Below are 165,395 nucleotides of genomic sequence, written 5' to 3' on the forward strand. Positions count from 1 at the left end.
ATGGTCAGCAGCTGCGGCCGGATCAGGTGGATCCGCAGGAAGGTCAGGATGAACTTGTGGTCGGTCGGGATGCCGTGGAACAGGTGCGCCCCGGCCAGGGTGGCCTGCCGCGCGGCCTCCAGCAGCAGCACCGCGTCGTGGGTGCCGGGCCGGAGCAGGTGGTCGCCGTAGTAGGCGTGCGAGCGGGGCAGCTGGGCGGCGGCCGTGTAGTGACCGTCCTCGTCGCCGCGCAGGTCGGTGACGAAGACCTCGCCGACGGCGTCCCGGTGGACCAGCCCGCGGTCCAGGGTGGTGGCCCAGGACAGCGGGACTGCCTCGGCCGGGTGACGCGGTGCCTCGACGGGGGCGAGCGGTGCGGTGGTCATGCGGTTCCTCCTCGTTGCTCCTCGGATGCGGTCCAGGGGTCGGCCTGGCACCGGTGCGGCGGGCGCCCTCGGTGCGGGTGCCCGCGGCGGGCGGGCCCGCCGGGCCGCGGCCGCCGCCCGGTGGGGGGGTGGCCGCGGTCCGGGCGGCGGGGCGCCGCGATGGTTGCGGTGGCGGTTCGCCGGTGGTGCGCGTGGTGGCTGCGGTGGCGGTTCGCCGGTGGTGCGCGTGGTGGCTGCGGTGGCGGTTCGCCGGTGGTGCGCGTGGTGGCTGCGGGGACCGGCCGGGGGCGCGGCCCGCCGTCAGTACCGGGTGCCGACGGCGGTGGCGCCGAGCCGGGTCAGCAGTGCCAGGTCCTCGGCGTCCAGGGCCAGGTCGCCGCCGCGGGCGTTCTCCTCCAGGTAGGCGAGCCGCTTGGTGCCGGGGATCGGCACCACGTGCTCGCCCTGCGCCAGCACCCAGGCCAGCGCGACCTGCGAGGGCGTCGCGCCGTAGCGGGCGGCCACCTCGGCGACGCCCTCGGCCAGCTTCTGGTTGGCCTCGATCGCCTCCGGCTGGAAGCGCGGGTTGCCCTGCCGCCAGTCCTCGCCCTCCAGTGCGGCGGCCGAGGTGATGGCGCCGGTGAGGAAGGCGCGGCCGAGCGGCGAGTAGGCGATGAAGCCGGCGCCGTGGCGGGCCGCCCACGGCACCACCTCGTCGAGCTGGTCCTGGCTCCACAGCGAGAGCTCGCTCTGCACGGTGGCCACCGGGTGGACGGCGTGCGCGGCGTCGAGCTGCCCGACGGTCGCCTCGGAGAGGCCGATCGCGCCGACCTTGCCCTCGCGGACGAGCTCCGCGAGCACGCCCCAGGACTCCTCGACCGGCACCGCCGGGTCGACCCGGTGCAGCTGGTAGAGGTCGATCCGGTCGACGCCGAGGCGGCGCAGCGAGCCCTCGGCGGCGGCGCGCAGGTGCTCGGGGCGGCCGTCGGGCAGGATCTCGCCGTCCCGGACGACCAGGCCGGCCTTGCTGGCCAGCACGATCTCGTCCCGCCGGTCGCGGATCGCGCGGCCGACCAACTCCTCGTTGGTGTGCGGGCCGTAGACGTCCGCGGTGTCGATCAGGGTGACGCCGAGGTCGATCGCCCGGTGGATCACCCGGATCGACTCCGCGTCGTCGCGGCGGGTCGGGCTGTAGGCGAAGCTCATGCCCATGCAGCCGAGGCCGATCGCGCCGACGGTGATCCCGGTGCTGCCCAACTGTCGTGTGCGCATGGTGCGGTGTTCTCCTCTGTCGAAGGGCGGTGGGGTGTTCGTGGGTGTGGGGGCGGTGCGGAGCCCGGGGTGCGTCCGGCGCGGGCACGGGGGCGGCCCGCGCCGGACGCGGTCAGGAGGTGCTCGTGAGCTCCCGGTCGCGGACCACCGCGAAGGTGGTGACCGCCCCGATCAGCGCGAGCACGGCGAGGACGACGAAGCCGGTGTGCATCGCCGACGTGAGGGCGTCGGCGGCCGCGTCCGAGGCCGCAGTGCGGACGCCGGCCGGCAGGGTGCCGAGCTGCTCGCCCAGCCGGCCCTGCACGGCGCCGCCGGCCAGGGCGCGTTCGCCGGCCGCGTCCAGCCCCGGCACCCGGCCCTGCAGGCCCGCGGCGGAGAGGCCGGCCAGCAGCGCGCCGGCCCCGGCGATGGCCACCGACTCGCCGGTGATGCGCATGGTGTTGAAGATGCCGGAGGCCATGCCGGAGCGCTCGACCGGGACGACGCTGACCGCGGCGTTGTCCATCACGCCGAAGGCGCTGCCCACGCCGATGCCGAACACCGCGAGCGGTCCGGTCAGTTGCGCCCAGCCGGCGTCCGGGCCGAGCACCACCAGCCAGAGCGAGCCGGCGGCGATCAGCGCGGAGCTGGCGGCGAGCATCACCCGCAGCGGCAGCCGGGCGGCGATCCTCCCGGCGACCAGCGGCAGGGCCAGCACCGGCAGGGTGAGCGGCAGCAGCAGCGCGCCGGCCTCGGTGGCGCTGCGGCCGCCGACGCCCTGCAGGTACTGCGGAAGGTAGACCAGCAGCACCACGAACCCGAAGGTGATGGTGAACGGCTGGCAGACCACCACCACGAAGGTCGGCCGGCGGAACAGCGACAGGTCGAACATCGGCCGCTCGACGCGCTGTTCGACCAGCACGAAGAGCAGCATGAACAGGGCCGCACCGACCAGTGAGCCGATCGCGGCGACGCTCGTCCAGCCCTGCTCCGGGCCTTCGACGAAGTACAGCGCCAGCAGGCCCAGGCTGCCGCTGAAGGTCACCAGTCCGCCCCGGTCGACGCGGCCGGCGGCCGGGTCGCGGGACTCGGGCAGCCGTGGCACCAGGGCGAGCACGACCGCCCCGAGCACCACGTTCAGCAGGAACACCGCCCGCCAGCCGACCGAGCCCACCAGCACGCCGGCGACCAGCGGGCCGAGCGCCAGGCCGAAGCCGAAGGAGGCGCCGAGCACGCCGAACGCCCTGGCCCGGGCCGGCCCGTCGAAGGAGGCGGCGAGGACCGCCGCGCCGCTGGTGAGCACCCCGGCGGCGCCGACGCCCTGCAGCGCCCGGGCGAGGTCGACCAGCACGATGTTCGGCACCAGCGCGCAGACCAGCGACATCGCCAGGAACACCTGGATGCCGATCAGCAGCACCCGCCGCCGGCCGAACCGGTCGGCGAGGCCGCCGGCGGCCAGCAGGCAGGCCGCGAAGGTGACGCCGTAGGCGTTCTGCACCCACTGCGCGGCGCCGACGCCGGCCCCCAGGTCGGTCGCCAGCGCCGGGAGCGCCACGGCCGGCCCGGTGACGGTGAGCGGCAGCATCACGCTGGCCAGCGCGACCGCCACCATGATCGCCGGGCCGCCGGCCGTGCGGCCCGCGCGCGGCGCGGCCAGGTCCTGCTCCGCCAGGACGCTCATCACTTCCCCCATCCATCAGTCATCTACGTACTTCACAAACCGAGACGACCATAAGATATCTTATGCACAGCGTCAATCTGCTACTCAGCCTCCGGGCAGACGAGGAGTCAGTTCCATGACAGACAAAGCGATCACCGCATCGGACGTCGACGTCCTGGTCGTCGGCGGGGGACCGACCGGCATGCTCGCCGCCTGCGAGCTGCTGCGTCGCGGCGTCCGCGTCCGGATCGTCGACCGCGCGCCGACCGCCGCCCGCCTCCCCAAGGCCCTGCTGCTCTGGCCGCGCACGCTGGACGTGCTCGACGACCTCGGCATGCTGGACGCGATCCGCGCCGCCTCCGTCCGGATCAACGCCTTCCGCTACTACTCGGACCGGCGGCCGCTGGGCACCTTCGGCTTCACCGAGGACCTCGCCCCGCTCTGCCTGCCGCAGAGCGCCACCGAGGAGGTCGTCGAGGCCCGGCTGCACGAACTCGGCGGCAAGGTCGAACGCGGCGTCCGCCTGCTCTGCTTCGACAGCCTCGACTTCTCCGGCCGGATCGAGGCCACCGACGGGGTCACCGCCGTGCTGGAGCACCGGGACGGCCGGATCGAGCGCACCCGGGTGCCCTTCGTCATCGGCGCCGACGGCGCCGGCAGCGCCGTCCGCGCCCAGATCGGCACCGGCTTCCTCGGCAGCACCTACGAGACCGCCTTCGCCCTGGTGGACGCCCCGATCGAGGGCGAACTCCCGGCCGACCAGGCGCACTACTACCAGTCCCCGCAGGGCGCGCTGGTCGTCGTCGCCCTGCCCGACGGCATCTTCCGCTTCTTCTCCAGCCTGCCGCCGGGCCAGGAGGTCGGCGTCGCGATGATGCAGGAGATCGTCGACGAGCGCGGCCCGCAGGGCGTCCGGATCGGCGAACCGGTCTGGCAGAGCGTCTTCCGGGTGCACGCCCGGCACGCCGGGGACTTCCGGCTCGGCCGGGTCTTCCTCGCCGGCGACGCCGCCCACGTGCACAGCCCGGCCGGCGGTCAGGGCCTCAACACCGGCCTGCAGGACGCCCACAACCTCGCCTGGAAGCTCGCGGCGGTGATCCACGGCGAAGCCCCCGCCGCCCTGCTCGACGGCTACGGGCCGGAGCGCTCCGCGGTCGCCCGGCGGGTCGTCCGCGACACCGACATCCAGACCCGCGCATGGCTGGTGGACGGCCCGGCCGAGGTCCTCGTCCGGGACGCCGCCTTCCGGCTCGGCGACCGCACCGGCCTGCTCTCCCGGCTCTACGGACCGGTGATGGCCGGACGCCGGCTCGCCTACCCGCCCCTGCGGGAGACCCAGGAGCCGTCCGGGTTCACCGGCTGCCGCCTCCGCGGGCGGCTGCCCGGCGGACTGCGGACCGGCGCCGTGCTGCCCCGCCCGCTGGCCGCCGCGACCGCACCGGCCGGCTCCGACGGGGAACCCGCCGGCTGGACCCTCGCCGCCGTCGGCCCGGCCGGCTGGGCCGCCGAACTGGACCGGCGCGCCGCCGGACGCCCCGCGGTCCGGACCGCCCGCGTCCCGCTGCCCGTCGCCGTCCGGCACACCGGCTGCCACCGGCCCGGCTACTACCTCGTCCGCCCCGACGGGCACATCGCCGCCCACGGCCACGCCCGCGACCTCGACCGCCTCACCGCCGAACTCACCGCCCAGCTGGGCCCGGCCGCACGTCCCTGAGACGCCGGCGGGCCCGCCCGCCGACCGCCGCACCCGCCCGGCCGCCGTCCCGGCCGGCCCCGCCCGCGGCCCCTCCGCAGGCCACCGGCCCCAGTCAGCGCTCCACCAGCGACGGGACAGCCCGTCCCCACCCTCCCGGAGGACCCCGATGACCGACCTCGCCCCGCCCGTGGACCCGATCGTGCCGTTCCTGGAGCCGGTCTTCGACCTGCACCGCGGCGGCAAGCTGGAGACCCGGTCGACCGTGCCGCTGCGCGGCACCGACGACCTGTCGCTCGCCTACACCCCCGGGGTCGCCCGGGTCTGCACCGCCATCGCCGAACACCCGGAGCTGGCCCACGAGTTCACCTGGGCGGCGAACACCGTCGCGGTGGTCAGCGACGGCACCGCCGTCCTCGGCCTCGGCGACATCGGCCCGGCCGCGGCCCTGCCGGTGATGGAGGGCAAGGCCCTGCTGTTCAAGGAGTTCGCCGGCGTCGACGCGGTGCCGGTCTGCCTCGGCACCACCGACACCGAGGCGCTGATCGCCACCGTCCGGCACCTCGCCCCCAGCTTCGGCGGCATCAACCTGGAGGACATCAGCGCCCCGCGCTGCTTCGAGATCGAGGAGCGGCTCCGCGCCGACCTGGACATCCCGGTCTTCCACGACGACCAGCACGGCACCGCCGTGGTCGCCCTCGCCGCCCTGCGCAACGCCGCGCGGGTCACCGGGCGGCCGCTGTCGGAGATGCGGGCCGTGGTGGCGGGTGCCGGCGCCTCCGGCGTCGCCGTCAGCCGGATCCTGCTGGCCGCCGGGATCGGGGACATCGCGGTCGGCGACAGCAAGGGCCTGCTGCACCCCGGCCGGACGGACCTCAACCCGGTGAAGGCCGCGCTGGCCGCCGACAGCAACCGGGCCGGCCACCGGGGTTCGATCGAGGGGGCGCTGCGGGGCGCGGACGTGTTCATCGGGCTGTCCGGGGCGACGGTCGCGGAGTCGGCGGTGGCCGCGATGGCCCCGGACGCGATCGTCTTCGCGCTCTCCAACCCGACGCCGGAGATCGAGCCGTCCGTCGCCCGCCGGTACGCCGCCGTGGTGGCCACCGGCCGCAGCGACCACCCCAACCAGATCAACAACGTGCTCGCCTTCCCGGGGATCTTCCGCGGCGCCCTGGACGTCCGGGCCCGCACGATCACCGAGGGCATGAAGCTCGCCGCGGCCGCGGCCATCGCCGAGGTGGCGGCCGACGACCTGTCCGCGGACCGGATCGTCCCCAGCCCCTTCGACCCGCGGGTGGCTCCCGCCGTGGCCGCCGCCGTCGCCGCCGAGGCCCGCTCCGCGGGAGTGGCCCGCCGCTGACCGCCCCACCGGCGGGGCACCGAACGGCCCGGGGGCCGGACCGCCGTCGGCGGTCCGGCCCCGGTGCGGAGTCCGCGGGGCTCAGCCGGTGGGCACCGCCGCCGCGACCACCTCGAACGCGTCGGGGGCGCCCGCGACGGCCTGGCGCAGGGTCAGGTGCCGGGCGAGGACGCACTCGCGCACCCAGTCGCACAGGTACCGGTCCGAGGGCGCGCCCTCGACCGTGCGGACGGAGAGCTGCAGGCGCTCGGTGGGCAGCCCGGCGTCGAGCACCTCGGCCCCGGCCGCCGCGACCTCCTCCACCGAGGCGGCCAGCGCGACGAGTTCGGCCCGGCCGAAGCGGGCGCCGCGGAAGGACAGGACGTCCGCCGAGCGGCCGAGGACGCGGATGCCTGGCTGCGGGGCGCCGCACGGGCAGTCGGCGAACTCGCCCGTGTCGCCGGTGCGGTAGCGCACCAGCGGGGTGACGGCCAGCTCGTGCAGGGTGCTGACCAGGATCTCGCCGTCGACCAGCTCGACGTACTGGTGCGGCAGCGGGTGGAAGACGTCGCGGGCGCAGCGCGGTCCGTTGCAGCCGATCGCCCAGGTCTCGACCGAGCCGTACAGGCCCCAGACCGCGGCGTCCGGAAGGACCTCGGCGAGCAGCCGGGCGGTGGCCCCGTCCAGGCCGACGCCCACCCAGAGCAGGGTGCGCAGCCAGTCCGGGCGGCGCCCGGTGAGCCGGCAGTGCTCCAGCAGGGCGCGCAGGGTGGGGGTGTCCGCGGCGAGCGCGGTGGCACCGCACTGCTCGAAGAAGTCGACCAGGCGGCCGAGGTCGTCGGCGTCGGGGGTGCCGTAGGGGATGGCGGAGCAGCCGGAGAGTGCCGCGAGCGCGTTGCAGAGGTCGTGGACCGGCCAGAGCCGGGTGCCGCGGGAGAGGTTGAGCAGCACGTCGCCGGGGGCGAGCGGAGACCAGGCGCGCAGGATGTCGCCCGCGAAGAGGCAGCTCGGCACCAGGGTCGCGGAGGGTTCGGCGGTGGTGCCGCCGCCGAGGTAGAGCACGGCGCCGCGGTCCTTGGCGAGGCCGCCGCGGACGCCGGACCAGACCGCCGCGCGGAGTTCCTCGGCGGAGAGCGGGTCGAGGATGCGGAGGTCGGCGGCGCGGCGGTCCGCCGCGCCCCGGTATTTCTCCGCGAGGCCGGGAAAGCCGACGGCCCGGTCCAGGAGCGCCCGGACCTGCGGTGCGGTCGGTTCGGCCGCACCGGCCGCAAATCCCCCCGTCTGCAGTGACATGCGCCGCGTCCTTTCACGAATCGACGGTTTTCCGAGGCGCGCACGCACGTTCCACGCATCGGTAGGAACGATTCAAGAACCGACCGACCGGTTTGTCAATTGCCGAGGTCAGCGGGCACGGCTTCGCAGTCCGCGGCCAGGAACGGACAGCCGCCGGCGGGCGGCGCGGCGAGGCCGGGCAGCACCGCCCCCCAGAGCCGGGCGACCATCTCGGTGCGGCTCACGCCGGCGTTGCGCTCGCAGATCAGCAGCACGCCGGCGGCCATCGCGGTCAGCGCCATCGCCGCCTCGCCCGGCACCACGCCCTCCCGGAGCTCGCCGCGGTCCGCCGCCGAGGCCAGCAGGGCACCGATCGGCGCCATCCACTCCGGAGGGCCCCCGCCGGCCGCCAGCGCGAAGCCCTCGGCGCTGTCGAGCCGGACGCCGGAACGGCAGACCGGGTCCCGGTCCAGCAGCCCGGCCACCGCCACCGCGACGTCCACCACGGCGTCCAGACCTGCGCCCGGGCCGTGCGCGGCCACGCACTCGGCGGTCAGCCGGCGCAGTTCGCCGCGGGCCTCGGCGCGGACCGCCTCGATCAGCTCGCCCTTGGAGCGGAAGTGGTAGTACAGCGCCCCCTTGGACACCCCGGCGGCCCGGCTGATGGCGTCCAGGCCGGGCAGCGCGTCGCCGCCGAGCACCTCCACGGCCGACTCGTCCAATGCCGTGGCGGCGGCGACGATCAAGCTCCGCCGGGTCCGTTCGGCGCGCTCCTGACTGGGCACGGCACCCACCTCTCCTCTGCTTCCCACAACGGCGGGTCGGTGCCCGCCGGACCGGCCCGACCAGGGCCGCAGGGCCCCGGAAGCGGTTGCCGCCCCGAAGTGAAACCGACCGAAGTCGCTGTTATATAAGTATCAAATGACCAGGCCACGACAAGTATTTCCCCCGACGCCGAGCCCATTCCGGAAATCACGAAGACGACACAGACTCGCCGCACCGGACGGCCCGGCGGACGGGTGGGGGCGCAGGGGAATCGCCGGGCACACCGGGAAGGCCGGGGAAGCGCGCGCTATCGCCCGGAGCACCGGGAGGAACGGTGGGTCACGGGGCGGCGTCTGACGGCGCGTGCGCCACGGGACCGTCCGGCGCCCGCCGGCGGCACCGCAGCCGCGGTACGGGCGGTCAGCCGGCCGGGACGGGCTCGGGCGCGGTCAGCCGGAGGCGGCCGGCCCACTCCGGCACGGCCAGCCCGGGCAGGATGAACGCCCAGAGCTCGGCGAGCCGCTCCTCCAGGTCCTCGCGGCGGGTGAACACCTGGGAAACGATCTGGGTGCCGGTGAAGGAGCTGATGACGAACCGGGCGGCGGCGTCGACGTCCAGGTCCAGCCGGACGGAGCCCTCCCCCTGGGCGCGCAGCAGCAGGGTGCGGACGAGGTCGATCGAGGCGACGTACGGGCCGGGCGAGGGCTCGGAGAAGGAGCTCTCGATCGCGAGCCGGATGCTTGCCCGCACCGTCGGGCTCTCCCGCAGGGCGGCGGCCATCGCGTACGACACGTCGACGATGGCCTGCAGGAAGGGGCCGGTGGCGGTGGCGGCGCTCTCCAGGGTGCCGACCTCGGCGCCCTGGATCTCCTCCGCGATCGCCTCCTTGGACGGGAAGTGGAAGTACAGCGCCCCCTTGGTGACGCCGGCCCGGGCCAGGATCTCCGACACGCTCGCGCCCGCGAAGCCGCTGTGGTCGAAGACCTCGGCCGCGGCCTCGACGATCCGCTGGCGCGTCCGCTCCGCCCTCTCCTGTCTCACCATGGCCATCCTCCCGACCTCGCAGCAGTTCGCAGCGCATCGTAGTGCACCGGCCAGTACAGCCGACGATAAAACAGTCGATCCCGTAGGTTTGTTCCGGCGATCGGACGCCCGCGCACCGGCGGAACCGGGCCGGTCGCACCTGATGCTCCGACACACATACGGACCGTTCGGTATGCAGAACGGCCCGCCCGGAGATCCGGACGGGCCGTGCGGCGAGCGGGCGTGCGGCGGGCGGGTGTCGGGCCGCCCTGCGGAGGCCGTGCCGCCGTCGGGGTCAGCGCACGGTGTAGCCGCCGTCCACCGGCAGGACGGCGCCGGTGACGAAGGAGGAGCGCTCGCTGCAGAGCCAGGCCGCGGCCTCCGCGATCTCCTCCGGTGCGGCCGTGCGCGGCTGCGGGGTCGCCTCGTGCAGCCGGGCCTCGATGTCGGGCCGGATCGCCAGCCACTGCTCGATCATCTCCGACCGGGTGGTGCCCGGCGCCACCGCGTTGACCCGGATCCCCTGGGCGCCGTACTCGTTGGCCGCCGCCCTGGTCAGGCCGACCACGGCGTGCTTGGAGACCACGTACGGCGCGGCCACCGGCGTGGCCACCAGCCCGGCGACACTGCTGGTGTTGACGATCGCCCCGCCGCCCGCGGCCAGCATGGCGGGTATCTCGTGCCGCATGCAGGACCAGACGCCGCGCAGGTTGACGTCGATGATCCGGTCGAAGACCTCCTGCTCCATCAGGTGCAGCGGGGTCTGCTCGGCGCCGTACCCGGCGTTGTTGAACGCGGCGTCGAGGCGTCCGTAGCGCGACACGGCCGTCTGCACGGCACGGGCCACGTCGGCGTCCGAGGTCACGTCGGTGACGGCGTAGCAGGCCTCCAGCCCCTTGCCGGTGAGCTCGTCGACGAGGTCGGCGAGCTGCTGCTCGCGCCGGGCGGCGAGGACGACGGCGGCACCCTCGGCGGCGAAGACCCGCGCGGCCGCGGCACCGATCCCGCTGCTCGCGCCGGTGATCAGCGCGACCTTCCCGGTGAGCAGGGCGTTCTGGACGGACATGGGCTCTCCCCCTGGGGGTTGCGGCCGGAGGCGGGACGGCGGGACACCGGCCCGCATGCGGGTGCGGCGGCCCGGCGTCCCGCCCTCACGGGACCCGGACCGCCGCACCCCGGACACGGCACAGCCTACGAACCACCGCTGACGAACAGTCAGGCGAGGTGGCCGGACCTGCCGGCGCCCGCCCCGCGGGCGGCTTCGCCGAAGGACGCGCGGGCCGCCGGCCGGAGCCGGACCGGGCCGTGGCACGCCCTCGAAGTCGCGCCCTACGCCTTGCGGTTGGGGACGGACCAGCCGCCGGGCCGGTCGAAGCCGGTGGTGGCGAGCGTGACGAAGAAGTGGGGGCCGACGATGTGGCCCTTGGCGACCACGTCCAGGTAGGCGGCGGCCGGAGAGCCGTTCAGGTGGGCCGTGAAGGCCGCCTCGTCGGTGAAGGTCTCCAGGAAGACGAAGCGGGTCGGGTCGGCCGGGTCCGGAACGAAGTGGAAGCCGAGCGTGCCGGGTTCACCGGTCAGCGAGAAGTAGCCGTCGGCCTTCGCGACCTTGAGGAACGCGTCCCGGTACTCCTGCTGCACGTTGGTGAACTCGGCGACCACGGTGAAGACGTGGCCGTCGTCGCCGCCGCTGGGCGCGACGCGGCCGGTGCCGTCGTCGGTCGCGAGCGAGTAGTTGGCCACGGTGGTGGCGGGGCCGGTGACGCCGTGGGCCGCGAGCAGGGCGGCGAAGTTCCGGGCGTAGGGGCCGCGGCGGTGCGCGCGGTGGGCGGCGGCGGAGGCGAAGGTCTCGGCGACGACGATCCGGTCCGGGTGGTCGGGGTCCGGCACGACGTGGACGCTCTCGGTGCCGGGCTCGTGCCGGCGGGAGGCGTAGCCCTCCTGCTGCGCGGCGGCGATGACGGTGTCGCGCGCGGCGGCCGGGATGTGCTCGTAGGCGGAGATCACCGTGTAGGCGACGCTGCTGTCGCCGAGGTTGGGCATGGTGGCGCCGGGGCCGGCGGCCAGTGCCCCGGGGGCGGTGCCGACCAGCAGGGCGGCGGCGAGGGCGGCCGGGAGCAGGGCTCTGACGGATCTCATGGTGGAACGTCCTTCCGGGTGGGTTCGGATGGGTGGGACCGGCCGCCCGGGCGGGCGGCCGGAGTCGGTGGTGCCGGCCGGAGCGCGGCCCGAGGGCGGCAGCGGTTCGCGGCCGGGGCAGCGGGCGGCAGCGGGCACGCCGGGTGTGCGGAACCGGGCGGCCGGCGGCGTCACGAGCCGCGGAGGATTCACGCGGCGGCGGGGCGGTGGCCTGCCCGGGGGCCGGCGGACCGGCGCGGAGGTGGTGGGCCCCCGGCCCGTGCGCCGTCGCCGGCCGGGGCCCGGGGCAGCGGACCGCGCACCCGCCCGGTCGGGTACTCACTGTTCCGCGCGTCCCCCGACCTGCGCGGCCGGGCGGAGAACGGGGGACGGGGGGACGGGGTACGGCGTGGGGGTGCAGGGTCTGTGCGGCGGGGTCCGCTCCGGGCGGGCCCCGCCGCGGTCGCCGCCGCCGCGACGGGGGACGCGGCAGCGGACGGATCGTCCGGTCCGGGGTCGGACCGGTCCCGGCTCAGGCCGGGTAGACGTCGCCGGGCAGCTTGCGGTCGGCGCCGACGGTGGCGATGTGCCAGTAGGGGTAGGGGACGCGGGCCTCGCTCACCTTGTCCAGGGCGGCCACCTCGTCGGCGGACAGCTCCCACTCCATCGCCTTGAGGTTGTCCTCCAGCTGGTGGATCTTGGTCGCGCCGATCACCGCGGAGGTGATCTGCGGCCGGGACAGCACCCAGTTGATGGCGACCTGGGCGACGGTGGCACCACGCGCCTCGGCGATCCGGGCCATCTCGTCGACGATGTCGTACGCCTGCTCCTGGTCGGTGAGCGGCGCGGACTCGGCCGGGGTGGCCTCGGCGAGCCGGCTGCCCACCGGACGGCCCTCGCCGCGGCGGTACTTGCCGGTGAGGAAGCCGCCGGCCAGCGGGCTCCAGGCGGTGATGCCGACCTTCTGGTCCTGGGCGAGCGGGATGATCTCCCACTCCAGGTCGCGGGCACCGAGGTTGTAGTAGCCCTGGTAGCAGACGAAACGCTCCAGGTTGCGGCGCTCGGAGACGGAGAGCGCCTTCATCAGCTGCCAGGCGGCGAAGTTGGAGACGCCGATGTAGCGGACCTTGCCGGAGCGGACGAGGTCGTCGAGCACCCGCAGGGTCTCGTCGAGCGAGGTCCGCGGGTCGAAGCCGTGCAGGTGGTAGAGGTCGATGTAGTCGGTGCGCAGCCGGCGCAGGCTCGCATCGACGGCCGCGTTGAGGTGGTGGCGGGTCGAGCCGAAGTCGTTCGGGCCGTCGCCGTCCACCCGCCAGCGGCCCTTGGTGCCGATGACCACGCGGTCGCGGACCTTCGACAGCGTCTGGCCGAAGAACTCCTCGCCCATGCCGTTCTTGTAGACGTCCGCGGTGTCGAAGAAGTTGATGCCGGAGTCCAGCGCGAGGTCCATCAGGCGGTGCACGTCCTGGTCCTGGACGGTGCCGAACTCGGACCAGTTGCGGTCCGGCGCCCCGAGGAAGGAGGCACCCCCGCCGAAAGTCATGGCGCCGAAGCAGAGTTCGGACACGGCCAGGCCGGTGTCGCCCAGGTAGCGGTAGCGCATCGGGGGTCTCCCTGTCGGTTCGTGGAACGGCTCCCCCGTCCCGGGGCAGCCACTGTAAGACTCGGGAAGACCATAAGATGTCGAATACCTATCGTCAAGCCGAAGGTGCCGACAGAATCTCCACTGCCATCAGATATCGAATGGTGCTACGGTTTCGATGCAAACGCGCATGACGGATCGTCATGCGCGCCGCGAACAGCGCTGTGAACAGCGCTGTGAACAGCCGGAGGAGAGCACCGTGAGCACTGTGACCGTGGTCGGCCGGGCCGTCGCCAAGCCCGGCAGGCGGGACGAACTGGAGCGCCGCCTGCGGGCGGTGATCGCCCCGACGCACGCGGAGGAGGAGAGCATCCACTACTCCATGCACCAGGACCTGGACGACCCCGACGTGTTCCTCGCCATCGAGCGCTGGCCCGGCCGGGAGGCGCTGGAGCGTCACCTCGGCACCCCGCACCTGACCGAACTGGCCGGGCTGCTCGACGACCTGCTCGCCGAGCCGCTGGAGCTGCGGGTGCTCGGCCAGCTGCACGAGGGCGACTCCCCCAAGGGCGTACTGTGAGCCGCACGACCGTGGCGGTGCTCGGCACCGGCATCATGGGGGCCGGCATGGCCCGCAGCCTGTGCCGGGCCGGTCTCGACGTCCGGGTGTGGAACCGCACCCGCTCCGCCGCCGAACCGCTGGCCGCCGCGGGCGCGGCGGTCGCCGACTCCCCCGCCGAGGCGGTGCGCGGCGCCGACGTCGTGATCACCATGCTGACCGACGGCCCGACCGTGCTGGAGGTCGTCCGTGCCGCCGCCGACGGGCTGACGGCCGGCCAGGTCTGGCTGCAGACCTCCACGGTGGGGCCGAGCGGCTTCGGCCCGCTCGCCGCCTTCGCCGCCGAGCACGGCCTCGACCTGGTCGACGCCCCCGTCCTGGGCACCCGGCAGCCCGCCGAGGCCGGCCGGCTCGTGGTCTTCGCGGCCGGCTCGCAGCGCGCCCGCGCCGCATCCGTCCACGTGCTGACCGCGGTCGCCGACCGCACCGTCTGGCTGGCCGACGACCCGGCGGGCGCGGCCGCCTCCCGGCTGAAGCTGGTCGTCAACAGCTGGGTGCTGGCCACCGCCACCGGCGCCGCCGAGGCGATCGCGCTGGCCGAGGGCCTCGGCCTGAGCGCCCGGGTGTTCGCCGAGACCGTCGCGGGCGGCGGCCTCGACAGCCCCTACCTGCAGGGCAAGGCCGCGGCCGTCGCCGCCGGGGACTTCTCCCCCGCCTTCGGCCTGGCCACCGCCGCGAAGGACGCCCGGCTGATCCTCGCCGAGGCGGACGCCGCCGGGCTGCGGCTGGACATGGCGGCGGCCGTCGCCGCCCGCTTCGCCCGCGCGGTCGAGCAGGGCCACGGCGGCAAGGACCTCGCCGCCACGTACCTGGTCAGCACCGACGGCTGACCGGCACCCGCGCCGCCGCAGCCCACCGCTCCGCACCGACGAACCCACGAATCCGAGGGACCCGCATGCGCGCGATCGTCAACACCCCTGCCACCGGCGACGTGGCCTTCCGCGAGGTCGCCGACCCCGCTCCCGCCGCCGGCGACGTCCTCATCGACGTCAAGGCGTTCTCCGTGAACCGCGGAGAGATCCTCAACCTGCCCACCAACGACGAGGGCTGGCGGCCCGGTTGGGACGTCGCCGGCGTGGTGGCGGAGACCGCGCACGGCTTCACCGCCGGCCAGCGCGTGGTGGCGCTGTCGCTCGCCGACGGCTCCTGGGCCGAGCGCATCGCCGTACCGGCCGGCTTCGTCGCCGCCCTGCCGGACACCGTCGGCTTCGCCGAGGCCGCCACCCTGCCGGTCGCCGCGCTCACCGCGCTGCGCCTGGTCCGCGAGTCCGGCACCCTGCTCGGCCGGCGGGTGCTGGTCACCGGGGCGGCGGGCGGTGTGGGCCGGATCCTCGTCCAGCTGGCCGCCGCGGCCGGTGCGGAGGTCACCGCCGTCGCCCGGAACACCGAGCGAACCAAGGGCCTCACCGAGCTGGGGGCCGCCGCGGTGGTCACCGACCCGGCCGAGGCCGGGGGCCCGTTCGCGGTGGTGTACGAGGCCGCCGGCGGTGCCTCGCTCACCGCGGCACTGGAGCTGGTCGGCCCCGGCGGCACGGTGTTCAGCTACGGCAACTCCTCCGGTGAGGACACCCCGGTCTCCTTCTTCCGTTTCTTCGGTGGGCACGAGCAGGCCGTCCTGCGGCACTTCGTGTTCGTCACGGGCGCGCCGGTGGACGAGGACCTCGCGACGCTGGCCGGGCTGGTCGGCTCGGGGTCGCTCTCGGTGGAGATCGCCTACCGCGAGGACTGGCAGCGGATCAACGAGGCGCTCGCCGCCGTCCGCGAGCGCCGGGTGGCCGGCAAGGCCGTACTGACCATCGGCTGACACCCGACCACCGGCCGGCCCCCGGCCGCCGGCCGACTCCTCACGTCGGCCGGCGGCACGGGCCGCGGGGCGGGGCGGCTGCGGTGCCGCCCCGCCCCGCTCGGGTGCCGTCGGCCCGGCCCGGCCCGCGTCGCGCTCAGCGGCGGGTGTCGGCGAGCAGCCGGGCGGCGTGCACCCGGCCCGCGTGCTCCACCAGATCGACCAGCACCTGCTTGCCGGACGCCCGCCGCCGGGCGTCGCAGGCCACCACCGGGGTGTCCGGGTCGAGGTCGAGCGCGCGGGCCACCTCCTTCGGGCCGAAGTCCCGGGTGCCGGCGAAGCGGTTCACCGCGACGACGAACGGGATGCCCCGGTGCTCGAAGAAGTCCACCGCCGGGAAGCAGTCGGTCAGCCGCCGGGTGTCGGCGAGCACCACCGCGCCGAGCGCGCCCTGCGCCAGCTCGTCCCAGAGGAACCAGAACCGGTCCTGGCCCGGGGTGCCGAAGAGGTACACCGACAGACCCTCGCGGATGGTGATCCGGCCGAAGTCCATCGCCACCGTGGTGGTGGTCTTCTGCTCCACCCCGCCCAGGTCGTCCACACCGCGGCCGGCCGCGGTCAGCTGCTCCTCGGTGCGCAGCGGCCGGATCTCGCTGACCGAGCCGACCAGCGTCGTCTTGCCGACGCCGAAGCCCCCGGCGACGAGGATCTTCAGCGCGAGGACGGAACCGTCAGAGAGCGCGGAGTCCATTGATGACCTCCTGGAGGATGTGCTCGTCGGGGAGCAGGGCGGGCGGGACGGGCCGGCTGACCCGGATGTACTCGGCGTCCAGCAGGTCGCCGAGCAGCACCCGCACCACGCCGAGCGGCAGGTCGACGTCGGCGGCTATCTCCGCGACGGAGAGCGCGTTGCCGCGGCAGAGGTCGAGGATGACGGCCTGTTCGGGGCCGACGGGCAGGTCGACGCCCTCGGGAACGTCGCTGACCACCAGCGCGATCAGGTCGAACTCGGCCCCGGCCGGCCGGGTGCGGCCCTTGGTCACCGCGTACGGGCGGACCATCGGGCCGGCCGCGTCGTCGTACCAGTGGACGGGCGAATCGGGCGGCGGCGGGTAGCCGAACGGGCTGCCCGGCAGGTAGCGGCGCGGCGGGTACGGCATCGGTCTCAGCCCCCCGCCGTGCTGCGCGGCGCCGCGTACAGGTGCTCGCCGACCCGGCGCACCAGGCGGGCCATCTCGTAGGCGATCAGCCCGAGGTCGGCGTCGGCGGTGGAGAAGACGGCGAGGCAGGTGCCCTGACCGGCGGCGGCCACGAAGAGGAAGCCGTGCTCCAGCTCGACCATCGTCTGCCGGACCTCTCCGGCGTCGAAGTGCCGCCCGGCGCCCTTCGCCAGGCTGTGGAAGCCGGAGGCGACCGCGGCCAGGTGCTCGCCGTCCTCCCGGCCGAGTCCGGCGGAGGTGCCCATCGCCAGGCCGTCCGCGGAGAGCATCACGGCGAACCTCACCTCGGCGACCCGGGAGACGAGTTCGTCGAGCAGCCAGTTGAGCTCGCCCGCGTGGTGCGTGGTCCCGATCATCGGTGCTCTCCTCCGGTGGGGTTCGGTCGGATCGGTGGCTCGGTGGCGCCGCGGGCCCAGCCGCGCTGGAAGGCGGACATCGCGGCGCGGGCCTCCTCGGGGTTGCGGCCGACCGGCTGTCCGCCGTCCCGGCGCGGTGCCGTCGGCGGCCGGGCCGGGGCCTCGCGCAGCTGCGGGACGAGGCTGGCCTGCCGGACCCGGCGCGGCAGTTCGCCGTCGCCCCGGTCCTCCCGGTCGCCGGCCGGGGCGGCCTGCACCGCGCGGGCGGGAGCGGCCGCCGGACGGCGGGCCGGTGCTGCCGCGGGCCGCCCTGCGGGCACCGCCGGTGCGGGCGCCGCAGGTGCGGGCGCCGCAGGTGCGGGCGCCGGGGGCTCGGCCGACCGGGCCGGCGGCACCGACGGCACACCTGGTGCGGGCCTCGTCCCGTCGGCCCGGAACGGCGTCGGCCGCAGCACCCCCGGATCGCCCCCGAGGGCGCCGAAGGGCGCGGCCGTCGGCAGCGGGCGGACGATCGGCGGATCGAGCTGCTCCGGCCGCTCGGGCCGCTCGGGTGCCGGCGCGACCGGCAGTACGTCCTCGGCGGGCTTCGCCTCGGCCGCCGTCCCGGTCTCCAGCAGGGCGTTCGGCAGCAGGACCACCGCCGTGGTGCCCCCGTACGCGGAGGGCCGCAGCGACACCCGGACGCCGTGCCTGCGGGCGAGGCGGCTGACCACGAAGAGGCCGAGCCGGTCGCTGTCGAAGAGGTCGACCTGCTCGGACGCCTCGATCCGGCGGTTGGCGTCGGCGAGCGCCTCCGGGCCCATGCCGAGGCCGCGGTCCTCGATCTCCACCGCGTAGCCGTTGCCGACCTGCTCACCGCGGACGTGCACCCTGGTGTGCGGCGGCGAGAAGCCGGTGGCGTTCTCGACGAGTTCGGCGACCAGGTGGGTGAGGTCGGCGACGGCCTGCCCCGAGACCGCCGCGTACGGCAGCCGGTGCACCTCGACCCGGGCGTACTCCTCGACCTCGGCGACGGCGGCCCGCACCACGTCCATCAGCGGGACGGGCTTGCGCCAGGCCCGCCCGGGCGCGGCCCCGGAGAGGATGATCAGGCCCTCGGCGTGGCGGCGCATCCGGGTGGTGAGGTGGTCCAGGCGGAAGAGGTCGGCCAGCTCCGCCGGGTCCTCGGTACGGCGCTCCATCGCGTCCAGCAGGGTGAGCTGGCGGTGCACCAGGACCTGGCTGCGCCGGGCGAGGTTGACGAAGACCCCGGACACCCCGGACAGCACCTCGGCGCGCTCCACCGCGGCGGTGACGGCGGCCCGCTGCACCCGGCCGAGAGCGCCGCGCACCTGGCCGATCTCGTCGCCGCCGTGCGGCCGCAGCGGCGCCTCGGCGGCGATGTCGATCTCCTCGCCGGCGCGCAGCCTGCGCATGGTCGCGGGCAGGGTGCGGCCGGCGAGTTCGAGGGCGGAGTTGCGCAGCCTGACGAGTTCGGTGACCAGGCCGCGGCCGATCTGGACGGAGATCAGCAGCGAGGCGAGCACGGCGGCGAGGCCGAGCAGCACGGCGAGCCCGGCGGGGGTGAACAGCCCGAGCGCGTACGGGTCGGAGCGTTCGGCGGCGGCGCTGCCGGCCGCCCGCTCCACCCCGGCCAGACCGCGGGCGGTGGCGTCGGCCAGGTCGGCCCAGCGGTCGGCGGGCACGGTCTGCAGGGCGGCACGCCCGTCGGGGGCGTCCCGGACGGCGTCCTCCAGGCGCACGAGTTCGCGGTAGTCCGCACCGCCGGTGACGGCCTGCAGGGCGGAGCGGTCGGCCGGGCGCAGGTCGCGCGAGGCGGTCTGCGCGAAGAGCCGCCGGGCGTAGACGGCGGCGCCGAACTCGCCCCGCTGGGCCTCGCCGAGACCGCCGGCGGTCTGACCGGCCCGCAGCAGGGAGTCCTCGCGGGCGAGCAGTTCGCGGGCCCGGGAGAACTCCAGCAGCACCCGGGCGTCGGAGGCGACCCGGTGGTCCTGCAGGGCGGTGACCGAACCGGTGACCTCCAGGGCGCGGTCGATCGCGGCGCTGTAGGCGGCGTACGTCTCGGGCCAGCCGGCCTGGTGCTGGAGGACCTTGGCGCGCAGCGCGGGCAGGGCGGCGACGGCTGCGGTGAGTTCGTCGACCCGGCCGGCGGTCTCGTCGCCGAGGCCCTCGGCGTCGGCCCGGTTGTAGCCGTCGGCGAGGTGCAGCGGGGCGGCGGCCCGGTCGGTCGCGGCGGCGGCCTCGCGCAGCGCGTTCTCCCGGCCGGGCGGGCCGCCGGCCAGCAGCTGCCCGGCGGCGGTGCGTTCGGCCTGCAGGCCGGCGACGGTGGCGGCGACCGGGTCGAGCACCGTCCGGGTGACGGCCTTGAGGTGCAGGGTGTCCCAGACGCCGCGGGCGGTGGTGACGGTGGCGAAGGACCAGAGGGCCAGCACGGAGACCACCGGCACCATGAGCAGGGCGACGATCCTGGCGCGGACGGTGCGGGGGCGCAGCCGCAGCCCGGCCGAGCGGGCCGGGGCCGCGGCGGGGCCGGGGCCGTCGGCGGTCTCCTCGCGGGCCTGCGGGCCGCGGTGCCGGCCGGCGGGTCCGGTGCGGCCGGGGCTGCGGCCGGCGGGGCTCGGTCCGGTCGCCGGTGCGCTGCGCGGGGTGCCGCGGCGTACTCGCATGGGGCGCGGGGTCCTTTCGAGCGGTGGCGTCAGGGGCGCCCGTGACCGTGGTGTGCGGTCCTAGGCGGCGCGGTCGAGGTCGGCGGCGCCGAGGTCCTCGATGGCGAGCTCGCCGGCCTCGCGGTAGGCGGCCCGCTCCTGGGCGGTGGGGGACAGGGCGACGAACGCGGAGGTGAGGAAGAGGAAGGAGCCGAGGCCGACCGCGAGCGGGAAGACGAACTGCATCGGGGTCGCGCCGCCGAGGTCGGTGCGGGCCGGGTCCAGGTGGACGTGGACGGCGGCCATGCCGGTGTAGTGCATGCAGCTGACCGCGACGCCCATGATCAGGGCGGCGCCGCCGGCGGCCACCAGGGTGCGGATGGCGACGGCGGCCCAGAGCGCCGCGGTGGCGGCGCCGACGGCGATCGCGACGGACAGCACCACGGTGGCCGGGGCGTACTCCACCGTGCCGTGCAGCCGCAGCGCGGCCATGCCGAGGTAGTGCATGGCGGCGACGCCGACACCGGTGGTGAGGCCGCCGAGCAGGATGCTGCGGCCGCGGTGCCGGCCGTAGCCGACGGTGAAGACGCCGATGCCGACGACCACGACGGCGACGAGCAGGCTGAGGACGGTCAGCGGGACGTCGTAGCGCAGCTCGGTGCCCTCGACGGTGAAGCCGAACATAGCGACGAAGTGCATGGTCCAGATCCCGGAGCCGATCGCGGCGGCGGCGGTGAGCAGCCAGTTGCGGCGGGACGGCCCGGTCGCGGACAGCGCCCGCAGGGTGCACCGCAGACCGAGCGCGGCACCGACGCAGGCCATCAGGTACGACAGGGCCGGGGTCGGCCAGCCGAAGCTGACGTGGTTCATGGTTCCCATCAGGGCCTCCGAAGGACGTGACCGGACGGTCGGTCATATGCCGTTCGCACGTGCGAAGGGCTTCTCGGATGCGGTGGACGCTACCCAGCGTCCGCAAATGGTCACCGGAAGATGTGAAAAGCTGCCCGTCGGGCCCGGCGGGTGTGCTCGAATGGGCGGGCTCCGTGTGCCCGGAACGGCTGATGGCCTGTCATGTCCGGTTGCGGACAGGGCTCGTGCTCCGCCCTTCTGCCCGGACACGGCCGCGGTTAGGGTCACGCCACGACGGCCCGCACGACGCGCCCCACCCGTTGCGCGGGGGCATCCCTCCCCACGGTCGCGTCGACCGTGGTGGCCCTCTCCCCACCCCTCGCGGGCCCGCGAAGGAGTCCGTTCCCCATGCCCCCTGTCCTCTCCCGTCCCCGGACGGCCGTCACGGCGCTGGCGGTGAGCTGCGGCCTGGCGGTGTCCTGGCTGGCCGGCCTGCACAGCACCGCCACGGCCGCCACCGAGGCCACCTCCGGCACCTACACCTGGAGCAACGCCAGGGTCGACGGCGGCGGCTTCGTCCCCGGCATCGTCTTCAACCAGACCGAGAAGGACCTGGTCTACGCCCGCACCGACATCGGCGGCGCGTACCGCCAGGACCCGGCCACCAAGAAGTGGATCCCGCTGCTCGACTCCGTCGGCTGGAACGACTGGAACCTCACCGGCGTCGCCTCGCTCGCCACCGACCCCGTGCAGACCGACCGGGTGTACGTCGCGGCCGGCAACTACACCAACAGCTGGGACCCGAACAACGGCGCCATCCTGCGCTCCACCGACAAGGGCAGGACCTGGGCCCGCACCACCATGCCGTTCAAGATCGGCGGCAACATGCCCGGCCGCGGCATGGGCGAGCGGCTCGCCGTCGACCCCAACGACGACCGGATCGTCTACTTCGGCGCGCCCGAGGGCAACGGCCTCTGGAAGTCCACCGACTACGGCGCCACCTGGGCCAAGGTCACCGCCTTCCCCAACGCCGGCAACTACCAGCAGGACCCGACCGACACCAGCGGCTACCTCAGCTCCAACCCGGGCGTGCTCTGGGTGACCTTCGACAAGTCCAGCGCCGCCGCGGGCGCCGCCACCAGGACGGTCTACGTCGGCGTCGCCGACAAGGAGAACAACGTCTACCGCTCCACCGACGGCGGCACCACCTGGACCCGCCTGGCCGGCCAGCCGACCGGCTTCCTGCCGCACAAGGGCGTGCTCGACAGCACGAACGGCTACCTCTACCTCGCCACCAGCGACACCGGCGGCCCGTACGACGGCGCCAAGGGCGACGTCTGGCGGTACGACACCAAGGCCGGCACCTGGCTGCAGATCAGCCCGGTCAAGTCCTCCGACTCCGGCGCCTACTTCGGCTACAGCGGCCTGTCGGTCGACCGCCAGCACCCCAACGTGGTGATGGTGACCGGCTACAGCTCCTGGTGGCCGGACACCCAGATCTACCGCTCCACCGACTACGGCGCGACCTTCAAGCCGATCTGGGAGTACAACGGCTACCCGAACCGGGTCGACCACTACACCCTGGACACCACCACCTCCCCGTGGCTGAGCTGGGGCAACCACCCCTCGCCGCCGGAGGAGACGCCCAAGCTCGGCTGGATGACCGAGTCGCTGGAGATCGACCCGTTCAACTCCGACCGGATGATGTACGGCACCGGCGCCACCCTCTACGGCACCGACAACCTCACCGCCTGGGACGCCGGCTCGAAGATCACCGTCAAGCCGATGGTCGAGGGCCTGGAGGAGACCGCCGTCCAGGACCTGATCAGCCCGCCCACCGGCGCCCCGCTGATCAGCGCGCTCGGCGACATCGGCGGCTTCCGCCACACCTCGCTGACCACCACCCCGGCGATGATGTTCCAGTCGCCCAACCACGGCACCACCACCGCCCTGGACTTCGCCCAGACCAACGGCAACACCGTCGTCCGGGTCGGCAACACCTCCAGCGGCTCCACCGACAAGCACATCGCCTTCTCCAACGACAACGGCGCCAACTGGTACGCGGCGAGCAGCGAGCCGAGCGGCATCACCTCCGGCGGCACCGTCGCGCTCTCCTCCGACGGCACCCGGGTCGTCTGGTCCCCCGGCGGCGCCTCCCCCGTGGCCGGCGCCTTCGGCGGCAGCTCCTGGACGACCGCGGGCGGCCTGCCGGCCGGCGCGAGCGTGCAGGCCGACCGGGTCAACCCCAAGAAGTTCTACGGCTACGCGGCCGGCGCCTTCTACCTCTCCACCGACGGCGGCGCCACCTTCGCCAGGACCGCGGCCACCGGCCTGCCGGCCAAGGGCAACGTCCGCTTCAAGGCGCTCACCACCACCGAGGGCGACGTCTGGTTCGCCGGCGGCGCCGACGACGCCGCCTACGGCCTGTGGCACTCCACCGACTCCGGCGCGTCCTTCACCCGGCTCGCCGGCGTGGACAAGGCCGACAGCATCGGCTTCGGCAAGGCCGCGACCGGCACCTCCTACCCCGCGCTCTACACCAGCGCCCAGATCGGCGGCGTCCGCGGCATCTTCCGCTCCGACAACGCCGGCGCCACCTGGGTGCGGATCAACGACGACAACCACCAGTGGGGCTGGACGGGCGCCGCGATCACCGGCGACCCGCGGGTCTACGGCCGGGTGTACGTCTCCACCAACGGCCGCGGCATCATCGTGGGCGACACCTCCGTGGTGACCACCGTCTCCCCGTCGCCCTCCGCCTCGGCCTCGGCTTCCGGCTCGAACCCGGCCTCGCCGTCGCCGTCCGCCTCACCCTCGGGCTCGACCTCTCCCGACCCGGGGTCCTCCTGCGAGGTGACCTACGCGGTCAGCAGCCAGTGGGGCGGCGGCTTCGGCGCCAACGTGACCGTCAAGAACACCGGCGGCACCGCGGTCAACGGCTGGACGCTGAAGTGGTCCTTCGCCAACGGCCAGACCGTCAGCTCGCTCTGGAACGGCGCCGTCACCCAGACCGGCGCCGACGTCACCGTCGCCAACCTCGGCTACAACGGCAGCCTCCCGGCCAACGGCGGCACCACCTCGTTCGGCTTCAACGGCACCTGGACGGGCACCAACACCAAGCCCGCCTCCTTCACCCTCAACAACACCCCCTGCACCGTCAAATAGGCGACAGCTGAACCAGGGGCGCGTGGGTGGGCCTCCCGGCCCAAGGCTGGGGGGGAGAACTGCGCGATTCGGATGCGGGCCACCGCACGGACCAAGGCTCACCCCGAGCTGTCCGGATGCCCACTCCCGCACTGCGCAGTTCCCCGCGCCCCTATCGGCACACCCCTCACGCCGGGACAACCCATCGGGGGCGCGGCCCATGTGCGCCTCCCCCTACCTCCGGGTGAGGCGGATGCGGACGGGGCCGCGGGCCTCCAGGGTGATGGCCTGGCCGAGCGGGACGTCCGTGTCGACCGTCTCGACCTCGAACTCCCGCAGGACGGCGGCCAGCGCCAGCACCGACTCCAGCATCGAGAAGTGCTGGCCGATGCAGGCCCGCGGTCCGCCGCCGAAGGGGAACCAGGCGTAGCGGTGCCGACCGGCCTCCCGCTCCGGGGTGAACCGCTCCGGGTCGAACCGCTCCGGCTCCTCCCAGTGCCCCGGGTGGCGGTGCGTCACGTACGGAGAGACGAGGACGTCCGCACCGGCGGGGATCCGGACGCCGCCGATCTCGCTGTCGGCGACCGCGCGCCGCCCGATCACCGCGGCGGCCGGGAACAGCCGCATGGCCTCCTTCAGCACGGCCGTGGTGTACGACAGGGCGGCGAGGTCGTCGGCCCGCGGCGGCCGGTCGCCGAGCACGGCGAGGGCCTCCTCGCGGGCGCGCTTCTGCTCCGCGGGGTTCTTGCCGAGCAGGTGCAGGGCGAAGGCCAGCGAGGTGGCGGTGGTCTCGTGGCCGGCCAGCAGGAAGATCAGGACCTGGTCGCGGAGTTCGGACGGGTCGAGCTGCTCGCCGTCCTCGCCGCGGGCGGCGGCGAGGAGCCCGAGCAGGTCGTCGGAGTCCTGGCCGGCGCGCCGGGCGATGATCGCGTCGCAGACGGCGTACAGCTCGCGTTCGGCGGCCCGGGCCTCGCGGTTGCCGGGGGTGGGCCACTGCCGGGGGACCCGGACGGGGGCGAAGCCGCGGTCGCGGACGTAGGCGCCGAGCACCGGGAAGCTGCGGCGGACGGCGCCGATGGCCTCCTCCACGTCGGTGCCGAACAGGATCCGGGCGACGGCCCGCAGGGCGAAGCCGGACATCTCCTCGGCGGCGTCGACGACCCCGCCGGGGACGGTGGCCCAGCGTTCGACCAGGGCGGCGGACTCCTGGGCGATCGCGTCGGCGTAGCCGTCCACCCGGCGCTTGGTGAAGAGCGGCTGGACGAGCCGGCGCTGTCGCTGGTAGTCGGCGTCCTGGGCGGTGAGCAGGCCGTTGCCGAGGCTGAGCCGGACCTCCTCGTACATGGTGTTGTCCTTGCGGAAGTCCGCGGCGCGGGTGGCGAGCACCTGCTGGGCGCCCTCCGGCGAGAACACCATGTAGAACTCGACGCGCAGCCCCGGCGGCCCGGCGGTGAAGCGCACCACGTCGCCGTGCTCGCGGTGCGCGGCGAGGTAGGCGGCGAGCGGGTCGCGGGTCAGGTCGAGCATCGAGCCGATCAGCGGCAGCCCCGTCGGGCCGGGTGTCCGGGTGGTGGCCTGCACAGTGTCCCCCTCGGGTTGGATCTCTCCTGTTTCCATAGTGACTGAGTGGTCGTCAGGAGAGTAGGGCGTGCGTGCGGACGTCACGTGACGGTCCGCACACACGCCCGGCCCGGGTCACTCGTACTCGGTGCCGCCCTTGCGGGTGAGGTAGGCGCCGCCGACCGCCTTGGCGATCGCCCGGCCGCCGGTGACGGGGCTGTACCGCTCGGTCCGCGTCCGGACGACCACGCCCTCGCGGATGTGCAGCTCCTTGCCGGAGACGGTCTCCCGGCCGTCGGCGAGCTCCAGTACCACGGCCTGGTCGTACGGGCCGCGCCACAGCTCGGGCACCACCGGCAGCTCGCCGTCGAGCACTTCGGCGGCGTCGAGCCAGCGCAGTTGCCCGTCGACGACGGCCGACACGTCGAACACCGCGTAGCCGGGGAGTTCGGTGCGGCCGGAGGCGCCGTAGGAGAGGTCCTGCACGCCGGCGCCGAAGACCTCGCCGAAGACGCCGACCCGGCTGGCGCCGATCCGCTCGGCGAGGGCCGCGGCCACCTCGGGGACGCCGTGCGCCCGCACCGCCCGCCAGTACAGGTTGGTGTCGTCCTCCTTGAGGGCCAGGCCCTGGGCGCCGATGCCCTTGGAGGAGACCTGCACCTCGCCGGACTCGGCGTGGTAGGTGACCAGGCAGCAGCTGCCGTGCACCTTCTCGGTGACGACGACCGGCTCGCCGGGCTCGAAGACGGTCGGGAAGCGCTTGAGGTTCTCGATGTCCACCCAGGGCAGCAGGTCGGGGGCGGCCTCGACGTCGCCGTTCATCTGGGTGGGGACCGGCGGGCGCCACTTGGTGATGCCGAGGCGCTCCGCGAAGTCCTCGCCGCTCTCGGCGGCCGCGGCCAGGTCGACGTCCGCCAGGTCGGCGGGGCGGCAGACGATGCCCTGCGAGAGCTCGCCGCGCAGCCGGACGGCCTTGACCCGGTCGGTGTTGGAGCCGGCCAGGCGCCCGGTCAGTCCGAGCTCCTCGATCAGCGCGGCCGGCAGCACGGCCTGCTCGGGGATGTACACGGCGGTCTCGCCGGTGCGGTACGCGCCCTTGGCGACCACCGCCCGGTACAGGCCGATCTGCGCCAGTTCCAGGGCGTCGGCGTTCGGGTGCTCCAGGATGGTCAGGTGTTCCGCGGTGACGCGCAGTGTGGACATCGGTGTCCCTCCCCGTTCGATACGACGGGGAACACTCTGGCGGCGGCCCGGCGGCGGGGCCAGGGATTTTCGACCCGGGCCATCGCACATGCGAGAGGTGGGGCGTCCACATGCTGGCCTGTGCGATGAAACAGGGGACGTGTGGCCCGCATCTACGACAGTATGATCGCCGTTGTCACCGCACCTCCGCGCCTCCCAGCGGCGCGGCAGAAGGGGAACCCCCATGAGCACCGCAAGACGCCGTTCCGCCGTCGCCGCCCTCGCCGCGATCGCCCTCGCCGCCGGTCTCACCGCCTGCGGCAGCAGCGGCACCGCGAGCAGCAACGCCGCGCCGGCGTCCTCCACCGCCTCCGCAGGGGCCCCGTCCTCGGCCGCCAAGGTCTCCGGCAACCTGACCGTCTTCGCCGCCGCCTCGCTGAAGGAGACCTTCACCGCGCTCGGCAAGAAGTTCGAGGCCGCCAACCCCGGCGTGAAGGTGACCTTCAACTTCGGCGGCAGCTCGGCGCTCGCCCAGAGCATCGTCTCCGGCGCCCCCGCGGACGTCTTCGCCGCCGCCAGCCCGGCCACCATGAAGACCGTCAGCGACGCCAAGGCCGCCGAGGGCACGCCGCAGGTGTTCGTGCGGAACACCCTGGAGATCGCCGTCCCCAAGGGCAACCCGAAGCACATCGCCGCCCTCAAGGACCTCTCCGGGGTCAAGGTCGCGCTCTGCGCCAAGGAGGTGCCGTGCGGCGCCGCCGCCCTGAAGGCCCTCCAGGCCGGCGGGGTCACCATCACCCCCGTCACCCTGGAGCAGGACGTCAAGGGCGCCCTCACCAAGGTCGAGCTCGGCGAGGTCGACGCCTCGCTCGTGTACAGGACCGATGTGCAGGCCGATGCTGCGAAGATCGAGGGTGTGGAGTTCCCCGAGGCGGCGAAGGCCGTGAACGACTACCCGATCGCCGCACTGGCCAAGGCGCCCAACGCCCCGGCCGCCGCCGCCTTCGTCGCGTACATCCGGTCGGCCGAGGCCTCGCAGGCCCTGACCGCCGCGGGCTTCCAGGCGCCGTGACGCCCACGCGCGCCGTGACCCGCCGCCGCGCCCGGCGCGGCGGCGGGCGGGTGCCGTACGCCCTGCTCCTACCGGCCCTGCTGGGCCTGGCCTTCCTCGTCCTGCCGCTGGTCGGGCTGCTGGTGCGCGCGCCGTGGAGCGCCCTGCCCGAGCAGCTCTCCAGCCCAGAGGTGTGGCAGGCGCTCCGGCTCTCGCTGATCTGCGCAACGGCGGCCACGGGGGTGTCGCTGGTGCTCGGAGTGCCGCTGGCCTGGCTGCTCGCCCGCACCGAACTGCCCGGCCGGCGGCTGGTGCGGGCCCTGGTGACGCTGCCGCTGGTGCTGCCGCCGGTGGTCGGCGGCGTCGCCCTGCTGCTCGTCCTCGGCCGCAACGGCATCGTCGGCCGCTCGCTGGACTCGGCCTTCGGGATCACCCTGCCGTTCACCACGCCCGGCGTGGTGCTCGCCGAGGCCTTCGTCGCGATGCCCTTCCTGGTGATCAGCGTGGAGGGCGCGCTGCGCGCCGCCGACCCGCGCTACGAGGAGGCCGCGGCCACCCTCGGTGCCTCCCGGCTCACCGCCTTCCGCCGGGTGACCCTGCCGCTGATCGCGCCCGGCATCGGCGCCGGTGCGGTGCTCGCCTGGGCGCGGGCGCTCGGCGAGTTCGGCGCCACGATCACCTTCGCCGGCAACTTCCCGGGCCGCACCCAGACCATGCCGCTCGCCGTCTACCTGGCGATGGAGTCCGAGCCGGAGGCGGCCATCGCGCTCAGCCTCGTCCTGCTCGCGGTGTCGATCGCCGTCCTCGCGGGCCTGCGGGAACGCTGGATGTCGACCCCGTGACCCGTCCCCGGAGCACCCGATGACCCCGCCCGCCCTGGATGCCCGGCTGCGGGTCGACCGTGCCGCGTTCTCGCTCGACCTCGCGCTCACCGCCGCCCCCGGCGAGGTGCTGGCCCTGCTCGGGCCGAACGGCGCCGGCAAGTCCACCGCGCTGCGTGCCCTCGCCGGCCTGCTGCCGCTCACCGACGGCCGGCTCGCCCTGGACGGTGCGGTGCTGGAGGATCCGGCGGCCGGCCTGCACACCCCGGCCGAGGAGCGCCCGGTCGGCGTGGTCTTCCAGGACTACCTGCTCTTCCCGCACCTCGGCGCCCTCGACAACATCGCCTTCGGCCTGCGCTGCCAGGGCCTGCGCAAGTCCGCCGCCCGGGAGGCCGCCCGGCCCTGGCTGGAGCGGATGGGCCTCGCCGAGCACGCCGCCAGTCGGCCGCGCAGTCTCTCCGGCGGCCAGGCGCAGCGGGTGGCGCTGGCCCGGGCGCTCGCCGTCCGGCCGCGGCTGCTGCTGCTCGACGAGCCGCTCGCCGCCCTGGACGCCCGGACGCGGCTCGACGTCCGGGCGCAACTGCGGCGGCACTTGGCCGAGTTCGAGGCGGTCGCGGTGCTGGTCACGCACGACCCGCTGGACGCCATGGTGCTCGCCGACCGGCTGGTGGTGATCGAGGACGGCCGCGAGGTGCAGTCCGGCACGCCCGCCGACATCGCCCGGCACCCGCGCACCGACTACATCGCCCGCCTGGTCGGCCTCAACCTCTACCGGGGCACCGCCGACGGACGCACCGTCACCCTGCCGGACGGCACCGTGCTCGCCACCACCGAGCAGCTCACCGGCCCGGCCTTCGTGGCCTTCCCGCCGGACGCGGTGACCCTGCACCGCGGCCGCCCCGACTCCAGCGCCCGCAACGCCTGGCCGCTCACGGTGGCCGGTCTCGACCTGCACGGCGACCGGATCCGGGTCGACCTCGCCGGCCCGCTGCCGCTCGCCGCCGACCTCACCCCGGGCGCGGCCGCCGAACTCGACCTCGCCCCCGGCCGCGAGGTCTGGGCCACCGTCAAGGCTGCCCAGACCCACGCCTACCCGGCCTGAGGTCAGGCCTTCTTCACCTTCTTCTCGAACACGGAGAAGTCCACGACCTGGTCGGCCGGCGGCTCCTGCACGGTGAAGGGCTTGTCGAACTCGCTGAAGTCGAAGGCGGCCGGCTCCTTGCCCTGGAGCTGCTCCATGCGGACCAGGTAGGGCTTGCCCTCGGTGGCAATGTGGAGGGTGACGGTCTCGCCGTCCTCGGTGGTGACGGTCAGGCCGAAGGTCTTCACGCCGTTGGTGGTGCCGGCGCCGCCCTTGGCGATCTTCTCCTTGCCCTTGTCGCTGTCGTCGGCGAACAGGCCCTTGATCAGGTTGCACATCATGGCGGCCTCCGCCAGCTCCGCCCGGCTGTCGCCGCCGGTGATGAAGCGCCCCTTGAAGAGTTCGGCGGCGATCGCGGCGTCCTGGGCGGTGGCACCCGGCTCCTTCGCCACGGCCTTCTTCCAGGTCGTCTCGTCGGCCTTCAGCCAGGTCTTGGTGCCCGAGTGCCGGAGCTCGAACTGGCCGATCTCGGGGGAGGCGACGGTGCCGCTGCAGTTCCCCTGCTTGTCGGAGGTCAGGTGGACGGCCAGCTTGCCGCCGTCCATCGTCAGCTCGCCGTCGACCTTCACCGAGGCGAGGGCCGCCATCGCGGCGTGCGCCCGGTCGGAGATCTGGTCCGCGGTCAGGGTGTCCACGGCCAGCGTGGGCACGGGGCTGGCGGACGGCTTGGCCGGCGCGGGAGCGGCGGCCGGGCCGTTCTTGTCACCGTTGCACGCCGTGGCACCGGTGGCCAGCAGGGCGCACAGGACGGACGCGGCGACGGAACGCTTGGAAAGCATGGGGATCCCTCTTCGACGGAACACGAGCGGGGATCAGTATGGGACCGGGGGGTGACACTCCTTCCGCCGGGGCCGCCCGCTTGACCAGGCCTTTCCACATCCGCAGCGGCGCCGCGCGCGGACGTGCCGTCACGCCGGGGTGACGAAGCCCGATTCGTAGGCGGTGACGACGGCCTGGGTGCGGTCGCGGGCGCCGAGCTTGCCGAGGACGGCGCTGACGTGGGTCTTGACGGTCTGTACACCGAGCACCAGCTCCTCGGCGATCTCCGCGTTGGACAGGCCGCGGGCCATCAGCCGCAGCACCTCCGCCTCGCGGGCGGTCAGCCCGGCGCCGGCCAGGGCCGCGGCCGCCCCGGCGTCACTTCGCCCGGCCGCCAGCCGGCGGACGGCGGCGGGGAAGAGCAGCGAATCGCCGGCCTCGGCCAGCCGGACGGCGTGCACGATCTCGGCCGGCCTGGCCCGCTTGAGCAGGAAGCCGGCGGCACCGGCCCGCAGCGCCTCGTACACGTAGTCGTCGTTCTCGAAGGTGGTGAGGACGAGGATCCTCGGCGGGGCGTCGGTGTCGCGGAGGATCGCGCGAGTGGCGGTGAGGCCGTCCACCTCGGGCATCCGGACGTCCATCAGCACCACCTGCGGCCGCAGTGAGCGGACCAGGCCGAGCGCCTCCGCGCCGTCCGCCGCCTCCCCCACCACGCGCAGGTCGCCCTGGGCCTGCAGCACCGCGCGCAGGCCCGTCCGGACGAGTTCCTCGTCGTCCACCAGCAGGATGTCGATCATCCGGCCAACCGTATCGGCAGGCGGACGGAGAGCACCCAGTCACCGTCGGCGCGGCCGGCCTCGGCCTCCCCGCCGAGCAGGACGGCCCGTTCCCGGATCCCGCGCAGCCCCCGGCCGCCGGCGGCCCGTCCGCCGCGCGGCGGGCCGACCGGCAGGGCGGTGGCGCAGCGCAGGTCGAGCCGGCCGGCGTCGAGTGCGGCCCGGACCCGGATCGGCGTGCCGGGCGCGTGCTTGAGGGCGTTGGTGACGCCCTCCTGGACGATCCGGTAGGCCTCGCGGGAGACCACGCCGGGCAGCCGGGCGGCGAGTGCCGGGTCGATGGACGCCTCGACGGGGCTGCCGGCCGCCCGGGCGGCCTCGAACAGGGCGGGCACCCGGTCGAGTCCGGGCCGCTCGGCGGCGGCGCCGTCCGGGGTCTCGCGGAGCAGGACGAGCATCCGTTCCAGGTCCTCCATGGCCTGCCGGCCGGTGGTCTCGATCGCCTCCAGGGCCTTCTCGCGGAAGGCCTGGTCGGCGACCTCCCGTGCGGCGCCGGCCTGCAGCACGGTGACGGTGAGGGCGTGGCCGATCGAGTCGTGCAACTCCCGGGCGAGCCGGTTGCGTTCCAGCAGGCGTTCGGCGCGCAGCTCCGCTGCGGCCAGCCGGTCCGCCGCGGACGGGCCCAGCAGCCGCACGGCCAGGGCGAGTTGGAGCCGTCCGGCGAGGACGACCAGCCAGAGCAGGGCGAGGCCGAACGGCGGCACCAGCAGCGGCCCCCAGGGCGGGGCGGTCAGCAGGTCGACGGCGGTCGTCAGCCCGTGGACGGTGGCCAGCCCGGCCGCGAAGCCGAGACCGACCCGGGCGACCAGCCAGACCGCCGTCCGGCCGCGGTCGCGCCAGCCCGCGGACGGCGCGACCCCGATGGTCTCCTCCCGGCCGGGCACCAGCAGCAGCCCGGCGAGCACCCCCTCGGCCCGCCGGGTGGCCGGCAGCAGCGCGGCGAGGCCGAGCAGCGCCGCATCCAGCGCCGCGCTCACCGCCACCACCCACCACAGCGGCCGTCCGGTCTCGGTGCCCGGGTACACCAGCAGGACGACGGCGACGAACACCGTCCCGGTCAGCAGGTGCAGCCAGCGCGCGTAGGTGGCGGCCCGGAACAGCGGGGCGAGGAAACGGGGCACGACGCGATCCTCCCAGCTCGGCGCGGTGCACCGCCTCCCTCCCGGGAGGGAGACGGTCCACTCCCGGGCGGGATCCCCCGGCGCCGCCGGCCCGGTTGGCTGGAGGCATCGACCAGGGGAGGTACGACGGTGATCGAAGTCAGGAACCTGACCAAGCGGTACGGCGCGACGACGGCCGTGGACGGACTGGACTTCCGGGTGGAGCCGGGCCGGGTGACCGGCTTCCTCGGCCCGAACGGCGCCGGGAAGTCCACCACCCTGCGGATGGTGCTGGGGCTGGACCGGCCGACCGCGGGCGAGGCGCTGGTGCACGGCCGCCCGTACGCCGAACTCGACGCACCGCTGCGCCGGGTGGGCGCCCTGCTGGACGCCCACGCGGTGCACGGCGGCCGGACGGCCCGCGGCCATCTGCGCTGGCTCGCGGCGAGCAACGGCCTGCCGCGGCGCCGGATCGACGAGGTGCTGCAGCAGGTCGGGCTGGCCGAGGCCGCCGACCGGCGGATCAAGGGCTTCTCGCTCGGCATGCGGCAGCGGCTCGGCGTGGCCGCCGCCCTGCTCGGCGACCCGCCGGTGCTGCTGCTGGACGAGCCGGTGAACGGCCTCGACCCGGAGGGCATCCGGTGGATCCGCACCCTGCTGCGCGGTCTCGCCGGCGAGGGCCGGGCGGTGCTGGTCTCCTCCCACCTGATGGCCGAGATGGCGCTCACCGCGGACCACCTGCTGGTCGTCGGCCGGGGCCGGCTGCTGGCCGACCTGTCCACCGGGGCCTTCCTGGCGCAGCACGGGCGGACGAGGGTCCGGGTGCGCGCCGTCGACCCGCTGAAGCTGGCCGACCTGCTGCGCACCTCGGGCACGGCGGCCGAACCGGTGGAGGGCGGCGCCTGGGAGGTCACCGGCACCGCCCCGGAGGAGATCGGCGCACTGGCCGCCCGGCACGGTGTCGCCCTGTACGAACTGTCGCTGTTGCAGGACTCGTTGGAGGAGGCTTTCATGCGGATGACCGCGGACGCGGTGGAGTACCGGGCGGTGGCGGCATGAGCGCGGCGTTCGCCCTCCGCGCGGAGTGGGCCAAGTTCACCACACTGCGCTCCCAGTGGATCACCCCTCTGCTCGCGGTGCTGCTCACCACCGGCATCACCGCCGCCGTGCAGGCCGCGTACGGCCGCGTCGACACCTCGCTGACGGACGACCCGGCCGGCGGCATCTACTACGGCCTGCTCTTCGGCCACGTCGCGGTGGTCTGCAGCGGCATCCTGCTGATCGGCCAGGAGTACGCCTCCGGCACGGTGCGGGCCTCACTCGCGGCGGTGCCGCGGCGCGGCCGGTTCTACGCCGGGAAGCTGCTGCTGGGCACCGGGGTCGGGCTGGTCGTCGGGCTGCTCTCGGTGGCCGGCGCGCACCTGGCGACCTCCGCCACCGTGGGCCTGGACCTCGGGCAGCCCGGGGCGGTGCGCAGCATCGTCGCCGGTGTGCTGTACCACCCGCTGCTGCTGGTGATCTGCCTCGGCGCCACCGCGATGCTGCGCAACCTCACGGCCGCCATGGGCCTGCTGACGCCCGCGGTCTTCCTCGGGACGACCTTCCTCACCGCGGTGCCCGGGGTCCGCGAGGCCGCGTACTTCCTGCCGGACCGGGCCGGCCTGTACGCGACGACCTACCGCGCCGACCCGGCCGTCCCCTACGGCCACTGGACGGGCCTGCTGGTGATGGCGCTCTGGGCGGCGGCCGCCGCGTGGGGCGGGCTGGTCTCGCTACGGCGGCACGACGCCTGACCGCGCGGGCCCGCGGCGGGGGTCGGGGGTGGGGCGGGTAGGGTGGCGGCCGTGCATCTGGCTGTTCTGCCACCTCCCGCCGCCTGAGCGGGCGGCGAGGCCACGGAAGACCGTGACTCCGGGGTGAGGCCCCGGGGCGGCCGGCGCTGCCCGCGGACGGGACCGTGCGACCGACCTCTTCTGTGGGAGAACACCCATGTCCACCCCCTCCGCCCTGCCCGTCGGCCGGGGCCTGCTCTACATCACCTTCTCCGCGACGGCCTGGGGCACCGCCGGTGCCGCCGCCGCACTGCTGTACCAGGGCAGCGGGCTCGGCCCGCTGGCCCTCACCTTCTGGCGGTCGGTCGGCGGGGTCGTCCTGCTGCTGGCCGTCCGGGCCTGCACCGGGCGCCGGCGCGGTGACCGGCAGCGGCCGGCGGGTGCGGTCCTGCCGCTGCGCCGCCGGATCGTCCGGATCGCCGTCAACGGCCTCGGGCTGACGGTCTTCCAGGCCGCGTACTTCGTCGCCGTCCAGCAGACCGGTCTGGCGGTGGCCACCGTGGTGACCCTCGGGTCGGCGCCGGTGCTGGTCGCCGTCGGCGCCCGGCTGACCATGGGCGAGCGCCTCGGCGGGGCAGGCCTCGTGGCCGTGCTCGGGGCACTGGCCGGCCTGGCCGTCCTCGTCCTCGGGGACGGCGGCAGCGGCGAGGTCCGGCCCGCCGGGGTGCTCTGGGCGCTGGTGTCGGCCTCCGGGTACGGCTGCATCACCCTGTACACCCGTTGGCTCGGCCGGGCCGGTGAGACGCAGAGCCCGTCGGCGACGACGCTGTGGTCGTTCGCGGTCTGCGCGGTCTGCCTGCTGCCGTTCGCCCTCGCCGAGGGGTTGCTGCCGCAGTCCGCGGGCCTCGGCCGGACGGTGCTGCTGCTGGTCTACCTGGCCTCGGTGCCGACCGCCCTCGCGTACGCGCTGTACTTCGCGGGCGCCGCGGTCGTCCGGGCCACCACCGCCTCGGTGATCGCCCTGATCGAACCGGTGAGCGCGACCGGGATCGCCGTCCTGCTGCTGGGCGAGCACCTGACCGCGGCGACCGCCGCCGGCACGGCCGTCCTGCTCGCCTCGGTCACCGGCCTCGCCGTCGCCGAGGCCCGCCCGGCGGCCCGCCCCCGCCCGGCCTGAGGGGTTCGCCCGTCGGGGGCCGGCCCGGCAGCTCAGCCGCGTTCGAGGGCCAGCAGGCGGTAGCGGGGCTGCGGGCGCGGACGGTGCTGGTCGGGGAGGGCGGCGAGGTCCCGGCAGAGTTCGGTGGTGCGGTCGGGGCCGGCTGCGGCGGCCCAGGGGATGCGGCCGGCCTCGACGGCGCGGCGCCACTCCACCGGGCTGCGGCCCCGGCCGGTGCCGTCGAAGCCGGTCTCGGCGGCGGGCCGCAGGCCGTGGCGCGCGCCGGCCTCCCGCACCGTGCGGTGGCCGTCGGCGGACGTCCCCGTGGGCCTCCCGCAGGGGTGCGGTGAGCCGGGCGATGTCGCTGTCGGTGCCGAAGGCGGCGGCGTCATTGTCCACGGTGGTGATCACCACGCCGCCGGGCCGGAGCACCCGGGCGGCCTCGGCGGGCACCGGTTCGGCGTCCGGCAGCAGGTACAGCAGCCGGACCAGGACGACGGCGTCCGCCCGGCCGGGCGCGAGCGGCCGGCGTCGCCGAGCAGCACGTGGCCGGGCAGCCGCCCGGCGGCGACGGCGGCCATGCCGCCGGAACGGTCGACGCCGAGGACGGTCCGGCCGGGGCGGCGGAGCCGGGCGGTGACGATGCCGGTGCCGCAGGCGACGTCCACCAGCAGGGCCGCGGCCCCGGCGCGTTCCTCCCCGCCACGGGTCGCGTCGTAGGTCGCGGCCTCGCCGTCGTAGTCGAGCACCGCTACCGGAGGGCGGGGTGGTCGGCGACGACGGTGCAGCTGCCGGGGGCGATCTCGGTGAATCCGGCGTCGCGGACGAGCGGCAGGCCGCTCTCGGTGAGGGCGGCCCACGCCTCGGGGGCGGCGGTGCGGACGGCGAGGGCGAAGCCGCTCTCGGCCCACTCCTTGCGACGGGTGTCGTCCAGCCGCCACCAGGCGAGCTGGGCGGCGTGGCCGGTCTGCGCCATGGTCTTGCCGGCGCTCATCTCCAGGTCGGGGTTCAGCCAGAGCACGGGCAGCCCCTCCGCGGGTGCGGCGGGGGCCTCGGGATCGTCCAGGTCGGTGCCGGAGACCTGCAGCTTGGCGAGCTCCTTGGGCCAGCCGTCCAACGGCACGGGCGGGAAGACCCGCACCTCGGCGGTGGCGCCGGTGACGGTGATGCCGGGGAGTTCGCCGGCCTTGCGCCACTCGCCGCCGCGGGCCCGCCGGACGACCTTGCGGATCCTGGCGTCCTCCCAGGCCTCGACCCGCTCGGCCCACTCGCCGTCCCCGTCGGTGACCCGGGGGTCGGCGAGCAGGGTCAGCACGGCGCGGGCCGAGGTCTCCAGCGCGTCGGTGCGGGCGGGCGGGTCGGCCCGCTCGATGCGGACGACCAGGGGCAGCACGTACTGCTCCTTGCTGTCGCGGTCGACGGGCTCGTCGGGGGTGCTCGGGGCAACGAAGGGAGAACTCACCCCACCAGCATGCCAGCAGCCGCTGCAGCGTCAGCGGCGGTATCCGCGCTGGGGGTCGCGCTCCTCCGCGTCCTCGTAGCCGAGGAACCAGCCCTCGGGGTGGGTGGCGGCGAGCAGCTGGTCGATCCGGTCGGCGGTCTCCAGGTCCGGGTCGCCCTCGTCGGGTCCGTAGACGCCGAAGAGTTCGTCGGCGCAGCCGTCCCAGTCGTAGTCGTAGAGGTCGGCGGGCAGGTCGCCCATCATGTCGGCGACCGACTCGGGCTGGGCGCCGAGCAGGCTGCGGGCGTCGGCGAGGGCCGTCCGCAGCGCCACTTCCTCGGCGAGGCAGCGCGGCAGCGGCCATTCGCCGAGCGAGAGGTCCTCGGCGAGGTCGTCGAAGGTGCGGGCGAGGGCCCGGCGCCAGGTGCGGTGCATCGACCAGGTGCGGCGGGGCAGCCGGGCGTAGACCGTCCAGTCGGGCTCGTCGCCCTCGGTGACGGGCTCGTCCTCGTGCTCCTCCAGGTCGTCGTAGGCGGCGTCGGCGAGGCCCACCAGCTGGGTGTGGAGCAGGCAGGCGGTGCGCGGGGTGAGCGTCCAGTCGGCGCCCTCGCCGTCCTCGCCGTCGAGCGGGAAGAGCTCGGCGAAGTCGGGGGCGAAGTCGTCGGTGACGCTGATCTCCAGGGTGCCGCCCAGCGCCTCGATGCCGGGGACGGCGGCGACCAGCCGGTCCGGGTGGAGCAGCACGCCGAGCGCCGCGTTGGGGTCGTCGGCGACCTCGCGGAGCAGTTCGCTGCGCTGACCGACGGGGTCGGCCCCGTCGAAGTCCAGCTCGTCCACGGCCGCCAGCGCGGCGGCGCGCAGTGTCGGCCAGTCGGTGATGCGGATCCCGAGCACCACCGTCGCCTCGATCTCCTGCGCGCCGGAGTCCTCCGCCGCGCCCGGCCCCTGCGGATGATCGCTTCGCTCGCCCATGCGCCTACAGTACGGCCAGGGCGGCCCGGGAATCACCGGTGTCCGCCACCTTCTTCCGCGTGGTGGGCGGCGCGCGCCGGGGCGCCGCCCCGGTGGTGGCCCGGCAGTGGCCCTCAGGCGCTGCCGTGGTCCTCCGAGGCGTCCGGTTCGACGTGCACGGCGGAGGGCTCGACGGTGACGGTGGTGCTGCCGCGGGGTGAGTGCGGTGCGCCGACCACCACGACGATCACGAGCAGCCCGAGGCCGATGCCCTGCAGCGCGGCCCTCAGCACGGCGGGACTCCCGTGGCGGAGGACCCTGTCGGACGAGGATCGGGGCCCCACCGGCGAGCCGGGTCGGCTTCCCACGGCCCGTCACCGATGGTGGGGAGCATGGGAAACATCGACGAGTACGGCGGCGGGCAGCGCCCGGACGCCGAGGTGCTGGTGGTGACCACCAACGACGTGCCCGGGCACCGGGTCGAGCACGTCATCGGCGAGGTCTTCGGCCTGACGGTGCGCAGCCGGCACATCGGCTCGCAGATCGGCGCGGGGCTGAAGTCACTGGTCGGCGGTGAGCTGCGCGGCCTGACGAAGACCCTGGTGGAGAGCCGCAACCAGGCGATGGACCGGCTGATCGAGCAGACGAAGGCCCGCGGCGGCAACGCGGTCCTGATGTTCCGCTTCGACGTCACGGAGGCCGCCGACGTCGGCACCGAGGTCTGCGCCTACGGCACCGCCGCCCGGATCGTCCCCCTCACCTGACCCGCCGTCGACGGCCGGGTCCCGCCGGATGCGCGGGACCGGGCCGTTCGGCGTGCCGCGCGCGGTGCAAGGCGGTGCCGATGTTCCGCTTCGACGTCACCGCGGCCGCCGACGTCGGCGCCGAGGTCGGCGTCCACGGCACCGCCGGCCGTCGGCGTGGCCCGCGGAACATGTGCGGCTCCTGCAATGTTCCACGAGCATGACCGTTGAAGGCGAAACGACCTGGGGCGTGCCGCGTGAGGTGGACGTCGTGGTGATCGGTGCCGGGCAGGCCGGCCTGTCCGCCGCCTACCACCTGCGGCGGCGCGGGTTCGAGCCGTACCGCGGCTTCGTGGTGCTGGACGCGGACCCGGCCCCGGGCGGCGCCTGGGCGCACCGCTCCCCCTCGCTGCGGATGGCCACCGTGCACGGTTTCCACGACCTGCCGGACTTCGAACTGCCCGAGGTCGACCCGCAGGCCCCGGCCAACACCGTGGTCCCGGGGTACTTCGCCGCCTACGAGGCGAAGCACGCGCTGCCCGTGGTGCGGCCGGTGCGGGTACGGGCCGTGCGGTCACTGCCGGACGGCCGGCTCCGGGTGGAGACGGACCGCGGCGACTGGACGGCACGGGCGCTGGTCAACGCCACCGGCACCTGGACCAGGCCGTTCCTGCCGCACTACCCGGGACGCTTCGGGGGCCGGCAACTGCACTACGCGGACTACCGCGGCCCCGACGAGTTCGCCGGGCAGCGCGTGATGGTGGTCGGCGGCGGAGCCTCGGCGATCCAGGTCCTGTCGGAGGTCGGCGCGGTGGCCGAGACGGTGTGGGTGACCCGGCGGCCGCCGGTCTACCGGGACGGCCCGTTCACCCCCGAGGCCGGGCGGGCGGCGGTGGCGCTGGTGGAGCAGCGGGTGCGGGAGGGGCTGCCGGTGCGGAGCGTGGTGAGCGTGACCGGACTCGGCCCGTCCGTGGCGTACCGGCGGGCCGAGGAGCTGGGCGTACTGCGGCGCCGGCCGATGTTCGACCGGCTGACCGCGCACGGGGCCGCCTGGGACGGTGCCGAGGAGCAGGTGGACGCGATCGTCTGGGCGACCGGCTTCCGGCCCGAGGTGACGCACCTCGCCCCGCTGGGCCTGCGGGGGCCGGGCGGCGGCATCCGGATGGAGGGCACCCGGGCCGCCGCCGACCCGCGGATCCACCTGGTCGGCTACGGCCCCTCGGCCAGCACCGTCGGCGCCAACCGCGCCGGCCGCACGGCAACCAACGACATCGTCCGCCTGCTCGGAACACCCGACCAGGGGGCGCGTGGGGGCACCTCCCGGCCGAAGGCTGGGGGAGAACTGCGCAATTCGGAGGCGGACCACCGTACGGGTTTCGGCCCGGCCCGAACCGTCGTGACGGCCACCCCCACATTGCGAGGTTCCCCGCGCCCCTAGTGGTTGCCCGCGTCCCGATTGCGCAGTTGCCCGCGTCCCCCGGTGGGGGTTGCCCGCTACCGGTCGAAGTCGATGGTGACCTTGTCGGTGACGGGGCGGGCCTGGCAGGTGAGGACGTAGCCGGCGGCGACCTCCTTCTCCTCCAGGGCGAAGTTGCGCCGCATCTCGACCTCGCCCTCGCAGACCAGCGCCCGGCAGGTGCCGCAGACGCCGCCCTTGCAGGCGAACGGCAGGTCGGGGCGGGAGCGCTGGGCGCCGTCCAGCACCGAGCGGTCCCGGGGCAGCGCGAGCACGCTGGACCGGCCGTCGAGGACGACCGTGACCTCGCTGAGGTCGCCGGAGACGGGCTGCTCCTCGCCGCGCTCGTACTCGGGCTCGTCCTCGGCGTGGAAGAGCTCCTGGTGGACGCGGTCGGCGGGCACGCCGAGCTCGGCGAGCAGGTGCTTGGCGCCGACGACCATGCCGTAGGGGCCGCAGAGCCACCAGTGGTCGACCGCGGGGGTGTCGAGGAGGGCGCCGACCAGGGCCTTCATCCGGTCCGGGTCGAGCCGGCCGCTGAGCAGTTCGGCGTCGCGGCTCTCCCGGGAGAGCACGTGGACGAGCTGGAACCGGCCGAGGTGGCGGTCCTTCAGGTCGGCGAGTTCGTCGGAGAACATCACGGTGTCGCTGCGGCGGTTGCCGTAGAGCAGGGTGACCCGGGAGCCGGGGTGGGCGTCGAGCACGGAGCCGGCGATGGAGAGCATCGGGGTGATGCCGGAGCCGGCGGCGATCAGCACGTGCTCGGCGGGCTCGTCGAGTTCGGGGGTGAACAGGCCGGTCGGGGGCATCACCTCGACGGGCTCGCCGACCCGGGCGTCCCGGACCAGCCAGCGGGAGAACAGCCCGCCCGGCACCTCCCGCACCGCGATCCGCAGCGGCCCGCCGACCGGCGAGCAGAGCGAGTAGGAGCGGCGCTCGTCGGCGCCGTCCACGATCCGGCGCAGGGTGAGCGTCTGGCCGGGACGGAAGGCGAAGTCCTCGGCGAGGGCGTCCGGCACCTCGAAGGTGACCGCGACGGCGTCCTCGCAGAGCGGTTCCAGGGCCGCGATGCGCAGCTCGTGGAAGGTCGGGCGGCGGACGGCCATCTAGATCTCCTTGATCCGGTCGAACGGCTCGCGGCAGCTGCGGCAGCGCCACAGCGCCTTGCAGGCGGTGGAGCCGAAGCGGGAGAGCTCCTCGGTGTCGGCGGAGCCGCACTGCGGACAGGACACCGCCCGGCGGGTCCGGCCGAGCTGCAGCACACCGCCGGTGAGCGGCCCGCCGGGGGCCGGCGGGGCGATGCCCGCCTCGGCGAGCTTGCGGCGGCCCTCGTCGCTGATCAGGTCGGTGGACCACGGCGGGTCGAGCCGCAGCCGCACGGTGACGTCGGTGTAGCCGGCCTCCCGCAGCCGGGCGTCCACGTCGGCGGCCATCTCGGCGACGGCGGGGCAGCCCGAGTAGGTGGGGGTGAGCCAGGCGGTGACGGCGTCGCCGCTCTCCTCGACGCCGGCGAGCACGCCGAGGTCGGCGAGGGTGAGCATGGGCAGCTCGGGGTCGGTGACGGCCGCGGCCGCCTCCCAGGCGCGGGTGGTGGTGGTCACCATGTCGCCCCCGGGTGGGCGCGGGCGACGACCTGCAGTTCGGCGAGCAGCGGGCCGAGGTCCTCGGTGTGCACGCCGTCGCGGCCGGCCCGGCCGCCGACGTACGCCAGCGGGGCGGCGTCCGGCACCGTCAGGGTGGCCTCGGCGATGTCGTCGGCGAGCAGCGCCAGCACGGGTTCGCGCAGGTCGGCCGGGTCAGTGCCGAGCCGCAGTTCGACGGGGTGCGGGGTGAAGAGTTCGTCGAGCAGCGGCCAGACGGCGTCGAGGCCGGCCTGCATCCGCTCGTGCGAGTACGGGGTGCCGTCGCCGAGGCGCAGCAGCCACTCCTGGGCCCACTCTCGGTGGTAGGCGAGCTCCTTGGTGCCGGCGGCGGCGACCGCGGCGAGCACCGGGTCGGCGTGGTGGACGAGCCGCTGGAACAGGGCCTGCCGGGCGGTGGCGAAGGCCAGGATCCGGGCGACGGTGTGCGCGAAGTCGCCGTTGGGCACCTCGACCAGCCGGACGTTGCGGAACTCGTGGTCCTCGCGCCAGTAGGCGAAGTCGTCCTCGGTGCGGCCGGAGCCGTCGGCCTGGCCGGCCCGGGTGAGCAGCCGGCGGGCCTGGCCGAGCAGGTCGAGGCCGAGGTTGGCGAGGGCGACCTCCTCCTCCAGCTCGGGCGCCCGGGTGCACCACTCGATGAGCCGCTGGGAGAGCACCAGGGCGTCGTCGCCGAGCATCTGGCAGTACGCGGCGAGGTCGGCGCCCTCGACGCCGTCCGGCAGCGCGGTGTCGACGCCGAGCAGCGGGTCGGCGAAGCCGGTGCCGTACGCCCAGCGGGCCTCGCCCTCGGGCTCGGGCCCGGCCTCGCTGAGCGTCAGGTACACGTGGTCGTCGGTCATGTCGGCATCCCCTGGTCGAACGGTGCGGGCTCAGATGTGCGGGACATCCTCGGGGATGTCGTAGAAGGTCGGGTGGCGGTAGACCTTGTCCCCGCTGGGGGCGAAGAACGGGTCCTGCTCGTCCGGGGTGGAGGCGGTGATCGCGGCGGAGGGCACCACCCAGAGGCTGACGCCCTCGTTGCGGCGGGTGTAGAGGTCGCGGGCGGCGAGCAGCGCCATCCGGTCGTCGGCGGCGTGCAGCGAGCCGACGTGGACGTGGTTCAGGCCGCGCCGCGGGCGGACGAACACCTCGTAGAGCGGCCAGCCGGCCCGGTTCGCGTTCACTGTGCGCTCCGCTTCTTCTCCGCGTACGCCAGGGCCGCCTCGCGGACCCAGGCACCGTCCTCGTGGGCGGCCCGGCGGCGCTCGACGCGCTGCGCGTTGCAGGGGCCCTGCCCGGTGATCACCTTCTTGAGCTCCGACCAGTCGGGCTCGCCGAAGTCCCAGCTGTCGCGCTCCTCGTTCCAGCGCAGGGCCGGGTCGGGGAGGGTGACGCCGAGGTGCTCGGCCTGCGGCACGGTCATGTCGACGAAGCGCTGGCGCAGCTCGTCGTTGGAGTGCCGCTTGATCCGCCAGGCCATCGACCGGGCGCTGTTCGGGGAGTCGTCGTCCGGCGGGCCGAACATCATCAGCGACGGCCACCACCAGCGGTCGACCGCGTCCTGCACCATCCGGCGCTGGGCGTCGGTGCCGCGCATCAGCGTCATCAGCAGTTCGTAGCCCTGCCGCTGGTGGAAGGACTCCTCCTTGCAGATGCGGACCATCGCCCGGGCGTACGGGCCGTAGCTGCAGCGGCACAGCGGCACCTGGTTGCAGATCGCGGCGCCGTCCACCAGCCAGCCGATCACGCCGACGTCGGCGAAGGTCAGCGTCGGGTAGTTGAAGATCGAGGAGTACTTCTGCCGGCCGCTGATGAGCTTCTCGGTGAGCTCGGCCCGGTCGACGCCGAGGGTCTCCGCCGCCGCGTACAGGTACAGGCCGTGGCCGGCCTCGTCCTGCGCCTTGGCCAGCAGGATCGCCTTGCGGCGCAGGGAGGGGGCCCGGGTGAGCCAGTTGCCCTCCGGCTGCATGCCGATGATCTCCGAGTGCGCGTGCTGCGCGATCTGGCGGACCAGGGTCGCCCGGTAGGCGTCCGGCATCCAGTCGCGCGGTTCGATCCGCTGCTCGGCACCCACCACAGCGTCGAAGCGCCCCTCCAGGGTCGCCTCGCTCAGCTCCGTCGCCGTCACTCCACCCACCTCCCGACTGACCGTTCGGTCGGTCCCATTCTGTACGGCCGGACCCCGGCCTGACAAGGCACGGTCCACGGCGGTCGCGGAGGGCGGGAGAACGGGGCGCCGCGGCGCCGGGGGCGAGGGGCCGGACGGGTGCGGGGCGCAGCGGCGCGGGCGGGTCCGTGCACGGAGGACCCGGCGGGCCCGGGCGGGCGGTCCGGGCGGGGTCGCCGCCCGGACCGGGGCCGGGGGGTCAGGCGCGGTCGCGCAGGCGGGGCAGCGGTACGGCCAGGAGCGCCGCCAGCAGGGCGATCCGCGGGGCGAACTGGTCGACCAGCACGTGTTCGTGCCGGGCGTGCGGGCCGCTGCCGACGGCGCCGAGGCCGTCCAGGGTGGGCAGGCCTCGGGCGCCGGCGATGTTGGTGTCGCCGGCGCCGCCGGCCGGGGCGCCGTCCACCTGCTCGCCGAGCGCGGCGGCCAGCGAACGGACGTGCCGGAGCAGCGGGTTGACGGACCGCTCGGGCCAGGCCGGCCGGCTGGAGAGCACCTCGGTGCGGACCTTGGCGCCGGGCCGCAGGGCGGTGAGGTGGGCGAGGGTGTCGAGGGCGCGGCGCTGCGCCTCGGCGGTGGCGAAGCGCAGGCCGAGCTCGGCCTCCGCGCGGCCGGCGATCACGTTGGCGCGGGTGCCGCCGGTGATCCGGCCGGTGTTGAGTTCGGTGCCGGGCATCCGGCCGAGCCCGCGGACGGCGACCAGCTGGTCCACCAGTTCGTCGACCGCGGAGACGCCCTCGGAGGCGTTGTTGCCGGCGTGCGCCTCCCGCCCGGTGACGCTGAGCAGGACGCGGGTGGAGCCGCGTCTGGCGGTCTTGAGCCGGCCGTCGGGATGCGGCGGTTCCAGGCCCAGGACGGCCGCGGCGCCCGGGAGTTGGCGTTCGACCAGGCGCCGCCCGTCCGGGCTGCCGACCTCCTCGTCGGAGACCACCACCAGCCGGACCGTCCGGTGCGGGCGCTGCCCGAGGTCGGCGAGCAGGGCGAAGGCGCCCTCCAGCAGCGCGAGTCCGGCCTTCATGTCGAGCACGCCGGGGCCGCTGAGGCGGCCGCCCTCCTCCACCACCGGCCAGTCGGCGAGGGTGCCGGCCGGCCAGACGGTGTCGTGGTGGCCGACCACCAGCAGGTGGGGCAGGGACTCCTCGCGGCCGGTCCACTCCAGGACGAGGTGGTCGCCGGCCGGGCCCTTCTCGCGGCGGGCCCGCGCACCGGTGGCGCGGAAGCCGGCCGACAGTTCTTCGGCGAGGGCGTCGAGTCGGGCGGTGTCACCGCTGGGCGACTCCATGGCGGCGAGGGCGGCGCAGCGGCGGCGTACGGCGCCGGCGAGGGTGCGGGCCCTGGTGGTGAGCGCCTGCGGGAGTCCCGGCAGGGCGGGCAGTCCGGGTGCGGCTGCGGGGGCCGCCGGGTCGGCGGTCCGGGTCGGGGCGGGCGCCGCCGCGGTATTCGCGGGTTCGCCGTCGGCGGCGCGGTCGGCCGCGGGTTGTCCGGCTGCGGCTGCGGCCGGTGCCGCTCCCGACTCGGCCGGGAGGACGGTATGCGGGCTCACCTCGCACCTCCACAACCCGGGGCGGTCGGGGCGGCCGACCGGGGTTGTGGTGGTCGTGGCGGTCGGGCGGCGGCCGGGACTGGTGTCCGGTCGGGCAGCGGTCGATGGTGCAACCTCGGACTGGGTGACACGTCGTCCTCCTCGCTCGCTCCGGCGGCCCCGGCGTCCGGGGCCCGTGGACGGCGCCCCCGGTGCGCGGTGCGGCCGGGCACCGGTAACCGGGGAGGCTCGGGAAGTGAGCCTAGAAGACCCGATCACCTCCGTGCGAGGTGGCCCGGTGCTGCGCGGCCCGTCCGGCGACGGGTGCGCGCGTCCCGATTCCCACGATGGACCTGCGGTGTCGCTCCGGCAGTCCGAACCGCCCGGGGGCGGCCGATCCACGTCCGACGGGTGACGGCCGATCAGCCTTTGATATCGGTCACCCTCCCCTCGGCGTCCAGGCTCCTTGGAATGACAGATATTGAAATCTGTCATCCGACATGCCATAGTCGAGTCATCACCGCCGTCCGCCCTCGACCCCGGGAGCCCCGATGCCCACCACCCCCACGGCGCCTGCCCGCACCACCCTCGGCACCACCGGCCCGGAGACCTCCTCCCTCGGTCTCGGCCTGATGGGCATGTCCGACCTGTACGGCCCGGCCGACGAGGCCGAGTCGATCGCGACGATCCACGCCGCCCTGGACGCGGGTGTCACCCTGCTGGACACCGGCGACTTCTACGGCATGGGCCACAACGAGCTGCTGCTGCACGATGCGCTCCGCGGCCGCGACCGCGACGCGGTCCAGATCAGCGTCAAGTTCGGTGCCCAGCGCGGCCCGGACAACGGCTGGCTCGGCTACGACGCGAGCCCGGCCGCCACCAAGTCCGCCCTCGCCTACACGCTGCGCCGGCTGCGCACCGACCACGTGGACGTCTACCGCCCGGCCCGGCTCGACCCGAACGTGCCGATCGAGGAGACCGTCGGCGCGATCGCCGAGCTGGTGAAGGCCGGGTACGTCCGGCACATCGGCCTCTCCGAGGTCGGCGCCGAGACGCTGCGCCGGGCCGCGGCCGTGCACCCGATCAGCGACCTGCAGATCGAGTACTCGCTGCTCTCCCGTTCGCTGGAGGCCGAGGTGCTGCCCGTGGCCCGCGAGCTCGGCATCGGCATCACCGCGTACGGGGTGCTCTCCCGCGGCCTGCTCAGCGGCCACTGGAACGCCGACCGGGAGATCGGCGCCGCCGACTTCCGCGGCCACAGTCCGCGCTTCCAGGGCGAGAACCTGACCCGCAACCTGGCCCTGGTCGAGACGCTGCGCTCGGTCGCCGAGGCGAAGGGCGCCACCGTCGCCCAGGCCGCGATCGCCTGGGTCGCCTCCCGCGGCACGGACGTCGTCCCGCTGGTCGGCGCCCGCCGCCGCGACCGGCTCGCCGAGGCGCTCGGCTCGCTGGACGTCCGCCTCACCGCCGCCGACCTGGCCGCGATCGAGGCCGCCGTGCCGGAGGGGTCGGCCGCGGGCGACCGGTACGCTGCGGCACAGATGGCGATGCTGGACAGCGAGCGCTGAGCAGCCGCCCGCCGTACCGACACCGAAGGACGACCTCCCCGTGGCCACGGACAACGCACTCACCGCCGAGCAGATCCTGAGCACGGCGGAGGACGTCCTGCGGCGGTTCGGTCCGGCGAAGGCGACCGTGGTCGACATCGCCCGCGCCCTCGGCGTCAGCCACGGCAGCGTCTACCGGCATTTCCCCAGCAAGGCGGCGCTGCGCGAGGCCGTCACCCAGCGCTGGCTGGACCGGGCCCACGACGAACTCGCGGCGATCGCCGCCGAGCCGGGCCCGGCGGCCGAGCGGCTGCACCGCTGGCTGGCGACGCTGTTCGCGGCCAAGCGGCAGAAGGCCCTGGAGGACCCGGAGCTGTTCGCCACCTACATGGTGCTGGTCGGCGAGGTCAGCGGAACGGTGGAGGAGCACGTCGACACGCTGGTCGCCCAGATCCGGCAGATCGTCGAGGACGGCGTCCGCCGCGGCGAGTTCCGCGACGCCCCGGCCGGCCCGGTGGCCCGCTCGGTCTTCCTCGCCACCGCGCACTTCCACGACCCGGCGCACGCCGCCGAGTGGTCCCGCCCGGCCGCCCAGGACGACTTCGAGGCCCTCTGGTCGCTCCTGCTGGAGGGCCTGCGCGGCCGCTGACGGCCCGCCGCACCGCCCGCACGCCCGCGCCGGCCTCACCGACGTCCCCACCCCCTGGCTGGACGCCCGCGAACCCCTCCCCACCTGGGCGACCCCGCACCCCTGACGGCGGGCCCGTCGGCGACGGCGCCTAGCCTTCCGGCATGGCAGACGACGACCGCATCCTTCCCGCCGCCCTCGCCGAGGTGGCCGGCATCGGCTTCGACTTCGACGAGGGCGAGGGGGTGGACTTCGAGCCCTACGACGGCTTCCTGAGCGCCGAGGAGACCACGGACTGGCTGCGCGCCTGGACGGGCAACCCCGAGCTGGACGGGGACGCCTTCCGGGTGTTCGGGCAGGACGGCACCGGGGGCTACGCCGCGATCTGGCTGGCCCACCCGGGGCGGCCGCTGGCCGAGCAGCCGGTGGTGTTCCTCGGGTCGGAGGGCGAGACCGGGGTGGTCGCCTGCGACCTGGCCGCGTACCTGTGGCTGGTCGCGGACGGGTCCGGCCCGCGCGAGGCCGTCGAGCACCCCGGGCTGGAGACGCGCCCGAACGCCGAGCTGGCCGCCGTCGCGGAGCGCTGGGCACCGGGCGCCCGCCGTCCGGCCGCCGAGGTGGCCGCGGAGGCCGCCCGCCGGCACCCGGACTTCGAGGACATGGTCCTCGAGCTCTGCCGCTGAGCGCACGGCCGGACGCGCGCCGGACGCACGGCCGGACGCGCGGCCGAACGTGCGGCCGAACGTGCGGCCGAACGTGCGGAAGCCGCCGACCGCTGTGGGGAAGCGGTCGGCGGCCGTGCCGTGCGGCGTGCCGCGGTGTCAGGCGAGGGTGCAGGCGGAGCCGTTCAGGGTGAAGGCGGTCGGGGACGGGTTGGCGGATCCGTACGTGGCCTGGAAGCCGAAGCCGGTGGAGGCGCCGGCGGCCAGTGCCCCGTTGTAGCCGAGGTCGGTGGCGGTGACCGCGGTGCCGGACTGCGTCACCGTGGCGTTCCAGGCGCTGGTCACCTTCTGGTCGCCGCCGAAGGTCCACTTGAGCGTCCAGCCGCTGATCGCGGCGGTGCCGGTGTTCCGGACCGTCACGTCGGCGGTGAAGCCGCCCGTCCAGGAGTTGGCCTTGTAGGCGACCGAGCAGGACGCACTGCCGGTCGGCGGCTGGGACGTCGGGGGCTGACTGGTCGGCGGCTGGGACGTCGGGGGCTGCGAGGTGGGCGGCTGGGACGTGGGCGGCTGACCGGTCGGCGGGGTGCTCGGGTCGGTGGCGTTCTGGGCCAGCTGGTACGCGATGTCCGGGACGAAGGTGCCCGCGGCGGCCGCGCAGCCGTCGGCCTCGCCCGGGGGCTTCACCCACAGGAAGGCGTCGATCGCGGCGTCGCCGGTGGCCGCGGTCGGGTAGTTGCCGATCTTCCGGCCGGACGGGTCGCACCAGACGCCGCCCGCCGGGCCGTTGCCGTTGCGGCTGGTGTCGATCACGGCGTGCAGGTTGGCCGGGTTGCCGAGGGCGGAGAGCACGGACTTGGCGTATCCGACCTCGCCCGAGGTGGCGTTGAAGTTGGAGACGTTGGTGAAGAAGCCGTCCGCGTTGGCCAGGATGCCCGCGCTGCGCAGCCGGTTCGCCTGCTCGGAGGCGCTGTTCCAGGTGGAGTGGCCGCCGTCCAGGTAGACCTTGGCGTTGGGGGCGGCCGCGTGGATGGCCGCGCCGGCCCGGGACAGCGAGGCGAAGCGGTCTGCCTGCTGCTGGGCGGAGAGGCAGGTGGTGAGCGCGATCGAGTCGGGCTCCAGGACGACGACCGAGCGCCCGCTGCCCAGGCCCGCGGCGAACTTGGTGACCCAGGCGTCGTAGGCGGCGAGGTCGGGGGCGCCGCCGGCGGAGGCGCCCCCGCAGTCCCGGTTGGGGATCTCGTACACCACCAGCACCGGCACCTGGCCGGCGCCGGCGGCCGCGCCGGTGATCGCGCGGACGTCCGAGGTCACGGTGTCCGGCTTGTAGTTGGCGAACCAGACGCCCTGCGGCTGGCTCGCGATCCGCTTGGAGATCACCGGCGTGCGGGAGTCGTTGGGGTTGGCCGCGACCCACTTGACGACCTGGGAGGCCGGGTCCTTCCAGAACTGGGTGTCCGCGGGCAGGCTGCCCTGCACGGCGGCGCCGGCCCCGGTCTGGCCGCCGGCCAGCACCGAGACGGCCACCGCGCCGGCGGCGAGCGCCAGGGCTGCGGCGCGGCCTCGGCGGGCGGCGTGCCGGGGGCGGTCCGGGGTGGGGCGGCCGGGTGCCGGGGCGGCACGGCGGATGCCGTCGGGGGTGCTCACAGTGGTCCTCCGCGTGCTCTCGGGTGGGAGAGGATGGGACGGCCGCCGGATGTGGGAGCGCTCCCGCACGGCCGGGGCAGATGCTAGCCGCGCCCGACCGCGGGCGTAATCCCTTGCACAGAAGGAGTTTTCGATGGCGTTCGACGATCGGGCGACCGGCGTCCGATCCGCCCTGGTGGGAGCGCTCCCGTAGCGGAGGGAAAAAATCCGCCGCCGGCGGGCCCGCAGCAGGGCCCGCCGGGGCGCGCGGTCAGTCCCGGGAGTTGCCGAACAGCAGGCGGTAGGCGATCAGCAGTACCAGGGCGCCGCCGATGGCGGAGACCCAGGTCGCCAGATCGAAGAACTCCTTGGCCACCGGCCGGTGCAGCACGGTCGAGGAGATCCAGCCGCCGACGAACGAGCCGGCGATGCCGATGAGCGTGGTCACGATGAGGCCGCCCGGGTCGCGCCCGGGCAGCAGGAACTTGGCGATGGCCCCGGCGATCAGGCCGAGGACGATCCAGCTGATGAAACCCATACCTGTCTCCTTGCCCTCCGGGGTCCAACGCCGAACCGCGGTGTCCCGAAGGACGCCGGGTTCCGGCCGCCCGGTTCCCGAACACCCGCACGAGCCGCACCCCGCCGCCACCTGCTTCCGTTCCTCGCCCCCGCGGCCACCTGCTTCCGCCGCCACCTGCCCCCCGCTCCCCACCGTGACCGGCCGCGTCCGGGTGTGGGAGAGTCGGCGGCCCCGGGCCGGACGGGCCCGACACGAGGAGGCGCCGATGACCGCGGGCACACAGGCCGGCCGGGTGCTGGTGGTGGACGACGACGCCGCGATCCGCCGCTCGCTGGAGCGCGGGCTGCGCCTCAGCGGCTTCACCGTGGGCGTGGCCGCGGACGGCGAGTCGGCACTCGCCCGGGCCGCCGCGGACTGCCCCGACGTGCTGGTGCTGGACGTGTCGATGCCCGGCCTCAGCGGCACCGAGGTCTGCCGGGCGCTGCGGGCCCGCGGCGACGACACCCCCGTGCTGATGCTCTCCGCGCTGGACGAGCTCGCCGACCGGGTCGCCGGCCTGCAGGCCGGCGCCGACGACTACCTGGTGAAGCCGTTCGCCCTGGAGGAGCTGGTGCTGCGGCTGCACGCCCTGCTCCGCCGGCGCCCCGCGCCCCCGTCCGACCTGCTGCGCGCCGGCCCGCTCACCGTCGACCCGGCCACCCGCCAGGTGCACTGGGACGGCGCCGAACTCCACCTCACCCGGCGCGAGTTCGAGCTGCTCTCGCAACTCGTCCGGAACACCGGGCTGGTGCTCACCCGCGACCAGCTGCTGGACCGGGTCTGGGGCTACGACTTCGACGTGCGCAGCGACGCCGTGGACACCTTCATCAGCTACCTGCGCCGCAAGCTGGAGGACGGCGGCCGGCCGCGGCTGATCCACACCGTCCGCGGCGTGGGCTTCGTGCTGCGGGTGCCCGCCGAGGGGGGTGTCCGGTGAAGCTCTCCACCCGGATCGTGCTGTCGGTGACGGTGCTGGTGCCGCTGCTGGTGCTGGCCGCCGGGCTGCTGCTGCTCGGCCTCGTCCACCGCGACCTGCTGCGCCAGCAGGACGAGGTGCTGCGGGCCCGGGCGGCCGCGGTGCTGCCCAACGCCCGCACGCTGCTCGCCGCGAGCGCCGGCAACCGGCCGAAGGCGGAGCAGAACCAGCAGCGCAAGGTGCTGGACGGCGCCCTGGACTCCGGGGTGCGGCTGGCGGCCGCGGACGGCGCCGTCCGGCTGGCGGTGGGCCCGCAGCCGGTCGAGTCGGTGGCGCTGCCGGCGGCCGGTTCCGGACCGGCGACGGTGCGGGACGGCGGGCGGGCCTGGCGGGTGCTGGCGGTGCCGGTGGACGGCACGGCGCCGGGCACGCTCTGGCTGGTGCAGCCGTCCACGGCGGTCGACCCCCAGGTGAAGGCCGTCCGCCGGCGGGTGCTGCTGGTCGCGGTACTGGCCGCCCCGATGGCCGGCCTGCTGGCGTTCGGCCTGGCGGGCCGGGCGACCGCCTCGCTGCGGACGCTGAGCGGCCGGGCCGCCGCGCTCGACCCGCGCACCGGCGCGGGCTCGCTCGACCACCGGCGCAGCGGTGTCACCGAGGTCGACGACCTCGCCGCCGCGCTCTCGCTGCTGCTCGCCCGCTACGACGAGCAGGCGGGCCGGACGGCGCAGGCGCTGGAGACGGCGCGGTCGTTCTCCTCCGCGGCCGCGCACGAGCTGCGCACCCCGCTGACGGCGATGCGGACCAACCTGGACGTGCTGGCCGCCCATCCGGACCTGCCGCCCGCCGACCGGGCCGAGATCGTCGGCGAACTCGCCGAGGACCACGGCCGGTTGGAGGATCTGCTGAACGCGCTGCGGACGCTGGCCGGCGGCGACCTGGTGGAGCTGTCGGCCTTCGCCCCGCTCGACCTGGGCGAGCTGGTGGAGGCGGCCGCGGCGGAGGCCGGGCGGCGGCACCCGCAGGCCCGGCTGGAGGTCGAAGCGGCGCCCGGGGTGCGGGTGTTCGGCTGGGAGGCGGGGCTGCGCATCCTGCTGGCCAACCTGATCGGCAATGCCGCGGTGCACGGCCGGACGGACGGCGGCCCGGCCCGGATCGCCGTCCGGCTGCGGGCCGGGCACAGCGGTTCGGCGGTGCTGACGGTGGACGACCGCGGGCCCGGCGTGCCGACGCAGGAGCGGGCGGCGGTCTTCGCCCGGTTCCACCGGCGGCAGGACAGCCCCGGTTCGGGCCTGGGGCTCACCCTGGTGGCGCAGCAGGCGGCGCTGCACCGCGGGACGGTGGCGGTCGCGGAGGGGCCGGACGGCACGGGCTGCCGGTTCGAGGTGCGGCTGCCGCTGCTGCGTCCGGAGGAGCCGACGCTGGTGCTGCCGGCCCGCCGGGACTGGATCACCCGCTGAACGCTGCGGGCCGCGTCGGCGCCGGGGCTCCGGGCGGTCACAGGGTTTCCACAAGAAGCCGTCCTACGCTCCCCGGCGTCCGACCAACCAGGTATCCGGAGGAGAGACCGACATGCCCATGAACCGCAAGGCCGCCGCGATCGGCGCACTCGCCCTGGCCGGCTCCGTGCTCGCCGGTGCGGCCCCGGCCCAGGCCGCCGAGACCCCGAAGGGCGACGGCGCCAAGGCGATCTGCAAGCGCGTGCCGGCCACCCAGGCCCGCCTCGACAAGGCCCTGAAGCGGCTGAACGGCGACGCCACGGTGGTCGGTTCGGTGGCCCGCCTGGAGAAGCGGGTGGCCGAGGCGAAGTCCGCCGGGCACACCGAGGTGTACACCTACCTGAACGACCGCCTGGACTTCCGCAAGACCCTGGTGCCGACGCTGGAGCTCCGCCAGAAGGACCTGAAGGCCGTCGCCGACTGGTGCGGCAAGCAGGGCTCGTCCTCGGCGGGCTCCAAGTGAGCCGCCGGGCCGGTGCCGCGGTGGCGGCCCTCGCCGCGGCCGCCGCACTGCTGCTGACGGGCTGCGGCCCGCACCAGGGCGGCGGCGACAAGGCCGCGCAGTCGCAGCAGGACGACGGCCAGACCCAGCAGATGCAGCAGAAGCTGGACGCGGCGGAGAGCGCCGCCGCGCAGGCCGACAGCGACGCCACGCAGAACAACTGACGCACCGCCCGCCGAGCGGCCCGTCCCGGACGATCCGGGGCGGGCCGCTCGGCCGTTCCGGTGGGCCGGGCGGCCGGGCGCGCCTTCCGCCGGGTGGACGCGGCTTGACGCGGGCCTCTCCCGTCGTGAACGATCGGCGCATGAAGCCCGGCACCGCTCTGGTCTGCCGCCTGCACGTCGATCTGCGACGCCAGGCGAGCGACATGTGTGCCCGCTGACGGTTCCTCCTCGCCCCGTGCCGTACTCCGGGGCCGGCGCCTGAACCGTCGGGTGCCGTCCGGGACCGTCCGCTCCCGAAGCTCCCCCTCCCCCGGTCGGCGCACCGCCGTGCCCGTGTGCGCCCGCCGCCCCTCCGGTCATCCGAGGACACGTCATGAGCCTGGACTTCGCCGTACCCGCTGCCGCCCCGGACACCGCCGTCCCCGACTCCGGCGGCACCGCCCGTCCGCTGTCCCCGAACGCCCTGCGGGCGGTCGTCCGGGACCTCGCCGGGCAGCCCGACCGCTGGATCCACCGGGTGCGCCTCGCCACCGGGGACCGGTGGTACGAGCGGCTGGTGAGCGCCGAGGACCACGAGGTGTGGCTGATCAGCTGGCTGCCCGGGCAGTCCACCGGCTTCCACGACCACGGCGGTTCGCGCGGCGCGTTCGCGGTGGCCCTCGGCGAGCTGGAGGAGCTGTCGCTGGGCGGCCCGGAGGACGGGCTGCTGGTGCAACGGGTGGCGCCGGGGGCGGTGCGGGCGTTCGGCGCCGGGTACCTGCACGACGTGCGCAACACCTCGGCCGGTCCGGCCGTGACGATCCACGCGTACTCGCCGCCGCTGAGCGGGATGACGCGCTACGAACTGCGGGCCGGCGGCCTGGTCCGCACCGCGGAGGAGGGACCGGAGCAGTGGTGACGACGGTGGACGAGCTGGTGGCGCGGGCCCGGGCCGGGGTGCACCGGCCCGGCCCGGCGGAGGCCTTCGCGGCGGTGGCCGAGGGGGCGCTGCTGGTGGACATCCGGCCGGTGGCGCAGCGGGCCCGCGAGGGCGGCATCCCGGGCGCGCTGGTGATCGAGCGGAACGTGCTGGAGTGGCGGCTCGACCCGGCGGGCAGCCACCGGATCCCGGAGGCGGTGGACCACGGGGTGCACTGGATCGTGGTCTGCTCGGAGGGCTACGCGTCCAGCCTGGCCGCGGCGAGCCTGCGGGAGCTCGGGCTGCACCGGGCGACCGACCTGGACGGCGGTTACGTCGCGTGGGCGGCGGCGGGCCTGCCCACCCTTTCGGCCGACGGGGGTTTGGCCTGACGGGCCCCCGGGGATTCGATCAGGTGTTTGTTTGTCACATCCGCATCGTGCGCCACGACCTCACGGCGCATCAGAACGTCAGAGCACTCTGGAACCACACGTGATCACTTTCGAGGGCGCCGGCAAGCGGCACCCGGACGGCACCGTGGCCGTCGAGGGCCTGGACCTCGACGTCCCGGCCGGCCGAATAACCGTGCTCGTAGGCCCGTCCGGCTGCGGCAAGACCACCCTGTTGCGGATGGTCAACCGCATGGTCGAACCGACCTCCGGCCGGGTCCTGCTGAACGGCGAGGACGTCACCACCCTGCCCGCCGCCCGGCTGCGCCGGGGCATCGGCTACGTCATCCAGCAGGCCGGGCTCTTCCCGCACCGCCGGGTGCTGGACAACATCGCGACCGTGCCGCGGCTGCTCGGCCAGGACCGCCGCACGGCCCGGGCGCGCGCCGCCGAACTGCTGGAGCTGGTCGGCCTGCCGCCGGAGACGGCCCGCCGCTACCCGTTCCAGCTCTCCGGCGGCCAGCAGCAGCGGGTCGGCGTGGCCCGCGCGCTGGCCGCCGATCCGCCGGTGCTGCTGATGGACGAGCCGTTCAGCGCGGTCGACCCGGTCGTCCGGGCCGGCCTGCAGGAGGAACTGCTGCGGCTGCAGTCCGAGTTGAACAAGACCGTGCTGTTCGTGACGCACGACATCGAGGAGGCCGTGCGGCTCGGCGACCAGGTGGTGGTGCTGCGCGAGCGCGGCCGGATCGCCCAGTGCGCCGACCCGCACACCCTGCTCACCGCGCCCGCGGACGACGGCGTGGCCGCCTTCCTCGGCCGCGACCGGGGTCTGCGCGGGCTCGGCCTGCGGCCGGCCGCCGCGGTCGAGCTGCTGCCCGTCGGCACCGAACTGCACGGCCTGCGGCTGGCGGTGGACGCGGAGGGCCGCCCGACGGCCTGGCAGGGCGACGGCGAACGCCGGCCCGCCCCCGTCTTCGCCCCCGCCGCCGACAGCCTGCGGGCCGCCCTGGACGCCGCGGTGCTCTCCCCCGCCGGCGCCGCCGTCGCCGTGGACGGGTACGGCCGGGCGACCGGTCTGGCCACCCGGGCCGCCGTGCTCGCCGCGCTCGGCCCGGCCGTCCCGGAGCCCGTCGCCGGGCAGCGCGCGGTCGACGGGCCCACGGTCGAGGAGCCCGCCGGTGGACGGTGAACCGCTCGTCCGCTGGCACTGGATCGGCGACCACCTCGGCTACCTGCGCGACCTCGCGCTGGACCACGCGGTGATCTCGCTCGTCCCGGTGCTGATCGCCCTGCTCGCCGCCGTCCCGCTCGGCCTCCTCTGCGCCCGGCTGCCCCGGCTCTACCAGCCGCTCGCCGCGGTCTTCAACGTGGTGTACGCGCTGCCCGCGATCGCCGTCTTCGTGGTGCTCATCCCGTACACCGGCCTGGCCACCCGGGCCACCGTGATGGTGCCGCTCACCTGCTACGCGCTCGCCGTACTGCTGCCCGCCACCGTCGACGGCCTGCGGGCCGTGCCGGAGGACGTCCGGCAGGCGGCCACCGCCCTCGGCTACGGGCCCTGGCACCGCCTCGCCGCCGTCGAACTCCCCGCCTCCGTGCCGTACCTGGTCGCCGGGGTGCGGGTGGCCGCGGTCTCCTCGATCTCGCTCGCCGCGGTCGGCGCCCTGGTCGGCCGGGGCGGTCTCGGCTACCTCTTCGTCGACGGCTTCCAGCGGACCTTCCCGACCCCGATCCTCGCCGGGATCGCGCTCGTCGTCCTGCTCGCCCTCGCCACCGACCTGCTGCTGGTGCTGGCCCGCCGCCTGCTCGCGCCCTGGGCCTCCGGAGGTGCCCGGTGAACTGGCTCGGCTGGCTGACCACCTTCTTCACCGCCCCCGCCCGGCGCAGCGGACCCGACGCGATCGGCCACCGGATCGCCGAGCACCTGGTGTTCTGCGGGGAGGCCCTGCTGTGGGCCGCGGTGCTCGCCGTCCCGCTCGGGCTGCTGATCGGCTACACCGGCCGCGGCTCCTTCGTGGTGACCGCGCTGACCGGCGCCGCCCGGGCCCTGCCCACGCTCGGCCTGGTCACCCTCGCCGTGCTGCTGGCGGGTGTCGGCGACACCGCCGTGCTCGTCCCGCTGGTGGCGCTGGCCGCGCCGCCGCTGCTGGTCGCCGCCGCCGAGGGCGTCCGCGGCACCGACCCGGCCGTCCGGGACGCCGCGCTCGGCATCGGGCTGACCCACCGCCAGGTGCTCGGGCAGGTCTGCCTGCCCGCCGCCGCGCCGGTGCTGCTCGCCGGGCTGCGCACCGCCACCGTGCAGACGATCGCGACCGCCACGGTCGCCGCCTACGTCGGACTCGGCGGCCTCGGCCGCTACGTCGTCGACGGCCTGGCCACCAAGGACTACCCGGCCACCGTCGGCGGCGCCCTGCTGGTCGTCCTGCTGGCCGTGGCCGCGCAGCTGCTCTTCGCCCCGCTGATCCGCCGTGCCTCGCCGCCGCAGGCCCGGCACACCCGCCGTGCCCGCCGTACCCGTACCCGCAGTGCCCGCAGTGCCCTCCGTACCCGTACGCCCCGAACGAAGGATGCCCGATGACCGCCCGACTCGTCCGCACGCTCACCGCCGCCGCACTCGTGCTGGGCGCGGCGGCCTGCTCCTCCTCGTCCGGCGACCCGCTCGCCGCCGACGGCGGATCCGCGAAGCCCGCCGACGGGAAGACCGTCGTCGTCGGCTCCGCGAACTTCCCGGAGAACGTGCTGCTCGCCTCGATCTACTCCCGGGCGCTGAAGGCCAAGGGCGTCAAGGTCGAGGAGAAGTTCAACATCGGCAGCCGCGAGGTGCTGTACGGGCAGCTGAAGAGCGGCAGCCTGACCGTGCTGCCCGAGTACAACGGCGCCCTGCTGGCCTACCTCGACCCGAAGACCACCGCCGCCGGCACCGAGGCCGTCGACGCCGAGCTGGGGCGCAAGCTGCCCGCCGAACTCGGCGTCCTGGACCCGGCCGCCGCCGAGGACAAGGACTCCCTGACGGTCAGCAAGGAGACCGCCGACCGGCTGAAGCTCACCTCGGTCGCGGACCTCGCCGGCAAGGCGGGCGACCTGGTGGTCGGCGGGCCGCCGGAGTTCAAGTCCCGCCGCGAGCAGCAGCTCAAGGACGTCTACGGGCTGACCTTCAAGGAGTGGAAGCCGACCGCCGACACCACGGCGAACGCGCTCAAGGACGGCACCGTCCAGGTCGGCAACGTCTTCACCACCGACCCGCGGATCGTCCAGCTCGGCCTGGTCGCGCTCGCCGACCCGAAGAACCTCTTCAGCGTGCAGAACGTCGTCCCGCTGGTGAACAAGGCCGGGGTGGACGCCACCGCCACGGCCGCGCTGAACGCCGTCTCCGCCAAGCTCGACACCGCCGGCCTCACCGCCCTGATGAAGCGGGTCGCCGTCGACAAGGAGGACCCGTCGGCGGTCGCCGCCGACTGGCTGAAGGCCAACGGCCTGGGCTGACCGCCGGCACCCGAAAACCCGGTGACCGGATCCGGGCGGACGATCATGATGACTCGCATGACCGACGACACCGTGACCGTCCGCCCGGAGATCCTCGACTACTACAACCGCGGGGCCGAACAGAGCCGCCTGCAGCGCGAGCACAACCGGCTGGAGTTCTGGCGCACCCGCGACGTGCTGCGCCGGCTGCTCGGCCCCGCCCCGCTGCGGGTGCTGGACGTCGGCGGCGGCGCCGGCGTGCACGCCGCGTGGCTGGCCGCCGACGGGCACCGGGTCGACCTGGTCGACCCGGTGCCGCTGCACGTCGAGCAGGCGTCCGCGCTGCCCGGCGTCCGGGCCGCGCTGGGCGACGCCCGCGCACTGGCGGCGGCCGACGGCTCGTACGACGCGGTGCTGCTGCTCGGGCCGCTCTACCACCTGACCGAGCGGGCCGACCGGCTGCGGGCGCTCGCCGAGGCCCGCCGGGTCTGCCGCCCGGGCGGCACCGTGGTCGCGGCCACCATCAACCGGTACGCCGGGCTGCACGACCAGCTGCGGGTCGGCCGCTACTTCGAGCCCGGCCCGCGCGCGGCCACCGACGCCTGCGCGGCCACCGGCCTGCTCGGCGGCACCCCCGACAACCTGCTCTTCACCACCGCGTGGTTCCACCACCCGGGCGACGTCCTCGACGAGTTCACCGCCGCCGGGCTGCCGGACGCGCGGCAGTACGGACTGGAGGGCGCCGCCTGGCTGATGGGCGACGTCAACGCGTGGCTGGACGACCCTGAGCGGCGCGGGACCGTGCTCGCGGCGCTGCGCACCACCGAGTCGGAGCCCTCGCTGCTCGGCGTCAGCGGCCACCTGCTGACGGCGGCGGCCGTCCCGAGCTGACGGATTGCACCGGCAGGACCGTCAGATCGTAGGATCGCGCGCATGACTGACGGGCGGGGCACGGCGCAGGGGTGGGGCGGACCGGCGGGCGCGGGCGAGCCGGACTGGGCGGCGATGGCCGACCGGCACCAGCAGGAGGTCAGACGCCGCAAGCAGCTGCAGATCGTCGGCGGCGTGGTCGCCGCCACCCTGGTCGTCGGCGGGATCACCGCCACCGCGGTCGGGATGTCCGGCTCCGACCGCAGGGGCAGCACCCCGACGGCGGCCGGCAGCGGCACCCCCGCCACCGGCGGCCCCGGTGGCTCCGAGCCGGTGGACGTGGTGACCGGCGCCGCACCGAGCACCCCGGCCCCGCCGTCCGGCGCACCCTCCCCCTCGGGCAGCCCCTCGGTACACCCGAGCGGCTCGCCCGGCAGCGGCCGCCCCTCCCCCGGCACCTCCTCCACCGCGCCCGCGGACCCGCTCACGGTCATCTCCTCGGCCGCCACCGACACGGCGCCGCTCGACCCGGCCGCGCTCCTCCCGGCCACCGCCACCGTCGACGGCCGCACCTGGACCCGGCTCGCCACCGCCACCACCGAGCCCTGCTGGAAGGCCACCACCGGCGGCCTCGGCGACGTGCTCGCCGCCAACGGCTGCCGCAGCATCCTCCGGGCCACCTACACCGCCGGCTCCGGCGCGGTGACCGTCGGCATCGCCGTCCTGGACGACAGGGCCCGGGCGGACGCCGTGGCCGCCGGACACAAGGGCCAGGTCCAGGGACTGGTGCCGGCCGGCCACACCTCGTACTGCACCAGCACCGGCTGCGCCAACACCCACGCGACCGTCGGCCGCTACGGCTACTACACGGTGGCCGGCACGGTGAAGCCGGGCGGCACCGCCCAGGACCCGGTGGCCTCCGCCGCCCAGGCCGACTTCGCCGCCCGCGCCCGCGCCGCCCTGCTGGCCCGCGGCCACCGCTGACCGAGGGCTATGCCGCCGCCTCGCCCTCCTGGCGCCACGGCCGGCACAGCGTCAGGAACGCCACCAGGGCGAGCAGCGCACTGCCGAGCACCACCGCACCCAGCAGCACCGCGGACGGGTGCCCTCCGGCGCTGCTCAGCGGCGCCACCACGGCGCCGCACAGGAAGGTGCCGAGGCCGAGCAGTGCCGAGGCGGAACCGGCCGCGTGCGGGGCCGTGGTGAGCGCCTGGGCCGCCGAGTTCGGGCCGACCACGCCCATGGCCGCCATCAGCAGGCACATCGCCGGACAGACCGCCGCCGGCCCGAGGTCCCAGACCCCGGTGAAGAGGGTGATCGCGAGCCCGGCCGCCGCGGCGGCCACCAGCCCGGACAGCATCAGCGCGGCGGGGCGCAGCCGGGTGACCAGCACCCGCCCGTTGAGCTGGGTGGAGGCCATCAGGGCCACCGAGTTGACCGCGAAGAGCAGGCTGTAGGTCTGCGGCGAGACCCGGTAGACCTCCTGCAGGACGGTGGACGACCCGCTGACGTACGCGAAGAGCGCGCCGAACGCGAAGGTGCTGGTGAGGACGTAGCCGAGGAAGCGCCGGTCGCGGACGAGCCCGCCGATGGCCTGCAGCGTGGTGGTCAGGCCGCCGCGGTGGCGGCGTTCGGGCGGCAGCGACTCGTGCAGGGCGACCGCGGCGAGCACCGTGAGGACGGCGCCGAGCCCGGCGAGCACGGCGAAGGTACCGCGCCAGTCGGTCACGTGCAGCAGCTGGGCGCCGAGCACGGGGGCGACGATCGGGGCGAGCCCGGAGATCATCGCCAGCGAGGCCATGAAGCGGATCATCGCCACGCCCTCGTAGCGGTCCCGGGCCACCGCGCGGGCGATCACCAGTCCGGCCGCACCGGCGACGCCCTGCACGAAGCGGGCGGCGACCAGCACGCCGAGGTCCGGGGCGAGGGCGCAGACCAGGGTGGCGAGCGAGTAGGCCGCGATGCCGGCGAGCAGCGGGCGGCGGCGGCCGTGCCGGTCGCTCAGCGGGCCGAACACCAGCTGGCCCGCGGCCATGCCGAACAGCTGCGCGGTGAGGGTCAGTTGGACGGCGGGTGCGGTGGCGTGCAGGTCCGCGGCGAGCGAGGGCAGCGCCGGCAGGTAGAGGTCGGTGGTGAACGGGCCGAGCGCGACCAGGCCGCCGAGGGCGGCGACGGTGGCCCGGCCGGGCGGCGTTGCGGCTGCGGCACCGGCGGCGGGGGTGGTCCGCTCGCCGCCGGTGCCGACGGTCGGGCCTGCCATGGCGCTCCTCGGGATCGGATCGGTCGTGGCCGCCGGGCGCGGCCGGCCGCGGGGTGCCGGGATTCGTACCGTAACCCGGCGCGCCCGGCTCAGGCTCGGGCGGCGTCCGGCCGTTCGGCCGTGCCGAAGCTGCGGACGACCTCGATGGTGCCGACGATGTGCCGGTTGAACTCCGCCAGCTCCTCGGCGGGGACCCAGAGTTCGAGGATGGTCTCGCCGCCGGCCTGCCGGACGGGGAAGCGCGCCAGGTAGGCGCTCTCGACCTCGAACCGGGTGACGTACCCGGCGCCGGAGGCGGGCACGTTCCAGTCCCGGGCGATCCGGACGGCGTAGTCCTCGTTCAGCACCGGGTAGAAGATCGGCTGCTCCGGCAGCCGGGGCGGCCAGGCGCGCCAGCCCGAGGCCTCGACGAGCGCGAGCTCCTGCGGGCCGGTCGGCCGCCAGAGGGTGGTGGTCTGCATACACCCGACCGTATCGGCCGCCAGGCGGGCCCGGCGATGCATTTTCGGCCTTCAACTTCCTTTAAGGCGCCGACTCTTGATGTGCACACGAGGGGCTGCTTTGCTGGGTGCCGCGGCAACGTTAGGAAACTTTCCTTACCGTTCCCGCGACACCCCCGACGAACGGAGGACCATGCCCTCGCACGCCCTGCGGCACCGCCGCGTCCGCCCCCTGCTCGCCCTCGCCGGCGCGGCCGCCCTCGCCGCCGGCACCTTCGCCCTGGCGCCGGCCGGGCAGGCCGCCACCACCGCGGCCGCCGACCCGGTGGGCCTCAACGCCCCGTACGAGTACCTCGGCTGGGGCAGTCCGCAGAAGCCGACCGACGTCATGGCGGCGACCGGGGTCAAGCAGTTCACCCTCGCCTTCATGCTCAGCGACGGCGGCTGCAACCCCAAGTGGGACGGCACCCGGCCGCTCACCGGCGGCAGCGACCAGAGCGCGATCAACGCGATCCGGGCGGCCGGCGGGGACGTGGTGGTCTCCTTCGGCGGCTGGAGCGGCAACAAGCTCGGCGAGAAGTGCACCTCGGCGAGCGCCCTTGCCGCGGCCTACCAGAAGGTCATCGACGCCTACAAGCTGAAGGCGATCGACGTGGACATCGAGGACACCGAGGTGGCGAGCGCGACCGTCCGGCAGCGGGTGGTCTCCGCACTGAAGACGGTCGAGAGCAAGAACCCCGGCATCCGGACCTACCTGACCTTCGGCACCACCCCCACCGGACCGGACGCCAACGGCCTGGACCTGATCAAGAAGGGCGCCGCGTCCGGGCTCGCCCTGGACGGCTGGACGATCATGCCGTTCGACTTCGGCAGCCACGGCGGGTCCATGGGCAGCGTCTCCACCAAGGCCGCGGACGGCCTGCAGAAGGCGGTGGCGAGCGCCTACGGCTACGACAGCGCGACCGCGTACCGGCACATCGGCATCTCCTCGATGAACGGGAGGACCGACGAGGCCGACGAGACCGTCTCCACCGGCGACTTCACCACGATGGTGAACTACGCCAAGGCGCACCACCTGGCCCGGTTCACCTTCTGGGCGGTCAACCGGGACCGGCCCTGCCCGTCCGGCACCCCGGCGGGCGACTCCTGCAGCGGGATCTCCCAGTCCGCGTACGCCTTCACGAAGGTCGTCGCCGGCTACCACGGCTGAGCCGGGCGGCACCGGGACACGGCACGGGACGCGGCGGCGGCCGGCGCGGGACGGTCAGCGCGGCGCGATCAGCGCGGCCTCGGCGAAGTTGTCCCAGTGGGCGGCCGCGCCGACCGGGATGCAGGCCCAGTCCTTCATCGGCCGTCCGCCCATCGGGTCGAACAGGTGGGCGCCCGGCAGCCGCAGCGCCTCGGCGAGGGCGGGCGTGTCCCGACCCAGCCGGCACACCAACTCGCCCTCGCGCAGGCCGGCGAAGGCCTTGCCCGCGGAGTCCTTCAGACAGGGCATTCCGAACATCTTCGACTGCGTCGCGCCCCGCGGGGCGAGCTCCTCGGCGATCTCCGCGTACCGCGCGGCCGGATCCGATCGGTCCGTCATGGCGCCATGGTGGCACCGGGCCCGGGGCGGCGGGGCACGCCACGCGGACCGCTCCGGGCAGGCCGGGGCCTTGAGGCGGCACGGTCCGGCATGTAAGGATTGAGACCCGTGAGCATCCCTGTACACACGCTTCCCGCCACCCCGCTCTGCGTCGCCGTGGCGCAGGCCCCGCTCGTCCCGCTGGACGTCGCCGCGAACACCGCCACCGCGGCCGCGCTGGTCCGCCGGGCCGCCGCGCGGGGCGCCCGGCTGCTGCTGCTCTCCGAGCTCTTCCTGACCGGCTACGAGACCGCCGGCATCGCCGCCGACCCGGACACCCTCACCGTCGCCCCGGACGACTCCCGGCTCGCCCCGCTGGCGGCCGCCTGCGCCGAGACCGGCACCGCCGTGGTGGTCGGCGCCCCCGTCCGCGACGGGGACACCGGCGCGCTGCACATCGCCGCCCTCGCCCTGGACGGGGCCGGGCGCACGGCCGCCGTCTACCGCAAGCAGTTCGCCACCCCCAACGAGCGCGCCGCCGGCTTCTCCCCCGGCACCGGCGGCTGCACCCTGGAACTCGACGGCTGGCGGCTCGGCGTCGGCGTCTGCTGGGACTCCGGCTTCCCCGAGCACGCCCGCGCCGCGGCGCTCGACGGCGCCCACGCCTACCTGGTGGGCGCCCTCTTCGGCACCGGCCCCGGCGCCCACCAGCGCCGCACCGTCTTCCCCGCCCGGGCCCTCGACAACACCCTGTACGTGCTGCTGGCCAACCACGTCGGCCGCTCCGGCCCGTACACCGGCTGCGGTCTCAGCGCCGCCTGGGGCCCGGACGGCCACCTCCTGGCCGAGGCCGCCGAGGACGCACCCGACCTGCTCACCGTCGTCCTCGACCCCGCCGCCCTGGCCCGCGCCCGCACCGACGACCCCGTCCTCCTCCAGCCCGGCCTCACCACCACCCCGCCCCGGACCACGGCCCACCTCGACTGAGGCGGCGCCCCCGAGGGTGCCCCCCTCCCCCCGAGGAAATACCCAGGCCCGTCGGGCGTTGTGCTGTGCAGGAGGTGTCCCACCATGGGTGACGAGGAGCAGTTCCGCATCGAGCACGACTCGATGGGCGAGGTCCGGGTGCCGGCGGCCGCCAAGTGGCAGGCGCAGACGCAGCGCGCGGTGCAGAACTTCCCGGTCTCCGGCCAGCGGCTGGAGCGTTCGCACATCGCGGCGCTGGCCCGGATCAAGGCCGCCGCGGCGAAGGTCAACGCGGAGCTGGGCGTGCTGGACGCGGAGACGGCGGAGGCGATCGCGGCCGCCGCCGAGGAGGTCGCGGAGGGCCGCTGGGACGACCAGTTCCCGGTGGACGTCTTCCAGACCGGCTCCGGCACCTCGTCCAACATGAACACCAACGAGGTGATCGCCACCCTGGCCGCGGAGCGGCTCGGCCGGCCGGTGCACCCCAACGACCACGTGAACGCCAGCCAGTCGTCCAACGACGTGTTCCCCTCGTCGATCCACATCGCGGCGACGGGGGCCGTCACCGACGACCTGGTGCCGGCGCTGGAGCACCTGGCGGCCGCCCTGGAGCGCAAGTCCGCCGAGTTCGCCGAGGTCGTCAAGTCCGGCCGGACGCACCTGATGGACGCCACGCCGGTCACCCTCGGCCAGGAGTTCGGCGGGTACGCGGCGCAGGTGCGGTACGGCGTGGAGCGGCTCCGGGCCGCCCTCCCCCGGGTCGCCGAACTGCCGCTCGGCGGCACGGCGGTGGGTACCGGCATCAACACCCCGCCGGGGTTCTCCGCCGCGGTGATCGCGGAGGTCGCCCGGGCCACCGGGCTGCCGCTGACCGAGGCCCGTGACCACTTCGAGGCCCAGGGCGCCCGCGACGGGCTGGTCGAACTGAGCGGCCAGCTGCGGACGGTGGCGGTCGGCTTCACGAAGATCGCCAACGATCTGCGGTGGATGGGCTCCGGACCGCGCACCGGCCTCGGCGAGCTCAACCTGCCGGACCTGCAGCCGGGTTCGTCGATCATGCCGGGCAAGGTGAACCCGGTGATCCCCGAGGTGGTGCTGATGGTGGCCGCCCAGGTGATCGGCAACGACGCGACCGTGACGGTGGCCGGCGCGAGCGGCAACTTCGAGCTGAACGTGATGCTGCCGGTGATCGCCCGCAACGTGCTGGAGTCGGTGCGGCTGCTGTCGGCGGCGGCCCGGCTGCTGGCGGACCGCACGGTGGACGGGCTGACCGCGAACGCCGAACGGGCCCGGGAGTACGCGGAGTCCTCGCCCTCCGTGGTCACCCCGTTGAACCGCTTCATCGGCTACGAGGAGGCGGCGAAGGTGGCCAAGCAGGCGTTGGCCGAGCGCAGGACGATCCGCCAGGTGGTGCTGGAGCGCGGCTACGTCGAGCGCGGCCTGCTGACGGAGGCGCAGCTCGACGAGGCGCTGGACGTGCTGCGGATGACCCGGCCCTGACGGCCCGTCCGCGGCCGGAACGGACGACGGGTGCGGACCGCGGGGTCCGCACCCGTCAGGGGGTTGTCCGTGTCGGTCTCCGTCATCCGCGGCTCCTACCCATCTTCGAGGACATGCCGGTCATCGCCATGGCGATCGCCGCACCCGCGAGGCAGGCCATCACGGCGCCGGTCACGCAGTTGGTCCAGATCGTCCGGTAGAACGCCTGGTCGCCGACGGTCGCCCAGGGAGCGACGATCGTCCAGACGCCGAGCGCCAGTCCGGCGTAGGCGCGTGCGTGGGTGCGTTCGAACGCGGTCGCGTAGCCGCCCAGCAGGAAGGCGAAGGTGAGACCGCAGATCAGGTTGCTCAGGGTCACGCCCTGGATGCCGCCCGCGGCAGGGAAGAGGGCGAACCCGACGACCCACGGGGAGATCGCCAGGAAGATGCCGGCGACGATGCAGAGCGCTTCGACGCCCTGCGCGAGCATCGTCGAGGTGACGCGCTCGTAGTGTTCACGCATTGCAAGGATGTCCGGATGGCGCTCCATACCCGGAAGCTGGGTCGACACCGGGAACCACCTCCAAGGTCGGTGACGAGGCAGGCGACTGCCCCGTACCCATTGTGTCCCTTATCTAACCTTTACGCCCGATTATCACCCTTTTGTCACGACTCGACCGGCCGCTCGACCCTGAGCCCGGCGTCGACCTGCAGGAACGCCGCCACCGCGGCGGCCTCCCCGTCCAGCCCGGCCCGCACCGCCGTCGGCAGCGGCCGGAAGGACTCGACCACCAGGGCGTCCTTCTCCCGCCGCCAGCCGCCGAGCACCCGGCCGTCCGCCACCAGCGCGGGCTTCACGATCCCGCCGCCCGCGTTGATCCGCCGGGCGAACTCCGGCGCCAGCACGGCGTCCCTGTCCCGGTAGCCCAGCAGGTAGTTGTCGAAGGCGCCGAGCAGCCGCACCACCGGCGGCCCGGCCGGCGGCGACTCCCCACCGGGCGCGGCGAACAGGCCCGGGGCGACCTCCTCCGGCCCGGCGGCGGCCACGGCCCGGCGGGCCTCGCGCACCGGCAGACCGGACCAGGCGGCGAAGTCGGCGGCCTCCGCCGGGCCGAAGGCGGCCAGGTAGCGGCCGGCCAGCTCGGCCGCCGGGTCCGCCGGGCCGGAGCGCCCCCGGGGCAGCGGCACGTAGCCGGGCTCGCGCGGGGCCACGTCGGCACCCCGGCAGAGCAGTCCGTGCGCCGTGGCCCAGCCCATCAGGTGGGCCGGGGCCTGGCCCTTCGGGTCGATCCCGAGGCCCTCCCCGTTCAGCAGCCGGACGAGTTCGGCCCGGCTCCGCGGCACGTCCAGCAAGGCGGGCAGCAGCTCCCCGGCGCGGGCGCAGACCTCCTCGGTCAGGCCGAGTTCGCGGCGGCGCCGGGCACCGGCGGCCAGGTTGCGGTCGGCGAACAGGCCGAGCATCCAGCGGGCGTCCTCGGCCGGCACCAGGTGCAGCGTGCCGCGCATCAGCGCGAGCACCACCGTCTCCCCCGCGGCGAGCGCCCGCCCCGGCTCCCCCGGGTCCGCCACCCCGCGCGCCCGCAGCGCCAGCCGGGCCGCCCCGGCGTCCTGCGCCTGCACGCCCCCCGACACCCCGGCCGCCGCGGCGGCCCGGGCCTCCGCCCGCCCGAACTGCGCCCGCATCCGCCGCCGCAGCAGCTCCACCTCGTCCATCCGGCCATTCTTCCGCCGCGCGGACCGCGTGAGGTGCGTCTCACCCCGGCGCGCCCGCATTGCCTATGCAACTCGTTGCATAGCAGGATGCGGGCATGGCACTGGAGCACGCGATCCTCGTCTCCCTCCTGGAGCAGCCCGGGTCGGGCTACGAACTGGCCCGCCGCTTCGACCGCTCGATCGGGCGCTTCTGGACGGCCACGCACCAGCAGATCTACCGGGTGCTGCGGCGCATGGAGACGGACGGCTGGGTCGCCGCGGAGGAGGTCGCCCAGGACGGGCGGCCGGACAAGAAGGTGTACTCGGCGACGGCGGACGGCCGTGGCGTCCTGGTCGGCTGGCTGCGCGAGCCGGTCGAGCCGGAGACCGTCCGGCACGAACTCGCCGTGAAGATCCGCGCCGCGGCCTTCGACGACCCGGCCGCGCTCGTCCCCGAGGTCGAACGGCACCGGGCGGAGCACGCCGCCCTGCTCGCCCGCTACCTCTCCGGCGAGCAGCGGGACTTCCCCGACCCGGACGCCCTCGACGCCCGGCAGCGCCTCCAGCACGTGGTGCTGCGCGGCGGCATCGAGTACGAGCGGATGATCCTCGCCTGGCTGGACGACGTGCTCACCACCCTGCACCGCCTGCAAGCCCCGCCACCCTCGACCCCTGGGACCTGATGATGCAGCTGTTCAACCCGCGCTCCTACGACCCCGCGCAGTTCGACGACACCACCCGCCGGCTGCTGCGCGCGACCGTCGACTGGTTCGAGTCGCGCGGCAAGAAGGCGCTGATCGACACCTACATCGACCGCAGCTGGTACGCGGACTTCCTGGAGTTCGCCGCCAAGGAGGGCCTGTTCGCCGAGTTCCTGACGCCGTCCTCGGCCGACCCGGCGAAGCGCTGGGACACCGCCCGGATCGCCGAGCTGAACGAGATCCTCGGCTTCTACGGCCTCGGCTACTGGTACACCTGGCAGGTCACCATCCTCGGCCTCGGCCCGGTCTGGCAGAGCGAGAACGAGACCGTCCGCGCCCGCGCCGCGCAGCTGCTCTCCGAGGGCCACGTGATGGCCTTCGGCCTGTCCGAGCGCAGCCACGGCGCCGACATCTACTCGACCGACATGGTGCTGACCCCGGACGGCGAGGGCGGCTTCACCGCCACCGGCTCCAAGTACTACATCGGCAACGGCAACGTGGCCGGCCTGGTGTCGGTCTTCGGCCGCCGCTCCGACGTGGAGGGCCCGGAGGGCTACGTCTTCTTCGCCGCCGACAGCCGGCACGAGGCGTACCACCTGGTCAAGAACGTGGTGAACGCGCAGATGTACGTCAGCGAGTTCCGCCTGGAGGCGTACCCGGTGCGCGCCGAGGACGTGCTGCACACCGGCAAGGCCGCCTTCGACGCCGCGCTGAACACCGTCAACGTCGGCAAGTTCAACCTGTGCACCGCCTCGATCGGCATCTGCGAGCACGCGATGTACGAGGCCGTGACGCACGCCCACAACCGGGTGCTGTACGGCAAGCGGGTCACCGAGTTCGCCCACGTGAAGCGCGAACTGACGGACGCGTACGCCCGCCTGGTCGCGATGAAGCTGTTCAGCTCCCGCGCGGTGGACTACTTCCGCACCGCCTCGCCGGAGGACCGCCGCTACCTGCTCTTCAACCCGATGACCAAGATGAAGGTCACCACCGAGGGCGAGAAGGTCATCGACCTGATGTGGGACGTCATCGCGGCCAAGGGCTTCGAGGCGGACACCTACTTCGACAAGGCCGCCAAGGACATCCGCGGCCTGCCGAAGCTGGAGGGCACCGTCCACGTCAACCTGGCGCTGATCCTCAAGTTCATGGGCAACTACCTTTTCAACCCGGCCGAGTTCGCGCCGGTGCCGAACCGGGTGGACGCCGCGGACGATGCGTTCCTGTTCCGCCAGGGCCCGGCCCGCGGCCTGGGTGCGATCCGCTTCCACGACTGGCGCACCGCCTACGACGCGCACGCCGCCGTGCCGAACGTGGCGCGCTTCCGCGAGCAGGCGGACGGCCTCTGCGCACTGCTGCTGGCCCACGCCCCGAGCGCCGGGCAGCAGCAGGACCTGGACTTCCTGCTGGAGATCGGCCAGCTCTTCGCGCTGGTCGTCTACGGCCAGCTGGTGCTGGAGCAGGCGGAGCTGACCGGCCTGACTGCGTCCGACGAAGGTGGGGACGTCCTGGACCAGATCTTCGACGCCCTGGTGCGGGACTTCTCCGCGCACGCCACCGAGCTGCACGGCAAGTCCTCCACCACCGAGGAGCAGGCCGCCTGGGCGCTGGCGCACGTCCGCCGCCCGGTGGCCGACGCCGAGCGGGCCGCCCGGGTCTGGGCGAAGGTCGAGGAGCTGTCCGGCGCCTACGAGATGCAGCCGTAGGTCGGTCCCGGGAGGGGGTGCCGCCTCTCCGGCACCCCCTCCGCACTGCCCGTCAGAAGGTCAGTTTCCAGCCGGCGATCGTGCCGGTGTCCTGCGCGGCCACGTCCTGCACCTTCAGCTTCCAGGTGCCGTTGGCCACTTCGCCGGAGGCGTTGACGGTGTAGGTGGTGATCACGTTGTCGGCCGAGTCGTTGGAGCTCGAGTTCTTCAGCCGGTAGCTGCTGCCGTCCGGTGCGACCAGGTCGATCACCAGGTCGCCGCGCCAGGTGTGCTTGATGTCCACGCCGACCTGCAGCGCGGCGGGCGCGTTGCCGGTCACCCCGGAGACGGTGATCGAGGAGGTCACCGCGGCCCCCGCGTCCGGGATCGCCACCGCGGTGGTGTTCTCGAAGACCTTGCCGGGCGGCGGCGCGCTCTCGGTGCCGAGCGTCCAGATCGCGTACGCGACGGCGTCGCTCATCCGGTCCAGCGCGGTGTCGTCGATGTTGGCGCTGGTGTCGCAGGACGCGTGGTAGCAGCGGTCGAAGGCCTGGCCCGCGGTGCCGCCCCACTTGCTCGCCTGGGCGCTGGTCTTGGTGTAGTCGGCGCCGCTGAACAGGCCGCCGACCGGGATGCCCGCGTTCTTGAACGGCGCGTGGTCGGAGCGGCCGTCGCCCTCGGTCTCCGGCTCGGTGGCCACGCCGATCCCGGAGAAGTACGTCTTGAACAGGTTGTCCAGCCTGGTGTCGTCGTCGTAGACGAAGTAGCCGGGGTTCGGCGAGCCGATCATGTCGAAGTTGAGGTACGCCTCGATGCTCGAACGCTCGCCGGCGGACAGGCCGTTGACGTAGTTCTTGGAGCCGACCATGCCGTACTCCTCGGCGCCCCACCAGCCGAACCGCAGGTGCTTGGTGGGCTGCAGGCCGGCCCGCGACACGGCGAGCGCGACCTCCAGGATGCCGGCCGAGCCGGAGCCGTTGTCGTTGATCCCGGGTCCGCCGGTGACGGAGTCCAGGTGGGAGCCGGCCATCACCGTGTGCGAGGCGTCGCCGCCCGGCCAGTCGGCGATCAGGTTGTAGCCGGTGGCGCCGTTGTACGTGAAGGTCTTCAGCGCGGTGGTGTAGCCGGCCGCGTCGAGCTTGGCCTTCACGTAGTCGACCGAGGCCTTGTACCCGGCCCGGCCGTGCGCCCGGTTGCCGCCGTTGGCGGTGGCTATGGACTGCAGCTGGGCGAGGTGCGCCTTGACGTTGGCGACCTGGATGTCGGGGGCCGCCGCGGAAGCGGGGGCGGGCCCGGCGGACGCGGAGGGGGCGAGCAGCGTCGCGGCGAGCGTGGCGGCGGCGACGGCGGCCAGGGCGGCGGGACGGCGCAGGCGGGATCGCCGCTGCGCACGCCGAAGGGCATGCAGGGACACGTAGGACTCCGGATTCCGGTGGGGCAGAACGGGACCTGACGGTGCGGCCGCCCGGTGGGGTGGGGGTGGGCGGCCGTGAAGTTGACGCGCTCATGATGGTCGGGCTTCGGTAAAGCCACCGTCAAGAGGCCGTCATGCAAAGGCCGTTCGCCTGACGCCCGTTCACCGACTCGCCCCCGGACGGAGCAGCACCGGGCGCCGGTCATGTCCGCGCCCGGCACAGTGGCCAGGAGTGCCCCCGCTGCGAAAGGCCCGCCGTCGTGCCGCCGAACCTCCGCCCCCGCCCCGTCCGCCGCCCTGTCCGCCGCCTGCTGGCCGCCGCCCTGCTGGCCACCGCCCTGCTGCCGGCCGCCCCGGCCGCCGCGGCCGAGCACCTGCGCACCGTCTACGGCCGCCCCGTCCCGTTCGGCGACGGCGCCGCACACGTCTACGCCCGCCTGCGCGGCGAGGAGCCCGTCGAGATCGGCGTCGCCCTCACCCGCGGCTCGCTGACCGACCTGCCCACCGAACCCGCCGACGGCCGGCACTGCTACGACCGCAACGGCGACGGCACCGTCGACCCGATGCGCGAGTGCGCCGGCGGCCACGAGTACGCGCTCGCCCTGCCCCGGGCGCTGCGGGACCTGCCCGGGATGCCGCTGAACTTCGCCCTGCTCGACTGGGACCCGGCCGGCCACGGCCCGCCGAAGGTCTACGACCGCCCCCACCTCGACGTGCACTTCTACCTGCAGTCCGACGCGGAACGGCAGGCGATCCGCCCCGGTCCGTGCGGCATCCTCATCGACTGCACCGACTACGCGACCGCGACCGAGCCGCTGCCGCCCCAGTACCTGCCCGCCGACTACACCGACAAGGGCCTCGCCCAGGTCGCCATGGGCAACCACCTCACCGACCTCACCGGCGAGGAGTGGCACGGCGGAGGATTCACCCGCACCTTTGTGTACGGCACCTACGACGCCCGGATCACCTTCCTGGAGCCGATGGTCACGCTCGCCGCGCTGCAGGCCGCCGAGGGCGCCGACCCGGCCGACGCGTGCCGGCCGGTCAAGCAGCCGCAGGCCTGGCAGGTGCCCGGCTGGTACCCGCGCGCCTACTGCGTGCGGCACTCGGCCGACAGCGGGGAGTACACCGTCTCGCTGGAGGACTTCGCCCGGCACGCCTGAGCACCGCCGCCCCACCCGATCCCACCTGGAGGCCCCATGCCCCCCGTCGGACTGCTCGTCCGCATCGAGGCCAAGCCGGAACACGCCGAGGAGGTCGCCGAGCTGCTGATCTCCGCACTGCCGATGGCCGTCGAGGAGGTGGACACCAGGACGTGGTTCGCCTTCCGCGAGAGCGAGACCGTCTTCGGCGTCTTCGACACCTTCGACGACGCCCAGGGCCGCGAGTACCACCTCCAGGGCCGGATCGCCGCCGCGCTCGTGGAGGCCGCCCCCCGCCTCCTCGCCGCCCCGCCCGACATCCGTTACGTGGACGTCCTGGCGGCGGCCCTGCCGTAGGCGGGCGGGGATCCGCCGCCCCTGGGGCGCACCCGGGTACGGACGTACGGTGGACGTGGAGAGGCTCAGCCATGTACTACCCCGACCGTGAGGAAGCGGGCCGCCGGCTGGCGGTCGAACTGCTGCGGTGGCGCGGGGCCGACCCGGTCGTGGTGGCGCTGCCCCGCGGGGGCGTCCCGGTCGCCGCGCCGGTGGCCCGGGCGCTCCGGGCGCCGCTCGACATCTGCGTGATCCGCAAGCTCGGCGTGCCCTTCCAGCCGGAGCTGGGCATGGGCGCGATCGGCGAGGGCGGCGCCCGGGTGGTCAACGAGGCGGTGGTGCGCGGTGCCCGGGTGACGCCCGGGCAGTTCGCCGAGGTCGAGCGGGAGGAACGGGCAGAGCTGGAGCGCCGCGCCGAGCGGTACCGCCGGGGCCGGGCGCCCGTTCCGCTGGCCGGCCGGACGGTGATCGTGGTGGACGACGGGGTGGCCACCGGCTCGACCGCACTGGCGGCCTGCCGGATCGTCCGTGCCCGCGGCGCGGCCGAGGTGGTGCTGGCGGTGCCCGTGGCGCCGCAGGACTGGGCGGCCCGGCTGGGCGACGACGTCGACGACCTGGTCTGCCCGCACACCCCGGCCCGGTTCTGGGCGATCGGCGAGTTCTACACGGACTTCTCGCAGACCTCGGACGCCGAGGTGGTCGCGCTGCTCGACGAGGCCGCGGCCCGGCAGCAGGAGCCGCAGGACCCGGAGATCACCCTGGAGGCGGCCGGCGTGGAGCTGCCGGGGGTGCTGACCCGGCCGCAGGACGCCTTCGGCCTGGTGCTGTTCGCGCACGGCAGTGGCAGCGGCCGGCTCAGCCCGCGCAACCGGTACGTGGCGGGCGAACTGGAGCGGGCCGGGCTGGCCACTCTGCTGTTCGACCTGCTCACCCCCGCCGAGGAGATCGACCGGGAGAAGGTCTTCGACACCGGGTTGCTCGGCCGGCGGCTGGCCGAGGTGACCCGGCTGGTCACCGCCCGGCCCGACTGCGCCGGGCTGCCGGTCGGCTACTTCGGCGCGAGCACCGGCGCGGCCGCGGCCCTGCGGGCGGCCGCCGAGCCGGATCTGCGGGTGGCCGCGGTGGTCTCCCGCGGCGGGCGGCCGGACCTGGCCGGGCCGGTGCTGGCCGGGGTGGCGGCGCCGGTGCTGCTGATCGTCGGCGGGGCCGACCGCACGGTGCTGGAGCTGAACCGGCGGGCGGAGGCGCAGCTGCGGGCACCGGTGTCGCTGGCGGTCGTCCCGGACGCCGGCCACCTCTTCGAGGAGCCCGGTGCGCTGGAGGCGGTCGCCGCCCTGGCCGCGGACTGGTTCGCGCAGCACCTCTCCCCGGTGGCCCGATGACTGGGCAATCCGTACAGCCCGCCAGGCCCCGACCTGCTCACCTTGTACACATTGATCAGTGGAAATCGCAGCTGTTGCCCAACCCCGGGACCGGAGGCAAGCTCTGCGCAACCGCTACCGCCCGACCCCTCGCGGTGCGGAGAACCTCAACGTGGAGGAGCACCGATGACCGCCAACGCCGTGGAACTCACGCCCGCCGAGCTGGAGGCCGGCCTCGACGCCGAGCAGCTCCGCACGCTCGTCGGCCTGGTCGAGCACGACCCCGCGGGCGACCCCTTCCCGGTGACCGCCCAGGACGCGGTGGTGTTCGTCGTCGGCAACGCCACCCAGACGGCGCAGTTCTACCAGGCCGTGTTCGGCATGGAGCTGGTCGCCTACTCCGGCCCGGAGACCGGCCGCCGCGACCGCAAGGCCTTCGTGCTGCGCTCCGGCTCCTGCCGTTTCGTGATCAAGGGCGGCGTCTCCCCGGACAGCCCGCTGCTGGACCACCACCGCCGGCACGGCGACGGCGTCGTCGACCTGGCGCTGGAGGTGCCGGACGTCGACAAGTGCATCGCGCACGCCCGCGCCCAGGGCGCCACCGTCCTGGAGGAGCCGAACGACGTCTCCGACGAGAACGGCACCGTGCGCCGCGCCGCGATCGCCACCTACGGCGAGACCCGCCACACCCTGATCGACCGCTCCCGCTACACCGGCCCGTACCTGCCCGGCTACGTCGTCGCCGAGACCAAGGTGCAGCGGCCCGAGGGTGCGCCGAAGCGGCTGTTCCAGGCGCTGGACCACGCGGTCGGCAACGTCGAGCTCGGCCGGATGGACGAGTGGGTCTCGTTCTACAACCGGGTCATGGGCTTCGTGAACATGGCCGAGTTCGTCGGCGACGACATCGCCACCGAGTACTCCGCGCTGATGTCCAAGGTCGTCGCGAGCGGCAACCACCGGGTGAAGTTCCCGCTGAACGAGCCGGCGATCGCGAAGAAGAAGTCGCAGATCGACGAGTACCTGGAGTTCTACACCGGCGCCGGCTGCCAGCACATGGCGCTCGCCACCAACGACATCCTCACCACCGTCGACGTGCTGCGTTCGCGCGGCGTCGAGTTCCTGAACACCCCGGACTCCTACTACGAGGACCCGGAGCTGCGCGAGCGGATCGGCAAGGTCCGCGTCCCGATCGAGGAGCTGAAGTCCCGCGGCATCCTGGTCGACCGCGACGAGGACGGCTACCTGCTGCAGATCTTCACCAAGCCGATCGGCGACCGCCCGACCGTCTTCTACGAGTTCATCGAGCGGCACGGTTCGCTGGGCTTCGGCAAGGGCAACTTCAAGGCGCTCTTCGAGGCCATCGAGCGCGAGCAGGAGAAGCGCGGAAACCTCTGACCCACCCCCTGACGAGGAGACCGGGACATGGCGCACTACCGGCAGCTGGGCGACATCCCGCCCAAGCGGCACACCCAGCACCGCACGCCCGAGGGCGGGCTGTACTACGAGGAGTTGATGGGCGAGGAGGGCTTCAGCTCGGACTCCTCGCTGCTCTACCACCGGGGCATCCCCTCGGCGATCGTGGACGCCCGGCCGTGGGAGCTGCCGAGCCAGGCCACCACGCCCAACCTTCCGCTGATCCCCCGCCACCTGAAGCTGCACCAGCTCTTCGGCGAGGAGTGGAAGGGCACCGACGTGGTGGCCGGGCGCCGCCTCGTCCTCGGCAACTCCGACGTGCGGATCTCGTACGTGGTCGCCGGGGCGCCCAGCGAGCTGTACCGCAACGGGCTCGGCGACGAGTGCGTGTACGTGGAGGACGGCGAGGCCACCGTGGAGACGGTGTTCGGCTCGCTGGACGTCCACCGCGGGGACTACGTGATCGTCCCGCGGGCCACCACGCACCGCTGGGTGCCCACCGGCGACGGCCCGCTGCGCGCGTACTGCATCGAGGCAAACAGCCACATCACCCCGCCGAAGCGCTACCTGTCCCGGTTCGGGCAGCTGCTGGAGCACGCGCCGTACTGCGAGCGGGACCTGCGCGGGCCGGTCGGGCCGCTGCTGGTCGACGGCACCGACGTCGACGTGCTGGTCAAGCACCGCGGCACCAACGGCGTGGTCGGCACCCGCTACACCGTGCCGCACCACCCGTTCGACGTGGTCGGCTGGGACGGCTGCCTGTACCCGCACGCCTTCAACATCGAGGACTACGAGCCGATCACCGGCCGGATCCACCAGCCGCCGCCGGTGCACCAGGTGTTCGAGGGCAACAACTTCGTCATCTGCAACTTCGTGCCGCGCAAGGTGGACTACCACCCGCTGTCGATCCCGGTGCCGTACTACCACTCCAACGTGGACAGCGACGAGGTCATGTTCTACTGCGGCGGCAACTACGAGGCCCGCAAGGGCTCGGGCATCGGCCAGGGCTCGATCTCGCTGCACCCCGGCGGCCACACCCACGGCCCGCAGCCGGGCGCGTACGAGCGCTCGATCGGCGTCGAGTTCTTCGACGAGCTCGCCGTCATGGTCGACACCTTCAAGCCGCTGGAGCTCGGCGAGGGCGGCACCGCGAGCGAGGACCCGGGCTACGCCTGGACGTGGTCGGGCGGACGGGGGCCGAACCGGTGACACCGCTGTACGCAGGCCTCTTCGACGACGCCGCGCTCTTCCCGCCCGGCGACCTGCCGCTCGCCGAGGCGGTGCCGGCGCACCGCGGCCACCGCACCGCCTGGTACGCGGCGGCGGTCGGCCCGTTCCTCTGCGGCCCCGGCCGGCTGGCGGACCTCGTCCGCACCGCCGGCACCGGCCCGCTGCCGGTCGGGCTGGTACTGCCGGGGGGCAGTGCGGGCCCGGCCGCGGCGCTCAAGGAGGCCGCCGGCCTCGACGTGGTGGGCATCGAGATCGCCACCGACGACGTCGCCGCCACCGTGGCGCAGCTCGCCGCCGAACTGCCCGAGGGCATCGCCGCGGCCGTCGAACTGCCGCGCGACGGCCGGCCGGAGGACTCGCTGGACGCCCTGGCCGGCACCCCCCACCGCGCCAAGTACCGCACCGGCGGGCTCACCGCCGCGGCCTTCCCGCCGGTCGGCGAGCTGGCGGCCTTCCTGGTCGGCTGCGCCGAGCGGGCGGTGCCGTACAAGTGCACCGCCGGGCTGCACCACGCCGTCCGGCACACCGACCCGGTGACCGGCTTCGAGCACCACGGCTTCCTCAACGTGCTGCTGGCCGCCGCCGCGGGCGACCGGGACGGCGCCGTGGCGGCGCTGGAGGAGCGCTCGCCGGCCGTGGTCGCCGCCGCGGTGGCCGCCCTGACGGACGACCGGGTCGCCGCCGCGCGACGTTCGTTCACCTCCTTCGGCACCTGCAGCATCGCCGAACCCCTCGCCGACCTGGCCGACCTCGGCCTGCTCCACCCACCCACGCTGGAGGACCGTTGACCTGGCTCGCCATCCCGCAGGACTCGCCGTACGCCATCCACAACCTGCCGTACGGCGTCTTCAGCGCGAACGACCAGCCCGGCCGCCGCCGGATCGGCGTCCGGATCGGCGACCACGTGCTGGACGCCGGTGCGGCCGCCCGGGCCGTCGGTGCGCCGTCCGTCCTGCTGGACGCCGACACCCTGAACCCGCTGATGGCGGCCGGCCACCGCACCTGGCGCGAGGTCCGCGGCGCGGTCACCGAGTGGCTCGGCGACGAGGCGCACCGCCCGGCGGTGGCGCCGTGCCTGCTGCCGCTCGCCGAGGTGGAACTGCACCTGCCGTTCGAGGTCGCCGACTACGTCGACTTCTACGCCTCCGAGCACCACGCCTCCAACCTCGGCCGGATCTTCCGCCCCGGGTCGGAGCCGCTCACCCCGAACTGGAAGCACCTGCCGATCGGTTACCACGGCCGGGCCGGCACGGTGGTCGTCTCCGGCACGCCGGTGGTCCGTCCGAACGGGCAGCGCAAGGCGCCCGCCGACGCGGCGCCGAGCTTCGGCAAGTCCCGCCGGCTCGACATCGAGGCCGAGGTCGGCTTCGTCGTCGGCGCGCCGAGCGAGCTCGGCACCGCCGTCCCGATGTCGGCCTTCCGCGAGCACGTCTTCGGCGTCTGCCTGCTCAACGACTGGTCCGCGCGCGACATCCAGGCCTGGGAGTACGTGCCGCTCGGCCCCTTCCTGGGCAAGTCCTTCGCCACCTCGGTCTCGCCCTGGATCGTGCCGCTGGACGCCCTGGAGCACGCCCGGGTCGCACCGCCCGCCCGCGACGTGGAGCCGCTCGGCTACCTCGACGACCGCGACGGCGAGCCCTGGGGCCTCGACCTGGCCATCGAGGTGTCGCTGAACGGCCACCGGATCTCCCGGCCGCCGTTCGCCACCATGTACTGGACGGCCGCCCAGCAGCTCGCCCACATGACGGTCAACGGCGCCTCGCTGCGCACCGGCGACCTGTTCGCCTCCGGCACGGTCAGCGGCCCCGAGGTGGACACCCGCGGCGCCCTGATCGAGCTCACCTGGAACGGCGAGAACCCGGTCAAGCTGCCCGACGGCACGACCCGCACCTTCCTGGAGGACGGCGACGAGGTCGTGATGACCGCCACCGCCCCCGGCCCCGACGGCAGCCGGATCGGCTTCGGCGAGGTCACCGGCCGCATCCTGCCCTGACCCGCCGCCTGCTGCGCCCGGTCCACCTGCCCCGGCGCTCCCGCCCGGTCGCCTGTCCCGCCCGCCCCGTTCACGCGGGGTGGACGGGGCAGGCGACCGGGCGGAAGGTCTTCCGCGGCCCGCTGACCGGGCGGAGCTCGGCCCGCCAGCGGTCGTCGATCACGCCCCGGCTGAGCCGCAGCAGCTGGTTGGCCCCCTCGGCCAGCCGCCCGCGGTAGTCGTCGACCGCGGTCCCGTCCTCGGACACCGCCAGGGCGACGCCCTCGACGAAGCAGATCGGGCAGCCCTCGGTCAGCCGGACGGAGGTGCTCACCGGCTCCTCCGCGATCCCCTGGACGAGCACCGTCCCGAACGGCGCCACCGCCAGCACCAGGAGTCTCGGGCCGTCCGCCCGCTCCGCCGCCGCCAGGATCTCCCCCCGCAGCTCGGCGGGGGCGGCGACTCTGACCCGGCCGAGGACCGCGACCGCGAGCGCGACCTGCAGCAGCGCCAGCGCCAGCACCGCGAAGACGACCGGCACCAGCCAGCCGGCCCCCGACCCGAGCCCGCGCCACAGCCCGATCCCGCCCACGACCACGATGAGCGCCATGCTGCCCGCGTTGGGGCCGCGCCGGAAGGTCGTCCGTCCGAGCAGCAGCACCAGCGCCACCGCGAGGGTGATGTCCAGAAAGGTTCCCATGCCCGCCCCTCACCGCCGGTCCCGCCGACCGGTCACCCGTATCGTTTCCCCCGGCACGGCCATCGAGACGGGAGCAGGGGCATGAGTGTGCAGGTCCGACGGGACGGCGGGGCGGGACGGATCGTCCTGGACCGGCCGAGGGCGCTGAACGCGCTGACCCACGGGATGCTCCTGGAGATCCGCGACACCCTGCTGGCCTGGGCCGACGACGACGCCGTCCGCACGGTGGTGCTCACCGGCGCCGGCGAGCGCGGGCTCTGCGCGGGCGCCGACATCCGGGAGCTGCACGACGACGCGCGGGCCGGCGGGGCCGGCGCCCGGGTGTTCTTCGCCGACGAGTACCGGCTGAACCACCTGATCTCGCGCTACCCCAAGCCGTACGTCGCCGTGATGGACGGCATCACCATGGGCGGCGGCGTCGGCCTGTCCGGGCACGGTTCCGTCCGGGTCGTCACCGAGCGGTCGAACGTCGCCATGCCGGAGACCCGGATCGGCCTGATGCCGGACGTCGGCGGCAGCCGGCTGCTCGCCCTCGCCCCCGGCGGGCTCGGCACCCACCTGGCGCTCACCTCCGGCTCGATGGGCCCCGGCGACGCGCTGCTGTGCGGCTTCGCCGACCACTTCGTGCCCACGGCCGCGCTGGAGTCGTTCACCGCCGCGCTCGCCCGCACCGACCCGGACGCGGCACTCGCCGCGCACACCGCCGAACCGCCGGCCGCCGCCCTCGCCGAGCACCGCGGCTGGATCGACCACTGCTACGCCCCCGACACCGTCGAGGAGATCCTCGACCGGCTCGACGCGGCCGGCGGGCCCGCCGCCGCGGCCGCCGCCGCGGAGATCCGCGCCAAGTCGCCGACCGCCCTCAAGGTCACCCTCGCCGCGCTGCGCCGGGCCCGCGGCCACCGCAGCCTCGGCGAGACGCTGGAGCAGGAGTACGTGATCTCCTGCGCCGCACTGGACTCGCACGACCTGGTCGAGGGGATCCGCGCCCAGGTGGTCGACAAGGACCGCAACCCGCAGTGGAAGCCGGCCGCGCTCGCCGACGTCTCCGCCGAGGACGTGGCGCGCTTCTTCGTGCCGTCCGGCGAGCCGCTCGGCCTGGACCGGGCCTGAGGTGACGACCGTCTCGCCTGGCGAGACTGGCGCACCGACCGGTCGGTCGGAGATCGTATCCACCGTCAGGACGCACGCCGAGCGGCGGCGCAGCGAAGGGAATCAAGGACGATGACCGAGTACGAGACGATCCTGGTGGACCGCAAGGGCCGGGTCGGCATCATCACGCTCAACCGGCCGAAGGCGCTCAACGCGCTGAACACGCAGCTGATGAACGAGGTCGTGGCCGCCGCCACCGCCTTCGACCGCGACCCGGAGATCGGCTGTCTGGTCGTCACCGGCTCGGAGAAGGCCTTCGCGGCCGGCGCCGACATCAAGGAGATGCAGGGCAACCGCTTCCCCGACGTCTACCTGGACGACTGGCTCGGCCCGTGGGACCGGCTCGGCCAGCTCCGCAAGCCGGATCGGCGGCTCGCAGCGGCTCACCCGCGCGGTCGGCAAGGCCAAGGCGATGGAGCTCTGCCTGACCGGCCGGATGATGGGCGCCGAGGAGGCCGAGCGGGCCGGCCTGGTCTCCCGGATCGTCCCCGCGGCCGACCTGCTGACCGAGGCGATGGCCGTCGCCGAGACCGTCGCCGCGATGTCGGCGCCGGCCGCGGTGATGATGAAGGAGAGCGTCAACCGCGCCTTCGAGACCACCCTCGCCGAGGGCGTCCGCTTCGAACGCCGGCTCTTCCACGCGGCCTTCGCCACGGCCGACCAGAAGGAGGGCATGGCCGCCTTCGCCGAGAAGCGGAAGCCCGAGTTCCAGGGCCGCTGACGGCCCGTCGGCCCCGCCCGGCCCCGGTGCGCGATCCATTGCGCACCGGGGCCGCTGCCTGCGACGATCACATCTCGCGACAGCAGGGGGGTTCGACCATGTGGAGTTTCTTCCGCCGCCGCCGGAACGCCGGGGCCGCACCGGCCGAGGCGCCTCCGGCCGCACCCGCACCGGCTGCGGCACGGCCGGCCGGACCGGCCCGCGCCGGCGCCGGACCGGCGATCAGCCTCGACAAGCTGCAGGCCACCGCGCCCGCACTGGTGTCGCTCTACAAGACGGCCGCGGTCTCGCTGCGCAAGCAGGGTCTGGACGGCCGGCGCGCCGCCGTCTACCTGGTGCTCGACCACTCCGCCTCGATGAGCGGCCTGTACCGGGACGGCTCGGTGCAGCGCCTCGCCGAGCAGTCGCTGGCGCTCTCCGCCAACCTCGACGACGACGGCACCGTGCCGGTGGTGCTCTTCAACGACCGGGCGTACGAGGCGCAGGAGGTCGTGATCGGGCGGCACTCCGGCGCGGTGCAGCAGGTGCGGACGGCGGTCGGCGCCAAGTTCGGCGGCACCCGGTACGCCCCGGCGATGAAGGCCGTGCTGAAGCACTACCGGGAGTGCGGGGCGACCGACCCGGCCTTCGTGATCTTCCAGACGGACGGCGCCGCCTTCGACAAGAAGGACGTGCTGGCGCTGCTCCGGTCCTCCTCGCAGCTGCCGGTCTTCTGGCAGTTCCTGGGCTTCGGCGAGCACGACGCCAAGCACTTCGCCTTCCTCCGCTCGCTGACCGGCCTGGACGGCCGGGCCACGCCGAACGCGGGCTTCTGCGCCATCGGCCGGCACCCGCGCTCGCTCGCCGACGACGTCCTGTACGGGCGGCTGCTGGCCGCCTACCCCGCCTGGCTGGAGGCGGCGAAGGCGGCCGGCGTCACGGGCTGACCTCTCACCGGCTCACGGTCGGCGGCTCCGGACTGCGGGGCGGCGGCGGTGCGGCGGACGGCGCCGCACCGGCCGGCGGCACCGGGGCGGCGAGCCGGGCGAGCCCGCTGCGGGTGGCGGCGACCACGATCCGGTCGCCCGCCGCCAGCCGGCGGGCCCGGTCCGCGAAGTTCCACTGCAGGTCGGCGGGGCGCCGGGCGAGCCGGACGGCGAGCACCCGGACGCCGCCGGGCTGCTCGATGCCGTGCAGGTCCTGGCCGGCGAGGCCGGGGACGTCGTCGACGGCCACCTCGGCGATCAGCAGCACGTGCCGGTAGACCGAGAGGGTGCCCAGCACCTCACGGCCCATCAGCGCCGCGGCGAAGGCCGGTGCGGAGAGGTACGAGACCGAGCGGGACGCGACGTTGCCGAGGGTCGCGTAGACGTGGTGCGCGAAGTCGTCGTCGAACAGCCGGACCACGATCCGCATGTCCGGACGGACGGCCCGCGCCTCCAGCGCGGCCTCCAGGTTGGCCGCGTCGTCACTGGTGACGGCGGCCAGCGCCCGGGCCCTGTGGATCCGGGCCCGGCGCAGTTGGCTCTCCAGCGGGGCGTCACCGACCAGCACCGGGATGCCCCGCGCCCGGACGGCCGCGATGCCGCGGGCCTGCGGGTCCCGTTCGACGCAGACCACCGGCACGCCGGTGTCCTGGACCAGAGTGGCCACCCGGATGCCGACGCTGCCGAGGCCGACCACCACGACGTGGCCGCGCACCCCGGCGCTCGGGGCGCGGGGCACGCCGCGGCGGCCGCTGGCCAGTGCCTCCACCACGACGGCGGTCGCCACCGGCATGAAGGTGATCCCGCAGAAGGTGATGACCACCTGGGCGGCCCTGGTCCAGATCCCGCCCGGGGCGCCCGCAGCCGGGTCGTCCGGCTGGGCGGCGCCGGCGAGGTCGAGCAGCGCGAGGTACAGCGTCCAGCCGGCGTCGCGGTGGGCGAGGTAGAGCACGGCGGTGCTGAGGAGGACGGCGGCGAACGCGGTGCTGAGCACCAGCCGCATCCGTACGCCGGTGACGTAGCGCAGCGCGTCCAGCAGCGTCCAGCGCAGCCGGGAGGTCCAGGGGATGCGCAGCGGCGGTTCGGAGCCGAGGGCCTGCAGGGCGGCGAGTCCGCCGGGGCCGGCGGCCGGCGCGGGCGGGTCGGCGGGGTCGGTGCCGGGCGGGCCGTTGTCGCCGTATCTCCGGGCCAGTTCGATGAACTCGGCGGCGCGGCCGGCGGTGTCGGGCAGCAGCCGGAGCCGGGAGAGGTCCTGCCGGTCGATGCGGTCGGCGACCAGGCAGAGCCGGCCCGCGCCGATGTCCTCGTCGTAGGCGACGTAGAGGTAGCGTCCGCCGACCGGCACCGCGTTGGGGCGGCCGAGGACGCCGTCGGCGAAGGCCGGGGCGGCGGTGGCGGAGCCGGAGAGCGCCGCGCAGTTGGGCAGCAGCCGTTCGATGTGTTCGCCGAGCCGCTGGTTGAACATCCGCAGCACGATCCGGATGCCCGGGTTGGCGCCCTGCGCGGTGAGCGCCGCGTGGATGTTCTGCTGGTCGTCGCCGTCGACCAGGGCGATGCCGAGCGCGCCTTCGACCCCGGCGGCCCGCAGCGCCTGCTCGGTGACCGAGCCGTGCTCCAGCACCGCGGCGACCCCCGGCAGCCGCCCGATCCGCGGCCCGTGGTCGCGGTCGCGGTCCGGCAGCACGGCGACCACCGGGACCTCGTAGTGCTCCGTCAGCTCCAGCACCAGCCGGTGGGCCAGTGCGTTCCCCCCGCACACGATGTAGTGCCCGCGGTGTCCGTCCCCTGTCATACCGGTGAAGCGTATGCGCAGAACCCTTCGGCCGGGCGGCCGCGAGGTGTCTGACGTGTGATCAGTTCGGTTTCTCCGAGCCGCTGTTCGGCGGGCGTCAGGCGGTGGCGGTGACGCCGGCGACCAGGAGCAGCAGGACGGAGGAGACGGCGGTCATCCGGCGGGCCGCGGTCGGGGTGGAGCCGAGGGAGGCGCGGGCCCGGCCGGCGGCGAGGGCCACACCGGCGTAGACGAGGGCGCAGGAGAGGACGTTCACCGCGCCGAGGGCGAGGACCTGGCCGCCGACCGGGAGGGCGGCCGCGGGGTCGACGAACTGCGGGACGAGCGAGAGGTAGAGCAGCAGGCCCTTGGGGTTGAGCAGGGCGGTGAGCACGCTCTGCCGCAGGACGGCTCGGGCGGGCTGCGGACGGGCCTCGGGGAGGCTGCCGCCGTCGCGGCGCAGCGAGAGCAGCATGGTGACGGCGAGGACGGCGAGGTACGCGGCGCCGGCCCAGCGGAGGGTGGGCAGCACGGCGGGGACGGCGCGCAGGGCGGCGGCGAGGCCGGCGGCGGAGAGCAGCGTGTGGACGGTGTACCCGGCGCAGACGCCGGCGACGGCGAGCAGCGCGGCGCGGCGGCCCTGGCCGAGCCCGCGGGCGGCGATCAGCAGCCAGTCGGGCCCGGGGGTGCAGACCAGCAGGAGGTCCACCCCCAGGAAGAGGATCAGGGCGTGTGCGTCCATGGCGGTGCGGTGCTCTCCGTGGCCGGCGGGTCGGGTGTCGGTGACCGAAGGTAGCGGGAATCACGAAGCAGGCGATGACCTGTTTGCGCAGTTCAACGGGGTGGTTTGGCAGAATGTTGCGCCATGGACCGCACTGACCGCAGAATCCTCCACGAACTCCAGCAGGACGGCCGGCTGACCAACGCCGAGCTGGCGGACCGGGTCGGCCTGACGCCCTCGCCCTGCCTGCGGCGGGTGCGGCAGCTGGAGCGGTCCGGGGTGATCCGCGGGTACCGGGCGATGCTGGACGGCGCCGCCGTCGGCCGCGGTTTCCAGCCGTTCGTGACGGTGGTGATGCGGCACGAGGACCGCGCGACGGTGGCCGAGTTCGAGCAGCGGGTGGCCGAGCTGCCCGAGGTGGTGGAGGCGCACCGGCTGTTCGGCGACCCGGACTACCTGCTGAAGATCGCGGTGGCGGACGTCGCCGCGTACGAGCGGTTCATCACCGACGTGCTGTCCGGCCTGCCGGGGATCGCGCAGGTCAACTCGCTGATGACGATGAAGCGGGTGAAGGAGGACGCCGGCCTGCCGGTGCTGCCCGCCACGGGCGCCCGCGGCTGAGCCCCGCCCGGGCCCGCGGCGCCGCCCACCCGTGCGGGTGGTCCGCGGCCGCCGTTCGGCAGCCCACCGATTGCCGCCCCCGCGGACCGGCCGGACACTCGGAAAGGCCCGGAACACGGACGACGGAACGAGGTGGAGACCATGGCGGTCTGCGTGGTGTGCAAGAACGACTACTGGCTGTCCTTCGAGATCAAGACGGTCAGCGGCGACACGTACACCTTCGACAGCTTCGAGTGCGCGATGGAGAAGCTCGCGCCGCGCTGCGAGCACTGCAGCGTGCGGATCGTCGGCCACGGCGTGGAGGTGGCCGGGATGTTCTTCTGCTGCGGCAACTGCGCGCGGGCCAACGGCGGGCTGGGCGACCAGATCCGCGACGCGGTCGGCGCCCACCCCGGCAGCTGAGCCGGCGGCCCGGCCGCCGCCGTGCGCGGGCGGCGGCCGGGTGGAGTACGGCGGGCCGGCCGCCGCTTCAGACGCGGGCGTGCGAGCCGATGTCGGCGGTGAACTCCGCCGTCATCGCCGGGGTGACCGTCGGCCGGCACTGGGCGATGGCGGCGAGGTAGTCCTCCGTCCCCGCCCCGACCGTCGCACGCTGCCCCTCGGCGGGTTCGCCGAGGTCCCGTTCGAACGCCGCCTGGGCCGCGATCCGGGCGGCGTGCTCGATGTCCGCGGGGGTGAACAGCCCGCTGGCGTCGACCAGCGCGGCGAGGTCGACCCCCGCCCGGCCGGCCGTGTACCGGGACCAGATCGCCCGGCGGGCCGCCGCGTCCGGCGTGCCGATCGGGATGAGGTAGTCGAACCGGCCGTGGCGCAGGAAGGCCGGGTCGAGCGAGCGGATCGAGTTGGTGGCGCACACCAGCAGCCGCTCCTCCCCCTCGCGGAAGCCCGGGATCAGCTTGAGCAGTTCGTTGGTGACCCCGTGCATGCCGCCGGGCGCGCCCTCGCCGCGCACCGGGGCGATCTCCTCGACCTCGTCGACGAAGACCAGCACCCGCTCCAGTTCGGCGATCCGCGCGAAGGCCGTGCGCAGCGCGGCGGCGAGGTTGCCCTCGTCGGCGAGCCGGGACGGCAGCAGCTCGACGAACGGCCAGCCGAGCCGGGAGGCGACCGCCCGGGCGAAGGTGGTCTTGCCGGTGCCGGGCGGCCCGAACAGCGCGACGGCCCGCGGCGGCCGGACACCGTGCCGGGCGGCCCGCTCGGGCTCGGCGAGCGGCAGCACCACCCGGCGTTCGATCAGCGCCTTCTCGGCCTCCATGCCGGCCACCTTCTGCCACAGGTCGCCGGGCAGCACGCGGCCGCCCAGCTCCTCCAGCAGGCCGGCCGACGGGCCGTGCTGCGGCTCGGTCTTCTCGAAGTAGGCGACGGCCGGCCGGCGGCTGTACCCGGCGTTCTGCAGTCCCTCGCCGAGCTGCTCCTCCTCGGGCAGCACGTAGGCGATCCGCCGGACCCGGCGCTCCACCAGCCGGCGTTCGAGCTCGCGGAGCAGCGCGCTGGCGAGTCCGCGGCCGCGCCAGGCCGGGGCGATGGCGATCCGCATCACCCAGGCGCGGTCCCCGGCGAGGTGCGCGAGGGCGGCACCGATCGGGACGCCCCGGCTGACGGCGACCACCGCGGGCTGCCGGGAGGTGAGCGCGGTGATGCACTCGGCCAGTGAGAACACCGACTCCTGGCCGAGGCCCGCGGTGGTGTCGATGAGATGGACGACCGCCGCCAGGTCGTCCTCGCGGTAGTCGTGGATCAGCCACTCGGTGGTGGACACCTGCACGGTGCGCGCCTCTCGTCCGTCCTGGTGGGATGCCAGGACGGTAGGGGGCGGTGCAGGGCCCCGGCGCCTGCCGGAGCGGACAAGCGGGCGGGTGCGAACCGTACGGACTGCGGGTGGCCGGCCGCGCCGCGAACGGGCAGGTGGGACGGGCCGGAAGACCCGGAAGGCCCGGAAGGCTCAGAAGGTGAAGCGCAGGGAGCGGACCCGGTGGTCGAAGCTGGACGGGATCAGCGCCGGCTCGCCGACCGAGCGCAGCTCGGGCATCCGGGTGAACAGCTCGCGGAAGAGCACCTTCATCTCCTGCCGGGCCAGGTAGGCGCCGAGGCAGAAGTGCGGCCCGCCACCGCCGAAGCCGAGGTGCGGATTGGGCGAGCGCATGATGTCGAAGGCGTCCGGGTCGGTGAAGACGGCCTCGTCGCGGTTGGCGGAGGCGAAGAACAGCACCACCTTCTCGCCCGCGGCGAGCCGGGTGCCGTTGAGGACGTGGTCGACCGCGACGGTGCGGCGGAACTGGATGATCGGGGTGGAGTGCCGGACGATCTCCTCCGCCGCCCCGCCGATCCGCGCGTCGAAGTCCTCCATCAGCAGCGCGCGCTGGGCCGGGTGGCGGGTCAGCAGGTGCAGGCCGTGGGCGAGCGCGTTGCGGGTGGTCTCCACCCCTGCGACCAGCAGCAGCGAGAAGAACGCCCCCAGCTCGCGGGAGTTGAGGTGACGGCCGTCGACGTCCGCGGTGACCAGGGCGGAGATCAGGTCCTCGGTCGGCCTGCGGCGGCGCTCGCGGCCCAGCGCGGCGATCACCAACTGCATCCGGGCCAGCGCCCGCAGGCCCCGCCCGGGCACCCGCAGCCGCCCGCGGGCCACCCCGGTGTGCTCGGAGGCGTGGTTGACCTGCGCGAGGATCTGCCGCCGCTGCCGCTCGGGGATGCCCATCATGTTGCAGATGACCTGGTAGGGCAGCTCCGCGGCGACGGCGGTGACGAAGTCCTCCGGGCGGCGGTCGAGCACCTCGTCGACGATCCGCACCGCGACCCGGCGGATGTCCTCCTCGACCCGGGAGATCAGCCGCGGGGTGAAGGCGCGCGAGACGATCCGGCGCAGGTCGGCGTGGCGCGGGTCGTCCAGGTTGACCATCGAGTCGCCGAACACCGTCCGCACCCAGCGGGCCGGCTCGGGGGTGGTCACGCCGGGGCCGCTGATGAACACCTCGGGGGTGCGGCTGGCCGCGACCACGTCGGCGTGCCGGACGAGCGCGAGGAAGCTGCGGCCGGTGGCCCGGTGGGTGAAGCGCACCGGGCCGTCCAGGCGCCGGAGTTCGGCGAAGGCCGCGGCCCGGTCGGCCTCCGGCAGCCGCCAGAAGCCGGGGTCGGCGAGGTCGACGCCCGCGGGGGCGGGCGGGGTCGCGGTGGCCTGGGTGCCTGCCGGTGCGCTCATGACGGCTTTTATCTTCCACCCGGTGGCGGAAAGTCAAATCGCCGTCACTCGCTGTGGTTTCACTTGCCCAGGTCGATGGCGTGATCCGATCGGCGGTCCGGGCCGGGGGTGCCGTCGGCAGTGTCCTCCGACCCGTTCTCCGGCTCGTCCTCCGGCTCGTCCGAGGACTCCTCCGACGGCTCCACCGGGGCCAGTTCGCGGCCGAGCAGGGTGGCGCCGGCCACCGCACCGGGCATCGCCAGCACCGTCACGAACGGCACCAGGAAGAGCAGCACCAGCGGCACGCCGAAACCGAGCGCCAGGCCGAGGCGGGAGCGCAGCAGGCGCAGCCGCTCCTTCTGCGGGATGCCGCGGCGCTGCAGCGCCACCGCGGTGAGTTCGGCCGTCAGGAAGTAGCCGGACACCGCGAAGCCGACCGCGGGGACGGCGGTCTGGCCGACCACCGGCAGGAAGCCGCAGAGGAAGAGCACCAGGCCGATCGCGGCGACCCGGACGAGGACGTAGAGGCTGTCCCGCGCCGAGATCCGGAGTTCGCGCCAGAGCGACACGTCGGGGCGGGCCGGTGCGCCGCCCTCCGTCTCGTCGACCTTCTCGCAGAGCGACTCGTAGAACGGCTGGCCGACCAGCAGGGTCACCGCGGTGAAGGTGATCACCGACAGCAGACCGCCGACCGCGACCGCGGTGACCGCGAGCGCACCGCGCAGCAGGCCCTGCCAGGGCGAACCCCAGCCGTCGGCGAACGGCGTCGCCCAGTCGGCGAGGTCGCCCGCGTAGAGGACGAGCGCGGTCATCGCACCGGCGTACCCGACCAGGGTGATCAGCGCCGGGATCATCCCGAAGCCCCACCAGCGCCCGTGCCGGGCCACCCAGCGCTGGCCCTTGAGGAGGTACCCGATCCCCGCCGCAACATCTCGCATGGCCCCAGCCTACGGGCCGGGCCCGCCCCATGATCACCTGCGGTGTTCCGGTCGCGGCACAAGGGGGTAACGGGCCGTCCCGGCCGCGGATGCCCGGAGCCCGGGTGCTGACGGACCGTCCGTCGGACGACCGCCGGGAGCCGTCCGCACAGGGCGCCCGGGTGGTCGGTCCAAGGGCGCGCGGGGGCACCCCCCCCCCGAAGGCCGGGGGGAGAACTACGCAATCCGGGCGCGGTGCTCCTCACCGATCCGGCTCACCCCTGGTCCGCACGGTGGCCCGCATCCGATTGCGCAGTTACCCGCGCCCCTGGCCCCATGTGGAATCCGTCGACTTCGAAGACACGCCCCGGTGGGCCGGGGGCGCCTGCAGCAGGCGGTGCGCGCAGGTGGCGAGCAGCAGCTCCGCCTGCAGCTCGGGGTCGGCGACCGTGATCCCGAGCAGCCGCTCGATCCGCTCCAGGCGCTGGTAGAGCGACTGCCGGCCGATGTGCAGCAGGGCCGCGGTACGGGTCGGCGAGCAGCCGTGGCGCAGGTGCACCTCCAGGGTCCGCACCAGGTCGCCAGCGTGCCGCGACTCCCACGCCAGCACCGGTCCGAGCACGTCCCCGGCCAGCCGGGCCCAGCGTTCCCGACCGCCCGACCGGGTCAGCTCCCGCTCCAGGGCGAAGGCGCGGGCGGTGGCCACGGTCGGCCGCGGCGGACCGGGGACGCCCGGCTCGGCGGGCGGCACGGTGACGGCCAGTCCGAGGGTGACCGCGGCCTCGCGCAGGCTCTCCCCGTACCGGTCCCAGCCCGACCCGGCGGGGACGGCCGGCCCCAGGGCGACCACCGCACCCGGCGGGGCCGTCTCCTCCAGCACGGCCCGCACCGCGTGCACCGGGTCCGGCGCGGACGACACGGCGACCAGCGCGAACAGGCCACCCCGGACCTCGGCCGCCAGGGCGGTGCCGGGCAGGCCTGCGAGCAGCGGCGGGGCCGGACGAGCACCCGTCCGGCCGCCAGCGGTCCGGGCCGTCGGGACCTGCCACGCGCCACGGGCGGCCAGCCCCAGCAGACGGTGGCCGTCCGGCACCCGGAAGCCGGCGCGGACACCGTCCACACCCTCCACACCCTCCACCCCCTCCGCGCCGTCCAGCAGGGCGCCGATCAGGGCCCGGGCGGGGTCGGAGCCGGGGTGCGCCCCCGGGCCCCGGGCCGTCCGGCCGGCCGGCGGTGCCACGCCCAGCGCGGAGTGCACCGCACGGGCGAGCCGGGCGAAAGGCACGACCCGGCGCAGCGCCACCAGCGGCAGCCCCAGCCGGTCCGCCTCGGCCGTGACCGCGGCCGGCATCCGCGGCAGCGCCCGTCCGACCTCGGCGAACAGGGCCGCCGCCCCGCCGCCGGCCAGCGCCCGGACGCAGGCGCGTTGCCCGTCCGGGGTGGCCCGGGCCAGCCCGTGGCCGTCGGTGAGGAGCAGTTCGCCACCGGACAGCGCGCTGCTGCCCTCCGGCACCCGGCCGGTGTGCACCCGGCGAACGGGCCGGTCCAGCCCGCCCCGGCCCGCCAGCAGCAGCGGCGCGGCCGGACCGAGGACGTCGAGGGCGAGGACCTCGCGGACGGTGAGTGCGGGCACGGCGGCCTCCCGGGTGGCAGGGGTACGGGTGGGGTGTACGGGCGCAGCTCGCAGCGGGTGGGGCCGGCGGTGGATGCCGCCGGGCGGGGAGTCGGACACGGCAGTACGTCGGACCGGGCGCCAGGGAGGGTACGCACCCTTCGTTGCCACGGTGTTTCGGATCGGGAGGTACAGCCGGTGGATGTGCAGAGGATGCTCGCGGTCGCGGTCGAGGAGGCCCGCGCCGGACTGGCCGAGGGCGGGATCCCGATCGGGGCCGCGCTCTTCGACGAGCACGGCGAACTGCTCGGCCGCGGCCGCAACCGCCGCGTCCAGGACGGCGATCCGTCGATGCACGCGGAGACGGCGGCGTTCCGGGCGGCCGGCCGGATGCGCGGCTACCGCCGGACCACGATGGTCACCACGCTGTCGCCGTGCTGGTACTGCTCCGGCCTGGTGCGGCAGTTCGGCATCGGCCGGGTGGTCGTCGGCGAGGCCCGGACGTTCAGCGGCGGCCACGACTGGCTGGCCGAGCACGGTGTGCAGGTCACGGTGCTCGACGACCCCGGGTGCGTGCGGATGATGACCGACTTCGTGGCCGCACGGCCCGAGCTGTGGTTCGAGGACATCGGCGAGTGAACCGGGAAGCACGGAAAGGCCGGGAAGGAACGGACGGCATGGCGGAGGCGCGCATCCCCACGGTCGACCTCCGGGTGTGGACGGACGGCACCGCGGACGAGCGCACCGCGATCGCCCGCAGCGTCGACGAGGCGCTCGGCCGCGCGGGATTCCTGCTGCTCACCGGACACGGCGCGACCGAACGGGAGCGGGCCGGGATCCGTGCGGCGGCCCGCGGGTTCTTCGCCCTGCCGGAGGAGGTGAAGCAGCGCTACGCCGTCGCCGTCGGCGGCCGCGGCTGGCTCGGACCGGGTACCGAGGCGAACGGCTACGCGGAGGGCACCGAGACCCCGCCCGACCTCAAGGAGTCCTGGACGGTCGGCGCCGACCGGGCCACCGGGGACGAGGAGTTGGACGGCTTCTGGTTCCTGCCGAACGTCTGGCCGACCGCCGAGGCGCCCCGCCTGCAGGGCCTCGTGGAGGCCCACATGGCGCGGATGCGGACGGTCGCCGACGAGACGCTGCGCCTCCTCGCGGCGGCCCTCGGACAACCCGGGGACTTCTTCACCCGGCACACCGGCGCGCCCACCTACACCTGCAACATCAACTGGTACCCCTCGGCCGGCACGCTCGGCGAAGCGCTGCCCGGCCAGTACCGGATCGGCCCGCACACCGACTTCGGCACGGTGACCCTGCTCGACCGCCAGCAGGGCCGCGGCGGCCTCCAGATCTGGACGGAGGAACAGGGCTGGGCCGACGCCCCCTGGGACTCGGCCGCGCTCACCGTCAACATCGGCGACCTGATGGCCCGCTGGACGGGCGACCGCTGGCGGTCCGGGCGCCACCGCGTCCTGCCGCCCTCCCCCGAGGCACCGGAGGAGGAGCTGATGTCCCTGGTCTACTTCTACGAGTGCGACCCGCACACCCTCGTCAGCCCGCTGCCCGCCCCGATCGGACGGGTGGCCCACCCGCCGGTCGACTCCACGGCGTACCTGCGGGCCAAGCTGGACGCCATCACCGTCGACTGACCGCTCCGGCACCCGGCCCGGGAACGACCGTGCCCGCCGCCCCCCGGTCGGGGAGTCGGCGGGCACGGACCCGGAGCGGTCGGTCCGATCAGGCGCGGACCTCGGAGACGGCGGCGCCCAGCGCCTCCTTGATGCGGGGGCCGAGGCGGGTGAAGCCGAGCTCCTTCATCGCGGCGCGGAGCAGCTCGTCGTCCGAACGCTCGGTGCCGTCACCGTCCAGCCACCCGACCAGCGCCACCAGCTCTGCGGGGCTGTAGGCGGTCACCGCCTTGCCCGCAGTGATCTCCGGCTTCGCCGGCCGACCACCCGCAGCCGCCTCGACGACCGGCTCGGCCTCGACGACGGCAACGGGCTCCTCGACGGCCTCGGGCTCCACCTCGACGACAGCCTGCTCCTCGGCAACGACCTCGGGCTCGACCTCGGCAGCAGGCTCCTCGGCCGGAACCTCAACCTCGACGACGGCCTCGACGGGCTCCTCGACGGCAGCCTCCGGCTCGACCTCGACAGCCGGGACCTCGACCTCAACGGCCGCGACCTCGACAACGGGCTCGGGCTCGGCCTCGGCCACCGGCTCCGCAACCGGGACCCTCCGGCTCGACGACGGCGACAGGCTCCTCAGCCGGAACCTCAACCTCGACGACGGCCTCGACCTCGACCTCGACGACGGCCTCGGCCTCGACCTCGACAGCCGGGACCTCGACCTCAACGGCCGCGACCTCGACAACGGGCTCGGGCTCGGCCTCGGCCACCGGCTCCGCAACCACGGCCTCCGGCTCGACCTCGGCCACCGGCTCCGCAACCGGGGCCTCGACCTCGGCAGCAGCCTCCTCGACCTCGACCTCCACCACAGCCTCGGGCTCAGCAGCGGCCTCGGCCTCGGCCTCAGCAGCGACCTCTGCGGTCTCCTCCGCGACGACCTCGGCGGCCTCGGCGGCCTCCGCCGTCTGCTCGCCGCGCGGACCGGCGGCGAGCGCCTGGCGGGCGACCTCCTCCGCGTCCGCACCGTCCTCGGCGGAGCCGGCGGTGTGCCGGTCGTACGCCGCGAGGGCGGCCTCACGGTCGGCCTGACGCTCGGTCAGCTCGGTGAGGAGGTCGTCGAGACCCTGCTCGGCGAGCGCCGTGCGGAGGGAGGCGAGGGCGGGCAGCCGGAAGAGGGTGCCCTCGTCCGCGGCCAGGCGGTCGACCAGGTCGGCGAGTTCGCCGAGCGGCAGCGACTCCGGCTCCTGGCCGGGCAGCAGGCGGCCGAGCGCGCGGACCGCCGTGCCGAGCGAGTCGATGGCCTGGGCGGTCTCGGCGAGCAGCACGCCGTCCACCGGGACGGCCGGGTTGGCGCCGCCGGTGGCGAGCGCCGACCAGTCGGTGCGGGCACCGGCGGCCGCGGCGAGGGCGGCGTGCAGGTCGGCGCGGCCGAGCTTCTTGCCGCCGGTCAGCGACTTGGCCTGCGAGCGCAGCGCCCATCGGCGGCCGATGGACAGCTTCACGTTCTGCTCGGCGCGCCAGCGGCGGGTGCCGGTGGCGGCCGCGAGGGCGTCGAGGTCGGCGGAGAAGGCCTCGACGGTGAGCGTGGAGGTGGCGGACTGCACGCGCTGCAGGACGTCGAGCAGGGTGCTCAGGCCGAGCAGGGTGTCCGGGACACCGAGTTCGGCCTTGGCGGCGAGGCCGCTGACGGCTCCGCCGACAGCCCGGATCTCCAGGCTGCGCAGTTCGGCGAGGACGGTGGAGGCGGCGCGCGCGTCCTCGCCCTCGGTGACGGTGGTGGCTGCGGCCAGCCACGGGTTGGCGTCGGGGGTCAGGGTGAAGCCGCCCTGGTCGGCGTACCGGCCGAGTTCCTCGCGGGTGTCCGGCCCGGCTTCGCCGTCCGGAGTGGCAGCCGGGGCCGGCACCGAGGCGTCGGCGTCGTTCAGGTAGCGCACTGTCATGTGGAAGTCCGGTTCGTGGCGGGTGACGGGAGGGGGTTTGCGGAGAGGGGGCGCCGAGATGCGGCTCGGCGGGTACGGCGCGAGGGCCAGAATACGGGTGCCCGTTCGACGGGCGCGAGCACCCGGCGGGTTGTTGCGGAGCTGTGCCGTGTCATGGACCGGTCCGGGGTGCGAGGTGCCGGACGTCGCTGAGCGTGACCGGCGGGAGGAAGTCGCGCAGGGGTTCGCGCTGCCACCACTCGCCGGTGGACCTGAGCCGGCGCCAACTGCTGTACCGGTAACGGTAGAGGCGGGCGCGGACGAAGGTGGGCGGGGTGTCGGGGAAGGGGTTGTGGCGGAGCAGCCGGAGGGTGTCCGGGTCGTTGACGAGGAGCCGGGCGACCAGCGGGGCGAACCAGGGCCTCGCGTAGGAGGGGGAGATGGCGGCGAACCACATGAGCCAGTCGAGGCGGAGGTGGTAGGGGGCGATCTGCCGCGGCATACGTCGGAGTTCGCCCGGTTTGCCCCGGAATCCGTAGGCATGCCAGTGGGTGCCGGGGCCGGGGAGTTCCGCGTCGGTGCCCTCCAGGACGATCTCGTGGCGGATCCGGGTGACCGAGCCGAAGGCTCCGTAGCTGTTCACCAGATGGAGTCGGTCGTAGGACCTGTTCATCGCCTGGTGGGGTGAGAGCAGGTTGCGGGCCGGCCGGCGGCTGAGGACGAGCACGCCGGCGGTGAACGCGAGCACCAGGACCTCGTACCAGAGCGGGGCGGCCGGGTAGTGCGGGGCGTCGGGGAGCGGGAGCACCCGGCCGGCGGTGCCGGCGTCGACGGCGGAGAGCGCCAGGGCGATGGTGAGCCAGTTCAGCCAGGCGAAGTTGCCGGAGAGGACCAGCCACAGCTGGGTGACGGTCATCAGGGCGGCGGCGGCGCTCGCCCCCGGCTGGGGCAGGAAGAGGGCGAACGGCACCAGCAGTTGGACGGTGTGGTTGGCCGCGACCTCGACCCGGTGCAGCGGCTTCGGCAGGTGGTGGAAGAACCAGCTGAGCGGGCCGGGCATCGGCTGGGTCTCGTGGTGGTAGTAGAGGCAGGTGAGGTCGCGCCAGCAGGCGTCGCCGCGCCACTTGATCAGTCCGGCGCCGAACTCGACGCGGAAGAGCAGCCAGCGCAGCAGCCAGAGCACGGTGACCGGCGGGGCGACGTCGCCGTTGCCGAGGAAGACGGCGAGCACCCCGGCCTCCAGCAGCAGCGACTCCCAGCCGAAGGCGTACCAGGTCTGGCCGACGTTGACGACGGAGAGGTAGAGCGCCCAGAGCAGCGCCCACCAGAGCATGGCGGCCCACAGCGGCACGAGCTCGCCCGCCCCGGCGACCAGTGCGGCGGCGAGGACTGCTCCGGCGCGGGCGGTGGTGGCGAAGGCCCGGTCGCTGTAGTGCCAGTGGAACAGGCTGGGCGAGCGGCGGAAGGGGACGGCGGCGGTGAAGCGCGGCACGGGGAGCATGCCGTGCTCGCCGATCAGGGCGCGGAACTGGTTGGCCGCGGCGACGAACCCGACGGTGTAGAGCAGCGCGATCAGCCGCTGGAAGACCTGGCGGGCGAGCCAGTAGTCGGGGGCCGCGAACCACTCCACCTCGTGCGCTCCTCGGTCGTCCGCGCTCGGACCGTCCATGCCTACCACTCCGCGGCAGGTCCGGCGCGCGGTGGCGTCCGTCCGGGCCGCCGACTTCATCCGGAAGGCGCACCGGTCGCCGGGGGCCCGCGCCCGGGCGGGGCGGCCGCAGGGTGGGACGGGGCTCCCGCGGCCCGCCCGGACTGTGATCTCATACCGGATGTTCAGTACCGAACCAGGGAGACACCCATGACATCGGCTTCGCCGCAGCCAGCCGCCGACCCGTCCTGTCCAGATCCGTCCCGGTCCGTCCCTGCGAGCACTCCCACGAAGGCCCCGCAGGATGCCGTGCCGCGGCGCGGCCTGTCCGGCGCGGTGTGGGGCGCGCTCGGCATCGTCTACGTGGTGTGGGGCTCGACCTACCTGGCGATCCGGGTCGTGGTGGAGACCATGCCGCCGTTCCTGTCGGGTTCGATCCGCTTCGTCGCGGCGGGGCTGGTGCTGGCGGTCCTGATCGCCGCCCGGCAGGGGCCGGCCGCGCTGCGGGTGTCCTCGCGCGAGCTGGGCTCGGCGGTGCTGGTCGGCCTGCTGCTGCTGGTCGGCGGCAACGGCCTGGTGGTGCTGGCGGAGCGGTCGGTGCCGTCCGGGCTGGCCGCGCTGATGGTGGCGAGCGTGCCGCTGTGGGTCGTGGTGCTGCGCCGGGTGCTGGGTCACCGGACGACGGCGGCCACCGTGGGCGGGGTGCTGGTCGGCCTGCTCGGTCTGGTGGTGCTGAGCGCCCCGGGGCTCACGGGCGAGGTGCAGCTGCTGGGCCTGGCCTCCGTCCTGGCGGCCTCGCTGCTGTGGGCCTGCGGCTCGGTGCTGGCGGGACGGCTGCCGATGCCCGCCAATCCACTGACGGCCAGCGTGTACGAGATGCTGGCGGGCGGCGTCGGGGCGCTGGTGCTGGCGCTCGTCCGGCACGAGCCGCAGCGGTTCGACCCGGCCGCGGTGTCGGGGGCCTCCTGGGCGGGCCTCGCCTACCTGGTGGTGTTCGGTTCGCTGATCGCGTTCAGTGCGTACGCCTGGCTGCTGCAGCGCGCGCCGCTGCCGCTGGTGGCCACCTACGCGTACGTGAACCCGGTGGTCGCGGTGCTGCTCGGCTGGCTGGTCCTCTCCGAGGCGCTGACCTGGCCGATCGCGGTCGGCGGCGGCGTGGTGGTGGCCGGTGTGTGCCTGGTGGTGCGCACCGAGCGGTGATCGGACGGGCCCGCACCGTCCGGGGCCCGGTCCGCGCACGTGAGTTGAGAAGTTGTCGGCATCATCGGCCCGAGGGGGGCCGGAGGGAGATCATGTATTCAACAAGGTAACAATGTGGTCGAGAAATCTTAGTGAACGTTTTACTTGTTGACGGCCCACGGCGTCGGCGGATTGACTTCCTGCTCGCCGCACTCCGCGGCGCTGTCAGGGAGGCACCACCCACCATGAACGCAATGACGCGTCGCATCCTCGCCGGCACGGCTGCAGTGTCGGCGGCGCTGTCACTCGCCGCGTGCGGCTCCGGCAGCAGTGCGAGCAGCTCCTCCGGCACGAAGACCATCGGTCTGCTACTGCCGGAGAAGTCGTCGTCGACCCGGTACGAGAGCTTCGACAAGCCGCTGATCGAGGCCTCGGTCGCCGCACTGTGCACCAAGTGCGACGTCGACTACGCCAACGCGGACGGCGACGAGACCGTCCAGAAGCAGCAGTTCGACGCGCTGCTGGCCAAGGGCGTGAAGGTCATCCTCCTCGACCCGGTGAACTCGGGCGCCACGGCGACCTGGGTGGACGCGGCCGCCAAGAAGGGCGTGAAGGTCATCGCCTACGACCGCCTCGCCGCGGGCAAGGTCTCCGCCTACATCTCCTTCGACAACGAGCGCACCGGCGAACTGCAGGGCCAGGCCCTGCTCGACGCGCTGGGCAACAAGGCGTCGAACGCCAATGTCGTGATGATCAACGGCGCCGAGTCGGACCCGAACGCAGCCCAGTTCAAGAAGGGCGCCCACAAGGTCCTGGACGAGAAGGTCAAGAAGATCGTCTACGAGCAGTCGGGCGAGTGGAAGCCCGAACTCGCGGCCACCAAGGTCAACGAGGCGATCGGCCACTTCGGCAAGAACGGCATCCAGGCCGTCTACTCCGCCAACGACGGCATGGCCTCGTCGATCATCGGCGCACTCAAGGGCGCGGGCATGAACGTGCCCGTCGGCGGCCAGGACGCCTCGCTCGACGCGATCCAGCGCATCCTGACCGGCGAGCAGACCTACACCATCTACAAGCCGTACAAGCCCGAGGCCGACGCCGCCGCCACCATGGCCGTCTACCTCGTGAAGGGCCTGGACATCACCTCGGTCGCCAGCGCAATGACCGAGAGCAACGGCCTGCAGATCCCGTCGATGCTGCTCAGCCCGATCGTCGTCACCAAGGAGAAGGTGGCCTCCACGGTCATCGCCGGCAACCTCTACAAGCCCAAGGACGTCTGCACCCCGCAGGTCGCCGACGCCTGCCGGGAAGCCGGCATCGAGGTCAAGTGACCCCCTGCGGCCACCCGGCGGGCGGGCGTCAGCCCCGCGCCCGCTGGGTGGCCGCGATGCATCCCAGCACCAGCAGCGCCGCGACAGGCGCCGCCGGGGAGAGCCGCTCCCCCAGCACCAGCACCGCCCAGCCGAGCGTGAGCAGCGGCTGCGCGAGCTGCAGCTGACTCGCCTTGGGCACGCCGATCTCGGCCATCCCCCGGTACCACAGCACGAAGCCGCCGAACTGCGAGACCGCCGCCGTGTAGGCGAGGCCGGTGAGCGCCCGCGGCCCCGCGTGGACCGGCTCCGCGGCCAGGGCCAGGCCCGCCGTCAGCGCCGAAACGGGCAGCGCCGCGACCACCGCCCAGGCGATCACCTGCCACCCGGGCATCGAACGGGCCAGCCGGCCGCCCTCCGCGTAGCCCGCCGCGCACACCACCAGCGCCGCGGCCAGCAGCAGGTCCGCCCGGCTCAGCGCACCGCGGCTCTGCTGGACGGTGAACCCGAGCACCACCGCCGCCCCGGCCAGCGCCGCCCACCAGAAGGCCCGGGACGGCCGCCCGCCCGACCGCAGCGCCGCCACCACCGCCGTCGCCAGCGGCAGCAGGCCGATCACCACCGCCGAGTGCGCGATGGAGGAGGTCTGCAGGGCCAGCGTGGTGAGCAGCGGGAAGCCGAGGACGCAGCCGACCGCGACCGCGGCCAGGCCCGGCCAGTGCGCCCGGGCGGGCAGCGGCACGCGCGCGGCGAGGAGTCCGGCACCGGCCACCGCCGCGGCGAGCACCCCGCGCAGGCCGGCGGCCGTCCACGGTCCGAAGCCGGTGAGCGCCCAGGCGGTCGCCGGGAAGCTGAAGGAGAAGGCGAGGACGCCCAGGGCGGCGAGTGCGGTGCCGCCGACCGCTACTGAACGAGGAGCAATAGCGCTATCGTGTGCTGTCATGCACGAGCGTAGCAGTGGGGCGGATCTAGCCGCGATTCTCCGGGCCGAACTCGACCGCTACCCGGTCGGCGGTCGACTGCCGTCCAGCCGGGCCCTGATGGAGCGGCACCAGGTGAGCCCGGTGACGGTGGCCCGGGCGATCGCCCTGCTGGCCGCCGAGGGGCTGGTCGTCCCGCGGCCGGGCGCCGGGGTGTTCCGGGCCGCGGCCCGGCGCCCGGCGCCGGCCGTCGGCGACACCTCCTGGCAGGAGGTCGCCCTCAGCGCCGAGGCCGGGGTGCCGCCGGCCCGGTCCGCCGACGCCTCCGGGGTGCTCGGCGCGCTCGCCGTCCAGCCCGCCGAGGTGATCGACCTCAACGGCGGCTACCTGCACTCCTCCCTGCTGCCGGAACAGGCGCTGGCCGCCGCGCTGGCCCGGGCCGGCCGGCGGCCCGGCGCCTGGAGCAGGCCGCCGCTGGAGGGCCTGCCCGAGCTGCGTGCCTGGTTCGCCCGCGACATCGGCGGGACGGTGAGCGCCGCCGAGGTGCTGGTGGCCGCGGGCGGGCAGAGCGCCCTCACCGCCGCCCTGCGCTCGCTGGCCGCACCCGGCGCGCCCGTCCTGGTGGAGTCCCCGACCTACCCCGGGCTGCTGGCGGTGGCGCGCGCGGCGGGCCTGCGTCCGGTGCCCGTCCCGGTGGACGCCGACGGCGTGCGGCCGGACCTGCTCGCCGATGCCTTCGCGGCCAGCGGGGCCCGGGTGTTCGTCTGCCAGCCGCTGTACCAGAACCCGACCGGGGCGGTGCTGGCCGCCGCCCGGCGGCCCGAGGTGCTGCGGATCGCCCGGGCGGCCGGCGCCTTCGTGGTCGAGGACGACTTCGCCCGGCGGCTCGCGCACGCCGACGCCCCGCCGCCCCCGCCGCCGCTCGCCGCGGACGATCCGGACGGCGTCGTGGTGCACATCCGCTCGCTGACCAAGCCGACCTCCGCCAACCTGCGGGTCGCGGCGCTCACCGCCCGCGGGCCGGCCCTGGAGCGGCTGCGCGCCGTCCAGGCCGTCGACAGCTTCTTCGTCCCGCGGCCGCTGCAGGAGGCGGCGCTGGAACTGGTCGGCGCACCGGCCTGGGGGCACCACCTGCGGGCCCTGGCCGGGCGGCTGCAGGAGCGCCGGACGGCGCTCGCCGGCGCGCTCGGACGGCTGCGGCCGGAGCTGCTCCCGGCGCGACTGCCGTCCGGCGGCCACCACCTGTGGCTGCGGCTGCCGGACGGCACCGATCCGCAGGTGCTCGCCGCCGCCGCGCTGCGCGCCGGGGTCGCCGTCACACCGGGGCGTTCGTACTTCACCGCCGAGCCGCCGGCCCCGCACCTGCGGGCGGGCTACGGCGCCGCCGAGGGCGTCGACCGACTGGTGACCGGGGCCGAGCGGCTGGCCGCGGCACTCGACGGAACGGCCTGATCCGCACGCCCCGACCGGGACGGGCCCCGGCCCGCCGCGGCCGGCCGGGCCGGGGCGCCGTGCGCGCCCCGGCCGGAGGCGGCCCGGTCAGCCCGACAGGCCGGGGCGGCCCTGCGGGTAGGGCGGGAGCATCTCGCCGGGGTTGCGGCCGGAGTGCTGCAGCCGGTCCACCAGCAGCGCGGCGAGGGTGCCCAGCTCCTCCTCGGTGCGGGACTGCGCGGTGACGTCCATGCCGACCGTCAGCACGCCGTTCACCATGCCCGTGCGGGCGTTGCGCAGCGGGGTGCAGGTGAAGGTGTACACCTGCTCGGCGCGCCGGGCGCCCGGCAGGTAGGACTGCACCCGGATGTCCTTGAGCACGGTGGACCGGCCGGTGCGGTGGGCCTCGCCGACCGCGAGCGGCAGACCCGCCGCGGCCAGCTGCGGGTAGGCCTGGGCGAGGTCGGAGTACGGGCCGGGGGCGCCGAAGATCCCCGCGTGCTCGGCGTTGGCGTAGCGGATCGCGTTGTCCATGCCGTCGGTGAGCATGATCGGGAAGGGTGAGCCGTCGAAGGCCGCGAACATCTCCTGCTGCTGGGCGAGCAGGTTGTCGCGCAGCCGGATCTCGGAGAGCAGCGCCTCGGCCAGGTGCTGGATGTCCTTGAGCCGCTCGCGGCCCCACTGGCGCGGCTCGCGGTCCAGCACGCAGACGGTGCCGATGACGGTGTTGGTGTCGTCCACCAGCGGGGCGCCGAGGTAGGCGCGCACGCCCAGCTCGTCGACCACCGGGTTACCGGCGAACCGGGGGTAGGCGAGGATGTCGTCCAGCGCCAGCGGCGAGCGCTGCGCCACCACGTGCGGGCAGAACCCGTGGCTGAGCGGCATCTCGCGGGCCGGGAGGTCGAAGGCGATGCCCCGGTCGGCCCAGGTGTCGTCCTCGACGGGCTGGTTCTGCGCGGGATTTGGCGGGATGTAGAGCCCGCGGAACATCTGGCGCTCGTCGTTGATGAAGTTGACCATCGCGATCGGGGCGCGGGTGATGCTGGCCGCGAGGTGCGCGAAACGGTCGAAGGCCTCGTCCGGGCTGGGGTCGTTGAGTCCCAGGTCGCGGAGCCGGCGGGTCCGTCCGGACTCGCCCCCACCGCCCGGATAGGCGTTCTGAGCGCTCATCACATCAGTCATGGCGGACATGGTGTCAGAACTCAGTACAGGACGGATCGGCGACGTCTCGTCAGACGGTCGGAAAGCGAGAGTAAAGATCCATTCCCCTCCGGGGCGCGATCAAATCCTGCACACAAAAGGTCGCACCCGTTTCGCGCCAATCCATGATCACGCTCTGGAGGTGTGCAGTGACGCATATGACAATGAGTGCTTGCCGAGGACGGGTCGCCCGTCCACCCGCGCGCGGCCCTCAACGGCGCGGCGGCCGTTCCGACCGTCCCCACCCCCGGTCGCCCCTGTGCGGGAGGCGGGACGGCGGCGCTCCCGACCGACGAGAGGACGCCCATGCTGGGCCAGGACTACTTCACCGACGAGCGGCACGAGCAGCTGCGTGCCGAGGTCAGGGAGTTCGCCGAGAAGGAGGTGCGCCCGCAGATCGCCCGCATGGAGGCGGAGCGCACCGTCGAGCACGAGCTCGCACGGGAGATCGCCCGCAGAGGGTGGATCGGCGTCACCGTCCCCCGGGTGTACGGCGGCATGGGGCTGGGCCACCTGGCCAAGACCGTCATCATCGAGGAACTCTCCCGGGTCAGCGGCGCGATGGGCGCCATCGCCCAGGCCTCCCAGCTCGGCGTCGCCAAGGTCATCCACTTCGGCTCCGAGCAGCAGCGCCGGCAGTGGCTGCCGCAGTTCGCGGACGGCCGGGCGCTGCCGACCATCGCGGTGACCGAGCCGGAGTCCGGCGGGCACGTGCTCGGCATGACCGGCACCGCCCGCAAGCGCGGCCGCGACTACGTGCTGAACGGCCGCAAGTGGTTCGTCGGCAACTCGCACATCGGCGACGTGCACGGCGTGGTGTTCCGCACCGGCAAGGGCTCCAAGGGCCTCTCCGCCTTCCTGGTGCCGAGCGACGCGCCCGGCTTCCGGCTCGGCGATTCGGGCAGCCAGAGCGGCCTGCACGGCTTCAGCTTCGGTGAACTGGTCTTCGAGGACTGCCGGATCCCGGCCGCCAACCGGCTCGGCGAGGAGGGGACGGGCCTGGACGTCGCCTACTCCTCCAGCATCCTGTACGGCCGGCCGAACCTCGCCGCGGTCGCCCTCGGCATCCACCGGGCGATCGTCGAGGACACCGTCGCCTTCGCCGAGGACCGCTCGCTCTACGGCAAGCCGCTGGCCGAACTCCCCAACATCAGCCTGAAGATCGGCGAGATGCAGTCCCGCCTGATGACCGCGCGGCTGGCCGCCTACCACGCCGCGCACCTGCTGGACCTCGGCCGGCCGTGCGACGCGGAACTCATGAACTCCAAGCTGGTCAACACCGAGTACGCGCTGGACTCGGCGCGCAACGCGATGGAGATCCACGCCGCCCGCGGCCTGCAGGCGGACTACCGGATCGAGCGGTACCTGCGCGACGCCACGCACATCTACCCGCCGGCCGGCACCTCCGACGTCCAGCGGCTGCGGCTCGGCCAGGTGGCCTCGGGCAGCTACGGCGTGCAGTGGTCGGAGAAGCTCGCCGAGCTGGCCAAGGTGCACAGCACGGTCTGGGCCCCGCAGGCGCTCGCGGTCTGACCGGCGCCCGGCGTCCGCCCGGCGCGCCCGGCGCCGGGCGGACCCGGACACCCCGACGCGCGGTCCACGTTCCGTCAGTTGATGTTGCTCACAGGCCTGTCGGGGCTGGTACCGTGCTGCCCTCGGCGGCACAGCTGCGCGGAACCACTTGATGACGGTCAGTCAACAGGGGGTATCGTTCCCGCTCGTCCCCGCCGACACCCGTCGACTCGCACGGGCTCACGCCGTTCTGCACCCCGCACGAGGAATCAGATGCCAGGCATACCGGCCCAGCGCCCCGGCCACCGCGCCGGACGCACCGGCTCGCTCCGTACCTCCCTCCTGCCCCTGGTGCTGGTGCCCTGCGCCGGCCTCGCCGTCGCCTGGGGCTACGCCGGCGTGCTGCTGCTGCACAGCGGCCAGGGCCTGGCGTTCGGGCTCGGCACCGCCGCGGTCGCCGCGGTGCTCGCCTGGAGCCTCGTCCAGGGCCGCCGCACCGCGCAGGTGCTCACCGCCCGCGTGGACTCCCTGCGGGAGATCACCCGCTCCCTCGCCGAGACCGAACTGCCCGGCGTCGTCCGGCAGATCGAGGCCGGCGAGGACGTCCCGGCGCCGGCCGACGGCCGCGCGGCGCGCCGCTCCGGCGGCGACGAGATCCAGCAGGTCGCCGAGGCCGTCGACGCCGTCCGGCGGACCGCGGTCACGGCCATCGTCCAGCAGGCGCAGGGCCGCGAGGGCACCAAGAAGGTCTTCCTCAACATCGCCCGCCGCACCCAGGTGCTGATCCACCGCCAGATCACCATGCTGGACGAGCTGGAGCGCCGCCACGAGGAGCCGGAGCTGCTCAAGGAGCTGTTCGCGGTCGACCACCTGGCCACCCGGATGCGGCGCAACGCCGAGAACCTCGTCGTCCTCGGCGGCGCGCTGCCGGCCCGCCGCTGGCGCAACGCCGTGCCGATGGTCAACGTGCTGCGCTCGGCGGTCTCCGAGACCGAGAACTACGCCCGGGTGGTCGTCCAGGGCGTGCCCCGCACCGCACTGGCCGGCCAGGCCGTCGCCGACGTGATCCACCTGGTCGCCGAACTCATCGAGAACGGCACCACCTTCTCGCCGCCCTACACCCAGGTGCTGGTCTCGGCGCAGGAGGTCCCCAAGGGCCTCGCCGTCGAGGTCGAGGACCGCGGCCTCGGCATGTCCGAGGAGGAGTACGACCGGCTCAACGCCTATCTCGCCGACCCGCCGGAGCTGGACGTCGCCGCGCTCGGCGACGACCTGCGACTGGGCCTGTTCGTGGTCTCCCGGCTGGCCGGCCGGCACGACATCCAGGTCGCCCTGCGCCCCTCGCCGTACGGCGGCACCCGCGCCGTCGTCCTGGTGCCCTCCGCCCTGCTGGAGGCCGCGCCGGCGCCCGCCGGCTTCCCCGGTCTGCCGTTCGGCGCCCGGGTGGCCGAGCAGCCCGCCGCCCGCCCCGCGGGCGGTCTCGCCGCCGGCGCGCCGATCCCCGGCCTGCCGGGGGCCGTCGTCTCCGCCGTGCCCTTCCGCGCCCCGGCGGCACCCGACCGGCCGGCCGTGCCCGGGCAGACCGCCCTGCCGGCCGAGCCCGCCGACCCCGTGGCGCCCGAGGGGGCGCCGGTCGCCGAGCGGGCCGTCCACGAGGCCGCCCCGGAGCCGCGCGAGCTGCCCACCCGGCGGTCCCAGCCGCCCGCCCTGCCCGCCGCCGGAACCTCCTACGTCCGGCCGGCCGCGGCCGAAACGCCCGCCGCTCCGGACGTCCAGGAGCTGCAGGACCCGCAGGAGCTCTCCGCCGGGGGCGAGCTGCGCACCCCGAAGGTGCTGCCGAAGCGGGTGCGGAACGCCAGCCTCGCCGACCAGCTCCGCGAGGCCGCCGCGGCCGAGCGGGCCGGCGGGGGCGGCACCGGTGCCGCAGCCGCCGCGGCACGTCCGGCCCGGCCCGCCGCCGAGGAGGACCCGTCGCCGCAGCGCTCGCGCGCCACCATGGCCGCCATCCAGCGCGGCACCCGGACGGCCCGCGACGGTGCGCCGCCGCAGGCGTCCCCCGCCGGGACGCCCGCAGAGACACCCACCGCACCCCATGCCCCTGCTCGCGAGGACCAGCCCTGATGACGACCCAGCACACCGAAACCCAGCGCGACCTCAACTGGCTGCTGGACGAGTTGGTCTCCCGCGTACCGGAGACCAGGCACGCCGTGGTGCTGTCCGAGGACGGCCTGCTCGTCGGCATGGACAAGAACCTGGACCGCGCGGACGGCGAGCACCTCTCCGCGGTCGCCTCCGGCCTGCAGAGCCTCGCCCGCGGCGCCGGCCAGCGCTTCGACGGCGGCCGCGTCCGGCAGACCGTGATCGAGATGGACCACCTGTTCCTCTTCGTCACCACCGCCGGCCAGGGCGCCCGACTGGCCGTGCTCACCTCCGAGGCGGTCGACGCGGGCCTGATGGCCTACGAGATCAACATGCTCGTCAAGCAGGTCGGTGCCTACCTCACCGCCGCGCCGCGCAGCGATGCCGGCCGGGACCGGGCGGGTGACCTTGCGTGACCCCCGAGGAGGCGTGGTTCGACCGGGAGGCCGGGCATCTCGTCCGCCCTTACGCGATCACCGGCGGGCGGACGGAGTCGGGCCGCACCGACTACTCGCTGATCACCCTGGTGGTCACCGCCGACCCCCGCGTCGACACCACGCGGATGGGGCCCGAACCGGCGGCGATCCTCGGCATGTGCCGGGAACGGCCGCTGGCGGTCGCCGAGATCGCGGCCCAGCTCGACCTGCCGGTGAGCGTGGTCAAGGTGCTGCTCGGCGACCTCGCCGACGCCTCGCTGATCATCACGCGGGCACCGGTCCCACTGGCCGAGGTGCCGGACCTGGCCCTCGTCCAGGCCGTCATCGACGGCGTGCGCAATCTCTGAGAACAGCTGAGGAGCAAGCACGATGACCCAGAGCCTGGTCCCCGGGGCGGTCAAGATCCTGGTGGCCGGCGGTTTCGGCGTGGGCAAGACCACCATGGTCGGCTCGGTCAGCGAGATCGAGCCGCTGTCGACCGAGGAGCGGATCACCCAGGCCAGCGTCGGCGTGGACAGCCTGGACGGCGTCCGCGACAAGTCGACGACCACGGTCGCGATGGACTTCGGCCGGATCACCCTCCGGGACGACCTGGTGCTCTACCTCTTCGGCACCCCGGGGCAGTTCCGCTTCTGGTTCATGTGGGACGACCTGGCGCTCGGCGCGCTCGGCGCGATCGTCCTGGCGGACACCCGGCGGCTGGAGTCCAGCTTCGCGGCGGTCGACTACTTCGAGCAGCGCGGGGTGCCGTTCGCGGTCGGCGTGAACTGCTTCCACGGCCGCCGCGAGGCGAGTGCGGAGGACGTCCGGTCCGCGCTCGACCTCGACGAGTCGGTGCCGGTGGTGCTCTGCGACGTCCGCGACCGGGCCTCCAGCAAGGAGGTGCTGCTGGCGCTGCTCGACCGCGTCCGCACCGGAGCCCTGGCAGCAGCGGGACAGCCTGCCTGACCGGGCGAGCGTCCGGGGGCGCCGGGGGTACCTCCCGGCCGGAGGCCGGGGGCGGAACTGCGCAGTCCGGGAATGGGCGTCAGGACGATTCGGGCAAGCCTTGGTGCGTCCAGCGACCCGCATCCGAATTGCGCAGTTCCCCGCGCCCCTGAGTAGTCACCCCTGGACGGGCCGGCCTCCTCGTCAGGCCGGGGCGAGCTGGAGGACGGCGATGCCTGCCACCACCACCGCCCCGGCGGCCATCCGGGCGGCCCCGAGGCGCTCGCGGAAGACCAGCGCGCCGATCAGCGCGGCGATCACGATGCTGGTCTCCCGCAGGGCCGCGATCGTCGCCAGGTCGCCGTGCGCCTGGGCCCACACCACGAGTCCGTACGCGGTGAGCGAGAGCACCCCGCCGGCGAGGCCCTGCACCCAGCCGGGGCCCGGCTCGCAGAACAGCGAGGGGCCGCGCAGCAGCACCGCGGTCAGCAGCATCCCGGCACCCTGCAGGACGAACAGCCAGGCGATGTAGCCGAGCACGGTCGTGGAGGTGCGCACGCCCGTCCCGTCGACCACGGTGTAGCCGGCGATCATCGCGCCGGTGCCCAGGGCCGCTGCCACGGCGGGCAGTTGGGCGCGGCCCGGTACGCCGTCGGCGAGCGCCAGCCCGGCCAGGCCGGCCGAGATCACCAGGACGCCGGCCCACTGCGCGGCGCCGAGCGGACGGCCGAGCACCAGCACCGAGAGGGCGGCCACCAGCCACGGCGCGGTGCCGCGGGCGAGCGGGTACATCTGCCCGAAGTCGCCCAGCCGGTAGGCCTGCAGGAGCAGCAGCTGGTACAGCACCTGGAGCAGCGCGGAGGCGGCCAGGTAGGGCCAGGCGCGGGCGTCGGGCAGCGGGGCGAGGCAGGCGAGCAGGACGCCGCCGCCGAGGAAGGCCGCGTTGATGAGGGCGAAGCCGACCACCTTGTCGGGGAGGGCGTGGGCCAGGGCGTTCCACACCGCGTGCAACGCCGCCGCCACCAGTACGACCACCGGCACCACTGTTGCGTCCATGCCCGCTCCCGTCCCCGTCGCAGACGTCCGAGGGTACCAACCAGTGCGAACGTGACGAATCATCAACGCGGCTGCAGGAAGATCGCGTTACGGTCACGGTCCTGCCAGGATGGCGGCATGTCCACCACCACCGGGCCCGTTCCCGCCCTGCCTTCGCAGACCGTCCCGGCGGACGGCGGCACCGAGCCGGCCGGACCGCCCGGACCGGCCGGAGGGCCCGCCGCGGTCGAACGGCCCGCCGCTGCCGAACGGCCGGACGAGGGTGGGCACATGATCGTCTGCGGCCAGGACACCCTCGCCCTCCGGCTCGCCGTCGAACTCACCACGCTCTACGGCCGACGGGTCACCGTCGTGGTGCGCTCCCTCCGGGAGGGCCAGAGCCCGCAGATCGCCGCGCTGGCCGAGGAACGGCGGCTGCCCGTCCGGGTGGTGGAGGCCGCCGAGCCGAGCACCGCGGTGCTCGCCGAGGCCGGCATCCGGGAGGCCGCGGCGCTGGCGCTGACCGGCTCCGACGACCAGGCCAACGTGCAGGCCGCGCTGCGGGCCCGCCGGCTCAACCCCGGGGTCCGGCTGGTGCTGCGGGTCTACAACCGGCGGCTCGGCCGCCGGGTCGGCCAGCTGCTCGACCGGGCCGCCGCCGCCCGCACACCGAACGGCGGGCCCGCCCCCGAGGCCTCCACCACTGTGCTGTCCACCTCGGCGACCGCCGCCCCCGCCCTGGTCTCCGCCGCCGTCTCCGGCCACCCGGCCGTGGTGCACGTCGACGGCCGGCTGCTGCGGGCGGCCGAACTGCCGCCGGACACCCCGGCCGCCGGCACCGAGCTGGCCACCCTCGCCCTCCTCCCGAGCGGCCGGGGCCGCTCCCCCGTGCTGCTGCCCGGCCCCGGCGCCACGCCGCCGCCGGAGGGCCGGCGGCTCGTCCTGGAGCTGCTCGGGCACCCCGAGGAACGGCGGCCCCGCCGTCGCCTGCCCGGCCTGTCCGGACTGCCGGTCGCCGCGCTGTTCTCCCGGCGGCTGCGGCTCGCGCTCGGCTCGCTGACCGCCCTGCTCGCCCTGTTCGCCGGCCTCACCTCGGCCCTCACCGGCGAGAACCCGGTGCACACCGCCTACCTCGCGGTGCTGGACGTGATCGCGATCGCCGACCCGGCCACCGCCGACACCCCGGCCCGCAAGGTGCTGCAGATCCTCACCGCGCTCAGCGGTCTGCTGCTGATGCCGCTGCTCACCGCCCTCGCCCTGGAGGCGCTCGGCACCTTCCGGGCCGCCTCGGCGCTGCGCCGCCCGCCGCGCGGGATCTCCAACCACGTGGTGCTGCTCGGCCTCGGCCGGGTCGGCAGCCGGGTGCTGGACCGGCTGCGCGAGCTGGACCTGCCGGTGGTCTGCGTGGAGAGCGACCCGACGGCCCGCGGGGTGGCCCGGGCCCGCGCGTACGGGGTGCCGGTGGTGCTCGGCGACGCCACCCAGGAGGGGGTGCTGGAGGCCGCCCGGGTCGGCCGGGCCCGCGCGATGCTCGCGCTCACGAGCAACGACTCCACCAACCTGGAGGCGGCGCTGTCGGCCCGCGAGTGCAATCCCGAGGTGCGGGTGGTGATGGGCCTGTTCGACGACGACTTCGCCGCCGACGTGTACCGGGCGCTGCGCGACTCCTACCCGTCGGCGGAGACCCGCAGCCACAGCGTCTCGTTCCTGTCGGCGCCGGCGTTCGCCTCCGCGATGATGGGCCGGCAGGTGCTGGGCGCGTTCGCGGTCGGGCGGCAGGTGCTGCTGCTCGCCGCGGTGGACGTCGGCGGCCATCCGGAGCTCGCCGGCCGGACGGTCGCCGCGGCGCACTGCCCCGGGCACTGGCAGGTGCTCGCCCTGGACGTCGCCGAACCCGAGCGGCGCGCCCGGGACCTCGGCCTCGCCTACCGGGCCCGCCCCGAGCTGCGCTGGAACCCGCCCGCGGAGCACGAGCTCGACGCGGGCGACCTGGTGGTGGTCGCCGCCACCCGGGAGGGCCTGGGGCGGCTGCTGCGGCACTGACCGGCCGCCGGGACGCCACGGGCCCGGCCGCCCGGGGGTGACCCCGTGCGCGGCCGGGCCCGCGGCCGGGCGTCAGCCCTTCTGGATCGCCCAGAACTCGTCCCAGTTCAGCAGGCCGTCCTTGCTGGTGTCGGCCTTGGCGATGACCGCCTGGGCCATCGGCACGGTCACGTACGGGTCGCCCATCTCCGCCATGACCTTGGAGTACTCCTCCGGCGAGATGAACCCGTCCCCGTTGATGTCGAACCGGCTGAAATTCGCCTTGGCCTTGTCGATGTCCATCTCGGCAGGTGCTCCTTCTGGGTGATGCGATGACGCCCGTACGATACCGGCGCCCGGTGGCCGCGAGGAGCCCCGCCACCCCTGCGGGCGATCCGATGGCCGCCCCGGCCGGGCCCGGCCAGACTGGGGAGGTGCCCGAACTACCGGAAGTGCAGGCGCTCGCCGAGCGGATGACCGAGGCCTGCGCGGGCCGCTCGCTGGCCCGCGTCGAGGTCCTGTCGGTGCAGGTGCTGAAGACCTTCGACCCGCCGCCGCAGGCGCTGCAGGACCGGCCGGTGGCCGGGGTCGGGCGGCACGGCAAGTTCCTCGACCTCGCCACCGACGGCGGCCCGCACCTGGTGCTGCACCTGGCCCGGGCCGGCTGGGTGCACCGGCGGGCGTCCTTCCCCGCGAAGCCGCCCGGCCGGCGCGGACCGCTGGCGCTGCGGCTGGTCCTCGACGACGGATCCGGCTTCGACGTCACCGAGCAGGGCACCGCCAAGCGGCTGGCCGCGTACGTGGTCGCCGACCCGGCCCAGGTGCCCGGCATCGCCCGGCTCGGCCCGGACGCGCTCGCCGTCGGCGAGGAGCAGCTGGCCGCGCTGGCCGCCGGCGCCAGGCAGCGGCTGAAGACCTTCCTCACCGACCAGGCCGTGCTCGCCGGGGTCGGCAACGCCTACTCGGACGAGATCGCGCACCGGGCGAAGCTCTCGCCGTACGCGACGGCGGCCACGTTCAAGCCCGACCAGGTGACCGCCCTGCACGCCGCCCTGCACCAGGTGCTCGACGAGGCGCTGGAGCACGCCAGGGCGGTGCCCGCGGACGGCCTGAAGGCGGAGAAGAAGGCCGGGCTCGCCGTGCACGGCCGCGAGGGCGGGCGCTGCCCGGTCTGCGGGGACACCGTGCGGTCCGTCAACTTCGCCGACTCCTCGCTGCAGTACTGCCCGACCTGCCAGACCGGCGGGCGGACGCTCGCCGACCGCAGACTCTCCCGGCTGCTCAAGTAGTGTGCTTGAATCTGCTCACAAACAGCTCACTACGAGCATGTTCGAGCAGAGTGGGGGATCGACCGTGCTGCTGGTGGTCACACCGAACCCGGCCCTGGACGTCACGTACACCGTGCCGGCGCTGCGCCCGCACACCACCCACCGGGTCGCCGCGGTCGCCGCCCAGGCCGGCGGCAAGGGCGTGAACACCGCCAGGGTGCTCACCGCGCTCGGCCACCGCGCGCTCTCCGTGCTGCCGCTCGGCGGCCCCACGGGCGCGGCCGTCGCCGCCGACCTCGGCGCCGCCGGGCTGCCCCACCGCGCCGTGCCGGTCGCCGGGGACACCCGCCGCACCGTCGCCGTCGCCGACCCGGCCGACGCCACCCTCTTCAACGAGCCCGGCCCGCGGATCACCCCCGCCGAATGGCGCCGGCTGGTCGCCGCGGTCGCCGCCGAACTCCCCGCCGCCCGGGTCCTGGTGCTCTCCGGCAGCCTGCCGCCGGGCAGCCCCGGCGACGGCTACCGCGAGCTCGTCGCCCTCGCCCGCGAGCACGGGGTGCCGACCGTGCTGGACGCCGACGGGCCCGCGCTCACCGCGGCGCTCCCGGCCGGGCCGACCGCCGTCAAGCCCAACGCCGCCGAACTGCTCGCCGCCACCGGCCGCACCGACGTCCCCGCCGCCGCGGCCGATCTCCGCCGCCGCGGGGCCGGCGCGGTCGTCGCCTCGCTCGGCCCCGACGGGCTGTACGCGCTGACCGCCGAGGGCGCCTGGCGGTGCGCCCCGCCCGAGGCCGTGACCGGCAACCCCACCGGCGCCGGCGACGCCGTGGTCGCCGCACTCGCGGCCGGACTGCTCACCGGGGCGGGCTGGCCCGCCGTGCTCGCCGAGGCGGTCGCCCTCTCCACGGCCACCGTGCTCGCCCCGCGGGCCGGCCGCTTCGACCGGGCAGCGCACCTGCGGCTGCGGGAGACCGTCACCGCCACGGCGGTGCCCGCCTGACGGCCGGTCAGTGCGGGCTGGCCTCGCCCAGCCAGCCGAGGGCGGCGACCTGGATGCCCGCCTGGAAGCGGCTGCGGGCGTCCATCCGCACCATCAGGTCGGCCATCATCCGGCGCACCGTGCGCAGCGAGACGCCGAGCCGCTGGCCGGCCCGTTCGTCGGTGAGCCCCTCGGCGAGCAGCCGCAGCAGCTCGCGCTCCTGCGCGGTGAGACCGTGCGGGTCCCGATGGACGCTCCCGCCGAGCGGCCGGGCCTGCTCCCAGACCTGCTCGAACAGGGCCCGCAGCGCCGCGATCACCCCCGGGCTGCGCAGCAGCACCGCGCCCTTCCGGGCGTCCTCCGGGTCGATCGGGACGATCGCGGTGGCGTTGTCGACCAGGATCATCCGCAGCGGCAGCGTCGGCACCGTGCGGACGGCGCCGCCGAGTCCGTGCAGCCAGCGCGCGTACTGCACGGTGGCCGGGTCGTTGCGCACGCTGTCCTGGTAGACGGTGCGCATCCGGACGCCGCGCTGCAGGGTCTCCTGGTCGAGGACCCGGCTGGCCTCCATCACCTGCGGCGGCTGCGGCCCGCCCGGCGCGAACGACAGCACCTCGGCGGCGGCGTCGGAGGCGAGTTGGACGAGGCGGTCGCGTACCTCGTCGAGACTGCTGATGAGCTCGATGCCGGGCTGGTTCGCCGGCGCGTGGACGCTGGCGTACTCGGCGATCAGGCCGGCCATCGCGGCCCTGCTCCGTTCGATCTCCTGCTGGCGGCGGGCGGCCTCGGCCTCCTGCCGGGCGAGTAAGGTCGCCAGGCCCAGCTCCGGATTGACGGCCCGCCAGCGGTCGTTGGCGCCGGTGGGTCTCGTCAGCGCGAGGTCGGCGAGCCGGTCGAGCGCGGCCCGCACCTCGGACTCGGCGCACTCCAGCCGCTCCGCGATGCCGCGGGTGTCGAGCTCCGGGTGCAGGAGCATCGTTCTGTAGACGGCTTCACCGAACGGATCGAGGCCGATCGGCGCCACCCCGCTCAACAGCCCGCCACCAGAAGTGCGAACACCATCACACCCTCCCCCGAGCGGGTCGACCGGCGGATCCGACAGGGCGCGAGCATATCGCCACCGGCTCGAACACAGAACACTCTTGCGGGCAATCCCGACGGTCCGATGGATGAACTGTGAACGGACGCGGACCCCCGTCGCGCGTTCTCCACGGTAGCGCCGTCGCCACGGCCGCCGACCGGCGGTGGCATGTTGCTGCCATGCGGAGATCTGACACCGGCCGCCGCCGCCAAAGGTGTTGTGCATCCGTCAGGCTGGAGGGCGTGTATGCGATCCGCGTCCACCTGGCGGCGCGGAGCGGCCGGCCGCTCCGCGCACCGGTGGAAGCCGCCGTACGGGCCGGGCTGGAGCGCGGGCTCCGGGGCCCCGCCCGGCTGAGCCACGCGCGCATCCGGCAGTCCGCGGACTCCCTGGACGCGGTGGTCTTCGTCGACGCCCGGTCGCTGCTGGAGGCCGAACACGGCCTGCGCGAGGCCTGCGGCGAACTCCTCGCCGAGGACGGCGAACTGAGCGGCTGGGAGCTGCGCTGCTGCGAGGCCGACCCGTGGATCGCGCTCGGCCTGCACGTCCTGCCCAGCCGTCCCTGACCGCCGTCCGCACCCGCCGCCCGGCGGCCCGGCGAGCTGGCCTCAGGGTGTCACGGCACTGTGGTGCCAGCTCCGGCTGCTGACACGGACCGGCCGGAGCGGCCACTCTCATGGTGTCGGCGGAACGACGGACCGCGACCGGGACAGCAGCCCCCACCGGGGCCCGGCACGGACCACCCGTCACCCCGCCCCCGACACCACCGCACCCCGGAAGCAGCCCGGGGTGCAGCCGAACGCGAGAGGATCGGGCATCCCCATGACGCAGAAGGTCCGTTTCATCACGATTGTCGCCCTGGGTCTCGGCGTGCTCACCGGTGTGGCCACCACCGCACAGACCGGCGGCACCGGCGCCGCGTACCGCGCCGACGGCGACACCACCCCTGCGCCCACCTCCACCGGCACCCCGCTCCCCCCGCTGCCCACCGGCCACCAGGACACCTGGGGCTGGGGCTGAGCCGAACCCCGGCACCGCCCGCGACCGCCCCGCACCGGCGCCGGCCCCCGCGACCCGGCAGGCCGGCCCCACCCGCAGACCGAGACGACGACGCCCACGAGGTAGCCGGATGACCACCGTCCTGGAAAGCCCGCTCCACCCGGCGGCCCCCACCGCCCACGGCACCACCACCGCCGTCCGCGTCCTCCTCGCCGACGGACACCACCTGTTCCGCAGCGGGCTCGGCGCCCTGCTCGGCCGGGAGAGCGACCTCGCCGTGGTCGCCGAATCCCCCACCGCCGAGGAGGCCGCCGCCGAGGCCGCCCGCACCAGGCCCGCCGTCGCCGTCCTCGACCCCGACCTGCCCGGCCCCGGCGGCCCCGCCACCGCCGCCCTCATCCGCGACCGGGCACCCGGCACCGCCCTGCTCCTGCTCACCGCGCAGGCCCGCACCGCCGACCTGCAGCGTGCGGTGGCCGACGGCGTCGCCGGGGTCCTCCTCAAGGACGTGCCGCCGGCCGCACTGATCGCCGCCGTCCGGGAACTCGCCCGCGGCGGACGGGTCTACGACCCCCGACTGGTCGTCGACGCCGTCCGCGGCGACGCCTCCCCGCTCACCCCCCGGGAGGTCACCGTCCTCGGCCACGTCGCCGGCGGCTCCACCATCCACGAGGTCGCCGCCGCCCTCTCCCTCTCCCCCGGCACCGTCCGCAACTACGTCTCCGCCGCCATCGCCAAGACCCGCGCCCGCAACCGCTGCGACGCCATCCGCATCGCCCGCGAACGCGGCTGGCTCTGAAGGGGATCGATTGAGGGGCGCGTGGGGGCGCCTCCCGGCCGAAGGCCGGGGGGAGAACTGCGCAACCCAGGCTGCGGGCCAACCACTTAGGGGCGCGGGGAACTGCGCGGTTCGGATGTGGTCCACCTCTCGACATCGCGTCGACCCGAAAATGGGCCGGCCCGACTCGGCAGGTGCACCTTCTCCGAATTGCGCAGCTCCCCGCGCCCCTGCTCGGCTCGGCCCTATCCCCTTGCCTCGGCGACCATGTCGGCGAAGCCGTGGGCGGTGCGGGGGACGTCGGACGGGCGGCTGCCGATGAGGAATTCGCCGACGGAGGACTCCGCCGTCCAGTCCAGGCCGAGGGCGCGGGCGGCCGCGTCGGTGTCCCCCGAGCCGAGCCCGCAGGGGGCCAGCCCCATCGCCGTCGCCACCAGGTACAGCGTCTGGTAGACCACGCCGACGTGCTTGAGCGTCAGCGCGTACGCGATCTGGCTGTACTTCCAGGAGAGCCGCCCGAACCGCGAGGTCACGGTGAGCAGGACCTGCGGGTCGACGCTGCAGCCGGTCGCCCGCCAGGCCGCCGTCATCAGCTCGCGGAAGGCGGTCTCGTCCCCCGGTCCGGAGAAGGGCCGCGGGCGGAGCCGGTGTGCGGCCGCGTCGTACCGGTAGACCCCGGGCACCAGCCCCTCGCAGCGGACGACCGAGAGGTAGACCTCCAGTTCGCCGGTGGCGCCGCCGGCCGGGTAGGGCCGGTCGACGATGTCGTAGCCGTGCGGGTCGGCCGGGTCGCCGGGGATCACCCGCCGGACCCGGGCCACCCGGTAGAGCAGTTCGCCGAGTTGGTCGAGGGTGACGGGCCGCTCGGCGTACGTGCGCACGGAGCGGCGGCCCTCCAGGACTTCGGAGAGGGCCGGGTCGCGGGCGAGCACTTCGTCCCAGTCGGGGACGGGCAGGTCGATGCCGGCGCCCTCCTCGCGCGGGCCGGTGCCGGGGATCGCCGGCAGCTGGGCGACCTCGGGGTGGGCGAAGACGCCGCCGCTCGGGTAGTCGTGCCGGCCCGGGCGGCTGCGGGCGTGGAAGAGCAGGTCGTGGAAGTCCCAGAGCGGGGGTTCGCCCTGGGCGGTGTCGTCGAGGAAGCCCGCGCCGGCGAGCAGTCCGGCGAGCGAGCGTCCGGCGGCCGGGGCGAGCCCGGCCAGCAGGGCCGCTTCGTCGACCGAGCGGGAGGCGGTGACCGCCGCGACGAAGGCGCCCGCGGCGGGCCGGTGCAGGGTGAGCCGGAAGGGTGCCGTCGGGGATTCGAGGACGCAGGCCCCGGCGTGCTCCTCGGGCAGCCGTCGCAGGTAGGCGAAGCGGGAGAGCACGGCGGTGTCGGCGGACCGGCCGAGGCCGGGCAGCCCGGCCGAGCGGGCGATCGGGACGGCGGTGGCCAGCGGCACGCCGAGCGGGTCGGCGAGGGTGGTGGTGACCAGGTACGGGAAGCGCCGCAGCAGGTGCAGCAGCCTGCCGCCGGCGGGGAGTTCGTCGAGGTCGATCTCGGTGCGGGTGAGTTCGGCGAGCCGGTCGACGGTGTCGGCGCCGAGGGCGTGGACCCGCTGGCGGCCCCAGGGGTGGCTGAGTTCGAGGTCGTCGCCCTGGGCGGTGACGACGACCTCCGGGCGCAGCCGCAGCAGGGTGCGCAGCGGGCCGCCGCCGGCCGCGAGGTCGGGCGGGAGCTGTTCGGTCACGGTCATGCGGAGTACCTCCTCCGGGAGGGGCGGGCCGCCGAGCAGCACGGCGGCCCGCACGTCGTCAGATGAAGATCGGGACGGGGTTGAGGTCCTCCTCCCGGGTCGGCCGGTCGAGCCAGCCGAGGGCGAGCGGCACGTCGTAGAGGCGGCCGGGGGCGAAGCGGGCCCAGAAGTGCCGCATGCCGGGGACGATCACCTTGGCGACCGGCAGGCCGACGTCGGGGCGGGTCTGGTCGAGCACCAGGAACTCCATGCCTCGTTCCTCGACGAGGCGTCGGGCGAGCCTGAGGTCGTCGGCGAGGTCGGTGCCGGCGAGTTCCGCCCAGCGGCCTGGGCCGGCGGCCGGGGCTGCGGGGTCGGGCAGCAGGTGCGGGTTGCCGGCGACGGTGGCCGTGGTCCACCAGGCCTTCTGCTCGGGGTCGGCGCCGGCGTAGCCGACCCGGCCCTCGGCGTCGCCGGCGACGGGGCCGAGGAACTGGTTCATCTCGGTGAGCGCCCGGGTGAGGGCGATGTGCGGGTCGAGGTGGGCGCCGAAGGCGATCAGGATGTCCTCGGCGGGCTTGTCGAGGCGCCGGGAGAACGCGCCGACCACCGGGATGCCGAAGTCCGAGGTGAGGTCGAGCGCCCAGATCTCGCGCCGCAACCCCCGGTAGATGTCGCGGAGTTCGGCGGTGTACGGGTCGCCGAAGGCATCCAGGTCGACGGCGGGCCGCTGCACCCGGTTGTACCACCAGAGGGCGACGGCGTCGCGTTCGACGAGTTCCAGGAAGCCCTGCAGGGCGGCGTCCTCGAAGGAGGTCCCTGCCGCGCAGCCGTTGGAGTCGCCGGCGGCGAAGAAGCCGTGGCGGTGCCGGTAGCCGTAGTACAGCGACATGGTGGGCAGCCAGCGGGTGCGCTGCTCGGTGAGCGACCAGGCGGGCGACCATTCGATCCGGTCGTCCTCGCGGAACCGCTCGGGGACGGTGTTGAACATCGAGCGGCGGGCGTTCCAGCGGGCCCGCTCCTCGTACTGGCGGTCGCTGTAGAGCAGGGTGCGGGCGGGGTGGATCGCGGCGTCGCCGAGTTCGGTGAAGCTGGCGGTGCGGCGGGCCTCGTCGCCCTGGAAGACGCCGGAGTAGCGTTCCATCGCCTCGCCGAGGGCGCTGGCCCGGGCCTGGACGTCGGTGCGGCCCTTGCCGCAGCTCACCGAGCGCAGGCCGGTGCGCAGTTGGCGCAGGTCGCCGCTCTGCCGGGAGAGATTCTGCCCGGAAACGTACACCCGCAGGCCGGTGGGGGTGCGGGCGGCGGGCACGAGGGAGGTCACCACGCCCGTCACCGGGGAGAGTTGGGGCCGGTAGCGCTCCAGCATGTCCTCCGGGGAGGCGGAGCGGTGGCCGCCGTCGGCGGTGAAGGCCTTCAGCCGGGGGGCGAACTCGACGGGGGCGAGCTGGCGTTCGGCCATCAGGCCGGCCTCGCCGCAGGCCGGGCACTGCGGGCGGCGGACGAGCTTGTGGCGTTCGGCCTCCAGCAGGACGGTGTCGAAGGTGAGCACCACCGGCTCCGCGGGACGCACCCCGGCGAGCCACTTGGCGGCCTCCAGGGCGGCGAGCTGGGCGCCGGTGCCGAGGGTGGGGGCGAGGTGGGCGCCGGCGGTGGAGATCGGGGTGTCCTGGCCGAGCCGGTGCTGCAGGTAGCTGAGCGACTGGCGGTTGGCGGAGAGCCGGTGGGCGAGGCACTCCCAGCAGCCGGTGGCGTCCTGCCCGGCGTCCGGGGTCGCGGGGACGAAGACCGGGCCGACCCAGACGATCGAGCCGACCGGGCGGGCGAGCAGCCAGGGGCGGCCGCTCGCGCGGGCGGCGCGGTCCCGGTCGGCGAGGCCGGGGTGCAGGTAGTCCTCGGTGAGGGCGACGGTGAACCCGGCGTCCTCGTCGACGGTGACGCCGGCGGCGGCGAGCGCGTCGAGGAAGGGCTGCGGGTCCAGGTCTCCGTACACCTCGACCCGGGCGCGGGAGGTGCGCAGCGCGGCGGAGGCGGCGGCGCCGTCCAGGCCGGCCATCTCCAGGTAGGCGGCGCCGGCCGGGTCGTCGACGGGACCGGCCGGGGCGAGGTAGCCGCGGTCGCGGAGGGTGCCGACGGCGCCGAGGACCTTGTCGGCGGGGACGGTGCCGTCCAGGGCGGCACCGATCTGCTCGGGGGTGCGGGTGCCGTCCAGCAGCGGGGCGAGGCACTGGGCGAGGGCGCCGTCGACCACGGAGACGCCGCGCTCGGAGACCAGGTAGACGGCCTCGCCGTCGACGACGTACGGGGTGTAGTGGCGTTTGAAGCCGATCGCGGTGGTGTCGGACATGGCGGTCCCTCGGGTCTCGGGCGGTCAGCGCAGGGTGGCGAGCGGGGCGGTGGCGGGGTCGAGCAGGCGCAGCAACAGCAGGCCGACGGCGGCGGTGCCGTCCAGGGCGCCGAGGTTGATCCGGTCGTCGGCGGCCCGGTCGGGGTACCAGCGGCCGGTGGCCTCGCGGCGGGCGATCAGCTCGCCGACGAGCAGCCCGGCGGCCTCCCGGCCGTCGTAGAACGGGCCGGGCAGCAGCGCGTCGGCACCCTCGGGGACGGTGTGCAGCAGGCCGGCCTCGGCGGCGGTGAGCGCCTCGGCCGCGGTGGCGACCAGGTCGCGGGTGGTACGGCCGGCGATCTGTGCGGCGCCGACCGGCGGGGTGAGGGCGCCGAGTTCGGCGGGGTCGACGGTGCCGGCGCCGAGCGAGACGGCGGTGTCCAGGCAGGCGAGCCGGCCGGCCCGGGTCGCGGTGGCGAAGCGGTGGCCGCGGAGGCGTTCGCGGACGGTCTCGGGGGCGGCGAGCAGGCCGGGCGCCTCGCCGAGGGTGCGGGCGAGGGCGGCGGCGACCGAGTCGGGGCCGGCCGGGACGAGGTCGAGGAAGCCGTTGTCGGCCGGCTCCTCGCCCGGTTCGGCGGAGAGGGCGTCCAGTGCGGTGGCGGCCAGGGTGCGGATGCCGTCCTCGGTCGGCGCGTGGCCGGGGCCGGTGGCGCGGCGCAGCCGCAGCAGGTTGAGCAGCAGGCCTGCGGTGCCCATCGGGGTGTCGGGCTGCGGGGTGCGGGCGGGGCGTCCGGGGCGGGGTTCGGCGGGGGTGGCGACGGCGAGTGCGCCGGGCACCAGGGCCTGGGCGCGGGTGAGGAGTTCGGGTTCGCCGAGCAGGACGCCGGCGCGGGCGAGGGCGTGGATCAGCGAGCCGGGGCCGGCGAGTCCGCCGGGGACGGGGGCACCGGCGGCGAGCCGGGTGTCGGCGGCGAAGGCGAAGCCGCGCGGGGAGTCCGGGTCGATGAGGTCGGCGGCGGTGGTGAGGGCGTGCAGGGCGGCACGGTGGAAGCGGGGTTCGCCGGTGGCGGCCCAGAGTTCGGCGAGCAGCACGGCGAGGCCGGGGGTGCCGGTGACGAGGTCGAGGCCGAGCACCTCGACCTGGCGCAGGTTGGTGCCGGGGTACCAGCTCTGGCCGAGCCAGCCGTGCCCGCGCCGGTCGGCGAGGATGCGGTCGCCGACGGCGACGGCGTGGCCGAGGAGTTCGCCGGAACCAGGGGTGGCGGTACGGCGGGTGCGGGCGCCGGCCGGGGCGGGCCGTTCGGTGCCGGCCCGGGCGGCGTCGATGCAGCCGGTGAGGACGGCGAGGTGGGTGTCGAGGTCGAAGGTGTCGAGTTCGGCGACCCGGTGCTGGAGGCGCTGCCAGCCGGTGCCCTGGAAGTGTCCGGGGATCTCCCGGCCGTCGGCGGTGAAGACCGAGGTGGAGGTGGTGAGCGAGCGAAAGAAGGGGATGTCGAGGACGCGGTAGGAGTCGAGTTCGGCGAGGACGACGTCCAGCAGGTCGCCGCGGCCGGGGTCGCCGGCCCGGGCGGTGACGGCGCCGTGCAGGGCGCCCGCGATGACCGTCTCGCGGGTGGCGCCGCTGTCGAGCGCGAGCGGGCTGGTCGAGGCGCGGACGATCTTGTAACCGTCCCAGGTGTGCCGCCAGATGTAGCGCACCCAGATGCCCCGGAAGGGCGCCAGCGGGCCGTCCGCGGAGGCGAGTTCGCCGCGCAGTGCGTACAGCGCGGCGTGCATCTCGCGGTAGCCGGCGGTCAGCTCGTCGGTGTACTGCCACGGGTCGGCGGTCTCGTCGCCGTGGACGGGCCGGTACGGGGGCAGCGGCAGGGCGGGCACGCCGGGGGCGACCTCCAGGCTGCCGACCCGGGAGAGGCAGCCGATGTCGAGGGCACCGGAGTGCTTGGCGGGCGTCCACGCCTGGAAGGCCATCGCGGTGCGCACCACGGTGGACTCCAGCTCGTCGAGCAGGCCGTGCTGGCCGGGGCTGAGCACCGGCGGCGCCTGCACCCGCGGGTAGAGCAGGCACTCCAGGTCGATCAGGGCGGGGTGCTCGCCGTCGGCGACCAGGTTGTCGGCCCACAGGTCGCGGCCCTCCAGCAGCTGGACGAGCCGGATCGTCATGCCGAGCCGCCGGTAGAAGCGGGCGAAGCCGCCGCGGTCCGCGCAGGGGCGGTGCGGGACGAGCTCCTCCCAGCCGTAGTCGCTCTCGCAGTCGGCGGCGAGCGAGGCGCCGTGGCCGTCGTCGCCGCGGTCGCTGCGCAGCAGCACGGTGCGCACCGGCAGGTCGAGCGGGAGGTCCCGGTTGAGCCGGCGGACGAGGTCGAGGTAGGCGGCGGCGTGCCGCATGTCCTTGGGCTTGTAGACGACGGCCCGGCCCGTCGCGAAGTGCAGCAGGGCGACCGAGCGGCCGCCGGCGTGCCGGTCGCCGGCGTCGCCGCGGACCCGGTCGAGCGGGCCCGGGTCCGCGCCCTCCCAGAGCTGTTCGACGAGCAGCGCCCGGTCGGCGGCGAGCCGGGCGAACAGCTCGGTCTGCACGTGCTGCCACTGCCGGCAGACGGTGCCGACCAGGTAGGCGAGGGCGGGCAGCCGCTCCAGCCGGGCGAGCCAGCCCTCGGCGGAGGTGTCCAGGCCGCCGGCGGCGTCCCAGTCGGTGGCGCGCGGGCGGCCGGTGGCGGCCTGCAGCTCGTGGCAGAGCGAGAGGTTGCAGGCCTCGGTGAGCCGGGTGGTCAGGGCGTCGGCCAGGTCTTTGCGGGCCCGGTCGGTGACCGGGACGCCGAGGATCCCGCCGGGCCCGTCGGGCAGCAGCGCCCGGGCGGCGGCCCCGAAGGCTGCGGTGAGGGCGCCGGGCGCGGAGGTCTCCGGGCCGGGTGCGGCGGGCAGGGTGCGCAGGAAGGCGGCGAGGGCGAGCGCCCAGGGCGGCAGCGCGGCCGCGTCGGCGAGGACGACCGGGCGCAGGCCGTCGCCGAGCGGCCGGCCGGTCTCCGCGAGGTGGTCGAGCAGGACGCCGGCGCCGCCGTGGCCGCCGGCGGCGCGGCGCAGCCAGGTGTCGACGGCGGCGGCGCGGGTCCGCCGGTCCTCGTCCGGGTCGGGGGCGAAGTGCGCGGTGCCGTCCGCCCGGGCGGCGGCCCGGTCCTCGAAGGAGGCCGCGGCGGCCACCACGGCGCGCAGCCGCTCGTCGCCCCGGGCGGTGCCGGGGAGCAGCCGGGCGGGGCCGTCGGCACCCTCGTCGGCGGCTGCGTCGGCGGGGCGGAGCCAGGTCTGCAGGTCGAGCGACATCTCACATCTCCTGGAGTCGGGCGAGGCGGGTGAACAGCGGGTCGGTGCCGAGCAGTTCGTCGTACGTGCCGGCGGCGGTGACCCGCCCGCCGGAGAGCACGTGGATGCGGTCGGCGGTGCGGACGGTGCTGAGCCGGTGGGCGATGACGATGCGGGTGGTGTCGAGGCCGGCGACGGCCTCGGCGACCTTGCGCTGGGTGGCGTTGTCGAGGGCGGAGGTGGCCTCGTCGAGCAGCAGCACGGCGGGCCGGCGGACGAGGGCGCGGGCCAGCAGCAGCCGCTGGACCTGGCCGCCGGAGAAGCCCTGGGCGTCCTCGCCGATCCGGGTGCCGAGGCCGAGCGGCAGGCGGCGCAGGTCGTCGGCGATGCCGGCGAGTTCGGCGGCCTCCCAGATGCGGTCCTCGGTGACCTCGCTGTCGGTGCCGGCGAGGTTCTCCAGCAGCGAGCCGCGCAGCATCCGGCCGTGCTGGAGGACGGCGCCGAGCCGGCGGCGGACCAGTCGGGCGTCGAGCGTGGCGAGGTCGCGGCCGTCGTAGCGGACGGTGCCGGACTCCGGCTGCTCGAAGCCGAGCAGCAGCCGGACGAGGGTGGACTTGCCGGCGCCGGACGGGCCGACCACGGCGACGAGTTCGCCGGGTGCGGCGTGCAGCGAGACGCCGTCCAGGGCGGGGGCGGCGGTGCCCGGGTAGCGGAACACCGCGTTCTCCAGGGCGACCTCGCCGCCGAGCGGGCCCGGGTCGGCGAGCGCCCCGCGGCGCTCGCTCGGTCCGGACTCGGCGAGGATCGGCCGCAGCCGGTGCAGCACGGGGGCGATGCCGTACGCACCGGCGGCGGCGTGGGTGACCTGGCCGAGCGCCATGGCGATCTGGCCGGCCGCGACACCGGCGGCCATCAGGTGCCCGGACGGGGTGTCCCCGGCCGCCGTCGCGCCCGCCAGCAGCACCGCCAGCAGCAGCGGCTGCAGGGCGGCGGTCAGCGCGCCCGCCGCGGCGTCGGCCCGCTGGGCGGCGGCGTCGGCCCGCTTCTGCGCGGCGAAGGGCACCGCCCAGCGGGCGAAGGCCTGGATCTCCCGGCCCGCCGTCTGGATCTTGTCGATGCCGAGCAGCAGCCCGTACAGCACGCCCTGCAGCCGGCCGTGCAGGGCGAACACCTCGCTCTCGTACCGCTGCCGGCGGCGGCCGAGGGCCAGCAGCAGCCCGGTGACCACCAGGACGGCGAGCAGCAGCAGCGCGCCGAGCCACGGGTCGACCAGCAGCAGCACGGTCAGCCCGGAGGTGGCGAACACCGCGCCGAGCACGGCGCCGACCAGCACCTCGGACATCGCCTGGCGGGCCTGGGCGACGGCGTTCGCCCGGTGCACCAGGTCGCCGGTGGTGAAGTCGCGGAAGAACCGGGCGTCGTGGCCCAGCAGCCGGTCCCAGACGGCCGGTTCCAGTGCGGACTGCACCCGCCCGGTCAGCCGGACGGCCGCCGTGTTGCGGACGAGCACCAGCAGCCAGGACGCCGCCACCGCCGACCCCAGCAGCAGGGCCAGCCAGCGGACGGGGTGCCGGTCCGCCGCGAGCAGCTTCGGCAGCAGCACACCGGTGCTGAGCGGCACCAGCAGGCCGAGCAGGGCCGCGGCCAGGCCGGCCGCGGTGAGCCGGCCGAGGTCCCGGCGGGCACCCGGGACGGCCAGCACGAACCGGGCCAGCCCGGCCGGACCGAGCGCACCGGGCGGCAGCGGCGGGTACAGCAGCAGTGCCCGCCGCTGCAGCGCCACCCGGTGCTTGCGGCCGGCGGGTCGGGCGCCCGCCGGGTCGTACCGCCGGTGGCCGCCGGACGGGCGCGGCACCAGCGCGATCGGACGGCCGTCGTCCGCGGCGAACCCGACCACCGGGCCGGCCAGCCCGGCCGGGTCGCCGTACCCGTCCGGGCACTCCGGCAGGGTGATCGGGCGGGACCGCACCCCGGCCGACCGCAGCAGCGCGGCCAGCGGGTCACGGGCCGTCCGCACCGCGGCGGGCAGGTCCGCGGGCGGCCGGCCGTCCTCGCTGCGGAGGCCCGGCGGGTCGAGGCCGAGCGCGTCGAGGACGGCCCGGGCCCGGTCGGCCGGCTCGGTGGCGGCGGGCGGCGGTGCGGCGGCCGCCGGGCCCGCGGTGTGCAGCTCGCCGAGGGCGGCGGCCAGCGCCGCCCGGTTGGCGGCGGCGGTGGCGGCCGGACCCGAGGTTGCGGGGGCCGCCGGGGTCGTCGCGGTGGTCATGCGGTCTCCTGGGTGCCGGTCGCCCGGTCGGCGAGCGGGGTGTCGGTGCGCGCGGTGTCGGCCAGCAGCGTGTCGGCGCGCGCGGTGTCGGCGAGCGCGGTGTCGGCGAGCGCGGTGTCGGCCAGCAGGGTGCGGTACGGGCCCGGGACGGCGGCGAGTTCGGCCGGGGTGCCCTGCTGGACGATCCGGCCGTCCGCGATCACCACCACCCGGTCGGCGGCCTGCACGGTGCTCAGCCGGTGGGCGAGCACCAGGCAGCTCGTGCCGCGGCGGCGCAGGTGCGCGTTGACGGCGGCCTCGGTGTGGGCGTCGAGGGCCGAGGTGGCCTCGTCCAGGACCAGCAGGGCCGGCTCCAGGGCGAGCGCCCGGGCGAGTTCCAGGCGCTGGCGTTCGCCGCCGGAGAGGTTGCGGGCGTCCTCCTCGATCCGGGCGCCGTCCGGGCCGCCGCGGCGGCGCACCAGCTCGGCGGCCTCGGCGTCGGCGAGCGCCCGGTGCAGGGCGTCCTCGGGCAGGGTCGGGTCCCAGAGCGTGAGGTTCTCCCGGACGGTGCCCTCGAAGAGCCGCAACTGCTGTTCCACGTAAGCCACCTGGGCGGTCACCACGGACCGGTGCCAGTCGTCGCGGGGGCGCCCGTCGAGCAGCACCCGGCCGCTCCAGGGCCGGAGCACCCCGGCGGCGAGCCGGGCCACGGTGGACTTGCCGCTGCCGCTGGTGCCGACCACGGCGACCCACTCCCCCGGGCGGATCCGCAGCGAGATGCCGGAGATCGCCGGCGGCCGGTTGGGGTCGTAGCCGAAGGAGACGTCCTGCAGCTCCAACTCACCGCTCAGCCGGACGGGTTCGGCGGGTGCGTCGAGGACGGGGGCGAGGAAGGGGTCCGGCTCGGTGGTCTCCACGTCCTCCAGCAGCGCGTTCTGCGCCCGGGCGACGGTGAACTCCGACCCGACGCCGACCAGTTGGCCGACCGGCAGGAGGAAGCCGTTGAGCAGCAGCAGGAAGGCCACCAGGGTGCCCAGGGTGAGCGAGCCGCCGAGCAGCAGCGCGGTGCCCGCCACCACCACGGTCGCGGTGGCGGCCGAGTTGAGCGCACCCGGCAGCGACAGCGGCACGATCACCGCGGCCGTCACTTTCTGGCCGGTCTCCATCGCCCGGGCCTGCCAGCCTGCCCAGGAGCGGAAGAAGGAGTCCTCGGCGCCCTCGGCCTTGACCGTCTCGATCGCCGACACCCCGGCGAAGGCGACGCCGTCGCGCTTGTACTGCTCGGCGTGCAGCCGGTGCACCAGACCGCCGCGGCGCCGGTCGGCGACCCGCAGCGCCAGCACGTCCAGCACCGCGACGGCGACCGGCACGGCCACGAGCCGGGGCTCCAGCCAGGCCAGCGCGCCCAGGTGGACGGCGGCCCCGGCGGCGGAGGCGGCGGCGCCCGCGGCCCGGTACGAGAGCAGCGCGGCCAGGCCGTCGTTCATCTGCACCCGGGTCACCAGGCCGCCGAGCTGCCGCCGGTGGAAGAACGAGCCGGGCAGCCGCAGCATCCGCCAGAGGAAGCCGGACGAGCCGCGGGCGGCCATCGCCTCCAGCACCCGGTTGACCAGGCTCTGCTGCAGCCAGGTGCCGAGCAGCACCGTCGCGGCGACGGCGGCCGCCGTCAGGGTCAGCGGCAGCGCCCAGGAGGCGGTGCCGGCCAGGGTCACCGAGGCGAGGTAGGCCCGCAGCAGGAACGCCGCCGCCACCCCCGGCACCGCCAGCAGCACCGCCAGCAGCACGGCGAGCAGCAGCGGGCCGGCGAACGGCCGCATCCGGCCGGTCAGGGCGTGGAGCAGCGGGAAGCGGCGGCCGCCGCGCTCGAAGTCCGGGCCCGGTTCGAAGCCGACCGCGATCCCGGCGAAGGACTCCCAGAACTCCCCGGGCGAGGCCGAGTAGGTGCCGAGGGAGGGGTCGTTGATGTGGACGCGGCCGCGCCGGACGCCCTCGAAGACGGCGAAGTGCGGGCCGGTGACCAGCACCATCGACGGCACCGGCACCTTCTCCAGGCCGAGCAGCCGGCCCTCGGCGCGCACCACCCGGCGGCCGCGGGCGTTCAGCCCGTACCGGCCGGCGGCGCGGGCCACCGCGGCGGCGCTCACCCCGTCCCGGCTGACCCCGCAGGACCGGGACGCCTCCTGCAGGGTCACCCGCCGGCCGAAGGCGCCGAGCACCACGGCGAGGCAGGCGGCGCCGCAGTCCTGCTCCTCCATCTGCGGGACCACCGGGGTGCGCAGGTACCGGCGCGGCCTGCGCCGCCGCGAGGCCTTCGCGGGCTTCTGCGGCACGGCGGCCCGGCCGGGCGCGTCAGCGGCGGCGGCCGGGGTCTCCCGGACGTCGAGGCTCATCGCGCGACCCCCTTGCCGAGCACGGCCTGGTACGGGTGGCGGGCGCCGAGGTCGAGGTTCACGGTGACCGGCAGCGGGCCCGGCAGGGCCGCCGCCGACCGCTGTGCGGCGGGCGGGAGTTCGGCGTACGCCGTCCAGACCGGGGCCGCACCGGCGGGCAGGCCCGGCAGGGCGACGGGCAGGGTGCCGTCCAGCGAGTCGGCGCGGGCGGGCAGCGGGTCGACGGCGGTGATCACGGCCCGGACGGGCGCCCCACCGGGGACGGGGACGAGCACCGTCCGGCCCGGCCGCAGCTCCCGGGCCCGCGTCGGGTCGGTGGCGAACAGCCGGACGGTCAGCGGGAGTCCGGCCGGGTCGAGGGTGAGGACGGGCGCGCCGGGGGCCAACAGCCCGCCAGGGCCGGCCGCCAGCGCGGAGACCGTGCCGGCCCGATCGGCCCGCACCTCGGACTGGCGCCCGTCGGTGCCGCGCACCACGGCCACGGCCTGCCCGGCCGCCACCCGCTCGCCGGGCGACACCAGCAGGCGGACGAGCGTGCCCGCCTGCTCGGCCCGGACGGTCGCCGGGGCGGTGCCGTGGGCCACCACTGCGGGCAGGGCCACGGTGTGCGGCAGCGTGCCGAGCACCACCCAGGCCGTCCCGGCACCGACCGCGAGCAGCAGCGCCGCGGCGGCGGCCGACAGCCGGGCACCGACCAGCCGTACCGGCTGGTCCAGCCCGGGTTCGAGGACGGCCGCGGCCCGCCCGGCGGCCGCCGCGGTCGCGGGGGTCGCGGGGGTCGCGGGGGTCGGCTCTGCCGTGCGCGCCGCGCCGGGTGGTGCGGGCTCGGGCGGGGGCGTCGGGGCCGGGGCCTGCTCCCCCGCGGCGGTGGGCGTCGGAGTCACGGCCGGCTTCGGGGCCGGTGCGGCGGTCGTGCCGCCGCGGCGGGCGCGCTTCCTGGTGGCGGTTCCGCTCATGCCTGCCCCACCTCCGCGAGGACCGGTCGGGGCGGGCACTGCAGCGGTAGTTCGCGCAGGCCGCCGAAGACGAACTGGGTGCTCCAGGGGGCGGTTCGGGCGGTGAGCGGGGTGCTCAGGGCACGGTGCTCGCCGGCCGCCGCGAGACCCCGCAGGACGGCGGCCCCCGCCATCAGGGAGAGCGGGGCGCCGAGGCAGTGGTGCGGACCGTGGCCGAAGGCCAGGTGGCGCAGTTCGGCCCGGTCCGGGTCGAAGCGGTCGGGATCGGCGAAGCGCCGCGGGTCCCGGTTGGCGGCGGCGTACAGCAGCAGGACGACCCGGCCCGCCGGGATCACCGTCCCGGCGACCTCCACCTCGCGGGTCAGGGCACGGGCACTGGCCCGGACGGGGCTGCCGAGCCGCTGGGCCTCGTCGAAGACGGCGGCGGCGTCGGCGGGCCGCTCGCGCAGCCGCTCGGCGAGCCCCGGGGTGTGCAGCAACTGCCAGACGGCGAAGGAGAGTCCCGAGGTGAGCGTCTCCAGGCCGTTGGCCAGCAGCATGACGACGAAGGCCAGCAGGTCCTGGTCGTCGAGCCGGCCCTCGCCGCGGGCGGCCGCGAGTCGGCTGATCAGGTCGTCGCCGGGCCGGGCCGCGCGGGAGGCGCAGAGTTCCTCCACGTAGCCGCGGAACTCCTCGAACTCCGCGTCGAGTTCGGCGATGCGGGCGGCACCCTCGGTGCCGTCGAAGTCGTCCAGCAGGGAGCGGGCGACCAGGCGGGCCCAGCCGGTGACGCGGTCCTGCTCGCTGTCGGGGATGTCGAGGATCGCGCAGGAGACGGCGACCGGCAGCGGCACGGACAGGTCGGCGACCACGTCGAACGCGCCTGCGGCGAGAAGGGGTCGGAGCATCCGCCCGGCGGTGGACTCGATCCGCTGCCGCATCTGCTCCAGCCGGCGGGCGCTGAAGGCGGTGGTGGCGAGCCGCTTGAGCCGGGTGTGGTCGGCGCCGTCGCGCATCGGCAGCATCCGGTCGACCACGCGGGAGAGCGCGGTGGCACCGGCCCGGGGCAGCCCGACGGCGGTCGGGTCGACGGTGGTGCCGGGGTGCATGAGGACGGTGACGATCTCCTCGTAGCCGGCCACGACGTGCACCCGGCCGAGGTCGAGGACCGGCGCCTCGGCGAGCAGTCGGCGGTAGAGCGCGGGTGGGTCCTGCTGCGCGGCGGGCTGTTGGATGAACCGCGTCAGCTCGTGCCGGAGGCTGTCCATGCCCGGCTCTCCTCAACTGGGTCGGTGGCGTGCGGAGTTGGGCGCGGAAACAGGGGTGCCGCGGTGGAACCCGCAGGGCGGGCCCACCGCGGCACAGGACCCGTTACTCCGCGGCGGTCTCCGCGGCCGAGTTGGACACGGAGCTGAAGCTGGAGACCGGGCAGGCGGCGCAGGCCAGCGAGCTGACGCTGATGCCACCGTTGACGGTGTCGAGCTCCTCGACCTCGATGTCGAACTGCTCGTTCTCGGTGATCTCGTTCTCGGCCATGGTGGTCTCCCTCCGATGGTCGGCGCCGCACCCCGGCCGGGGCCCGGTCACCGTTCTCCGCCTTCGTCCGCCGGCCTTTTCTCCGGCTCGCTCTCGGCGACGAGAAAAATATGCACCCGGGGCACAGGAGCGCGACAGTAAGGGATGTCAGGAATTCACCCGTGGAAAATGACACACCGCCTCACATGACATTTTGAACCGCTTCTGACCTGGCTATATGTGGACTCTTGCCTTGGCCGCGCATCACCCCTCACGCTGTATTCCATGACATCCACCAACAGCTCCGGAATTCCCGGGACGGCAGCCGTGGAGGTGCGGGACCTGCACCGCCGCTACGGCGATTACGAGGCGGTGCGCGGCGTGTCCTTCACCGTCGCCCACGGAGAACTCTTCGCCCTGCTCGGCACCAACGGCGCCGGCAAGACGACCACGCTGGAGGTGCTGGAGGGCTACGGCCCGCCGAGCTCCGGCACGGTCCGGGTGTTCGGCCTGGACCCGTACGCGCAGGGGCCGGAGGTCCGCCGGCGCACCGGCGTGATGCTCCAGGAGGGCGGCTTCTTCAAGGAGTTGACCGTCGCGGAGACGGTCGACTCCTGGCGCACCTTCCTCACCGGGCCGCGGCCGACCGCCGAGGTGCTGGCCCAGGTCGGGCTCACCGAGCGGGCGGGCACCCGGGTCGCCCAGCTGTCCGGCGGCGAACGGCGCCGGCTGGACCTCGCGCTGGCCGTGCTGAACGGCCCCGACCTGCTCTTCCTGGACGAGCCCACCACCGGCATGGACCCGGAGGCCCGCCGCACCACCTGGCGGATCGTCAGGGAGTTGCAGGCCTCCGGCACCACCGTGCTGCTGACCACCCACTACCTGGAGGAGGCCCAGCAGTTGGCCGACCGGGTGGCCATCATGGACAAGGGCCGGCTGGCCGCGGTCGGCACGGTGGAGGAGGTGCTCTCCGGCCACGGCACCCGGATCACCTTCCCGCTGCCGAAGGGCGTCAGCGAGGCCCAACTGCCACAGGTGCTGGGCGGGTCGGCGAGCGTCACGGACGGCGTCGCGGTGTACACGGCGGCCCGGACCGCCCCGGCGCTGGCCGCGCTGCACGCCTGGGCGGCCGAGTGGTCGGTGGAGCTGGACGGCATCGAGGTGCGGTCCGCCTCCCTGGAGGACGTCTTCCTGGAACTGGCGCACGACGGCCGCGACACCGGCGCGGCGCACGAAGGGGCAGGTGCACGATGACCACCACCGACCCGGCCGGCGCACTCGCCGCCCGCCGCTCCGGGACCGCCGCCGCGGGCCCGTCCCGATCGGCCGCGGCCCCGGGCCGGGCCCGCTACGCCCGCGGCCAGTTCCTGCTCTCCTGGCGGGTGTTCTGGCGCAACCGACGGTCCACCTTCATCGGCTTCCTGCTGCCGGTGCTGCTCGACCTGGTGGTCGCGGCCCCGCTGCGCGGCAAGGAGATCGCCGGGGTGAACGCGGCCGGCTACACCACCGTCGGCTTCATCGGCCTGGCCCTGGTGACCTCCTTCATCAACCTGCTGAACGGGGTGGTCGCCCGCCGCGACGACCTCGTCCTCAAGCGGCTGCGCGGCACCGAGGTCCCGCCGACGGCGATCTTCGCCGGTCAGATCGGTGCGGGCGGGGCCGTGGTGCTGCTGCAGGTGCTGGTGCTCGGCGCGGTCTCGGTCGGCTGGTTCGGCGCGGAACTGCCCGCCGACCCGCTGCTCTTCCTGCTCACCGTGGCCGCGGGCTACCTGCTCTTCGCGGTGCTCGCCGTGGCGCTCTCCGGCGTCACCCCCAGCGCGGAGACTGCGCCGATGGTGGCCACCCCGGTGCTGCTGCTCTGCATGTTCGGCAGCGGCGTGGTCGCGCCGGTGGCCTCGATGCCGGACTGGCTGCAGCCCGTCGCGCACGTGCTGCCGCTCGCCCCGGTCGTGGAGACCCTGCGGACGGCCTGGTTCGGCCGCGGCTTCGGCCACGAGACCTGGGCCGGCGCCCCGCTGGACCGGCTCGACCTGCTGCACGGCTGGGCGCACGCCGCCCCCTCCCTGCTGATGATCGCCGCCTGGGTCGCCGCCGCGGCCGTCCTCGGCCGCCGGCTGTTCCGCTGGGAGCCCCGCCGCGGCTGACCGCCGCACCGCCCGCCCGGCGCGCACCCCCGACCGCCCGGGGGTGCGCGGGGCCACCGCCCGGGTGTGCGAGAGTGCGGACGGACGGATCGTCAGCGGGCGGGTACGAGGAGCGTGGGCGCGGTGGCAGGGCGGGCTTCCGGCAGCACTTCGGGCGGCGGCGGCCGGGTCGGTGGCGGCGGCGGCGGCAGGGGCAGCCGGGTCGACGCGGTGGTGGTCGGCTCCGGACCGAACGGGCTCGCCGCCGCCCTGCTGCTCGCCGCGGCCGGCCTGGAGACCGTGGTGTACGAGGCCGCCGACACCGTCGGCGGCGGCATGCGCACCGCCGAGACCACCCTGCCCGGCTTCCGGCACGACCTCTGCTCGGTCGCCCACCCGATGGCCCTGGCCTCGCCGTTCTTCCGTGCCTTCGGCCTCGCCGACCGGGTCGACCTGCTGCAGCCGCCCGCGCCGTACGCGCAGCCGCTGGACGGCGCCCCCGCCGGGATCGCCTACCGGGACCTCGACCGCACCGTCGAACGCCTCGGCCGCGACGGCCGCGCCTGGCGGGCCCTGTTCGGCCCGCTGGTGGACCGCTGGCAGGGTACCGTCGACGCCGCGCTCTCCGACCAGCGCCGGCTGCCGGCCGACCCGCTGACGGCCCTCCGGCTGGGCCTGCGGGTCGCCGAGTTCGGCACCCCGGCCTGGGGTGCGCGGTTCCGCGACCCGGCCGCCCGGGCGATGCTCGCCGGCGTCGCCGCCCACGCCGTCGCCCCGCCGCGCGCCCTGGCCCCGGCCGGCGCCGGCCTGCTGCTGGCCGCCCTGGGGCACGCCGTCGGCTGGCCGGTGCCGCGCGGCGGCAGCCGGGCGATCGCCGACGCCATGGCCGCCGAACTGGTCCGCCGCGGCGGCCGGGTCGTCACCGGCCACCGGGTCGGATCGCTCGCCGAACTCCCGCCCGCCCGGGCCGTCCTGCTCGACCTCACGCCCGCCGGGCTGCTCCACCTCGCCGGGCGCGCCCTGCCCGAGGGGTACGCCCGGAGGCTGCGCGCCTTCCGCTACGGCCCGGCCGCCTGCAAGGTCGACTTCGCGCTGTCCGGGCCGGTGCCCTGGGCGGACCCGGCCTGTGCCGAGGCGGGCACCCTGCACCTGTCCGGCAGCCGCGAGGAGACCGTCGCCGTGGAGCGCGAGGTCGCCGCGGGCCGCCATGCGGCGCGGCCGTACGTGCTCGCGGTGCAGCCGGGGGTCGTCGACCCGGGCCGGGCACCCGCCGGGATGCACACCCTGTACAGCTACGCCCATGTGCCGCACGGCTCGACGGTCGACGTCAGCGAGGCGGTGGAGCGGCAGATCGAGCGGTTCGCCCCCGGCTTCCGCGACCTCGTCCTCGCCCGCTCCACCACCACGGCCGCCGACCAGCAGCTGCACAACGCCAACTACGTCGGCGGCGACATCGGCGGCGGTGCGATGTCGCTGTGGCAGACCGTCTTCCGCCCCGTCCCCGCCCTCGACCCGTACGCCACCCCCCTCGACGGCGTCTACCTCTGCTCCGCCTCCACCCCGCCCGGCCCCGGCGTCCACGGCATGGCCGGCCTGCACGCCGCCCGCCGCGCCCTGAAGCACCGCTTCGGCCTCACCGCCGACCCGCTGGAGCACCTGGCGCAGGGCTGAGCCCCGGCCCGATCCGCGGAATCGCGTTGACGGGCGCGCCGACCCTGCCGGAGGCTGTCCCGGACCGTCCGTCAGGAGGCCGACCGGATCGGCCGCCCCGGGCCCGCCGGCCCGTCCCGGCAGCCCCGGGGACCACCGCTCAGGGAGGGAACCCGTGCAGCCACGGACCCGAGCCGCGTCGGCCCTGCTCGCGCCGGCCCTCGCCGCAACACTGCTCCTCACCGGCTGCACCCCCGGCGCGCCGCACGCCGCCACACCCGTCCCCTCGGACGGCGGGCCGAGCCACAACAACCGGATCCACACGGGCAGCGAGGCGAGCCCGTCGTACTGGGTCAGGTCGCCGACGGACCGCTTCGCCCTCCTGGTGGAGGAGTCCGGCTCGAAGGGCGATCCCGGGGGCGTCCGGCGCCGCGCGGTGATCAGGTCCTACACGCCGTCGTCCTCGTCGACCGGCGAGGGGACGCTCGGGCCGGTGGTGTGGCGCGACACCGCGGCGTACGGCACCCTCGCCGACAGCCCGACCTTCCGGTGGGAGGACGCCGCGGACCGCGTCTGGATCGTCCTCACCCCCGGCGGGGAACCGTACCCGGCGGTGGCGATCCACGTGGTCTCCGAGGCGGGCGGCGGAGCCTGGTCCCCACGCACGGTCGACAGGTCCGAGTACGGGAACGTTCCGCGGTCGGTCCTCGGGAGCGTCCCGCAGCCGATGCGCGGGGAGCTCGGGCTGTCGTGACCGCGGGTGCTCAGACCGGGCCGGGCGGCGGTTCGGCGACGACGACCTCGGCGGGGCGCAGCAGCTGGTCGCCGACGCGGTAGCCGGTGCGGACGACCTCGATGCAGATCGGCTCGGTGACGACGGTGGAGCGGGTGTAGCCGACGGCGAGGTGCAGGACCGGGTCGAAGGCGTCGCCGGGTTCGCCGAAGGACTGCAGGCCGAGGGAGCCGAGCTCGGTCTCCAGGAGGTCGGCGACGGCGCCGAAGCCGTCGACCACCTCCCCGGCGACCCGGGCCCGGTCGATGGCGTCGAGCACGGGCAGTAGCCGGCCGAGCACGTTGGAGACGGCGATCTCGCGGACGGCGAGGCGGTCGCGGTGGACGCGGCGGCGGTAGTTGTCGTAGTCGGCCTTGAGGCGGCGCAGGTCCTCGTCGGGCCCGGCGTGCGGGCCCTCGCCGTCGCCTGCCGAGTGCGCCATGGGCGGAACTCCCTCCGGACGGTATCCGCAGCCCCTGAAACCGGGATAATTCTGGATAAAGGGCTTGTCAAGGGCCGAGGCAGGGAGGTAGGGCGCGATGATCACCGAACTGGCCGTGGAGCGGGTCGAATTCACCTGCGGGCAGTGCTGGCACCACTGGTCCGTGGACTACGACGTCCAGCACTACCGCGACGACGACGGAGGCGACTGGGAGTACTTCTCCCACGACGGCATAGGCGCGGCCTCGCCCTACACCCCGGACGGCGGGGTCCCGTGTCCGGAGTGCGGGCGGCACTGGGTCGGCCACCTGGTCGCCCGGCGGCTGGTGCCGCTGGCGGGTTCCGGCGGGTCCGTGCCGCGCCACCCGGTCGGGGACCCGGCGAGCCACCGTCCGGAGCGGCACGACGCGCCGCTGCTGTCCGGCACCGTGCGCCGCGAGCCGCACCCGACCACGCCGGGCTGATCACCGGCCGTCGGCGGAGGTCAGCGGTCCGCGGCGACGGTCGCGTCGATGCCGGCGAGGGCGATGTCGAGCCCGGCTTCGAACTGGCTGTCGCGGGAGGCGCGCAGGCCGCCGTCCTCGGTGGGCGGCAGCAGGTCGGCGTTGTCGAGGAAGCGGGCGTCGGCCCGCTCGGCGACGCCGCGGACGACCCGGTTGAGCCCGTCCTCGTCGAGGCCGGAGGCCTTGACCCGCTGCATCCACTGCGACTCGGCGAGGGCGAAGCCGTAGACGAACTGCAGCACCAGGCCGAGGGCGCCGCCGAGCCGTGCCCCGGTGAGGCCGGTGCGGCGGATCGCGCCGATCGCGCTGGTCGAGAAGAAGAGCGCGTTGGGGCCCAGGGCGAGGAACTGGCCGACGAGTTGGGCGGCCCAGTGGTGTTCCTGCAGGCAGCGGCGGTACTCGTGGGCGAGCAGCCGCAGGTGGGCCCGCCAGTCGTCGCCATCGCCGAGCGGCGGGATCCGCATGTCACCGAAGGCCTCGTCGAGGGCGAGTTCGAGGAGTTCGTCCTTGTTGTCGACGTACCAGTAGACCGACATGGGGGTGACGTCGAGGGCGGCGGCCAGCTTGCGCATGCTGAAGGCCTGGACGCCGTCGGCGTCGAGCAGTCCGACCGCGGTGCGCACGATCCGCTCGCGGCTGAGGCCGGCGGGCGCGCTGCCGCGGCGCCGCTCGCGGGGCGGCGCCACCCAGATGCTGACGGCCGGGTCGCGGGGCTTGTCCGCCATGCTCGTCCTTCGTGCTCGCTGCACGGCCGCCGGTGCTGCGGCCGTGCAGCGATCGTAGGGCCGGATCAGCCGGCCTGGGGCACCGGCTCGGCGGGGACGGACGCGGCAGGCGGCGCACCGGCGGCCCGGCCGAGCAGCCAGGCCGCGACCAGGCCGCCGGCGAGCACCGCGGCGGCGCCGATGAGCTGGCCGGCGGTGAGGCTGTCGGCGAAGGCCGACCGGATCGTCCCGGCCGCGGAGGGGCCGCCGGCGGCGAGCGCGTCGGGCAGCGAGCGGGCGGCGGAGTCGGGCAGCCCGGCGGGCAGCGCGGCGGCGAACTTCGCGGCGAGCACGGCGCCGAGGACGGCCACGCCGAGCGAGTTGCCGAGTTCGCCGAGGGTGCCCATCAGGCCGGAGCCGACGCCGGCCTTCTCCGGCGGGATCGAGGTCATCACCGCGCCGGCCATGGCGGGCTGGGCGCAGGCGACGCCGGCGCCCATCATCACCAGGCCGAGCAGGATGCCCGGGTAGGAGCCGCCGTGGCCGAAGAGGGCGATCGCGGCGAGTCCGCCGGCCAGCAGTGAGAGGCCGGTGGCGATGGCGGTGGGCGGCGAGAGCCGGGCGGTGAGCCGCATGCCGGCGCCGGTGAGGTTGAGGGCGACCACGGTGAGGGCCATCGGGGCGGTCCGCAGACCGGCGTCGAGCGGCCCGTAGTGGAGGACGAACTGCAGGTGCTGGGTGAGCAGGAAGAGCGAGCCGCCCATGCCGAAGCTGACCAGGACGCCGCCGGAGACGGCGCCGCGGAAGCGGGCGTTGCGGAAGAACGCGAGGTCGAGCAGCGGGTGTTCGATCCGGCGCTCCCAGAGGCCGAAGGCCAGCAGGAAGAGCGCGCCGAGGCCGCCGGCGAGCAGGGTGCGGGGCGCCGTCCAGCCGTAGCCGGGGCCCTGGATGACGGCGTAGACGAGGCCGGTGAGGCCGGCCGTGGAGAGCACGGCGCCGAGCAGGTCGGGGCGGTCGCCGCGCGGGTCCTTGGACTCGGGCACCAGCCGGCCGACGGCGACCAGGCCGAGGGCGGCGACCGGCAGGTTGACCAGGAAGGTGGAGCCCCACCAGAAGTGGTTGAGCAGCAGGCCGCCGATGACCGGTCCGAGGGCGATGCCGAGCGAGGCGACGGCCGTCCAGGCGGCGATCGCCTTGGGCTGCTCGTCCGCGTCGAAGGTGCGGACGACGATGGCGAGGCTGGTGGCGAGCAGCAGGCTGCCGCCGACGCCCATGCCGGCGCGGGCCGCGATCAGCTGGCCGGGGTCGCCGGCGAGGGCCGCGGCGAGCGATCCGGCGCCGAACAGGCCGAGGCCGATCATCTGGACCTTCTTGCGCCCGTACCGGTCGGCGAGGCCGCCGGCGGCGATCAGCAGGCCCGCCTGGGCGAGCGAGTAGGCGCCGATGACCCACTGGGTCTGGGAGGTGGTGGCGCCGAGCTCCTCGGTGAGGGAGGGCACGGCGACGTTGAGGATGGTGTTGTCGAGGATCACGACGAGCTGTGCCAGACAGATGACCGCGAGGATCACCCATCGGTCGGGGCGGCGCTGGGGATCGGTCACTGCCGGCTCCACTCTATTCTACGGTGTATAAGACTTGTACACCGTAGAAGAGAGGCCGCGCGGAGCGCCACCGATTTGCGGCAACCCATCGGCCCGGCCGGGCACCAGGGGCCGGCCGGGGCGTCAGAGTCCGGCGCGGATCTCGTCCAGCGACTCCTGCATCAGCGCCCGCGCCCGGGTGAACCAGTCGGCCAGCACGGCGACCTCCTCCGGGCCGTAGTCGGCGAAGAGTCCGCCGAGCCGCAGGTAGAACGGCCCGTAGGCCTCCATGATCCGCTGCTGCGCCGAGGGGTCCATCGCGATCCGGACCTTGCGGCGGTCGTCCGGGTCCGGCGCGCGGCGGGCGTAGCCGGCCTTCTCCAGGCGGTTGAGGACCCCGGTGACGGCGCCGGTGGTGAGGTTGGCCCGCTCGGCCAAGTCGCCGGCGGCCAGTGACTCGCCGGCCAGCTCGGCCTCGATCAGGAAGCCGATGCAGGTCAGGTCGGTGGTGTTGAGGCCGAGTCGCGCCGCGATGTCCTGCTGCCCGAAGTGGGCGAGGGCGATCATCCGGTCCATCGCCTGCAGGGCCTGCTCGGGGGTCGCAGCCGGGCGCGGCTTGCCTTCCACGGACAGTCTCCTTAGCATCTAAGTTACTTAGCTCGTGAGATAAAAGTTCTGCCGGGCGCGGGCCTGCGCCGCCGACGGCACCATCACACCGTACGAGGAGACATGAGCGCACACGGCGACCACGACATGGGGCACACCGTCGCCGGCTGGACGGGCTCCCTGCTCGCCGTCGCCGGCACCGCGGTGGCCGGAACGGCGTTCGCGGCGGGCTCCACCGCCGCCCTGTGGGCGGGCCTGGCACTGCTGCCGGCCGCCGCCCTCACCACCTGGCTGCTGCACCTCGCCGGCTGGGGCAAGGCCACCGGCCCGCGGCCGCTCGGCCGCCGCGACTGGCACCTGCGCGACCGCACCGCCCGGCACGGCCACCCCGACTGCCTCGGCTGCCGCCTGGCCGGCCGCGGACGCAGCGCACCCGCTCCCGAACGGGCCGTCGCGGCGCCGGGGCGGGTGCGCGTCCAGGCGCCGCGGACCGACGCCGGGTCGGTCAGGGCAGCGTCCAGAACTGCGTCGTGATCAGGTAGAAGACCGCGACCCAGAACGCGGTCGCCGCGGCGACGATGCCGAGGCCGATGCGGTTGGTCCTCGCCGCCGGTTCGTCGGGCTTCGGCCGGAGCCACCGCTTGAGCAGCCGGTTCACGTAGTACGGCATCGTGAAGAAGGTCATGATGAAGCTCGACAGCAGGTTGCCCACCAGCAGCCCGAGCCAGAGCGGCATGTGCGCCGGCGACAGCGCGAGCGTCAGCAGCACGACCGTCGGGTAGAGGCCGACCCAGACCGCCAGGGCGGTCTTGGCCTCCGAGGGCGGCGGCACCTCCCTGCCGTTCTCCTCGAAGGCGAACCAGCTGCCGAACGAGTTGTCGATCGTGTGCAGCTTGAACTCGTCGAACTTCCTGCCCTCCGCCAGGATCTCCCGCCGCTCGGCCGACGTCAGCCAGGCGTCGAGGTGTTCGGCGTTGTCGAAGCGGTACAGCGTGGTCCACTCCTCCTGCAGTCCCTCGATCGGGCGGAAGAGCTCAGTGCCGCGGTAGCCCACGAAGGTGGACTCCTCCTGGCTCATCCGCTGCTGCCAGGCGAGGAAGTCCTCGACGTGGTTCGGGTGGACGCGGTGGGTGACCACCATGGTCACCAGCGGATCCGGCGGCCTCGCGCCGCCGCTGACCACCTGCTGGGTGGCCGGGCCGTCGAAGTAGCCGCGGCCGACGTCGAGCAGGGTCTGCCGGGTGGCGCTGTTGATCCACGCCTGCAGGTGGGCGATCGAGTCGAACCGGTACACCACGACCCAGTCCGGCTGCAGGGCCGTCGGCGGGGAGATCTCCGCACCCAGGTACCCGGTGTAGTCGGCGGCGGCGCTGTTCACGTCCAGCTGCCAGGTCGCGTACTCGCGGTCCAGTCCGGGCCGGACCTTCTGGCCGATGATGGCCGTCGCCGTCGCGCCGTCGCGCGCCTCGGTGCTCGTGCCGCTGCTCAGGTCGCTGCTCATGTCGTCCGCCCCGTGGGTGCCCGCCTGCTCCCGGCGAGCCGGCCGTAGATGCGTTCCGGGGTCAGCGGCAGCGCACGGTGGCGGACGCCCGTGGCGTCGTGGAGCGCGTTCGCCAGCGCCGGGGCGACCGGGTTGATGCAGCACTCCGCCATCCCCTTGGACCGCATGGGCCCGAAGGAGTCCGACGACTCCACCAGGAGCACCTCCGTCCGGGGCACGTCGGCGTACGTGGGGATGCGGTAGTTGCGGAAGTTCGGGTTGACCACGGCCCCGCCGGCGTCGACGTGGTGGTTCTCGGTCAGCGCGAAGCCGATGCCCTGGGCGACACCGCCCTCCACCTGGCCGCGGACCTGCGCGGGGTTGATCACCACGGCGGCGTCGGTCGCCTGGACGCTGCGCAGGATCCGGATCTCGCCCGTCACCCGGTGGACGGCGATCCGGAACCCGTGCGTGTTCGAGGTGACGCTGCGCGGCGACCCGTAGGCCTTGCGGGCGGCGTTGAAGCGGATCCCGCGCGCCCGTGCCAGCGCGACGAGTTCGGCCAGCGACACCCGCCGGTCGCCGCAGACGACACCGTCGTCGTCCATCGAGCACAGGACGAGGTGGACGCCGGTGTGCGCGGCGGCGAACTCCAGGATGCGGTCGCGCACGGCGTTGGCCGCCCGCAGCACCGCGTTGCCCGCCACGAAGAGGCCGGCGCTCGCGAAGGCGCCGGTGTCGAACCCGGTGCGGTCGGTGTCGGACTGGACGAGACGGATCCGCGACGGCGTGGTGCCCAGCTGGTTCGCCGCGATCTGCACATGGGCGGTCGAGGTGCCCTCGCCGAACTCGACCGTCCCGACGGAGAGTTCGTAGACCAGGTCGTCGCCGAGCGTGACCCGGGCCTCGGAGGTGTGGTCGGTCGGCGGCGCGGTCTCGTGCAGCGAACTCGCCACGCCCGTCCCGACCAGCCAGTCCGGACCGGGCGGCGGCTCGTCGGCCGTCCGGGCCAGCGCCTCGCCCACCAGGTCGATGCACTTGCCGAGTCCGTCCTCGGTGAACATCACGTCGTCGGGGCCGTCGTGCAGGGCGACCAGCGGATCGCCCGGGCGCACGATGTTGCGCCGCCGCAGTTCGAGCGGGTCCATGTGCAGCGAACGGGCCAGTTCGTCCATCGCCGACTCCACGGCGAACGCCGGCTGCGTCATCCCGTAGCCGCGCAGGGCCCCGCTCGGGACGGTGTTGGTGTAGACGGAGAAGGCGTCGTACTTCTTGTTGGGGCAGCGGTAGATCATGACGGCCGCGCCGCCCGCGAACAGCGTCTCGCCGCCGTGGTTGCCGTAGGCGCCCGTGTTCGACACGTTGCGCACCTGGAACGCCGTCAGCGTTCCGTCCGCCTTCGCGCCGAGCCGGACGGTCAGCGTCATCGGGTGCCGGGGCGAGGCGGTGGTGAACTCCTCCTCGCGGGTGTACTCGAAGCAGACCGGCCGGCCGGTGTCCAGGGCCGCGAGCGCGACCAGGTCCTCCGAGATCACCTCCTGCTTGCCGCCGAAGCCGCCGCCGACCCGCTTGCAGAACACCCGCAGCTGGTCCGGCCGCAGCGCGAAGAGGTAGGCCAGCTTGACCTTCGCGATGGACGGCGACTGCGAACTGGTCCGGACGTTCAGCCGGCCGTCCTCCATCCAGGCGATCGAGCCGTGGGTCTCCAGGTGCGCGTGCTGCACCCGCGGCGAGGAGTAGGTGCCCTCGTGGATCACGTCGGCCTCGGCGAACCCCGCGTCCACGTCGCCGATGTGCGAGTGGAGTTCGAGCAGGATGTTGTGGACGGGGTCGCGGACGAACGGGTCCGCCGTGCCGTGCAGCTGCGGCGCCCCGTCGGCCATCGCCTCCTCGGGGTCGAACACCGCCGGCAGGGGCTCGTAGTCGACGACGACCCGGCGGCAGCCCTCCTCCGCCGCCGCGACCGTGTCGGCCAGCACCGCGACGACCCGCTGGCCGACGAACCGCACCGTGTCGTCCAGGACGAAGGTGTCGTCCGGATCGACGAGGTGGTCGGTGTGGATCGCCGTGGTGAAGCGTTTGCGCGGCACGTCCTCCCAGGTGTAGACCCGGTGCACGCCAGGGACGGCGAGCGCCGCGGTCCTGTCGATCGAGACGATCCGGGCGTGCGCGTGCGGCGAGTGCAGGACCTTGAGGTGCAGCATGCCGTCGATGTGCGTGTCCATCGTGAACTCGGCACGGCCGGTGACCACGTCGTTGGCCGCCGGCGCGCCCACGGACGTCCCGACGGCCCGCCCGGGCGCGGCCGTCTCCACACCGGTCACGCCCCGTACCGCGTCCTCGATCGCCCGGTAGCCCGTGCATCGGCAGAGGTTGCCCTTCAGCGCCCTCGGCAGGTCCTCCTTCTGGGCCTCGGTGAAGGTGGCCGAGGTCATGATCATCCCTGCGGTGCAGAAGCCGCACTGGAAGCCCGGGGCGTCCCGGAACCGGCGCTGCATCGGATGCAGGTTCCCCGGGGACCCGAGACCCTCGATCGTGGTGACCTCGCGGCCCTCCGCGCGGAAGGCGGGGGTGATGCAGCTGTGCACCGGGCTCCCGTCCACCCACACCGTGCAGGCCCCGCAATCGCCCGCGTCGCAGCCCTTCTTGACACCGTGGTGGCCGAGCTGCCGGAGGAAGGTGCGCAGGCACTGGCCCGGAGCGGGCTCCTCCTCGAAGCCCCTGCCGTTCACGCTGTAGGTCATGCCGGGCCTCCGTCCGCGAGTTCGCGGCGAATCTCTTCGGCGAAGTGCTGGGTCAGGTGGCGGCGGTGGTCGGGGGTCCCGTTGGGGTCGTCGAACCAGACGTCGTCGGGGATCGCGTCGACGCCGCGCCGCAGCGTCTCGGCGTCGGGCACGGTCTCGAAGGCCAGGCGCACCGGCCGGGTGGTGCCGGCGGTGACGGTGAGCAGCATCCCGCCCGTGCCCGGCGCCCGGGTGCCGACGAGGAAGACCGTCGAACGGCCGAGGCGGGTGAGTGAGAAGCGGCGGTGCGCGGTGCGTTTGCGCAGGGCGCGCGCGGGGATGTCGATGCGCCGCAGGATCTCCCCGGGCGCGAGGACGTTCCGGTTGTTGCCGGTGACGAAGTCGTGGGCGTCGACGGTGCGCACCGACCCGTCGGCGGCCCACAGTTCGTAGGTCGCCTCCAGGGCGACGGTCAGGGTGATCATCGGGCCGGCCGGCAGTGACAGGCAGATGTTGCCGCCGACGGTCGCCGCGTTCCAGACCTTGAACGACGACAGGAACGCCTCGCAGCTCGCCGCCAGGAGCGGGCCGGCCGTCCAGTCGCCGGGCGGCTCGAAGGCGTGGAGGTCACGGACGGTGCACGTGGCCCCGATCGAGAGACCGGCGTCGCTCGTGACGAGCGGGTCCCAGCGTAACGAGGTCAGGTCGACCAGGCGGTCGAGGTGCGGCTGCTCCACGGAGTACAGGAAGGTTCCGCCGGCGAGCCAGGCGTCGCCCTCGCGCCAGTCGGCGCCCGGACGGTCGGCCGGCCGCCGCACGACTTCGGTGATGGTGTTGAGGTCCATGGCAGTTGGTCTTGGCTCGGTGGACTCGCCGGATCCGACGGGTCGCGACGTGCGCCGGGAGCGGGCACAACCTCGAGCGACAGAGTCATGTTCCGGCCGCTGCGGTCGAGCTGTTCGAGGAAGGACCGGCGGGCGCTGGATTACCTTTCGAGCGTATACCGGAACGGGCCGGCAGGTGCGGCCGGACGGCCGCGGCCGCCGCGGGCCCGTAGGCCTCGGCGAGCCGGTGCAGGAAGTCCGCCCGGTCGAAGCGGTACTCCTGGGTGCCGACCGCCTCCAGCGCCAGGGTGGCCAGCAGGCAGCCGACCCGGGCCGCGGCGAGCACGGGCAGCCGCCAGACCGTCCCGGCCAGGAAGCCGGCCCGGAAGGCGTCGCCGACACCGGTCGGGTCGGCCACGGCCCGCTCGGGCGGCGGGCCTGTGCGCACGGGCGGTGCGCCGCGGCGCTCGATCCGGACGCCGTCGGCGCCGAGGGTGGTGATCCAGCTGCCGACCCGCCCGAGCACCTGCTCCGCCGTCAACCCGGTCTTGCGGAGCAGCAGTTCCCGCTCGTACGCGTTGGTGAACAGCAGCGCGGCGCCGCCGACGAGCTGCGCGATCTCCTCGCCGTCGAGCCGGGCGAGCTGCTGGGACGGGTCCGCGGCGAACGGGATCCCGGCCCGGCGGCACTCCTCGGTACGGCGCCGCATGGCCGCGGGATCGTCCGGGCCGACCAGGACCAGCCGCGCCGGTCCGCTACGGGCCAGCACCCCCGCGAGGTCGATCTCCGCGGCGCGGGCCATCGCGCCCGGGTAGAAGGAGGCGATCTGGTTCTGCTCCCGGTCGGTGGTGCACAGGAAGCGGGCGGTGAACAGCTCCGGCACGGTCAGCACCCCGGTGGTGTCGACGCCGTTGGCGCGCAGCCAGGCGTCGTACTCGGCGTGGTCGGCCCCGGCGGCGCCGACCAGCACCGGGGCCAGCCCGAGCCGGCCGAGGCCGACGGCGATGTTGGCGCCCACGCCGCCGCGGCGCACCTCCAGCCCGCCGACCAGGAAGGAGAGCGAGACCCGGTCCAGCCGGTCGGGCAGCAGCTGTTCGGCGATCGACCCGGGGAACTCCATCAGGTGGTCGGTGGCGATGGAGCCGCTAACCACGATCCGCCCGGCCGGGTCGTACGCGGTGCTGGTCACGGGGGTTCCTTCCGGTGGCGGGCCGGTCACCAGCCGCGTCGGGCGGCCGGGATCCGGACGCCGTGGCGGAGGCGGGCGACGAGGGCGCGGCGCAGTTCGCGGTCGTGGTCGGTCTCGGCGGGCAGGTCGAGCTGGACGATGTCCACGCCGGCCGAACGGAGCAGGCCGATGCGGTCGGCGACGGTGTCCGGCGACCCGGTGTACGTGGCGGCGAGCGAGCGGCGGACGTAGGCGGCGACCTGGTCGGCACCGTCGCTGCCGGCCCGCCGCGGGTCGGCGCGGCCGCGTTCGCGGTCCCGGTCGAGCTGGACGGCCTCGGCGAAGCCGTGGGCGGCGGGGCCCGCGGTGAGCCGCAGGGCGTCGCGCCGCAGCCGCCGGACGCGCTCCCGGGCGGCCTCGTCGGTGTCGTCGAGGACGACGGTGACGTGCCGCCAGATCCGCAGGGTGCGGCCGTGCGCGGCCGCGGCGGACCGGACCTCGGCGATCCTGCGGCGGGTGTCCGGCAACGGCAGCGGGCTCACCGCGTACACGTCGGTGTACCGGGCGGCCAGGGCGACTCCCTCCGGGGCGGAGCCGCCGAAGGACAGCAGCTCGCCGCCCGGGTCGGGGCGCAGCCCCGGCCTGGCGCCGTGCACCTGGTAGAACTCGCCGTCGTGGTCGATGTCCGCGTCGGCCGCGAGGTAGCGCCGGAACACCTCCAGGTACTCGCCGGCCCGGCGGTAGCGGTCCGCCTTGCCGAGCAGGTCGCCGTCGCGGGCGACGTCCAGGTCGCTGGAGCCGACGATCACGTGGGCGGCCGCCCGTCCGCCGGAGAGCCGGTCCAGGGTGGCGAGGGCGCGGGCGGCGGTGGTGGGCGCGGCGGCGCCGACCCGGTGCGCGACGGCGAGCCGCAGCCGGTCGGTGGCGGCGAGCGCCCAGCCGGCGACCAGCCACGGGTCGGGCCAGGAGCTGGACTGCACCACGAGGGCGGAGTCGAAGCCGTCCTCCTCCAACTCCCGTGCGGTGCGGGCGACGTGCCCGGGGTCGGCGGTGCGGTCCCGCGGGTCGGGGGCGTGGCGCAGCGCCTGCCGTTCCTGCGGGGTGCGGCCGGTGACGGGGGCGGCCCGGACGCCGCCGCGGATCTCGAGTTCCATCGGGGTACCTCCTCGGGTCGGGCAGGGCCTGGGCCGTCTCTAGCCCGCGGCGGGGCCGAGGCGGGCGAGGGTGTCGAGCAGGCGGGACCGGCTGACGAAGACCTCCGGCGGCAGCGAGACGTACAGCTGGATGGTGGTGACGCCGGGCAGGTGGTACTGCAGGATCCGCTCCCGGCACTCCTCGGGCGAGCCGCTGATGAACAGGCCGTCGACGGCCTCGTCGGGCAGTGCCTTCTGGGCGCCCTCGTGGTCGCCGGCCGCCCAGCGTTCGTGGGTCTCGGCGAGCAGCTCGCCGTTGCCGAGCCACTCGTGGAACTTCCGGTAGGGCTCGCGGTTGAGGATCCAGGCGAGGAAGGGGCGGCTGGCCCGGTGGGCGTGGTCGGTGTCCTCGGTGGGGCAGACGAAGACCTTGACGACGAGTTCCTTGCCCGGCGGCTGCGGGCCGACGGCGCCCAGCACGGTCGGCAGGTCCTTGGGGAACAGCAGGTTGGTGATGGCGCCGTCCCCCTCGGTGAAGCCGAGCCGGAGCATGCCGGGGCGCAGGGCGCCGAGGATCACCTTGACCGGCTCGGCGGGCGGGTGCGGCAGCCGGTAGCCGGTGATGGAGAAGGTGTCGAAGTCCCCGGCGACGTGCTCGCCGCGCAGCGCGCGGGTGACGAAGCGCAGCACGTCCCGGGTGCGTTTGAAGGGCTCGTCGAACGGGATGCCGTTGATGTCGGTGACGTGCGCGGGCACGGACGCCCCGATGCCCAGCAGGACCCGTCCGGGGGCGAGTTGGGCGAGGGTGGCGGCGGTCTGGGCGAGCACCGCCGGCCCCCGGGTGTGCACCGGCACGATGCCGGTGGCGATGCGCAGACCCGGGGACCAGGCGGCGGTGGCGGCCAGCGGGGTGAAGGCGTCGGTGCCGCCGCCCTCCGCGCTCCAGACGTCGGTGTAGCCGAGGTCGGGGAGCCGTTCGACGAGGAAGCGGTGCCGGTCGATGGTGAGGCCCGGCAGCGGCAGGGTGATGCCCCACTTCGGCGGTCCGGCCGGGGTGCGGCCGTGCGGTGGGTACGGGGCGGTCATGGCGGCGGACGTCCTTCCTGGACGGTTCGGTGGGCGGCGGAGCGCCGTGGCTACGGGCGGACCCGGACGGTGGTGAGGTCGAGGAACCAGGACTGCGGCTGGACGAGCCCCTCGACCTTCGGCGAGAGCGCCCGCGGGTTGCGGTCGTTGACCACGAACAGCCACGGGGCGTCCTGGGTGACCAGCGACAGCGCCTTGCGGTAGTCGGCCTGCCGCTTCTGCCGGTCGGGCGAGGCGGAGGCGCTCGCCAGCAGCGCGTCGACCTGCGGGTTGGCGTAGTGGCCCGTCCAGAACGGGCTCTTGGAGCCGATGAACAGCGGCAGCAGCGCCTCGGACTGGAAGAGGGTCGTGGACTGGGCGATCGCGTCCGAGCCCAGCGCGACCTGTCCCTTGGCCTCGGCGCCGATCAGGGTGGACCAGTCGGTGGTGCGCAGTTCGACCTTGATGCCGACGGCGGCGAGGTCGCGCTGGATCGCCTCCGCGATCGGCACCGGCAGCAGGTTGCCGGAGCCTCCGGTCGGCACCGTGACGGAGGTGGAGAAGCCTCCGGCGAGCCCGGCCTCGGCGAGCAGCTGCTTGGCCTTCGCGGGGTCGTGGCCGTAGGTGTCACCGGCCGGGTCGTAGGCGAAGGTGGCTCGCGGGGCGGCCTGTTGGGCCGGGTCGGCGGTGCCGTGCAGCAGCTTCTCGGCGATGGCCTTCCGGTCGATCGCGTAGTTGGCGGCGCGGCGCACCCGCGGGTCGTTCCACGGCGCCTTGGCGGTGTCCAGGATCCAGTACCAGAGGTGGTCGTAGCTGTTGGTGGCGATCCGCACGCCGTCGGCCTTCAGGCTGTCGATGTCGTCCGGGTTGGGGTACTCGATCCAGTTGACGCCGCCGGAGCGCAGTGCGGCGGTGCGGGCGGCGGCGTCCGGCAGCGACTTCACGACCAGCCGGTCCAGCTTCGGAGCGCCCCGCCAGTAGGACGGGTTGGCGACCAGGTCGATCTCCTTGCCCTCGGTCTGCGAGACGAAGGCGAACGGACCGGTGCCGACCGGGTGCCGGGAGAAGTCGGCGGAGCCGGTCTTCCGGACGGCGGTGGGGCTGGCGATCAGGACGTGCGCCAGGTCCTCGGGGAAGTGCCCGTTGGGCTCCGCGGTGACGAGCTCGACGTGGTCGGCGTCGGTCTTCCGGTACGAGACGATGTCGCCCGCGTACTCCTTGGCGGCGGCGCCCAGCGCGTCGGTGTACTCGGGACTCCGCTTGTCGAGGTAGCGGGCCAGGTTGAAGATCACGGCGTCCGCGTCGAAGGGGGTGCCGTCCTGGAAGGTGACGCCCTTGCGCAGGGTGAAGGTCCAGGTCTTCGCGTCGGCGGCGACCTGCCAGGACTCCGCCAGGGCGCCGGTGACGACCGGCGGCCGGTCGGTGTCCTTGAGCAGCTCGTACCGGGTGAGGCCCTCGTAGATCTGGAAGCTGACGAGGCGCTTGCCCTCGAAGCCCGCACCGCCGATGACGGTGTCCGGGTTCGGCAGCTTGCCGGTCGCACCGATGACGAGGGTGCCGCCGCGGCCCGGGCCGCCGCCCGCGTCACCCGCGCCGGTGGCGGTTCCGGAGGCGCAGCCGGCGGCCGCGAACAGCACGGCGGCGGCCGACAGCGCGCCGGCTCTGGATCGGACGGGGCGGTGGCGGTGATGACCGTTCGTCATGGCGGTTTCCTGTTCGTTCGGTTCGGTGGAACGGGCGGTGCGGGTGCACGGGGTGGGTACGTGGGTGGTCAGGGGGTGGCGGGGCCGCCGGTGGCGGCCTCCAGCAGGGCCCGGGTGTACGGGTGGGCCGGCGCCTCCCAGAGCTCGGCGGCCGGCCCTTCCTCCAGCACCCGGCCCCGGCGCAGCACGAGCACCCGGTGCGCGAGGTGCCGGACGACCGCCAGGTCGTGCGAGATGAACAGGTAGGCCACGCCGGTGCTCTCCTGCAGACCGGTGAGCAGGTCCAGCAGCCGGGCCTGCACGGTGCGGTCCAGGGCCGAGGTCGGCTCGTCGCAGACCACCAGGTCGGGGCCGGTGGCGAGGGCGCGGGCCACCGCCACCCGCTGGAGCTGGCCGCCGGACAGCTCCCGCGGGAAACGGCGGGCGAGGCCCGGCTCCAGGCCGACCTGGCGGAACAGCGCGGCGACGGCCTCGGGGCGCTCCCGGCGCGGCATGCCGTGCAGGCGCAGCGCGAACGCGACGGCCTCGCCGGCCCGCAGGGCGGGGTTGAGCGAACCGCGGGGGTGCTGCGGGACGAACTGCAGCCGGGCACGGAGGGACCGTCCGGTACGGCCGCGGAGACGGTACGGGTCCCGGCCCGCGAAGCGGACGGTGCCGGCGTCCGGAGCCAGCAGGCCGAGGGCGAGCCGGGCGAGGGTGGACTTGCCGGAGCCGGACTCTCCGACCAGCCCGAGGGTCTCGCCCGCGGCGACGGCGAGGGAGACCTCCTGCAGTGCGGGGCGGCCCCGGAAGTTCTTTGTCACCTTGTCGACTTGAAGGAGCGGGGTGCTGCCGGGGGCAGCGGTGGAAGGGGTCATCGGTCGGCTCCCGGGTCGGCGGTCACCAGGGCGGTGGTGAAGGGGTGGTCGGGGTCGGCGAGGACGCGGGTGGCGGGGCCGCGTTCGACGATGCGGCCGGTCCGCATGACGGCGACCTCTCCGCCGATCCGGCGGGCGGCCGCCAGGTCGTGGGTGACGAGCAGCAGGGCGATCCCGCAGTCGGTGCGCAGGGTGCCGAACAGGTCGAGGATCCGGCCGCGGACCAGGGCGTCCAGCGCGGTGGTCGGCTCGTCGGCGATCAGGAGTTCGGGGCCGCAGGAGACGGCGACGGCGATGGCCGCCCGCTGGCGGAGCCCGCCGGACAGCTCGTGCGGGTGGGCGCGGGCTACCCGCTCCGGGTCGGGGACGCCTGCGGTGGCGAGCAGCCGCAGGGCGTCCGCGCGGGCGGCCCGGCGGGAGTCGGCGACCCGGTGGCGGCGCAGCACCTCGGTGATCTGCGGACCGATCCGGCGCAGCGGGTCGAGGACGGCGGCCGGATCCTGCGGGACGTAGCCGATGCGGCGGCCCCGGATCCGGCCGAGGGTGCGTTCGTCCAGGCCGAGCAGGTCGGTGCCGGCCAGCCTGACGCGGCCGGTGACGGCGGCGCCGCGGCCGGGCAGTCCGAGGACGGTGCGGGCGACGGTGGTCTTGCCGCTGCCGGACTCGCCGAGCAGCACCAGGGCGCCGCCCGCGGCGAGGTCGAGCGAGACCCCGTCGGCGGCGCGGACGCCGCCCGGGTGGGTGACGGTGAGGTCGTCGACGCGGAGCAGGCTCATCGGGCGGCCTCCGGCAGCAGGGCGCCGCGGTCGCCGATCCGCTGCCGCAGTCCCTCGCCGAGGGTGGTGAACACCACCGAGACGGCGAGCACGGCCAGGCCGGGCAGGACCGCGGGCCACGGGTGGGTGAAGAGGGCGGGCCGCAGTTCGTCGAGCATGGCGCCCCACTCGGGGGTGGGCGGGGCGACGCCGAGGCCGAGGAAGGCGAGTCCGGCCGCGTACGCCACGGCGAGTCCGACCAGGGAGGAGGCGTAGACGAGGACGACCGGGGCGACCACCGGGACGACCTGGCGGAGCACCAGGGCGAGCGGGCCGGCGCCGGAGACCCGGGCGGCCTCCAGGTACTCGGCGGTGCGGATCCGCCGGACCTCGGTGAAGGCGACCCGGGCGACCGCCGGGGTGAGCACCACGGAGAGGGCGAGCACGGTGGCGCCGAGGCCGGGCCTCAGCAGGGTGGCGACGGCGATGGCGAGCAGCACCCCGGGGAAGGCGTAGAGCACGTCGAGGGCGCGCAGCAGGGCCTGTTCGAGGACGCGGCCGCCGAGACCGGCGGTGATGCCGGTCAGGGTGCCGGCCGCGGTGGCGGCGGCCACCGGGACGAGCCCGCCGGTGAGCGAGGCCCGGCCGGCCCAGATCAGCCGGCTCAGCAGGTCACGGCCCTGGCCGTCGGTGCCGAGCAGGTGTCCGGGGGCACCCGGGTCGAGGAGCCGGTCCTGCAAGCGGCCGGCGGCCGGGTCGTACGGGGCGAGCAGCGGTGCGGCGGCGGCGACCAGGACGACCAGCAGGGCGAGGGCGGCGGGGACGGCGACCGCCGGGTCGCGGAACGGGCTGCGGGCCATCTCAGCTCCTCGTCCGCGGGTCGACGGCGGCGTGCGCGGTGTCGACGAGCAGGTTGACGCCGACGAACGCCGCCGCGACGACCAGCACCCCGCCCTGGACGAGCGGAAGGTCACGGGCGGCGAGCGCGTCGTAGAGCAGCCGGCCGAGGCCGGGCCGGGCGAACAGGGTCTCCACGAAGACCACCCCCTCCAGCAGATAGGCGAGTTGCAGGCCGCCGATGGCGAGCAGGGCGGGCGAGGCGTTGTGCACGCAGTGCCGCAGGACTGCAGCCCTGGAGAGGCCGCGGGCGCGCAGTCCGTCGGCGAGGTCCCCGGCGAGGACGGAGCCGAGCGCGGCGCGGAAGACCCGGGCGGTGAGGCCGAGCGGGACGAGCGCGGCCGCCACGGCCGGCAGCACCAGGTGCCGGGCGAGGTCCGCGGAGCCGCCGTCTCCGAACACGTCGTGGGTGCCGCCCGCGGGCAGCCAGCGAAGCCGTACCGCGACCACCGCGATCAGCGCCAGGGCCACCGAGTACTGCGGGGCGGAGACGGCGAGCGTGGTCGCCGCGCCGGACAGCCGGCCGAGCGGGCCGCGCGGCCGCAGCGCGCCGACGGCCCCGAGCAGGACCCCGCCCACCAGCACCAGCGCGAAGGCGGCTGCGGTGAGGACCAGGGTCTGACCGATCGCCGGGAGCAGCAGCCCTCCGACCGGCCGCTGGTCGGCGATCGAGGTGCCGAGGTCACCGGTCAGGGCGTGCCCCAGCCAGGACAGGTACCGGACGGGCAGCGGGCGCTCCAGGCCGAGCCGGGCGGCGAACTCGGCGCGGGCCTCCGGCGGCGCGCCCGGCCCGAGGAAGGCGGCGACCGGGTCGCCGGGGACGAGTGCCACGGTCGCGAAGACCACCACGGTGACGCCGAGCAGGGTCGGCACGGCCAACAGCAGGCGGCGGAGCAGGAATCCGGTCACCCGCCGGCCCTCCGGGGCGGGGCGCCGGCCGGGCCGGCGGGCGGGGTGGGCATGGCGCGGTGTCCTTCCGGGCGGTGCGGGGTGCAGGGACGGCGGGGCACGGGGCCCGGGCCTGCGGCGTTCACTGTGAGGAAGGTTGCGGACCGGCGGTGCGGACAGCCAGTCAGGAGTTCATGCTGATACCGGCGGTCATAGGAGCAGGTACCGGGAGTGCGGGAGCCCCCTGTGCGGATGCCCCGGGCCCCGGAAGCCCGTCCCGTCCTTGACCTGCTGCGAGAGCCGGACCTAGGGTTCTCGTATGGCTTATCGGCGGACCGACTTCACCCTGGTCGGGATCGGCGGCTCGTGGCACCGCAGGTGCTTCGACGAGCTGTGTCCGCTGCGTTCCCCGCGCTGACCGCCCGGCACTCGCCCGCGGCCCGTTCGGCGCCCTCCTCATTCCGGGACCGCCCCGGCCCGCCGTCTCCGCATCCGGAGCCCGGCCCGCCCCCGTCGGCGGCTCCCTGCCGTTGCGCCGCGCCCGCCCGGCCGGCCCGCCATCTCCGAGGGGACCGCACCGCCATGCCCTACCGCACCGACTCGCCCTCCGACCAGGGGGGTTCGCGATGGCAGCACTGACCCAGTTGCCCGCACCGACCGGACCGCGCACCTGCCGGCACCCGGTCCGCCGCACCCCGCGCAGTGCCACCGCAGCGCCTGCGGAAGCCCTGCACACCGAGATCGACAACCCCCTCGACCTGCTGGCCGGCCACCAGCTGCTCGCCGAACCGGCCGCCGCGCCGCCGGACAGACCGGGCGCCGCGGCCGCCGACTGCGGCTGCGGCCACCCGGTGTGCCCCGGCGACGGCCACCCGGCCCACGCCGTAAGGGTGTTCCTCGTCGAGCGGCACCCGGTGGCGGCGGCCGGACTGCGCTCCGTGCTCTCCACCGTGCCCGGCCTGACGGTGGCCGGCTCCGCCGCCGACCCGCTGCGCGCCGTACCGGCGGTCCGGCGGGTGCACCCCGACGTCGTCCTGCTGGGCCGCGGCGGCGGCCTCGGCGAGGACCTCGCCGCCGTGGCGGCGCTGCGCGGGCCGGACGGTGCCCCGGACGCCCGGGTGCTGCTGCTGCGCCGGGCCGAGTCCACCGCCGAGGCCAGCCGGATCCTGCTGGCCGGTGCCAGCGGCTGCTTCCCGCTCGACCTGCCGGAGGAACGGATCATCGCGGCCGTCCAACTCGCCGCCGCCGGAGGCTCGGTGTTCCTCCCGGCGCCGCCAGCGGCACGCACCCACCCGGCCCCGCCGCCGGGCCACGCCGTCGAACCGCCACCGCAGCAGGTCGGGCTGACCGCACGCGAACGCGAGGTGCTCGCCAAGCTCGCCCTCGGCCTCAGCAACGCCGAGATAGGCCGCGAACTCGCCCTCGCCGAAGCCACCGTGAAGAAGCACCTCACCCAGGCCATGCGCAAGACCGGCCACTCGGACCGCCTGCGCGCCGCCCTCTACGCCCACCGCCACGGCCTCGCGGGCTGAACCAGCACCGGCCCGGAGGGCAAGCCGCAGGGAGCGCCGGGGGCACCTCCCGGCCTTCGGTCGGGAGGTGCCCCCATGCGCCCCTACGGTTGCTGACCCTCTGCGCAGAAGGCGACCTTCGGAGCAATCGGTGGCGCCGATCGTCGCCCGGGGAGGCTCCGTTCGGGGCTTCTGACGGACCGTCGGCGATTCGTAGCGTGGCCGCACCACGTCCAGCCGAAGGGAGAGCCCGATGGGCGACGCGTCCGACGGCACCATCGCACACACCGGCGACCGGGCCGGCCCGGTGCCGCCCCACCTGCCCGCCGGCACCGCCGTGCTTCCCGCCGGCCGCGGTGCCGCCCGCCCCGAACCGCAGCGTTCCCCGTACCGGTCGATGCCGGACGCGGACCGTTCGGCCCTGTGGCGGCGGCGCCTGCACGAGGCCGAGGCCGGCCTCACCCGCTACCTGGTCTCGCGCGGCGACGAGGTGCAACTGGCCGACTGGTTCGCCCTGCAGGCGGAGATCTTCGCCGACCTGCCCGATCCGGCGACCGCGCCGGCCACCGAGTGGCAGCGGGTGTTCTTCCGCGGCCAGGCCCTGATGGAACGCTTCCTGGTCGCCCGGTACGGCGAGCAGGTGCTGGCGGAGTGGGCGCGGTCCAACGCCGAGGTGCACCGGGAGGTCGAGCCGGACCTCGGCCGGGGCGCCGCCGACCCGATCCACCGGATCGCCCGACAGGCCGAACTCTACGGTTCCGACTACGAGTTCGACGACGAGCAGCCGCCGTCCGCGGACCGTGCGGTGCTCACCATCACGCACTGCGCGATCTGGGACTACCGGGAGAAGGCCCGCCGCAGCGGCGTCCGGCTGACCCTCGCGTCCCCGTGCACGTACTGCACGGAGGCACTGTCCGCGAACATCCGCGCCAAGGGATTCCGGCCCGCGCACCGGCTGCGCAGCGGCCCCACCGGCCACGGCTGCCACTGGGAGGCCGCCCGGCCCGAGCCCGCCACCACCACCGACGACGAACCCCGGGAGTCCTGATGTGCGGAGTCACCGGCTGGGTCGACTGGGAGACCGACCTGCGCCACCAGGGGCACCTGCTGCGGGAGATGACCGCCACCCTCGCCTGCCGCGGCCCGGACGCGGACGGCGTCTGGCTGTCCCGGCACGCCGCGATCGGCCACCGCCGGCTGTCGGTGATCGACCTGGACGGCGGAGCCCAGCCGCAGGCGGACGCCGAACCGCCCGGCGCGGTGCTCGGCTACAACGGCGAGCTGTACAACCACCACGAGCTCCGTCGCGAACTCGAGTCCCTGGGGCACGTGTTCCGCACCCGCTCGGACACCGAGGTGGTGCTCCGCGCCCACCTGCACTGGGGCCGCGAGGCGCCGCGCCGCTTCAACGGGATCTTCGCGTACGCCCTGTGGGACGCCCGCGCCGAGGAGCTGCTGCTCGTCCGCGACCACCTGGGCATCAAGCCGCTGTACTGGCACGCGCACCGCACGGGCGTGCTGTTCGGCTCCGAGCCGAAGGCGCTGCTCGCCAACCCACTGCTGCCCGCCGAGCTGGACGCCGGGGGGATCGCCGAGCTGTTCGCGCTGCCCGCCGCGCCGACCCCCGGGCACGGACTGTTCCGCGGGCTGCACGAGGTCCGGCCCGGCCACCTGGTGGCCGTCACCCGGCACTCCACCCGCGAACTGCGCTGGTGGGCCTTGGAGTCCCGGCCGCACCGGGACGGCGGGGTGGCCACCCGGGAGCGCGTCCGGGGGCTGCTCGCCGACGCGGTGGAGCGCCAGTTGATCAGCGACGTCCCGCTCTGCACGCTGCTCTCCGGCGGGGTCGACTCCAGCGCGATCACGGCGCTGGCTGCGGCCGCCCGGGAGCGGTCCGGCCAGGGCAAGATCACCAGCTTCTCGGTGGACTTCCCCGGTAGCGCCGACCGGACGCCCGACGCCTGGCGGACCACCCCGGACGCCCCGTACGTGCAGGCCGCCGCCGAGCACATCGGCACCCTGCACACCGCCGTCCTCGTCCCCGACGACGACCTGTTGGACGCCCGGGACGCCGTGCTGCGCGCCCGCGACCGGCCCGGCTGGGGCGAGATGGACGCCTCGCTGCACCTGCTCTTCCGCGAGGTGCGCCGCCGCTCCACGGTGGCGCTCTCCGGCGAGGCCGCGGACGAGATCTTCGGCGGCTACCCGTACTTCCACGATCCGGCCGCGCTCGCCTCCGGCACCTTCCCGTGGCTGCACGGCCGCACCACCCCGGCCGCGCTGCTGCGCCCCGAGGTGCGCGCGGCCGTCCGGCCCGAGGAGTACACCGCGGAGGCGTACCGCCGCTCGCTCGCCGAGGTGCCGCGGCTGGACGGCGAGCCGGCGGCGGACGCGCGGGTGCGCGAGGTGTTCCACCTGGCGCTGACCCGTTGGCTGCCGCCGCTGCTGGACCGGGTCGACCGGGTCTCGATGTCCGTCGGGCTGGAGGTGCGGGTGCCGTTCTGCGACCACCGGCTGGTCGAGTACCTGTGGAACGTGCCGTGGGCCCTCAAGGCGTCCGGTGGCCGGTCCAAGGGGCTGCTGCGCGACGCCGTCCGGGACCTGCTGCCGCCGCAGGTCGCCGAGCGGCCGAAGAGCGGCTACCCGTCCACGCCGGCCGTCCGCTACACCGAGGTGCTCACCGATCGGGCGCGGGAACTGCTCGCCGACCCGAACGCCCCGGTGTTCGACCTGGTCGACAGGGGGACGGTCCGCCGGCTCCTCGCCGGGGGCCGGCCGCTGCCGAGCCCCCGGACGGCGCCGAACCCGGTCGGCGGCCTGGACCACCTCGTCCAGGTCGACGAGTGGCTGCGCGCCTACCGGGTGGGGCTGCGATGAGCGCCCCCGCCCGCCCCGCGCCGGCACCGGAGGACGCCTTCCGGGCTGCCGCCCGGCACTGGAGCACCGGCGTCGCCGTGCTCACCACCCGCGCCGGCGAGGAGGTGTTCGCCAAGACCGTCTCCTCGTTCTGCACCCTCTCGCTGGAGCCGCTGCTGGTCAGCGTGGCCGTCGCCCGGCACAGCCCGCTGGTGTCCGCGGTCCGCGGCAGCGGCCGTTTCGCCGTCTCGGTCCTGACGGAGCGCCAGCACGGGGTGGCACGGCGGTTCGCCACGCCCGGTGCGGGCCGGGCGCTCGGCACCTTCACCGCCGTTCCGATGCGCGCCGAGGCCACCGGCGCGCCGGTGCTGGAGGCCGCCCTCGCCTGGTTCGACTGCCGGCTGCACGGCGTCCTGCCCGGCGGCGACCACGCCGTCCTGGTCGGCCGGGTCGCCGCCGCGGACGCCTCGCCCGGCGAGCCGCTGCTCTACCACGACGGCCGGTTCCGCTCACTAGCCCACCACTCACCTGGAGTTGGCGCATGACCCTGCTCGACACCCCCGCCGCCGCGCGGGGCCTGCTCACCGGCGACCGGTACCGGGCCGAGCTTGACGACGGGCGCGAGCTCTACCTGGACGGCAAGCGGATCGGCAATCCCGCCGAGCACCCCGCCTTCCGGCCCGCCGCCGACGAACTCGCCCGGCTGATCGACCTGCAGCACGAGCCCGAGCACCGCGAGCTGCTGACCTGGAAGGACCCGGAGACCGGCCTGCGGCTCGCCCGCGCCTACCAGCCGCCCCGCACGGTCGAGGAGTTGCGCGTCCAGCGGCGCAGCGCCGAGTTCTGGCACGCCGAGGCCCTCGGCCAGCAGGGCCGCTCCCCCGCCTTCATGGCCTCGATCGCCGTCGGCGTCTACGACTTCCGGCACCGGCTGGCCGGCAACGACCCGCGGTTCGGCGCCAACGCCGAGGCCTGGTACCGGCACTGCGCCACCAACGACCTCGTCCTGTCGCACGCCCTCGGCGACCCGCAGATCGACCGCTCCGCCGACCCGGTGGACGAGCCCGACCTGGCGCTGCGCGTCCTGGAGGAGACCGAGCGCGGCATCGTGGTGCGCGGCGCCAAGCAGCTCACCACCCTGGCACCGCTCGCCCACGAGGTGCTGGTCTACCTGTCGGCCTCGTTCGCGCAGCGCCGCGGCGAGCAGTTCGTGGTCTGGTTCGCGCTGCCGCTCGACACCCCGGGCCTGGTCACCCTCGCCCGGGAGCCGCTCGGCAGCGCCCCCTGGGGGCACGCCCACCCGCTCGGCGCCCGGTACGACGAGCAGGACGCCATGCTCTTCTTCGACGACGTGCTCGTCCCCTGGGAGCGGGTGCTGCTGCTCCGCGACGCCGACCTCGCCCGGGTCGGACTCGGCCGGATCAACGCCTGGAGCGCCTACGTCGGCCACGTCCGCTACCGGGAGCGGCTGCGCGTCCTGCTCGCCACCGCGACCCTGGTCGCCGAGTCGATCGGCGTGGACGGCTTCCGCAACGTCCAGGAGGACCTCGGCCGGCTCGCCGGGTACGCCGAGCTCACCGAGTACTTCCTGGACGCCGCCGAGGCCCGCGGCAAGGTCACCGACGGCGGCCTGTTCGCGCCGGGCGACACCGCCGCCTCCCGGGTGTGGTCCGCCGAGGTCGCGGCCGACGCGGTCGCGATCGTCCGCCGGATCGGCGCCTCCGGCCTGCTGATGCAGCCCACCGCCGGCGACCTCGCCAACCCCCGGCTGCGCCCGCACCTCGACCGCTACATGCGCGGCCGCGGCATCGACGCCGAGCGCAAGTCCCGCCTGTTCCGGCTCGCCTGGGAGCTCACCGGCGACGGCTTCGGCCAGCGCCAGGACCTCTACGAGTACGTGCACCGCGGCGACCTCGCCCGCAACCGGATCAACCTGTTCAAGCGCTACGACCAGAGCGCCGCCCGCGCGCGGCTGCTGCAGCTCGTCGACCGGCCCCAGGAGGCCCGCCCGTGACCGCGTCCGCCACCGAGATCCAGTCCCGCACCCTCGCCGGGTACGCCGACGCCAGCCGGCTCCGCCAGGTCCACGACCGCGACTGGGTGCTCGAACGGCTCCCCGCGGAGCCGCAGATCCTGGTCGACCTCGGCAGCGGCATCGGCCAACTGCTGCAGGCCGCCCTCGAACGCTTCCCGTCGATACGCCTCGCCGCCGGCCTGGAGCGGTCCGAGCACCGGATCGCCGAGGCCGCGGAGCGGCTGCGCCCGTACGGCGCCCGAACCGTCCTGCACCGGGCCGACCTCACCGACCCCGAACCGCTGCCGCTGCGCCCGGACGCCGTCACCATGACCTCCGTCCTGCACTGGCTCTTCCCGCACGAGGAACGGATCTTCGCCTGGGTGTCCGGCCGTCTCGCCCCGGGCGGACGGTTCCTGCTCACCACCTACCACCCCGCCCGGGACGAGCACGGCCTCGGCGGCGAGGACGAGATCGTCCGGGAGGCGCTCACCGCCCTCGGCACGCCGCGCGCCGACGTGCCGGCGCTGTTCGCCCGCGCCGGCGTGCTGCCGATCGCCACCCGCACCCGCACCGTCGACGACCTGGCCGCCGTCCTGCGTCCGCACCTCGCCGTCGCCGGCCACCAGGAGCGCGACGCCGTGGTCACCGTGGAGAGCGCCGAGCAGTACGCGCACTTCCACGCCGCCACCTTCGGCGACTACTACAGCCGCCTCGTCCCCGCCGAACGCCGCGCCGACTTCTTCCGGGCCGTCGGCGAGGCCGCCCGGCAACGCCAGGGCGAACGCGGCCACGTCAGCCGCATGCCCGTCCGGCTGTGGGAGCTCACCACCCGCTGACGGACCGTCACCGCGCCGCCGGCCGACCGCCGCACCTCCCGCGGCGGCCGGCCGGCGGCACCTGCCCCGGACCCGACCGCACCGCCTCCGCCCGAGGAGCCATCCGTGTCAACTCCCGCCGCGAGCCAGGAACTCGGCGCCTTCCTCCGCGCCCACCGCGAGCTCCTCAAGCCCGCCGACGTCGGCCTCACCGCGACCGCCCGCCGCCGCACCCCCGGGCTGCGCCGCGAGGAGGTCGCCTCGCTCTCCGGCGTCGGCCTCGCCTGGTACACCTGGCTGGAACAGGGCCGGGTCACCGCCTCCCGGCAGGTCCTGGAGGCGGTCGCCCGTGCCCTGCGCCTCGACGCCGCCGGGCTGCGCCACGCGATGCGCCTCGCCGGCTACCACGAGTCGCCCGCACCGGCCGACGCCGCCGACCGGGACGGGCTCGCCGCGGCCGTCCGGCCCGTCCTCGACTCCTGGCCGGCCAGCCCCGCCGCCCTGCTCGACCGCCACTTCGACCTGCTCGGCTGGAACGCCGCCTGGTCCGCACTCTGGGGCCCGCCCGAGGCCGTTCCCGCCGACCGCCGCAACCTCATGTGGCTGATGGCGGCCGACGGGCGGCTGCGCGGCGTCCTGCACGACTGGGAGCCGCTCGCCATGAACGTCTTCCAGCACTTCCGCGCCCAGGCCGGCCCCGCCCTCTCCGACCCCCGCACCGACGAGGTCTACCGCCATCTGGACACCGACGCGCCGGAGCTCCGCCACTGGTGGGGATGCCACTCCGTGGCGGAGCTCACGGCCCGCACGGTCACCGTCGAACCGGCCGGGATCGGCCCGATCCGGCTGACCCTCTCCTCCTTCCACCCGGTCGACGACCCGACCGCCCTCGTCCTCCTCTTCACCCCCGCCGACCCCACCGCCCGCGCCCGCATGACCGCCCTCACCACCCACCCCCTCCGCAGCGCGGGATAGGCGGGGCACCCCCGGGGGCTCGGGAGAACTGCGCGATCCGGATGCGGCGGGCCCGCCGGACGGGTCCGCCCCGCTACCGCGCCCGCAGCACCCGCGCCCCCACCGCCGCCGCCAGGGCCAGCCCGATCCCCACCACGGCCGTCCCCACCGCGACGTCCGCGAAGGCCCCCACCGCCCAGGCCCCGACGCCCGTCCCCGCGTACATCGTCGAGGTCAGCCAGGCACTGGAGGTGGCCCGCAGTTCCGGGGCCACCGTCCCCGCCAGTGTCTGCTGGTCGGTCACGAAGCCGCCCGAGGCGAGGAACCACACCGTCACCCCGAGGAGCGCGAGGACGATCCCCGGTCCGCCGACCGCCAGCCCGATGCCGGCGGCCAGCAGCAGCGCCCACAGCGGCAGCAGCGGCACGCCGTCCCGTCCGGCGGCCCGCGCCCGGTCGCCGAGCCGCCCGCCGAGCAGCGATCCGACGACGCTGCCGGCGCCGACCAGCACACCGACCAGTCCGAGCGCCTCCACCGACAGGTCGAACCGCTGCACCAGGACCGCTCCCAGGAACGTGTACGCACCCAGGTTCGCCGCGTGGAAGACGGTGTTGACCAGCAGTGCGCGCCGCAGCGCCGGATCGGCCCAGCCCGCGAGCACGGCCCGTACCGCACTGCCGCGCCCGTCCGCCGGCGCCGCGCTCCCGCCCGCCGGGACCTGCTTCAGCAGCAGCGGCACGGCGGCGGCCGTCCCGACGGCGAGCGCCCAGAACGCGGAGCGCCACCCGGCCAGCCCGGCGAGGAAGCCGCCGAGCGGCACCCCGACGACCTGGCCGGCGGAGAACAGGGCCATGCCGAGGCCGAGCGCGCGGCCGCGGACGGCGTCCGGTGCGGTCTCCGCGATGTGCGCCCAGATCGCCGGTCCGGCCGCGGCGGCGGCCAGTCCGGCGACCGCCCGGGAGAGGACCAGCGGGGTCAGCCCGGTGGAGAGCGCCGCCGCGGCGTTGGACAGGACGAAGAGCAGTGTTCCGGCGACGAGCGTGCGCCGCCGTCCGAACCGGTCGCTGAGCAGCCCGAGGAAGGGGGCGGCCACGGCGTACACCAGCACGTACGCGGTGACGCCGGAGGCCGCGGCGGCCTCGCTGACGCGGATCGAGTCGGCGATCGTCGGCAGCAGCGGCGAGACCAGGAAGGTCTCGGTGCCGAACAGGAACAGCAGCAGGAACACCCCGGCGTAGCGCAGCCGGTCGAACGGCTGCGCCGCGGGCTCGGCACTCGGCGGCGACGCGGACACACTGGTCACGGCCCTCACACCCCTTCGGGAGGCCCTTCACGGGCACACGGACGACGGATCTCGGCCGGGCCATCGTGTGCCGGTGCCTCGGCGGCAACCAGACAGGCGATCATCCTGTGACCGCCGCTCACAGGCTCCCGCGCGTCGGGCCCCCGTGGCAGGCTGGGGCGGTGGACGGATTCCTGGGGTGGGCCGCCCGGCTGGGTGCGGGCGAGGTGGTGGCGGGGGCGCTGCTGCTCAACGCGGTGCTGTTCGTCTCGGCGGTGGCCGCCGGGCGGGTGCTGGTGCGGCGCTACGGGGACCGCCGGGTGGCCCCGCCGCCCGGCCCGGTGACCGGGGCGGAGGTCGCCCTCACGGTGGTCGCCCTGCTGATCAACAGCGGTGTGGGGGTGGCCGGGTGGGCGCTGTGGAAGGCGGGCCTGGTGACCCTCTCGGCCTCGACCGGTCCGCGGGTGCTGCTCGAACTCCTGGCGTTCACGCTGGTCATGGACGTCCTGGCGTACGCGGCGCACTGGATCGCGCACCGCCGCCGGCTGTACCGGCTGGCCCACGAGCTCCACCACCGCTACCCGGATCCGCGGCCGTCGACGCTGTTCGTCCTGCACCCGCTGGAGGCGTTGGGCTTCGGCGGCGCCTGGCTGGCGATCCTGACGGTGTGGGAGCTGTCGGCGCTCGCGCTGGGCGGGTTCGTGCTGCTGAACCTGGTGTTCGGGCTGCTCGGCCACCTCGGGGTGGAGCCGCTGCCGGCCCGGGTCCGGCGGTGGCCGGTGTTCCGCTGGGTGGCGCTGCCGATGTTCCACATCGGCCACCACCTCGACCCGGGTGTGAACTTCGGTTTCTACACCACCGTGTGGGACCGCCTGTTCGGGACGGTCGACCCGGCGTACGACCGGATGCGACACGCCGTCGACCCTGCCGCCGCCCGGCTGCCGGATGCCCTTCAATCACCGGCATGAGCTGCATCTTCTGCGAGGTCGTGGCGGGCGGGGCGGACACCCACCGGGTGTTCGAGGACGAGGCCGCGGTCGCCTTCCTGGACCACCGTCCGCTGTTCCCCGGCCATGTCCTGGTCGTGCCGCGGCGGCACGTACCGACCCTGACCGACCTGGCACCGGAGGAGATCGGGCCGTACTTCGCCCGCGTGCAGCGGATCGCCGCGGCCGTCGAGTCGGCGATGGCGGCGGCCGGCAGCTTCGTCGCCGCGAACAACCGGGTCAGCCAGTCGGTGCCGCACCTGCACGTCCACGTGGTGCCGCGCAATCCCAAGGACGGCCTGCGCGGCTTCTTCTGGCCGCGGACGCGCTACCGCGACGAGGCGCACGCCGCGGAGACGGCCGCCCTGATCGCCGCCGCACTGGCGGCCGGCTGACGGCACCGGGGCGGGCCGGCCTGTCAGAGCGGTACGGCATGCTCCGGGGCATGGACAAGCAGCAGTTCTGGGACGTGATCGAAGCAGCCCGCCGGCCGGGCCCGGAGGACGCCGAGGCCGTCGTCGGGCGGGCCACCGCCCTGCTCGCCGTCCGGCCGCGCCAGGAGATCCTCGCCGCACAGCAGTTGCTGTGGGACCTGATGGCGGAGTCGTACCGCGGTGACCTCTGGGGTGCCGCGTACCTGATCAACGGCGGCTGCTCGGACGACGCCTTCGACTACTTCCGCGGCTGGCTGATCGTGCAGGGCCGCGAGGTGTTCGAGCGGGCCGTCGCCGCGCCGGACACCCTCGCCGAACTGCCGTCCGTCCGCGAAGCGGCCGCGAACCGCGAGGAGCTGGACTGCGAGCGGGCGCTCGGCCTGGCCTGGGACGCCCATCTCGCCGCCACCGGCGAGCAGATGTCCGGCGACTGCTACACGATCGCCTGTCCGGAGATCGCCTTCGACTGGGACTTCGACGACGCGGCGGAGACCGCCCGGCGCCTGCCCCGGCTCGCGGCCCTGTACGGGGAGTGAAGCCGGCGTCCGCACCCAACCCGCGTGCCCGACACGCGCTTCGGCCACCGGCCGCCCGCGCCCCGGCCCGCGCACAATGACGGTATGACAGTTCCCTTGAAGTTCAGCGGGGCCTCGAAGAACCTGACCTTCGACGAACTGGAGAAGTTCGTCCACGCCGCACGCCGGGCGGGGGTGGTCGGGAAGCAGCCCGTCACCGCCGTCGTCTCCACCACCGGCAAGCTCAAGCAGCTCCAGGTCCTCCTCGACGAGGAGTGACGCCCGCGGCGGGAAACCGACCCGCGGCGGGGAACCGGTTCGAGCCCGCCCCCGTCCTTCGGCGAGAATGTGCACGTACCGAGCACGTCCGCACCGAGGAGACGACGCACGTTGGCCAGCCGGAAACCCTCCCCCGCGCCCGCCCCGGACCGCCCCGACCTGCGGTCCGACTGCTCGCGCTGCTTCGGCCTGTGCTGCGTCGCGCTGCCGTTCGCCGCCTCCTCGGACTTCGCCGCCACCAAGGACGCCGGCACGCCCTGCACCAACCTGCGGGCCGACTTCCGCTGCGGCATCCACACCCGGTTGCGCGAGGAGGGCTACCGCGGCTGCACCGTCTTCGAGTGCTTCGGCGCGGGCCAGAAGGTCTCGCAGATCACCTTCGGCGGCGAGGACTGGCGGCAGGACCCGGGATCGGCCCGGCGGATGTTCGCCGTGTTCCCCGTGCTGCGGCAGCTGCAGGAGCTGCTGCACTACCTCGCCGAGGGCCTCGCCCTGCCCGCCGCCCGCCCGGTCCACCCCGAGCTGCAGCGCGCCTTCGACGCCACCGAGCGGCTCACCCTCGGCACCGCCGAGGAGATCACCGCGCTGGACGTCCCCGCCCTCCGCCAGGAGGTCAACACCCTGCTGCTGCGGGTCGGCGAGCTCGTCCGGGCCGGCGTGCCCGGCCGCACCCGCAACCACCGCGGCGCGGACCTGATGGGCGCCCGGCTCAGGGGCGCGAACCTGCGCGGCGCCAACCTGCGCGGCGCGCTGCTGATCGCCGCCGACCTCGGCCGGGCCGACCTTCGCAGCGCCGACCTCATCGGAGCCGACCTGCGGGACGCCGACCTGAGCGGGGCCGACCTCACCGGCGCGGTCTTCCTCACCCAGTCGCAGGTCAACGCCGCCCGCGGCGACGCCGCGACCCGGCTGCCGGCCGGCCTGGACCGCCCGGCCCACTGGGCACCGGCCCGCTGAGCGTCCCCGGACAACCCCCAGGCGACCCCGTGGACGATCCGCCGGAGGCGCTCTGCGTCCGGCTGCACCGCGGGCTGCGCGGCGAGGGCCCGTTGACGGCGGCCGACGCGGCCGCGCTCGGCTGTGCGCTGCTGGACCTCGGCCACGACGGCCCGGCGGTCCGCGAGGCGGTGGAACGCCGGCCGGCCGACGTCCCGCCGGCCGAACTCCCCGGCCTCGCCGCAGGGCTGCTCGCCGAGGCGGGGTTCGAGCCCGGCTTCGACCTCGTCCCGGAGCAGCTGGAGACCCTGCGCCGGGCACTGGACACCGTCCTGCAGGACCTTCCCGCGCCCGGGGCCGCCTGGTCGTCCGGGACGGCTGGTACCCGCCCTCCGCGGGCGTGGTCCTCGCCGGCGGTTGGCTGCACGGCGGCGGTCTGCCCGTCTCCGCCGGCGGCGACCCGGCCACGGCGGTGGCGGCCGTCGCCGCGCACGTCCAGGAGAGCCTGATGGAGCGCGACCGCCGGGTCCTGCCGCTCTGCCCCGAGCACGGCCTCGGCCTGCACGCCGTCCGGCAGTCCGGCACGGCCGGCTGGTGGTGCGCGGCGGGCAGCCACCCGGCCGGCGGGATCGGCCGGCCGCCGCGGACCGGCCGAAATCGGGATGACCGCCCGGGGTGCCGCGCATAGGCTCCGCGGGACGTCCGCGCACAGCCCTGGAGCCCGAGTGACCGATCAGCCGTTCCGCGCCGTCCGGGCCGTCCACGACGACCTGGGCCTGACCGTCTACCAGGCGTACCCGGCGGAGATAGCGGAGGCGGCGCTGGCTGCGGGCACCTTCGTGCCGCCGTTCAAGCGCGGCCGGATGACCTGGATCAAGCCCTCGTTCCGCTGGATGATGTACCGCTCGGGCTGGGCGTCAAGGCCGGGCCAGGAGCGGGTGCTGGCCGTCCGGATCGGGCGGGACGGCTTCGAGCAGGCCCTCGCGCTGGCCTGCCCCAGCCACCACGACCGGCGCTGCCACGCCACGGCGGAGGAGTGGCGCACGGAGCTGGCGGCCAGCCCCGTGCGGGTGCAGTGGGACCCGGAGCGCTCCACCCGGCTCGGCGCACTGGAGCACCGCGCCCTGCAACTCGGCCTGTCCGGACGGGCGGTGACCGGCTACGTCGACGACTGGATCCTGGGGATCACCGATGTGACCGCGCTGGCGCACGAGGCCCGGGCCCTGGTCCGCGACGGCCGCACCGACCTCGCCGACGCACTGATCCCGGCCGAGACCCCGTACCCGCTGCCCGGGCACCTGGCGGCCCGGATCGGCGCCGACGTCTGAGCCCCTCCGGCCACCGTCCCGCCCCGTTCAGGACTCCGTTGGGAAATCCGCAAACCGGTGATGGCGGATGGTCCTGGCTGCCATGATCGGCCTGTTCGTCGATCGAGGGGGCCGGGTGTCGCTGGAGCCG

157 protein-coding genes and 2 pseudogenes (1 of these 159 running past the window's edge) are annotated in these 165,395 nt (G+C 75.1%); 83 read left to right on the forward strand and 76 right to left on the reverse strand.

Annotated features, from left to right (window positions below; translation table 11 throughout):
• The 3 genes from IE98_RS0106600 to IE98_RS0106610 all read right to left on the reverse strand — a co-directional run.
• On the reverse strand, positions 1–365 hold the 5' portion of the coding sequence (locus tag IE98_RS0106600) for a ScbA/BarX family gamma-butyrolactone biosynthesis protein (RefSeq protein ID WP_052390201.1). 745 nt of this gene lie to the left of the window's left edge; 365 of the gene's 1,110 nt are visible here — the first part of the coding sequence; it begins with the start codon at positions 363–365; the stop codon falls past the left edge of the window.
• 300 nt (positions 366–665) lie between these two features.
• Complete coding sequence (locus tag IE98_RS0106605; protein ID WP_030265650.1) at positions 666–1,616, reverse strand: aldo/keto reductase; 951 nt, start codon at positions 1,614–1,616, stop codon at positions 666–668.
• 112 nt (positions 1,617–1,728) lie between these two features.
• Complete coding sequence (locus tag IE98_RS0106610) at positions 1,729–3,276, reverse strand: MFS transporter (protein WP_234443427.1); 1,548 nt, start codon at positions 3,274–3,276, stop codon at positions 1,729–1,731.
• Between the two features lie 115 nt (positions 3,277–3,391).
• Here IE98_RS0106610 and IE98_RS0106615 point away from each other — a divergent pair, with 115 nt between their 5' ends.
• The gene (locus IE98_RS0106615) at positions 3,392–4,969 is read left to right on the forward strand and encodes an FAD-dependent monooxygenase (RefSeq protein ID WP_030265654.1); all 1,578 of its coding nucleotides are present in this window, start codon (positions 3,392–3,394) and stop codon (positions 4,967–4,969) included.
• Between the two features lie 148 nt (positions 4,970–5,117).
• Positions 5,118–6,308 (forward strand): NAD(P)-dependent malic enzyme, encoded by a 1,191-nt coding sequence (locus IE98_RS0106620; protein WP_052390202.1) that lies wholly within the window; start codon positions 5,118–5,120, stop codon positions 6,306–6,308.
• Between the two features lie 81 nt (positions 6,309–6,389).
• Here the strand turns inward: IE98_RS0106620 and IE98_RS44300 are convergent, their stop codons facing one another.
• The 6 genes from IE98_RS44300 to IE98_RS0106650 form a co-directional block, all read right to left on the reverse strand.
• Positions 6,390–7,580, reverse strand: a complete 1,191-nt coding sequence (locus IE98_RS44300) for an AMP-binding protein (RefSeq protein ID WP_052390203.1) — start codon at positions 7,578–7,580, stop codon at positions 6,390–6,392.
• Between the two features lie 95 nt (positions 7,581–7,675).
• Positions 7,676–8,344 carry a TetR/AcrR family transcriptional regulator gene (locus IE98_RS44305; protein ID WP_159400840.1) on the reverse strand — a complete coding sequence of 223 codons (669 nt, stop codon included), beginning with the start codon at positions 8,342–8,344 and terminating at the stop codon, positions 7,676–7,678.
• A 400-nt stretch (positions 8,345–8,744) separates the two neighbouring features.
• Positions 8,745–9,368, reverse strand: coding sequence for a ScbR family autoregulator-binding transcription factor (locus tag IE98_RS0106635; RefSeq protein ID WP_030265662.1), 624 nt, complete (start codon positions 9,366–9,368; stop codon positions 8,745–8,747).
• 274 nt (positions 9,369–9,642) lie between these two features.
• A complete protein-coding gene (locus tag IE98_RS0106640; RefSeq protein WP_030265664.1) occupies positions 9,643–10,413 on the reverse strand; it encodes a glucose 1-dehydrogenase in 771 nt (256 codons plus the stop codon).
• A 263-nt stretch (positions 10,414–10,676) separates the two neighbouring features.
• Positions 10,677–11,483 carry an antibiotic biosynthesis monooxygenase gene (locus tag IE98_RS51880; protein ID WP_030265667.1) on the reverse strand — a complete coding sequence of 269 codons (807 nt, stop codon included), beginning with the start codon at positions 11,481–11,483 and terminating at the stop codon, positions 10,677–10,679.
• 511 nt (positions 11,484–11,994) lie between these two features.
• Positions 11,995–13,065, reverse strand: coding sequence for an aldo/keto reductase (locus IE98_RS0106650; protein ID WP_030265670.1), 1,071 nt, complete (start codon positions 13,063–13,065; stop codon positions 11,995–11,997).
• Positions 13,066–13,303: 238 nt separating this feature from the next.
• On the opposite strand from IE98_RS0106650, the gene IE98_RS0106655 reads away from it, so the two are divergent.
• From IE98_RS0106655 to IE98_RS0106665, 3 genes are all read left to right on the forward strand, one after another.
• A complete protein-coding gene (locus tag IE98_RS0106655) occupies positions 13,304–13,624 on the forward strand; it encodes a putative quinol monooxygenase (protein WP_043173553.1) in 321 nt (106 codons plus the stop codon).
• Positions 13,621–14,493 (forward strand): NAD(P)-dependent oxidoreductase, encoded by an 873-nt coding sequence (locus IE98_RS0106660; RefSeq protein WP_030265675.1) that lies wholly within the window; start codon positions 13,621–13,623, stop codon positions 14,491–14,493. The genes IE98_RS0106655 and IE98_RS0106660 overlap by 4 nt, the downstream gene beginning before the upstream one ends.
• 65 nt (positions 14,494–14,558) lie before the next feature.
• A complete protein-coding gene (locus IE98_RS0106665; RefSeq protein WP_030265677.1) occupies positions 14,559–15,467 on the forward strand; it encodes a zinc-binding dehydrogenase in 909 nt (302 codons plus the stop codon).
• A 136-nt stretch (positions 15,468–15,603) separates the two neighbouring features.
• On the opposite strand, the gene IE98_RS0106670 is transcribed toward IE98_RS0106665, so the two are convergent.
• The 5 genes from IE98_RS0106670 to IE98_RS0106690 are packed head-to-tail and all read right to left on the reverse strand — an operon-like array spanning position 15,604 to position 20,546.
• Positions 15,604–16,197 carry a GTP-binding protein gene (locus IE98_RS0106670; protein ID WP_030265685.1) on the reverse strand — a complete coding sequence of 198 codons (594 nt, stop codon included), beginning with the start codon at positions 16,195–16,197 and terminating at the stop codon, positions 15,604–15,606.
• The gene (locus IE98_RS0106675; RefSeq protein ID WP_030265688.1) at positions 16,178–16,606 is read right to left on the reverse strand and encodes a DUF742 domain-containing protein; all 429 of its coding nucleotides are present in this window, start codon (positions 16,604–16,606) and stop codon (positions 16,178–16,180) included. The genes IE98_RS0106670 and IE98_RS0106675 overlap by 20 nt, the downstream gene beginning before the upstream one ends.
• A 5-nt stretch (positions 16,607–16,611) precedes the next feature.
• A complete protein-coding gene (locus IE98_RS0106680) occupies positions 16,612–17,022 on the reverse strand; it encodes a roadblock/LC7 domain-containing protein (protein WP_030265689.1) in 411 nt (136 codons plus the stop codon).
• On the reverse strand, positions 17,019–19,688 hold the full coding sequence (locus IE98_RS0106685; RefSeq protein WP_052390206.1) for a nitrate- and nitrite sensing domain-containing protein: 2,670 nt from the start codon (positions 19,686–19,688) through the stop codon (positions 17,019–17,021). The genes IE98_RS0106680 and IE98_RS0106685 overlap by 4 nt, the downstream gene beginning before the upstream one ends.
• Before the next feature lie 60 nt (positions 19,689–19,748).
• On the reverse strand, positions 19,749–20,546 hold the full coding sequence (locus tag IE98_RS0106690) for an MHYT domain-containing protein (protein ID WP_030265694.1): 798 nt from the start codon (positions 20,544–20,546) through the stop codon (positions 19,749–19,751).
• 378 nt (positions 20,547–20,924) lie between these two features.
• Here IE98_RS0106690 and IE98_RS0106700 point away from each other — a divergent pair, with 378 nt between their 5' ends.
• On the forward strand, positions 20,925–23,681 hold the full coding sequence (locus IE98_RS0106700; protein WP_052390207.1) for a cellulose binding domain-containing protein: 2,757 nt from the start codon (positions 20,925–20,927) through the stop codon (positions 23,679–23,681).
• A 213-nt stretch (positions 23,682–23,894) separates the two neighbouring features.
• Here the strand turns inward: IE98_RS0106700 and IE98_RS0106705 are convergent, their stop codons facing one another.
• Both IE98_RS0106705 and IE98_RS0106710 read right to left on the reverse strand, forming a co-directional pair.
• On the reverse strand, positions 23,895–25,241 hold the full coding sequence (locus IE98_RS0106705; RefSeq protein WP_030265702.1) for a cytochrome P450: 1,347 nt from the start codon (positions 25,239–25,241) through the stop codon (positions 23,895–23,897).
• 114 nt (positions 25,242–25,355) lie between these two features.
• On the reverse strand, positions 25,356–26,423 hold the full coding sequence (locus tag IE98_RS0106710) for an RNA ligase (ATP) (protein ID WP_030265705.1): 1,068 nt from the start codon (positions 26,421–26,423) through the stop codon (positions 25,356–25,358).
• A 223-nt stretch (positions 26,424–26,646) separates the two neighbouring features.
• Here IE98_RS0106710 and modA point away from each other — a divergent pair, with 223 nt between their 5' ends.
• Genes modA through IE98_RS0106725 form a run of 3 tightly spaced genes read left to right on the forward strand, consistent with a single transcriptional unit; the run spans position 26,647 to position 29,376 of the window.
• Positions 26,647–27,474 carry a molybdate ABC transporter substrate-binding protein gene (gene modA, locus IE98_RS0106715; RefSeq protein ID WP_030265708.1) on the forward strand — a complete coding sequence of 276 codons (828 nt, stop codon included), beginning with the start codon at positions 26,647–26,649 and terminating at the stop codon, positions 27,472–27,474.
• Entirely contained in the window at positions 27,471–28,295 is an 825-nt protein-coding gene (gene modB, locus IE98_RS0106720; RefSeq protein ID WP_030265711.1) for a molybdate ABC transporter permease subunit, read from the forward strand. The genes modA and modB overlap by 4 nt, the downstream gene beginning before the upstream one ends.
• A gap of 19 nt (positions 28,296–28,314) precedes the next feature.
• Entirely contained in the window at positions 28,315–29,376 is a 1,062-nt protein-coding gene (locus tag IE98_RS0106725) for an ABC transporter ATP-binding protein (RefSeq protein WP_030265715.1), read from the forward strand.
• Positions 29,377–29,378: 2 nt separating this feature from the next.
• Here IE98_RS0106725 and IE98_RS44310 read toward each other — a convergent pair whose 3' ends face one another.
• From IE98_RS44310 to IE98_RS0106740, 3 genes are all read right to left on the reverse strand, one after another.
• Positions 29,379–30,194, reverse strand: a complete 816-nt coding sequence (locus IE98_RS44310; protein ID WP_052390209.1) for a hypothetical protein — start codon at positions 30,192–30,194, stop codon at positions 29,379–29,381.
• Positions 30,195–30,323: 129 nt separating this feature from the next.
• The gene (locus tag IE98_RS0106735; RefSeq protein ID WP_030265718.1) at positions 30,324–30,971 is read right to left on the reverse strand and encodes a response regulator transcription factor; all 648 of its coding nucleotides are present in this window, start codon (positions 30,969–30,971) and stop codon (positions 30,324–30,326) included.
• On the reverse strand, positions 30,968–32,131 hold the full coding sequence (locus IE98_RS0106740) for a sensor histidine kinase (protein WP_030265721.1): 1,164 nt from the start codon (positions 32,129–32,131) through the stop codon (positions 30,968–30,970). Before IE98_RS0106740 ends, IE98_RS0106735 begins: the two co-directional genes overlap by 4 nt.
• Positions 32,132–32,260: 129 nt before the next feature.
• On the opposite strand from IE98_RS0106740, the gene IE98_RS0106745 reads away from it, so the two are divergent.
• From IE98_RS0106745 to IE98_RS0106755, 3 genes are all read left to right on the forward strand, one after another.
• Positions 32,261–33,169 (forward strand): ABC transporter ATP-binding protein, encoded by a 909-nt coding sequence (locus IE98_RS0106745; protein ID WP_030265727.1) that lies wholly within the window; start codon positions 32,261–32,263, stop codon positions 33,167–33,169.
• The gene (locus tag IE98_RS0106750) at positions 33,166–33,903 is read left to right on the forward strand and encodes an ABC transporter permease (RefSeq protein WP_030265728.1); all 738 of its coding nucleotides are present in this window, start codon (positions 33,166–33,168) and stop codon (positions 33,901–33,903) included. The genes IE98_RS0106745 and IE98_RS0106750 overlap by 4 nt, the downstream gene beginning before the upstream one ends.
• Positions 33,904–34,099: 196 nt before the next feature.
• Positions 34,100–35,059 carry a DMT family transporter gene (locus IE98_RS0106755; protein WP_030265731.1) on the forward strand — a complete coding sequence of 320 codons (960 nt, stop codon included), beginning with the start codon at positions 34,100–34,102 and terminating at the stop codon, positions 35,057–35,059.
• 32 nt (positions 35,060–35,091) lie between these two features.
• On the opposite strand, the pseudogene IE98_RS52505 reads toward IE98_RS0106755, so the two are convergent.
• The 4 genes and pseudogenes from IE98_RS52505 to IE98_RS48930 form a co-directional block, all read right to left on the reverse strand.
• Positions 35,092–35,787: pseudogene (locus IE98_RS52505) on the reverse strand (class I SAM-dependent methyltransferase).
• 2 nt (positions 35,788–35,789) lie between these two features.
• Positions 35,790–36,500: an aminoacyl-tRNA hydrolase gene (locus IE98_RS0106765; protein ID WP_030265733.1), complete on the reverse strand. Its 711-nt coding sequence runs from the start codon at positions 36,498–36,500 to the stop codon at positions 35,790–35,792.
• 30 nt (positions 36,501–36,530) lie between these two features.
• A complete protein-coding gene (locus IE98_RS48925) occupies positions 36,531–37,451 on the reverse strand; it encodes a hypothetical protein (protein ID WP_052390210.1) in 921 nt (306 codons plus the stop codon).
• Positions 37,452–37,564: 113 nt separating this feature from the next.
• Entirely contained in the window at positions 37,565–37,723 is a 159-nt protein-coding gene (locus IE98_RS48930; protein WP_159400841.1) for a hypothetical protein, read from the reverse strand.
• 99 nt (positions 37,724–37,822) lie between these two features.
• Between IE98_RS48930 and IE98_RS0106780 the strand changes: the two genes are divergently transcribed.
• Together IE98_RS0106780 and IE98_RS0106785 are read left to right on the forward strand one after the other, a co-directional pair.
• Positions 37,823–38,194, forward strand: a complete 372-nt coding sequence (locus tag IE98_RS0106780; RefSeq protein ID WP_030265738.1) for a YbjQ family protein — start codon at positions 37,823–37,825, stop codon at positions 38,192–38,194.
• 199 nt (positions 38,195–38,393) lie between these two features.
• Positions 38,394–39,611 (forward strand): FAD-dependent oxidoreductase, encoded by a 1,218-nt coding sequence (locus IE98_RS0106785; RefSeq protein ID WP_078660810.1) that lies wholly within the window; start codon positions 38,394–38,396, stop codon positions 39,609–39,611.
• Between the two features lie 56 nt (positions 39,612–39,667).
• Here IE98_RS0106785 and paaE read toward each other — a convergent pair whose 3' ends face one another.
• The 6 genes from paaE to IE98_RS0106815 all read right to left on the reverse strand — a co-directional run bounded on the left by paaE (position 39,668) and on the right by IE98_RS0106815 (position 44,955).
• Positions 39,668–40,735, reverse strand: coding sequence for a 1,2-phenylacetyl-CoA epoxidase subunit PaaE (gene paaE, locus IE98_RS0106790; RefSeq protein ID WP_030265744.1), 1,068 nt, complete (start codon positions 40,733–40,735; stop codon positions 39,668–39,670).
• Positions 40,736–41,233: a 1,2-phenylacetyl-CoA epoxidase subunit PaaD gene (gene paaD, locus IE98_RS0106795; RefSeq protein WP_030265747.1), complete on the reverse strand. Its 498-nt coding sequence runs from the start codon at positions 41,231–41,233 to the stop codon at positions 40,736–40,738. It lies immediately after the preceding gene.
• Complete coding sequence (gene paaC / locus IE98_RS0106800) at positions 41,227–42,108, reverse strand: 1,2-phenylacetyl-CoA epoxidase subunit PaaC (RefSeq protein ID WP_030265755.1); 882 nt, start codon at positions 42,106–42,108, stop codon at positions 41,227–41,229. Before paaC ends, paaD begins: the two co-directional genes overlap by 7 nt.
• Positions 42,109–42,138: 30 nt before the next feature.
• Positions 42,139–42,432 (reverse strand): 1,2-phenylacetyl-CoA epoxidase subunit PaaB, encoded by a 294-nt coding sequence (paaB, locus tag IE98_RS0106805; RefSeq protein WP_030265759.1) that lies wholly within the window; start codon positions 42,430–42,432, stop codon positions 42,139–42,141.
• Positions 42,429–43,385 (reverse strand): 1,2-phenylacetyl-CoA epoxidase subunit PaaA, encoded by a 957-nt coding sequence (gene paaA / locus IE98_RS0106810; protein WP_030265763.1) that lies wholly within the window; start codon positions 43,383–43,385, stop codon positions 42,429–42,431. The genes paaB and paaA overlap by 4 nt, the downstream gene beginning before the upstream one ends.
• 229 nt (positions 43,386–43,614) lie before the next feature.
• Complete coding sequence (locus IE98_RS0106815) at positions 43,615–44,955, reverse strand: M20 family metallopeptidase (protein ID WP_199922875.1); 1,341 nt, start codon at positions 44,953–44,955, stop codon at positions 43,615–43,617.
• Between the two features lie 530 nt (positions 44,956–45,485).
• Between IE98_RS0106815 and IE98_RS0106820 the strand changes: the two genes are divergently transcribed.
• The 3 genes from IE98_RS0106820 to IE98_RS0106830 all read left to right on the forward strand — a co-directional run bounded on the left by IE98_RS0106820 (position 45,486) and on the right by IE98_RS0106830 (position 47,792).
• Positions 45,486–46,502, forward strand: a complete 1,017-nt coding sequence (locus IE98_RS0106820) for an aldo/keto reductase (RefSeq protein WP_030265770.1) — start codon at positions 45,486–45,488, stop codon at positions 46,500–46,502.
• A gap of 40 nt (positions 46,503–46,542) precedes the next feature.
• Positions 46,543–47,130: a TetR family transcriptional regulator gene (locus tag IE98_RS0106825; protein ID WP_030265773.1), complete on the forward strand. Its 588-nt coding sequence runs from the start codon at positions 46,543–46,545 to the stop codon at positions 47,128–47,130.
• A gap of 143 nt (positions 47,131–47,273) precedes the next feature.
• Positions 47,274–47,792, forward strand: a complete 519-nt coding sequence (locus IE98_RS0106830) for a hypothetical protein (RefSeq protein WP_030265777.1) — start codon at positions 47,274–47,276, stop codon at positions 47,790–47,792.
• A 138-nt stretch (positions 47,793–47,930) separates the two neighbouring features.
• Here IE98_RS0106830 and IE98_RS52225 read toward each other — a convergent pair whose 3' ends face one another.
• Positions 47,931–49,415, reverse strand: coding sequence for a glycoside hydrolase family 6 protein (locus IE98_RS52225; protein ID WP_030265780.1), 1,485 nt, complete (start codon positions 49,413–49,415; stop codon positions 47,931–47,933).
• A gap of 250 nt (positions 49,416–49,665) precedes the next feature.
• Entirely contained in the window at positions 49,666–49,932 is a 267-nt protein-coding gene (locus tag IE98_RS0106840; protein ID WP_030265783.1) for a GlsB/YeaQ/YmgE family stress response membrane protein, read from the reverse strand.
• A 247-nt stretch (positions 49,933–50,179) separates the two neighbouring features.
• Here IE98_RS0106840 and IE98_RS0106845 point away from each other — a divergent pair, with 247 nt between their 5' ends.
• The 12 genes from IE98_RS0106845 to IE98_RS44320 all read left to right on the forward strand — a co-directional run bounded on the left by IE98_RS0106845 (position 50,180) and on the right by IE98_RS44320 (position 59,634).
• Positions 50,180–50,890 (forward strand): response regulator transcription factor, encoded by a 711-nt coding sequence (locus tag IE98_RS0106845; RefSeq protein ID WP_030265786.1) that lies wholly within the window; start codon positions 50,180–50,182, stop codon positions 50,888–50,890.
• The gene (locus tag IE98_RS0106850; RefSeq protein WP_030265790.1) at positions 50,887–52,326 is read left to right on the forward strand and encodes a sensor histidine kinase; all 1,440 of its coding nucleotides are present in this window, start codon (positions 50,887–50,889) and stop codon (positions 52,324–52,326) included. Before IE98_RS0106845 ends, IE98_RS0106850 begins: the two co-directional genes overlap by 4 nt.
• Positions 52,327–52,438: 112 nt before the next feature.
• A complete protein-coding gene (locus IE98_RS0106855) occupies positions 52,439–52,828 on the forward strand; it encodes a hypothetical protein (RefSeq protein WP_030265793.1) in 390 nt (129 codons plus the stop codon).
• The gene (locus tag IE98_RS0106860; RefSeq protein WP_030265795.1) at positions 52,825–53,031 is read left to right on the forward strand and encodes a hypothetical protein; all 207 of its coding nucleotides are present in this window, start codon (positions 52,825–52,827) and stop codon (positions 53,029–53,031) included. Before IE98_RS0106855 ends, IE98_RS0106860 begins: the two co-directional genes overlap by 4 nt.
• 373 nt (positions 53,032–53,404) lie before the next feature.
• Positions 53,405–53,929: a cysteine dioxygenase gene (locus IE98_RS0106865; protein WP_052390211.1), complete on the forward strand. Its 525-nt coding sequence runs from the start codon at positions 53,405–53,407 to the stop codon at positions 53,927–53,929.
• Positions 53,923–54,321, forward strand: a complete 399-nt coding sequence (locus IE98_RS0106870; RefSeq protein ID WP_030265798.1) for a rhodanese-like domain-containing protein — start codon at positions 53,923–53,925, stop codon at positions 54,319–54,321. The genes IE98_RS0106865 and IE98_RS0106870 overlap by 7 nt, the downstream gene beginning before the upstream one ends.
• A gap of 100 nt (positions 54,322–54,421) precedes the next feature.
• On the forward strand, positions 54,422–55,507 hold the full coding sequence (locus IE98_RS0106875) for an ABC transporter ATP-binding protein (RefSeq protein WP_078660812.1): 1,086 nt from the start codon (positions 54,422–54,424) through the stop codon (positions 55,505–55,507).
• Positions 55,497–56,156, forward strand: a complete 660-nt coding sequence (locus IE98_RS0106880; protein ID WP_030265803.1) for an ABC transporter permease — start codon at positions 55,497–55,499, stop codon at positions 56,154–56,156. Before IE98_RS0106875 ends, IE98_RS0106880 begins: the two co-directional genes overlap by 11 nt.
• Positions 56,153–56,896, forward strand: a complete 744-nt coding sequence (locus tag IE98_RS0106885; protein WP_078660813.1) for an ABC transporter permease — start codon at positions 56,153–56,155, stop codon at positions 56,894–56,896. Before IE98_RS0106880 ends, IE98_RS0106885 begins: the two co-directional genes overlap by 4 nt.
• The gene (locus IE98_RS0106890) at positions 56,893–57,801 is read left to right on the forward strand and encodes an ABC transporter substrate-binding protein (protein ID WP_030265809.1); all 909 of its coding nucleotides are present in this window, start codon (positions 56,893–56,895) and stop codon (positions 57,799–57,801) included. Before IE98_RS0106885 ends, IE98_RS0106890 begins: the two co-directional genes overlap by 4 nt.
• A 48-nt stretch (positions 57,802–57,849) precedes the next feature.
• Positions 57,850–58,671 carry a class I SAM-dependent methyltransferase gene (locus IE98_RS0106895; RefSeq protein WP_030265814.1) on the forward strand — a complete coding sequence of 274 codons (822 nt, stop codon included), beginning with the start codon at positions 57,850–57,852 and terminating at the stop codon, positions 58,669–58,671.
• A gap of 42 nt (positions 58,672–58,713) precedes the next feature.
• Complete coding sequence (locus tag IE98_RS44320) at positions 58,714–59,634, forward strand: hypothetical protein (protein ID WP_159400842.1); 921 nt, start codon at positions 58,714–58,716, stop codon at positions 59,632–59,634.
• A gap of 7 nt (positions 59,635–59,641) precedes the next feature.
• Here IE98_RS44320 and IE98_RS0106905 read toward each other — a convergent pair whose 3' ends face one another.
• Positions 59,642–60,910: a multidrug effflux MFS transporter gene (locus IE98_RS0106905; RefSeq protein ID WP_043173559.1), complete on the reverse strand. Its 1,269-nt coding sequence runs from the start codon at positions 60,908–60,910 to the stop codon at positions 59,642–59,644.
• An 89-nt stretch (positions 60,911–60,999) separates the two neighbouring features.
• Positions 61,000–61,371, reverse strand: a complete 372-nt coding sequence (locus IE98_RS0106910) for a hypothetical protein (protein ID WP_052390213.1) — start codon at positions 61,369–61,371, stop codon at positions 61,000–61,002.
• Positions 61,372–61,543: 172 nt separating this feature from the next.
• On the opposite strand from IE98_RS0106910, the gene IE98_RS0106915 reads away from it, so the two are divergent.
• Positions 61,544–62,560 (forward strand): chitinase, encoded by a 1,017-nt coding sequence (locus IE98_RS0106915; RefSeq protein ID WP_030265829.1) that lies wholly within the window; start codon positions 61,544–61,546, stop codon positions 62,558–62,560.
• A 54-nt stretch (positions 62,561–62,614) separates the two neighbouring features.
• On the opposite strand, the gene IE98_RS0106920 is transcribed toward IE98_RS0106915, so the two are convergent.
• Positions 62,615–62,938: a hypothetical protein gene (locus tag IE98_RS0106920; RefSeq protein WP_030265831.1), complete on the reverse strand. Its 324-nt coding sequence runs from the start codon at positions 62,936–62,938 to the stop codon at positions 62,615–62,617.
• A gap of 108 nt (positions 62,939–63,046) precedes the next feature.
• Between IE98_RS0106920 and IE98_RS0106925 the strand changes: the two genes are divergently transcribed.
• The gene (locus tag IE98_RS0106925) at positions 63,047–63,904 is read left to right on the forward strand and encodes a carbon-nitrogen hydrolase family protein (RefSeq protein ID WP_052390214.1); all 858 of its coding nucleotides are present in this window, start codon (positions 63,047–63,049) and stop codon (positions 63,902–63,904) included.
• Positions 63,905–63,988: 84 nt separating this feature from the next.
• The gene (locus IE98_RS0106930; protein WP_030265836.1) at positions 63,989–65,383 is read left to right on the forward strand and encodes a class II fumarate hydratase; all 1,395 of its coding nucleotides are present in this window, start codon (positions 63,989–63,991) and stop codon (positions 65,381–65,383) included.
• 82 nt (positions 65,384–65,465) lie between these two features.
• Here IE98_RS0106930 and IE98_RS0106935 read toward each other — a convergent pair whose 3' ends face one another.
• The gene (locus IE98_RS0106935) at positions 65,466–65,885 is read right to left on the reverse strand and encodes an SPW repeat protein (protein WP_234443428.1); all 420 of its coding nucleotides are present in this window, start codon (positions 65,883–65,885) and stop codon (positions 65,466–65,468) included.
• A 143-nt stretch (positions 65,886–66,028) separates the two neighbouring features.
• The gene (locus IE98_RS0106940; protein WP_052390216.1) at positions 66,029–67,075 is read right to left on the reverse strand and encodes a winged helix DNA-binding domain-containing protein; all 1,047 of its coding nucleotides are present in this window, start codon (positions 67,073–67,075) and stop codon (positions 66,029–66,031) included.
• Positions 67,076–67,170: 95 nt separating this feature from the next.
• On the opposite strand from IE98_RS0106940, the gene IE98_RS0106945 reads away from it, so the two are divergent.
• Both IE98_RS0106945 and IE98_RS0106950 read left to right on the forward strand, forming a co-directional pair.
• A complete protein-coding gene (locus tag IE98_RS0106945; protein WP_030265847.1) occupies positions 67,171–67,737 on the forward strand; it encodes a PadR family transcriptional regulator in 567 nt (188 codons plus the stop codon).
• 2 nt (positions 67,738–67,739) lie between these two features.
• Positions 67,740–69,458, forward strand: coding sequence for an acyl-CoA dehydrogenase family protein (locus IE98_RS0106950; protein ID WP_420706169.1), 1,719 nt, complete (start codon positions 67,740–67,742; stop codon positions 69,456–69,458).
• 52 nt (positions 69,459–69,510) lie between these two features.
• Here IE98_RS0106950 and IE98_RS0106955 read toward each other — a convergent pair whose 3' ends face one another.
• Positions 69,511–70,845, reverse strand: a complete 1,335-nt coding sequence (locus IE98_RS0106955; RefSeq protein ID WP_052390245.1) for a M28 family metallopeptidase — start codon at positions 70,843–70,845, stop codon at positions 69,511–69,513.
• 266 nt (positions 70,846–71,111) lie between these two features.
• On the opposite strand from IE98_RS0106955, the gene IE98_RS0106960 reads away from it, so the two are divergent.
• The 7 genes from IE98_RS0106960 (at position 71,112) to fahA (ending at position 78,326) form a co-directional block, all read left to right on the forward strand.
• Complete coding sequence (locus IE98_RS0106960) at positions 71,112–72,014, forward strand: hypothetical protein (protein WP_030265859.1); 903 nt, start codon at positions 71,112–71,114, stop codon at positions 72,012–72,014.
• Positions 72,015–72,050: 36 nt separating this feature from the next.
• The gene (locus IE98_RS0106965; protein WP_030265862.1) at positions 72,051–72,350 is read left to right on the forward strand and encodes a putative quinol monooxygenase; all 300 of its coding nucleotides are present in this window, start codon (positions 72,051–72,053) and stop codon (positions 72,348–72,350) included.
• A gap of 71 nt (positions 72,351–72,421) precedes the next feature.
• Positions 72,422–73,711, forward strand: a complete 1,290-nt coding sequence (locus IE98_RS0106970) for a phosphoribosyltransferase family protein (RefSeq protein ID WP_030265865.1) — start codon at positions 72,422–72,424, stop codon at positions 73,709–73,711.
• Positions 73,712–73,876: 165 nt separating this feature from the next.
• A complete protein-coding gene (gene hppD, locus IE98_RS0106975; protein WP_030265868.1) occupies positions 73,877–75,085 on the forward strand; it encodes a 4-hydroxyphenylpyruvate dioxygenase in 1,209 nt (402 codons plus the stop codon).
• Positions 75,086–75,112: 27 nt separating this feature from the next.
• On the forward strand, positions 75,113–76,312 hold the full coding sequence (locus IE98_RS0106980) for a homogentisate 1,2-dioxygenase (protein WP_030265871.1): 1,200 nt from the start codon (positions 75,113–75,115) through the stop codon (positions 76,310–76,312).
• Positions 76,309–77,121, forward strand: a complete 813-nt coding sequence (locus IE98_RS0106985) for a hypothetical protein (protein WP_030265874.1) — start codon at positions 76,309–76,311, stop codon at positions 77,119–77,121. Before IE98_RS0106980 ends, IE98_RS0106985 begins: the two co-directional genes overlap by 4 nt.
• Positions 77,118–78,326, forward strand: a complete 1,209-nt coding sequence (gene fahA / locus IE98_RS0106990; RefSeq protein ID WP_052390217.1) for a fumarylacetoacetase — start codon at positions 77,118–77,120, stop codon at positions 78,324–78,326. The genes IE98_RS0106985 and fahA overlap by 4 nt, the downstream gene beginning before the upstream one ends.
• Before the next feature lie 70 nt (positions 78,327–78,396).
• Here the strand turns inward: fahA and IE98_RS0106995 are convergent, their stop codons facing one another.
• Positions 78,397–79,005 (reverse strand): hypothetical protein, encoded by a 609-nt coding sequence (locus tag IE98_RS0106995; RefSeq protein WP_030265880.1) that lies wholly within the window; start codon positions 79,003–79,005, stop codon positions 78,397–78,399.
• Positions 79,006–79,086: 81 nt separating this feature from the next.
• Here IE98_RS0106995 and IE98_RS0107000 point away from each other — a divergent pair, with 81 nt between their 5' ends.
• From IE98_RS0107000 to IE98_RS0107010, 3 genes and pseudogenes are all read left to right on the forward strand, one after another.
• The gene (locus IE98_RS0107000; protein WP_030265884.1) at positions 79,087–80,118 is read left to right on the forward strand and encodes an enoyl-CoA hydratase/isomerase family protein; all 1,032 of its coding nucleotides are present in this window, start codon (positions 79,087–79,089) and stop codon (positions 80,116–80,118) included.
• A 111-nt stretch (positions 80,119–80,229) separates the two neighbouring features.
• A pseudogene (locus IE98_RS42125) lies at positions 80,230–80,878 on the forward strand (enoyl-CoA hydratase-related protein).
• A 98-nt stretch (positions 80,879–80,976) separates the two neighbouring features.
• Positions 80,977–81,804, forward strand: coding sequence for a VWA domain-containing protein (locus tag IE98_RS0107010; protein WP_078660816.1), 828 nt, complete (start codon positions 80,977–80,979; stop codon positions 81,802–81,804).
• Between the two features lie 4 nt (positions 81,805–81,808).
• On the opposite strand, the gene IE98_RS0107015 is transcribed toward IE98_RS0107010, so the two are convergent.
• Together IE98_RS0107015 and IE98_RS0107020 are read right to left on the reverse strand one after the other, a co-directional pair.
• Positions 81,809–83,635, reverse strand: coding sequence for an NAD-binding protein (locus IE98_RS0107015; protein WP_078660817.1), 1,827 nt, complete (start codon positions 83,633–83,635; stop codon positions 81,809–81,811).
• Between the two features lie 97 nt (positions 83,636–83,732).
• Positions 83,733–84,356 carry a LysE family translocator gene (locus IE98_RS0107020; RefSeq protein WP_030265893.1) on the reverse strand — a complete coding sequence of 208 codons (624 nt, stop codon included), beginning with the start codon at positions 84,354–84,356 and terminating at the stop codon, positions 83,733–83,735.
• Positions 84,357–84,479: 123 nt separating this feature from the next.
• On the opposite strand from IE98_RS0107020, the gene IE98_RS0107025 reads away from it, so the two are divergent.
• Together IE98_RS0107025 and IE98_RS0107030 are read left to right on the forward strand one after the other, a co-directional pair.
• A complete protein-coding gene (locus IE98_RS0107025) occupies positions 84,480–84,956 on the forward strand; it encodes an Lrp/AsnC family transcriptional regulator (RefSeq protein ID WP_030265896.1) in 477 nt (158 codons plus the stop codon).
• A 141-nt stretch (positions 84,957–85,097) separates the two neighbouring features.
• The gene (locus IE98_RS0107030; RefSeq protein ID WP_030265899.1) at positions 85,098–85,358 is read left to right on the forward strand and encodes a hypothetical protein; all 261 of its coding nucleotides are present in this window, start codon (positions 85,098–85,100) and stop codon (positions 85,356–85,358) included.
• Positions 85,359–85,425: 67 nt separating this feature from the next.
• On the opposite strand, the gene IE98_RS0107035 is transcribed toward IE98_RS0107030, so the two are convergent.
• From IE98_RS0107035 to IE98_RS0107050, 4 genes are all read right to left on the reverse strand, one after another.
• Positions 85,426–86,715: a bifunctional GNAT family N-acetyltransferase/ATP-binding protein gene (locus tag IE98_RS0107035; protein WP_030265900.1), complete on the reverse strand. Its 1,290-nt coding sequence runs from the start codon at positions 86,713–86,715 to the stop codon at positions 85,426–85,428.
• Positions 86,716–86,898: 183 nt separating this feature from the next.
• Entirely contained in the window at positions 86,899–88,152 is a 1,254-nt protein-coding gene (locus IE98_RS0107040; RefSeq protein ID WP_030265902.1) for a cytochrome P450, read from the reverse strand.
• A gap of 59 nt (positions 88,153–88,211) precedes the next feature.
• Entirely contained in the window at positions 88,212–89,069 is an 858-nt protein-coding gene (locus tag IE98_RS0107045; protein ID WP_052390219.1) for an EI24 domain-containing protein, read from the reverse strand.
• Between the two features lie 295 nt (positions 89,070–89,364).
• Positions 89,365–90,681: a PucR family transcriptional regulator gene (locus IE98_RS0107050; RefSeq protein ID WP_030265908.1), complete on the reverse strand. Its 1,317-nt coding sequence runs from the start codon at positions 90,679–90,681 to the stop codon at positions 89,365–89,367.
• Positions 90,682–90,873: 192 nt separating this feature from the next.
• Here IE98_RS0107050 and IE98_RS0107055 point away from each other — a divergent pair, with 192 nt between their 5' ends.
• Positions 90,874–91,299, forward strand: a complete 426-nt coding sequence (locus IE98_RS0107055; RefSeq protein WP_030265910.1) for a nucleoside deaminase — start codon at positions 90,874–90,876, stop codon at positions 91,297–91,299.
• Positions 91,300–91,337: 38 nt separating this feature from the next.
• Positions 91,338–92,306, forward strand: a complete 969-nt coding sequence (locus tag IE98_RS0107060) for an isopenicillin N synthase family dioxygenase (protein ID WP_030265912.1) — start codon at positions 91,338–91,340, stop codon at positions 92,304–92,306.
• Positions 92,307–92,394: 88 nt separating this feature from the next.
• Here IE98_RS0107060 and IE98_RS0107065 read toward each other — a convergent pair whose 3' ends face one another.
• From IE98_RS0107065 to IE98_RS0107075, 3 genes are all read right to left on the reverse strand, one after another.
• Positions 92,395–92,874, reverse strand: a complete 480-nt coding sequence (locus IE98_RS0107065) for a hypothetical protein (protein ID WP_030265915.1) — start codon at positions 92,872–92,874, stop codon at positions 92,395–92,397.
• Positions 92,828–94,225 carry a hypothetical protein gene (locus IE98_RS0107070; RefSeq protein WP_159400843.1) on the reverse strand — a complete coding sequence of 466 codons (1,398 nt, stop codon included), beginning with the start codon at positions 94,223–94,225 and terminating at the stop codon, positions 92,828–92,830. Before IE98_RS0107070 ends, IE98_RS0107065 begins: the two co-directional genes overlap by 47 nt.
• Before the next feature lie 151 nt (positions 94,226–94,376).
• On the reverse strand, positions 94,377–95,834 hold the full coding sequence (locus IE98_RS0107075; RefSeq protein ID WP_030265922.1) for a lipase maturation factor family protein: 1,458 nt from the start codon (positions 95,832–95,834) through the stop codon (positions 94,377–94,379).
• 327 nt (positions 95,835–96,161) lie between these two features.
• On the opposite strand from IE98_RS0107075, the gene IE98_RS0107080 reads away from it, so the two are divergent.
• Positions 96,162–97,052 (forward strand): EamA family transporter, encoded by an 891-nt coding sequence (locus tag IE98_RS0107080; protein ID WP_052390220.1) that lies wholly within the window; start codon positions 96,162–96,164, stop codon positions 97,050–97,052.
• A 224-nt stretch (positions 97,053–97,276) separates the two neighbouring features.
• A complete protein-coding gene (locus tag IE98_RS0107085; protein WP_030265928.1) occupies positions 97,277–98,362 on the forward strand; it encodes a sugar ABC transporter substrate-binding protein in 1,086 nt (361 codons plus the stop codon).
• A 28-nt stretch (positions 98,363–98,390) separates the two neighbouring features.
• On the opposite strand, the gene IE98_RS0107090 is transcribed toward IE98_RS0107085, so the two are convergent.
• Positions 98,391–99,284, reverse strand: a complete 894-nt coding sequence (locus tag IE98_RS0107090) for a DMT family transporter (protein WP_078660819.1) — start codon at positions 99,282–99,284, stop codon at positions 98,391–98,393.
• On the opposite strand from IE98_RS0107090, the gene IE98_RS0107095 reads away from it, so the two are divergent.
• Positions 99,283–100,713, forward strand: coding sequence for a PLP-dependent aminotransferase family protein (locus IE98_RS0107095; protein ID WP_030265934.1), 1,431 nt, complete (start codon positions 99,283–99,285; stop codon positions 100,711–100,713). The two genes, IE98_RS0107090 and IE98_RS0107095, sit on opposite strands and share 2 nt — an antisense overlap.
• 87 nt (positions 100,714–100,800) lie before the next feature.
• On the opposite strand, the gene IE98_RS45630 is transcribed toward IE98_RS0107095, so the two are convergent.
• Complete coding sequence (locus tag IE98_RS45630) at positions 100,801–101,874, reverse strand: GAF domain-containing protein (RefSeq protein WP_078660832.1); 1,074 nt, start codon at positions 101,872–101,874, stop codon at positions 100,801–100,803.
• 324 nt (positions 101,875–102,198) lie between these two features.
• Between IE98_RS45630 and IE98_RS0107105 the strand changes: the two genes are divergently transcribed.
• The 5 genes from IE98_RS0107105 to IE98_RS0107125 all read left to right on the forward strand — a co-directional run bounded on the left by IE98_RS0107105 (position 102,199) and on the right by IE98_RS0107125 (position 106,928).
• The gene (locus tag IE98_RS0107105; protein WP_030265939.1) at positions 102,199–103,425 is read left to right on the forward strand and encodes an acyl-CoA dehydrogenase family protein; all 1,227 of its coding nucleotides are present in this window, start codon (positions 102,199–102,201) and stop codon (positions 103,423–103,425) included.
• A 252-nt stretch (positions 103,426–103,677) separates the two neighbouring features.
• Positions 103,678–105,525 carry an ATP-binding protein gene (locus IE98_RS0107110; protein WP_052390221.1) on the forward strand — a complete coding sequence of 616 codons (1,848 nt, stop codon included), beginning with the start codon at positions 103,678–103,680 and terminating at the stop codon, positions 105,523–105,525.
• The gene (locus IE98_RS0107115; protein ID WP_030265945.1) at positions 105,525–105,959 is read left to right on the forward strand and encodes a roadblock/LC7 domain-containing protein; all 435 of its coding nucleotides are present in this window, start codon (positions 105,525–105,527) and stop codon (positions 105,957–105,959) included. The genes IE98_RS0107110 and IE98_RS0107115 overlap by 1 nt, the downstream gene beginning before the upstream one ends.
• Positions 105,956–106,327: a DUF742 domain-containing protein gene (locus IE98_RS0107120; RefSeq protein ID WP_030265948.1), complete on the forward strand. Its 372-nt coding sequence runs from the start codon at positions 105,956–105,958 to the stop codon at positions 106,325–106,327. The genes IE98_RS0107115 and IE98_RS0107120 overlap by 4 nt, the downstream gene beginning before the upstream one ends.
• 22 nt (positions 106,328–106,349) lie before the next feature.
• Positions 106,350–106,928 (forward strand): GTP-binding protein, encoded by a 579-nt coding sequence (locus tag IE98_RS0107125; protein WP_030265950.1) that lies wholly within the window; start codon positions 106,350–106,352, stop codon positions 106,926–106,928.
• 183 nt (positions 106,929–107,111) lie between these two features.
• Here IE98_RS0107125 and IE98_RS0107130 read toward each other — a convergent pair whose 3' ends face one another.
• Entirely contained in the window at positions 107,112–107,963 is an 852-nt protein-coding gene (locus IE98_RS0107130; RefSeq protein ID WP_030265953.1) for an EamA family transporter, read from the reverse strand.
• A gap of 117 nt (positions 107,964–108,080) precedes the next feature.
• On the opposite strand from IE98_RS0107130, the gene IE98_RS0107135 reads away from it, so the two are divergent.
• Positions 108,081–109,985: an NAD-binding protein gene (locus tag IE98_RS0107135; protein ID WP_324605752.1), complete on the forward strand. Its 1,905-nt coding sequence runs from the start codon at positions 108,081–108,083 to the stop codon at positions 109,983–109,985.
• 72 nt (positions 109,986–110,057) lie between these two features.
• Here IE98_RS0107135 and IE98_RS0107140 read toward each other — a convergent pair whose 3' ends face one another.
• Positions 110,058–110,267: an EF-hand domain-containing protein gene (locus IE98_RS0107140; protein WP_030265957.1), complete on the reverse strand. Its 210-nt coding sequence runs from the start codon at positions 110,265–110,267 to the stop codon at positions 110,058–110,060.
• 131 nt (positions 110,268–110,398) lie between these two features.
• On the opposite strand from IE98_RS0107140, the gene IE98_RS0107145 reads away from it, so the two are divergent.
• Both IE98_RS0107145 and IE98_RS0107150 read left to right on the forward strand, forming a co-directional pair.
• The gene (locus IE98_RS0107145; RefSeq protein WP_030265959.1) at positions 110,399–111,253 is read left to right on the forward strand and encodes an Fpg/Nei family DNA glycosylase; all 855 of its coding nucleotides are present in this window, start codon (positions 110,399–110,401) and stop codon (positions 111,251–111,253) included.
• Positions 111,254–111,317: 64 nt separating this feature from the next.
• Entirely contained in the window at positions 111,318–112,232 is a 915-nt protein-coding gene (locus IE98_RS0107150) for a 1-phosphofructokinase family hexose kinase (RefSeq protein ID WP_030265962.1), read from the forward strand.
• A 7-nt stretch (positions 112,233–112,239) separates the two neighbouring features.
• Here the strand turns inward: IE98_RS0107150 and IE98_RS0107155 are convergent, their stop codons facing one another.
• Positions 112,240–113,187, reverse strand: a complete 948-nt coding sequence (locus IE98_RS0107155; protein ID WP_052390246.1) for a LuxR C-terminal-related transcriptional regulator — start codon at positions 113,185–113,187, stop codon at positions 112,240–112,242.
• Positions 113,188–113,534: 347 nt separating this feature from the next.
• On the opposite strand from IE98_RS0107155, the gene IE98_RS0107160 reads away from it, so the two are divergent.
• The 3 genes from IE98_RS0107160 to IE98_RS0107170 all read left to right on the forward strand — a co-directional run bounded on the left by IE98_RS0107160 (position 113,535) and on the right by IE98_RS0107170 (position 115,090).
• Entirely contained in the window at positions 113,535–113,858 is a 324-nt protein-coding gene (locus IE98_RS0107160) for a hypothetical protein (RefSeq protein ID WP_030265969.1), read from the forward strand.
• Positions 113,859–114,114: 256 nt separating this feature from the next.
• A complete protein-coding gene (locus IE98_RS0107165) occupies positions 114,115–114,312 on the forward strand; it encodes a hypothetical protein (protein ID WP_030265971.1) in 198 nt (65 codons plus the stop codon).
• Between the two features lie 109 nt (positions 114,313–114,421).
• The gene (locus tag IE98_RS0107170) at positions 114,422–115,090 is read left to right on the forward strand and encodes a response regulator transcription factor (RefSeq protein WP_078660820.1); all 669 of its coding nucleotides are present in this window, start codon (positions 114,422–114,424) and stop codon (positions 115,088–115,090) included.
• Positions 115,091–115,314: 224 nt separating this feature from the next.
• Here the strand turns inward: IE98_RS0107170 and IE98_RS0107175 are convergent, their stop codons facing one another.
• The 8 genes from IE98_RS0107175 to IE98_RS48935 form a co-directional block, all read right to left on the reverse strand.
• Positions 115,315–116,802 (reverse strand): SagB/ThcOx family dehydrogenase, encoded by a 1,488-nt coding sequence (locus tag IE98_RS0107175; protein WP_159400844.1) that lies wholly within the window; start codon positions 116,800–116,802, stop codon positions 115,315–115,317.
• 58 nt (positions 116,803–116,860) lie between these two features.
• On the reverse strand, positions 116,861–119,125 hold the full coding sequence (locus IE98_RS0107180) for a TOMM precursor leader peptide-binding protein (protein WP_030265981.1): 2,265 nt from the start codon (positions 119,123–119,125) through the stop codon (positions 116,861–116,863).
• 24 nt (positions 119,126–119,149) lie between these two features.
• Positions 119,150–122,419, reverse strand: coding sequence for a DUF4135 domain-containing protein (locus IE98_RS0107185; RefSeq protein WP_030265983.1), 3,270 nt, complete (start codon positions 122,417–122,419; stop codon positions 119,150–119,152).
• Between the two features lies 1 nt (position 122,420).
• A complete protein-coding gene (locus IE98_RS0107190) occupies positions 122,421–124,661 on the reverse strand; it encodes an ATP-binding cassette domain-containing protein (RefSeq protein ID WP_052390223.1) in 2,241 nt (746 codons plus the stop codon).
• Positions 124,658–127,030, reverse strand: coding sequence for an ATP-binding cassette domain-containing protein (locus IE98_RS0107195; RefSeq protein ID WP_052390224.1), 2,373 nt, complete (start codon positions 127,028–127,030; stop codon positions 124,658–124,660). Before IE98_RS0107195 ends, IE98_RS0107190 begins: the two co-directional genes overlap by 4 nt.
• Positions 127,027–127,986 carry an HlyD family efflux transporter periplasmic adaptor subunit gene (locus tag IE98_RS0107200; protein ID WP_030265991.1) on the reverse strand — a complete coding sequence of 320 codons (960 nt, stop codon included), beginning with the start codon at positions 127,984–127,986 and terminating at the stop codon, positions 127,027–127,029. Before IE98_RS0107200 ends, IE98_RS0107195 begins: the two co-directional genes overlap by 4 nt.
• On the reverse strand, positions 127,983–129,233 hold the full coding sequence (locus IE98_RS0107205) for a cytochrome P450 (RefSeq protein WP_030265994.1): 1,251 nt from the start codon (positions 129,231–129,233) through the stop codon (positions 127,983–127,985). The genes IE98_RS0107200 and IE98_RS0107205 overlap by 4 nt, the downstream gene beginning before the upstream one ends.
• Positions 129,234–129,336: 103 nt before the next feature.
• Positions 129,337–129,501: a hypothetical protein gene (locus IE98_RS48935; protein ID WP_159400845.1), complete on the reverse strand. Its 165-nt coding sequence runs from the start codon at positions 129,499–129,501 to the stop codon at positions 129,337–129,339.
• 264 nt (positions 129,502–129,765) lie between these two features.
• Here IE98_RS48935 and IE98_RS0107215 point away from each other — a divergent pair, with 264 nt between their 5' ends.
• The 4 genes from IE98_RS0107215 (at position 129,766) to IE98_RS0107230 (ending at position 134,007) form a co-directional block, all read left to right on the forward strand.
• Positions 129,766–130,734, forward strand: coding sequence for an ABC transporter ATP-binding protein (locus tag IE98_RS0107215; RefSeq protein ID WP_052390225.1), 969 nt, complete (start codon positions 129,766–129,768; stop codon positions 130,732–130,734).
• Positions 130,731–131,624, forward strand: coding sequence for an ABC transporter permease (locus IE98_RS0107220; protein WP_030265998.1), 894 nt, complete (start codon positions 130,731–130,733; stop codon positions 131,622–131,624). The genes IE98_RS0107215 and IE98_RS0107220 overlap by 4 nt, the downstream gene beginning before the upstream one ends.
• 123 nt (positions 131,625–131,747) lie before the next feature.
• On the forward strand, positions 131,748–133,274 hold the full coding sequence (locus IE98_RS0107225) for a phytoene desaturase family protein (protein ID WP_199922876.1): 1,527 nt from the start codon (positions 131,748–131,750) through the stop codon (positions 133,272–133,274).
• 154 nt (positions 133,275–133,428) lie between these two features.
• Positions 133,429–134,007 carry a hypothetical protein gene (locus IE98_RS0107230; protein WP_030266004.1) on the forward strand — a complete coding sequence of 193 codons (579 nt, stop codon included), beginning with the start codon at positions 133,429–133,431 and terminating at the stop codon, positions 134,005–134,007.
• Between the two features lie 10 nt (positions 134,008–134,017).
• Here IE98_RS0107230 and grpE read toward each other — a convergent pair whose 3' ends face one another.
• Positions 134,018–134,467, reverse strand: a complete 450-nt coding sequence (grpE, locus tag IE98_RS0107235) for a nucleotide exchange factor GrpE (protein ID WP_052390226.1) — start codon at positions 134,465–134,467, stop codon at positions 134,018–134,020.
• 97 nt (positions 134,468–134,564) lie between these two features.
• On the opposite strand from grpE, the gene IE98_RS50015 reads away from it, so the two are divergent.
• A complete protein-coding gene (locus tag IE98_RS50015) occupies positions 134,565–134,930 on the forward strand; it encodes a hypothetical protein (RefSeq protein WP_052390227.1) in 366 nt (121 codons plus the stop codon).
• Between the two features lie 20 nt (positions 134,931–134,950).
• On the opposite strand, the gene IE98_RS0107245 is transcribed toward IE98_RS50015, so the two are convergent.
• From IE98_RS0107245 to IE98_RS0107255, 3 genes are all read right to left on the reverse strand, one after another.
• Positions 134,951–135,694 (reverse strand): TetR/AcrR family transcriptional regulator, encoded by a 744-nt coding sequence (locus tag IE98_RS0107245; RefSeq protein ID WP_030266012.1) that lies wholly within the window; start codon positions 135,692–135,694, stop codon positions 134,951–134,953.
• A 65-nt stretch (positions 135,695–135,759) separates the two neighbouring features.
• Positions 135,760–137,274, reverse strand: a complete 1,515-nt coding sequence (locus tag IE98_RS0107250) for an MFS transporter (RefSeq protein WP_234443430.1) — start codon at positions 137,272–137,274, stop codon at positions 135,760–135,762.
• 123 nt (positions 137,275–137,397) lie between these two features.
• Positions 137,398–137,880, reverse strand: coding sequence for a MarR family transcriptional regulator (locus IE98_RS0107255; RefSeq protein ID WP_030266019.1), 483 nt, complete (start codon positions 137,878–137,880; stop codon positions 137,398–137,400).
• Between the two features lie 102 nt (positions 137,881–137,982).
• Between IE98_RS0107255 and IE98_RS42135 the strand changes: the two genes are divergently transcribed.
• A complete protein-coding gene (locus tag IE98_RS42135) occupies positions 137,983–138,393 on the forward strand; it encodes an HGxxPAAW family protein (protein WP_043173563.1) in 411 nt (136 codons plus the stop codon).
• On the opposite strand, the gene IE98_RS0107265 is transcribed toward IE98_RS42135, so the two are convergent.
• From IE98_RS0107265 to IE98_RS0107315, 11 genes are all read right to left on the reverse strand, one after another.
• A complete protein-coding gene (locus IE98_RS0107265; protein WP_030266023.1) occupies positions 138,365–139,360 on the reverse strand; it encodes an antibiotic biosynthesis monooxygenase in 996 nt (331 codons plus the stop codon). The two genes, IE98_RS42135 and IE98_RS0107265, sit on opposite strands and share 29 nt — an antisense overlap.
• Entirely contained in the window at positions 139,357–142,083 is a 2,727-nt protein-coding gene (locus tag IE98_RS0107270) for a molybdopterin-dependent oxidoreductase (protein WP_030266026.1), read from the reverse strand. Before IE98_RS0107270 ends, IE98_RS0107265 begins: the two co-directional genes overlap by 4 nt.
• Positions 142,080–142,907, reverse strand: coding sequence for an FAD binding domain-containing protein (locus IE98_RS0107275; RefSeq protein ID WP_030266027.1), 828 nt, complete (start codon positions 142,905–142,907; stop codon positions 142,080–142,082). Before IE98_RS0107275 ends, IE98_RS0107270 begins: the two co-directional genes overlap by 4 nt.
• An 85-nt stretch (positions 142,908–142,992) precedes the next feature.
• Positions 142,993–144,006, reverse strand: coding sequence for a carbohydrate kinase family protein (locus tag IE98_RS0107280; protein ID WP_078660833.1), 1,014 nt, complete (start codon positions 144,004–144,006; stop codon positions 142,993–142,995).
• Between the two features lie 95 nt (positions 144,007–144,101).
• Positions 144,102–145,208, reverse strand: coding sequence for an LLM class flavin-dependent oxidoreductase (locus tag IE98_RS0107285; RefSeq protein WP_052390228.1), 1,107 nt, complete (start codon positions 145,206–145,208; stop codon positions 144,102–144,104).
• 39 nt (positions 145,209–145,247) lie between these two features.
• Complete coding sequence (locus tag IE98_RS0107290; RefSeq protein ID WP_052390229.1) at positions 145,248–146,273, reverse strand: LLM class F420-dependent oxidoreductase; 1,026 nt, start codon at positions 146,271–146,273, stop codon at positions 145,248–145,250.
• A gap of 50 nt (positions 146,274–146,323) precedes the next feature.
• Complete coding sequence (locus IE98_RS0107295; protein ID WP_030266041.1) at positions 146,324–147,955, reverse strand: ABC transporter substrate-binding protein; 1,632 nt, start codon at positions 147,953–147,955, stop codon at positions 146,324–146,326.
• 68 nt (positions 147,956–148,023) lie between these two features.
• On the reverse strand, positions 148,024–148,812 hold the full coding sequence (locus IE98_RS47765; RefSeq protein ID WP_043173565.1) for an ABC transporter ATP-binding protein: 789 nt from the start codon (positions 148,810–148,812) through the stop codon (positions 148,024–148,026).
• Entirely contained in the window at positions 148,809–149,588 is a 780-nt protein-coding gene (locus tag IE98_RS47770) for an ABC transporter ATP-binding protein (RefSeq protein ID WP_030266051.1), read from the reverse strand. Before IE98_RS47770 ends, IE98_RS47765 begins: the two co-directional genes overlap by 4 nt.
• On the reverse strand, positions 149,585–150,427 hold the full coding sequence (locus tag IE98_RS0107310) for an ABC transporter permease (protein WP_078660821.1): 843 nt from the start codon (positions 150,425–150,427) through the stop codon (positions 149,585–149,587). Before IE98_RS0107310 ends, IE98_RS47770 begins: the two co-directional genes overlap by 4 nt.
• Position 150,428: 1 nt before the next feature.
• Positions 150,429–151,373: an ABC transporter permease gene (locus IE98_RS0107315; RefSeq protein ID WP_030266056.1), complete on the reverse strand. Its 945-nt coding sequence runs from the start codon at positions 151,371–151,373 to the stop codon at positions 150,429–150,431.
• A 605-nt stretch (positions 151,374–151,978) separates the two neighbouring features.
• Here IE98_RS0107315 and IE98_RS0107320 point away from each other — a divergent pair.
• The 7 genes from IE98_RS0107320 to IE98_RS42140 all read left to right on the forward strand — a co-directional run bounded on the left by IE98_RS0107320 (position 151,979) and on the right by IE98_RS42140 (position 159,526).
• The gene (locus tag IE98_RS0107320) at positions 151,979–152,884 is read left to right on the forward strand and encodes a LuxR C-terminal-related transcriptional regulator (RefSeq protein WP_052390231.1); all 906 of its coding nucleotides are present in this window, start codon (positions 151,979–151,981) and stop codon (positions 152,882–152,884) included.
• Positions 152,885–153,116: 232 nt separating this feature from the next.
• Complete coding sequence (locus tag IE98_RS0107325; protein ID WP_052390232.1) at positions 153,117–153,911, forward strand: hypothetical protein; 795 nt, start codon at positions 153,117–153,119, stop codon at positions 153,909–153,911.
• Positions 153,911–155,740 carry an asparagine synthase (glutamine-hydrolyzing) gene (asnB, locus tag IE98_RS0107330; protein ID WP_030266065.1) on the forward strand — a complete coding sequence of 610 codons (1,830 nt, stop codon included), beginning with the start codon at positions 153,911–153,913 and terminating at the stop codon, positions 155,738–155,740. The genes IE98_RS0107325 and asnB overlap by 1 nt, the downstream gene beginning before the upstream one ends.
• Entirely contained in the window at positions 155,737–156,264 is a 528-nt protein-coding gene (locus tag IE98_RS0107335) for a flavin reductase family protein (RefSeq protein ID WP_052390233.1), read from the forward strand. Before asnB ends, IE98_RS0107335 begins: the two co-directional genes overlap by 4 nt.
• The gene (locus tag IE98_RS0107340) at positions 156,261–157,733 is read left to right on the forward strand and encodes a 4-hydroxyphenylacetate 3-hydroxylase family protein (RefSeq protein ID WP_030266072.1); all 1,473 of its coding nucleotides are present in this window, start codon (positions 156,261–156,263) and stop codon (positions 157,731–157,733) included. Before IE98_RS0107335 ends, IE98_RS0107340 begins: the two co-directional genes overlap by 4 nt.
• On the forward strand, positions 157,730–158,572 hold the full coding sequence (locus IE98_RS0107345; RefSeq protein WP_030266076.1) for a class I SAM-dependent methyltransferase: 843 nt from the start codon (positions 157,730–157,732) through the stop codon (positions 158,570–158,572). The genes IE98_RS0107340 and IE98_RS0107345 overlap by 4 nt, the downstream gene beginning before the upstream one ends.
• A gap of 105 nt (positions 158,573–158,677) precedes the next feature.
• Positions 158,678–159,526: a helix-turn-helix domain-containing protein gene (locus IE98_RS42140; protein ID WP_052390234.1), complete on the forward strand. Its 849-nt coding sequence runs from the start codon at positions 158,678–158,680 to the stop codon at positions 159,524–159,526.
• A 73-nt stretch (positions 159,527–159,599) separates the two neighbouring features.
• Here the strand turns inward: IE98_RS42140 and IE98_RS0107355 are convergent, their stop codons facing one another.
• Positions 159,600–160,808 carry an MFS transporter gene (locus IE98_RS0107355; RefSeq protein WP_159400846.1) on the reverse strand — a complete coding sequence of 403 codons (1,209 nt, stop codon included), beginning with the start codon at positions 160,806–160,808 and terminating at the stop codon, positions 159,600–159,602.
• A gap of 161 nt (positions 160,809–160,969) precedes the next feature.
• Here IE98_RS0107355 and IE98_RS0107360 point away from each other — a divergent pair, with 161 nt between their 5' ends.
• From IE98_RS0107360 to IE98_RS0107395, 8 genes are all read left to right on the forward strand, one after another.
• Positions 160,970–161,755 carry a sterol desaturase family protein gene (locus IE98_RS0107360; RefSeq protein WP_052390236.1) on the forward strand — a complete coding sequence of 262 codons (786 nt, stop codon included), beginning with the start codon at positions 160,970–160,972 and terminating at the stop codon, positions 161,753–161,755.
• On the forward strand, positions 161,752–162,168 hold the full coding sequence (locus IE98_RS0107365; protein ID WP_030266090.1) for an HIT family protein: 417 nt from the start codon (positions 161,752–161,754) through the stop codon (positions 162,166–162,168). The genes IE98_RS0107360 and IE98_RS0107365 overlap by 4 nt, the downstream gene beginning before the upstream one ends.
• A gap of 50 nt (positions 162,169–162,218) precedes the next feature.
• Positions 162,219–162,743 carry a DUF4240 domain-containing protein gene (locus IE98_RS0107370; RefSeq protein WP_030266094.1) on the forward strand — a complete coding sequence of 175 codons (525 nt, stop codon included), beginning with the start codon at positions 162,219–162,221 and terminating at the stop codon, positions 162,741–162,743.
• 84 nt (positions 162,744–162,827) lie between these two features.
• Positions 162,828–163,001 (forward strand): hypothetical protein, encoded by a 174-nt coding sequence (locus tag IE98_RS50020; RefSeq protein WP_199922877.1) that lies wholly within the window; start codon positions 162,828–162,830, stop codon positions 162,999–163,001.
• Positions 163,002–163,112: 111 nt separating this feature from the next.
• A complete protein-coding gene (locus IE98_RS0107380) occupies positions 163,113–163,958 on the forward strand; it encodes a pentapeptide repeat-containing protein (protein ID WP_052390237.1) in 846 nt (281 codons plus the stop codon).
• A 29-nt stretch (positions 163,959–163,987) separates the two neighbouring features.
• The gene (locus IE98_RS0107385) at positions 163,988–164,446 is read left to right on the forward strand and encodes a hypothetical protein (RefSeq protein WP_030266100.1); all 459 of its coding nucleotides are present in this window, start codon (positions 163,988–163,990) and stop codon (positions 164,444–164,446) included.
• Positions 164,446–164,625, forward strand: coding sequence for a hypothetical protein (locus IE98_RS0107390; RefSeq protein WP_030266103.1), 180 nt, complete (start codon positions 164,446–164,448; stop codon positions 164,623–164,625). Before IE98_RS0107385 ends, IE98_RS0107390 begins: the two co-directional genes overlap by 1 nt.
• 37 nt (positions 164,626–164,662) lie before the next feature.
• The gene (locus IE98_RS0107395) at positions 164,663–165,265 is read left to right on the forward strand and encodes a DUF4291 domain-containing protein (RefSeq protein ID WP_030266106.1); all 603 of its coding nucleotides are present in this window, start codon (positions 164,663–164,665) and stop codon (positions 165,263–165,265) included.
• The last annotated feature ends 130 nt before the right edge of the window (positions 165,266–165,395 follow it).

This window comes from Streptomyces sp. NRRL B-24484 (assembly GCF_000717715.1).
Taxonomy (GTDB): domain Bacteria; phylum Actinomycetota; class Actinomycetes; order Streptomycetales; family Streptomycetaceae; genus Kitasatospora.

Excerpts from the sequence above, each read along its gene's own strand:
- IE98_RS0106685 (WP_052390206.1), bottom strand. The coding sequence starts at position 19,688 with ATGCGAGTACGCCGCGGCACCCCGCGCAGCGCACCGGCGACCGGACCG.
- IE98_RS0107135 (WP_324605752.1), top strand. The coding sequence starts at position 108,081 with ATGTCCACCACCACCGGGCCCGTTCCCGCCCTGCCTTCGCAGACCGTC.
- IE98_RS0106970 (WP_030265865.1), top strand. The coding sequence starts at position 72,422 with ATGTACTACCCCGACCGTGAGGAAGCGGGCCGCCGGCTGGCGGTCGAA.
- IE98_RS0106905 (WP_043173559.1), bottom strand. The coding sequence starts at position 60,910 with ATGGCAGGCCCGACCGTCGGCACCGGCGGCGAGCGGACCACCCCCGCC.
- IE98_RS0107090 (WP_078660819.1), bottom strand. The coding sequence starts at position 99,284 with ATGACAGCACACGATAGCGCTATTGCTCCTCGTTCAGTAGCGGTCGGC.
- IE98_RS0107335 (WP_052390233.1), top strand. The coding sequence starts at position 155,737 with ATGAGCGCCCCCGCCCGCCCCGCGCCGGCACCGGAGGACGCCTTCCGG.
- IE98_RS0106855 (WP_030265793.1), top strand. The coding sequence starts at position 52,439 with ATGCCCATGAACCGCAAGGCCGCCGCGATCGGCGCACTCGCCCTGGCC.
- hppD (WP_030265868.1), top strand. The coding sequence starts at position 73,877 with ATGACCGCCAACGCCGTGGAACTCACGCCCGCCGAGCTGGAGGCCGGC.
- IE98_RS0106910 (WP_052390213.1), bottom strand. The coding sequence starts at position 61,371 with ATGCAGACCACCACCCTCTGGCGGCCGACCGGCCCGCAGGAGCTCGCG.
- modA (WP_030265708.1), top strand. The coding sequence starts at position 26,647 with ATGAGCACCGCAAGACGCCGTTCCGCCGTCGCCGCCCTCGCCGCGATC.
- IE98_RS0106830 (WP_030265777.1), top strand. The coding sequence starts at position 47,274 with ATGGCAGACGACGACCGCATCCTTCCCGCCGCCCTCGCCGAGGTGGCC.
- IE98_RS0107275 (WP_030266027.1), bottom strand. The coding sequence starts at position 142,907 with ATGGACCTCAACACCATCACCGAAGTCGTGCGGCGGCCGGCCGACCGT.
- paaC (WP_030265755.1), bottom strand. The coding sequence starts at position 42,108 with ATGACCGACGACCACGTGTACCTGACGCTCAGCGAGGCCGGGCCCGAG.
- IE98_RS0107055 (WP_030265910.1), top strand. The coding sequence starts at position 90,874 with ATGCTCGCGGTCGCGGTCGAGGAGGCCCGCGCCGGACTGGCCGAGGGC.
- IE98_RS0107190 (WP_052390223.1), bottom strand. The coding sequence starts at position 124,661 with ATGACCACCGCGACGACCCCGGCGGCCCCCGCAACCTCGGGTCCGGCC.
- IE98_RS0106890 (WP_030265809.1), top strand. The coding sequence starts at position 56,893 with ATGACCGCCCGACTCGTCCGCACGCTCACCGCCGCCGCACTCGTGCTG.
- IE98_RS48935 (WP_159400845.1), bottom strand. The coding sequence starts at position 129,501 with ATGGCCGAGAACGAGATCACCGAGAACGAGCAGTTCGACATCGAGGTC.
- IE98_RS0106680 (WP_030265689.1), bottom strand. The coding sequence starts at position 17,022 with ATGATCGGGACCACGCACCACGCGGGCGAGCTCAACTGGCTGCTCGAC.
- IE98_RS0106615 (WP_030265654.1), top strand. The coding sequence starts at position 3,392 with ATGACAGACAAAGCGATCACCGCATCGGACGTCGACGTCCTGGTCGTC.
- IE98_RS0106780 (WP_030265738.1), top strand. The coding sequence starts at position 37,823 with ATGGGAAACATCGACGAGTACGGCGGCGGGCAGCGCCCGGACGCCGAG.
- IE98_RS48925 (WP_052390210.1), bottom strand. The coding sequence starts at position 37,451 with ATGGGCGAGCGAAGCGATCATCCGCAGGGGCCGGGCGCGGCGGAGGAC.
- IE98_RS0107025 (WP_030265896.1), top strand. The coding sequence starts at position 84,480 with ATGGACCGCACTGACCGCAGAATCCTCCACGAACTCCAGCAGGACGGC.
- IE98_RS0106930 (WP_030265836.1), top strand. The coding sequence starts at position 63,989 with ATGGGTGACGAGGAGCAGTTCCGCATCGAGCACGACTCGATGGGCGAG.
- IE98_RS0106690 (WP_030265694.1), bottom strand. The coding sequence starts at position 20,546 with ATGGGAACCATGAACCACGTCAGCTTCGGCTGGCCGACCCCGGCCCTG.
- IE98_RS0107010 (WP_078660816.1), top strand. The coding sequence starts at position 80,977 with ATGTGGAGTTTCTTCCGCCGCCGCCGGAACGCCGGGGCCGCACCGGCC.
- IE98_RS0106620 (WP_052390202.1), top strand. The coding sequence starts at position 5,118 with ATGACCGACCTCGCCCCGCCCGTGGACCCGATCGTGCCGTTCCTGGAG.
- IE98_RS0106965 (WP_030265862.1), top strand. The coding sequence starts at position 72,051 with ATGCCCCCCGTCGGACTGCTCGTCCGCATCGAGGCCAAGCCGGAACAC.
- IE98_RS0107390 (WP_030266103.1), top strand. The coding sequence starts at position 164,446 with ATGGAGCGCGACCGCCGGGTCCTGCCGCTCTGCCCCGAGCACGGCCTC.
- IE98_RS0106710 (WP_030265705.1), bottom strand. The coding sequence starts at position 26,423 with ATGTCCACACTGCGCGTCACCGCGGAACACCTGACCATCCTGGAGCAC.
- IE98_RS0106665 (WP_030265677.1), top strand. The coding sequence starts at position 14,559 with ATGCGCGCGATCGTCAACACCCCTGCCACCGGCGACGTGGCCTTCCGC.
- paaE (WP_030265744.1), bottom strand. The coding sequence starts at position 40,735 with ATGGCCGTCCGCCGCCCGACCTTCCACGAGCTGCGCATCGCGGCCCTG.
- IE98_RS0107110 (WP_052390221.1), top strand. The coding sequence starts at position 103,678 with ATGCCAGGCATACCGGCCCAGCGCCCCGGCCACCGCGCCGGACGCACC.
- IE98_RS45630 (WP_078660832.1), bottom strand. The coding sequence starts at position 101,874 with ATGACTGATGTGATGAGCGCTCAGAACGCCTATCCGGGCGGTGGGGGC.
- IE98_RS0106640 (WP_030265664.1), bottom strand. The coding sequence starts at position 10,413 with ATGTCCGTCCAGAACGCCCTGCTCACCGGGAAGGTCGCGCTGATCACC.
- IE98_RS0107310 (WP_078660821.1), bottom strand. The coding sequence starts at position 150,427 with ATGGCCCGCAGCCCGTTCCGCGACCCGGCGGTCGCCGTCCCCGCCGCC.
- IE98_RS0107265 (WP_030266023.1), bottom strand. The coding sequence starts at position 139,360 with ATGAGCAGCGACCTGAGCAGCGGCACGAGCACCGAGGCGCGCGACGGC.
- IE98_RS0107245 (WP_030266012.1), bottom strand. The coding sequence starts at position 135,694 with ATGGCGGACAAGCCCCGCGACCCGGCCGTCAGCATCTGGGTGGCGCCG.
- IE98_RS0106635 (WP_030265662.1), bottom strand. The coding sequence starts at position 9,368 with ATGGTGAGACAGGAGAGGGCGGAGCGGACGCGCCAGCGGATCGTCGAG.
- IE98_RS50015 (WP_052390227.1), top strand. The coding sequence starts at position 134,565 with ATGATCACCGAACTGGCCGTGGAGCGGGTCGAATTCACCTGCGGGCAG.
- IE98_RS0107045 (WP_052390219.1), bottom strand. The coding sequence starts at position 89,069 with ATGCGAGATGTTGCGGCGGGGATCGGGTACCTCCTCAAGGGCCAGCGC.
- IE98_RS0107155 (WP_052390246.1), bottom strand. The coding sequence starts at position 113,187 with ATGCTCCTGCACCCGGAGCTCGACACCCGCGGCATCGCGGAGCGGCTG.
- IE98_RS0107320 (WP_052390231.1), top strand. The coding sequence starts at position 151,979 with ATGGCAGCACTGACCCAGTTGCCCGCACCGACCGGACCGCGCACCTGC.
- IE98_RS0107340 (WP_030266072.1), top strand. The coding sequence starts at position 156,261 with ATGACCCTGCTCGACACCCCCGCCGCCGCGCGGGGCCTGCTCACCGGC.
- IE98_RS0106980 (WP_030265871.1), top strand. The coding sequence starts at position 75,113 with ATGGCGCACTACCGGCAGCTGGGCGACATCCCGCCCAAGCGGCACACC.
- IE98_RS0106725 (WP_030265715.1), top strand. The coding sequence starts at position 28,315 with ATGACCCCGCCCGCCCTGGATGCCCGGCTGCGGGTCGACCGTGCCGCG.
- IE98_RS0106950 (WP_420706169.1), top strand. The coding sequence starts at position 67,740 with ATGCAGCTGTTCAACCCGCGCTCCTACGACCCCGCGCAGTTCGACGAC.
- IE98_RS0106785 (WP_078660810.1), top strand. The coding sequence starts at position 38,394 with ATGACCGTTGAAGGCGAAACGACCTGGGGCGTGCCGCGTGAGGTGGAC.
- IE98_RS0106935 (WP_234443428.1), bottom strand. The coding sequence starts at position 65,885 with ATGCGTGAACACTACGAGCGCGTCACCTCGACGATGCTCGCGCAGGGC.
- IE98_RS44310 (WP_052390209.1), bottom strand. The coding sequence starts at position 30,194 with ATGCTTTCCAAGCGTTCCGTCGCCGCGTCCGTCCTGTGCGCCCTGCTG.
- IE98_RS0107365 (WP_030266090.1), top strand. The coding sequence starts at position 161,752 with ATGAGCTGCATCTTCTGCGAGGTCGTGGCGGGCGGGGCGGACACCCAC.
- IE98_RS0107085 (WP_030265928.1), top strand. The coding sequence starts at position 97,277 with ATGAACGCAATGACGCGTCGCATCCTCGCCGGCACGGCTGCAGTGTCG.
- IE98_RS0107220 (WP_030265998.1), top strand. The coding sequence starts at position 130,731 with ATGACCACCACCGACCCGGCCGGCGCACTCGCCGCCCGCCGCTCCGGG.
- IE98_RS0107215 (WP_052390225.1), top strand. The coding sequence starts at position 129,766 with ATGACATCCACCAACAGCTCCGGAATTCCCGGGACGGCAGCCGTGGAG.
- IE98_RS47765 (WP_043173565.1), bottom strand. The coding sequence starts at position 148,812 with ATGACCCCTTCCACCGCTGCCCCCGGCAGCACCCCGCTCCTTCAAGTC.
- IE98_RS0106940 (WP_052390216.1), bottom strand. The coding sequence starts at position 67,075 with ATGGACGAGGTGGAGCTGCTGCGGCGGCGGATGCGGGCGCAGTTCGGG.
- IE98_RS0107105 (WP_030265939.1), top strand. The coding sequence starts at position 102,199 with ATGCTGGGCCAGGACTACTTCACCGACGAGCGGCACGAGCAGCTGCGT.
- IE98_RS0107030 (WP_030265899.1), top strand. The coding sequence starts at position 85,098 with ATGGCGGTCTGCGTGGTGTGCAAGAACGACTACTGGCTGTCCTTCGAG.
- IE98_RS0107070 (WP_159400843.1), bottom strand. The coding sequence starts at position 94,225 with ATGACAGTGCGCTACCTGAACGACGCCGACGCCTCGGTGCCGGCCCCG.
- IE98_RS0106610 (WP_234443427.1), bottom strand. The coding sequence starts at position 3,276 with ATGAGCGTCCTGGCGGAGCAGGACCTGGCCGCGCCGCGCGCGGGCCGC.
- paaD (WP_030265747.1), bottom strand. The coding sequence starts at position 41,233 with ATGGTGACCACCACCACCCGCGCCTGGGAGGCGGCCGCGGCCGTCACC.
- IE98_RS0106920 (WP_030265831.1), bottom strand. The coding sequence starts at position 62,938 with ATGACGGACCGATCGGATCCGGCCGCGCGGTACGCGGAGATCGCCGAG.
- IE98_RS0107280 (WP_078660833.1), bottom strand. The coding sequence starts at position 144,006 with ATGGAGTTCCCCGGGTCGATCGCCGAACAGCTGCTGCCCGACCGGCTG.
- IE98_RS0106915 (WP_030265829.1), top strand. The coding sequence starts at position 61,544 with ATGCCCTCGCACGCCCTGCGGCACCGCCGCGTCCGCCCCCTGCTCGCC.
- IE98_RS0106945 (WP_030265847.1), top strand. The coding sequence starts at position 67,171 with ATGGCACTGGAGCACGCGATCCTCGTCTCCCTCCTGGAGCAGCCCGGG.
- IE98_RS0106650 (WP_030265670.1), bottom strand. The coding sequence starts at position 13,065 with ATGCGCTACCGCTACCTGGGCGACACCGGCCTGGCCGTGTCCGAACTC.
- IE98_RS0106700 (WP_052390207.1), top strand. The coding sequence starts at position 20,925 with ATGCCCCCTGTCCTCTCCCGTCCCCGGACGGCCGTCACGGCGCTGGCG.
- IE98_RS0106895 (WP_030265814.1), top strand. The coding sequence starts at position 57,850 with ATGACTCGCATGACCGACGACACCGTGACCGTCCGCCCGGAGATCCTC.
- IE98_RS0107325 (WP_052390232.1), top strand. The coding sequence starts at position 153,117 with ATGGGCGACGCGTCCGACGGCACCATCGCACACACCGGCGACCGGGCC.
- IE98_RS47770 (WP_030266051.1), bottom strand. The coding sequence starts at position 149,588 with ATGAGCCTGCTCCGCGTCGACGACCTCACCGTCACCCACCCGGGCGGC.
- IE98_RS42135 (WP_043173563.1), top strand. The coding sequence starts at position 137,983 with ATGAGCGCACACGGCGACCACGACATGGGGCACACCGTCGCCGGCTGG.
- IE98_RS0106840 (WP_030265783.1), bottom strand. The coding sequence starts at position 49,932 with ATGGGTTTCATCAGCTGGATCGTCCTCGGCCTGATCGCCGGGGCCATC.
- IE98_RS0107125 (WP_030265950.1), top strand. The coding sequence starts at position 106,350 with ATGACCCAGAGCCTGGTCCCCGGGGCGGTCAAGATCCTGGTGGCCGGC.
- IE98_RS0107175 (WP_159400844.1), bottom strand. The coding sequence starts at position 116,802 with ATGACCGTGACCGAACAGCTCCCGCCCGACCTCGCGGCCGGCGGCGGC.
- IE98_RS0107205 (WP_030265994.1), bottom strand. The coding sequence starts at position 129,233 with ATGGACAGCCTCCGGCACGAGCTGACGCGGTTCATCCAACAGCCCGCC.
- IE98_RS51880 (WP_030265667.1), bottom strand. The coding sequence starts at position 11,483 with ATGAGATCCGTCAGAGCCCTGCTCCCGGCCGCCCTCGCCGCCGCCCTG.
- IE98_RS0106995 (WP_030265880.1), bottom strand. The coding sequence starts at position 79,005 with ATGGGAACCTTTCTGGACATCACCCTCGCGGTGGCGCTGGTGCTGCTG.
- IE98_RS0107270 (WP_030266026.1), bottom strand. The coding sequence starts at position 142,083 with ATGACCTACAGCGTGAACGGCAGGGGCTTCGAGGAGGAGCCCGCTCCG.
- IE98_RS0107095 (WP_030265934.1), top strand. The coding sequence starts at position 99,283 with ATGCACGAGCGTAGCAGTGGGGCGGATCTAGCCGCGATTCTCCGGGCC.
- IE98_RS0107295 (WP_030266041.1), bottom strand. The coding sequence starts at position 147,955 with ATGACGAACGGTCATCACCGCCACCGCCCCGTCCGATCCAGAGCCGGC.
- IE98_RS0107130 (WP_030265953.1), bottom strand. The coding sequence starts at position 107,963 with ATGGACGCAACAGTGGTGCCGGTGGTCGTACTGGTGGCGGCGGCGTTG.
- IE98_RS0107370 (WP_030266094.1), top strand. The coding sequence starts at position 162,219 with ATGGACAAGCAGCAGTTCTGGGACGTGATCGAAGCAGCCCGCCGGCCG.
- IE98_RS0106865 (WP_052390211.1), top strand. The coding sequence starts at position 53,405 with ATGAGCCTGGACTTCGCCGTACCCGCTGCCGCCCCGGACACCGCCGTC.
- IE98_RS0107285 (WP_052390228.1), bottom strand. The coding sequence starts at position 145,208 with ATGGAACTCGAGATCCGCGGCGGCGTCCGGGCCGCCCCCGTCACCGGC.
- IE98_RS0107170 (WP_078660820.1), top strand. The coding sequence starts at position 114,422 with ATGACCACCGTCCTGGAAAGCCCGCTCCACCCGGCGGCCCCCACCGCC.
- IE98_RS0107020 (WP_030265893.1), bottom strand. The coding sequence starts at position 84,356 with ATGGACGCACACGCCCTGATCCTCTTCCTGGGGGTGGACCTCCTGCTG.
- asnB (WP_030266065.1), top strand. The coding sequence starts at position 153,911 with ATGTGCGGAGTCACCGGCTGGGTCGACTGGGAGACCGACCTGCGCCAC.
- IE98_RS0106750 (WP_030265728.1), top strand. The coding sequence starts at position 33,166 with ATGAGCGCGGCGTTCGCCCTCCGCGCGGAGTGGGCCAAGTTCACCACA.
- IE98_RS0106845 (WP_030265786.1), top strand. The coding sequence starts at position 50,180 with ATGACCGCGGGCACACAGGCCGGCCGGGTGCTGGTGGTGGACGACGAC.
- IE98_RS44320 (WP_159400842.1), top strand. The coding sequence starts at position 58,714 with ATGACTGACGGGCGGGGCACGGCGCAGGGGTGGGGCGGACCGGCGGGC.
- IE98_RS0106755 (WP_030265731.1), top strand. The coding sequence starts at position 34,100 with ATGTCCACCCCCTCCGCCCTGCCCGTCGGCCGGGGCCTGCTCTACATC.
- IE98_RS0107200 (WP_030265991.1), bottom strand. The coding sequence starts at position 127,986 with ATGAGCGGAACCGCCACCAGGAAGCGCGCCCGCCGCGGCGGCACGACC.
- IE98_RS0107195 (WP_052390224.1), bottom strand. The coding sequence starts at position 127,030 with ATGAGCCTCGACGTCCGGGAGACCCCGGCCGCCGCCGCTGACGCGCCC.
- IE98_RS0107000 (WP_030265884.1), top strand. The coding sequence starts at position 79,087 with ATGAGTGTGCAGGTCCGACGGGACGGCGGGGCGGGACGGATCGTCCTG.
- IE98_RS50020 (WP_199922877.1), top strand. The coding sequence starts at position 162,828 with ATGACAGTTCCCTTGAAGTTCAGCGGGGCCTCGAAGAACCTGACCTTC.
- IE98_RS0107185 (WP_030265983.1), bottom strand. The coding sequence starts at position 122,419 with ATGTCGCTCGACCTGCAGACCTGGCTCCGCCCCGCCGACGCAGCCGCC.
- grpE (WP_052390226.1), bottom strand. The coding sequence starts at position 134,467 with ATGGCGCACTCGGCAGGCGACGGCGAGGGCCCGCACGCCGGGCCCGAC.
- IE98_RS0107180 (WP_030265981.1), bottom strand. The coding sequence starts at position 119,125 with ATGTCCGACACCACCGCGATCGGCTTCAAACGCCACTACACCCCGTAC.
- IE98_RS0107040 (WP_030265902.1), bottom strand. The coding sequence starts at position 88,152 with ATGAGCGCACCGGCAGGCACCCAGGCCACCGCGACCCCGCCCGCCCCC.
- IE98_RS0107290 (WP_052390229.1), bottom strand. The coding sequence starts at position 146,273 with ATGACCGCCCCGTACCCACCGCACGGCCGCACCCCGGCCGGACCGCCG.
- IE98_RS0107115 (WP_030265945.1), top strand. The coding sequence starts at position 105,525 with ATGACGACCCAGCACACCGAAACCCAGCGCGACCTCAACTGGCTGCTG.
- IE98_RS0107140 (WP_030265957.1), bottom strand. The coding sequence starts at position 110,267 with ATGGACATCGACAAGGCCAAGGCGAATTTCAGCCGGTTCGACATCAAC.
- IE98_RS44300 (WP_052390203.1), bottom strand. The coding sequence starts at position 7,580 with ATGTCACTGCAGACGGGGGGATTTGCGGCCGGTGCGGCCGAACCGACC.
- IE98_RS0107165 (WP_030265971.1), top strand. The coding sequence starts at position 114,115 with ATGACGCAGAAGGTCCGTTTCATCACGATTGTCGCCCTGGGTCTCGGC.
- IE98_RS0107060 (WP_030265912.1), top strand. The coding sequence starts at position 91,338 with ATGGCGGAGGCGCGCATCCCCACGGTCGACCTCCGGGTGTGGACGGAC.
- IE98_RS0106670 (WP_030265685.1), bottom strand. The coding sequence starts at position 16,197 with ATGGACTCCGCGCTCTCTGACGGTTCCGTCCTCGCGCTGAAGATCCTC.
- IE98_RS0106675 (WP_030265688.1), bottom strand. The coding sequence starts at position 16,606 with ATGCCGTACCCGCCGCGCCGCTACCTGCCGGGCAGCCCGTTCGGCTAC.
- IE98_RS0106735 (WP_030265718.1), bottom strand. The coding sequence starts at position 30,971 with ATGATCGACATCCTGCTGGTGGACGACGAGGAACTCGTCCGGACGGGC.
- IE98_RS0106820 (WP_030265770.1), top strand. The coding sequence starts at position 45,486 with ATGCCCACCACCCCCACGGCGCCTGCCCGCACCACCCTCGGCACCACC.
- IE98_RS0107015 (WP_078660817.1), bottom strand. The coding sequence starts at position 83,635 with ATGACAGGGGACGGACACCGCGGGCACTACATCGTGTGCGGGGGGAAC.
- IE98_RS0106605 (WP_030265650.1), bottom strand. The coding sequence starts at position 1,616 with ATGCGCACACGACAGTTGGGCAGCACCGGGATCACCGTCGGCGCGATC.